The sequence below is a fragment of the uncultured Kluyvera sp. genome (genome assembly GCF_902485085.1).
Lineage (GTDB): Bacteria > Pseudomonadota > Gammaproteobacteria > Enterobacterales > Enterobacteriaceae > Kluyvera > Kluyvera ascorbata.
In genome coordinates this window covers 1-203,364 of sequence record NZ_CABTJS010000004.1, presented here as the reverse complement: position 1 = coordinate 203,364, position 203,364 = coordinate 1, and the positions used below count along the sequence as shown (strand labels likewise).

Below are 203,364 nucleotides of genomic sequence, written 5' to 3'. Positions count from 1 at the left end.
GTGCGCTCGCTCGGCATGCTGGCGGTAGACAACCAGGCGCGCGTCTGACACGGACCAACGGTAGCAAGTCTTGCTCCAACATTTGGTCGCGGTGCGATGACCAACCACTGGGTTGATATTAAAAATGCTAACGTCGTGATGGTGATGGGCGGTAACGCCGCAGAAGCCCATCCAGTGGGATTCCGCTGGGCGATGGAAGCGAAGAACAACAACGATGCGACGCTTATCGTCGTCGACCCGCGCTTTACGCGTACGGCGTCGGTGGCCGATATCTATGCGCCAATTCGTTCCGGTACCGACATTACCTTCCTGTCGGGCGTACTGCTGTATCTTATCGAAAACAATAAGATCAACGCCGAATACGTTAAGCATTACACCAACGCCAGCCTGCTGGTGCGGGATGACTTTGCCTTCGAAGACGGCCTGTTCAGCGGCTACGATGCCGAGAAGCGCCAGTACGACAAATCGTCCTGGAATTATCAGTACGATGAAAACGGCTATGCCAAACGCGATGAAACGCTGACCCATCCGCGCTGCGTGTGGAACCTGCTGAAGCAGCACGTTTCCCGTTATACGCCGGACGTGGTGGAAAACATCTGCGGGACGCCGAAAGCGGACTTCCTGAAAGTGTGCGACGTGCTGGCTTCAACCAGTGCGGCAGACCGTACGACAACCTTCCTGTATGCACTGGGTTGGACGCAGCACACCGTTGGGGCGCAGAACATTCGCACCATGGCGATGATTCAGCTGCTACTCGGAAATATGGGGATGGCAGGCGGCGGCGTGAACGCCTTGCGCGGTCACTCAAACATTCAGGGCTTAACCGATTTAGGTCTGCTGTCGACGAGCCTGACCGGTTACCTGACGCTGCCGTCAGACAAACAGGCGGATCTGCAAACCTACCTGGCCGCCAATACGCCAAAAGCGCTGCTGCCGGATCAGGTGAACTACTGGAGCAACTATCCGAAGTTCTTCGTCAGTCTGATGAAGGCGTTTTACGGCGATGCGGCGACGAAAGATAACGACTGGGGCTTTAACTGGCTGCCGAAATGGGATCAGGCCTACGACGTTATCAAATACTTCAACATGATGGATAACGGCAAAGTCACCGGCTATATCTGCCAGGGCTTTAACCCGGTTGCGTCGTTCCCGGACAAAAACAAGGTAGTACGCAGCTTAAGCAAGCTGAAGTACATGGTGGTTATCGACCCGTTAGTGACCGAAACCTCGACCTTCTGGCAGAACCACGGCGAGTCTAACGACGTTGACCCATCAACGATTCAGACTGAAGTGTTCCGCCTGCCGTCGACCTGCTTTGCCGAAGAAGATGGCTCTATTGCCAACTCCGGCCGCTGGCTGCAGTGGCACTGGAAAGGTCAGGACGCTCCGGGTGAAGCGCGTAACGACGGCGAGATTCTGGCCGGTATTTATCACCGTCTGCGCGGGATGTATCGCAACGAAGGTGGTAAAGGCGTTGAACCGCTGCTGAAAATGGGCTGGAACTACAAACAGCCGGAGAGCCCTGAGTCTGAAGAAGTCGCGAAAGAGAACAACGGCTACGCGCTGGCCGACCTGTATGACGCCAACGGCGTGCTGGTGGCGAAAAAAGGTCAGCTGCTTAATAGCTTTGCGCTGCTGCGCGATGACGGTACTACGGCTTCCTCCTGCTGGATCTACACCGGTAGCTGGACCGAAAAAGGTAACCAGATGGCCAACCGCGATAACGCCGACCCGTCAGGGCTGGGTAATACGCTGGGTTGGGCATGGGCATGGCCGCTGAACCGTCGCGTGCTGTATAACCGTGCCTCGGCGGACGTTAACGGCAAACCGTGGGATCCGAAACGGATGCTGATCCAGTGGGATGGTACTAAATGGGCCGGTAACGACATTCCGGACTTTAATACCGCGCCGCCGGGTAGCAAAACCAATCCGTTTATCATGCAGCAGGAAGGCCTGGGCCGCCTGTTTGCGCTCGATAAGCTGGCAGAAGGGCCGTTCCCGGAACACTACGAGCCGATGGAAACGCCGCTGGGGACTAACCCATTGCACCCGAACGTCATTTCGAGCCCGGTGGTTCGTCTGTACGAAGAAGATGCCGTACGTCTTGGGAAGAAAGATAAGTTCCCATACGTCGGCACCACCTATCGTCTGACCGAGCATTTCCATACCTGGACTAAACATGCGCGTCTGAACGCTATTGCGCAGCCGGAACAGTTTGTGGAAATAAGTGAAGGACTGGCAAAAGCCAAAGGCATTGCCAACGGCGATCGCGTTACCGTCAGCAGCAAGCGTGGCTTTATTCGCGCGGTGGCGGTGGTGACGCGTCGTCTGCAAACCCTGAACGTGAACGGGCAGCAGGTCGAAACCGTCGGTATTCCGTTGCACTGGGGCTTTGAGGGCGTGGCGCGTAAAGGCTATATCGCCAATACCCTGACGCCGAACGTCGGCGATTCCAACTCGCAGACGCCGGAGTATAAGGCGTTTCTGGTTAACATCGAGAAAGCGTAAGGAGCGTTTAAATGGCGATGGAAACACAAGACATTATTAAACGCTCTGCAACTAACCCGATTACGCCCGCGCCTCGTGCGCGGGACTATAAGGATGAAGTTGCCAAGCTGATTGATGTCTCCTCCTGCGTGGGCTGTAAAGCCTGCCAGGTGGCCTGCTCCGAGTGGAACGATATTCGTGACGAAGTGGGGCATTGCGTCGGGGTTTACGATAACCCGGCGGACCTGAGCGCCAAGTCCTGGACGGTGATGCGTTTTAGCGAAACCGAACAGAACGGCAAGCTCGAGTGGCTGATTCGTAAAGACGGCTGTATGCATTGTGAAGATCCGGGCTGCCTGAAGGCATGCCCGTCCGCCGGGGCGATTATTCAGTACGCTAACGGGATCGTCGATTTCCAGCAGGAAAACTGTATCGGCTGCGGTTACTGCATCGCCGGGTGTCCGTTTAATATTCCGCGCCTCAATAAAGAGGATAACCGCGTTTATAAATGCACCCTGTGTGTGGATCGCGTGAGCGTGGGTCAGGAACCGGCCTGCGTGAAAACCTGTCCGACCGGTGCTATTCACTTCGGCACCAAGAAAGAGATGCTGGACGTGGCGCAGGAGCGTGTCGATAAGCTTAAGAAACGCGGCTACCCGCATGCCGGTATCTATAATCCGCAAGGCGTGGGCGGAACGCACGTGATGTATGTACTGCATCATGCGGATCAGCCAGAGCTGTATCACAAGCTGCCGAAGGATCCGGCCATTGATACCAGCATTAATCTGTGGAAAGGAGCGCTGAAACCGCTCTCCGCAGCGGGCTTTATCGCCACCTTTGCCGGGCTGATTTATCACTACATTGGTATTGGCCCGAACAAAGAAGTGGATGATGATGAAGAGGAGGATGGCCATGAGTAAGTCGAAAATGATTGTGCGCACGAAGTTTGTCGATCGCGCCTGTCACTGGACGGTGGCTATTTGCTTCTTCCTGGTGGCGGTATCGGGGATTTCGTTCTTCTTCCCGACGCTGCAATGGCTGACTGAAACCTTCGGTACGCCGCAGATGGGGCGTATTCTGCACCCGTTCTTCGGCGTATTGATCTTCGTGGTGCTGATGTTTATGTTTGCCCGCTTCGTGCATCACAACATTCCGGATAAGCAGGATATTCCGTGGGTGCTGGGGATTGTCGAAGTCCTGAAAGGTAACGAGCATAAGGTAGCGAAGGTCGGGAAATATAACGCCGGGCAGAAGATGATGTTCTGGACCATCATGAGCATGATTTTCGTGCTGCTGGTGACCGGGGTGATTATCTGGCGTCCTTACTTTGCGCCGTTCTTCCCGATTCAGGTGATTCGCTACGCGCTGCTGATTCACGCCGCTTCCGCTATCATTCTGATCCACGCGATCCTTATCCATATGTATATGGCGTTCTGGGTCAAAGGGTCGATTAAAGGGATGATTGAAGGAAAGGTGAGTCGCCGCTGGGCGCAGAAACACCATCCGCGCTGGTATCGTGAAGTGGAGCGAGTAGAGGCGAAGAAAGAGAGTTCGGAAGGGATGAAGTAGGGATTTTTTCCGGAAGTGAAGAGCGGTTTGATGCCCCTTGATGGGGAGCGTTGAGCCGCTCTTTTTGTTTGTGATCTCAATATACTCAAGTGTTGGTGACGAGAGCATCAATTGCCGATATCACGCTTGAACGAGCATGGCGTAAATTACAGACAAAATAGCGGTTGCTAAGCTTCCTTTTATCTATGCTGGTCATCGATGGCGTATTGATTACTACTGTCTGGAAGTCAATATTCACCAACGGCGTTGCCTGATGGTAATAACCGTTTAAATAAGCATTACTACTTAAAGGAAGTACCAGGCGTGTTGACAGATCGCCATAATAGTCATGTTGGATCACCATAATAAACGGATGAATAAGACGGGTCCTCTCCGATGGATTTCGATAAACATCAAACTGTTGGCACATTAAAGTACCTCGTAAAAAGGATCATCGGATAACAGCCCTGTCATTTGCGTAAACGCGTTCATTCTGTTGATAAATTCACGATCTTCGTTAGCGTTGTTGAGTTGACCGATATCTCCAGGCGAGGTGTTACTCACTGAGCCGTTTGGAATGGTTTTTTTCGGCATTTCCTTAACCGTGTTGTTTGATTTCATTATGACCTCCTTGTAAAGAATAGGACGATTATCCGCCGTTCTCGCTAAAACACAATTAGCCTGATTCAGCCTTTGCGCGCCGCCTTCCAGAAAATATTCTTCTGTTGCATTACGCACTAATATCGGCATCGTATATGAATCATTCACACTGTATATATGGATAAACCCGTTACCGCACCTTTTTGTCTGGTCTGCTCCCTATGAATGGTCAATAATGCCCCTCTGCAAACTCAACAGAAACAAGTGATTAGAGGGATGAAAAAGACAATTTTTGCGCTGGCGCTGGGCACGTTTGGCCTGGGGATGGCAGAGTTTGGCATTATGGGCGTGCTGCCGGAACTGGCGCGTGATGTGGGGATCTCGATCCCGGCGGCAGGCAATATGATCTCCTGGTATGCCTTCGGCGTGGTGATCGGTGCGCCGATTATTGCGCTGTTTTCCACGCGCTTCTCCCTGAAGTCAATCATGCTGCTGCTGGCGGCGCTCTGTGTGCTGGGTAACGTTATTTTTACCGTGTCATCGAGCTACACAATGCTGGCTATTGGGCGACTGGTGTCGGGCTTTCCGCACGGGGCGTTCTTTGGCGTGGGGGCCATTATTCTGTCGAAGATTGCGCCGCGGGGCAGGGTGACGGCGGCGGTAGCGGGGATGATCGCCGGGATGACGGTGGCAAATCTGGTTGGCGTACCCGCGGGGACGTGGCTGGGTCATCAGTTCAGCTGGCGCTATACCTTCCTGGCGATTGCGCTGTTTGACGTGGTGGTGCTGGTGGCGATTATTGCCTGGGTGCCAACGCTGTTTGATAAATCCGACGCGCGCCTACGAGAGCAGTTCCACTTTCTGAAAAGTCCTGCACCGTGGCTAATCTTTGCGGCGACTATGTTTGGTAACGCAGGCGTGTTCGCATGGTTCAGCTATATCAAGCCGTTTATGATGAACGTCTCAGGTTTCCCCGAAGGTGCAATCATGTTCATTATGATGCTGGTGGGGCTGGGCATGGTGCTGGGTAACATTCTCAGCGGCAAGCTTTCCGGACGCTACAGTCCGCTGCGCATTGCGGCAACAACCGATTTCGTTATCGTGGTCGCGCTACTGCTGATCTTCGCGCTAGGTGGTTTTAAAATCGCGTCGCTGGTGCTGGCGTTTATCTGCTGTGCGGGGCTATTTGCGCTTTCCGCACCGTTGCAGATTTTGCTGCTGCAGAACGCGAAGGGCGGTGAAATGCTAGGGGCGGCGGGTGGTCAGATTGCTTTTAACCTTGGTAGCGCGATAGGTGCGTTCTTCGGGGGGCTGATGATCACGTTGAATTTCGGCTGGAGTTCAGTGGCACTGCCGGCGGCGGCGCTGTCGTTCCTGGCGATGTCGTCTTTGCTGCTTTATGCGCGTTACCAACAACGGCAACAGAAGCTGGTGGCGGCCTGAGAGTAGCCTCTCCTGTGAGGGAGAGGCTCAGGGCATTAATGGCGAAGATCGATAACCATACGGCCACGGATCTGGCCCAATTCCATCTCTTTGAAGATAGCGTTGATGTCGTTTAACGGACGCAGCGCCACTTTCGGCACCACTTTCCCTTCAGCAGCAAACTGGAAGGCCTCGGTCAGATCCTGACGGGTACCGACCAGCGAACCGACCACTTCAATACCGTCCAGCACCAGACGCGGAATATCGAGGCTCATCGCTTCCGGCGGCAGGCCAACGGCCACCACGCGGCCACCGGCACGTACGGCGTCAACCGCAGAGTTAAAGGCAGCTTTCGCGACGGCGGTAACGACCGCAGCGTGCGCGCCGCCGGTCAGTTCCTGCACCTGCTTCGCGGCATCTTCACTGCGTGAATTGATGATAAGGTCCGCGCCCATCTCTTTAGCCAGCTTCAACTGCTCATCGTTCACATCGAGGGCAATCACTTTCGCATTAAAGACGTTTTTCGCGTATTGCAGCGCCAGGTTGCCCAGACCACCCAGGCCGTAAATGGCAATCCACTGGCCCGGTTTGATTTTCGAGATTTTGACCGCTTTGTAGGTGGTGACGCCAGCACAGGTGATGCTGCTCGCCGCGGCGGAATCAAGGCCATCCGGAACCTTGACCGAATAGTCAGCGGTGACGATGCACTCTTCAGCCATCCCGCCATCGACGGTATAGCCTGCGTTTTTCACCGAACGACACAGCGTTTCGTTGCCGCTATTACAATATTCACAATGGCCACAACCTTCGAAGAACCAGGCAACGCTAGCACGGTCGCCTACTTTAAGAGAGGAGACGCCAGGACCGATTGCTTTGACGATCCCAATACCTTCATGGCCGAGGATAACCCCAGTCTTATCACCAAAATCACCGTTTTTCACGTGCAGGTCGGTGTGACAGACTCCACAGCATTCCATCGCTAACAGGGCTTCACCGTGCTGCAGTGGGCGCAGCGTTTTTTCAGTGACGTTTACCTGATGGTCATGTGTGACAACAACAGCCTTCATATCCTACTCCTGGTTAATATGTATTTGATAATAATACTCATTAATGATTAGTGATAATGACGAAAATTGCAAGCCGAAGGGTGGGAAGAATCTAGTGGTTTTTCATATTGATAGCACTGAGCGTTAACAACTTTGTCATCAAGCGGTCATCATTTGTTCATCAGTAAACTACGACGATATCAAGAACGTGAGCGACAGTAAAACGTAGCCCGGACGAGACGGAACGTCGACTCCGGGATTATCAGTGGGTCGGGAGAAAACCCGGCGTCGCTGTGCTCGGCCGGGCTACGGGTAGGTTAAACTAACTGATTATTGATGGTTGCAATCTCCTCACGCCAGCGCTGCTGCAACTGCGGCTTCTGATGTTTTGGCTTACGCGCAAGGTCTTCGGCTAACCGCCACTCAAGCTCAATTAAGCGCTCTAGCAGGTCATCAGCTTCGGTTGTGACGTTCCCTTCTGTGACGGTGACGGAGCGCGGTGCGTCCGGGCAAGCACGGTGGCGAAGTTGCTCGTACACCGCGTCAGCGTCCGGCCATTCGCTCAAGCCATTCTCGTCAATCAACCAGAAACGGTTACAACTATTGCTGATAAGCTGACGGTCGTGGCTGACCAACAGCACGCCGCCGGGATACTCACAAAGCGTTTGTGCAAGCGCCGCTTTACCGTCGATATCCAGGTGGTTCGTGGGTTCATCAAGCAACAGCAGACTGTATCGGGCAAGCGATAATCCGACGAACAGCAGGCGAGAACGCTCACCGCCGCTTAAAGTACTGACCTTTTGCCCGTGCCGCGCCCAGCCAAAACCCGCTGAAATCAGCGCGCGTTTTCGGGTTTCTGCATACGGTTCAAATGCTTCAAGTGCGTCCAGCAGGCTATCTTCGTCGGCTAACTGGTGCAGCGTCTGATCGTAATAACCTGCTTTCAGGCGCGGATGAAGCTTCAGCCCGGCATCGGCCGACGACTGCTGCATCTGCCGCCACAGTAGGCGCAACAGCGAGGACTTACCGCCGCCGTTACGTCCCATAATGGCAACGCGATCGCCGCTTTGTAGCCGCGCAATATCAGTCGTAAACAGCGCCGGTAGGTCTGGTGCAGGTGGCACGGACAGATTGTCCATTTCCAGCAGACGGTCTGCCCGCAGCGCATCGCCGTGGAGCGCGAGCGTCCATGGTGTGCCGGCGGTGAGTTCCGTTTGGCTCTCCTTCAATCGCGTAACCTGTTTTTCCATCTGCTTGGCTTTACGCGAGAGATCTTCGTTGTCATACACCCGTCCCCAGGTGGCCAGCCGTTTGGCACTGGCGGTGACGCGGTCGATCTCTTTTTGTTCCGCCTTATGACGCAGCGCATCGCTCTCATCCTGCTCTTCCAGCGCCTGACGGGCTTTGGTACAGGGGAGTGAAAACGCGTGCAGGGTTTTATCACGCAAAATCCAGCTGGTATTAGTGACGGCATCCAGTAGCGGATTATCGTGTGAAACCAGTACGAAGCTGCCGCTCCAGCTATTCAGGAAGTTCTCCAGCCACAGCAGCGTTGGCAGGTCGAGGTGGTTGCCCGGTTCATCCAGCAGCAGCAGATCCGGTTGCAGGATGAGCGCTCGAGCCAACAGCAACCGCGTGTGCTGGCCGCCGCTCAGCGTTGCCGCCGGGTTATCTATCTCTGCGGGGGAGAACCCCATTTCCGTTAACAAACGCTCGGCTTGCCAGCGTTGGCTTTCACGAGCCAATTCCGGCAGCTGTGCCAGTACGGCCTGGATCAGCGTGCGGTCGAATAGTTCAGCGGGAAGATGTTGTTCTACGCGAGCCATCAGACAATGGTTAGCCAACGCGACGCGCCCGGAAGAGGGTATCAGCGTGCCGTCCAATACCTGTAGCAGGGTACTTTTGCCGCAGCCGTTATAGCCGATAAGGCCAATGCGATCGCCTTTTTTCAGGGTAAAAGAAAGGTCTGTAAAAAGAGGGCCGAAAGCCGTCTCAACATGAAGAGATTGTGCAGTTAATAATGTGCTCATTTGCTTACTCAAGAGTTACAGGCATGTGAATGCCTCGTCAAACATCGCTGACGATAACTAAGTAAGCCCGAGGGAAGGGTTTAGGGATTGGTGTCTTCGCTCAAGCAGAAGTTATCGCAGCATGAAACCGATAACGCTTGAGCTGGTGCGATCACCAAATGTATGTGAAACATTGAAAATTTCACAGTACAGCATAATTAACCTCCTTTTAATGTTGTCAGGTTGAAAGGTAATGGCAGTGTAGCGGCCATGTGAATATTAATCTAGTGAATATAATATTAGTTACAACATACATTATATGGGCTGTAAAATAATCAGCATTGACTATCGTGCCAGTTTTCTTTTGTTCTACAGGAGAGCGAGGAATGAACCCGGCGGCGCTGCGCTTGGCCGGGCTACAATTTTGCTACGAGTTAGATGGAGGTACGACGGTAGCTGCGGTATTCCGGCAGCCAGAAGTTCTCATCAATCGCTTCTTGCAGGGCATCAGCGGAAGTATTGGTTGCGACACCTTGTTGCTGGGCCATTTTACCGACCGCGAACGCGATAGCGCGGGAGACTTTATGAATGTCTTTCAGCTCTGGCAGCACCAGACCTTCGCCATTGTTCGCGAGCGGAGAGTGTTTGGCCAACGTTTCACTTGCGGACATCAGCATCTCGTCAGTAATACGCGACGCGCCGGAGGCAATCACCCCCAGACCAATTCCCGGGAAGATATAGGAGTTGTTGCACTGAGCGATAGGATAGACGGTATCTTTCCAGGTGACCGGCGCGAACGGGCTACCGGTGGCAACCAGCGCCTGACCGTCGGTCCAACTGATGATGTCCTGCGGCGTGGCTTCAACGCGTGAAGTTGGGTTCGACAGCGGCATCACAATCGGACGTGGGCAGTGCTTGTGCATCTCACGAATAATTTCTTCCGTGAATAGCCCGGTCTGGCCGGAAACGCCGATCAAAATGTTTGGCTTCACGTTGCGCACCACGTCGAGCAGGGAAATCTCGTCGTTATCGTGCTGCCAACCCTGAATTTTTTCCTGTTTCTGCGCCAGTTTGCTCTGGAATGGAAGCAGGTTAGGCATCTGGTCGGTCAGCAGGCCAAAGCGGTCAACCATAAATACGCGGCTACGCGCCTGTTCCTCACTCAACCCTTCGCGCTGCATCTGAGCGATAATCTGCTCGGCGATACCGCAGCCCGCAGAGCCTGCGCCCAGGAAGACCACTTTCTGCTCATTAAGCTGGCTGCCCGCCGCGCGGCTTGCCGCAATCAGCGTACCGGCAGTAACCGCCGCGGTGCCCTGGATGTCATCGTTAAAGCAGCAGATCTCATCGCGGTAGCGGTTGAGCAGCGGCATCGCGTTTTTCTGCGCGAAGTCTTCAAACTGCAGCAGCACGTTTGGCCAGCGGTGTTTCACGGCCTGGATGAAATCATCGACAAACTGATAGTACTCGTCGTCGCTGATACGCGGGTTACGACAGCCCATGTAAAGCGGGTCGTTCAGCAACTGCTGGTTATTGGTACCCACATCCAGTACTACCGGCAGCGTATAGGCCGGGCTGATGCCGCCACAGGCGGTGTACAGGGAAAGCTTACCGATAGGAATACCCATGCCGCCGATGCCCTGGTCGCCCAGGCCGAGAATACGCTCACCGTCGGTCACCACAATCACTTTGATATTGTGGTTTGGTACGTTCTGCAGAATATCGTCCATATTGTGACGATTCTGATAGGAGATAAAGACACCGCGGGCGCGGCGGTAAATCTCAGAGAAACGTTCGCAAGCAGCACCCACGGTTGGGGTGTAGATAACCGGCATCATCTCATCAAGATGATTTTCTACCAGGCGATAGAACAGCGTTTCGTTGGTGTCCTGGATATTGCGCAGGTAGATATGCTTGTCGATTTCAGTTTTAAAACCCTGGTACTGGATCCAGGCACGTTCGGCCTGCTCCTCAATGCTCTCAACCACTTCAGGCAGCAGCCCGAGCAGGTTGAAGTTGCTGCGTTCTTCCATACTGAACGCGCTGCCTTTATTCAGCAGGGGAAATTCCAACAGAACCGGCCCCGCATAGGGGATATAAAGGGAACGATTTTTATTGCCTGGTAACATCTTACGTAACTCCGTTGTCTTTCAATCCAGCCATCTTTGCCGGGCCGGTAGAAACTGCAGCGCGCAAGATTATAGAGCAACGATTAACACGATGCTGACAAATTGGGCGTAAGAGCACAAAAAAACGCACGATTGCTTATAACATCGCCAATTAACCCTTTGTGCGATGGTGAAGGCGGGGATGTATTCATGAACTAAGCTCATGACGGTATTGCAACAGTGGGCATAGTTTCAGTGAACAATGTGCTGTAGGTTGTACCCTGGCTGAAAATGAAACACGTAATGCGAGGTAACGTCATGAAAGTGTTAGGTTATGCTGCTACAAACCCATCGACACCGCTAGCGCCATTCACCTTTGAGCGCCGCGAACCGCGCCCGGATGACGTGGTTATCGATATTCTCTACTGCGGCGTATGCCATTCGGACCTGCACCAGGCGCGCAACGACTGGGGATTCAGTACCTATCCGATTGTTCCCGGGCATGAAATTGTCGGTCGCGTACGTACCGTTGGAAAGAGTGTGACCAAGTTTAAACAGGGCGATCTGGCCGCGATTGGCTGCATGGTTGACTCTTGTCGCGTTTGCCAGCCGTGCCAGCACGGGCTTGAGCAGTACTGTGAAGAGGGTAACGTTCAGACTTACAACGGTCAGGATCGTCACGACCATTCCACCACCTATGGCGGCTATTCTCAGACGATTGTTGCCAGCCAGGATTTTGTGCTGCACGTCCCGGAAAATATGGATTTAAAAGGTGCCGCGCCGCTGCTGTGCGCCGGTATCACCACCTGGTCGCCGCTGCGTCACTGGAAGGTGGGTGCCAACAGTAAAGTGGCGGTAGTAGGGTTAGGTGGGTTAGGGCACATGGCCATCAAACTGGCCAGCGCGCTGGGCGCGGAAGTCACGCTGTTTACCCGTTCTCCTGGTAAAGAGACGGATGCCCGCCGCCTTGGTGCCCATCACGTCGTGGTGTCTACTGACCCGGCCCAGATGGCGAAAGTGCAAAATCAGTTCGATCTGATTATTGATACCGTACCGTACGTTCACGAGGTCAATCCCTATCTGCCAACCCTGACGCTCGACGGCACGCTGGTCTTTGTTGGCCTGCTGGGCGATATGCCGGAGTCGAGCACGCTGCCGCTATTGCTGGGTCGCCGTTCTATTGCCGGTTCCTGTATTGGCGGGATTGCCGAAACGCAGGAAATGCTCGATTTTTGCGGTAAACATGGCATCACTGCCGATATAGAACTGATTGATATTCATAACATTAACGATGCGTTTGAACGTATGCTCAAAAGCGATGTGAAGTACCGTTTTGTTATCGATATGGCGACATTGAGCGCATAACTTTTGTCAGGCTTAAGGCTTCCCCGGCTGAGCGCAGCGACGCCGGGAAACACATCAATATAAAAGGTCGGGGACATAATCGTGACACTGTAACTAATTAAGGCGTTATGGTCGGCCGGATTAGTCTTTGCCGCACATCCTGCAATGTGCCGGGCAATGCCTGATGGCGTTGCGCTTATCAGGCCTACACCAGGCCAAGTGTAATAAGACTTTCGGCGGTGGCGACAATCGCCGCCTGCGGGGAACGCGGTTTCCAACCCAGTAACGTCGTCGCCTTTTCATGGCTCACGTTCATATCGACCCCCAGCAGTTTTACCATTCCCAGCATTACCGGGTTTTTCTGCGCTGCGGCGCGTACCATTTCATCGCTCATCGGCAGCGTCGATACTTTATTTGCCGCATCCCCCAACGCCTGGCGAAGCGTCTTCGCCACATCAAGGATAGTCAAGCTGTGCCCAGCGCTGGCAAGAAAACGCTCACCGTTGGCCGCCGGATGCGTCATCGCCAACAGGTGCAGTTCGGCAACATCACGCACGTCCACAAAGCAGGAGTTGATATTCGGGCAACCCGGCTCGCCATCGAGCATGTTTTTGATAATGCGGGTGGAGTGAGAATAGTCAGCGCCCAATACAGGCCCCAGCACCGCGACCGGATTAATCGCCGACAGCTCCAGACCGTTGCCTTCGCGGGCGATGAACTCCCACGCGGCGCGTTCGGACAGCGTTTTTGATTTCTGATATGGCCAGACATCGCCACTGACATCGCTCCAGTCGTTTTCGGTAAATGGGCGAGGGTAATCGGCCGGGTGGCCCACGCCGATAGCGCCAAACGCCGAGGTTAACACCACGCGCTGTACGCCTGCATCGCGGGCGGCGCGCAGTACGCGCAGGTTGCCGTCAATGGCCGGATTCACCCAATCGGCCTCTTGAGTCTGGCTGCCGGAAGGAGTTGGAGACGCACCGTGCATCACGAAGCGACAACCCGCAACGGCATCGTCCCAGCCGTTGTCAGCGGTCAGATCCGCCACCACGAACGAAAGATCGGCGCCAGGTTCAACGCCGCCTTGCTGTAAATTGCGGCGAACCTCTTCTTCACGCTCAGCGGAGCGTACGGTGGTACGTACCTGATATCCGTTATTAAGCAGGGAAATAATGCAGTGTTGAGCGATAAAACCGGTGCCGCCGGTGACTAAAACGCGTGCTTTACTCATGATGCAATTCTCTTTATGCGATGGGTATATGACATAGAGTAAGCAGCGGTAGTCAGATTGTGAATGCTTGATAGTGCGTCTGAGTTGCGCGATAGTACGGAAATGAACATTGATCCGTTTTCAGACATCCTCAAACTGACGCATGCCGAATCGCTGGTAACCGGTGGATTCACCGCCGGTGGTCGGTGGGCGCTGCGTTTTCCTGCGCCAGATAAAATCAAATTCTTCGCCATTCTTCGCGGTCAGTGCTGGGTATTGCTGGAAGGGGAACCGGAACCCATCTTATTCGCAACCGGTGATGTCGGGTTACTCAGCGCGAAGCGCGAGTTTGTGCTGGCAAGCCATCCGGACGTCGAGCCTATTGATGCCATGAGCGTGTTCTTTGGCGCGGGCAAACCGCATGCGCCCATCGGTGAAGGCAATGACATTGAACATATCGGCGGTCACGTTCTGCTGAACCCGACCAGCGGTAAGTTGCTGACCCACGTGCTACCACCGTGGATTCATGTACCGGCAAACTCAGCGCAGGCCTCATCGTTCCGCTGGCTTTTGGATCAACTAGTACAAGAACGTGTTCAACATCAGCCCGGTTCACAGCTGGTTTCAACGCAGTTGGCGCAGCTGCTATTTGTGCAAATCCTACGCGCTCACTTGCAGAATAACGAGACGCTGCCCGTCGGTTGGCTTCGGGTGTTGGGCGACCGCCGCTTAACGCCAGCGTTGCAGCTGATGCACGGCGACCCGGCTCGTGCGTGGCACCTGGAGGAACTGGCAAAGGCCTGCGCCATGTCGCGTACGGTATTTGCGCAGCATTTCCGACAAACCGCAGGCATGACCCCGATTGCCTATCTGACACAGTGGCGCATGCGGCTTGCCAAACAGGCGCTAAGCGAAGCGAGCGAGCAGGTGGCTGAAGTGGCACAAACGCTCGGGTACGCCTCGGTTAGCGCGTTTAGCAACGCGTTTAAGCGGGAAACCGGTTTATCCCCAAAAGCCTGGCGACAAACCGCACTTAGCGCGCCTGAAACATAATGGTGTCGCTGACAAAGCTACCGTCGGCGGCAATCTCAAAATGCGTGCGCACTTCATCAGAGACTTTATCCTGCAAATAGCGGATAGCCTCGACGATATTTTCTGGCGTTTTCATTCGAGCCACCCAGGATGAAAATTCCAGATGCAGTTTATCGCCGACCAATTTATCCACCACCATCCCGCGATTGTTGACCATCGACAACCATTCACCCTGAGAGTAGTTATGAATGTGCGATGGATCACGCAGCATTTCGACCGTTTGCAACCAGACGTTGAGCATTGCTTTGCCCGGAGACGCGATATCCATCAGGATAAAACGGCCGCCAGGTTTGAGGACGCGGCGAATCTCCATCAACGCCGCCTGAATATCATGCCAGTGGTGCGCAGAGTAGCGGCTGATAACAATATCAAAGCTGTTATCCGCGAAAGGCAGAATTTCCGCCGGACCTTGTGCACAGCTGATATTACCCATCCCGCGCTTTTGGGCTTCCTGTTCCACAACTTCCAGCATCCCTTCGGACAAATCATACGCGGTGACCTCAGCGACCAAAGGAGAGGCGGTAAAGCTGGCATGCCCGGCACCACAGCCGACGTCCAACAGGCGTGCTTGCGTATCATCGACCAGCCATTCGGCCAGACGACGTAAATCAGCCCCCTGGGCGTGGACGTTACTCTGCAAATAAGCGGCAGCCTGACCGCTAAACTGGGACTTCACTAATGCTTCATGATGGTTGCTCATACCGGTCTTCCTCTGTTGTTATGTTCTTGTTAAAACGGACTATACGCCGGGATTAATACGGGTACAATATTGGCACTTATACTGGTATATCGAGTTACTACCATGGACAACACGGGACTGAAAGGGCCAGAAGCGCTGGGGACATTTTTACGCGTTAAACGGGAAAATACCTCGCCGGAAATGCTGGGGATCCCGGTGCTTTCGCGCCGGAGAACAAAAGGGCTGCGCCGGGAAGAGGTGGCGCAGATGAGTGGGATCAGCACCACCTGGTATACCTGGCTTGAACAGGGACGCGATATCACCGTTTCGGCTCAAACGCTGTCAGGAATTGCCTTTGCGCTCAAGCTCAAGCCTGCTGAGCGGGAATATCTTTTTTTGTTGGCGCATAAAAGCGATCCGCTGGTTGAGCAGGTTCCCGCAGTCGAGCAGACCATTTTGTCCGCCGTATACGCCGTGTCAGAGCCCTGTTATTTACTGGATCTCACCTGGCAGGTGCTGTCATGGAATAAAGGTGCCGAAACGTTGTTTAAGGGCTTTCTCGATAGCGAAAAATCCCCGAACATGATGCACTTTATGTTCCTGAACCCGCTCGCCCGGACGTTGGTCGATAACTGGGAGGTGCGTGCTCGCCGTATTGTCGCGGAGCTTCGTTCTGATGCTATTCATTATCCTAACGACACCACGCTCAACGCGTTTGTGCAGCAGATGAGTGAAAACAGCAGTGATTTTCGTGAATTCTGGTCCCAACAGCAGGTTATCGTGCGGGAAGGTGGCGCGCGTGTTTTTCATCATGCCACGCGAGGCGATCTGACCTATCGCCAGCTCAGCTGGCAGTTGGCAAGCAACCGAGCGCTGAAAATGATCATGCTGGTTCCCGAATCGTGCTGACGAAGCTGGTTTTATTACCCGGCGGATTGAAAGGCTTAATAAGTGACAGTGTCACTTAAAAACGGTTAGTTACTCGGTAAACAGACGCATAAAACAACGGCGTAACCAGGTGTTGGCTGCATCCTGATGCACATGGCTATGCCAGAACAGGTTAATCTGGATAGTCGGCAGATCGTAAGGTAATGGACGGATAACCAGCCCAAACCGTTGCGCTGTCTGTAACGCCAGTTTTTCAGTCACCGTGACGATAAAATCGGTTTCGCTCAGAATATAAGGAATCGCCATAAAATGGGGGACACACAGTTGCCCCTGGTCGGCAATACCGGCTTTGGCAAAGAGTTCAAAAATACGTTTATGGCCGGAGTCTTGCGCCATGACCTTGATATGCTGCGCCTCGCGAAAGGCGGCCTCATCAAAGGGCTGGTTGCTCAGCGGATGGTCTTTACGCATTAAGCAGACATAGCGCTGATCGAAGAGCCGCCGCTGATAAAACCCGGCTTCAAGCTGCGGCAGCAGACCAATAGCCAGATCCACGCCACCGTTCTCCATTTCTGTTTTTAGCGGTACTGCCGTATCACGAACCGTCGTGATACGCACGCCGGGCGCTTCTTTGCTCAATAAATTCATCAGCCTGGGCAGCAGGTAAATTTCCCCAAGGTCGGTCATCGCGACGCGAAACTCACGCTGACTTTCCCACGGGTTAAAACTATTGCGGTAGCTCAGCGTCTTTTCCAGCGCGCAGAGAATTTCATCCACATCACCGGCAATCGCTTCCGCATATGGCGTAGGGCGCATCCCTCGGGATGCTTTTTCAAACAGCTCATCGCCCAGCATCGTCCGCAAGCGCTTAATAGCATGGCTGACGGAAGGTTGGGTAAGGCCCATCATTTCGGCGACTCTGCCGGTATGGCGCTCATTGTACATATGGCGAAAGAGCACCAGCAGGTTCAGGTCGAATTCAGCTAAACGTGACATAGATATCGTTATCAATCCGATTAATAACCGCTATAAACCACACGGTATATCTCACCGCTCCGTTTCTTTATACGATTCATTAACAAAATAACAACATTAATGGTAAGGAACTGTGATGCAAGTGGATTTCATGCCGTCTCGTCGTCAGGTCGCCGTTACCCCCGGCAGTAATCTGTTGGATGTATTACGTGAGCACCAAATTCCCATCTCTTACAGCTGCATGGCCGGTCGCTGTCAGACCTGTCGCTGCCGGGTGATATCTGGCGATGTCGCTCATACGCTGCCGGACGATGCACCAGAACTGGAAACGGGTGAGGTGCTGGCCTGCTGCGCCACGTTGCTGTCACCGAGCGTCATTGAGCTTCCGCCTGCGGATGAAGTTGTGGTGCATCCAGCGCGTACCCTCAAAACCACGGTTGTCTCTTTTACGACGCTTTGTCACGACGTATGGCGTCTACGCCTGAAGCCCGCCAAGCCGTTTTCCTGGTCCGCTGGGCAGTTTGTCCGTTTGACGTTTCCCGGAGGCGGCCAGCGTAGTTATTCCATGGCGGGCTGTCCGCAAGATGACGAACTGGAGTTTCATATTCGTATCGTCTCCGATGGACGGGTCACACCTGGGTTACTGGAAACGCTCGAACCAGGTACCGCCATCAAGCTCAACGGCCCGCTGGGTGCCAGTTGGCTACGTCAGAAACATGAAGGCCCGATACTCTGCGTCGCTGGCGGCACGGGCCTTGCGCCGCAGCTATCCATTATCCGCTCCGCGCTGGCCGCCGGCATGCGTAACCCCATCCACCTCTATTACGGCAGCCGCTGGGCGGCAGATCTCTATGGCGTTGAGATGCTGGACGAGCTGGCACAGACATACGGCAACTTCCGATATCAAGTGGTGTTAAGCCAGGAGTCATCAGCATCGGGTGTCCGCAGCGGAAGATTACCTGCTGCGGTCATTCAGGATTTGCCGACGCTGGCAGGCTGGAAGGTTTATCCCGCCGGGCCGCCCGCGATGGTTGAGGCGATGACGCTTCAGGCAAAAGCGTTGGGCGCAAGAGCAGAGGATATTCACGCCGATGCGTTTTATTACCAATCGTAATGTCGTTTACCTGCATAGATAACAAAAAGGAGTCACGATGAACTTCACCTCTGAACCGCAAAACAATTTACTGTGGCCTGACGATGGCACTAGTCGGATACCGTTCTGGGCCTACACTCGCGACGATATCTACCACCGCGAACTGGAAAAAATCTTCTATGGGAAGCACTGGTGCTACGTGGCGCTGGAAGCTGAAATCCCTGAACCGGGCGATTTTGTTCGCAGCGTGGTTGGCGAACGCTCGGTCATCGTGGTGCGCAATCAGCAGGGCGAGATCAACGTGGTTGAGAACCTCTGCGCCCACCGTGGCATGCGCTTTTGTCGTGAAAAATCAGGGAATCGCACCGACTTTGTGTGCCCCTATCACCAGTGGAACTATGACCTTGACGGTAACCTGCAGGGCGTGCCGTTCCGACGGGGCGTAAAGCAGGACGGCAAAGTGAACGGCGGCATGCCGAAAGACTTTAACCCGTCTGAACATGGGCTAAAAAAACTCAACGTCGCCCGCCATAACGGCGTGGTGTTTGCCTCGTTCTCATTCGACGTTGAACAGTTGGAGCACTATCTCGGCCCGGACATTCTGGCCTATTTCGAGCGCGTATTCAGCGGCCGTCAGCTAAAGCTGCTGGGCTATAACCGCCAGCGCATTCCCGGCAACTGGAAACTGATGCAGGAAAACATTAAGGATCCGTACCACGCGGGGCTGCTGCACACCTGGTTTGTCACCTTTGGCCTGTGGCGCGCGGATAACCGCTCGCAGCTGATAATGGATGATAAATACCGTCATGCGGCGATGATAAGCCGCAAAGGAAACGGCGGGAAAAGTGCGGTAACGCAAGGGGTGAGTAGCTTTAAAGAGCAGATGCAGCTGAACGACTCCAGCTTCCTCGACGTAGTTGAGGAACCGTGGTGGAACGGCCCAACGGTGGTGATGATGACGCTGTTCCCAAGCCTGGTGATTCAGCAGAACGTGAACTCGATGTCGGTGCGTCATATCCAGCCCCGCGGGGCGAATGAATTCGATTTTGTCTGGACACATTTCGGTTTCGCCGATGACTCCGAGGAGATGACCCAGCGCCGCCTGAAGCAGGCGAATCTATTCGGCCCGGCGGGGTTTGTCTCCGCCGACGATGGCGAAGTGGTTGAATTTTCCCAGCAAGGGTTACGCCAGAACCCGTCCCAACGCACCATCGCGGAAATGGGCGGCACCGGCTATGAAAATACCGATCACATGGTCTCGGAAACCTTAATCCGAGGGATGTACCACTACTGGCGCGGCGTGCTGGAGATTTAAAACATGATGATTAACAGTGAAATCTGGCAGCAACTGGTCACGCTGCAAACGGAATATAGCGATATCGTAGACCGCGCCGAATGGGATAAATGGACCGAACTCTTCACCGATGATTGTGTGTATAAGGTGATCCCACGCGAAAACTACGACCGCAAACTGCCGCTCTCCACCATCAATCTGGAAAGCAAAGGGATGTTGAAAGATAGAGTCTACGGCGTGGCCGAGACGCTGTTCCACGACCCGTACTATCAGCGTCACGTGGTGGGGCTTCCGCATATTACGGCAATGACCGAGGAAGGGATTTTCGCCCGCACCAACTATGCCATCTTTCGAACCAAAGCGGATGGACACAGTGAAGTGTTCAACGTGGGTTACTACCTGGATAAGGTCGTACAAACGGCAGAAGGGCTGCGTTTTGCCAGCCGGCTGTGCATTTTCGACAGCGAACTGGTGCCAAACTCCTTAATCTATCCAATCTGAGGTGAGTAGATGTCTGATAACTGGATTTTAGCCGCTGAACTCGCCGACTTGCCGGAAGATGATGTCATCGGCATTGACGTGAACGGTCATGATATTGCGCTGTACCGCACTGAAGATGGGGTGTTTGCCAGCGCCAATCTTTGCTCTCACGGCAATGCACGTTTGAGCGATGGCTTTCTGGAGGACGGTGAAATTGAGTGCCCGTTGCATCAGGGGCGCTTTTGCATCAAAACCGGCAAAGCGATGTGCAGCCCGTTAACCGAAGGAATCGCCACCTATCCGGTGCAAATTGAGGGAGAACAGGTCTACCTGAAGTTTGCCTGATAGCAATGCGGCCGGGCTGAAACCAGGCCGCATGAATAGGGGCTTACGCTGTCAGTTGTTCTACCACGTCCGCCACGCTCGTCACGTGATGGATACCCCCAATGCCGGTTCCCAGGGCGATATAGCCTTCATCGGTATTACCTTCCAGCATCCCCAGACGCAGGCCGCGCAGCCCGCCCATAACATGGGCAATCTCTTCCTTGCTGGCACCGGCTTTATCCATTTCAACCAGCGTTGACGTCAGCTTGCCTGGCAGTGAACGATAGTAGTCAGGCAGGGTGCGGAACAGGTTCAGATCCAGGCCGTTTGCCTCGACAATTTTGTCCTTAATGGTTTGGGGAACGCGACTTTCTTCGGTACTGATAAAGACGGAACCCGCAAACACGCCCTCTGCGCCCAGTGCATGTGCCGCTCGCGCCGTGCGCTTATCAACAATCCCTCCGGCGGCCAGCACCGGGACATGTTCGACAGCGTCAGCAATCAGCGGCACGATAGAAAAGGTGCCGAGCGCCGTCGCCGGCAGCGTACCGCCTTCATCAAAGCCCGTTGCCACGATAATATCCGCCCCGGCACGCTCAGCTTCGCGGGTGTTTTCGGGGGTAGGATTTATATCGCGGTAGATAATCGTAATACCCGCTGCTTTTAGTTCATCGAACAGCGCGGGGATAATCGCCCCCTGGCCATAGCCGGTATACACCACCACTTTTACCGCTTCTTCTTTGATGACCTGTAGAATACCCGGCGTCCAGATATCGTTCTCCGGGCTTGGGATCAGGTTCACGCCAAAGGGTTTGTCGGTCAATCTTTTGGTTTTACGGATCTCTTCACGCATTTTCTCCGCCGTGGCTTCCGGGGTAGAGACCGCCGTTTCCGCCGTTAAACCGGCGTTTGGCCCCAACACTCCCAAACCACCGGCGTTGCTGACGGCCGCAACCAGGCGGGCATCGGTGAGCCATGACAGCGGTCCCTGAATGACAGGTTTTTCAATGCCAAGAATCTGACTGATACGGTTATTTTTCATGATGTTATCTCCTAATCGCAGCGCAAAATGGCTGGTATGCGTGCAGTGTAGGCGTCTTTATTATTAAGAAAAATAGTGAAAAAAGTGCATCACTATTATTAAATAAATAACAATAAGAACTTACTCCACAAAGGCATGCCGTATGCAGATAAATCTATTTGAAAATATTAAGATTTTTATTGAGATTATTGATTCGGGTAGCTTCAGTAAGGCGGCTGAAAATTTGCAGCTGCACCGACCGGCGGTCACCAAAGCCTTACAGCAGTTGGAAAAAGAGAGCGGGGTGAGGCTATTGCAGCGCACCACGCGGCGTATTTATCTGACGCCGGAAGGGGAAGAGTTTTACCGACGCAGCAAGCCGCTATTGGCGCAGGCTGACGATCTGCTGGCATCGTTTGCACCGGAAAAACCGTTGCATGGTCAGCTACGCGTCGATATGCCCATCGCCTTTGCGCGTCTGGTGGTGGTGCCGAAATTACCCCAGTTTTACGCCAGGCATCCGGATCTCGAGATAATCCTCAGCAGCTCAGACATGCGTCGGGATATGCTGCGCGATGGGCTGGACTGCGTGCTGCGCATGGGTGACCTGGACGATGGCGATTATGTCGCTCGACCGTTGGGGAATATTAAAATGACGACCTGCGCCAGCCCGGAGTATCTGGCCCGATATGGTACGCCGGAAACACTGGATGATCTTAAGGCGCATCACCAGGGGGTAAATTGGATCAATAGTAGCAGCCGACAGATCATGCCATGGCGTTTTGAAACGGCAACGGGGACTGCGGAAATCGCGCTGCCGGGGAAACTTATCCTCGATAATTCCGAAGTGTATATTTCAGCTGGTCTCGCAGGGCTCGGCTTATTACAGGGCATGAATTTCTTTTTACAGCCCTATATCGACAGGGGTCAGTTGGTGGAAGTGCTGCCCAATCACCCTTGCCCGCGGCGTCAGCTTTCGCTGATGTATCCGCATAGACATCTATCGCATAAGGTTCGCGTGTTTGCTGAATGGGTGGATAGCCTGCTGGATGATTTACGTTAACTTCGCAGCCATACTTCGTTATCCAACGAAGCATTGCCATTTCATCTCTTTATAGTGGTCTCACTTATCTGGAGGAGACCGCGATGATTGCCGTACTGTTTGAAGCCAATGCCGTTGCTGAAAAGCAGGCCCGATATCTTGAACTTGCCGCCCAACTTCGTTCTGAGCTCGACAACGTTGAAGGGTTTATTGCCATCGAGCGCTTCCAAAGTTTAACGACGGAAGGGAAAATCTTATCGCTCTCGTGGTGGGAAAATGAAGACGCCGTGTTGGCGTGGAAAAGAAATACCCAGCACCAGGCCGCACAGAGAGAAGGGCAAGAAACAATATTTGCCAACTACCGTATTCGGGTAGCCCAGGTGCTTCGTGAATATTCATCCGACTCAAGGCAGGCCGCTCATGTTTGATATCCACGTTATACTGCGTAATAGTCCCGGAGAACTGGCGCGTTTAGGTTCCACGCTAGGGGAAAATGGCGTAGGGCTTGAAGGCGGCGGCGTTTTTAGCGTCGGTGACGAATCCCATGCGCATTTTCTGGTCAAGAACGGCGAGCGGGCCAGGGAAGTGCTAGAGGCCTCGGGAATACCGGTCAGCAAGGTAAGCAAACCGCTTATCCGGCGGTTAAAGCAGGAGCGCCCCGGAGAACTGGGCAATATTGCTTTTGCGCTGTCCGAGCACGGGATTAACATACTTGTACAATACAGCGATCATGACAATCGATTGATTTTACTCACCGATAATAACGAACTGGCCGCTCAAGCCACCGGACAATGGGATGAATAAACCGCTTAACATCGCCCCGGCCAACGCTGATGGCAAGACGCTTGAAAGCACCATGTCGGAAGTGGCTGCCGCCATTGCTGACCCGTCGCGGGTCAGCATGCTGTGCGCCTTGATGGATGGTCGAGCATGGACGGCAACTGAGTTAAGTGCCGTCGCGGATATTTCCCCATCAACCGGTAGCGCCCATCTGGCAAAATTAGTGCAGGGGCAATTAATTAGCTGTTTATCTCAGGGGCGCCACCGTTATTACCGTCTCGCTGGAAACGAGGTGGCGACGCTGCTGGAAATACTGATGGGCGTGTCCATGCGAGCACAGCCGACAAGGCCAATTACGACCCCAGTCCATTTGCGAAAAGCGCGAACCTGCTACGATCACCTGGCCGGTGACGTTGCCGTCCGGCTCTATACATTCATGCAGGAAAAGGGCTGGTTTACGGAGGAAGGCACAGAGCTTTCAGCGGTCGGATTAGCCGGGTTTCGACAAATTGGCGCCACGCTTAACACACAAACCCGGCGCAAAACGATCTGCGCCTGTCTGGACTGGAGCGAACGACGACCGCATCTTGGTGGCAACGCCGGTGCGGCGTTATTAGCTGTATTTGAGCATCATGGCTGGATTGAACGAATTGCTGGCTATCGGGAAGTGCGTTTTACCGATGCGGGAAGAAGGGCGCTGGCAAAAAACTTTGCCATCACCCTTAGCTGACATCTTCTGAGCGTTATAATTTACGTTGCGCCACCATAAAGAGGCGAGGGAACGCCAGCAATATCTGGCCATCTTGCTGTACCGGATAGTTTTCCTGCAGCCGTTGGTGATAACGAGCTAAAAATTGCTGCTTCTGCGATTCATCCAGATCCTGAAGCCACGGCCGCAGACCGGTGGCGCTGACCCAATCGATAATCGCCTGGTGCGAATTCATTTTGTGATAATAGGTTGTACGCCAGATATCAACCTCGCTTCCCGCCTGACTCAAAATATCATAGTAGCGATGAACGCTCGGCAGCGGATCGCGACCGCGATTAGGGTAGCCTTGTTCTTTTGCCACTTCACGCATCAAAACGTGCGAGGGTTCTTCCCAGTTATACGGCATCTGAACTGCCAGAAAACCATTATGTTTCAGTAGACTGATAAGTCTGGGGAACAGTTCGTCGTGATCCGAAAGCCACTGCAGCGAGGCATTGGCATAAATCAGATCTGGCGGTATTTCTGGCTGAAGAGATCGTATATCCGCTTCAATAAAATGGCATTCGGGTAATGCATTTCGGGCTTCACTAAGCATTGCGGGGGAATTGTCGATGCCGGTAATGGCGGCATTTGGCCAGCGTTGATAAAGTAATGCCGTGCTGTTGCCGGGCCCGCAGCCAAGATCGAGAGCTGAAACAACATCGTTGAGCGGAATACGCGCCAATAGTTCAGCGGCTGGTCGTGAGCGTTCTGCCCCGAACTGCATGTACAGCGTTGGGTTCCAGTCGGACATATCAATTATCCTTAGGCGTTGTTAGGCAAGTGGTTGATGGGATATGTTATTTCAATGTTAATAAGGAATATTCCATGAAAATACGCTTCCCGTCCAGATTAGTTTCTGGCGATTTAATTGCGATAACCGCGCCATCGTCAGGCGTTCCTGCGCATCGCCATGCTCGACTTGATCTTGCCATTAATGCCTTAAAATCCAAAGGGTTTAGGGTTGTTGAAGGCCAGTGTTTGCGCTCGCAACATAAGAATAAGAGTGCGGATAAAGCGCTGCGGGCAAGTGAGCTAATGCAGTTTCTGTGCGACCCGGAGGTTAAAGCCGTAATGCCTCCCTGGGGTGGCGATCTGGCCATCGAGCTATTGGAGCTCATTGATTTCGAGAAATTAAAAGCGGTTGAGCCAAAGTGGTTTTCAGGTTTTTCAGACCTGACTACGCTGCATTTCCCGCTGACCATCTTAAGCGGCTGGGCAACCGCCCATGGCCCAAACCTTATGGAACTCGGCGCCAGAGTACTGGATGAAACCACAGGTCGCATCTGGACGGTGCTGGAGAGCGAACGTGGTAGCACGGTAACTCAATATTCGTCAGCACAGTATCAGGTTGAAGAGAACCAGTGGGGAGCAGAAACTGACACCGGTTTCAATCTGACTCAAAAAACAGTGTGGAAACGCCTTGATGGCAAAAGCGAGCGGCTCACGTTTACTGGACGATTAATTGGCGGATGTCTGGACATCATCGGCAGGATAGCCGGAACCCAATTCGGCAGCATTGAACCGTTTAAACAGCAGAGCACTGGCGATGGCGTCATTCTTTATTTTGAGAATGTAGAAATGGGCCCGTGTGAATTAACGCGGGCATTATACAGTTTACGTTTACAGGGCTGGTTCAGCGGCATCAATGGCATCATGATTGGCCGAAGTGCTGGGCCGAACGCTGACAGTGACAATCAACAGAATTATCTCGACGCGCTGCAATCCGCATTGGGGGATATCAACATACCGGTTTTATACGACGTAGACATCGGACACATACCGCCGCAAATGACGTTGGTGAATGGTGCAATGGCAACGGTGACGTTTAGTGATAGTGGCGGTTCGGTCGTGCAAGAGCTGTGGTGGTAAAAAACGGCGTGATTGTGATAATGGCGATAAAACGGACGGATTATTGAGGTGCACAATCACAGCCGCAAAACGTTGGATTTGGCCTGATTCTATGTTAGTGCGCATAATGTATATTATGTTAAATTGAGTTTGAGGGTGCTGAGTTATAAGCATTGACCGCTACCCCGCTATCTATCTTTAACACGAATAATGCCGAAGGCCCGACAAATACCTCGGGCCCTCAGTTCTAACGCGTCTGAACGCTAAATTTGCGCCAGACCACCGTCAACATAGATTTCAGCTGCATTAATAAAGCGCGAATCATCGGATGCGAGGAACGCGACTGTTTTACCCACTTCCTCTGGTTCACCCAAACGGCCCAACGGCACGCCAGCGGCGAGTGCATCAAACAGTCCCTGCCGGTGTTCTTCATCTACCAACCCGCCAAGACCTGGCGTACGGATTGGGCCTGGGCTCACGACGTTAATGCGGATATCTCTATCTTTCAGATCAAGCGCCCATGAGCGAACCAGACTGCGTAGCGCGGCTTTGCTGGCGCTATAAACGCTGAAGTTCGCCGTGCCTTTCACTGCGGCCGTGGAGCCGGTCAGGATCACTGAGGCGCCTGGGGTTAACAAAGGTAGCGCCTTCTGAACCGTAAACAGAACACCGCGTACGTTGGTGCCGAAAATTCGGTCGAAATGCTCCTCCGTGATAGCCCCAAGTGGCATCATGTCACCACCGCCGGCGTTGGCAAACAGCACGTCGAGACGACCCACGTCACTCGCAATCGTCGAAAATACGGTATCGAGGTCACTTAACACGGAAGCATCCGCGCGAATCCCTTTCGCCGCAGGGCCGATTAACGCCACGGCAGCATCAAGCTCTTCCTGGCGGCGTCCGGTGATGTACACCTTCCCCCCCTGTTCAACCAACACTTGTGCTGTTGCAAGGCCAATACCTGAAGTACCACCGGTTACTAACGCAATTTTTTCCGAAAGTTTCTTATTCATGATGCATTTCCTTAACTAAAGTATGAATATGCTAATTGAGTCACCGACTTACAGAGATAATCAGTCGTCTCAGTACGGTTGGTACTTTAGCGTTGTTAACCTATGCAGAAAAATACAGCAAAATGAAAAACACTCTTCACCGGTGTGAATAATGACGCTTTATCGTCGGGAAAATGTGAATAATGGATCGATTTTCAGCCCTTAAAGTCTTTACGCGCGTTGTCGAAACGAACAGTTTTACCCGCGCCGCAGACTCACTGGACATGCCCAATGCCACCATCAGCAAAACGATTCAACAGCTTGAGGCGCATCTGGGGACACGCCTGCTACAGCGCACCACGCGACGCATTACCGTCACGCCGGAGGGGCTGGAATATTATGATAAAGCGCTGCGTATTCTGACGGAGTTGGATGAGATTGATGCGTCGTTTAAAACCTCCAGCACTAAGCCCAAAGGTCACCTACGGATAGCGATTGGCGGCTCAACCGCACGTGACGTTCTGGTGCCGTTGCTGGCAGATTTCATGACCATTTACCCGGATATTCGTATCGATCTCCAGGTCGCGGATAAACCTTCGGATCTTATTAGCGGCAATATTGACTGTGCTATCCGAGGCGGCCCGATGGAGGACTCCTCGCTTATCGCACGAAAAATCGGTGAAGCGACGATCATTACCTGCGCCACGCCTGGCTACCTGAAACGATACGGCGTCCCCGCCTACCCTGATGAGCTCAGAAATGGGCACCGTCTTATCAGCTATTTGTCCCCCGCTAGCGGAAGAGCATTTCCATTCCGCTTTGAACACAACGGGGAAAAAATGGAGATAAAAGCGGAACATCATCTCGGCATTAATGAGAGCAATGCGCATATTGCCGCTGTAGAAGCTGGATTGGGAATTGTGCAGACCTTTACCTATTCGCTAAAAAAAGCGCTGGCTGCCGGTGCGCTGGTAGAAATACTCGGTAAATGGCGTCCTGCTCCCTATCCTTTTCACGTGGTCTACGCGCAAAATCGCCATGTGCCTCCCCGGCTTCGAGTTTTTCTGGAATGGCTTGCCGGGTCATTTCCGGCGGCAGTTAAGGAATAGCGTTAATATCGGGGGATAGTAATGGGTGACTACCAACTATCCCTCAATATACCTATTCTGCCTACACACGCTGACCTTATACGCATGGCCCGGTAGCGCAGCCGTACATCATAAACAGCGGGAATAATGGGAGTAATGGAATTAGTGCAATACTCCCCGCAGTGGTTAGCGACTGGGTTTTATCGTTGATAGACACCACAATTGGCTGCTCTAGCCGGTAAGGTGCCGCCAACTCTTCTGCGTAAGAAGAGGACCAGAACCCGTTGGCTTTAAACATCACGCCAAGGTGGTCGTTATCAAGAGTTGTTGCCTTATACTCATTACGCAGAATAGTTTGCTGGTTGGCATCCACATTACGCTTATCAATCACCACCATGTATTCAGCCGTGACCTCATGATCCTTAACCGCAAAATTCACCCTCACGCCGGATGCCTGCTGATGGAAGCGCTGATAAAACGTGTTATAGCGTTGATATTCCTGCGGCATACCTTCACGGAAGAAGCGATAACTGTGTTTTTCCGAGCTGGCAATAATGCCGGAATCAATCGGTTTAATCGCCACGATCGTTTCAGTCGGCGGCAGGTTCGGGGTATTGGCACAGCCAACCAGTAGTAACGCTACCAGCAATGACGCATATTTCAACATGTCTTATTTTCCTGTTCTCTATTGTGTTATACACGACATCATAGAACCTGGACGTAGGTATTCGTAACCCCCAGATACTTGTAGCATTGCCATTCTTATCATCTTTCAGAAACAACAAAAAATGTGACAACGTCACTTAAATAACCAGCAGCAATAATGTAATTATATGAAATATAAAAGAATTGACGTTTTTTCGCGCGCTGTGTGAATTCTGATATTTTACCAGTGCCATCCGTACGTCAGAATCCACGTACAACCGCCTTAAAATTGAGCGCAAGTTTAACATGCGTACCTGCGCCATTGCCGGATGCTCAGCTTTCTTGTAACCTTCTCTCGCACATCATTTTGACCTCAATTTTAACGGGCCTCCCATGACAGAACATATTTCTAAAGATCCTTTGCACGGCGTAACCCTGGAAATGCAGGTCAATGCGCTGGTAGCACGTTATGGGTGGGAGCAACTGAGCAAGCTGATTAACATCAACTGCTTTAAGAATGACCCGAGCGTTAAATCCAGCCTTAAATTTTTGCGACGTACCCCGTGGGCCCGTGCCGAAGTGGAAGCGCTTTATCTGGACTCATTGACCGGTGACGTGGAAATAACGCCGGAAGAACCGGCGTTTAATCCGTGGGGAACGTGGCGAACTAAGGGTTAACGAGAATCAGTGGTTTTCCACTGAACTGACGGTGACGAAGTTGATTTAACAGCGCGGGCAGTTTGTCAAAATCAGAGACCACCATCTCCTCTGCCACTAAACGCTTCGTCGCCAGATCCAACATAATTTTTTCTCCGGCCGCCGTTAGCTGATGCCAGGCATCATCATCTCCGAACCAGTGGAGTGCGCCGAGCGCCACTTCATGCATCGACAACGTGCGACCAAACGGCGCGCATGGCCACTCCGTCAACCGCCCCTGAATCGCGATGATGTGACCATTTGCCTTCAGCGCGGGAGTCAGACGAGCTGCATGATCCTCGTTAACGCTATCAATCACTGCAAAGAACGTTGCCGCTTTTTCCTCTGGCCACGTGGTACCGGAAGGCAATGGCCCGGCGATGCAGGTTTGCGCGCCCAAAGTCTGCAGGCGCTGCCAGTGACGGGGATTGCACATCGCGGTAACCGCAAATCCTCTCGCTGCTGCAAACTGCACAAGATAGTGACCGACGCCACCTCCGGCACCGCTAATCAACAGCGGCGCTCCGTTAATTATCGGCAGCTTTTCAATAGCCAGCAACGCCGTTAGCGCCGGACAAGGAAGGCTTGCCGCCGTTTCAAAACTCAATGAATCAGGCAAGCGCATCAGGGCACGAGCGGCAACGGGGGTATGTTCCGCATAACTACCAGGCTTCAATAGGCTTTGGTGATACGCCACACGCAGGCCCAGCCAGCTTTGATCGACACCCTCGCCCAGCGCGACCACCGTTCCCGCGCCGTCAACGCCGGGGACATGACCCTTTTCCCAGTCAACCAACCCCGGACTGAATACCTTCCAGTCAACCGGATTAAGTCCGATAACCGCGTTGCGAACCAGAACATCGCCCGCCGCGAGCTGCGGGACGGCGATACGCGTTAATTCAAGCGCTTCAGGTTCGGCGCTGCCCTGCCATGTCCAGGCAAGATGCGTATCAACAGGTTGTGTATATTCAGGCATAGGGCTTCCCTTGCTGTTGTCAGGATGAATAAGCATCAACAATAAAAAACTGGCAGAAATAAGGCAAATGACATATCGGAATGATGCTTATCATTTTGTGTGATATCACTGTAGCTAATTGATTGACTTCACCGTGAATAGTACGAAAATATTTGCCACTCGCGATAACCCGAATAACGGCACCTATGACTCTCAGTTCTTTTAGTTTCTCCCGAATGTCAAAAACGAAAAAAGCCGCCGCGCTGATTGCCGCCGCACTATTTCTGGTCAGCTGCGACTCAAAAACCCCCGTTAAAACGCCTTCTGGCGTGAATACCGGCAAAACCCAGCAGAATAATGAGCCAATGCGCGGCGTCTGGCTCGCAACGGTGTCTCGTCTCGACTGGCCACCGATTAGCTCAATTAACGCCAGCAGCAGTATGCAGCGCGTTATCCAGCAGCAGGCCGCGATGCGCGACAAGCTTGATAAGTTGAAAAGCCTCGGCATTAATACCGTTTTCTTCCAGGTAAAACCGGATGGCACGGCACTGTGGCAGTCTAATATTTTGCCATGGTCTGAAACGCTCACGGGCACCATTGGTCAGTATCCTGGCTACGACCCGCTACAGTTCATGCTGGATGAAGCGCACAAGCGCGGCATGAAGGTTCATGCCTGGTTCAACCCGTACCGCGTCTCCACCAATATCAAGCCTTCAACGGTTACCGCGCTGAACAATACGCTGTCGATGACACCGCCGAGCGTTTACGTCCTGCATCGCGATTGGATCCGCACCGCGGGAGACCGCTTCGTGCTAGACCCAGGTATTCCGGAAGTTCGTGACTGGATAACCAGTATCGTGGCGGAAGTTGTATCTCGTTACCCGGTTGATGGCGTGCAGTTTGACGACTATTTCTACACCGAAACCCCGGCTTCAGCGCTGAACGATAACGCGACCTATCGCCAGTACGGTCAGGGTTTTGCCTCAAAAGCCGACTGGCGACGCCACAACACCCAGCAGCTGATTTCGCAGGTTTCGCACACCATTAAGCAGCTCAACCCGAACGTTGAATTTGGCGTGAGCCCGGCCGGAGTATGGCGAAATCGTTCGCACGACCCCGCTGGTTCCGACACCCGTGGCGCTGCTGCTTATGATGAATCCTATGCCGATACGCGCCAGTGGGTGCAACAGGGTTTACTCGACTATATTGCGCCGCAGCTCTATTGGCCGTTTGCTCGTGATGCCGCGCGTTATGATGTTCTGGCGAAATGGTGGGCGGACGTCGTCAAACCAACCAATACCCGCCTGTACATCGGTATAGCGCTGTATAAAGTGGGTGAACCGTCGAAAAATGAACCAGACTGGACGGTCCAGGGCGGCGTGCCAGAGCTGAAAAAGCAAATTGATATGAATGAGTCCGCCACCAATATCAATGGCACAATATTGTTCCGTGAGGGTTACCTCGAACAGCCGCAAACGCAGCAGGCTGTGGATTATTTAAAAAGCCGCTGGGGTAATTAAATAGAGAATGGAATCGGCGAACTGTCGTCGATTCCTTTACTATAAATGACAAGAAGTTATAGCGATGTAAAAGGTGTTATTAAACCTCTTGAATTTTCCAGTAAATACCAAAAAATACTTGCGGGGCTTATCGCGCAACCAGTAGTATCGAATAGAAGCTTCCAGAATAGCCTCATACAATAAGAAATCGTTTTTCCATCCTTTTATATTTTCCGCTTAGGTTACCCCCAATAGCTCCTCCATTAACGTCCGCGTTATTCTCGGTATATATGAGTACTATGACTAAAGAAACAGCGATATCTCGTCCTCAATGGACGAAAAAAGATACCATCTGGATGATGGGTGTTTACGGCGCAACGGTGGGTGCAGGCACGCTTTTCCTACCGGTTGAAATCGGTACTCGCGGCCCGCTTATCTTTATTCTGCTACTCCTGCTGGGATTTCCACTATCGCTCGTACCACACGTGCTTATCTGCCGGGTCTTTATGCGCGACCAGCAGAAGGACGATGGGAACGACCATACGCTGCCGCTGTTTGGCTCGTTCTTTGGCCCAAAAGGCCGTCAGGCCATGAAGCTGTTTTTCTGCGTAGCGCATTACCCGGTTACGCTGGTCTATGCCGTGTCATTGGTAAATGCGCTGAGCCACTTTCTGAGCGACCGCCTGCACATTGTCGGCATTAACCGCGCCACGCTCACGTTGATCGTTCTGCTTATTCTCCACCTGGTGTTGAGCAAAGGTCGCGATAAAGTCGTGAGTACCATGAGTGCGCTGGCTCTGCCGTTTGCCATTGCTATCATCGTTATCGCCGCCTCACAGATCCCGGCCTGGAACATAGAAAACATCACCCATGCCTGGCAGCAAACGCAGACCTCAACCCCTGGCAGTGCGCTGAAAGATCTGTGGCTAACGCTGCCGCTTATCGCCTTCTCTCTGTGCTCTGCGCCGCTGATTCCCGCGCTGGCCTCCTGGTATCGTGAACCGGGTAACGGTGGCGAGGAACAGTCCGTGCGGGTTATTCGCCGCGCTTATGGCTTAATTTTCTTCAGCATTATTTTCTTCGTGCTGAGCTGTATTTTGAGTACGCCGCGTGAAATCTTTGAGATGGCGAAAGACCAGAATCTGAACGTGTTGTCAGTTATTGGCGGCAATGGCGGCATGAGTGCGCTGCTCTATCTGGCACCGTTTATTGCCATTCTGGGAATGACGAAATCGTTTTTAGGGATTTCAATGCCGGTTGCCGAAACCTTTAACGTGCTGGCGACCGATCTCTTCAACATTAAACGGACCAGCCATATTCAGCGGGTTAAATTAATCACCTCGGTGCTGATGTTTATCGTCACCTCAGTGGTGGTTTATCTGAATCCCGACGTGATTAATATGATTGAAACGCTCTGCGGGCCGTTAATTGCGATCTTCCTGTTTGTGATCCCAACCTGGTTAATTTTCACGCGTCCGGCGCTGAAAGCGATGCGAGGGTTTATCTCAGTGATGGTGATGGCGAGCGGCGTATTGACCGTTTCGGCGCTGCTGTATGCGATGTTTTGAGTAAGTTAAGTGAGGGGGGCGATGTAGGTTCCCCTCACCTATTCCCCGACGTAGCGAGGGGATCGGTTGGTACTGATAGTCAGAGAGGCTTTTTTAATCGACTGATATTATCTCGAATCTGTCGTTGAATCTGGCTTAATGTCTCTTCAGTAATCTGGTCTGGATACAACGACCTTGCGGTGTCCGCAAACGCGTCACCTACCGTGCTAAACGCCTCTATTTTTTCGTCAATCTCTGCCAGAGTGAGTTCAGCTTCCTGCTCACCCAACGCCATCATATGCTGACGTTCGATATCCAATGCTTCCCCCATCACGTCCATCTGATGATAGCCACCCGGCCCATCGTTGTAGGTAACGTCAAAAGCGGGAGCCAGCGACCATTGGCCGTTTGCCGCCATCAGATAGGCGAAGTTCTTTGGGTGATCGTCGCGGTTATTAAAGATAACGTTAAACAGCACCCGCTCAAAGGCGCGGGTCTTCTCCCGAACATCATTCGTACACAAATGAGTGGCGCGTAGGAAGTTAACGTAATCCAACGACCCGGCAATCTGATAGTTTGCGCCGGTAAACGCGGCAAGACTTTGCATTGGCACGCGCATCCCGTCCTGGCGGTCAAAGCGCTTACTGGCAAAAGCGGTCTGCCCGTCCGGCAACGCAAAATAGGCGGTGTCTGGCGCGGAAATACCGCATTGACGAAGGCACTCACCGTAGACGGCTTCAATGGCGCACACTTCCGGGTGCTCTTGCTTCGCCGGGAATTTCACCAGCCAGCTTTCAAGTTCGGGTGCGGCAATCGTCGTAAACAGCCCCGTTTGCGGATGACGATACAGCAGCACCTTTGGGCGTGCCCCCTGAGGCGAGCCCCCCATTTGCAGCAGCTTTTGTAGAAACTGACCACCTTCACCGCTCAGTACGGCCTGAACTTCCTGTGCCAGTTGGGCAAGTGGAACATTATCTTTCGTCGCTAACGAGTCATCGGCCTGGAGAGGATGGAAAGTCATTGCGCCCATCGCGCCATTACCGATATAGGTCAAACGCTCCAGCGGCCCAATGCGCGCGGCGTTGAGTCCCCGGCGTTTGAAGAGGCGATCCATCAGTAGCATCCCCCAACCGTCGGGCAGTGCGTCGTAAACCGGGCCCGGCAGACCAAGCTGGTGGGCAGGGAAATCCCGACGCAGGCGTGGGCCATTGAGCGGTAACGTCAAGCGGGCTAACTCCAGCCCTTTTCGCACCGCCTCTTCGCTGTATTCAAAGGCAATCATTGGCCGCCCGGTCAGTGCAGTAGAGGAAACCAGTCGCCCCCATAGCCAGCGTTCTCCCCAGCCTTCGTAGTATATCTCTATTCGGTCAGGCATCGTCGTGCTTCCTCTTTATCCGATGGCGCGTGGCGCTTTTTTCATAGCGCAGGATATCGTCCAGGCTCTCAATCTTTGGCTTAAATAACGTTTCCAGTTCGTCGGCGAACCCCAGCACCATGGCCACCCTGACTAGACTATCAAAGTTGATGTTACGCCCTGCTTCCAGGTTAGAGACCGTGTTGACCCCAACACCGGCGCGAGCCGCGAGGTCGGCCTGGGTCATTTGCTGTGAAAGCCTTTCCTGGCGAAGTCGACCACAGAGCAGCTTTACAATTTCTGCGGGTTTACTAAGCGATAAATCCATCATAAGGCGACTTATCCATGATTATTAATGTTAATACCCAATATTATAGAATTAAGAGATAAAAATAGGAAGACCGCATAAAACACAAAATATTGTATTTAACGCAAAGATATGAAGATAGGAACCAATAAAAAGGAATTAAATCAGAAGTACGTCGCCCGAAGGCGACGTGACAAGCAATTAACGATAGACGTACATGCCACCCTCAGTGCCACGGCTGAACAGCACCTGCCAGAGCTCAATATCACGGGCGCGGAACGCGCCAGCGCAGGCGCACAGATAGTAGTTGAACATCCGACGGAAACGCGGCGTGTAGTTGGACGACAAACCAGACCACGCCTGGTTAAAGCGTTCGTGCCATGCCATCAACGTTTTGTCGTAATCACTACCAAAGTTATGCCAGTCTTCCATCACCAGGCGCGATTCACTGACGCTCGCAATCTGGCGAATCGACGGTAGACAGCCGTTCGGGAAAATGTATTTGTTGATCCACGGGTCTACGCTGAGTCCGGTTTGGTTACTCCCGATGGTATGTAGCAAAAACAGTCCATTAGGTTTAAGGCAGCGGTCAACAACGCTAAAATAGGTCTCGTAGTTTTTTGGCCCGACATGCTCAAACATCCCTACTGACACAATCCGGTCATAGGTGGTATTGAGGTCACGGTAGTCCTGCAGCAGGATATTCACATCCAGCCCTTCACAGCGCTGCTGCGCCAGTTTTTGCTGTTCGCGCGAAATGGTCACGCCGTCCACGCTAACGCCATAGTTCCGCGCCGCATAGGCTGCCAGCCCTCCCCAGCCGCAGCCGATATCCAGCAAGCGCATACCGGGCTCAAGCTGCAGTTTTTCGCAGATCATTTTGAGCTTGGCATTTTGCGCTTCTTCCAGCGTTTGTGCATGACGCCAGTAACCGCATGAGTACTGCATGTGCGGGTCGAGCATCAACGCAAAAAGATCGTTGCCGATATCGTAGTGTTCTTTGCCGACAATCCATGATCGGCTGCGCGACTGAAGATTAAACAGGCGCGCGCTGACAACACGTAAAATATCCTTCAGGTTACCGGGAACCTGTTTATCCAGTTTTGCTTTCAGGATTTTGCAGAACAGAATATCCAAACGCTCGCAGTCCCACCAACCTTCCATATAGCTCTCGCCTAACCCCAGCGAACCCTGCTGAAATACACGCTTAAAGAAATCAGCGTGGTGTACCTGAATATCCCATGGCCGGGCACCATTGATTTTAATATCGGCCTGACTGAGCAGGTCATTTCCCATCCGCGACCAATTATCGTTCAATTCATCAATGCTAATTACATCTGAGCAAACCGTGGCCATGTTTCTTATCCATAAACGAGTCAATATGATGTGCAGAAGATTATTATGGATAAGACGATGGTATGTATTATGATGTGAGGACAATATTTATCGAACAGATGCCATAATGATGGACGGTACCCTTCCTTTCTCCCTTCAGCAGGCTAAACAGTGGTTTTCATCGCAAGATGACTCAATGAAAGAGCTGCCGCAGTCGGTCTACTTTCGCTCTTACATGCTACCAGCAAACAATCACGTCGCCAGGCACAGCCATAGCTTCGCACAATTTCATTTTGCACGTAAAGGCAGTATGCGTATCGATGTGGCGGGGGAATGCTGGGGGATCCCCGCGCATTACGGTATCTGGATCCCGCATAACACCGAACACGCGGTATGGGCGCTGGATGACGTCTATCTGGAGAATCTGGATATCGACCCGGATTTTTTACCGGAATCGATCGACGAATGTAGGGTCGTGGCCATCAGCGATTTTGTTCGCGAGTTCATCCACTACGCGACAACCACTACGCCCGAGTGCTATGACATTGGCGCTAAGGAAGGTCAGCTGGTGAGCGTGTTGCTTGATGTGATTTTGAAGCTGCCAGAAGTTGAACTAATGCTGCCCTGGCCGCACGATGCGGCACTTATCAAGGTGTGCAGAACCATTCAGGAGTCACCGAGTCTTGAACATGCGATGGAAGACTGGGCTCATCATCTTGGCATGTCCGCCCGCACGTTTTCCCGTCATTTTAAGAAAGAGACCGGCATGCCCTTCAGCGCATGGAAACAAAAAATGCGGCTTCTGGAGTCGGTCATTCATCTGAAGAAAAATAAAAACGTCACCGCCGTTGCGCTGGAGGTGGGATATTCCAGCACCGCCGCATTCAGCTATGCGTTTCGTCAGGCATTCGGCGTTCCGCCTTCAAGCTATTAATGGATGGTTTTATTTCTGGGGTTGTACTTATAGATAAAGGCAATCGACCTTCCGGTTATATGCTGTACTTCTTTAATACTATGCCCCTGTGAGAGCAGCTGCTGAATGCGTAATTTATCGCGTTCAACGTCCTGCTTTCGGCTATCACGAGTCACCACCTCACGCGGCGTATTGATTTGCAGTTGAAGATGACACGCGCTTATTTTCTCCCACGCTAAGCGGCACTGATCTTTCGTCGCATCGAAATGCGTCGATATCTCCTGCCAGAGGCGTAAAGCTCGGCGGTAAAAGCCCTTAGATTCATTACATTGTGCAAGCAGGATGAGAGCGTTAACTTCGGCGGTCATAATCGTAAACCCACGAGTGAATGAGTGGAACGCATGTGCGCTATGGCTTAATTTATTTGTATGATAAATACAATTTAACGACCCTGTCTACGGCCCAACAGACCAAATTCCATACTCATTTTTCATGATTCCCATGCCGTGATGGCATAAACGCTCGCCAAAATGGCCCAATCACATCGAATGTTGGCTTTTAGCCAGCGGCGCAGTAGCATCGTAATGCGCATAATGTGTTTATCAAAACCGAACACGAGGATGCCACGATGAACATTACCCAGATCCGCAATGCTACTCAGCTGATTACCTATGCTGGAAAACGTTTTTTGATTGACCCTATGCTGGCACCGAAAGACGCATATCCCGGTTTTCCCGGCACCGCTCGTGCGGAGGTTCGCAACCCTATGGTGGAATTACCGTGTGAAATTGACGCACTGCTGGATGTCGATGCCATCATCGTGACCCACACTCACCCCGACCACTGGGATGAAACCGCTGCAAGCGTCATCCCAAAATCAATGCTCATTTATGTTCAGAACGACCGTGACGAAGCGTTGCTTCGCGGGCAGGGCTTTACCCGGTTGCAGCAACTTTCAGCAACCAGTACCTTCGGCGATATCACGCTGACTAAAACTGACGGCCAGCATGGTTCTGATGAAGCCTACGCGGTTCCTGAACTGGCTGAACGTCTGGGCGAAGCCTGCGGTGTAATTTTCCAGCATCCCACAGAGAAAACGCTGTACCTGGTGGGGGACTCAATCTGGATTGAAGGCGTAGCGGATAACATGCATCGGTATCAGCCTGGTGTCGTTATCATGAACACCGGCTGGGCGCATGTGCTTGGGTTTGGCCCAATCATCTTTGGGCTGGAAGACGTATTGAAAGCGCACCATCTTCTGCCGCACGCGCAGATTGTGGCCACCCATATGGAAGCGGTAAACCACTGCTTAGTCACCCGCCGCACCCTACGTACCTATGCTGAAGATAATAAGATGGCAGATGTCGTTCATGCCCCAGATGATGGTGACACTGTCACTTTATAGCGGAGATTAACCCTATGACCACCACCACGATTGCGATTGTTGCGAGCGAGGGTTTCAGTACCTTTCACTTCTCTGTGCCGCTGATTTTATTTGGCGACAATGTGAGCGAGCAGCCTCGTTTCACCCGCTTTATCTGCGCCGAAACGCCGGGCCTGGTGTGGTCAAAAGAAGGAACAGCGGTTCAAGCCGATAGCGATTTTTCGGCCCTGGCCCACTGCGATATCGTGATTGTTCCCTTCTGGCGGCATGTGGATGAAAAACCATCAATAGCCCTTCTGGAGGGACTAACTGCCGCCCACAAAAACGGCGCAACGCTAGTTGGCCTATGCCTTGGAACGTTCGCCCTGGCCTATGCTGGGCTACTCGACAATCGGCGTGCCGTCACTCACTGGGAATATGAAAAAGCGTTCGAGCAGCTGTTTCCGAAGGCGAGACTTGATGTCAACGTCCTCTATACCGATGACGACGGTATCATCACTTCAGCCGGGACTGCCGCCGCGCTGGACTGCTGCCTGTATGTGATTCGTCAGCGTTTTGGCGCCCGTGCAGCTAACCAGATAGCCAGACGAATGGTGACGCCACCCTATCGTGAAGGTGGACAGGCTCAGTACATTGAACAGGTGGTGCCACACCGTACCGAGGATACCCGCATTAACCAACTTCTGGCCTACCTGCAGGATAATCTTCAACAGGTACATCAGATTGATATGCTGGCCGAGCGCGTGGCGATGAGCCGTCGCACGCTGACTCGCCATTTCCAAAAAGCGACCGGCATGTCGATTGGTGAATGGATAACCACTGAACGTCTGCGTCGCAGCCAGACGCTGCTAGAAAGCAGTGAACTCAGCGTCGAACAGGTTGCGGAACGGTCAGGATTTCAATCTTCCATCACCTTCCGCCAGATATTTCGCGAGAAACTGGGCGTCAGCCCGGTGGAATGGCGCAAAACCTTCCGGGGAATGGCAATCGAGCATTAGCCAGAAATGTTATCCACAGAAACGGTGCACAACCTTGTGGGTAATTAGCCTAAAAGCCGTTGATTATCTGAAGATTCGTCCGCTGCTTAAGGGCGCAGCCGTAGTCTGCGCCCGAACAGGAGTGTGTTATCGGGGGTTAAGTGCTACCAGTTGAAGGCGCGAACCAGCGATAAGTCCCAAGCGGTTGCGAAGAGTGAAATGAACACAATGATGTTCACGGCAGTTTCGATTCTTTTTTCCATTCTGATTCTCCTTATGTCGGTGCAACCATTAAACATGGAAAACCTTAATGATTTATTCTGTTTGTTTAGTTTAAAGCGTAACAGAATAACGTACGAAATCATCAGCGGTGACAAACTCATCATAAAGCTTACGCGCCGGATTATGAATACGCGTATGCCAATAGAAGCGTGACCATCCCTGCTCTTTTCCTTCGTTTAGCACAAATTGTATGAGCGAGCGCGCTACCCCGTTACCGCGGAATGCTGGGTCAACGAACAGGTCTTCCAGATAACAGATAGGCGCCGTAACCCAGGTACCTTCATGCAATACGCAAAGCGCAAAGCCTGCCAGCTGCCCTTCAACCAGCGCCACACGACAAAAAATGGGCGACTGAGGATCTAACATACGCTGCCAGGTGTGTTCGGTAACGTCCGCAGGCACGCTACTGGCGTAAAACCCGCAATAGCCCTGCCATAGCGCCAACCACTGCGCTTTATCTTCTGCCTGTACCGGACGAAATGTGACGGTCATTGATGCCTCTCTTAGTTCAGCTGATAGTATTTATCAGCGATGATCCGGGCGGGTATCTGCGACTCATCATTCATTTGCAGCAAATCTATCTCGATAGCGTTACAGATAGCGTCCAGCGGTAAGTCATTATTTTCCATACCGAAGGGTTCTTCAAGCTCTTCCGCCAGCGTATCGAGCGAGATAAAGGTGTACGAAATCAGCACCGAGATAAACGGCGTCATGTAGTGCAGGTCAACAACCAGCGCGAACGGCAGCATGATGCAGAACAGATAAACGGTGCGATGCAGGATCAGCGAATAGGCAAACGGCACCGGCGTATTGGCAATACGTTCGCAACCGGCCAGCACGATAGACATATCGTTGAGACGAATATTGAGACTGTGGAACAGAATATCGGACAGTGCCCCGGAGCGGCGGCGTTCGGCCAGCCATTCTCCCATGATAAGCAGAATACGGTTAGCCGGTGACTGAGCGGCCAGCACCTGGGCCAGGTGCGCTTCAGAGAGGTATTTGGCCAGCACAACACGATTAGGCTGGCGACGGAGCGTGAGGCGCAAACAATGGGCAAACGCGATTTGCAAACGAACAAACTCCCCCACGTGCGGGTCGTCATGGAGGGTGTTTTTCACCTCGCACAGCAGAGACCGGGAGGCAATCATTAGCTGCCCCCAAAGTTGGCGCGCTTCGACGTAACGCGAGTAGCAGGCATTGTTACGGAAGCCGAGAAATATCGCGATAGCCACGCCAAGAATGCTAAACGGTGCCACGGTAAGCTTGAAGCCCAACGAGGAATACCACGGCAGAATGAGGATCACGACTATCGACAACAAGAAATTGAGCAGTAAGCGAGAGAAGATTTTTGGCAGTACAGAGCCGTGCCAGACGAAAATGCGTGCCAGCCAATGCTGGTTAGGACGAACGATCATGAGTTTTTCAATCAGGTTAATAAGTTGTGTATTAAACGTGATCTTGGTCATGTATTCAAGCGGTACTGAGGGGGTGATGGTATGCTGGTGTGGCCCTTTTTGTGCTGTTTAGCTTTGTTTGCACGGGGTTAAAGCGGGGATATAGAGAAGGTAATAACTGTATGTTGTAACTAATTAATGTTCTATTAGAAGGTATCGTGTAATCCCGGAGTCGGCTTCGCCTCGTCCGGGCTACGTTTATAGGTAGCGGCTTGCCAACGCAGGCGACTGCCCGCCAAACGCCAGTAAATTCTGTTGTAGCGCCTGATCGATAAGCGACTTATCTTCTACACCCGGCGCGCAAAGCATTTCTCCCAGCTCTACCGAGCGCAGGCTGGCGGTGACGACATCTTCAGCCGTCATACGCGGAATGGCGCTAAGATCCATCCCCTGCCGCTCGTGGAATTCTGTAGCAACAACCCCCGGACAAAGCACCTGCACCTTCAGGCCTGCAGGCGTCAGTTCTTCATGCAGAGCCAGCGAAAGCGAAATCAGATGCGACAGTGAAGCGACATAAGTGGCACGGCCTGCTGCCTGACCGAGCGGTGCTGTGGCACCAAATCCCAACATGCCAGCGACATTGATGATGGTGCCCTCTTCCCGTTCCACCATACCCGGTGCCGCGGCGTGCGCCAGAAGTGTCGGAGCAACCACTTTTACCTGCAGTAGCTCTTGTGCTTTTTCCAGCGGCAGCGCGGTAAAGCCCATATAGTGAGAGACACCTGCGTTGTTGATTAACAGCGCCAGAGGTTCATCATGGCAAAGCTCGCGAATGCGGTTAACGCCTTCAGCGCAGCTTAAATCGGCCACCACACCACGAATTTGTCCCGCCGGAAACTCAGCGGCCAGCGCATCCAGACGTTCCTGGCGGCGACCAACGGCAATCACGTTGTAACCCTTATTCGCCAGCCGGCGAGCGAATGCCTGACCGATACCGGAAGTGGCGCCAGTGACAAGCGCTAAATGTTTTTGCGTAGACATATGATTTTCTCCTGTGGGGTTGATGGGAATGATCATAGTCGTATGTTGTCCGGCAGATAAGACCGCTAAGTCCGCACAGGTTGTTCGATAAAACGGACAATGAGGTGCATAATCGCATAATTCCCGCGGCTATAGAGAAAACCAATATGCCAAAGCGCACAACGGATGAACTGGGCGACTTGAAAGCTTTTGCAGCGGTAGCGCATGCCGGAGGCTTTCGCGAAGCGGCGCGATTACTGCAGCTAAGTCCTTCAGGCTTAAGCGATGCGGTACGACGGCTGGAAACACACCTTGGTGTTCGTCTGCTGCACCGCACTACGCGCAGCGTATCGGTCACCGAGCAAGGCGCTCAGTTGTTGGAGCGTATTACACCTGCTTTTGCCGAGCTCTCTCTGGCGTTAAAAACGGTAACGTCATCCCGGGACAAACCCGCCGGAAATCTGCGGCTGAACGTTCCGGTTAATGCGACGCGACTTTTTTTGGCCCCATTGCTGACGCGTTTTCTGCAACGCTACCCGGACATTAGCGTGGAAGTGGTGGCAGAAAGTGGCGTCATTGACATTCTGGTTGCGGGCTGCGATGCCGGTATTCGCTATGACGAGAGACTGGAGCAGGACATGATTGCCATCCCGATTGGCCCACGCGAGCAGCGGTTTGCCACGGCTGCTGCGCCTGCGCTTCTCGAACAATTTGGGCGTCCTCAGCATCCCCATGATTTACTGAAGCTGCCTTGCCTGCGCGGCCGTTTTGCTAAAGGGAATCTGGAACGCTGGACTTACCAACGTGACGGGGAGATTTACCACATAGACCCACATGGCCCGCTGATCTATAGCGGGGGCAGCGCTGTAGATATGGGCGTCGCGATGGCAGCGGAAGGCGTGGGCGTTATCTATCTTTTTGAGGCATGGCTTCAGCCGTGGTTGGAAAGCGGGCGGCTCGAGCCCATACTTGAACCCTGGTGGCAGACCTTTACGGGGCCGTTTCTTTACTATTCGGGGGGCAAGCTGGTGCCGCCTCCGCTTCGCGCTTTTATCGATTTTGTCAAAACGTCCGATTCCTATCCAGGATGATTCCCGTTTTCCAGGTGGACCCCGTTATAAAAAAACCCGGCCGGAGCCGGGTTAGGTTCGGACTTCAGACAAATTAGCAGAGCGGTTGTACGGCTTTGCGCATGCCCTGAGTCAGAATAGCGTCGAGGTCAGCTGCAACCTGTTCGACCAATCCATCAACCTGTGTAAGATCTTGTTCCCAGTGATCGCTCACGGACAGCACCGCTTTCACCAGGTCGGTGGTGCTAATCTGCTGGTCGCGATGCTGAGCCCACAGCTGCTGGTAACGGTCAATCCAGTGCGCGTCGTCCTGCACCGGGTATGCTTCACCGTTACGCTCTGCGCGGTAGAAGGCAATCAGCGCTGCCAGCGCAAAGGTCAGACGTGCTGGCAGTTTACCGCTCGCCTTCTGCCCTGCCAGCAGCTGCGGCAGGATACGTGTACGGAATTTGGTCATGCCGTTCAGCGCAATGGAGAGCAGCTGGTGTTTGATGTACGGGTTACGGAAACGGCCGGTCACCGCGCTGGCGAAAGACTCCAGCTCGTCTTTTGGCAGATCCAGTACCGGAATAATTTCTTCGTAGATGGCTTTCTCAACGAACGCGCAGATTTCAGCATCGTTCATTGCTTCGCCCACGGTATCAATCCCCGCCTGGAATGCTACCGGAACCAGCGCCGTGTGCGCACCGTTGAGGATAGCTACTTTACGTTCTTTATACGGTTTGATGTCGTCGACAATCAGCACGTTCAGCGCCAGTTTGTCCAGGCGCAGTTCGCTGGCCAATGATTTAGGCCCCTGAATAACAAACAGGTAGAAGTGTTCAGCGGTATCGAGGAAACCGTCTTTATAGCCGAGTTCCGCTTCCAGTTTAGCCGCTTCGTCGCGTGGGTAGCCGGTAACAATACGGTCCACCAGCGTTGAGCAGAAAGCGTTGGATTCGTTCAACCAGGTCATGAATGCTGCCGGCAGCGCCCACTCTTGCGCATAACGCACAACCAGCTCATGCAGCGCTTCACCGTTATAGTCGATCAGTTCGCAAGGAATGATCACCCAGCCTTTATCCGCAGCACCGTTGAAATGGGTGAAGCGTTCGAACAGCAGACGCGTCAGTTTAGCCGGGTAGCTTACCGCTGGCGCATCATCAAATTTGTCACCCGCATGGTAGCTGATGCCCGCTTCGGTAGTGTTGGAAAACACAAAACGCATGTCAGGGTTGTGTGCCAGTTTGAGGAACTCGGCATAGTCAGCATAGGCGCTGATTTCACGGTTTACAGAACGAATCAGGCGCGCGTCGCTGACGGCTTCACCCTTCTCATTCAGGCCACGGATGATGGTCGTGTACAGACCATCCTGGGTGCTCAGAGATGGCGGGAAATCGCTCGCGATAGGACGAACGATCACCACACCAGAATTCAGGTCGGTATGTTCGTTCAGCAGGTCAATCTGCCAGTCAACGAAGGCGCGCAGGAAGTTGCCTTCGCCGAACTGGATAATGCGTTCAGGGTATTGGGCACCGGGGAAATCATGGCGGTTCAGTGTTTTCACAATGGGTTCCTTTCTGGATTAGTCATACAACCTGCTCAATTGGTCTAATAACTTATCAGATTTTCCGCTTATGAAACCCTGTTTTGATCAAAAGTGAGAGAATAAATAGTGAATCTATAAAAATTTGTAAAATATTGAGGTTGCCGTGAGTTCGCCATCAGGCATATAGGCATAGCGCGGGACTTCGCCGACTTTCTGCCAGCCACAGCGCGTATAGAATGTCTCAGCGCCGCTACCCGTGGCGGTATCCAGCACCAGCACGCTTTTCTGCGCATCCGCGGCAATCTCCTCCAGACGCTGCATCAGAGCGCGGGCAATGCCGCTACGGCGCGCACTTTCATGCACCAGCAACTTAGCCACATCAGCGCGATGTGGCTGGTTCTCAGGCTGGTCGACAACTAATTGCACCGTGCCAACAATATTCTGCTCGGCGTTCTTTGCCACCAGCACCACGCGCTCTTCACGCCCCACGCTTGCCGCCATGCGCTGCCAGAAAGCCAGCGCTGTTTCAGGCTTGAAAGGCTGCATAAAACTGACTGAAGCGCCGCCGTTGACGCAGTTACTGAGAACGTCAGACAGTGGCGCCAGATTGGCAAGAATGTCGGCCTCAGAAAAGGTGTGTAGAGTGAAAGTCGCGGTCATGTTCTTCTCCTTGTTGATATGCGCACTACTATCACGCTAACAATTTGATAACACAACGCCCTTTGTCATTGGATATTCTTATGCCTTTAGTGGGCAAATATTTGATTCTTTCCCCGACGCTTCGCTTCATACAGCGCGCTATCCGCCGCCTGTAGCCAATCAGAAACTTCATGCATATCAGGAAGCGCATCGGCAATACCGATACTCAGGGTCAGCGTCTGGTGATGATCCGGGCGCTCCGTCACCACCGCAGTCGCATCCATAATTCGCTGCGCAATGCCGCGCCCCTCTTCCAGTGACGTATCGGGCAGCAAGATAACAAATTCGTCTCCCCCCAGCCTTGCGGGCGTATCGGTCCCCCGCGTCGCCATCTGCAGGATCTGTGAGACGGTTTTCAGCATCACGTCGCCGACCTTGTGCCCGTGACGATCGTTAATCTCTTTGAAGTTATCAAGATCGATAAACATCAGCAGCGAATGGCCGCAGTGTTGCTTGAGACGAATCAGTTCCCAGGCAATACGCTGCTCAAGAAGACGACGGTTCGCGATATCAAGGAGGGGATCGAGCATCGCAATACGTTCAAGCTCCTGGCTTTTCAGCCGTAGCTTCACCGCAATGCTATCGGTCATAAAGCTCAGGGCGAGCAAATAGAGCGAGATAAGCGGTAGCGTCGCCAGCATCGTCTGCTGCGACACGAATCCGTTAAACGGCATTCCCGTAAGCACCCAGGTACCGGCAAAGACGCTGAGCATCGTCGCCGCCGCTTTACGCATCAGCGGGATCCCTCCGGCAGAAAGTCTATCCGCTAAAAGGATCGTGGCAATCGTCACCGAAGGTAACGGATTGACCGCCATCATGGCTATCCAGAATCCCCCGGCTCCGGCATCAAAGAGCAGATTCTCAAATTCAGCATCGCGGGGAATGGGCGCTTTGACAGCACGTAGATAGGCCACCGTTGGCCAGATGAAGGCATTGCACGCCAGCAGCAGTTCAAAATAGACCGGCTGATGACGTTCAATCAGTACAGAAACAATAGGCAAGAAGCACAAAAAGGTGCCAAGCATCCGCATCAGATACATTCGTCTGACAAACCGGGTACCCGTCACCTCATTATTCGTAATTTGCTTGCCAAATGCATTCATAACACAATTTATTCCGATACGTCGCCCGGCATATCATATTCAACGAGCGATGTCACTTCAACCTATCAGAATAGATAGCTTTTCAGAATAAACCTATAAATGTTAGCGATCGGGACGATTCATCTGCAGCACCAGCCAATGATGGATCACGCTGACCACATAATGCTGTTGCGCTGTGCTAAGCGGCTGTCCCTGAGGAATTCGGTGCCATTTCTCGAGACAACCGCGACAACAGGTTGCCGTCGCATGCTGCGCAATGAACACGGGATGCCCGCGCATCGGCGTTTGCTTACCATCATTTTTGGGCCAGGCGGGAGCAAGCCTGCCCGCGACAAAATCCGCCGCATGCTGGTCGATAGTCTCCGCCCCTTTGTCATAACAGTACTGCCGTTCTTTTACGCCCAGATGAAAACGGCTGCGAAACGGTGAACGTTGCAGTCGTTCAAACAGGCTTTCTAACGCGTCCATCAGTAAACCGAACGTCCTATTTGTTGCGTGAGTTTTTCCAGCACGGCGACCCCTGCCAGCGAGTTACCCGTTTCATCAAGCTCCGGGCTCCAGACGGCAATCGCCATCTCATGCGGCACAATTGCCACCACGCCGCCACCAACGCCGGATTTCGCCGGTAGCCCCACGCGCCAGGCAAATTCCCCGGCGTTCTGATACATCCCGCTGGTTGCCATTAACGCATTTACCTGGCGAGCCTGCATCGGAGAGATAACCGGCGCGTCGAGATGGAGCGCCTTCCCCTGGTTAGCCAGAAACAAGAAGGTGTGCGCCAGTTCTACGCAGTTCATTTCCAGTGCGCAGTAGTGGAAATAGTTTTGCAGCACCGTGGTGACATCATGATGGAAATTACCAAAGGATTTCATCAGCCAGGCAATCGCCGCATTACGCGCCGAGTGTTCAAATTCGGAACGCGCCACCTGCGCATCGTAGGCAATGCTGGATACACCGCTAAGCTTGCGCACAATTTCAAGCATCCGCTGACGCGGAGCGCTAAGCCGCCCCTGCAGCATATCGCAGACCACCAGCGCCCCGGCGTTAATAAACGGATTGCGCGGGATGCCCTGCTCAATTTCGAGCTGCAAAAGGGAGTTGAAGGGTTGCCCGGAAGGATCTTTGCCGACGCGGGACCAGATCTCCTCAGCCGGATAGTGATTCATCGCCACCACCAGACTCAGGACTTTCGAGATCGACTGGATAGAAAAACGTTCATTGGCATCGCCCGCGCTAAAATGCTGCCCGTCGACGGTGCTGATAGCAATCCCCAGTTTATTGCCGCTGACGCAGGCCAGTGCCGGAATATAATCCGCCACCTTCCCCTGCCCAATCAGCGGCCTGACATCATCAAGAATAGATGTCAGCATGGCATTATTGATAACCGTAGCCACTTACACTCCTTGCCCACAGGCTATTTTCGGCCTGGGAGTATAGCAGAGCCTAAGGGCTACGTCGTTTCGCTTAGTGTCTATCTTTCCAGACCGTCTGCACATTACAGAATTCGCGCAGACCAAAGTGCGAGAGTTCACGGCCAAAACCGCTTTTCTTCACGCCGCCGAAGGCAACGCGCGCATCGCTAGCGCTATAGCCATTGATAAACACGCCACCGCACTCCAGCTCATCGGCAAAACGTTGAGCCACTGCCGTATCGCCGGTAAAGATAGTTGCAGACAGACCAAATTCACTGTCATTAGCCAGCGCCAGCGCATGACTGGCATCACGGGCGACGGTAATCGCCGCCACCGGGCCAAACATCTCCTGGCGGAAAGCGGTCATGGTCGGCGCCACGTTTGCCAGTACGGTGGCCGGATAGTAGTTACCTTCACTACTCAGCAGTTCACCGCCAAGCAGCAGAGATGCACCCTCACTAACGGTCGCCATCACCTGGTTATGCAGCTCGTCGCGCAAATCAAAACGCGCCATCGGCCCCAGATAGTTCTCTTCATCGGTCGGTTCACCCATTTTGAGCGCCGCCGCTGCCGCAACAAACTTCTCGGTAAACAGCTCAGCAATGCCCGCTTCAACAATAAAGCGTTTCGCCGCCGCGCAGACCTGCCCGGTATTCTGGTAACGCCCAATCACCGCCGCCTGCACCGCCATATCGATATCGGCATCGTTCAGGACGATAAACGGATCGGAACCGCCCAGCTCTAGTACGCATTTTTTCAGCGCTGCGCCCGCCTGAGCGCCAATCGCTTTACCCGCACGTACGCTACCGGTCACGGTAACCGCCGCAATGCGCGGATCGTTGATAATCTGCGTCACGCCATCGTTAGTCGCGTTAACCCAGTTAAATACGCCGGCCGGAACACCCGCTTGCGCCACGATATCGCCAATCAGCGCTGCGCAGCCCATCACGTTAGGCGCATGCTTAAGAAGATAGCTATTACCCGCGAGCATAATCGGCACTGCCCCGCGCAGCACCTGCCACAGCGGGAAGTTCCACGGCATTACCGCCAAAACGGGACCAAGCGGACGGTATTCAATCACCGCCTGGTTGTTCTCAACCTGGGTAGACTCGGTCGCCAGCATCGCTGGGCCATGTTCAGCATACCAGTCGCACAGATGGGCCGATTTCGCCACTTCGCCACGCGCCTGTTTAATCGGTTTACCCATTTCACGGGTAATACATTGTGCCATCTCTTCGCCACGTTCACGCAGCACACGGCCCATCGCACGCAGCGCATCGGCGCGCTGCTCAATTGCCGTCTTGCGCCATTGACGAAATGCCGTATCAGCAAGCGTAATAGCCATATCCACTTCCGGGCCGGTGGCCCACGGCAGCGACGCGATGGTTTCGCCATTGGCCGGGTTAATAGAGATGGCGTGAGTTGCAGGTGAAGTCATCTTTTTTCTCTCTCAATCAATTGCGCAGTGGTGACAGTTTCGCCTATCCTGCCTTTTATGAAAAATGAATAATATTAACCGAACCATTCACGATATGAGAATGCTATGGATTTAACCCAGCTTGAGATGTTTAACGCCGTTGCCGTGACGGGCAGCATTACCCAGGCGGCGCAGCGCGTGCATCGCGTGCCCTCTAACCTGACAACCCGCATTCGCCAGTTGGAAGCGGATCTCGGCGTTGAGCTGTTCATCCGGGAGAATCAACGGCTACGTCTGTCGCCCGCCGGGCATAGTTTTCTGCGCTATAGCCAGCAGATCCTCTCGCTGGTCGATGAAGCGCGCATGGTGGTTGCCGGAGACGAGCCGCAGGGGTTGTTTTCCCTCGGTGCGCTGGAGAGTACCGCCGCCGTACGCATTCCCGAAACGCTGGCACGCTATAACCAGCGCTATCCGCGTATCCAGTTTGATTTAGCGACCGGCCCGTCAGGCACAATGACCGACGGCGTGCTGGAAGGCACGCTCAGCGCCGCGTTCGTCGATGGGCCGGTGATGCATCCAGGATTAGACGGTATGCCGGTCTACCCGGAGGAAATGATGATTGTCGCCGCCCACGGGCATCCGCCATTTAGCCGCGCCAGTGAGGTCAACGGAGCCAGTATCTATGCGTTTCGCGCCAACTGTTCTTACCGTCGGCATTTCGAAAGCTGGTTCCATGCCGATCAGGCGACACCCGGACGCATTCATGAGATGGAGTCCTATCACGGTATGCTGGCCTGCGTGATTGCCGGGGCCGGGCTGGCGTTAATCCCGCGCAGCATGCTGGAAAGCATGCCGGGACATCATCAGGTCGAGGCATGGCCGTTGGCGGAGAAATGGCGCTGGCTAACGACCTGGTTGGTGTGGCGACGCGGGGCGATGAGCCGACAACTGGAAGCCTTTATTGCCCTTCTGGATGAACCAGCGGTTTCATCATAAAGACGCTGAGCGGATCGGGCTGATACGGCGCAAAAGCGTCGCACAGTTGATAGCCACAGCGCTGGTACAGGCAAATAGCCGCATGTTGATGGACGCCCGTCTCCAGTTGCAATATGCGGCAACCGCGCTGCAATGCGGCGGTTTCCAGTTCTGCCAATAGTGTTTCACCCAGACGCTGTCCACGGTGCGTCGGGTTAATAAAGACCCGCTTCATCTCGCCCTGTCCTTCTTCTCCCAGCACAATCGCCCCGCATCCCACCGCCTCTTCACCTTTGCGGATAAGCATCACGATAAGCTGCTCGGACGGCAGCTGTGAGAGATCCAGCAGGTGATTGCTCTCCTCTGGATAGAGCGCCTCCTGATAGCGGTCAAGTTCAGCAATCAGGGCATTAACATCCGGGTTAGCAGCGTGTGTTATGGCGGTCGAGTACATAGCGGGTTCCTGTTCTATTGTTGTTTATTCACTCTATCATTCGACCTCGTGTAGTCTCATACCATTAACTTATAATCGTCGCCGGCTATTGCGCTAACCACTTGTTAACGAGTAGTTTTATCCCCTGTTGTTTGCCCATGCAATGGAATAACCATGAACACGAAAGCGCGTAAAGTCATGATAATTGGTGCCGGCAATGTCGGTGCATCGGCAGCCTATGCGCTGCTGAATCAGAATATTTGCGAAGAATTAATCCTGGTCGATCTGAATAAGACCCGTGCCGAAGCCCATGCCCAGGACCTCAGCGATGCCGCGGCCTATATGCCGGGAATGATGACTATTTCCTGTCGCGACGTCAGCGACTGTGCGGATGTCGATATTGCGGTTATTACCGTTTCCGGCGGCGCGCTCAAGCCCGGTCAGACGAGGCTTGATGAACTGAAAAGCACCGCCAATATCGTTCACAGTATTGTTCCGCAGATGATGGCTGGCGGCTTTAACGGTATTTTCCTGATTGCCACCAACCCTTGTGACATCATCACCTGGCAGGTCTGGCAGCTCTCCGGCCTGCCGCGTAACCAGGTTATCGGTACCGGCGTATGGCTCGATACCACACGTCTACGTCGTAAGCTGGCTCAGGATCTGGAAATTGGCGCGCAGAGTATTGACGCATTTATTCTCGGCGAACACGGCGATAGTCAGTTCCCGGTCTGGTCACATTCGTCGGTGTACGGCTCCCCCATTGAAAATGTTTATCGGCATCGCACGGGGAAAGCGCTCGACCGTCAGGCCATGGCGGATAACGTACGCAAGCTGGGTTTCGAAATTTACGCGGGTAAAGGCTGCACGGAGTACGGTATTGCGGGAACGATTGCTGAAATTTGCCGCAACATCTTTACCGGTAGCCACCGCGCGCTGGCCATTTCCTGCATTCTGGATGGAGAGTATGGCGTTGATGGCGTGGCAATCGGTGTACCTGCGGTGCTCGCGCAAAGCGGTGTACAGCAGATAATCGAGCTTCAGTTGGCCGACGATGAGCGGGAGAAATTTGCCCGCTCGGTAGAGATTATTAAGACCAATATTACGCTGCTGCCAGCTTGAAACCACAGGCACAATAGTGTTGCACAGTCCGAATCTACCCTCGGACTGTGCGTTTGTGCGTGATTTTCTGGCACTGGACTTATTTCTCCCAGCGCGTATTCCACTCCCATAATCGGTTGAAATTGACGTCGTTAAGCTCTCGTGAAGCGCTGGAATTCGCTTTATACGGCCTTGCGGTGGTCGCCGCTGCCCCCCAAGGCGACAGTGCGTCGTAACCGCTATCGATGGTGCTATCAACAATCAACACCTGACCGCTCGCCGTTTTACCCGGCAGATAACCCGTCTTTCCAGCGCCCTGATCCCATGCGCGGCCGAGTTTCGCTTTGAACGCACCTTTATAGCCATCATCGGTGGTAAAACGGCTGTTCGTCACCAGAAAACCGTACGGATTATCCGGCAGCGTATTAGGAGCGAGCACATACGCTTCCGGCGAGCGACGGCTGGAGACGGTGTGAAAATGCACGCGGTCAAAGACGACGTTAGCGCGACCAAACACGTAATCCACATCGCCCTCTACGTAACTATCCTGCATCAGTACGCGGTTGATCCTATCAGTCAGCGCCTCGTTGTGGCGATCGCTGACGTTGAGATACAGCGTATCCTGACGTCCCAACAACCGGACGTGTTGTAGCTGGATACGATCACCGTCGGTACGCAACGCCACGCCCTGATGGGTACCCCCGTCCACCGTATCCAGCAAACTGTTAGCGATTGTCAGGTTATAAAGCTGTAAATCTTGGCATTGCGCCCATAAAACGGCGGCACAGTTGGTGCCAATCAGCGCGCTGGTTTTTCCGGCGCACAGTGCGTACTGGTAGTAAGCCGGTGAACCCGGCGGGTAGCGGTCTGCGCTGACGGTTTTGCGATAGGTTGCTGGGCTAAACTGCGAGTCCAGCGCGAATTCGATTCTCACGTCCTGCGGCTGTTTGCCGGTACCAAAAAGGGTGATTGGCGGCGCATTGTCGGGGATATAAACCGTTCCGGTGTAAACGCCGGGATCGATGCGGATATAAAGGCGTTCGCTTCCCTGATGCTGGGCAATGGCAGCATCAATCGCTTGCTGAATATCATTATAGGGGGCCCCGGAGGTCGCGACGCGCCACGGGGTATTGTTGTCGGGAACGATGGGTTGGGGTTGCCAGGCTCCCTGCAAATCATGAACCTGCCCACCGTGGGCGAAATAGTTCTCTGCGGTATAGGCGACGGCTTCCTGCGCCGTCAACAGCGGCTTGCTTGCCGTACCCGTTGACGAAGCAGCGACGCAGCCCTGCAGCACCAGCGGCATACAGAGCAACGTCGACATTCCAGGGTAACGTAATCTTGTCATCGGTTCTCCATTAACAGTGTTAAATAGAAAAGAGGACCGATAATAATGGAACTACGTTTTATTTTTCAGGCCAGGGATCACGAATTCCCCGCATCAATATCATCGAACACCTGCTGAGCCAGATGCATCGTCGCATTTGCCGCCGGTAAACCGCAGTACAGCGCCGAGTGCATAATCAGCTCTTTCAGTTCGTCGCGGGTCACGCCGTTATTAAATGACGCCCTCAGATGCATTTTGAGTTCGGCTTCGCGGTTGAGTGCAATCAGCATGGCGATGGTTATCATGCTGCGCGTATGGTGACTCAGACCCGGACGCGTCCAGGTTTCACCCCAGGCGTAGCGCGTGATAAAGTCCTGAAACTCCTCGTTCAGCGGGGAAAGTTTCGCCACAGTGCGATCAACATGAGCGTCGCCTAGTACCTTTCGGCGAACCGCCATACCCTGCTGATAGCGTTCTTTATCCGCCATGATTCCTCCGTAAAAAAGCCACCAGCGCGGCATTAAATTCGTCGCTGGCTTCGATATTTGATAAATGTGAGGCCGGGAGACAGACCTGGAACGCGTCATCAATCTGTTGATGCAGGAAATCGGCATCGTCCACGGTGGTAACCAGATCATTTTCCCCGGCGATAATCAGCATCGGCACATGAATAGCCGCCACCTCGGCACGCAGGTCTGCGGCGGCAAGCGCATCGCAGCATTCGGCGTAGCCTTCTGCTTCTGACTCGGCCAACTGATGACACAGTTGCTCTACCACCGCGGGATGATGCTCACGGAAGGCATGAGTAAACCAGCGATCCGCAGAGCCGGCGGCAACCACGCCCATGCCTTCACTGCGCACGGTACGCGCTCGTGATAACCAGCCCGCCTGCTCGCCAATTTTAGCCGCGGTGTTCGCCACAACAACCGCCTCAAAACGTTCCGGCGCAAAGCGTGCCAGCCACAGTCCGGTCAGGCCACCCATTGAAATACCGCAGAAACTGGCGCGTTCGATATTCAGATGATCGAGCAGCGTAATCACGTCCTCACCCAGCTGTGACAACGTCACCTTTCCGCGTTTCGTTGTTTGTCCATGACCGTGCGTATCATAGCGCAGCACGCGAAAGTGTTCGGTCAGCGCGGGCATTTGCGCGTCCCACATCGTGAGCGTAGTGCCCAGTGAGTTTGATAACACCAGTACCGGTGCCTTTTCCGGTCCGTCGAGGCGATAATGGATATTCATGTCCCTAACTCCTGAAAGCGCGCCAATACCTGGCGCACAAAGTGGTCCGCGCTACCGACAGCGTTTGCCGGATCCAGCAGCTGCGTAAGTTGCTCTGAAGAAAGATGCTGGCTCACCAGCGAATCCTTTTCCAGTAGCGGTCGTAACGGACAATCAAGCGCGATTGCCCGATGGCAAATTTTTTCAATCAGATGGTGGGCATCCGCTTTACCGATATGGGCCGCTAGTGCCTGAGTGACGGATTCAGCCATGATCAGGCCATGAGTGATATCGAGATTATCACGCATCTTTTGCGCATTAACCTGCATCCCTGAAAGCAAATATTCGCTGTTTTCGAGCACGCCCCCCGCCAGCATCACCAGCTGCGGAAGCGTTTCCCATTCGGCCTGCCAGCCACCCAGCGCGCGTTCGTGCTGTTGAATCTGGCTCGCATACAGCGTCGCCATCAGCCCCGGCGTACGAGCGACCGCCGCAAGGATCGCAGCACAGCTAACCGGATTACGTTTATGCGGCATCGCGGACGAACCGCCTCGCCCTTCCGCAATGGGTTCACTCACTTCAGCGACTTCCGTTTGCATCATTAACGCAAAGTCATTGGCGAACTTACCAAGGGTCGCGCAAAGACCGGCATACCAGCTCGCCAGTTCAATAATACGGTCTCGCTGGCTATGCCATGGGGTATCGGGAAGCGCCAGGTTCAGTTCATCGGCCAGCGCTTGCGCAACCTGCGGCCCTTTCTCTTTTAGCGAGGCGAGCGTACCCGCCGCACCGCCAAATTGCAGAGTCAGGACGCGAGGACGCATTTGCTGGAGCCGTTCGTGCCAGCGCAGTAACGCATCCAGGGTGCCCGCAAGTTTCAAACCGTAGGTGATCGGCAGCGCATGCTGCATCCAGGTTCGACCCGCCATCAGCGTATGCTGATAACGCGCAACCTGTTTGGCCAGCACGTGCATAAGACGCTGAAGCCGGGACTCCGTCTGCTGTAACGCTTGCTGAAGTTGAAGCATCAGGCCGGTATCAATGGCATCCTGGCTGCTTGCACCCCAATGGACATAGCGAGCCGCCTCCGGGGCGCTCGCCTTCACCACCTGAGTCAACTGCTTCACCAGGGGAATCGCCAGATTGCCAGCATTCGCCGCCGCCGCGGCGAGCGCCGGAAAATCGAGCCGTTGAGCCTGACAGGCCGCAACGATAGGCTCCACCGCCTCGTGGGGAATGATTCCACAGCGAGCCTGCGCTTTGGCTAGCGCGGCTTCAAAATCCAGCATCCCCTGAACGAGCTGCTCATCGCTGAAAACAGCCGTGAGTGCATCCGTGCGCAATAGCGGGGTTAACAAACTCATTCCTGCTCCTTATACACGTTCAATAATCAGCGCGATTCCCTGGCCTACGCCAATACACATGGTGCACAGCGCATAGCGCCCACCGGTACGGCGCAGCTGGTAGGCCGCGGTCATCGCCAGGCGTCCACCTGACGCGCCGAGCGGATGGCCCAGCGCAATCGCCCCACCGTTTGGATTAACATGTGCCGCATCATCCGGCAATCCTAAATCGCGCAGTACCGCCAGCGCCTGTGCGGCAAACGCCTCATTCAACTCGATAACATCCATTTGCGCCAGCGTTAAGCCGGTTTGCGCCAGCACTTTCCGAACGGCAGGTGCCGGGCCAAAGCCCATAATCCGCGGCGCAACCCCTGCGGTGGCAATGCCAACCACCCGAGCCAGCGGCTGCAAGTCATTTTGCGTCATTGCCTGTTCGCTGGCTAATAATAACGCGCAGGCACCATCATTTACGCCAGAAGCGTTGCCCGCCGTGACGGTGGCGTCCGGGCGCACAACACCTTTTAATTTTGCCAGCGACTCCAAAGCGGTGCTGCGCGGGTGTTCATCCTGGGTAAAGAGAATCGGCTCTCCTTTACGCTGCGGGATCTGCACCGAAATGAGTTCATCATTAAATGCCCCATTCGCCTGCGCCAGCGCGGTTCTCTGCTGGCTTCGCAGCGCGAAAGCGTCCTGGTCGGCACGCGCAATAGCAAAATCGGTTGCCACGTTTTCCGCCGTCTCCGGCATCGAGTCCACGCCATAGCGCGCTTTCATCTGCGCGTTAATAAAGCGCCAGCCGATCGTGGTGTCTTCCATCTTCATGGCGCGGCTAAACGCACTTTCCGCTTTGCCCATCACAAACGGCGCACGGGACATACTTTCCACGCCGCCAGCAATCATCAGCTGCGTTTCACCGCTTTTAATCGCACGGGCTGCCACGCCAATCGCATCAAGGCTCGAACCGCAAAGGCGGTTGATGGTGGTTCCAGGTACCGTCTCCGGCAGCCCGGCCAGCAGCAGCGCCATGCGGGCGACGTTGCGGTTATCTTCCCCCGCCTGGTTGGCGCAGCCGAAAATCACATCATCAATCAGCGCCGGATTGAGCCCCGGATTGCGCTCCAACAGCGCTTTCAGCGGCAGCGCGGCCAAATCGTCAGCGCGAACGCCTGAAAGAGTACCACCAAAACGACCGAACGGAGTGCGTACCGCGTCGCAGATAAATGCCTGATTCATCATTGTTCCTTAAGCGATTTCCGCTACGGCGTGATAAGAGAGCGTGACCGGTGTGATGCGCTGCAGTTCTTCAAAGGAGAGTCCGTTGAATATCTCGCGTACCACCGGGCCGCTTGCGGTAATGTCGATAACGGCCAGGTCGGTATAGATGCGGCTAACGCAGCCCACACCGGTCAGCGGATAGGTACAGTGTTCAACCAGCTTGCACTCCCCGTCACGCGTGAGGTGGTCCATCATGACGAAAACCTGACGCGCGCCGACGGCTAAGTCCATCGCCCCGCCAACGGCCGGAATCGCATCTGGAGCGCCGGTGCTCCAGTTGGCAAGGTCGCCCTGCGCCGAGACCTGGTAGGCTCCCAACACGCAGATATCCAGGTGACCACCGCGCATCATGGCGAAGGAGTCGCCGTGGTGGAAATAGCAGCCGCCCTGCAATAAGGTGACGTATTCTTTACCTGCGTTAATCAATTCCGGGTCTTCCTCGCCGGGAGCCGGTTTTGGCCCCATACCCAGCAGGCCGTTTTCGCTGTGCAGGAACACTTCTTTGTCCGTCGGCAGGTAGTTGGCGATACGCGTCGGCAGGCCGATACCTAAGTTGACGTAGGCCCCTTCGGGAATATCCTGCGCCACGCGCTTTGCCATATCATCACGAGAGAGTTTTTGCATCATGGGCCCCTTAAGCGCGCATTGCCTGGTGGTTGAGGTTTTCCAGCGAGAAGATACGCTGAACGAAAATGCCTGGCGTCACCACGTTCTCCGGGTCGAGCTCCCCCAGCGCCACCAGATTGGTGACTTCGGCAATCGTCGTTTTTGCCGCGGTGGCCATGATCGGTCCAAAGTTACGCGCCGCCTTACGGTACACGAGGTTGCCCCAGCGATCGCCCTGGTGGGCTTTAATCAGTGCAAAGTCCGCTTTAATCGGGTACTCCAGTACATAGTGGCGACCGTCAATTTCCCGCGTCTCTTTACCTTCCGCCAGCGGCGTGCCGTAACCTGTAGGGGTAAAGATAGCCCCAAGCCCTGCCCCTGCGGCCTGGATGCGCGCGGCCAGGTTACCCTGCGGCACCAGCTCGAGCTCCACTTTGCCGCGGCGATAGAGGTCATCAAAAATCTGCGAATCGACCTGACGTGGGAATGAACAAATCATTTTGCGTACACGGCCCGCTTTCAGCAGCGCCGCGAGGCCAATTTCACCGTTACCCGCGTTGTTATTGATGATGGTCAGGTCGCGCGCGCCCTGCTCAATCAGCGCATCAATCAGTTGGGTTGGCTGTCCGGCTGGCCCGAAACCACCAATCATTATCGTCGCCCCATCGTTGATACCCGCGACGGCATCGGTCAGCGTCGGCACACTTTTATCGATCATCAGGTTGCTCCTTGATGTGCGACTATCGCACTTGTATTCGTTGTTCGCACAAAATGTGACCCGCTTAACGATGCCGGTCAAGGGCGATAATCGAAATATGGTGCGATAATCGAACATCGTGTATGTTTAGCTGAAGAATGTGATCGATGGCATAAACGGAGAGAAAATGGAGAAACATCCAGACGATATTTTGACGGGCGATAGCGATCCGTTTAAAGGTGACCCGAATTTTATGGCGTCGCTGGCGCGAGGGCTGGAGGTGATCCAGGCCTTCACTCCACAGCGTCGGGTGCTGTCGATTTCACAAATCAGTCAGAAAACGGGTATTCCGCGCGCGGCGGTGCGACGCTGCCTGTATACGCTCGGCAAGCTTGGGTTTGTTTACGCGGAAGATGGTAAGAATTTCCAGCTACGCCCACGGATTTTATCCCTTGGGCACGCCTGGCTGGCATCAACGCCGCTGGCGCGTTCGGCGCAGCCGGTGCTGAAACACCTGAGCGATATGCTTAATGAGTCCTGCTCTATTGCCACCCTCGACGGCGACGATATTCTCTATATTGCTCGCGCCTCCAGCTCACGCATAATGACCATCGATCTCGATATCGGCAGCCGTTTGCCCGCCTGGTCCACTTCGATGGGGCGCGTGCTGCTAAGCCACCAGCCGGAAGAAAAGCTGAATGACATGCTGGCGCGTATCACCATGATTCGCTATACCCCGCAGACCATCTCCTCCGTTGCCAAACTGCGAACCGAGCTGAAAACGATTCGTCAGCAGGGGTATGCGTTAAACGATCAGGAGCTGGAAATGGGGCTGCGTTCGCTGGCGGTGCCGCTGTTCAACCCACAGGGGCACGTGGAAGCGGCATTAAACGTGGGCGTTCATGCGGGACAAGTTTCCGCCGCCGATCTGTTAGAACGGGTGTTGCCGGAACTGCAAAAAGCGGCGGCAGAGCTGAGTTTGTTGCTGCGTTAGCGCCGGATGGCGCTTCGCTCATCCGGCCTACAGCGAGTTTATCTAGCGGCTCCGTTTGGCGTGCCGTTCCCAGTTTTCTTGCTTCGCGGAGTCCGATTTTCTCAGCGCAACGTAGCACGCACCGCTGCCGCCATGGTGCGGTAGCGCGCAGCAAAATGCCTGTACTTCGTCGAATTCGGTCAGCCAGCGGGCCAGATAGCTGCGAATAATATTGGCATGAGAACCGTCCTCTTTGCCTTTGCCATGAATAATCAGCACGTTGCGTAGATTCTCTTTCTGCGCCTGGCGGATAAAGGCAAACAAGTTCTGGCGACAAGATTCAACCGGCTGGTGCAGCAGATTCAGGCTGGCCTGCTGGTTATATTTCCCCAGCCGAAGTTTATCCAGCACACCGTTCTGTAGCCCTTCACGCTTAAATTCAAGCGGTGTCGCAAGCGGGACGATATCGAGAAAGCCGGTGGTGAGAAAGTTATCCAGCTGCAGCGTGTCTAACTCCTGCCGAGTGCGGGCGTTACGAACGGGCTGCCAGTGTACATCGTGGCACTGCTTAAGCGGCTGGACATCCTCCATGGCGTCAAGAAACAGCGATTTGTCATCAAGATTCATGAGAGCTCCCCTTCGTTACGTCTGGCGCATACTATAGCCGTGTCGCCGGGTTGGCTCAATGCGTTGTCATCCAGTTGCGTAATTCCTCACCTTCCAAATATCTTCATTCGCAACTTATTATTTATTTGTATAAATTAATTCATGCTTAAATGTCGTAAATTGAGAATTAATATTGAGCGGGCATTTCGAATACGTGAAATAAATCACCAAGAATTATCTGGAAAATTAACGCGAACCCGTTATAAATAGTAATACCCGCTGTTCGGAGCAAAAGTGGGAACAAGTATGGACACAATTGTGTGGTTGCTGCGGGGTCTGGCGATGTCGACAGGCCCCGATTTTTATTCTACTGACCGCTCTCGCCTTTTCATTACCCCGCTATTCAATAGCTTACTTATAGTCGGCTATACATTATTTTATATTTCTTGCCATCGGAAAAATTTAATTTTTATATCCTCTTAATTCGCACAATCCGAATTGGTTATATAAAACCATATATTTTACAAGGTTACACATTTGGGGTATAGAGCATCGTTGTATTCACATGGTATGGTGGAGTATAGGAATAATTCATTAAAATGAGAGCGTACGTATGCTGACTTTGCTCGAAGACAAAATTGCTACCCCGGTGGGGCTGCTGTGGATCCTGTGCGATGAAAATTTCCACCTGCGGGCGATTGAATGGGAAGAACACAGCGACCGTATGGATCAACTGCTGGACATTCACTACCGTCATGAAGGTTATACCCGCGTCGCTTCCCGCAATCCGGGTGGATTGAGTCAAAAGCTCGCTGATTACTTTGAGGGCGATCTTGCCGTGATTGAAACGCTGCCAACGGCGACAGGCGGAACCGACTTTCAGCGAGAAGTGTGGCAGACCCTGCGTACCATCCCTTGCGGACAGGTTATGCATTACGGGCAGCTTGCCGAACAGCTGGGTCGCCCCGGCGCCGCGCGAGCCGTGGGCGCAGCAAACGGATCGAATCCTGTCAGCATTGTCGTTCCCTGCCATCGGGTAATTGGGCGCAACGGCACCATGACGGGCTATGCCGGTGGCGTACAGCGAAAAGAGTGGCTTTTACGCCATGAAGGCTACCTGCTGCTTTGATTTTCTGTGCCTTATCGTCGCCTTAAGACATCTGCTTTCACAATCACTCCTGAAAATAAATGAGGTATATCAATTGGATATATCTCGATGGGAACTATCCCTTTTTAATATTAGGTGAATCCCTACGCCGAGACTTACCTGCTCCATAAAAAGATGTTAAAATTGACTAATATCAATTACGGCTTGAGCAGACCTATGATCCCGGAAAAGAGAATTATACGACGCATTCAGTCTGGCGGTTGCGCTATCCATTGTCAGGATTGCAGCATCAGCCAGCTTTGCATCCCGTTCACTCTTAATGAGCATGAGCTTGATCAGCTGGATAATATTATCGAGCGCAAAAAGCCCATTCAGAAAGGGCAAACCCTCTTCAAGGCCGGTGATGAACTGAAGTCTCTGTACGCTATTCGCTCCGGTACCATCAAGAGCTATACCATCACCGAACAGGGCGATGAGCAGATTACGGGCTTCCATCTGGCCGGTGATTTAGTGGGCTTTGATGCCATCGGGACAGGCCACCACCCAAGCTTTGCTCAGGCGCTGGAAACCTCAATGGTTTGTGAGATCCCGTTCGAAACGCTGGACGATTTGTCCGGTAAGATGCCAAACCTGCGTCAGCAGATGATGCGTCTGATGAGCGGTGAGATCAAAGGCGATCAGGACATGATCCTGCTGTTGTCGAAGAAAAACGCGGAAGAACGCCTGGCGGCCTTTATCTATAACCTGTCTCGCCGTTTCGCGCAGCGTGGTTTCTCTCCTCGTGAGTTCCGCCTGACGATGACCCGTGGCGATATCGGTAACTACCTCGGTCTGACGGTAGAAACCATCAGCCGTCTGCTGGGTCGTTTCCAGAAAAGCGGCATGCTGGCAGTAAAAGGCAAATACATTACGATTGAAAACAGCGATGCGCTGGCAATCCTCGCGGGACATACTCGCAACGTTGCCTGATAGATTCTGAGCACTTGCTGAAAAACCCCGAATTTTCGGGGTTTTTTATTGCCGTTATGTTTCCACCACTCGCTTCAGTCATCGTGATTTTCTGATGGCTGGAGATAGTCTGAAAATCGGCAACATTCCCTCCCCCAATGCCTGACCATCTCGCAGAATGCCGCAGAAATAGCGTTAATTCCATTCCAGCTATAAGTAAATCCTTGGGGCTAAATTCCAATACGGCAGTAATGTTAATTTATCCTGTTTGTTGATCTAGCGAAGGTTATCCCCTGTTTCATTCTCCATATATGAGTTATCTTTTACTTACAAACTGTGGTTACAGCTGTAAGGAGACCTGTATGGCCAAGTATCAAAATATGCTCGTTGCTATCGACCCGAACCAGGACGATCAGCCGGCGCTGCGACGCGCTGTTTATCTACATCAACGAATTGGCGGGCGCATTAAAGCCTTTTTGCCTATCTATGACTTCTCTTATGAAATGACCACCCTTTTGTCTCCTGACGAGCGCACCGCAATGCGCCAGGGCGTAATTAGCCAGCGAACCGCATGGATCCGCGAGCAGGCTAAATTCTACCTGGAGGCTGGCGTACCGCTGGAAATTAAAGTGGTGTGGCACAATCGCCCCTTCGAAGCGATTATTCAGGAGGTTATCAGCGGTGGCCACGACCTGATGCTGAAAATGGCCCACCAGCATGACAAGCTGGAATCCGTCATCTTTACCCCGACCGACTGGCACCTGCTGCGCAAATGCCCTTGCCCGGTGTGGATGGTGAAAGATCAGCCGTGGCCAGAAGGCGGTAAAGCGCTGGTGGCCGTCAACCTCGCCAGCGAAGAGGAATACCACAACGCGCTGAACGAGAAGCTGGTCAAAGAGACGATGGAGCTGGCAGACCAGGTTAACCATACCGAGGTTCACCTGATTGGCGCCTACCCTGTAACCCCTATCAATATCGCGATTGAACTGCCTGATTTTGATCCAAGCGTGTATAACGACGCGATTCGCGGTCAGCATCTTCTGGCGATGAAATCGCTGCGCCAGAAATTTGGTATCGACGAAAAATTCACCCACGTTGAGAAAGGGCTGCCTGAAGAGGTTATCCCGGATCTGGCCGCGCATCTGGATGCCGGTATCGTGGTGCTGGGCACCGTCGGCCGTACTGGTATTTCAGCGGCATTCCTGGGTAATACGGCGGAACAGGTCATTGACCACCTGCGTTGCGATCTGCTTGCTATTAAGCCAAATGATTACCAGACGCCGGTCGAGATGGATGACGAAGAGGACGATTAACGGTCCTGGTGATGGTAATAAAAAAACCGGCTCATGCCGGTTTTTTTATGTCTGGTATCACACACCTATCAGTGGAGCCCTAGTCGCCAGGCAAAATCGATTTCTTCTTTGAGCTCAATGGCGGAAAGTGACATCAGGTCGGCAAATTCCAGCTCAAGCTGTTTAACGCGTTTCAGGTACTGTGCGGGGGTTAAAGGCGTGGTTTCACGGCGGAGATATTCGATGGCCAGTTGTGCAGGCGATAACAAGGTATCCATAACTTCCTCTTAGGTGTGGACGACTTGAAGTAGTGTAACACCTTTGAGTGTGCAATTTTTGACCAAAAGCAATCAAGAGACAAATAAAAAAAGCCGCCGGTCCACGAGACCCGACGGCTTCATTTTCAAACGAACAATCAGAGCGCTTTCAGAATCGCGTCTACGCTTGCTTTAGCATCACCAAAGAGCATAGAGGTGTTCTCTTTAAAGAACAGCGGGTTCTGCACGCCAGCATAGCCCGTGTTCATTGAGCGTTTGAAGACGATAACGTTCTGCGCCTTCCACACTTCCAGAACCGGCATCCCGGCGATTGGGCTCTTCGGATCGTCCTGTGCAGCCGGGTTAACGGTGTCGTTCGCACCGATAACCAGCACCGTGTCGGTATCGGAGAAGTCGTCGTTAATCTCGTCCATCTCCAGCACAATATCGTAAGGCACCTTCGCTTCCGCCAGCAGCACGTTCATATGGCCTGGCAGACGCCCGGCAACCGGGTGAATACCGAAACGAACCTTAATACCGCGTGCACGTAGCTTGTCGGTGATTTCAGCCACCGGATACTGCGCCTGTGCCACCGCCATGCCGTAGCCCGGGGTGATAATCACCGTGTGAGAGTTTTTCAGCATTTCCGCCGTCTCTTCCGCGGTGATTTCACGGTGCTCGCCCACTTCTTCGTCGCTACCGGTAGAGGAACCATCGGTACCAAAACCACCGGCAATGACGCTGAAGAACGAACGGTTCATTGCTTTACACATGATGTACGACAGGATGGCACCAGAAGAACCCACCAGCGCACCGGTCACGATCAGCAGGTCGTTGCTGAGCATGAAGCCCGCCGCCGCCGCCGCCCAACCGGAGTAGGAGTTCAGCATCGAAACCACCACCGGCATATCCGCACCGCCGATGGAAGCCACCAGATGCCAGCCAAAAGCCAGCGCGATAACGGTCATCACCAGCAGGCACAGCACCTGAGTCCCGACGCTATCGGTACGAACGAACGCCACCAGCAGCAGGAAAGAGACTACCAGCGCGGCGAGGTTCAGCTTGTGACGGTTTGGCAGCATCAGCGGCTTAGACGACATTTTACCGCACAGCTTACCGAACGCCACGATAGAACCGGTAAAGGTCACCGCACCGATGAAAATACCGAGGAACACTTCGGTCAGGTGAATATTGACCAGAATCTGCTCCATGCCGGTTTCGTGCTGCAGGTAGCTGTTAAAGCCCACCAGCACCGCTGCCAGACCCACGAAGCTGTGCAGAACCGCCACCAGCTCCGGCATTTCGGTCATTTCAACTTTCTTCGCCAGGCGAATACCAATCGCGCCGCCGATGATCATCGCCAGCAGGATCCACGCCACGTTGCTGGTATCCGGCCCGAAGATGGTCGCAATCAGTGCGATAGCCATCCCGGCAATACCGTAGTAGTTGCCCTGTTGGGACGTTTCGTGTTTGGACAGCCCTGCAAGGCTAAAAATAAACAGGATCGCGGCAACAATGTATGCAGCTGTAACTAATCCTCCAGACATGTGTTACCCCTTATCCTTTGCGGAACATTTTCAGCATGCGCTGAGTGACGGTGAAACCACCAAAAATATTAATGCTGGCGATCAATACCGCGATAAAACTCAGGAAGCTGACCCAGCCACCATGGCCAATCTGCAGAAGCGCCCCGACCACGATAATGCCCGAGATGGCATTTGTGACCGACATCAGCGGCGTGTGCAATGCATGAGAAACGTTCCACACCACGTAGTAACCCACTACGCAGGACAGCGCGAACACCGTAAAGTGACCGAGGAACTCTTTTGGCGCGACGTTCGCCAGCCAACCGAATAGAATAATCACCAGCGCCATCAGCGCATACTTGCGCCATGGTGAAGCCGGTTTAGCCGCTTCTTTTGGCTCTTCAGCCACTTTCTTCGCCGCCTGAGGCTGCGCAGAAACCTGAATTGGCGGTGCCGGCCAGGTGACTTCGCCTTCGCGGATCACGGTCACGCCGCGTACCACGACGTCGTCAAAGTCGATGGTGACGTTGCCGTCTTTCTCTTTGCACAGCAGCTTCAGCAGGTTTACCAGATTGGTACCGTACAGCTGGGAGGATTGCGTCGGCAGACGACCGGCAAGGTCGGTATACCCAATCACCTTCACGCCGTTTGGCGTGGTGACGATTTGATTCGCCACGGTGTATTCGCAGTTACCGCCGTTTTGTGCCGCCAGGTCAACGATGACGCTACCCGGCGTCATGGAGTCAACCATTTCACGGGTGATCAGTTTCGGGGCCGGTTTACCCGGGATCAGCGCCGTGGTCACAATAATGTCGACCTCTTTTGCCTGCGCGGCAAACAGCGCCATTTCCGCGGCGATAAACGCCTCGGACATCACTTTAGCGTAGCCATCACCGCTACCCGCTTCTTCTTTGAAATCCAGCTCAAGGAACTCGGCGCCCATACTCTGCACCTGTTCTTTAACTTCTGGACGCGTATCAAAGGCACGGACAATCGCACCGAGGCTGTTAGCCGCGCCGATCGCTGCAAGACCTGCGACGCCAGCACCAATCACCATCACTTTTGCCGGTGGGACTTTGCCCGCCGCGGTGATCTGGCCGGTAAAGAAGCGACCAAATTCATGGGCCGCTTCAACAATCGCACGGTAGCCGGCGATGTTTGCCATCGAGCTTAAGGCATCGAGCGACTGCGCGCGGGAAATGCGCGGCACAGAGTCCATTGCCATAACGTTAATGCCACGGGCGGCCAGCTTCGCCATCAGCTCAGCGTTTTGCGCAGGCCAGATAAAGCTAATCAGCGTGGTGCCCGGATTCAGCAGCGCGATTTCTTCATCCAGTGGTGCATTCACTTTGAGGATAACCTCTGACTGCCAGACCGCGTCGCCTGTGACGATTTCTGCCCCAGCCTGAACAAATGCCTCATCATCAAAACTTGCCAGTTTTCCTGCACCACTTTCAATTGCCACGCTGAAACCGAGCTTAAGCAGCTGTTCCACCGTCTTCGGTGTTGCTGCGACTCGCGTTTCCTGGGCCCACCTCTCTTTTGGTACACCAATACGCATAACTATTCCCTTACATCGGTTTTTATTTGATGGTTTGCTATTTTGTCAGTGTGTTGCGGATGACCCGTAAGCGAACAAACAGGCGAGCAACCTGAATAAATAAAACAGTAACAAACTGTCTATAACCTACTGAAAATCACGATTGTGATCTAGCTCCGGAAAACACTATTTTTGCATTAAATGCCAAACACCGAGTGATGACGGTTACAAACAGCGATATTTACCCCGATTTGTTTAGCGAGCCTCATAATTCGCTTCATCGACGAGTGAAAACATGATTTTTTGCGGGCAGGATATGCTAATTAACATTCTATTAACTTAAAAAAGTCATATGGTTGACCGGTTTTTCTGGTCAAGCGCCCGTTTTTTCAACATATCAGGAAAAGTTATCCAAAACCGTCATCGGGTTCGCATCTGAAGTGAAAAATGACGCAGACAGTAGCGTCATTTCAATGCCATAATCAGGCGTTTCCCGTTTACAACATTTCCGATTTTGGTTTGCGCAAGGCGAAGGATTATTTTTATGAAGCTTAAGAACACCCTCCTCGTGTCCGCCATGCTGTCTGCCGCGGCCTTGTCCGCTCATGCAGCTACCGAGCTGACCCCGGAGCAAGCGTCCGCACTGAAGCCATACGACCGCATTGTCGTAACAGGTCGTTTTAACGCCATTGGCGATGCCGTCAATGCTGTGTCCCGTAAAGCGGACAAAGAAGGCGCAGCCTCCTTCTATGTTGTCGATACCTCAGATTTCGCTAGCAGCGGGAACTGGCGCGTAACGGCCGACTTATATAAAGCCGATGCAGGCAAAGCGGATACGCCTAAAAACCGCGTCATCAACGGTATCGTTGAACTGCCAAAAGATCAGGCCGTTGCCCTGGTTCCTTATGACACCGTTACCGTGCAGGGCTTCTACCGCAGCCAGCCAGAAGTGAACGATGCCATCACCAAAGCCGCAAAAGCCAAAGGCGCGGCTTCCTTCTTTATCGTTCGTCAGGTTGATGCCAATGACGGCGGCAACCAGCGCGTAACGGCATACATTTATAAAGCTGACGCTGAAAAACGCGTTCTGCAAAGCCCGGATGCTATTCCTGCTGACTCCGACGCTGGCCGTAAAGCCCTGGCCGCAGGCGGTGAAGCCGCTAAACAGGTTGAAATCCCAGGCGTTGCCACCACTGCCGCCGTAGGTTCAGGCACCGGTGTTGGCCGGTTCTTCGAAACCCAGTCCTCTAAAGGTGGACGTTACAGCGTCACGCTGCCAGACGGCACTAAAGTTGAAGAGCTGAACAAAATCGCTGCTGCACAGATGGTGCCGTTCGACAGCGTTAAGTTCACCGGCAACTACGGCAACATGACCGAAGTGTCCTATCAGGTAGCCAAACGCGCCGCCAAGAAAGGCGCGAAGTACTACCACATTACACGTCAGTGGCAAGAGCGTGGCGGCAACGTCACCATCAGCGCCGACCTGTACAAGTAATCACAAAAAAGCCGGTGATGATTCACCGGCTTTTTTCATCATCACGCTCACTCTCTGACTTTCACCCCTTTTTTACACCAGCACCGCCGCCGGGACATTCCTTTTTGATTCTCCAGAATCCAATATCCTGACTTTTTAAGTCATACATTGTTGCATGTATGCACTGCTCTCCGTAAAATCGCCGCCTCAGCGCAATCCTCCATTTTTATGCGATTTCGCCAAATAAATATTCTTGTTCTTCTTCTTCCACAACAGGATTCACATGGAAAAGAAATTAGGGCTTAGTGCTCTGACGGCACTGGTTCTGAGCTCTATGCTCGGTGCAGGCGTTTTTAGTCTGCCGCAAAACATGGCGGAAGTTGCCAGCCCTGCCGCGCTGCTGATTGGTTGGGCGATTACCGGCGTCGGTATTCTGTTCCTGGCTATCGCGATGCTGGTGCTGACCCGTATTCGCCCAGACCTCGACGGCGGCATTTTTACCTATGCACGCGAAGGTTTCGGTGAGCTGATTGGTTTTTGCTCCGCATGGGGTTATTGGCTTTGCGCGGTGATTGCTAACGTCTCTTATCTGGTGATTGTCTTCTCAGCGCTAAGCTTCTTTACCGATACGCCCGAACTGCGTCTCTTCGGCGACGGCAATACCTGGCAGTCCATTGTTGGCGCATCGGTTCTGCTGTGGGTGGTCCATTTTCTGGTACTTCGCGGCGTGCAAACTGCTGCTGGCATTAACCTGGTCGCAACGCTCGCGAAGCTGGTGCCGCTGGGGCTGTTTATCGTACTTGCCGCCATTGCCTTCAACAGCAACACCTTCACCCTGGATTTCCACGGCATTGACTTAGGCGTACCTGTCTGGGAGCAGGTGAAAAACACCATGCTGATTACCCTGTGGGTATTTATCGGCGTGGAGGGCGCGGTGGTCGTATCCGCTCGCGCCCGCAATAAAAAGGATGTAGGCCGCGCAACGCTGCTGGCAGTGGTTTCCGCGCTGGGCGTGTATTTGCTGGTGACGCTGCTGTCAATGGGTGTGGTGGCTCGCCCGGAACTTGCTGAGATGCGTAACCCATCAATGGCTGGCCTGATGGTGCGTCTAATGGGCTCATGGGGTGAAGTGGTGATTGCCGCCGGGCTGATTGTCTCGGTCTGCGGCGCTTATCTGAGCTGGACGATTATGGCGGCAGAAGTGCCGCTGCTGGCCGCCACGCATAAAGCCTTCCCGCGTATTTTTGCCCGCCAGAACGCGAACAATGCGCCATCCGCTTCGCTATGGCTGACAAACCTCAGCGTTCAGGCAAGTCTGGTACTGATCTGGCTGACCGGCTCAGACTACAATACGCTGCTAACCATCGCCTCCGAAATGATCCTTGTGCCCTATTTCCTGGTGGGCGCATTTCTGTTAAAAATTGCGAATCGTCCGTTACATAAGGTTATCGGTGTCGGCGCCTGCATTTATGGCTTATGGTTATTGTATGCTTCTGGCCCCATGCACCTGCTGCTGTCGGTCGTGCTCTACGCACCGGGGCTGTTGGTCTTTATTTACGCGCGCCGCACTCATGTCGACAACGTCATGCTGAAGCGTCGTGAACTGGCTTTAATTGGTTTGCTTCTGGTTGCCGCCGTACCGGCAACATGGATGCTGGTGGGGTGATACGCGTGACCCCATCGTCTGCAAAATAAGGAGAGTACGATGGGTTCAAACATGCTATCACGCCCGATTCTGATAACCGGTGGAGGCCGCCGCATTGGCCTCGCCCTTGCCCACCATTTTCTCACCCAGCAGCAACCGGTTATTTTAAGCTACCGGACTCACTATCCCGCCATCGATGTCATGCAACGAGCTGGCGCGGTCTGTATTCAGGCAGACTTTTCTACTGATGAAGGCATTTATACTTTTGCGGATGCGGTAAGAAGCCACTGCTCCGGCCTGCGCGCGGTTATTCATAACGCTAGCGGGTGGCTGGCAGAAACGCCAGGCGCATCGCTGAGCCATGTGCTGAACGCGATGATGCAGATTCACGTCCATGCTCCCTACCTGCTTAACCATGCGCTGGAAGATATGCTGCGCGGTCACGGTCATGCTGAAGGCGACATTATTCACTTCACCGACTACGTGGTTGAGCGCGGTAGCGATAAGCACATCGCCTATGCCGCCAGTAAAGCGGCGCTGGATAATATGACCCGCTCGTTTGCTCGCAAACTGGCGCCGGAGGTCAAAGTCAACGCCATTGCCCCAGCGCTGGTGCTGTTTAATGAGGGTGATGATGCGGAATATCGCCAGAAAGCGCTCAACAAGTCGCTGATGAAGATTGCCGCCGGGGAGAAAGAAATTATCGATCTCGTCGAGTATATCCTCGGCAGCTGCTACGTCACCGGGCGCACCTTCGCCGTCGATGGCGGTCGTCCATTGGTTTAGCGTTTAGTGGAAGCGTCCCCACAGGAAGATAAGCAGCCAGGCGCTGACGCCCCAGCAGGCCACCGCGCCTGCTAACGCCAGCGGCAAGCGCATCATGCCGGTGAAGTACCACAGCGAAAGCAGATAGAGAAAATAGGGAATAATCGACCACATGCCGAAAACGATAGTGGCACGCAGCGCCTCGGTACCGCGCTCGCTGGCTACAATGTAGTGCGCAATCAGCGCAAAGGTCGGGAACAGCGGGATCAACCCGGCGATCGCGTAGTTTTTAGTTTTCGCAAGTACGCCAATCAACACCACCACCAGCGCTCCCAGCAGCGCTTTAATTAACAACCCCATTTTTTTGTTCACCAATAAACAACATGTTGTCCGAGCATAACGGAAGTCTGCTTATTAATGAATGGTTAATGCAGCGCGGAAATTAAGAAAGGAATGATAGCGGGCAACAGGCGCTCAGTGTATCGTAGCCTTTTTTCCGTCAGTGCGTAGAGTAATGAATAAGATCGTTTATGTTGAGGATGATCCGGATGTTGGGGCGCTGATCGCCGCTTATCTCGGAAAGCATGATATGGAAGTGGTGGTCGAGCCTCGCGGTGATAACGCAGAGGCAACGATCAGCCGGGAAAACCCTGACCTGGTGCTGCTGGACATCATGTTGCCAGGCAAAGATGGCATGACGCTATGCCGCGACCTGCGCGGTCAATGGGCCGGCCCTATTGTGCTGCTCACTTCGCTCGATAGCGACATGAACCATATTTTATCGCTGGAAATGGGCGCTAACGATTACATACTCAAAACGACGCCCCCGGCGGTGCTGTTGGCACGTCTGCGCCTGCATCTGCGCCAGCGCTCTGCCTCAGCAAGCAGTACGACACCGGCGCAACCCGCGCTGACGCCACATAAAGCCATTCGCTTCGGCACGCTTTCCATTGACCCGGTCAATCGCCAGGTACTGTTAAGCGGTGAGAACATTGCGCTATCGACGGCGGATTTCGATCTTCTTTGGGAGCTGGCGACCCACGCGGGGCAAATTATGGACCGCGACGCGCTGTTGAAAAATCTGCGAGGCGTCACTTACGACGGTATGGATCGCAGCGTTGATGTGGCTATCTCGCGCCTGCGTAAGAAGCTGCTCGACAGCGCGACCGAACCTTACCGCATTAAAACCGTGCGTAATAAAGGCTATCTTTTCGCGCCGCACGCCTGGGAGTGATGAAACGCCAGACAGCATAAAATGCTGGGTGAAAAATTATAACCTCCGAGAGACGCGATACAACCACCTTCAAAAACAGCGTGTTTATGCTACCAATAGAACGATAAACACGCTTCCAGCCCTACTTTATAAAATCAGCTGCTCTGCAACATCAATTCGGTAGCATTAGCCCCGCGGGCAAACCCCGCTTCCAGCAATCCGAGCGTCACGTTGAAGATGTTCTCTGCGCTCAGTCCGGCGTTATCCAGCGGGAAACTCAGGACAGCATCGCGCACCACCGTCATTTTGAAGCCTAAATCGCATCCTGAGCGAACCGTTGAGTTCACGCAGAAACCGGCCACGGCACCGACCACCGTCAACTCAGTAATCTGTGCTCGCTGCAGCCAGCTTTGAAGGTCGGTAGAACTAAACGCCGAAGACGTCCGTTTAACCCATACCGTTTCTTCGCCCTGCTCTTCAAACCCAGCTACGGGAGGGTATTGCGGAGAATTTTTATGTAGGTCAGACCCCGGTTCCATCGTTTCGTGACGAACGTGGATCACCGGCTTTCCGGCCGACCGAAAAGCGGCAATAACAGATTTCATGTTTTCAATGCTGTCAGTGGGAAAATACGTTATCCCACGCGCGATTCTATCGCTGACAAACCGTTGCATATCAATAACCAGTAACGCCTGCATAATGCCCCCGAATGGAGATAAAAAAATAACCTACGAGATCCCCGTACTGAAAACAAGCCGCCAATGATGGTGTGGACCGCGGATAATCGCAGAGGGTATCAAACGCATAAAGTCACAATTTTTGTGTGACATTACAGAGTTTTATTCTTTATAATTCGCCGCGTCGCTATTATCCATCTGGGATAATAGGTTAATTAATTGAAAACAACTCTTTCCGGCATTTCAGGTGCTGAATGGGGCAAGAGGCTTAAAGATGTTCACTACGCTCGCGTATATTGCGCTTTTTTTGATCTGCTCATGGGGCATTTTCGAAATAGATAAACGCAGTCAATCGCTCTCCCGCTCTGTCTTCGTCGCCATTTTCATGGGTGCGATCCTTGGGCTCTCTCTTCACTTTATCTCTTCTGGCAGCAAAGCCACTATTATTGACTGGTACAGCGTCATTGGTAACGGGTATGTGAATTTATTAAAATTGGTCGCCATCCCGCTGATCTTTATTTCCATTCTGTCTGCCATTAATAAGCTCGAAAATAACGCGGGGATCGGCAAACTGTCCCTGACGATTGTCGCATGTATGCTTGTGCTGGTGATGATCGCCGGGTTTATTGGTCTGGCTACCGCCCACGTTATCGGGCTCAACGCCAGTACCTTCGGGCAGATGCAGTCCAACTTAACGGCTGATGACGTCTCGAAAACGGCCGCCGTTTCACTGCCACAGCTCATCACATCGTTAATTCCAACCAACCTGTTCCTTGACCTGACCGGTGCAAGAAGCGTTTCGGTGATTGGGATTGTCATATTTACCCTGCTGGCAGGTGTTGCTCTACTGAAAGTGAAAAAAGAGGCACCGGAAGAAGGTGAAAAATTAAGCAGCGGAATTAACGCCATTCAATTCTGGGCTATGAAGATGGTGCGTATCGTTATTGCGCTCACGCCTTATGGCGTGCTGGCATTAATGGCAAAAGTCTTCTCCACCTATCAACTTGCGCAATTTACCAGCCTGCTCGGTTTTATTGTTGCCTGCTACCTGGCGGTGGCAATGATGTTTATTGTGCACGCTATTTTGCTGGTGCTAAGCGGTCATAATCCGCTGCGTTACTATAAAACCGTCTGGCCAGTGTTGACCTTTGCTTTTGTTTCCCGCAGCAGCGCGGCGGCCATTCCGCTGGCAATTACCGCGCAGGAGAAATTCGGCGTGCCGAGTACCATCGCCAATATCGCTGCTTCATTTGGTTCCAGCATGGGACAAAACGGCTGCGCGGGGATTTATCCGGCGATTATGGTTGCCATGATTGCGCCAACCCTGGGTATCGATCCGTTCTCACTGCATTTCTTGTTGACCTTGTTACCTGCCATTGCGTTGGGTTCCATCGGCGTGGCAGGCGTTGGCGGCGGCGGAACGTTTGCCGCGCTGATTGTCCTCTCCACCCTTAATTTCCCGGTCGCGTTGGTCGGTATCTTTATTGCGATTGAACCGATTGTCGATATGGCACGTACGGCGCTGAACGTGAATGGTTCGATGATGTCTGGGGTTATTGCTACCCGAGTGTTGAATAAAAAAGAAACGGAGCAAGAAAAACCGATTTCCGTTAACTGATAAAACGCGCCTCAGTGCCCTGAACGCTGAGCCGCGTCAAATCGCTATTGATAAGCGACCGTTAATTTCATTTCTGCTGTTTTATCCGCGCGCATAAAATAGTGCGTCGTCAGTAGCAACCCGATCATGAACGGTATTTCATACAGTTCTTCCATCATATCGGCATAATGCAAATCGCGTACAAACAGCGGCGCCAGCAAGCGGTGATGTTCTACGGTATCTGATATTAAGAACGTGACCACCGTGACCGCCAGCAGCCAAAACGGTATCGATTGTTCCTTAACCCGTCGCTTAATTTCGCGGCGTAAGTGGCGTGAAAACAGCGACAGCAGCAGTGCGCCAATCAATATAACCGAGATAATTCTAAAAACGATATGCGGAGTCTGCGGAAAATAGACACGACCCCAACTGGTGCTTCGTCCCAGTAAAACCACCCACCACAGCGTGGCCCACAGCCAGAACTGCTTTTCGCCTTCGGGGCGCGAGAGCGGTCTGATATACCAGACGGTAAATACCGCACCAAACAATAGCCAGAGCGCCTGACCATTTTCAATCCAGGCCACCACTACGCCGCCCAACAGCGGAACGTGCCAGTCCGCAGCAAAAGGAAATAGCACCGATAAACCAGCAAGCAATACGACGGAAACCGTCAAACGAGTATCAAATTTCATAACTAGTATTCATTAAAATAATGTAGACCTGATACTAATCAGAAATTTTTTCCCCTCGTTAGCATTGAATGCGATCTTCTTAAGGTTATCTTAATGTTCGCATAAAACGCGAAAAAAAGGCGGTTGAAAACAACCGCCCCATGCGCTCAACACGACACCTAGCGTAACAGCACTTTACCTATCAGGTACGTGGTGGCCTGCCCACCGATGTGAACGCGATCCCCCGCGAACTGACAACGTAACTCCCCGCCACGTTCAACTCCCTGATGCGCCAGCATGTGCGTTTTGCTGAGTTTTTCCGCCCAGTAGGGGATCAACATGCTATGCGCTGAACCTGTCACCGGATCTTCCGCAACGGCTTCGCCAGGACAGAAGAAACGGCTGACGAAATCGTAGGTTCCCTCACCTTTGGCGGTAACGCTGACCATTTTTCCCAGCGGGATCATGGCATGAATATCCGGACGCAGCGCCTCTACCTGCTGCTGATTTTCCAGCACAATCAGATAATCACGCGCTACGCGCGCTTCTTTGTAATCTGTTATCCCCAATGCTTCCAGTAATAACGCTGGGGGAACAACGGGTTCTGTTTTCCAGGCGGGAAAATCAAGCGTTAGCCATTCACCGTTGCGTGACACCGTGAGTGGCCCGACAAATCGAGTATCGAAATGAATCGTCGCCTCGGGATAATCAAGATATTCAAAGATAACGTGCGCGGCGGCAAGGGTTGCATGCCCACAGAGATTTATCTCACCCTGAGTCGTAAACCAACGCAGCTCAAAACCATTATCATTGGTGACAAAATAGGCGGTTTCAGACTGGTTATGCTGCTTAGCCATGTTTAATAGCGTCTCATCCGGCAGCCATTCGGTAAGCGGGCAAACCGCAGCAGCATTGCCATCAAACGTAGCGGTAGCAAAGGCATCTACCATATAAAAATCAATTTGTTGCATAGCATTCACCTCAAATTTAGCGCGGGCATTTGTATCTTATCCAAACGAGGAACGACACAATTTCTTTTTTTTATGCACTCACCACCCTATCAGATCTCATTGTCGTCGCTCCAGACTTTCTCGCCTTTCAATAAGTTATCTGATTTGATAGCACCAGGACTCCCCAACGTTAGAGGCTGACGCAGATGATTTTAAGCCACGCTTTCCAGGTGCCCTTTAGGGATGAAAATGTACGTCGGGCATTTGAGAAATGCTTATCAGGTAAAGCACATTAGCACAGCAATTTAGCCATCAGCTCAGGGAACATCGGCACATCAACGCGCAGCGAAAACGCCGAATTGATCGCCTTACGGGCAATTAAGCCATCAATAAACGCAAACAGAATAATGGTCATTTCCTGCGGGTTAATGTCCGGTCGGAACTCGCCTGCAGCCATCCCCTGCTCAATGATCGTCGCAAGACTTTGCCGCATGATGGCGTCGCTGGCGATAAAGGCATCCTGTAGTTCAGCGTTGCGGGAGGATTCCGCCATAATTTCAACCCAGAGACGATGCGTCACCGGATAACCCACATCGCTGATACAGGACGCGACCTGCTGACAGAGACGTTCAAAATAGGTCCCTGGAGCGGCTTCTTTATGGGCAGACAGCGCGGAGTTTTGCTCCTCAAGAACGATAGCCCTTATCAGCTCATCCTTGCCTTTAAAATAGGTGTACATTGCGCCCTGGCTGATACCTGCTCGGGTAGAAATCTCGCGCACGCTGGTCGCACTGAAGCCTTTTTCGGCAAAACAGGCAGCCGCGGCAGTAATCAGCTTATGGTACGTTTCGGTGTCCTTTGACATACATGACCTTTTCCATCATTCAATGGCCCAGACTTTACCGTCCTTTAAAGGTTGGAGCCAGCGTTAAGCACACCACGCTGGCTCTTGATCCTCCCCATTATTTCAGCAACGGTAAGCCGTTGAGCATGTTTTTAAGGTTCAGCATATCCCAGGGCATATGTTCGGCGAGCGTAAGCCCAACAGCCTCTGCTTTAGACGTCGCCAGATTAACGAGCATGAGTACTTCCTCAATGCTTAGCTTACCTTCAGCCACATCACCAAAGTCATGCGCACCGCGCCCCGGTTGAGCAAACAAAACTGAGCGGAAAAATGCGGGATCCAGAACGTCCAGATCGATATGAATCGCCAAATATTCGATTTTCTCTCGGTCTATCCATTCCAGCACCTCCTGTGCCCCATTTCTCACCGCTTCCGGGCTAGCGGTGGCGATATGATGTTTGGCCAGGTATTCGCTTTCGTAAGCCAGTGGATCATGAATACCGGCAATCATCACTTTTTCAGGAGAAAGCGTATTGGCGACGTGAGCCACTAAGTCATGATCGCCCGTCCCCAATAGCGCTCCCAGCACATGCGCATGGGCATTAGGGTACTGCGCCGCCGTCTGGACGTCGGGATGAGAGTCAATCCATAGCACGCCCAACTTATTGCCATATTGATTCAGCAAATGCGCAAAAGGCGCGAGCGACACCAGACAATCGCCGCCCAATACCACAATGGCCTCAGGATTATGTTTTTCAATAAGCCCGGCAGCGTCATTCAGTTGACGGAGTATCTGCGCTTTCCCTCTGATACCATCGACTTCAGCCAGTGGAATACCATCAGGCAAAGCAACGGGCACTTCTTCAACCGGCCCGGTGGGTCTGGGGGCCAGGAAAGAGAGCAGAAGCGAGCCAAGATGGTAAGGCGGGTTGTTCCCTCCCTGCCATTGTGGGAATAACAGTCGAAGCGTTTTTCTGGACATTGTTTACCTACCGTTGGTATCGAGGATGGCGTCTGGTGACATTAACGCCACATAATGAATGAACGATCATTCATTATGTGGCGAGTACAGAACAGATGCAAGCCAGAGAGCCTCCAGGATGAGACAGAAATGAGTTTGCGATTGTGTCCATGAGCATGCAGAAATGCGTTATACAGTGTACTCTGCCTGGATAACGCGCTTGTTGGCGATCGGATAGCATTTCTGAGCCAGCGCATCGGCGGATATAACAGTGTCCTCCAGAGAAAGACGTATACTAGTTAACACATTGAACGTTCGGTGATTTTTCATGAAAAAACTGTTTGTGCAGTTTTACCTTTTACTGTTTGTCTGCTTTCTGGTCATGACCATGCTGGTTGGGCTGGTCTATAAGTTCACCGCCGAACGTGCTGGCCGCCAATCGCTCGACGATTTGATGAAAAGCTCTCTGTATCTGATGCGCAGCGAACTGCGAGAAATTCCACCGCGCAACTGGAGCAAAACGCTGAACGAACTGGATCTCAACCTGTCGTTCGACTTGCGCATTGAGCCGCTCAGCAAGTTTCAGTTGGCTGAAAGCTCCATGCAGCATCTGCGGGCGGGCGATATTGTGGCGCTCGACGATCAGTACACCTTTATTCAGCGCATTCCGCGCAGCCACTACGTGCTGGCCGTCGGGCCGGTACCCTATCTGTACTTTATGCATGAAATGCGGCTGCTTGATATCGCTCTCATGGCGTTTATTGCTATTTCACTCGCCTTTCCTGTCCTTATCTGGATGCGTCCCCACTGGCAGGACATGCTACGACTAGAAAGTGCGGCCCAGCGCTTTGGTGAAGGTCATTTAGGCGAACGCATTCACTTTGACAGTATGTCCAGCTTCGAGCGTCTTGGGGTCGCCTTTAACCAGATGGCTGATAACATCAATGCGCTCATTGCCAGCAAAAAGCAGTTGATTGACGGTATCGCCCACGAACTGCGTACGCCGCTGGTGCGTCTCCGCTATCGCCTGGAGATGAGTGAAAACCTGACCGAGGCCGAATCGCTGGCGCTCAACCGCGATATCGGGCAGCTTGAAGCGCTGATCGAAGAGCTGCTGACCTACGCCCGCCTTGACCGCCCACAGACCGAACTCTCTCTGACATCCCCAGACCTGCCGCAGTGGATCACCGCGCACGTTGAAGATGTTCAGGCCGTCAACCCGCAGCGTGAAGTCACCGTCAATCAGATAACACCAGGGGATTACGGCGCGCTGGATATGCGCCTGATGGAGCGCGTGCTGGATAATTTGATTAATAACGCCATGCGCTACAGCCAGTCGCAGATTCAGGTCAACCTGACGCGCAATGGCAGCCTGGCGTGTCTTCAGGTCGATGATGACGGCCCTGGCATTGCTGAAGGTGAGCGCGAGCGCGTATTTGAGCCGTTTGTTCGTCTCGACCCTAGCCGTGACCGGGCCACCGGCGGCTGTGGTTTAGGGCTGGCCATCGTTCACTCAATCGCCGTAGCGATGGGCGGACAGGCGCACTGCGACGTCAGCCCGTTGGGCGGTGCCCGATTCAGCCTGACATGGCCTATCTACCACCACATTTCCCTGCCCGCGGCTAGCTGACCGCGGTTTGCACGGTGCCTGATTCTGGCTTATAGTTAGCAGCATGAATAGTATGTTGTAACTAATTAAGATGCGGAGAGCAAACCATGGCCAGCTACGACCTCGTGGAGCGGTTAACTGACACCTTTCGTCAGATAGAACACCATCTGCTGGAGCTGCGCGATGAACTCTCCGACTGCCGCCTGCTCACCGCGCGAATATTTGAACTACCGGAAGTGAAAAAAACGGCCGAGCACGCCCCGCTCTCCCAGATTCAGGTCGTTCAGCATCTGGGGCAAACCGCCTTTGAAATGGCGCTGAAGCATTTTAACCATCTGTTTATTCAGCAGCAGTCTGAGAATCTCAGCAGCAAGGCTGCGGTGCGTCTTCCCGGCGCTATCTGCCTGCAGGCAACGACCGAACAGCATGAAGCGCTCATTGCTCGCGTGCAGCACATCAATACGTTAAAGACGACGCTGGAACAGATAATCACCGTCGATTCCGGCCTGCCGCCAGTGGCGCGTTTCGAATGGGTGCACCGCTATATTCCCGGTTTGATTACCCTCAACGCCTACCGTTCACTCACCCTGCTCTCCGACCCAAGCACCATTCGTTTTGGCTGGGCGAACAAACATATCATCAAGAACTTAACTCGCGATGAGGTGCTGGCGCAGTTGGAAAAAAGCCTGAAATCTCCGCGCGCGGTACCGCCTTGGACTCGGGAACAATGGCAATCGAGGCTGGAGCGAGAATACCAGGATATTGCCGCGCTGCCGCAGCAGGCGAAGTTGAAAATTAAGCGCCCGGTGAAGGTTCAGCCGATTGCACGCGTGTGGTACGCGGGTGAGCAAAAACAGGTGCAGTACGCCTGCCCCGGCCCGCTGATTGCGGTGATTTCCGGGCGCAACGGCGTTAGCGTGCCGGATCTTGGCGAACTGCTGAACTACGATGCCGATAACGTACAGCACCGGCACAAGCCGGAAGCGCAGCCGCTTAAACTCATGATTGAGCGGCTGCACCTGTGGCTAGCACCGGATTAAGCGCCGCTGACCTGACTGCCGACCATCTCTTCTGGCCGTACCCAGCGGTCAAACTCTTCGGCGCTGAGATAGCCTAACGCCAGCGCCGCGTTCTTCAACGTCAGCCCCTCTTTATGCGCTTTCTTGGCAATCTCCGCCGCTTTGTCGTAGCCGATGTGGGTGTTCAGCGCCGTCACCAGCATTAGCGACTCATTAAGCAACTGATCGATACGTTCACGATTAGGCTCAATTCCCACCGCGCAGTGTTCGTTAAAGCTCTCCATGCCGTCAGCCAGCAGGCGCACGGACTGCAACACGTTGTGGATAATCATCGGGCGATAAACGTTAAGCTCGAAGTTGCCGGACGCGCCGCCCATATTGACCGCCACATCATTACCCATCACCTGGCAGCACAGCATGGTCATCGCTTCACACTGGGTCGGGTTTACTTTACCCGGCATGATGGAAGAACCCGGTTCATTTTCCGGAATGGATAGCTCGCCGATGCCGCAGCGCGGGCCGGAGGCCAGCCAACGCACGTCGTTGGCAATTTTCATCAGCGATGCCGCCAAGCTTTTCAGCGCGCCGTGCGTATGCACCAGCGCATCGCAGGTGGCTAATGCTTCAAATTTATTCGGCGCGGTGATAAATGGCTGCCCGGTCAACGATGCCAGTTCTTTGGCCACGCGAACCGCATATTCCGGGTGGGTATTTAACCCTGTTCCTACCGCGGTGCCGCCTAAGGCTAACTCGCTCAGGTGCGGCAGGCTGTGCTCAAGGTGGCGACGATTGTGCTCCAGCATCGCCACCCAGCCGGAAAACTCCTGGCCCAGCGTCAGCGGCGTGGCGTCCTGTAGGTGGGTGCGGCCAATTTTGACGATGTCACGGAAGCTTTCCGATTTCTGGCGTAGCGTCTCCTGCAAAACCGCGAGCTGCGGTAGCAGATGCTCGCGTAACGCAATCATTGCCGCCACGTGCATCGCCGTGGGGAAGACGTCGTTCGAGCTTTGGCTTTTGTTCACGTCATCATTCGGGTGAACCTTACGCGACATGCCGCGCTCGCCGCCGAGCAGTTCGCTGGCGCGGTTAGCCAGCACCTCATTCATGTTCATATTGCTTTGGGTGCCGGAGCCGGTCTGCCAGATAGCCAGCGGAAACTCATCAGGATGCTGATCTTTCAGGACTTCATCGGCGGCCGCCATAATGGCATCGGCCTTTTCAGCCGCTAACAGACCTAAATCCAGGTTAACCTTAGCTGCCGCGCGCTTGGTCAGCGCCAGGGCATAAATCAGCGAAAGCGGCATTTTCTCGGTGGAGATACGAAAATGCTCCAGTGAGCGCTGGGTTTGCGCGCCCCACAGTTTGTCAGCGGGAACCTCAATCGGCCCCATAGAATCGCTTTCGCGGCGTGACGTTGTCATTACCTTCTCCTTGAATTCAAAGTGATTGTGAAGTGACATTGCTCTTGCGAAAAAGATAAGTATGGACGGAGAAACAAAAACCGCCCCGAAGGGCGGCAAAAGAGATTACTTCACGCAGCGGGCGCACTGCGACGCCTGAATCTGCTGGAAGAAGTCGTTGCCTTTGTCATCCACCAGGATAAACGCCGGGAAGTCTTCCACTTCAATTTTCCAGATAGCTTCCATACCCAGCTCCGGGTATTCCACGCATTCCAGACTCTTAATACTGCTTTGCGCCAGTACCGCCGCCGGGCCACCGATGCTGCCGAGGTAGAAGCCGCCGTGCTTATGGCAGGCGTCGGTCACCTGCTGGCTACGGTTGCCTTTCGCAAGCATGATCATGCTACCGCCTTCCGCCTGCAGTTGGTCGACGTAGGAGTCCATACGCCCCGCGGTGGTTGGGCCAAGGGAACCAGAGGCATAGCCTTCCGGCGTTTTCGCCGGGCCTGCGTAGTAGATCGGGTGATCTTTAATGTACTGCGGCAGCCCTTCGCCTTTGTCCATGCGCTCTTTCAGCTTGGCGTGCGCAATATCGCGACCCACGATGATAGTACCGCTCAACGACAGGCGCGTAGAGACCGGGTACTGGGACAGCTGCTTAAGGATGTCGCTCATCGGACGGTTCAGGTCAACCTTCACCGCTTCGCCTTCGCCCGCTTTACGCAGCGACTCCGGAATGTATTTGCCTGGGTTGTTTTCCAGTTTCTCAATCCAGATGCCGTGGCGGTTGATTTTGGCCTTGATGTTACGGTCAGCAGAGCAGGAAACGCCCATCCCGACCGGGCAGGACGCGCCGTGACGCGGCAGACGCACCACGCGGATATCGTGAGCGAAGTATTTGCCGCCGAACTGCGCGCCTAGCCCTAAATTCTGAGCTTCGACCAGCAGCTCTTTTTCAAGCTCGACGTCGCGGAATGCCTGGCCGTGCTCGTTACCTTCGGTTGGCAGACCGTCGTAGTACTTGGTCGACGCCAGCTTAACGGTTTTCAGCGTGGCTTCTGCCGAGGTACCGCCTATCACAAAGGCAATGTGGTACGGCGGGCAAGCCGCGGTGCCGAGGGTACGCATCTTCTCAACCAGGTAATTTTTCAGTTTGGCTGGGGTAATCAGCGCTTTGGTTTCCTGATAGAGGTAGGTTTTGTTCGCTGAGCCACCGCCTTTGGCGATGCACAGGAACTTATATTCGTCGCCATCGACGCTGTAGAGGTCAATCTGCGCAGGCAGGTTGGTGCCGGTGTTGACCTCTTTGTACATATCCAGCGGGGCGTTCTGCGAGTAACGCAGGTTATCTTCGATAAACGTGTCGTAGACGCCGCGAGCCAGGGCCGCTTCATCGCCACCGCCGGTCCAGACGCGCTGGCCTTTTTTACCCATGATGATCGCGGTGCCGGTGTCCTGACAAGTTGGCAGGATGCCTTTCGCTGCGATATCTGAGTTACGCAGGAACTGCAGCGCCACGTACTTATCGTTTTCGCTGGCTTCCGGGTCGTTCAGAATATCGGCCACCTGCTGCTGGTGGGCGGGGCGAAGCATGAAGGAAGCATCGTGGAAGGCGTGTTTAGCAAGAAGCGTCAACGCTTGCGGGGCAACTTTGAGGACTTCCTGACCTTCAAATTCTGCGACGGAAACGTAGTCGTTGCTTAACAGGTAATACTCGGTCTCATCCTTCTCTAACGGAAAAGGATCCTGATAATAGAAAGGTTTATTCGACATTGTACTCTCACTTACTGCTTTGATGATGTTATGAAGGGCAGTCTTTCCATTTGCCCAGGTTAAAAGCGAGTTACCCTATCGTACACAATTTTTTAACAAAAACTGAGACAAGTACGACTTTTTATTTCTACGGCATACGGCAGCGCATTTTTTTGCTTTAATACGACCCAAAGAATCCACATTGAAACAGGGCTTGATAATGCAAAAACTCATCAACTCAGTGCAAAACTATGCCTGGGGTAGCAAAACTGCGTTAACGGAACTCTACGGAATGGCCAATCCTGACGGTCTGCCAATGGCTGAACTCTGGATGGGCGCGCACCCGAAGAGCAGCTCAAAGATTACCGACAGCCACGGTGCCGTGCAGTCGCTACGCGACGTTATCGATGCCGATAAGACCGCGCTGCTGGGCGCTAACGTTGCCGCCCGTTTTGGCGAATTACCTTACCTGTTCAAGGTGCTTTGCGCCGCACAACCGCTCTCTATTCAGGTCCATCCGAGCAAAAAAGCAGCGGAAGTGGGTTTTGCGAAAGAAAACGCCGCCGGGATCCCTCTGGATGCCGCAGAGCGTAACTACAAAGATCCAAACCACAAGCCGGAGCTGGTATTTGCGCTGACGCCGTTCCTGGCAATGAACGCTTTCCGCGAATTTGCGGAAATCGCTACGCTTTTGCAGCCGGTTGTGGCTGCCAATCCGCTTATCGGTGAGTTTATCGCCCAGCCAAACGGCGAACGTCTGAGCGCGCTGTTCGCGGGCCTGCTGAATATGCAGGGTGATGAAAAAGCGCAGGCGCTGAAGGTGCTGCGCACGGCGCTGGAAACCCAGCAGGGTCTTGCCTGGGATGCTATTCGCCTGATTGCCGAATTCTATCCGGATGACAGCGGCCTCTTCTCTCCGCTGCTGCTCAACATCGTTCAGCTCAATCCGGGTGATGCGATGTTCCTGTACGCTGAAACCCCGCACGCTTATCTGCGCGGTACCGGCCTTGAAGTGATGGCAAACTCCGATAACGTACTGCGTGCGGGTCTGACGCCGAAGTATATTGATATTCCGGAACTGGTCGCTAACGTCAAATTCATCGCAAAACCGGCTAATGAGCTGCTGACCCAGCCTGAGCTGCGCGGCGATGAAATGGACTTCCCGATCCCGGTTGAAGATTTTGCTTTCTCCCTGCACGCTCTGGGCAACAACGCTGCCACATTGACTCAGGACGGTGCCGCCATTCTGTTCTGTGTTGACGGCGAGTCTGTACTTAGCAAAAACGACCAGCGCCTGGTGTTAAAACCGGGTGAATCTGCCTTTGTTGCGGCGAATGAATCACCGATTCAAGTCAGCGGTAACGGTCGTTTAGCGCGTGTATATAATAAGTTAAAGTAAATACTGAAGTTTCAGGACAGGCTTGCTACTCTTTTGCATAGCCTTATGACTCGACCAGGCGGCTTTCCCGCCTGGTTTCATTTTTATGGATAAAATACTATGAAAAAAACGCTGGTTGCCGCAGGTATTATTGTCGCTTTAGGGGTGGTCTGGACAGGTGGAGCCTGGTACACGGGCAAACAACTGGAATCGCATATTGCGGATATGGTCTCTCAGGCGAACGCCCAGCTTAAGCTGAGCGCACCGGAAGCCGGTCTTGAGATTAGTTATCAGGACTACCAGCGTGGTGTTTTCAGCAGCCAACTGAAAATGGTGGTGAAGCCGCTGGCCGGCGCTGAAAATTCATGGTTAAAAGCAGGTCAGAGCGTGATTCTGGATGAGTCCGTTAGTCACGGTCCTATCCCACTGGCGTCGCTCAAATCCTTCAACCTTGCCCCAGCGATGGCAAGCGTGAACACCGTACTGGTTAACAATGAAGTGACTAAGCCGCTGTTCGACCTCGCCAAAGGGCAATCCCCGTTTGATATCAACACCCGCATCAGCTACAACGGCGACACAGAGTCCGCCATTGCGCTCAAACCGCTGGATTATGAGAAAGATGCCGAGAAGGTCACCTTTAGCGGCGGCGATTTCGTACTCTCTGCGGATAGCCAGGGCAGCTTGGTGTCGCTGACCGGTGAAGCCAAAAGCGGCCAGGTCAATGCGGTTAACGAATACAATCAGAAAGTTCAGTTCATCTTCAACGGCCTGAAAACCGACGGCTCCAGCAAGCTGACCTCGTTTGATGAGCGCATCGGCGATCAGACTCTCTCCCTGGAGCGCCTCGCGGTCTCTGTTGAAGGTAAAGATCTGGCCGAGTTAACCGGTATGCGTATTGCCGGGAAGTCCGCCCTGACGCCTGACGGTAAAAAAATTAACAGCCAGCTCGATTACACGCTGAATAACCTCAAGCTGCAGAATCAAGATTTCGGCAGCGGGCAGCTGACGCTGAAGGTTGACGGTATCGACGGCGTGGCAATGCATCAGTTCAGCCAGCAGTATCAGGCACAGACCCAGGCGCTGATGGCGCAGCCGGATCTGGCGCAAAACCCTGAACTGTATCAGCAAAAAGCGGTCGACGCGCTGTTCAGCACTCTGCCGATTCTGCTGAAAGGCGACCCAGTTGTGACACTGTCACCGTTGAGCTGGAAAAATGCCAAAGGTGAAAGCTCGCTGAACCTCTCTCTGGCACTGAAAGACCCGGCACAGGCCACTGGAGAGGCAACCACGCTGGCGCAGCAGGTCGACCGCGGCGTGAAATCGCTGGACGCTAAACTGTCTATTCCAATGGATATGGCAACCGAGCTGATGAGTCAGGTCGCGCGTCTGGAAGGCTATCAGCAGGAAGATGCTACCAAATTAGCCACACAGCAGGTTCAGGGTCTGGCGGCGATGGGGCAGATGTTCCGTCTCACCACCACTCAGGACAACGCGATCAGCAGCAGCCTGCAGTACGCAGATGGGCAGGTGACGCTGAACGGGCAGAAAATGCCGCTGGAAGATTTTGTCGGGATGTTCGGTATGGCGGGCCTGGCCCAGCCGGAAGAACCCGCAACCATTCCTGCACCATAATCAAAAAAAGCGCCTTTTCAGGCGCTTTTTTATTACCGTAATCGGTGGTTTCATGCCCGACAGCGCTACGCTTATCAGGCATGACGTATAACGTAGCCCGGCCAAGCATCGCGACGCCGGGAACGTGCTCAGTACCCTATTTCCTCGCCACCAGCCGCGGCGGCATAATCAGGTTTCTGGCCGCCCCTTGCCCGGTATCAATGCGCTGTAAAATCCGCTCGGCAACGCTTTGCCCCATCTCGCGCGCAGGCGTGGTAACCCAGGTCAGCGGCACATCGTCCAGCGCCTTTTCCGGCACATCGGCAAAAGCCGCCAACGCCACGCGCTGTTCAAAATAGCTCTCAACGCTGTCTTCACCGCTCTGCTTACCAGCCCGCATCAGGCCAAACCACGCGCCCATGGCAATCACGCTGTTGTAGCACAGCACGGCGCTAATCGTCGGGTTGTGCCGCAGCAAGCCGGTAATCGCTTCCGACGCCTGCTTCTGACTGGTCTCGCACTCCAGCACCCATTCGCTATGGAACGGCAGACCGTACTTGATAAGCGTAGAACAGTAGCCTCCGACCCGTTCCGCGCGAGTCAAGGATGAGCTTTGCCCACCGAGCCAGGCAATGCGCTGATGGCCCCGACGAATCAGATGTTCGGTCACCAGTTGCGCCGCCTGCATATTGTCCGGGCGAATAATATCAACTTCATCGAGGTAGCTGGCGCGAGAAGCGAACACCAATGGCGTTTCGGACTCTGCCGCTTTGGCCCGCAGTTCAGCGGCCTGGTCGACCGAACCGGCGATCACCACGCCGTCAACGCCCTGCGACACCAACGCATCGAAACGTTGCAGCATCTGCTCGCCCCGCTTTCCGCCCTGGGTCAGAAACACCATTTTACCCTGAGACTCGAGAGCGGCGGTCATTCCCGCCGTGAGCTCGGCATAAAACGGCGACGAGAGATCGCCGACAATCAGGCCAATCACTCCCGTCTGCCCGCCGCGCAATGAGACGGCCTGACGGTTGCGCACAAACCCAAGTTGGTCGATAGCCTGGTAAACGCGCTCACCCGTCGCGGAAGAGATTCGCCCTTTACCGCTGAGAACCAGCGAGACGGTACTGACGGACACACCGGCCGCCAGTGCAACATCGTTAATGGTGACTTTTTTTGCAATCGCCATGGTTCCAGCGGGGCTCCTTTTGCTCAAGAGATAAAACGTTTTATCAATACATGTACTTTATAAACCTTATTATCACTTGCTTTTGTGATTTGTTTCTCACTAAAAAATGGTAAAACGTTTTATCTTCCTGTCCCAAGATTGTTAGAAACCCTTTTTTCAGGATTAAGGAGTCGTTTCATGACGGCGAATACCGCACCAAAAGTCACCCTCTGGGAATTTTTCCAGCAGCTTGGCAAAACCTTTATGCTGCCGGTTGCCCTGCTTTCCTTCTGCGGGATCATGCTCGGAATCGGCAGTTCGCTAAGCAGCCATGATGTCACCACGCTGCTGCCGTGGCTTGATACGCCGTTCCTGCAAGCCGTCTTTATCTGGATGAGCAAAGTCGGCTCCTTCGCGTTTAGCTTCCTGCCGGTGATGTTCTGTATCGCCATTCCTCTGGGGCTGGCTCGCGATAACAAAGGCGTTGCGGCTTTTGCCGGTTTCGTAGGCTACGCGGTGATGAACCTGGCCGTTAACTTCTGGCTGACCGCCAAAGGTATCCTGCCAACCACCGACGCGGCGATTCTGAAAGCCAATAATATTCAGAACATTATCGGTATTCAGTCCATCGATACCGGTATCCTCGGCGCGGTTATCTGCGGGATTATCGTCTGGATGCTGCACGAGCGTTTCCACACTATTCGCCTGCCAGATGCGCTGGCTTTCTTCGGCGGCACCCGTTTTGTACCGATTATCACCACCGTCGTGCTGGGCCTGGTTGGTCTGGTGATCCCGCTGGTATGGCCGGTATTTGCTCTGGGGATTAAAGCGCTGGGTCAGGTTATTAACGGCGCCGGTGATTTCGGCCCGATGATCTTCGGTACCGGTGAACGTCTGCTCCTGCCATTTGGTCTACAGCATATTCTGGTGGCGCTGATTCGCTTTACCGAAGCGGGCGGCACCATGGACGTCTGCGGCCACGACGTCAGCGGCGCACTGACCATCTTCCAGGCGCAGCTAAGCTGTCCGACCACCCACGGCTTCTCCGAAAGCGCTACCCGCTTCCTGTCTCAGGGCAAAATGCCGGCCTTCCTCGGCGGCCTGCCGGGTGCAGCATTGGCGATGTACCACTGTGCTCGTCCAGAAAACCGTCATAAAATTAAAGGCCTGCTGATTTCTGGCGTGATCGCCTGCGTCGTGGGCGGCACCACGGAACCACTGGAATTCCTGTTCCTGTTCGTTGCACCGGTGCTGTACGCTATCCATGCGCTGTTGACTGGCCTGGGCTTCACCATGATGGCGGTACTGGGCGTCACCATCGGTAACACCGACGGTAATATTATCGATTTCGTGGTGTTCGGTATCCTGCACGGTCTGTCGACCAAATGGTATCTGGTGCCAGTTGTCGCTGCGGTTTGGTTTGCGGTTTACTACGCCATTTTCCGCTTCGCTATCGTGCGCTTTAACATCAAAACGCCGGGCCGTGATGTAGATACCACGCCTGCAGCAGAACAGACCACCAGCGGCGTGACCGGGAAGTCCGGCTACAATGTGCCGGTTATCCTGCAGGCCCTGGGTGGCGCAGAGAATATTTCCTCTCTTGATAACTGCATTACTCGTTTGCGTCTGTCCGTTAATGACATGGATAAAGTAGATGTCGATACGCTGAAAGCCAACCGCGCCATTGGGGTGGTAAAGCTGAACCAGCATAATCTCCAGGTGGTTATTGGCCCACAGGTTCAGTCGGTAAAAGACGAATTGTCGGTACTGATGAACTCCGTGCAAGCGTAAAGCCCTTTGCCCCTGTGCATAACAGGGGCAAAATAGCCCAATCTTCCCTTCGTTAGGATCTCCACATGTTTGATTTTTCAACGGTGATTGACCGACACGGCACCTGGTGCACCCAATGGGACTATGTTGCCGACCGCTTTGGCGACGCCGACCTGCTGCCATTTACTATCTCTGATATGGACTTCGCTACCGCGCCCTGCATCCTGGACGCGTTGAGCAAACGGCTTTCCCACGGCGTGTTTGGCTATAGCCGCTGGAAAAACGATGAGTTTCTTCCTGCCATCGCCCACTGGTACGCCCACCGTTTTCACGCGGTGATTGATACCAACACGCTGGTTTACGGCCCATCGGTTATCTATATGGTGGCCGAGATGATTCGCCAATGGTCCGCTCCCGGAGACGGGATCGTGGTGCATACGCCTGCCTATGACGCGTTCTTTAAAACTATCGAAGGTAATCAACGCCGCGTGGTTGGCGTTCCGATGGATAAACAAGACGGTCAGTGGTTCTGCAATATGGACAAACTGGAAGCGGCACTTGCCGAACCGCAGAACACCGTGCTGCTGCTGTGTAGCCCACAAAACCCGACCGGCAAAGTCTGGACCCGTGATGAACTCGAAACCATGGCGGCACTATGTGAAAAACATAACGTGCGCGTCATTAGCGATGAAATTCACATGGATATGACCTGGCAGGGCCACGCGCATATTCCGTGGAGCGAAGTAGCTCGCGGCGAGTGGGCGCTGTTCACCTCAGGGTCAAAGAGCTTCAATATTCCGGCATTCACCGGCGCATACGGCATGATTGTTGGGGACACGGCACGCGAAGCCTATCTTACGGCGCTAAAAAACCGTGATGGCCTCTCTTCACCTTCTGTACCCGCGCTGGTCGCTCATATTGCTGCCTACGAGCACGGGGAAACCTGGCTGGATGCACTGCGCGATTATTTGCAGGAAAATATGCGTTATATCGAGCAGACGCTGAATACCGCCTTCCCGGAATTAAAGTGGGCGATGCCACAAGCAACCTATCTGGCGTGGATTGATTTACGCCCGCTGAGTATTGACGATCGTGAACTACAGGACGTGTTAATTAAGCAGCAGAAGGTCGCCATTATGCCGGGTTATACCTACGGCGAAGAAGGCAACGGCTTTATTCGTCTGAATGCGGGATGCCCGCGCGTGAAGCTGGAACAAGGCGTCGAACGGCTGATCGCGGCAATTCGTACCCTGCGTTAACCGCTATTGCGCAATACCGCCAGGCATTGCGCAAGATTTTTCTACTAGTTATCAATTGTAAATATCAGATCAGTTCATTCACATTTCTTAGACATAGCACGATTACTCACTCTAAGATTATTCCCAACCTCTATTCTCCGCGCCGTTATTATCCCACCCCGAAAATTATTAATATTTAGCGAGTTTTAAAATGATTAACCGTCAAGCCACTGTATTAACGCTGACTGCGATTAGCATTTTATTTTCATCTGCTGCGTTCGCAGATGATTCAACCCAGACGGCATCGGCTGATATGCACGTCAAATTAACCATCGAGAAATCTTGCCAGATAAGCGTTGCTGATATGGATTTCGGTTCACACGCCAGCGACTCCGGTGAAATTGACGTTTCGGCAGACGCCTCTGTGACCTGCACCAACGGCACCAGCTATAGCCTCACCAGCGAGAGCGGTCGCACTTATGCAATGAAAAACAAAGACGCTTCAGAAACTGTGGCCTACAACCTGTACGGTGACTCCGACAGAACAAGCGATCTCTCTACGACCGCGATTTCTGGCAGCGGTAACGGCTCCGCTCAGGTGATCCCAATTTACGGCAAAGTGGCTTCTGATGCGCTGGCGCAAGCGCCCGCAGGCGACTACGCCGATACCGTAACCCTCACCGTCACTTACTAATTTAACTCCGGGCTTAGCATATGAAACGCAAACTGTCTGGCATCATTCTTTCTACTTTAGGAGCGCTATTAGCCCTGCCTTCATATGCGGCCACCCTGCAGGTGTATCCGGTGAACGTCGGTTTTTGTGCCGGGGAAACCGCCCAGGCTATCTACGTGAAAAACGTCGGTAGCACGGCTATCGGCGCACAGATTCGCGTTTACGCCTGGCACCAGCAAAACAACAAAGACTCCCTGAGCGACACCGAAGATTTGCTGGTCAGCCCGCCGATGACCAGCATTCCCGCGGCTCGCCAGCAGCTTATCCGCGTGATCCTCCCGGTGCCGCCAAGCGGCGATACCGAGCGGGCTTATCGCCTGGTGGTAGATGAACTGCCCGGCAGTAACAACATGGCAGAAAAAGATGGCGTGCGTTTTCTTCTACGTTACTCCATCCCGGTTTTTGTGAACTGCAAAGAACAGCTGCCGGATCTCAACCGCGTGACGTTCTCCATCGACCGTCTCGCGCATCCGGTGATGCTTAAAGTCCGTAACAATGGCACACAGCACCTCAAGTTAAGCGACATCACGCTTCACGCCGGTGCACAAAGCGTGTCGATGAGTAAAGGGTTGCTCGGCTACGTACTGCCTCAAAGTGAAAAGGAATGGCCTTTACCGAAAGGAATGACTAACGCGTCATCTTTATCACTAAATCTGAACGATAATGAGAAGCAACAGACCATCAATATTATTCCGTAATACCCTACCGCTCTGGTTTTTGGTCTGCACTCACGCATACGCTGCAGCAAATGCGACGCTTTACCTGACCGCAACGGTGAACGGGCAGGTGATTAAAGGCTTCGTGAAAGCCCAAAATAGGGATAATAAGCTCTATATTTCCGCCAACGATGCCAAAAAACTCGACATCGAAACGGCCTCTCTGCCTGAAAAACAGGGCTATCTCGATCTCAGCCCTCAGGATGGCCTGGACGTCACCTTTGATAATCTGAGTCAGAGCATCAACATTGTGGCCAGCAAAGAGTGGCTGGGTCGTGACAGCCGCCTGGTCAACCGCAATGGTTCGCACCTGGTTCATAACTCTCAGCTTTCGCCTGAAGTCCGTGGTCTGGCGTTGAACTACAACATCTTTACCAGTCACGAAAGCGGTGAGCAGGATACTTCACTCTTCAGCGAGTTTCGGACCTTTGGCCTGGGCTCCGGTTTTTTTAGCTCATCGTTTAACAGCAAAGACACTACCAACACAACCGACGCCGAACGCGGCACGCGTCGGTTAATGAGCAGTTGGGTGTATCAAAACGTCGACAAACTGTTCTCAATGACGCTGGGCGACAGTTTTACCACCAGCCAAAGCTGGAACAACAGCGTACGTTTTGGCGGCATCAATATTGCCCATAACTACGCCACACAGCCTAACTTCAGCACCTCATCGCAGGATATTCTGACCGATAGCGTCACCCTGCCATCAACCGTGGATTTGTACGTCCGCGGGGTGAAAGCGTCGTCGCAGCGCGTTGACCCCGGGCAATTTACCCTCAATACCGCGCCGATTTTCACTGGCAACGAAGGCGCGCAGGTGGTGATTACCGACATCAACGGCCAGCAGCGCGTGGTGAATCTCGATCTCTATGGCGCCACGCAATTACTCTCTGCAGGGCTAAATACCTGGGGAGTGAGCGCGGGCTGGGTACGAAAAGATTACACCTACCAATCAAATAGCTATGACAGCCAATTTGTCGGCGTCGGCGACTGGCGCTATGGATTCAGTAATAAATCGACGGTTGGGCTACATGCCGAGCAAAGCGCGCAGCTGCACAATGAAGGGATGGGCTGGGATTACCTGCTGTCACCGACGCTCGGCGTATTTCATCTTAACGCCTCAAACAGCCAGTATGATGATAATAGCGGCTCGCAGTGGGGTTCCGGCTGGCAGTGGAATAACCGCCGCTATAACGTCGCGCTCAACCATTCCCAGGCCAGCAACGGTTATCGGGACGTGTCATCCATTGCGGACAATACCCTGACGACCCGTGAAGATTCCGCGTTTGCCAGCGTGACTTTTGATGCTGCCGGCACTTTCGGGGTGAGCTGGGTGAACCAAACTTATCAGGATTCCTCATCGCAGTATGCAGGCGTGTCGTGGTCTAAAAGCTACGCCCATGGCATTACGCTTGCCACCAGCCTGACCCGTGAACTGGGCGACGAACGCAATACGACGGTTTTCCTGAACGTCAGCATGCCGCTGAACCAGCATAAAGATTACCTCTCGCTGCAAGACAGCCATGATAACGACGGCAACGCCATGCAGGCGAGTCTGGCACACTCGCTCGATGCGAATAAGCCGGGATGGGGCTGGAACATGTCGGCCCAAAATGGGGATAACGCCGCCGTCCACGCTACCGTCCAGCATCGTAATCACTGGAGCGATATGGCATTGGGCTTTAACCGCCAGGACAACGCCAACGATTATTATGGCTCTCTGTCTGGCGCGCTTGGTCTGTTTATGGGTCATCTGTATGCCACCCGCGTGTTGGGTAGCGCCTTTGCCATTGTTGATACCTCTAACGTACCCGATGTACCGGTTTATCTGGAACACCGTCCTGTCGGTCATACCGATAACAATGGGATGCTGTTCCTCAATAACCTCAATCCGTATCAGGAAAACCGTCTGGATATCGATGTGCTCCAGTTGGACGAAGAATACCGCGCACCTTATACCAGCGAGGTACTGATCCCGAAAACCGCCAGCGGCGCGCTGGCTAAATTCACCATTTATAAAACCCATGCGCTACTGATGACGGTGAAAACCGCTGACGGTAAATATGTGCCTTTCTCGGCGCAGGTCAGCGTGAGTACGGCGCAAGGTGAAGCGCCATCACACGGCACGCAACAAACCATCGCTGGCTACGATGGCAAAATATACCTTGAAGACCCACCGGCTAGCGGCAAAGTTAGCGTTCAATGGGCATCTTCATCCTGTCAGGTGACGCTGCCGCAGCAGCGTAGTCATTCCCATTCCGTAGAGGTCATCAACGCGCTATGTCAGTCACTCGCTCATTAGGGTTCATCAGCCTGCTTCTGGCGCTAATGGTGGTATTGTGCCCTGCCGCAAAAGCGGCAGACTGCTGGAACGGCAGCCCTCCCGGGCTCAATTTTGGCACCGTTACGCCAGGCGCAAGCAGCACCACCAGCACAAAGCTGTCGTTCACCTGCAATAACTACGATGGCAAGGCCGAGTATGTTCGCGCCTGCCTGAAGCTCATGGCAGATGATCCTATCCCCATGAGCCAGAATGAGCCTTCGACCACACCGCTCTATTTTTCGCTCTACTCCATTTACGATCTGCACCATCCCCTGAGTCAAAACGGTGACGTTTACGCGCAAATTGATATGGAACTGGGGGGGAGTCAAAGTAACGTCGAGCATGATATTCCGCTCATCGGCAAGATAAACGCTGGGCAGACGGATATCAGCGCCGGAACATATTACGATTACGCCACCAGCGTACAGATCCGCTACGCCTCAGCATCATCAATACAGTCGTTGCCCTCATGCAGCGGGCTCTCCGGGACGCTGGTTACTGACCAAATCAGCGCCACGGCGACGGTGAAAAATGGCTGTGAGATTGTCAGCACCGATGACATGGAATTTGGTAGCAAAACCCCCGCCGCGACGAATTTGTTGCAGGCAAGTTCAACCGCCAACATCAGCATTCAATGCCCAACGGGTACGTCGTATTCCGTCGGAATAGGCCATGGTCTGCACCCTGACGGCAATGCGCGTTCGTTGTGCCATAACGACGAATGCGTCAGCTACGGACTCTATCAGGACGCTGCACATTCCATTGCGTGGTCACAAGACAACCAGGAGAAACAATATTCCAGCAGCGGACAGCCGCAGGAGCTGGTGGTCTACGGGAATATCCCCGCGCAGAAATGGCCCTCTCCCGGCGTTTATACCGATACGGTAGTGATTACGCTTACCTACTAGCAGCCAACAGCGCGTTTAACATCTGGCGTAGCTGTCCTGCGACCCGAACAACGGGATAGCCCATCTGCGCGTGCATGATAGCGCCATCCAGCGCCATGACAACGGCAGCAAGCGCTGAATCATCCAGTGACCACCGTGTCGCCAGCTCGGCGGCCACGGCGGATTTATGGTTTCGAGTCAGTTGCTCAACCTCGGGCAGTACCTCACTCATCTCTGCCGTTGCATTCAAAAACGCACAGCCGCGAAAGTCAGGATCGCTCCACCAGAGGCACAGGGTGGAGAGCAACGCTTCCACTGGGTCAGGCGTCGTTACATCGTGCTGTTTCAACGTATTAGAAAACCAGTCCATCCATAGGGTATGGCGGTAATCCAGATAGGCGAGGATCAGCAAATTTTTGCTGGGAAAGTGGCGGTAAAACGTCACTTTGGTGACGCCAGCATGCTCGATAATTTTATCTATTCCCGTAGCGCGAATACCGTGGAGATAAAATAACGTGTGTGCGGATGTCAGGATTTTCTCTTTGGCACTCACGGCGCGCGGGTTGCTGTTTTCCCTGTTCATCGTCTTTTTTCTCCGTTGACAAACGCTGGTGGTCGGAATATTTTAGCACCAAGTAGACAGACCTGTCTACATTGCTAACCCGGAGACTCATATGAGCACTAGCCGCCCACCGCTTCCTCCTTTTACGCGTGAAAGCGCCATTGAAAAAGTCCGCCTTGCTGAAGATGGCTGGAATAGCCGTGACCCGGCCAAAGTCGCGTTGGCCTATACGCTCGATACGCAATGGCGTAACCGTGCCGAGTTCGTCAATGGTCGTACTGAAGCGCAGGCGTTCCTGGCACGGAAATGGAAAAAGGAGTTTGAGTATCGGCTCATCAAAGAGCTTTGGGCGTTTGAAGGCAATCGCATTGCCGTACGCTATGCCTATGAGTGGCATGATGATTCCGGCAACTGGTATCGTTCATACGGTAATGAAAACTGGGAATTTAACGACGAAGGTCTGATGCAGCGCCGTTTTGCCTGCATCAACGACCTGCCCATCCGCGAGGATGAACGTCTGTTTCATTGGCCTCAGGGACGCCGCCCGGATGACCATCCGGGACTCAGCCAATTGGGGCTATAGCATCCGCGTAATTAGCTGACGGGTATGGCTTTTGAAGCCATACCCTAAACAACCCATGCTTTATTCTGCAACACCACCCGATAACCATCAGGATCAACGAATGTCCGGCCGCTCATAATTAAAATCGCCGAGAAATCTGGTCTTCATACCAGAAATAACTATCGCTCGCCGTCCCAGAACCACACTTTTAACTGGTTACTAACCTGTTGTATAATGGTTTGCACTTTAACTAAAAAAACGAGTGCGACCATGATTGATATCAACCTGCCTTTAACCGATGTCCACCGCCATCTTGACGGTAATATTCGTGCCCAGACCATTCTCGATCTTGGCCGTCAGTACAATCTCGCGCTCCCCGCTACTACGCTTGAAACCCTGCTACCACACGTGCAGGTCACCAGCAATGAACCCGATCTGGTCAGCTTCCTGAGCAAGCTTGACTGGGGGGTAAAGGTTCTGGCCTCTCTGGATGCCGTACGCCGCGTGGCTTATGAAAACATTGAAGATGCGGCCCGTAACGGCCTGCACTACGTTGAGCTGCGGTTTTCCCCGCGCTATATGGCGATGACGCACCAACTGCCGGTTGACGGCGTGGTAGAAGCGGTTATCGCTGGGGTCAAAGAAGGCTGTCGCGTGTTTAATGTCGACGCGCGCCTTATCGGCATTATGAGCCGTACCTTTGGTGAAGCGGCTTGTGAAGAAGAGTTGAATGCGCTGCTTGCACACCGTGACGGTATTACCGCGCTCGATCTGGCGGGTGATGAGCTCGGCTTCCCTGGGCATCTGTTCCTGAACCATTTCAGCCGCGCGCGCGATGCGGGATGGCGCATCACCGTACACGCTGGCGAAGCCGCAGGCCCGGAAAGCATCTGGCAGGCGATTCGCGACCTCGGCGCTGAGCGCATTGGCCACGGCGTGAAGGCGGTACAGGACCCAGCGTTGATGGATTTCCTCGCGGAAAAACGCATCGGCATCGAGTCCTGCCTGACTTCCAACATTCAGACCAGCACCGTGCCATCGCTGGCTCAGCACCCGCTGAAAACCTTCCTTGAGTACGGCGTATTGGCGAGCATTAACACCGACGATCCGGCAGTTCAGGGGATTGATATTCAGCACGAATACCATACTGCTGCCCCGGCTGCGGGTCTGAGCAAAGCGCAGATTCGCCAGGCACAAATCAACGGTCTGGAAATGGCATTCCTCACCGCCGCGGAAAAACAGGCGCTTATCGCGCGCGTTAAACAGGCATAAAAAAAACCGGCAGGACCAACCTGCCGGTTTTTCCATCTCTGGGCACTTACACTAACGTCAGTGCTGCTCTGTGCTTCGCAGACTCAATACCCAGTTCAATCAGTTCCATAATCTGGATAGCCTGATTTGCCGGAACCGGATTCTCGCCAATGCCGTTCATCGCATCGCGAATCGCCGCATAATAAGCAGGATAGTTGCCCGGCTGCGTCAACAACGTGGTTTCCACCCGCGTTTCACCTTCTACCGTGGTTAAGATGCCGTCGCGCATATCGTAACCCCAGTCCGACTGCGGTAAACGCTCGCCATTTTTCAAGCGGTCTTCCTGCGGGTCAAGACCAAATTTGACATAGCTTGCCTCGGTACCGTGCACGATATAGCGCGCCGTTTCCGTCGCCGCCAGCAGTGTGCCATGCAGTACCACGCGACGCTGCGGATACGTTAAGACCGCATGGAAGTAATCCGTCGACTGCGCGCCCGGTCGCAGTTGACCAAGATCGACATACAGACTTTGCGGTAAACCAAACAGGCTGACGGCCTGATCGAGCAGATGCGGTCCTAAGTCGTACCAGATACCACTTCCCAACCCTGCCTGTTCACGCCAGCGTGCGCGCACCTGCGGACGATAGCGGTCAAAGTGTGATTCAAAGTGGACCACCTCGCCCAGCTTGCCGTCGTTGATCAGCGCTTTCACCGTCAGGAAGTCGCTGTCCCAACGGCGGTTATGGAAGACAGAGAGCAGCTTACCTTGCTGTCTGGCAAGAGTATCTAATTCGCGAGCTTGTGACAGCGTCACGGTAAAGGGCTTATCGACCACCACGTTTTTCCCAGCTTCCAGCGCCGCTTTCGCCAGCGGGAAATGGGTATCGTTCGGCGTTGGGATAACAATCAAATCAATATCAGGGTTGCTAAACAACGCGGCTGGATCTGAAACCACCTGCACCGTTGGCCAATCGGCGTGGACCTTACTCGCATCGCTGCTGGAGACAACAGACAGCTCCATACCCGGCGTACCGCTGATAAGCGGCGCGTGAAATGTCTTACTGGCATAGCCATAACCCACTAGTCCAACACGGATTTGGTCACTCATGTGTCGCCTCACTTCTGTATTTAATGTGCTTGATTGTGTTTTGTAATCGATTTCTTTATTTGAACTCATCTGCTAGTTTCATACAACAGTTTAATAACATTATGGCGTAGCAACCCGCCAACTGATGAAATAAACACCACCTGACGAAACGATTCGGCTGAAAACTTGCGTTGTGACGCCAGCACGCTAAGATCTTGCTCTGGCATTATTTTCTCAATGGACTGTTAGCTAAATTTCATGAATTCCGTATTGACTCGTATTGTTGAATTAATTGGTTGGATTATTCTGGGCTTCTCCGTTCTGCTGTTAATTGTGGCCCACCACATTGATAATTATCAGCCGCCTGAGCCGGCTACCGCGACGCTACAAAAAACCATCACCCCTTCTACTTGAAAAAGTGATTCGGATCTCATCTATGGAACCGGTTTCTGAAACCGGTTGCACGCATTAACCTCACTCTTTACACTCGTGATATCACACAGGTAAGGAGTGTTTTATGTCCGCTTTTCCCCCAAATTTCCTCTGGGGTGCTGCTACCGCAGCGTACCAGGTTGAAGGTGCACACGATGAAGACGGTAAAGGCCCGTCTATTTGGGATATATTCTCCCACCAGCCAGGGACAACCTATCAGGGTACAAACGGCGACATTGCCGTCGATCACTACCATCGCGTAAAAGAAGACGTCGAGCTAATGGCTGAAATGGGGCTGCAAAGCTACCGTTTCTCTATCTCGTGGCCTCGCCTGCTGCCAAACGGGCGCGGCGAGATAAACGAAGTGGGCGTGAAATTTTACAGCGATCTGATTGATGACCTGTTAGCACACAATATTGAGCCAATGATTACCCTCTATCATTGGGATCTCCCGCAGGCGTTGCAGGATGAAGGCGGCTGGGAAGCTCGTTCAACGGCGGAAGCCTTCGAAGAATATGCACGACTGTGCTATGCCCGCTTCGGGTCACGCGTCCAAAAATGGGCAACGTTTAATGAAACCATCGTCTTTATTGGGCACGGTTACATTACCGGAAGCCACCCGCCTTCAGTACGTAATCCGGCTCGCGCTATTCAGGCTTGCCACCACGTTTTTATTGCCCATGCGCTGGCGGTTAAAGCCTTCCGAGGGATGCAAATCAAAGGTGAAATTGGCTTTGTTAACGTGCTGCAACCGCATTCACCGCTGACCGATAGCCCAGAAGACAAAGCGGCGACGGCGCTGGCCGACGCCATCCATACTCATTGGCTCTACGATCCTGTGCTGAAAGGCCGCTACCCTGACGAACTGCTGGCGCAATCTCAGGCGCTGTGGGGCGTGCCCCGCTTTGCGCCGGGCGATGACGAATTGCTGCGCAAAAACCGCTGTGATTTTATCGGCCTGAACTACTATCGGCGTGAAACCGTTTCTGCCACGCCGCCTGCTGAGAAAGTCAGCGGCGAGCAAGGTGTTGAAGGGCTGTTCTATTTCGTGCGCAATCCGCAGAGTGTTTACACGGAATGGGGCTGGGAAATCTGGCCGCAAGGGTTAACCGACGGCATTATGATGATCAAAGAGCGTTACGGTGATATTCCTATTTATATTACCGAGAACGGTCTGGGTGCCGTAGATCCTATCGTCGATGGTGAAGTGGTTGACACACCACGTATCGATTTCTTACGCGTGCACATAGAGGCGCTGGAAAAAGCCATTGCGCTGGGAGCCGATGTCCGTGGCTATTATCCGTGGTCGTTTATCGATCTGCTGAGCTGGCTGAACGGTTACAAAAAACAGTATGGCTTTGTCTACGTCGACCATAAGCAAAATCTGGCGCGCAAACGTAAGAAAAGCTTCTTCTGGTATAAAGATGTGATTGCCAGCCGCGGCGAAAATCGTTAATTTTCCACGAAATCAGGGTGCGGCAACGCGCCCTGATTGCATAAAAAGTCGCTTTTTCTGGGTCAAAATCAATAAGCACATTTTCTGTTATTGTAATTCCCGCCTATAACCCAAATAATCCAGGCTATCCTGCTGAGGTTTAGTCATCTGCGCTGAACGCTCGATAAAAACGGATGTCGAACCACCTATTAGCAGTACAAACTCTATTAACCGCTTCGTGTTTCAGCCCTCCAGGCTGCTTTAAACACATTGTACGGTGAGCATTAACATTATAAATGGATACCCACAAATGACCGTTTTGGATTATTTATTAAAATTCCGCAAAGTCAGTTCATTGGATAATCTTGAAAAACTCTACGATCATCTTAACTATTCGCTGACCAACACTGAAGAACTTATCAATATGTACCGTGCCGCCGACCATCGTCGCGCAGAGCTGGTATCCGGCGGTCGACTGTATGATGTTGGCCAGGTGCCAAAATCCGTTTGGCGATTTGTGCAATAGTAGTTTTTTCCAGAGCGCCAGTTGCTTATACTCCTCGGCCTGTATTTTTTTCCTCTTCACTGGCGCTGATTTTCAGGAGACACAATGTCAGATAATTCTGCAGAACGTATTGGCGGATGGCTGCTTGGCCCGCTGGCCTGGCTTATCGTTCAGTTAATAAGCATCTGCCTGACGCTTATCAAATTTGGCTATGTGCTGCTGACACCACAAACGCTTGGGCTGGTTAAAGAGATGGGGGCGGCAAATATCACACTGCTCGCCCTGTCCTTCTTGTCGTTTATTGCCATGTGTTATTACACGCTATGGCTGACCATCGCCTTCTTCAAGCGTCGCCATAACGTACCGAAACACTACATTATCTGGCTGATGATTGGCGTCCTGCTGGCGGTTAAAGCCTTCGCCTTTTCCCCGATTTCTGACGACCTTGCGGTACGTCAACTGCTGCTTCCGCTGCTGGCGGCTGCGCTGATTGTTCCTTATTTCAAGCGCTCGCAGCGGGTAAAACGCACCTTTACTCAGGCGTAATACCCCCACACTTAGCCTGTTGTCGCCAAAGTCACTTTGTCAGATAATAGGAAGCTTTTTTTGTAACAGGTCGAATGATGACTGACTATTTATTGCTCTTTATCGGTACCGTTCTGGTAAATAACTTCGTCCTGGTGAAATTCCTGGGGCTATGTCCGTTCATGGGGGTTTCTAAAAAACTGGAAACCGCGATGGGGATGGGCCTGGCGACCACCTTCGTGATGACGCTGGCCTCTATCTGTGCCTGGCTGATTGACACCTGGATACTGATCCCGCTGGATTTGGTTTACCTGCGCACGCTGGCGTTTATTCTGGTGATTGCCGTGGTGGTCCAGTTCACCGAAATGGTGGTGCGGAAAACCAGCCCGGCGCTCTATCGTCTGCTGGGTATCTTCCTGCCGCTCATCACCACCAACTGCGCCGTACTCGGCGTGGCGCTGCTGAACATCAACCTTGGCCACAACTTCCTGCAATCCGCGCTGTATGGTTTCTCTGCTGCCGTCGGGTTTTCACTGGTCATGGTGCTGTTCGCCTCTATTCGCGAACGTCTGGTGGTATCCGACGTTCCCGCGCCCTTCAAGGGTAACGCTATTGCGTTGATCACCGCAGGTTTAATGTCATTAGCCTTTATGGGCTTTAGCGGGCTGGTGAAGTTGTAATGATGACCTTCTGGATTGCTGTCGCTGCAATCAGCCTGTTGGGGCTGATTTTTGGCGTCATTCTGGGTTACGCCTCACGACGTTTTGCCGTTGAGGATGACCCGGTTGTTGAAAAAATTGATGAGTTGCTGCCCCAGAGCCAGTGCGGCCAGTGCGGCTATCCTGGCTGCCGTCCGTATGCGGAAGCGGTCAGCAACGGTGAAAAAATTAACTGCTGCGCGCCCGGCGGCGAAGCCGTGATGCTGAAAATCGCCACGCTGCTCAACGTTGATCCGCAGCCGATTGGTGGCGATGAAAATGCGGCTGAGCCCGCGCGTATGCTTGCCATTATTGATGAAAATAACTGTATCGGTTGTACCAAATGTATTCAGGCTTGCCCGGTAGACGCCATTGTTGGCGCGACGCGAGCCATGCACACCGTCGTAAGCGACCTGTGCACCGGCTGTAATCTGTGCGTGGCGCCGTGCCCGACGCAGTGTATTGAGTTACGTCCCGTTGAGACGACGACCGACAGCTGGAAATGGGATTTGCAAACTATCCCGGTACGAAATATTCCTGTGGAACACCATGCTTAAGCTATTCTCCGCCTTCAGAAAAGACAAAATCTGGGATTTCAACGGGGGTATTCACCCGCCAGAAATGAAAACCCAGTCGAACGGCACCCCGCTGCGCCAGGTTCCCCTCGCACAGCGTTTTGTCATTCCGCTGAAACAACATATTGGTGCCGAAGGTGAACTCGCCGTTCAGCCTGGCGACCACGTTCTCCGCGGCCAGCCATTAACCCGCGGCTGGGGACGTATGCTGCCTGTTCATGCGCCGACCTCCGGAACGGTTGTTGCCATTGAACCTCATGCCACAGCCCATCCTTCTGCACTGCCGGAGATGAGCGTCATTATTGACGCTGACGGCGAAGACCGCTGGATTACCCGTGACGGCTGGGCCGACTACAGAAATCACAGTCGCGAAGCCCTCATCGAACGTATTCACCAGTCTGGCGTGGCCGGTTTAGGCGGCGCGGGTTTCCCGACGGGTAACAAACTGCGCGGCGGTGGTGACAAAATCACGACGCTGATTATCAACGCTGCCGAGTGCGAACCATATATCACCGCAGATGACCGCCTGATGCAGGATTGCGCCGCGCAAATTGTCGAAGGTATTCAGATCCTCGCGCACATTCTTCAGCCGCAGCAGGTGCTAATCGGGATTGAAGACAATAAACCGCAGGCCATCTCAATGATGCGGGCTGTACTGGCTGACTGCCACGGTATTAGTCTGCGTGTTATCCCGACGAAATATCCTTCCGGCGGCGCAAAACAGCTAACACAAATTCTGACCGGTAAACAGGTTCCACACGGCGGGCGTTCATCGGACATCGGCGTACTGATGCAAAACGTCGGTACCGCTTACGCCGTAAAACGTGCGGTTATTGATGGTGAACCGCTGACCGAACGCGTGGTGACACTAACCGGTGAATCCGTCGGTAAGCCGGGGAACGTTTGGGCGCGTCTGGGGACACCGGTTCAGCATCTGCTCAAACACGCCGATTTTTGCCCAACCAGCGATCAAATGGTGATTATGGGCGGCCCGCTGATGGGCTTTACTCTGCCCTGGCTTGATGTGCCGGTAGTGAAAATCACCAACTGTCTGCTGGCGCCTTCTGCCGCTGAAATGGGTGAACCTGAAGAAGAGAAAGGCTGCATTCGCTGCAGCGCCTGTGCCGATGCTTGCCCGGCAGATTTGCTGCCACAGCAGCTTTACTGGTTCAGCAAAGGCCAGCAGCACGATAAAGCCACGGCGCACAACCTTTCCGACTGCATCGAATGCGGTGCCTGTGCGTGGGTCTGCCCAAGCAGCATTCCGCTGGTACAGTATTTCCGCCAGGAGAAGGCCGAAATCAGCGCCATCCGTCAGGAAGAGCAGCGTGCGGCAGAAGCTAAAGCGCGCTTTGAAGCACGCCAGCAGCGCCTGGAACGCGAGAAAATCGCCCGCGAAGCACGGCATAAAAAGGCTGCCGTACAGCCTGCGGCAAAAGATCAGGATGCCATCCACGCCGCGCTTGCTCGCGTTCGCGAAAAACAGCAGCAGGCTACTCAGCCGATTGTTATTCAGGCCGGAGCGCAGCCAGACAATAGTGCAGTTGCCGCCGCGCGAGAAGCACGTAAAGCGCAGGCACGCGCAGCACAGGCCGAAAAACAGCAGGCAACGACAGAAACCGTTGACCCACGCAAAGCCGCGGTAGAAGCCGCTATTGCACGTGCTAAAGCGCGCAAAGCAGAACAACCCGTGGAAGTAGCAGTAGCGGCTGTAGATACCACTGTTGACCCGCGTAAAGCGGCCGTCGAAGCGGCTATTGCCCGTGCCAAAGCGCGCAAGGCGGCAGAGCAAGCAACCGTTGAGCCCGCTGCCTCCGAAGAAACCATCGACCCGCGTAAAGCCGCTGTCGAGGCGGCGATTGCGCGCGCCAAAGCACGCAAGGCAGCAGAGCAAGCAACCGTTGAGCCCACTGCCGATGAAGAAGCCCTCGACCCGCGTAAAGCGGCCGTCGAAGCGGCGATTGCGCGTGCTAAAGCGCGCAAGGTAGCCCAGCAGGATATCAGCGAACCTGCTGCCAACGACGACCCACGCAAAGCTGCCGTTGCCGCTGCTATTGCTCGTGTTCAAGCCAGGAAAGCCGCTCAGGCCGTTAACGAGGATTAAATGGTTTTCAAAATCGCAAGTTCCCCTTATACCCACAATCACCGCCAGACATCGCGGATTATGCTGCTGGTGGTTATCGCCACCCTGCCAGGCATTGTGGTCCAGAGCTGGTTTTTTGGCTGGGGAACCGTTATTCAACTGGTGGTGGCTATACTGGCCGCCTGGCTTGCGGAGTCCCTGGTGCTCCGTCTTCGCAAACAAAATATCGGCCAGACGCTTGCCGATAACTCAGCGCTGTTGACCGGCCTGCTACTGGCTATCAGTATTCCGCCGCTGGCGCCATGGTGGATGGTGGTATTGGGTACCGTTTTTGCCGTTATTATCGCCAAACAACTTTATGGGGGACTGGGGCAAAACCCGTTCAACCCAGCCATGATTGGCTATGTTGTTCTGCTGATCTCCTTCCCTGTGCAGATGACTTCGTGGTTACCACCGCACGATATCGCCGCCGCAGCGCCTGGCTTTATGGATGCTATCCACGTTATTTTCAGCGGCCATACAGCGGCCGGTCAGGATATGAATGCCTTGAAGATGGGCGTTGATGGCATCAGCCAGGCCACGCCGCTCGATACCTTCAAAACGTCGCTTCATGCCGGACATCCGGTAGATGAGATCCTGAAATCGTCGATTTATCACGGTGCGCTTGCCGGTGCCGGATGGCAATGGGTCAACGTCGCCTACCTGGTCGGCGGCCTGTTCCTGCTGTGGCAAAAAGCGATTCGCTGGCATATCCCCGTGAGTTTCCTGGTGAGTCTTGCCGTCTGCTCAACGCTTGGCTGGCTGTTCCACCCGGAAAGCGTTGCCTCGCCGCAGATGCATCTGCTCTCCGGCGCCACCATGCTGGGCGCGTTCTTTATCCTCACCGACCCGGTCACCGCATCAACCACCAACCGTGGCCGTCTGATCTTTGGGGCGCTGGCAGGTCTTCTGGTGTGGTTAATCCGCAGCTTTGGCGGGTACCCGGACGGCGTGGCATTTGCCGTGCTGTTAGCCAACATCACCGTACCGCTGATTGATTACTACACGCGCCCGCGCGTTTACGGACACCGCTGAGGAATCACATGTTAAAGACCATGCGTAAACACGGTGTCACGCTGGCGCTGTTCGCAGCCGGTTCTACCGGGCTGACGGCGGCGATCAACCAGTTAACCAAGCACACCATCGATGAACAGGCCGAAAAGCAGCAGAACGCCCTGTTCCAACAGGTTATACCGGCAGGCAGCTATAATAATGACCTGCTGAAGAGCTGCTTTGTGGCCGAAGCTCCAGAGCTTGGCAAAGGTACACATAAGGTTTATATCGCCCGTCAGGACGATAAACCGGTCGCCGCCATACTCGAAGCCACCGCACCAGACGGCTATTCTGGCGCCATTCAGCTGTTGGTCGGTGCCGATTTTAACGGTACCGTGCTCGGTACCCGCGTGACCGAGCACCATGAAACGCCGGGGTTAGGCGATAAAATTGAGCTTCGACTGTCTGACTGGATAACCTTCTTCGCCGGTAAAAAAATCGACGGCGCGAACGATAGCCAGTGGGCAGTGAAGAAAGACGGCGGCCAGTTCGACCAGTTCACCGGGGCAACCATCACCCCTCGTGCGGTGGTAAACGCGGTAAAACGCGCGGGACTGTATGCACAAACGCTGCCCGCGCAACTCTCACAACTGCAAGCCTGTGGAGAATAAACAATGAGCGAGGTTAAAGAGGTTATTGTCCAGGGGCTCTGGAAAAATAACTCCGCACTGGTTCAGCTTTTGGGGATGTGCCCGCTGTTGGCGGTTACCTCGACCGCAACCAACGCCCTGGGTTTGGGTCTTGCTACTACGTTGGTATTGACGCTCACAAACCTGGCTATCTCCAGCCTACGCCGCTGGACGCCAGCGGAAATCCGTATCCCTATTTACGTCATGATCATTGCCTCGGTGGTCAGCGCCGTTCAGATGCTGATTAACGCCTATGCATTTGGTCTGTACCAGTCGCTCGGGATCTTTATTCCGCTTATCGTCACCAACTGTATCGTGGTGGGACGTGCGGAAGCCTTCGCCGCGAAGAAAGGCCCGGCGCTCTCCGCGCTGGATGGCTTTGCTATCGGGATGGGCGCAACCTGTACGATGTTCGTGCTGGGCTCCATTCGTGAGCTACTCGGCAACGGAACGCTGTTCGACGGCGCTGACGGGCTGCTCGGCAGTTGGGCGAAAGCGCTACGAATCGAAGTCTTCCATACCGATACTCCTTTCCTGCTGGCAATGCTGCCACCGGGAGCTTTTATCGGTCTTGGAATGCTGTTGGCTATTAAATATCTTATCGATGAACGGACTAAGAAACGTCATGCTCAGCAGGTTATTGCTGCGGAAAGCGTGAATGTGGATGGGGCAGAGAAGGCCTGATGAACAAAACCAAGCGTCTGGAAATATTGACTCGGCTGCGGGACAACAACCCGCACCCGACCACTGAACTTGACTTTACTTCGCCGTTCGAGCTGCTGATTGCGGTTTTGCTCTCCGCACAGGCGACGGACGTTAGCGTCAACAAAGCGACCGCCAAACTCTACCCGGTGGCAAACACGCCGCAGGCGATGCTCGATTTGGGCGTCGATGGCGTGAAGGAGTACATCAAGACGATTGGCCTGTTCAACAGCAAAGCGGAAAACGTCATCAAGACCTGCCGCATGCTGCTGGAACTACACGGCGGTGAAGTTCCTGAAGACCGGGCGGCGCTGGAAGCTCTGCCTGGGGTCGGGCGCAAAACCGCTAACGTAGTGCTGAACACCGCATTTGGCTGGCCGACCATTGCCGTCGATACCCACATCTTCCGCGTCTGCAACCGTACGCAGTTTGCCCCGGGAAAGAACGTCGAACAGGTAGAAGAGAAGCTGCTGAAAGTGGTGCCCGCTGAATTTAAGGTCGACTGTCACCACTGGCTCATCTTACATGGACGCTACACCTGCATCGCCCGCAAGCCTCGTTGTGGTTCTTGTATTATTGAAGATCTCTGTGAATTTAAAGAGAAAGTCGAGCTGTAGACCCTATATCGCGGTTTGGCAAGTCCGCCTGCCGCGTCCTCTTGAGTGACTAAACCGCGTTTAATCCCATCTATTTATTCATTATTTGGCATTTCTCACGCCTATATAACGCTTTTACAGATTAAACACGCCATCACTACCAAATTTTTCTATACAAAAACTGACCAGATCATCACCACAACATGATGTTGCATTTATGTTTCTTTACGGGCATTTTCCTTACATCATTAGGATGAATCCTCCGTAACGCACAATATGATCATCCAGTTATTTTTCGGAATCCAGCCTATATCACTATATAAAAGCGCCACCAGTAGAAGATATCGTTGAATTGCCGTTTTTGCGCCTCCTTTTCAGAATAAAAAACCGCTTAAATTTAAAGCGTGAAATTTAACGCTAAATAACATTTATGTGTCTGGTTAATTATTCCACTCTTTTTATTTGTAACGGAGTATTACAAAGGTCTTGTCTGAAAGCGCAGGATAGTGAACATTACTTCCCGTTTCCCTCCAGAATAACTATAAGGTGGATGCCCATGAGCACTCCGCCCAGTACACCCCCCATTAGAATGGGATGTAAATAAGAGGTATATGTGTCTACTGCAAACAATAAACCAACTGAAAGCGTGAGTTTGAACGCTTTCAAACAACCTAAAGCGTTCTATCTCATCTTCTCTATCGAGTTATGGGAGCGTTTTGGTTTCTACGGCCTGCAAGGCATTATGGCCGTTTACCTGGTTAAACAACTGGGTATGTCAGAAGCTGACTCCATCACTCTGTTCTCTTCCTTTAGTGCCTTAGTGTACGGTCTGGTTGCTATCGGCGGCTGGCTGGGCGACAAAGTACTGGGTACGAAACGCGTGATTATGCTGGGTGCCGTGGTACTGGCCATCGGCTATGCGCTGGTCGCGTGGTCTGGTCACGATGCCGGTATCGTTTATATGGGTATGGCGGCAATCGCCGTGGGTAATGGCCTGTTTAAAGCCAACCCGTCTTCCCTGCTCTCTACCTGCTATGCAAAAGATGATCCGCGTCTGGACGGTGCATTCACCATGTACTACATGTCCGTAAACATCGGTTCATTCTTCTCTATGCTGGCAACCCCGTGGCTGGCCGCTAAATACGGCTGGAGCACCGCGTTCGCGCTGAGCGTTGTCGGTATGCTGATTACCGTTGTGAACTTCGCATTCTGTCAGCGTTGGGTTAAACAGTACGGTTCCAAGCCAGACTTCGAGCCGGTTAACTATCGTAACCTGCTGCTGACCATTGTCGGCGTGGTGATTCTGGTGGCTGTAGCGACCTGGCTGCTGCACAACCAGGGCATCGCACGTATGGTTCTGGGCGTGATTGCACTGGGTATCGTTATCATCTTTGGTAAAGAAACCTTCTCTATGACCGGTGCGCCGCGTCGTAAGATGATCGTGGCTTTCATTCTGATGCTGGAAGCGATTATCTTCTTCGTGCTGTACAGCCAGATGCCAACCTCTCTGAACTTCTTCGCGATTCGTAACGTTGAGCACTCCATTCTGGGTATCGCGTTCGAACCGGAACAGTATCAGGCGCTCAACCCGTTCTGGATCATCATCGGTAGCCCAATTCTGGCCGCTATCTATAACAAGATGGGCGACAACTTGCCAATGCCGACCAAGTTCGCGATTGGTATGGTGCTGTGCTCTGGTGCCTTCCTGGTGCTGCCGCTGGGCGCGAAATTCGCTTCCGACGCGGGTATCGTCTCCGTGAACTGGCTGATCATCAGCTACGGTCTGCAGAGCATCGGTGAACTGATGATCTCTGGTCTGGGTCTGGCGATGGTGGCACAGCTGGTTCCACAGCGTCTGATGGGCTTCATCATGGGTAGCTGGTTCCTGACGACTGCCGGTGCGAACATCATCGGTGGTTACGTTGCTGGCCGTATGGCGGTTCCGGAAAACGTGACCGACCCGCTGATGTCCCTGGACATTTATGGCCACGTATTCCTGCAGATTGGTCTGGCAACGGCCGTTATCGCCTTGCTGATGCTGCTGACCGCACCGAAACTGAACCGTATGACTCAGGACGACGCAAAACCTGCTGCTGACGGTAAAGTCGCTTCCGTATAACGTCATCGGGAAACGAATAAATATTTAGGCCGCTAACTTCTGTTAGCGGCTTTTTTTTTATCGCGTCAGGCACTAACATACCTCCATATCCCTCGGCTGCCCTTCGGCCACGGGAAAACAAAAATAACCAAGTCTGAAGGAGTTACCCATGAAATTGTTCTACAAACCCGGCGCCTGTTCCCTGGCATCGCACATCACACTGCGGGAGAGCGGAAAGGACTTCACGCTTATCGGCGTCGACCTGATGCACAAACGCACGGAAAACGGTGACGATTTCCTGAAGGTCAACCCAAAAGGCCAGGTTCCTACTCTGCTGCTGGACGACAACACCCTGCTGACCGAAGGCGTGGCTATCATGCAGTACATCGCCGATAGCGTTGCTGACCGCCAGCTGCTGGCACCGGTTGGCACTATCAATCGTTACAGAACGCTGGAATGGCTGAATTACATCGCGACAGAGCTGCACAAAGGCTTTACGCCGCTGTTCCGCCCTGACACTCCGGAAGATTACAAACCAACGGCGCGCGCGCTGCTGGATAAAAAGCTGGCCTACATTGATGAATCACTGGCAAACGCACAGTGGATCAGCGGCTCACGCTTTACTATTGCCGATGCCTATCTGTTTACCGTGCTGCGCTGGGCGTTTGCCGTGAAGCTGGAAATGGCGGGATACAAAAACATTGCGGCCTACATGGAACGCGTTGCGGCGCGTCCTGCGGTAGCGGCAGCCATGGCGGCTGAAGGTCTGAAATAATATCGGTGCGCTGACTCCCCGGAGTCGACGCTTCGCACCTCGTCCGGGCTACCACAAACCTTGTAGCCCGGACGAGCTAAGCGACGCCGGGAGCGTCGCTTAGCTAACGACTAAAGCTGAGTCGCGCTAAAACAATGCACAGGTTTCGCAATACGATCCTGCGCCGCCACGACCTGCAACTCATACTCACCCATCTCTTTCGTCGTCACCATAATCTCGTACACCGCCGCAGTCACATGCTCCAGCGCTTCGCGAAGCGTCGCCCCCTGCAACAGCTTAACCAGCAGCAGACCGCTGGTCACATCGCCCACGCCCACCGGGTGACGCGCGCCAAAGTCGATCAGTGGACGGCTAATATGCCAGGCTTCATCCGCCGTCACCAGCAGCATCTCAAAGCGATCCTGACTGTAGCCCGCACGCGCCAGATGCTTCACCAGCACGATTTCCGGCCCCTGAGCAATTAGCTCACGCGCGGCCAGCACTGCATCATCGACATCCTTCACGTCGCGACCGGCGAGAATTTCCAGCTCAATCAGGTTTGGCGCAATTATATCGCTGGCTGGCATGGCATAGCGCTTATGGAATTCCGCCACGCCCGGTGCCACGATACAGCCCTTTTCCGGGTGTCCCATCACCGGGTCGCAGAAAAACTTCGCCTGTGGATTCGCGGCTTTCACCTGGCGCACAATGCCAAGAATATGTTCACCCTGCTCTGCAGAGCCCAGATAACCGCTCAGCACCGCGTCACAGCGCTTCAGCTGGTCGATAGCCGCAATGCCCTGCACAATCTCCGTCAGGTGCGCTGGCGGCATCACACAGCCCGTCCACTGACCATACTGAGTATGGTTGGAGAACTGTACCGTATTCAGCGGCCAGACGTTTGCACCAAGGCGGCGCATAGGAAACTCCGCGGCGCTATTGCCCGCATGCCCGAAAACGACGTGAGATTGAATGGCGAGGATGTTGTTCATTAGCTCTACTCAAACGACAAAAAAGAAGGGGGCGTAGTTTCCCACGCCCCCTCGTTTCGGAATATTACTTCCAGCAGATCAAACAGTAATTTTTCTTACCACGGCGTAACAGAGTGTAACGACCGAAGAGAATATCGCTATCCTGGAAGAAGTATTCCGGGTCAGCCTGTTTTTGACCGTTGATAGTGACCGCGTTAGAGGCGATGGTTTTACGCGCCTGGCCGCGAGACGGCTGCAGCTCGGAGTCTACCAGCGCCTGCATCAGGTCAGCACCTTTATCCATCTCAACCATCGGCACGCCGTCCTGCGCCAGCTGTTCGAAGTCCGCTTCACTCAGCGCGCTCAATGAACCGCTGAACAGGCTGTCGGTGATGCGTTTTGCAGCCACCAGACCTTCTTCGCCATGCACCAGACGAGTAACCTGCTCTGCCAGTACGTACTGGGCACGAGGTGCTTTACCGCTGTTTTTGTCTTCTTCTTCCAGGGCATTGATCTCTTCAATGTCCATAAAGGTGAAGAACTTCAGGAAGCGATAAACGTCGGCATCCGCGGTGTTGATCCAGAACTGGTAGAATTTGTACGGGCTGGTTTTCTTCGGATCCAGCCAGACTGCGCCGCCTTCGGTCTTACCGAACTTGGTGCCATCTGCTTTAGTGATCAGTGGAACGGTCAGGCCGAACACCTGATTCTGGTGCAGACGACGGGTCAGGTCGATACCGGAGGTGATGTTACCCCACTGGTCGGAACCGCCAATCTGCAGCGCCACGCCGTGCAGTTTGTTCAGGCAGGCAAAGTCATAGCCCTGCAGCAGGTTGTAAGAAAACTCGGTGAAAGAGATGCCCTGATCGTCGCGATTCAGACGCTGCTTCACCGCTTCTTTGTTGATCATCTGGTTAACAGAGAAGTGTTTACCGATGTCACGCAGGAAGGTCAGCACGTTCATGCCGCCAAACCAATCATAGTTGTTGGCCGCGATAGCCGAGTTGTCGCCGCAGTCAAAATCGAGGAACGGTGCCACCTGTTTGCGGATTTTATCCACCCACTCCTGCACGGTATCTTCGGTATTCAGTTTACGCTCGGCCGCTTTAAAGCTTGGGTCGCCAATCAGACCGGTTGCGCCGCCAACCAGTGCAACAGGCTTATGCCCTGCCTCCTGGAAGCGTTTCAGGCATAACAAAGGAACAAGATGCCCCAAATGCAAGCTGTCAGCGGTAGGATCGAAGCCGCAATAGAGCGCGATCGGGCCTTGCGCCAGTCGCTCTGCTAACGCTACCTCGTCCGTTACCTGGGCGACTAGCCCCCGCTCTTGCAGTTGTTTAATCAAGTTACTGCTTGCCATCAAATTCTCCATCTATATCCGACTGCACCTTTGCCGGTACACGACTTTTCGCCAGACGCGAAAGCTCTATAGAATAAAGCGCTGGCGCATTCAGCGCTAGCGCTTAAAACAACAAATTTCGGGGTTTACGGTGCCAGACGGTCGATTTTCCAGGCATCCGCGTCACGCTGGTACAAAAAACGATCGTGCAGACGGTGCTCGCCGCCCTGCCAGAACTCCATCTGCTCAATGGAGACACGGAAACCACCCCAGAAGCTCGGTAGCGGAACTTCGCCCTGCTGGAATTTCTGTTTCAGTTCCATAAACTTGCTTTCGAGGATACCGCGCGCGGAGATACGACTGGATTGTTTGGAAACCCAGGCGCCAATCTGGCTGTCGCGAGGACGGCTATGGAAGTATTTCACCACTTCCAGCGTCGACAGACGTTCAGCTTTGCCGATAACCATCACCTGGCGCTCCAGCATATGCCACGGGAACAGCAGGCTGATACGCGGATTGTTCTCAAGCTGATGCGCCTTGCGGCTGCCGAGGTTGGTGTAGAAAACCAGCCCTTTCTCGTCATAGTGCTTCAACAGAACGATACGCTGGTACGGCTGACCATTTTCATCAACCGTGGCAACCACCATCGCCGTAGGATCGGCAAGTCTGGCATCACAGGCCTGGCGTAACCAGCGTTCGAACAGGGTCAACGGTTCAGCAGGAAGATCGTGGCGACGCAGGCCGCCACGGGTGTACTCACGGCGCAGATGCGCGATTTGTTGCAGATCGTCGTTATCAGACATGGCGTTTAAGAGAGTAGTCAACGGGTGGCGTTATTGTGCGCCGCCCGCCTGAAAATCTCAACGCTTGGGGTTTTGTAACTGGCAGTTATTCAACACGATGTGGTCGCGTTTGTAGACGGTCGCTTCATTGCCTTTAGACCAGAACACATAGATCCCGTCGGTATAGCGAGCGCCCGACGCGGAGATCCCCTGCTGAAGATTCAGCTGCTGGTTGTCATAGATGAAGCTCACCTGTTGGCGCTGATTGTTAAGGTGCACGGTCAGCGGTTTTTCTTCACACTGGTATTCCAGCGTGTCGGTCTGCATGCGTTCCATAAACTGATTGTACGCACTGCAGCCAGCGAGCATAAAAGGGAGAGCAACGATAAGTAGTTTTTTCATTGTTTTGGGCCTTTCGACATTCCTGGTCAAGGAGCGATTGTCACACTCCCGTTCAGCTTAAGTCTACCGGCCCAATGTAAAGGAAGATGTCAGTTAACTCTGATTATGCTGGGGATTTGCGGGAAAAATCGCCCCTAGTACGGTTGCTTGCGATGCGCCGGTTACCGAGGGTAGATTTCCCGGAAGCCCTGCTACAGTGCGCCAGGCAAGCCAGGCGAACGCCAGCGCTTCCATGTCGTCGCCGCTAATACCGTATTCGTCTGTCGTGGCCACTTCAGTGCCGGCCAGCAGCCCTGCCAGACGAGCCATAATCAGCGGGTTACGGCTTCCGCCACCGCAGACCAATAGTCGCTCACAGCCACCGCTTAACATCACCTGCTCACTGATAGTGACCGCGGTAAGCTCGGTAAGCGTCGCCTGCACATCCTGCGGACGCAAACCCGGATAGCGCGCCAGATACTGCGCCAGCCAACCATAGTTGAAGTATTCGCGTCCCGTGCTTTTAGGCGCAGGTGCCGCAAAATACGGGTCGCTCAGCATATCCTGCAGCATAGGCAGAATGACTTTCCCTTCGTTGGCCCACTCTGCATCTTTATCGTACGGCTTACCCAGGCTGCGCCAGATCCAGGCGTCCATCAGCATATTGCCAGGGCCCGTATCGAAGCCGCGCACCGGCATGCCCGGCACCAGTAAAGAGAGATTGGCAATACCGCCAATATTGAGGATCATTCGACGTTCATCCGGCCGCGCCAGCAAAGCCTGGTGGAATGCCGGAACCAGCGGAGCACCCTGCCCACCCAGCGCTATGTCGCGTCGGCGAAAATCACCAACCACGCTTACGCCCGTACGTGCAGCGATAATATTGTTGTCGCCTATTTGCATGGTATGCGGCGCTTCGCCCGTCGGTTCATGCCACACCGTTTGCCCATGGCAACCAATCGCAACAATATCGTGTGCCGCAAGACGCTCCTGATTCATTAGCGCCATGACTGCATCAGCAAACAAATTCCCTAACCGATTGTCGAGCTGACCCAGCTGTGAAAGCGTCAATGGCTGCCCCTGACAGATAGCAAGAACCGCCTCTTTAAGCGCAACAGGAATGGGCCATGTGAGGCTGGCAAGCTGGGCAACCCTGCTTTCGTCAATCGCCGCCAGAACCACATCTACGCCATCGAGGCTGGTTCCTGACATCACGCCAATATATCGCCCGGATTTCATATGACATCCTTAGTCATCTATGTAAAGTCAACACTCCATCATAAAGTGACACTCAATGCTATTAACTAATAATACTTTTTAACAATATACGACATTCGCCCTTCTCAGTGTGATGAAGTGAGATTTTTCCTTGCGTTTAACGTTGGTTAAGCCATGATGGATTATTCTTTTTATTATTGAATGCGGAATATATGACCGCTCGAATCAAATACCATATAATTGCTTAGTACGGATGCTCTTAAGAGCAATTCTTATTGAACTGGAGATTCAAAAATGATGTTACGCGTATTGGCTGTTTCAATGATTGGTTTATCCCTGGCTGGGTGTGTCAGTAACAGTGGCCTGTCAGGCGATGTTTACTCTGCATCCGAAGCGAAACAGGTCCAGAACGTGACCTACGGTACCATCGTCCACGTACGTCCTGTACAAATTCAGGGCGGCGACGAAAACAACGTGATTGGTGCGATCGGCGGTGCGGTTCTCGGTGGTTTCCTGGGTAACACCGTTGGTGGTGGTACCGGTCGTTCTCTGGCAACCGCAGCGGGTGCCGTTGCCGGTGGCGTAGCTGGTCAGGGCGTCCAGGGTGCGATGAACAAAACCCAGGGCGTTGAACTGGAAATTCGTAAAGATGACGGCAACACGATCATGGTTGTGCAGAAACAGGGTGATACCCGCTTCTCCGCAGGCCAGCGTGTTGTTATGGCGAGCAACGGCAGCCAGGTTACCGTTTCTCCGCGTTAAACCCTACTCTAGGTACGTGGCCGCCTGGCCGCGTACCTTTCACCGCTCCGGTGAGCCTCGCATTATCACCTTCCTCACCAAACTTATTCATAACATGAATACATGGAAATCATTTAGCTTATGTATTGTTTGCGCGCGGACAATATTTCCTGACAGTTTATCTATTATACTTCCAGTATAAAGGGCCGGATGCCCGGCGCATACCACGCGTTGTGTACACAGGATGCATATATGCTGATAAAATTCCCGCTACAGCGATTTTTGATTTATCTGACCATCACCCTGATTGGGACACTTGTCCTGAACCACTTTTCGAACACCATTATTCGCCACGCCCCCGCTATTGCGCCGATATTGTTCCCGACATTAACCATGTTTCTGATGGTCTTCCATACGATGATCGCCGTATTTATGATCATGAAGTATTTGTGTGACAAACGCCGGCTTTACCTCATGCCAATCGCCTGCGCGTTTGCCAGCTCTGCACTGCTGATGCTGGGCACGCTGAAGAGCTATCCCGATTGGTTTCTGTGCGGCGGTGTCACTAATACGAATTATAATGACGCGCTTATTTTTTACGTATTTCGCAACATTTTAATGGCAGTGCTTTTTATGAGTTCTGTCATTCTTTATATGTTTAAATTACGAGACATGCATACTCGTAAAATTCACGCTTTCATTCTTGGTGGGATAATTATATTTTGCGTCATTATAATAGAATTTGCCTGGTTATATTCCAGTAACAATCAATTACTGAGCGTCAATTTCATTGACAACTTAACGTTTAAATATACAAACATATGGAAAGATGTCATTAGTTGGATATTAATTGGCATTTGGGTTATTACCTTATTGAGTATTTTGCTGGTCACACAGTTGCGCAATATTTTCTGGTATAGCGGAGCCTTCTTCTGCGCCTGCTATATTTTTACCATGTTTGTGCTAATGACCGGGCAGGATACGGCCAGCTACAGTTGGTATCAGGCTCGGCTGTTTGAGACCATCTCAACGCTGTTCCTGATCTTTGTCCTTTTTTGCGATGTCTTCACGCTCTATCGCCAATCCAATGTGAAGTATCAGAACTCGTACCAAAACTCCATCCGCGATCCATTAACCCGGCTTTACAACCGCAGCTACTTCTACGACTCCTTTACCGCACTGCGGCCTACCATTGCCGATGGGCATCCGGTGTCGGTCATTGTCAGCGATCTGGACTACTTCAAACGCATCAACGACAAATATGGCCACCTGCAGGGTGATAAAGTGATTCAATTCGTGGCAAAAGTCCTTCAGGATTCAGTGCGGCAAAATGACGTTGCCGCCCGTATCGGTGGCGAAGAGTTTGCCCTGCTGCTGGTCAACACCACGCCAGAAGTCGCATACACAATTGCGGAACGTATTCGTATCGCTATCAGCCAGCATGATATTCACAGCAGTAATGCCCAGCTACCGGAGTCCATTACTATCAGCATGGGGGTGTTTACCGCCGTCGATCTTTCGGTGCCGGTTGAAGAGTGCGTAAGACGTGCTGATGAAGCGATGTATCGCGCAAAAGCCGCAGGAAGAAACCGGGTTGTCGTCTGGGAATCAGCCGAATAATTGAAAAACCCGCGAAGTTCGCGGGTTTTTTGAGTATCAATCGCGGGATTGTAGCTCGTTGATATTCTGCTCGAGTTTGCGGATGAGCATGGTCAACATCTCCAGCTCTTCAGCAGAAATCCCTGCCAGGATATCACCGCGCGTGTGGCTAATCACCGCTTCCATCTCCTGGATCAGCGGTTCCGCTTTCTCAGTTAACTTAATACGTTTAGCACGACGGTCGTTCGCACAGGTCTGGCGAGAAATAAGCCCTTTCTCTTCCAGTTGATCGAGCGTACGAACTAAAGATGGCTGCTCAATGCCGATCGCTTTAGCCAGTTGGATTTGCGACTGTTCGGGCGGTAGCTGATGAATATTATGCAGCGTGACCCAGTGAGTCTGCGTGAGTTCCAGAGGTTTGAGGCGATGGTCAATCAGAGCACGCCAAATGCGCACCAACCGTGCCAGATCAGAACCTAATGGCGATTCCAATTTCATCTCCTTATAATTAGCTTGCTAAGTTATTATACTGATTTTAGAATAGTGTGCAGTATTTAAATTAGCAAAACAAATGAATTGCCACGTGCACGCAAACCAGATCCTTGAGTTACACTGTTTCAAATAATGTGATTTTATGTCAAAACACGACACACTATCGAGCCATAACTCTTCAATTGCAAAGGATTTCTGCTTGTGAAGTCGATTTTCCACATCCCCGGAGTCCCGCTACAAGACCTTGTGGTCGGTGCTTCTATTTATTTTCCTCCTGTATTTAAAGCCGTGCTGCTCGGCTTCCTGTTTTGGCTCATTATTCACCGTTTATTGCGCGATTGGATGTATGCCGGTGACATCTGGCATCCGCTGTTAATGGATCTTTCTCTCTTTGCGCTAATGGTCTGTGCTGCGCTGATGGTTCTGGTTTGGTGGTGATGTAATCCAATGAAAAAATTAAAGTATTTCTCTACGCTGCTCATCGCTGCCCTGGCTATCATTGCCTGCTGGCTGGTCTGGAACTACTACATGCAGTCGCCATGGACGCGCGATGGCAAAATTCGTGCTGAACAGGTCGATATTACCCCGCAGGTCTCCGGTAGCATCCTCACGCTTAACGTGAAGGACAACCAGTTTGTCAAAGCGGGTGATGAACTGTTCCAGATAGACCCGACGCCATGGAAAATCGCCGTGATGAACGCCCAGGCGAAGCTCGCTAAAGCCCAGTCCGACCTCTCCCGCGCGAGCCATGAAGTTGAACGCCGCCGTGGGTTATCGCAGAATTTTATCTCTGCCGAAGACCTCGACACCGTCAATATCGCATTGAAAGTCGCACAGGCTAATTTTGATGCGGCAAAAGCAGAACTGGAACACGCGCGCTGGCAGCTTGCGCAAACGACGGTCAAGGCCCCGGTAGACGGTTGGATAACCAATCTGACGACCCGTATTGGCAACTACGCAACGGTCGGGCATCCCGTCTTTGCGCTGATCGATAGCCACTCCTTCTATGTCGTTGGTTATTTTGAAGAGACGAAGCTGCGCCATATTCGTGAAGGAGACCGTGCGGATGTTGTGCTGTACAGCGATGACAGAAAGTTACAGGGTCACGTCTCCAGCATCGGTCGCGCCATCCATGACCAAAGCCTGGCAACGGACGGTAAGCTGGTTGCCGACATCAAGCCTACTATTCCGTGGGTGCGCCTCGCCCAGCGCGTACCGGTTCGTATTGAATTAGACGCGCAGCCTGCGGATACCGTGCTGGTTGCAGGCACCACCTGCACCGTCTCTATCACGGGCGGGAAGCAATGACCCTACCCGCCTTGACATGGAAGTCACTGCCTTGGGTTAAAGCCACCGTACCGCAGTGGCGCTATGCCATGCGTAATGCCATCGCCATGTGCCTGGCGTTAAGCATTGCTTACTGGTTAAATCTGGATGAACCCTACTGGGCAATGACCTCCGCCGCCGTGGTCAGTTTCCCGACCGTCGGTGGCGTTATCAGTAAGAGCCTGGGACGTATTGCCGGCAGTATGCTCGGTGCCTGCGCCGCGCTGCTGATTGCCGGCCACACCCTGACTGACCCCTGGTTATTTCTCTTTGCTATGTCTGGCTGGCTGGCGTTTTGTACCTGGGCATGCGCGATGTATACCAACAACGTCGCCTATGCTTTCCAGCTTGCCGGCTATACCTGCGCCATCATTGCCTTTCCTATTATTAATGTGGTCGATGCCACCAAACTGTGGGAGATAGCGCAGGCGCGCGTATGCGAGGTGATTGTCGGTATTCTGTGCGGTGGCCTGATGATGATGATCCTGCCCAGCACCTCCGACGGCAGCGCCCTGCTGGCGGCGCTCAAAAATATGCATGCGCGATTGCTGGAGCACGCCAGTCTGCTGTGGCAACCGGTCACGACCGACGCTATCCGCACCGCACACCAGAGCGTTATCAGCCAGATCCTGACCATGAACCTGCTGCGTATTCAGGCGTTCTGGAGCCACTATCGGCTGCGTCGGCAAAACACGCTGCTTAACTATTTGCTCCACCAACAGCTGCGTTTAACCAGCGTTATCTCAAGCCTCCGTCGCCTGATGCTGAACTGGCCGGATGCGCCGCAAACCATTCGCCCGGTGCTGGAAACGCTATTGCAAGCACTGGCAAAACCCGACTGTGATGCCTACACCGTAGCACGGATTATCGCCCCGCTGGCGCCAAGTGACCCGCAGGACTATCGCCACCACGCGTTCTGGCATCGTTTACGCTATTTCTGCCGTCTCTACCTCACCACCAGCCACTGGCTACAGCGGCTGGAAAACGCCACGGCGGTAACGGAATTAACCGTGCCAGCCGCTCCGGCCTTGATGCGCCACACTGACCACGCCGAAGCGGCATGGAGCGGTATTCGTACTTTCTTTGCGCTGGTCAGCGTCGGTGCGCTAAGCATCAGCACGCAATGGGAATCGGGCGCGGCAGCGTTAACCCTTGCGGCCATCTGCTGCGTGCTCTATTCCAACGTTCCGTCACCGTTCAGCTCGCTGACGCTGCTGATGCGCACGCTTATTCTGCTGTCTATTTTCAGCTTTGGCGTGAAATTTGGCCTGATGGTGCAAATTAGCGACCTCTGGCAGTTCATGCTGTTCCTCTTCCCGCTGCTGCTCACCATGCAATTGCTCAAGCTGCAAATGCCGAAACAGGCGAGGCTCTGGGGTTCGCTTATTGTCTTTATGGGGTCGTTTATCGCGGTCACGAATCCGCCGGTCTACAGCTTTGGTGATTTTCTTAACGATAACCTGGCCAAAATCATCGGCGTTGGCCTTGCCTGGCTGGCGTTTGCCGTACTGACGCCAGGGTCAGATGCGCGAAAGAGCAGACGTCATATTCGTGCGTTACGGCGTCACTTTGTTGACCAGTTAAGCCGCCACCCGGAGAACAGCGAACACGATTTTGAATCGCTGGTTTATCATCATGTTAGCCAGCTGAGCGCAAGCCAGGATGAACCCGCCCGCCGCTGGCTGCTACGCTGGGGTGTTGTTCTGCTTAACTGCTCTCATGTCGTGTGGCAGCTACGCGCCTGGGAAGCCCGTTCCGACCCGCTCTCCCAGGTTCGGGATATGTGTATCAGTCTGCTACGCGATGTTATGAGCGAACGCGGGGTTCAGCAACGACCGTTAGCCGCCACCCTTCAGGAACTACAGCGCATTTGCGACACGCTAGCGCACCATCATCAACCGGCAGCACGTGAGCTGGCCTCCATTCTGTGGCGGCTATACTGTTCGCTTTCGCAGTTAGAAACGGCACCGGCTCCCGGTACGCTGACCGAAAAAACGGCCTGAGTGAAAGGATGCAGGCGGGATTTCCGCCTGCATTTAAGACGTTACGGTACGTCGTAACCCAGTGCAGCTTTACGAATACGGAACCACTGCTGGCGAGTCATATCCAGCGACTGCGCAACGATGGCCGAGCGAACTCGCTCGATTTTACCGGAGCCAATCAGCGGCAGCGGTTGGGACGGCAAGCGCATCACCCACGCATAAACCACCTGTTCAATACTTCCCGCATTCAGCTCGTTCGCCACCTTCGCCAGTTCATCGCGCAGCGGCTGGAATGCATCGTCATTAAACAAACGACCACCGCCGAGGCAGGACCAGGCCATCGGGCGAATGCGTAGCTGCTGAAGCTGATCCAGCGTACCGTCCAGAATCGTCGGCTGATGCACCGGCGAGATTTCTACCTGGTTGGTGGCAAGGGTAAACGGCAGACGCGATTGCAGCAGCGTAAACTGCGCAGGGGTAAAGTTAGAGACGCCGAAATGGCGCACTTTGCCGCTCTGATGCAGCACAGAAAACGCTTCTGCCACCTCATCGGCATCCATCAGCGGGTCCGGGCGATGGATCAGCAACAGATCCAGCACATCGGTCGACAAATTGCGCAGTGATTGCTCGGCGCTATGAATAATATGATGGCGATCGGTAATATAATGCCCAAGCGCGTGTTCCGGTTTTGCCGTCGTGGCGATGCCACACTTGGTGACAATCTCCATTCTTTCGCGCAGATGCGGTGCCAGCTTCAGCGCTTCACCAAACGCGGCCTCGCACGCGTAGCCGCCGTAGATATCAGCGTGGTCAACGGTCGTCACCCCGAGATCCAGATGCTCTTCAATAAAGCTCACCAGCTGGCGCGGCGTCATATTCCACTCCATCAAGCGCCAATAGCCCATGACGAAACGTGAAAATTCTGGCCCCTGCGGTGCCAGGGTAATACGTTGAACCATAACCACTTCCTCAACTAATAATTTGAATTGAGTATACCTGGTTTTACGCTTAAAACAGTGAGGGCTGCTGAGGTTCTTCAGTATTCGGCGCTTTACCCGCGCGTAATTTACGCAGCAGCCGCTGGCGACAAAGCCGCAGCACCTCCTGTTTTTGCGCATCGCTCATTTTTTGCCAGTTAAAGCGTTCATCGCGGCTACGAAAACAGCCACGGCAAAAACCGCGCTCATCCGACTGACAAATTCCCCGGCACGGACTTTGAACCGGGAAAAACTCCAGTTGCTCCGCCACGTTAGCCCCCTTTTACTTCGCCATACTCTCATTGAAGACGTTTAATCATCGCGACGCAACTTTTCTCCCACATCGTGCGGGCAAACCTTCGTTTTCAAAAATTCATTTGCATTAGACCAATCGGTCTATTACAGTGCCTCCCATGAGCAAATCAATTGAACATGATACCCGTGAACACATTCTGGCTACCGGCGAGCGTCTTTGCATGCACCGGGGGTTTACCGGAATGGGGCTTAGCGAACTCCTGAAAACGGCGGAAGTGCCGAAGGGATCGTTTTATCACTATTTCCGTTCAAAAGAGGCGTTTGGCGTCGCCATGCTGGAACGGCATTTTGCCGACTACCACCAGCGTCTGGTACAGCACTTTACCCAAGGTGCTGGAAACTACCGGGACCGCCTGCTGGACTATTACCAGCATACGCTCACCCAGTTTTGCCAGCAGGGACTTATCAGCGGTTGTCTGACCGTTAAGCTCTCTGCAGAAGTGTGCGATCTTTCCGAAGATATGCGCACAGAAATGAATAAAGGTGCCAGCCAGATTATGGTTCTGCTGGCACAAGCGCTGGAAAATGGCCGCCGTGAAGGCTGCCTTAAATTCAGCGGTGAGGCTGAAACCACCGCACAGGTGCTCTACTCGCTGTGGTTAGGGGCCAATCTGCAGGCGAAAATGGCCCGCAGCTCAACGCCGCTTGAAAGCGCGCTGACGCACGTCAGGAATCTGATTGCCGCGCCGGACTGATCCCGGCGTTTTTATTTCGTTAATCACTAGACGACCGGTCTACTCAGGAGTCACTATGTCGCAAGAAAAACTGTTTACCCCACTGAAAGTGGGTGCGGTTACTGCCCCGAACCGCGTATTTATGGCCCCGCTGACGCGTCTGCGCAGCATTGTACCGGGTGACATCCCTACCCCGCTCATGGCCGAATACTATCGCCAACGCGCAAGCTCCGGTTTGATAATCACCGAAGCGACTCAGGTTTCTGCACAGGCAAAAGGCTACCAGGGTGCACCAGGCCTGCACAGCCCTGAGCAAATTGCGGCGTGGCAGAAAATCACCGCAGGCGTTCACGCTGAAGATGGCCGAATCGCCGTTCAACTGTGGCACACCGGGCGTATTTCCCACTCCAGCCTGCAGCCAAACGGTGAAGCACCGGTTGCGCCTTCAGCGCTGAGCGCCAATACCCGTACCTCTCTGCGTGATGAGAACGGTCATGCGATTCGTGTGGATACCTCTATGCCACGCGCGCTGGAAACCGAAGAGATCCCAGGCATCGTTAACGATTTCCGTCAGGCTATCGCCAACGCCCGTGAAGCCGGTTTTGACCTGGTTGAACTGCACTCTGCGCACGGTTACCTGCTGCACCAGTTCCTGTCGCCATCTTCTAACCATCGTACCGACCAGTACGGCGGCAGCGTCGAAAACCGCGCACGCCTGGTGCTGGAAGTAGTTGATGCCGGGATTAAAGAATGGGGTGCCGATCGTATCGGTATCCGCGTATCGCCAATTGGCACCTTCCAGAACGTCGACAACGGTCCAAACGAAGAAGCCGATGCGCTCTACTTAATTGAAGAGCTGGGCAAACGCGGCATTGCTTATCTGCACATGTCCGAGCCAGACTGGGCAGGTGGTCAACCTTACAGCGAAGCGTTCCGCGAAAAAGTCCGCGCGCGTTTCCACGGCCCAATCATCGGTGCTGGCGCCTATACGCCAGAAAAAGCGGAAGCGCTGATTGAGAAAGGGTTAATCGATGCCGTGGCCTTCGGTCGCGACTACATCGCCAACCCGGACCTGGTCGCTCGTCTGCAGCATAAAGCCGAGCTGAACCCGCAGCGCCCGGAAAGCTTCTATGGCGGCGGCGCGGAAGGTTACACCGACTACCCTTCGCTTTAATCCCGCGTTGATTGATAGCGGCGGGCTTCCGCCGCTATACTAGCCAGATTATTCATAAGTAAGGACGAGGGATAACATGCGTTTACTGCATACCATGCTGCGCGTCGGCGACCTGCAACGCTCCGTTGATTTCTACACTAAGGTGCTGGGCATGAAGCTGCTGCGCACCAGTGAAAATACGGAATACAAATACTCACTGGCCTTCGTCGGCTATGGCGAAGAAAGTGACGAAGCGGTAATTGAGCTGACCTACAACTGGGGCGTGGATAAATACGAGCTGGGCACCGCCTACGGCCACATTGCTCTGAGCGTTGATAACGCGGCTGAAGCCTGCGACCGTATCCGTCGCAATGGCGGCAACGTAACTCGCGAAGCCGGTCCGGTAAAAGGTGGCACCACGGTGATTGCCTTCGTTGAAGATCCGGACGGTTATAAAATCGAACTAATCGAAGAGAAAGATGCCGGCAAAGGCCTTGGCAACTAACTCCTCCACGGGTGCTTAACGCGCCCGTTTTTTCCCCGCCTTTCCAAGCCGCGGCAAAATTTGCCATAATGCGCGCTACTTTTTCTAAGTGATGAGATTCTGATGTCCGACAATGTGCAACTTAATGGTCTATGCGACCGTTTTCGTGGGTTTTATCCCGTGGTTATCGATGTAGAAACTGCTGGATTCAATGCCAAAACGGATGCCCTGCTCGAAATAGCGGCAATTACGTTGAAAATGGATGAGCAAGGCTGGCTGATGCCGGACAACACGTTACATTTCCACGTTGAACCTTTTGAGGGCGCGAACCTCGAGCCGGAAGCGCTGGCGTTCAATGGTATTGATCCAAACAACCCCCTGCGTGGCGCGGTCAGCGAGTACGATGCGCTGCATGCTATCTTCAAGATGGTCCGCAAGGGTATTAAAGACAGCGACTGCAATCGCGCGATTATGGTGGCGCATAATGCCACCTTCGACCACAGCTTTATGATGGCCGCGGCCGATCGCGCATCGCTCAAGCGAAATCCGTTCCACCCGTTTGTCACCTTCGACACCGCAGCACTTAGCGGGTTGGCACTGGGGCAAACCGTACTGTCAAAAGCCTGTGCCGCCGCGGGCATGGACTTTGACAGCAGTCAGGCGCACTCGGCGCTGTACGACACCGAACAGACCGCGATACTGTTCTGCGAAATCGTCAACCGCTGGAAGCGCCTCGGTGGCTGGCCGCTGCCGATAGCGAGCGAAGAGTAGCAGCATAAAAAAAGCGACCTGAAGGTCGCTTTTTTGTTTCCGCATTCGGTGCAGATGGCCGGATAGCGCTTCGCTAATCCGGCCTACACCAACCCGGCAATTATTCTGCCTTCGGCTCTTCAGCGTATTTAGCTGCGGTCTCTTTAATCAGAGGCTGCAGTTCGCCACGCTGGTACATTTCGATAATGATGTCACAGCCGCCAACCAGCTCACCATCAACCCACAGCTGCGGGAAAGTCGGCCAGTTTGCATACTTTGGCAGCTCAGCGCGGATGTCCGGATTCTGCAGGATGTCGACGTAAGCAAAGCGCTCGCCACAGGCGGACAGCGCCTGAACGGCTTGGGCAGAGAAACCGCAGCTTGGCAGTTTCGGGGAACCTTTCATGTACAGCAGGATTGGGTTTTCAGCGATCTGGCGCTGAATTTTTTCAATTGTCTCGCTCATTGTCTTGCTTCCTCAAACTTCTTTTTACGGCAGTAGTCTGACATTGTAACGTTTCAGACCCTGAACAGAAAATAACATTTTGTTCACGCTTTACTATTTTATCGTCTGACGCGGTAAGTTGCTTTATAAATATGAGTTTATCGGCAGGTGGATGAAAAGCTTGCTCATTATTTGACTCATTATGTATCAAATGATGTTTTTTTTTGCAGTTGCTAACGAAACAACGTTTTATCTATAAAAACACTATTAACATTTCGTGTTTTTATGGATTAGAATCGTTGGGTTTTGTAAACCATACCCAGGCAAGGACATTTAGCCTGCATCTTACTCAGAGGGTTGTTCAGTGGCGCAGATAAAAAAATGGTCGTTCACGCTCTGTGCATTGCTGTTTACATCGTTATCCTTCACGCCGTTGGCGCATGCTACAGGGCATGCCAAAACCCCAACGGCGCAAAAGTCGCTCCCTGTAAAAAGCAGTGAACGCAAGAAAAAGAACGCGGACAATAAATCTAACGCTAAGAAAAAATCGACTCCGGTTTCCGCTAAGAAGAAAACCACGCCAGCCGTCGCGAAGAAAGCGGCCCCAGTTTCCAGCAAATCAAAAACCGCCTCCGCTAAAACCCGCGCGAAAAGCAGCGCAGTTAAAACCGCCAGCGTCACTACGACCTGCAAGGTTCGCAAAGGTCACAAGAAGGTCTGCACCACCAGCCCTGTAGAGTCCAAACCAACTACCATTGCCGCCGCGCACAAAGTTCGCGTTCAGAAAGTACAGAAGACCGCAATGAATAAGCTGATGGGTCAGTTAGGCAAACCATACCGCTGGGGTGGCAACTCTCCGCGTACCGGTTTTGATTGCAGCGGTCTGGTCTATTACGCATACAAAGATCTGGTCAACATCCGTATTCCACGCACTGCCAACGAAATGTATCACCTGCGCGATGCGCGTCCGGTTGAACGTGGTGAGCTGGAAAGTGGCGATCTGGTCTTCTTCCGCACTCAGGGCCGCGGCACCGCCGATCACGTGGGCGTGTATGTCGGTAACGGCAAATTTATTCAGTCCCCGCGTACCGGCCAGGACATCCAGATAACTTCGCTGAGCGAAGATTATTGGGTACGTCACTACGTCGGCGCACGCCGTGTTGTTACCCCTAAGACAATTCGTTAATCACTTACCCCGTTTGTTAATAAACGGGGTAACCTTATCTTTTATCTCACCTTTTAATTTGCTACTCTATCCCTACTCAATACATGGTTATTGAGTGTACAAATATAATAAGGAGAGAAGCAATGTCGTTCGAATTACCTGCATTACCGTATGCCAAAGACGCTCTGGTTCCACACATTTCCGTGGAAACGCTCGAGTATCACTATGGCAAACACCACCAGACCTATGTCACTAACCTGAACAACCTGATCAAAGGCACCGCGTTTGAAGGTAAAACGCTGGAAGAGATCGTGCGTTCATCTGAAGGCGGCGTGTTCAACAACGCTGCACAGGTCTGGAACCACACCTTCTACTGGAACTGCCTGGCACCAAACGCCGGTGGCGAACCAACCGGTGCAGTCGCTGAAGCCATTACCAAATCCTTCGGCAGCTTCGCTGAATTCAAAGCGCAGTTCACCGATGCCGCGGTTAAAAACTTCGGCGCTGGCTGGACCTGGCTTGTGAAGAAAGCTGACGGCTCCCTGGCTATCGTCTCTACGTCTAACGCAGCGACTCCGCTGACCACCGACGCGACGCCGCTGCTGACCGTTGACGTGTGGGAACACGCTTACTACATCGATTACCGCAACGCGCGTCCAAACTATCTGGAGCACTTCTGGGCTCTGGTTAACTGGGAATTCGTTGCTAAGAATCTGGCAGCGTAAGCAAAAAATAACCCGGCATCGCAACGCTTCGCCGGGTTATCTCGTATCACGCAGAAGGGAGACCTTCTGCGTTTTTGTTTTTACTGACGAGCCAGTGCTTCTTCACCACGCGAACGTCCGCTCAGAAAAACCACCAACAGGGCCAGGGCTGCCACTATCGCCCCCATGACCGGTACGAAGCTATATCCCAGACCACCGGAAATAACCGCCCCACCCGCAACCGCACCCAGTGCGTTCCCCAGGTTGAACGCCCCGATATTCACCGAGGAAGAAAGGCCCGGCGCTTCGTGAGCCACGCGCATCACGCGCATTTGCAACGGTGGCACCACCGCGAAGGTTGCCGCACCCCAGACCACCATACTGAACGCCGCGCCTACCTGCGTTTGCGCAAGGAAAGGTATGGCCAGCATTATGACCATCAGCAGCCCCAGAAAACCTTTCAGCGTCCCGCTCACCGAGCGGTCTGCAAATTTACCGCCAAGGAAGTTACCGATAGAAAAGCCCACGCCAATCAGCACCAGCATCAGGGTAATAAAGCCAGGAGTTGCGTGAGTGATGGTGCGCAGCACCGGCGAAATATAGGTATAGAGTGTAAACATCGCGCCCGCGCCCAGCACGGTGGTTAACAGGGCTGAAAGCACCTGTGGACGCACCAGCACCGACAGTTCACGCTTCACGTCCGGTCTTTCGCCTGCCCCGCCCTTCGGCAACGAGAACCACAGCCCCAGAATCGCGATAACGCCAAGCCCGGCGGTGGCCAGGAACGACATACGCCAGCCGATGGTTTCACCCAGCCACGTCGCGGCAGGTACACCACCGATATTCGCGATAGTCAGCCCCATAAACATAGTGGCTACTGCGCTCGCCTGTTTGTGCTTCGGCACGACGCTCGCCGCCACCACCGAACCCAGGCCAAAGAACGCGCCGTGATTAAGGCTGGTAATAATGCGCGACAACAGCAGCGTGGTGTAATCCGGCGCGATGGCAGAAAGCACGTTGCCGAGAGTAAAAATCGCCATTAAGAAAATCAGCGCATTTCGGCGAGCGCGATGCGAAAGCAGCAGCGTCATCAACGGCGCACCGACCATGACGCCGACCGCATAGGCACTGATCAGCATCCCGGCGGCAGGAATGGAAACGTCCACCCCTTTGGCGATGACCGGCAGAAGCCCCATCGGCGAGAACTCGGTGGTGCCGATACCAAAGGCACCGACGGCTAACGCCAGTAAGGGGAAGTTAATTTTCATGCTCAAGCTCCGAGTGGCCGCACAACAGACGCGGCATAAGGACATAATGCAAAAGCATGACATTAATCACAGAAAAACAGAAGTGTACAAAACTGCAAAAGATTATTGCAAATTCGGTAACAATCAGACAGGAGGGAGCGGACGCTCCCCCGCAGAGGAATTAATGCAGAACGGCAGTCAACGCGGCAGCGACGATCAGCGCCAGCGTAATAACGGTGGTAGAGAGCGACAGCTTAAGTTCGGTACTCATCAATTTTTTCTCCTTTTTATTTCCACAGCAAAACTGAGCTAACTCATTTTTGCACAGTATTGCGCAAAAATCTTCACAGTTTTAGCAGGATGTTGTTTTTTGCTCTTCCACTTTGCGCCAGGATAAGTCAGAATTCGACGCTTATTTATAAGCGTACCGGCCATTGACCCCCTCCTGTCGTCCTGTATCGTTTTCCCGGCGAATCGCAATCCATAAAATTGCGTCAGGGTGTGTGAAGGCAAACGTTTTCCTTTCGATTTTATCAGGGGCAGGCCAGGGTCTGGAGTGAAATGGAATGGCAACTATTAAAGATGTAGCGAAGCGCGCAAACGTTTCCACTACAACCGTATCACATGTAATTAACAAGACGCGTTTTGTTGCTGAAGAGACGCGTGAAGCCGTCTGGGCGGCAATCAAAGAGCTGCACTACTCGCCAAGCGCCGTTGCCCGTAGCCTCAAGGTTAACCATACCAAATCGATTGGTTTACTGGCGACCAGCAGCGAAGCGGCCTACTTTGCCGAAATTATCGAAGCCGTTGAGAAAAACTGCTTTGAGAAAGGCTATACCCTGATTCTGGGTAACGCCTGGAACAACCTGGAAAAGCAGCGCGCCTACCTGTCAATGATGGCGCAAAAGCGCGTCGATGGCCTGCTGGTCATGTGCTCTGAGTACCCAGAGTCGCTGCTGTCGATGCTGGAAGAGTACCGTCACATCCCGATGGTCGTCATGGACTGGGGCGAAGCCAAAGCAGACTTTACCGACTCCGTTATTGATAACGCATTTGAAGGTGGTTACACCGCGGGCCGTTACCTGATTGAGCGCGGACACCGCGATATCGGCGTGATCCCAGGCCCTCTGGAGCGTAACACCGGCGCAGGCCGTCTTGCGGGCTTTATGAAAGCCATGGAAGAAGCACAAATTAACGTGCCAGCCAACTGGATTGTGCAGGGTGACTTTGAGCCAGAGTCAGGTTATCGCGCCATGCAACAAATTCTGTCACAGCATCCGCGCCCTACCGCTATCTTCTGCGGCGGCGACATTATGGCGATGGGTGCCCTGTGTGCGGCAGATGAAATGGGGCTGCGCGTGCCGCAGGATATTTCGCTCATCGGCTATGATAACGTGCGCAACTCACGTTTCTTCACCCCAGCGCTGACCACCATTCATCAGCCGAAAGATTCACTCGGCGAAACGGCCTTCAATATGCTGATGGATCGCATCGTCAGCAAACGCGAGACGTCTCAATCGATTGAGGTGCATCCGCGCCTTATCGAACGTCGTTCCGTGGCCGACGGTCCGTTCCGCGACTATCGCCGCTAAGCATGACCCGCGGACACCCTATTCGGGTGTCCGCAACCACTCTTCGTTTAACGTTTCGCTATCCCCCAGATATTCCAGCAACCAGTTCAGCGCCGGCGACGCTTCGCTTTGCTGCCACGTCAGACAACAGGCGGCATCCGGGAACGGGTTCTCAAGCTGTAACACGACCCACTCTCCGCTTTCCAGCCACGGCTGCGCCTGATGTCCTGGCACCATCGCCGCACAAAGCCCCGCCGAGATACAGGTTTCCGCTGAGGCCCAATCCGGCACGACCACGCGTTTTTGGTTATCGAGCAGCCAGGTCGTTCGCTTCGGCAGAGATCGTGACGTATCTTCACGCACCAACGACGGCCAGTTGCGCAACACGTCATCGCTAAGTGGACCGTCCATTCGAGCCAACGGGTGCGTACTGGCGACCACGCAGTGCCAGTTGAGCATCCCCATATCACGGAAAGCGAAACGGCCACCGACCGGAATCGCCTGGGTTGCGCCAATCGCCAGTTCCACACGACCGTCCGCCAGCGCATCCCAAACGCCGTTGAACACCTCCTGGTAAACAATCAGCTCAACATCACTGAAATGACGATAGAAATCGACGATCAGCTGGCGAGTTCGCTGGGGCTTCACGATATTATCGACCGCAATCGCCAGCTGCCCTCGCCAACCGTTAGCAATTTGCTGGCACTGCTGACGGGTGATCTGCATTTTTTTGATAACAGAACGTCCCTCTTTCAAAAACCACGCCCCCGCTGGGGTCAGTTCTACGTCACGATGGCGACGTTCGAATAGCGGCACAGCGAGCCACTCCTCTAGTTGTCGTACCGTGTAGCTCACTGCAGAAGGCACACGGTGCAGTTCCTGCGCCGCGGCGCTAAAGCTGCCGTTGCGCGCCACCGCATCAACCACTTCCAGAGAATATTCAGACCACATTTTTTGCCTTCAAATATTTTGAATCCATGGCGCAAATATTAGCGTTTCACAAGCCGTTATGCACTCTCTACACTCAGCGGCATTGTTTACTCATGATAAAAAGGGCGAAGTTTATGCAACCTGGGAAAGGATTTTTAGTCTGGCTCGCGGGATTGAGCGTATTAGGCTTTCTGGCCACCGATATGTACCTCCCCGCTTTTGCCGCCATTCAGGAAGACCTGCAAACGCCGGCTTCCGCCGTCAGTGCGAGCCTCAGCCTGTTTCTGGCAGGCTTTGCCGTCGCGCAGCTTTTGTGGGGACCGCTGTCAGATCGCTATGGTCGCAAACCTATTTTGCTGGCTGGGTTAACCATTTTTGCTATTGGCTGCATTGGTATGCTGTGGGTGCGCGATGGCACCACGCTGCTGGTGCTGCGCTTTGTACAGGCCGTTGGCGTCTGTGCGGCTGCGGTGACCTGGCAGGCCATGGTCACCGATTACTATCCGGCCCAGCGTACTAACCGTATTTTCGCCACCATCATGCCGCTGGTTGGGCTATCACCGGCGCTCGCCCCGCTGCTGGGTAGCTGGCTGCTGGCACACTTTGACTGGCAGGCTATTTTCGCCACGCTGTTTATTATTACGCTGCTCCTGATGCTGCCGGCATTCCGCCTGAAACCGGCGCACAAAAATCACGCCGCGAGCGAAGAGAAACTCACCTTTATGCGTCTGTTACGCAGCAAAGACTATCGTGGCAACGTGCTTATCTACGCCGCTTGTTCGGCAAGCTTCTTCGCGTGGCTTACCGGTTCGCCGTTTATTCTGCATGCGATGGGCTACAGCCCAACGGTGATAGGCCTGAGCTATGTGCCGCAAACCATCGCCTTCCTGATTGGCGGCTACGGCTGTCGCGCGGCCTTGCAGAAATGGCGTGGCGCACAAATGCTGCCATGGCTTTTGGTTATCTACGCGCTGAGCGTGGTGGGCACCTGGGCAGTAGGTCTGGCTGAGAATGCGTCTCTGACCGCCCTGCTGATTCCATTCTGCGTAATGGCTATTGCGAACGGCGCTATTTATCCGATCGTCGTCGCTCAGGCTCTGAAGCCTTTCCCGCAGGCTACGGGGCGCGCCGCAGCGCTGCAGAACACCCTGCAATTAGGGCTGTGCTTCCTCGCAAGCCTGGCGGTCTCTACGCTGATTGCGACGCCGCTGTTGACCACTACCAGCGTAATGCTGGTCACCGTGCTGCTTGCTGGCATCGGTTACAAAATTCAGCTGGCCGCACGCCGCGCTGAACGCGATATGGAACACGCCACTTCCCACGCCTAAACATCACCGATATCAATATCTCAGGAAATGATTAGGGCGCTAAGATTTTTAGTTGAATCAACAAACTTAGCGTCCTATACTGGATCCGCATCACATAAATAATATAGATTTAACTTATTAAGCGGGAGCAGGATAGCTTCCCGTTGGACCATGGATAGGCTTTCGGCAAGGGATACTTCCCTTCCTCTGTGCTACGTCGGATAGCAGGCTCACGAATTTCGTGAGATTTCTCACAAACCCATAAAAAGCGTCTACGCTGTTTTAAGGTTCTGATCATCAGGTCGGGATGGAGAAGCTATGAGCTCATCGTGTATAGAAGAAGTAAATGTACCGGATGACGACTGGTATCGTATCGTTAGCGAGCTGCTAAGCCGAGCAGGCATTGAGATTAACGGCAATGCTTCCTGCGATATTCAAGTCAAAAATCCGCGTTTGTTTAAACGTGTTTTACAAGAAGGTTCGCTGGGTCTTGGCGAAAGTTATATGGACGGTTGGTGGGAATGCGATCGTCTGGATATCTTTTTCGACAAGGTACTGCGCGCCGGATTAGAAACGCAACTCCCTCACAATATTAAAGATACGCTTCGCATTGCCGCCGCGCGTCTTTTTAACCTACAAAGCCGTAAGCGTGCCTGGCAGGTCGGTAAAGAACACTACGACCTCGGCAACGATCTCTTTAGCCGCATGCTCGACCCGTTTATGCAGTATTCCTGCGGCTACTGGAAAGATGCGCAGACGCTGGAAGCAGCTCAAGAAGCCAAACTGGACCTTATCTGCCAGAAATTACAGCTCCAACCCGGCATGAAAGTACTGGATATCGGCTGCGGCTGGGGCGGTCTGGCCGAATTTATGGCCAAAAATTACGGCGTGAGCGTTAAGGGCGTGACCATTTCAGCGGAGCAGCAAAAAATGGCGCAGGCGCGCTGTGAAGGGCTGGATGTCGAAATACTGCTGCAGGATTACCGCGACCTTAACGATCAGTTTGACCGCATTGTTTCCGTCGGGATGTTCGAGCACGTTGGTCCGAAAAACTATGACACCTATTTTTCCGTCGTCGACAGAAACCTGAAGCCCGACGGACTGTTCTTACTGCACACTATCGGCTCGAAAAAAACGGACAATAATGTCGATCCCTGGATCAATAAATACATCTTTCCGAATGGCTGTTTACCCTCAGTACGCCAGATTGCGCACGCCAGCGAACCTCACTTTGTGATGGAAGACTGGCACAATTTTGGCGCTGACTACGATACGACGTTGATGGCATGGCATGAACGCTTCCTCGAATGCTGGCCGGAAATCGCGGACAACTATTCTGAACGATTCAAACGCATGTTTAGCTACTATCTCAACGCCTGCGCGGGTGCGTTCCGTGCACGAGATATTCAGCTATGGCAGGTGATGTTCTCACGCGGCGTAGAGAGCGGTTTGCGCGTCGCCCGATAAATAAAAAGCCCGGAGCACACAGCCCCGGGCTTTTTTTTCTGCCTATTCCGCTTCAGCTTGCTGCTGTGCAGCTTCTTTTGCCGCCATCACGCGCTCAACGGTATCGACTACCGCCTGCGTTTGCGGATCAATTTCAATGTTGACGCGGTCGCCCAGACGTTTTTTGCCAAGCGTTGTGCGCTCCAGGGTTTCCGGGATCAGGTGGACGCAGAAACGCGTCGCCGTCACTTCACCGACCGTCAGGCTGATGCCATCAATACCGATAAAGCCCTTGTACAGGACGTACTTCATCAGCGTCGGGTCCTGAATTTTAAACCAGATCTGCTTATTGTTTTCAGAGGTCAGGATTTTAGAGACTTCAGCTGTGGTCATAATATGACCGGACATTAAATGACCACCGATTTCGTCGCTGAATTTCGCCGCGCGCTCAACGTTCACGAGGTCACCCTCTTTCACATCGCCAAGATTAGTGATGCGCAGCGTCTCTTTCATCAGATCAAAGCTTATCTGGTCGCCGTTAATTTCCGTCACCGTTAAACAGCAGCCGTTGTGCGCAACCGATGCGCCCGTCTCAAGACCCGCCAGCATGTGTTCCGGCAGCGCCACAACGTGGGTACGGAAGTTCGGTTTCTCATCAATGGACACGATTTTTGCCGTGCCCTGCACAATACCAGTGAACATGCAGTTAACTCCTGTTGATAATCATTACGGTACGTCTACCGATTCGTCTGCTACGCACAATAGCAGTTGATAAAACAGGTTGCTACCTTCCCCGCCGCTCCACCTATTTTTTGACTAGATTAAAAGCAAATCCTCGCTACAATGATGGAGCAAATCCTCTATTTATTCTTCTTGCTGCCGGTTAAGGCGGCTTTTCTGTCTCCCGTACCCAGCGTACGGCGAGAATAAATAACAACAATACAGGTGTTCACGTGCAGAAGTACTTTAGTGAAGCGCGGCAGTTATTAGCGCTGGCTATCCCAGTTATCCTCGCGCAGGTTGCCCAAACCGCGATGGGCTTTGTCGATACGGTTATGGCGGGTGGCTATAGCGCTACCGACATGGCTGCTGTCGCCATTGGTACCTCTATCTGGTTGCCAGCCATCCTCTTTGGTCACGGCTTACTGCTGGCCCTCACCCCGGTGATTGCCCAGCTCAACGGTTCCGGTCGTCGCGACCGAATCGCACAACAGGTGCGCCAGGGATTCTGGCTGGCGGGGCTGGTCTCCGTGTTGATTATGGTGGTGCTGTGGAACGCGGGATACATCATCCGCTCAATGCATAACATTGACCCTGCGCTGGCGGATAAAGCGGTCGGCTACCTCCGTGCCCTGTTATGGGGTGCACCGGGCTACCTCTGTTTCCAGGTTGCACGTAACCAGTGTGAAGGCCTTGCCAAAACCAAGCCCGGAATGGTGATGGGCTTTATTGGTCTGCTGGTGAATATTCCCGTGAACTACATCTTTATTTACGGCCATTTTGGCATGCCGGAACTCGGCGGCGTGGGCTGCGGTGTCGCCACCGCATCGGTCTACTGGGTGATGTTCTTCAGCATGTTCTACTACGTTCGCCATGCGGGCTCGATGCGCGACATCCGTAACAAAGAACACTTTGCCCGCCCAGATACGGCCATCCTGAAACGACTGGTCTCTTTAGGGCTGCCCATCGCGCTGGCGTTATTCTTTGAAGTGACTCTGTTCGCCGTGGTGGCGCTGCTCGTCTCTCCGCTGGGAATCGTCGACGTCGCCGGCCACCAGATTGCCCTGAACTTCAGCTCGCTGATGTTCGTACTGCCAATGTCGCTGGCGGCGGCGGTTACCATCCGCGTCGGCTTCCGCCTTGGGCAGGGCTCTACGCCGGATGCGCAGGTTTCCGCCCGCACCGGGCTCGGCGTCGGGGTGTGTATGGCAATGTGCACGGCGATTTTCACCACATTGATGCGCACGCACATCGCACTGCTGTACAACGACAATCCGGAAGTAGTGACGCTTGCCGCTCAGTTGATGCTGCTGGCAGCGCTGTACCAGATTTCTGATTCGGTGCAGGTTATCGGTAGCGGTATTCTGCGTGGTTATAAAGATACGCGTTCGATCTTCTTTATTACCTTTATCGCATATTGGGTTCTGGGCCTACCGTGCGGCTACGTGCTGGCGCTGACCGATATCGTGGTACCGCGAATGGGTCCGGCGGGCTTCTGGTGGGGCTTTATTATTGGTCTGACATCGGCCGCTGTGCTGATGATGCTGAGAATGCGTTTCCTGCAACGCCAGCCGGATGTGGTGATTCTTCAGCGCGCCTCGCGTTAACATTTCCAGGCGGCATTTCGCCTGGCCGGGCTACACTCAAAGGTAGCCCGGCCGAGGTGCAACGCGGCGCTACCGCTTAGTGGTGTAGCATCTCGTCTACCACCTGCTGTTTCGTTAACTGGAACGGATAATAGGTCGGCCAGTTATCCATTTCTGCCAACAGCGCTTCCTGAGACTGATTCCCCATAAAGATATGGAAATGACTGGACTTGCGCGGGCCAATAATATGGTCGCTGAACTGCACGAATTTCGGTGCCTCGCTCTTCGCGTCCTGGCATTCAAATAGATAGCGCACGCCCTTCTTGCCGGAGGTGTAAGTCAGGATTTTGTGCCCCGCGTAACGGTACTGGCAGGCACTCACCTTGTCACCCACGTGAAACTCCATGGTGCCGTTTTCGATACCAATCATATTCACATCGGTAGCATAGCCTTTACGGTAGTATTCTTTAATCTGGGCAAAGGTTTTACTCTTGTCTTTATTAGCCTTTTGCTGGAAAACCGGGTCGAGATCGCCAGAAAGCAGCAGTGCGTTAACCGACTCCCAAACGCCATCCCAATCTTTCAGTTCACGATCCTTAACATCGCTATCGCTAAAAACCCCCTCTGCCGCCTTTTGTTCTACTGCCGTGAGTGGTTGACCGTGGTCATGATGCCCGTGTGACAGCGCCTGCCCGCTGACGACCAGCGCGCCAACTGCCAGCGTTACTTTTCCCAGAAGTTTCATTGCTATTTATCCTTATATGATGTGAGAAAAAATGAGATGTTATATTATAACAATTCATTTCTCAACCACACAGACCTTCCTGTTTTGTCTATGCGTTCGGTCTTCAGAGTCGCGCCGTTGGGTAAATAAAATGCAGACAGATCAATGAATTTTATCAACCGCGTTAAAACGCGAGCAATGTGGGCAAAAGTTCTCCAGTCGGGTGAAATCACACATTTTCCTCTTGCCACCGACCGCCGCTGCCGCTAATATTCGTCCCCGTTGCCGCAAGCAACAATGCGTCTGTAGCTCAGTTGGTTAGAGCACCACCTTGACATGGTGGGGGTCGATGGTTCGAGTCCATTCAGACGCACCATTAATGCGTTTATAGCTCAATTGGTTAGAGCACCACCTTGACATGGTGGGGGTCGTTGGTTCGAGTCCAATTAAACGCACCATTATGCGTCTGTAGCTCAGTTGGTTAGAGCACCACCTTGACATGGTGGGGGTCGATGGTTCGAGTCCATTCAGACGCACCATTCCGCTTTATCTCCGAATTTTCTTACCGCTATCCCCTATCGAGTTGATTCATCACGCAGCAATCTCGCGTCATGACGTGGGAAGATATTTTCACCTCCCCACTACAACGATTCGCTACTCCGCTGTTTCAATACGAATTGTGCTGTTGTCGAAATCTGTAGTCACCGTTTCAGGACTTACCACCATCACATCAATCTCGTCGCAGGGAACCACTTTGTAGCGGGCCACCTGAGACATTTTTTCTGCCGTGACGGCGACAATGACCTCGTTACTCTGCGCGATAACCTCTTTCTTAAAGCACGCATCTTCATAGTACACGGCACTCAAGCCAGCCTGCTGATCCAGCCCGCACACCCCAATAAAAGCCTGGTCGAAGACCATTTCGCGTACCAGATTTACCGTATCTGAACTGAGCGTACTGCCGGTTTTCGGATTCACCTTACCGCCGAGAAGTATCAGTTCTCCGTTCGTTCTGGCCCCTAATGCCGCGGCTATCTGCGGGCAGTTAGTGACTATCGTCAGTTCAATATCCTCGGGAATAAACGCCGCCATCGCCAGGTAGGTCGAACCTGAATCAATAAAGATGCAAGATTCCGGCTTCAGCAGCTCGGCACATTTCTTACCCACCAGCGACTTTTCACTGACGTTCTGTTCAATCCGCGTGGCCAGCGAACTTGACGCAATAAGCTGACTAACAGCGCCGCCGTAGACCTTCTTACACACCCCTTTTCTGGCGAGTTCCTGCAGATCACGGCGAATAGTGTGTTCCGAGACCCCGAGCTGCCGCGCAACATCAGCGCCAATCACCCGACCAGTGGTCATCAATAGCTGATGAATAAACGCCTGTCTCTGGTCAGGTAAAGCATCATAATCAATCAAGAGAATCTCCAATAACCGAGCAACATATTGCACAATCTATCACAATGTATCATAGTGGCGCTATCTTTCAGGCCGTGCTGAAAAGCTTAGCCGGACAAAATTCTCCCGATAACCAGGAGCATCGCGTGCACATCACCTTATCTCAGGGTCTCAGCGCTTATCTACAGCAGCTTGAACAGCGAACGCATACCTGGTTTATCGCCCAGGATATCAACGCAACGGAAGAGATATTTATCCGCTATTACTACGAAGCGCGACGCGGCAGCCTGAAGCCGCTGTATGCGCAACTGATGCAGCATGCCAGTGAACATCAGCTTGCCGTTCAGCCCGCAATCACTGACTGTCTGACCCGCGTGGTCTCTGGCATCGTACCTGCATCAGGGCGCGCCATTCGCCTGATTCTGGGGATGCTGACCTACTGGCTCTCGCAATATCACTGTGGTCAACATCGCGAGTTACCCGAGACACGAGAGGCTCGCGATATCATCGCGGGGATCTTACACAACCAAGTGATTTCAGTAGGCTGACCCTTTATCTCAGCGCTTATCTTTACCGACCAGGAGTTCAAATGAGCAATCAACCTATTGGCAAAATTATCCTCGATGAAGCCGCCATTGCCTCCGGCGTGCGTCAGGTCGCCGCACAGCTAAACCGTGATTTCAGCGATGCGGTCGTGATAACCGTGGTTCCGGGCGGAATACTGTTCACCGCAGACCTGACCCGGCAGTTAGATTTTGATATCAGCATGGACTATATTTCATGCCCTCATACCCCCGGTGAGCGGCATAACGACTCAACCATCGTCTATCACCAGAATATTGATATCACCAACCGGCATGTCATTCTGATTGACGACGCGATTGAATCCGGTGGCACGATGAAACGCCTGGTCGCGCACCTGGCAGACAACTATCACCCCGCTTCCGTTTCGGTTGCCGTACTTTTTGTGAAGCCCGGCCGCGTCGCGATCCCGGTCAAACAATACTACGCCTATGAAATGGAAAGTGACTGTCTTCTGGTTGGCTACGGGATGCCGTGGGAGAATAAATACCGTAACCGGCCGAATGTCGCCCGACTGATAAAATAGATCCCGTCTGAGCGTTGGTTTTCTTTACCCATTAGAAAGACGCGTGGCAAAGACCTTTTGCCACGCGTCATTTAGGTTGGCTTTAGTCAGTCTCATCAAACTGCAATAACCGGCCGGTATTGAGCAACACCAGCAACGTGCTCAGGTTATGCAGCACCGCCGCAATCAGCGCCCCGGCGGCACCCAGCAGACCCATCGCCGCAGCGGCGACAATCAAAATTGTCCAACCGAGCCCGATAAAGACGTTTACCTGCAGCGTGGCGCGGCATTTGCGGCTCAGCCGAATCGCCGTGGGTAAACGCCTGAGATCGCCACCGGCAAGCACCACGTCTGCCGAAGCCAGTGCGATGTCAGCACCGTTACCGCCCATCGCAATACCGACGGCCCCCGCTTTTAATGCCAGCGCATCGTTGATACCGTCGCCCACCACCATCGGCCGCCAGCCTTCATCCACCATGTTCTGAACCTGACGCAACTTTTCTGCCGGCAGCGCTTCACCCGCAAGTTCATCAATGCCCGCCTGCTGCGCCACGCGCTCAGCAACGGACATCCGATCGCCGGTCAACAACTGCACACGGCCAATACCCAGCGATTTAAGTTCGTCAACGACCGCGGGCGCTTCGGCACGCAGCGTATCATCCAGAAGGAACCAGCCGAGGAACACGCCGTTCAGCGCCAGGCCAACGACCGGCCCTTCATGCGCTGGCAACGGTGTCGTCTTGACGCTGTAGCGCGTAAAGAGCGCCTGTCGCCCCAACAATGCGATGCCGTCATCGGTCGTCGCCACAATCCCCACGCCCTGAATCTCTTCGACATCACGAAGTGCGTGCCCGCCGGTATCAGATAAGGTTTCGGCCAGTACCCGGCTAACCGGATGGTTACTGGTCGCCCCCAGCGCCGCCGCAAGCGCAAGCGCCTGCTCGCGAGGCATCTCGGTTACCAATAGCGCATCGACAAAACTGAGTCGGCCCTCGGTTAAGGTACCCGTTTTATCGACAATCAGCGCATCAACATCCGCCAGTTCTTCAAGAAACGCCGCGTTGCGGATCAGAATCCCGTGACGCGCGGCCACGGCAATGCCCGCCATCGCCGTGGCGGGCGCTGAGAGCACCAGCGCGCAGGGACATGCCGCCACCAGCACCGCCAGCATCGCCTGGCTGTTGTAGGTTAAAAACCAGGTGGTCGCCGCAATCAGCAGCACCAGAATAAGATAGTGACCGGCATAGCGCTCAAGCATACGGGTGATCGGCGGTTTTGCCTGCTCAGCGTCCTTCATCAGCGCGATGACTTTGCCGAGCGTCGACTGGTCGCCCGTGTGGGTCACTTCAACGCGCAGCAGACCGTTCAGGTTAATACTGCCGGCAAAAACGTTCATACCCGTTACGGCTTCAACCGGCACCGACTCACCGGTGATGTGCCCCACGTCCAGACTGGCCTGCCCGGAAAGTATGCGCCCGTCAGCAGGGAGCCGGTCACCGGCTCTCACCTCAACCACCTCTCCAGCACGCAAATGCTGGCTATCGATCAACTCCATCTCGCCGTCTGCCCGCACGCGCCGCGCCTGGCTATGCGTCAGTTTACTCAGCCCGGCGATCGCCTGCCGGGTTCCCATCACGCTTCGCTCTTCGAGGATATGACCGAAAATCATGATGACCGGCAGCAGCGCAGCGGTCATTAAATCCCCCAACGCCCACGCCCCCAGCATGGCCAACACCACCAGCAGGTCGGTCACGCCATGCAGGTCAGGGTGCAGCAAACTGTGCCATCCGGCACGGAAAACCGGCACCGCCACCAGCAGCCAGGCCACCCCGGCGAGAATGTCGCTAATGCCGGGCTGATCCGGCGCAATGGCTCGCCAGAGCAAGCTGAGCAGCAGCAGACCAATGGTTATCATCGTAAGCGTAAGCTGGCGCTGCATCCGCCGCTGTTCCTCGGGGGTTTGCAGATTGCCGCTAAAATGGATATGCCCGTGGCTACACTGATGACTCATGGTTGTTTCTCGCTATTGGTCGGCGTGGCAGGCTGAGCCGGTAGCCCCTGCAAAATCAATCGACTATCGTCACCGGGTGCGACGGTAATCACCTGTCCCGCCTGGGCCAGAATACGGGTCACTTTATCGCGCCAGATACGCTGCAACAGCCCGCCATCGAGCCCCGCACGGCGAGCGTCGGCCAGTTGTGTAATGGTTTGGGTATCCACGTTGGCCTGCGCCAGTATTTCCTGACGGCTAGCCTCAGCCTGCTGGAGCGTGCGGTCCGCCTGCTGCTGCGCCTGTTGGGTTCGCAATGCCGCGGTGGTGCGGGCGCTGGCAACGGCCTGCTCCGCCTGCTGCCCGGCGGCCAGCACGGCGTTAAACGCGGCGACGGCATTTTCCGGCAGCGATGAGGTGATATCCACGCGTTCAATACGAATGCCCGGATCGTTGCCCCCATCAGCCAGCTTCAGCAGGCTTTGCGTCATGGCCTGTTTAAAATCGCTGCGCAGCTGGATGCGTTCCTGCGCCGCATGGCTGTCATTTTGTAAGGTCTCCGGGCGAGTAACCAGAATGGAGTCGAGATCGCGCCCCACGCAAACCACTGCCGCCGCCCGCTCCGTCAAACGGTCGATCAGCGGGTCAATATGCGGTTGCTGTAGCGCAAACTGTACCGGGTCGCTCACGCGCCAGAACACCCGCACATTAAGCTGAACTACGCCCGCATCGCCGGTTAACAGATAACCGGCCCCCGCCCCAGCGTCGTTGTCACGATCCCAACTGTTAATCTGGCTCAGCTGCTGCTCGCGCTGTAATGCCAGCACGTCGCGTTCCAGTATGCGCTCTGCGCCCGGTACCCGTTCTACACGTTCAATGGGATACGGCCACGCAAACAGCAACCCGGCACCTTCAACCCGAACGGGCTTGCCGAAGCGATAGACAATCGCTCTGCTGTCAGGCGCAATCTGGTAAATACTGGAAAACAGCCACGCGCAGGCCGCCATTATCGCCGCTGCGTAAAGGGTGAAAAAAGCTATCCGGTACGACTGCCCCCAGGGCGTCGCCTTTGGCGATTCGCGCATCATGGTTTGGCACTCTCTTGTAACTGCTCCGGCCCTTGCACCAGTGCCTTAAACGGTTCTGCGTCGGTACGCAGCACCAGCCGCGTGTTGCTATTCACGATGGTGCTCAGCGTATCCAGTGAACGCAGCAGGCTATACAGCTGCGGGTCGCTGGCCCAGGCTTTACCATAAATAGAGGCCGCGTCGCGTTGCGCATTGGCCATAATCGTCGCCGCTTTTACCGAGGCGTCCGCTTCCACAATACGCCCATCGCGATCCGCCTGAGAATGAATCTCCGCCGCCAGACGCTTGCCTTCCGCCGTCCGCTCTGCGGCGATGGTTTCACGTTCAGCACGCATGCGATCGACGGTAGCGTTTAGGGTGACCGCCGGAAGCGTCAGCCGCTCGATGCCGGTCTGAATCACCTCAATACCATAGCTGTTGAGCAGTTGGCTTTTCAACTGCGCTTGCAACCCCTGCTCGAGCTGGTCAATTTTGACCTTGTTACGATCTACGTTGACGATATCCGCCAGCGCGTAGTTACTGGTGGTGGTTTCCAGCGCAGAACCAATAAAAGTCCGTATCTGACGCGCCGCTTCATCCGGCTGATTCTGCACGGCGCGAATAAAGCGCAGCACATTGTTATCATCCGGCTTCACCTTCCAGATAACCCACGCCTGCACCAGTACGCGCAGACCGTCCCGGGTTCCCACATCCTGCAAACCGCTGGAGGTCGAGCGCACGCGCAGGTCGACGTTAATCGGCGTTTCAAACGGTGCCGGTAGACGCCATGCCAGACCCGGCGACAGCAGCACACGCTCCGGGTTACCAAAACGCGTAACGACCGTCGCACTGCCGGCGCTCACGTTGAGCAGACAGGCCGTCAGGACGGCAAGCGTCAACAAAAAGGCCGCAATACCGAGGCGCAGCGCCCGCTTATGCCGCAGCGGCTGGGGCGACGACATCTGACGCATGCCGATTTTTTCCGTCGGCTGCGGAGGAACGATTGAATGGATCTTCATGGTTTGCTGGCCTTCTGTGGTGCGGTGCTATCCGTAAGCGCGGGATACTGGCGCATATCGAGGACGGGTTCATTCGTGCCCTGGAGATGGCTATCCAGGATTAATAACGGCGTGTGCGCCAGCGTCTGGCTAAGAATGTGGTAACGACGCTCAAGAATAAAGGCCTGACCGGCCTGCTGCCAGGACTGGCTATCCGCGGCAAACTGCACCGCAGCGGCCCGGGCGCGCGACAGGTTTTCTGCGGCAAAGGCCTCGGCGCCATTCTCGCGGGTTCGCGCATTTTGGCGGGCGTTGATCGTCACCGTAGCCGCATAACCCCGTTCACGGGCTACTCGTGCGCTGGCGGCAATTTGCGCCGCCTGAACGCCGTGATAGGCATCAGCGGCCCCCGCTGGCGGATGAATAGCTTCAATACGGGTAGAAAGCAACTCGACACCGGTATGCAGCGCCGTTAAACGCTGCTGAATTTGCTGATTAAGCGCGGTCGCCAGGCTTGCACGTTGCTCATTAAGCAGTTCATCGAGCTGCTTACTGGCAAACTCCGCCACCAGCACCTGGCGGGCAATGCTGCGCACCAGTACCGGGAGATCCTCTGCCTGATACTGGCTGTTTAGCGCATCCTGATTGCTCAACCCTACGCGCCAGATAAGACGAATATCCATATTCACTATCTGAAAACTCTGGTTATCTGCCGCCTGGCTGGCGATCACCTGAGATTGATCGGTCAGGTGGCTGCTGTCCCATAGACGCCAGCTGTTTTGTGGTGCCGGGCCTTCTGCGGTATCGGGCTCTGCTCTGCTTGCCTGTTGCTCTGGTTCGTCGCTCAGCCGCAGTTCGTGTACCGCGCCGAATTCCACGGCGCGCACCCGACCAAACGGCCAGGGCAATCCGGCGTGCAGCCCTGGCGAAAGCACCGCCATCGGTCGGCCAAAGCGTTCGTAAATCCCTCGCTGATGCAGCGGCACCTGCGTCAGACCGCTCAATAACCAGCCGACAATGGCCAGACCGAGCACAACCGGTAGCAAGGTTTTCCCCATCAGGCGAAAGGCCTGAACCTGGCGAAGATCGATACCGAAACGTTGCTCAAGGGTATTCAGCACCAGAGTCAGGGGCCGCAGCGGCCAACGATACTGGGCGGCAAACAGACTACGGGTCAGGAACCGCGGAGCAAGGTCTGCTGAAAGCGGCGACGCCATCACCATTATCGTGCGCAGGAAATACTCCAGCGCCACCAGCAGAATCATCAAACAGCCCAGCTTGATAAGCCACAGCGTTAGCGTCGGCGAATAGGTGACCAGCAGCAGCGCAGCAGCAAGCAAAACCAGCAGGCTGAGCATCATCCGCGCCAGCCCGACATACTCCTGCTGATAGCGCCAGTGACGCAGCGCTTTATAGCTAATCGTGCGCTCAATCACCAGCAGGCCAAAGCTTAATGCCAGCAGCACGCCGGGAATGACGCGGCTAATTGCCATATCGGCTTCGCTGGCGGGACTGCGGTCGGCAAGGCCCGCGATAGCAAACGCCATCGCCAGTAGCGACAGCACGGCGGGCATCGCCAGATTTTGCTGGAAATAGGTCCACCAGGTCTGGAGTGCTGGCGGTATCGGCAACCACTTGTTTGCCACCGTCGCGGGTTCGCCCTCCGGCGTAGGTGGTGGCGGGTTTTCAAAACGAATAGCGTTATCAACGAAAGCTAGTGCGACCAGCGCCACCGCCAGCAGCAGGCGAAACGCGGGCAACCAGATGCCCGTGCCGGCAATCATCGAGAGAAAGGCGTAGATCAACCCGACCAGCATCAGCAGGCCAGCGAGAGAGATTTTGATGATGGTAAGACGCAGAAGCAGGCGGCTACGTTGAGCGCCCTTCGGCAATAATGGTGGTAATGACACCCTGATGCTCCCAATGGGCTCGCCTGACCGGCTGCAACACATAAGGTAATAGCAGGAATGGCAAACCGACGCGAATTTTTGCGTTACGATATAACATCATGGCAATATACAAAACAGAATATAATTAGCCGTCGGAATCATTTTGGTATCAATATGTAACCGGATGTTCCGTACGGCTTTTCACGTCTGAACTCGCAGGCCCTACCCGCGCTTTCCCTTCATCACCATCACAAAACACAGCAGCGTGAACGCCATCATAATCCACGCCATCGCCCACGGTGTGCCGTCGCTAAAGAAAGACAACAGCAACGAAGAGACAATCCCGCTGCCGTACTGTAATGAGCCAATCAGCGCTGAGGCGGAGCCCACCATATTTCCGGGTACGGTATCCAACGCCGCGGCGGTAGAAGCAGCGGCAACAATGCCGTTCATCGAGAAGAAGATAAAGATGGTCAGCATCATCATCAGCATCCCACCGAGGTGCATTTTCACCGACAGCGCCAGCACAACGGTCGCCAGCGCGGCCACGCAGGACGCTATGCGCAGCAAAGTATGCAGCGGGTGACGCTGCACCAGACGGCGGTTCACCGAGCTCAGCGCCATCACGCCGACAATATTCACCGCAAACAGCCAACCGTAATGCTGCGGGTCAACGTGGTAGTAGCGGATATACACAAACGGAGAACCGGCAATAAAGGCGTACGCCGCCACGTAGAAAAAGCTCACGCACAGGGTGTAACGCATAAATTCGCGGTTTTTTAGCAGCGTACCGTAATTGCCAAAGGCGCTGCTGATTGGCGTCGTCAGCCGCTTTTCCACAGGCAGCGTTTCCGGCAGCCACCAGAGGGCAATAAACATCGCCGCCCCCATCACCACCAGCAGCCAGAACACCATTCGCCAGGAGGCAACGGTAACAATCTGACCGCCCAACAGCGGGCCGATAACCGGCGCAATGGCGCTGATAATCACCAGCGTTGAAAGCATCTGTGCGGCGCGTGTACGCGCATAAAGGTCGCGAATCATCGCGCGCGCCAGCATCGGCCCGGTACAGGCACCAAACGCCTGGAACACGCGCCAAAACACAATCTGCGGCATATCACTCGACAGCGCACAGCCCGCAGAGCCAATCACAAACAGGACCATCCCGATAAACAGCGGAATGCGACGCCCGATACGGTCGCTTATCGGCCCCCAGACCAGCTGAGCAAAGGAGAAACCAATCAAAAAACCGGTAATCGTCAACTCGACATTACCCTGAAGCTGCGCGGCCATCATTGGCATCGCAGGCAGATAAATGTCAGTAGAAAGGGAAGTAAACGCCATCAGCGCGCCAAGAATGACGATGAAAAAGACGCCGGAAGTGGCAGCACGTTTATTCGGTGCGGAATGTTCTGTTCGACTCATAATATCCTGGAAAAAGAAGAAACCGGCAGGGTGTCGCTGCCGGTGTTCGACGAGGGCTAAAGTATGGAGATACGCACCAAATAAAGCGTCAAACGCCCTCAGCGTTACGCTTAAGCGGACGGTATCTCATCAAGAAATTGCGCCAGCACCGCATTAGCGTTTGCGGCCATATCCGGGGCACATTTCGCCGCCAGCACCGCAATAAATGCGTGGAATTGCTCCGGGCTGATGCCGTTATGCTGGCTGATAGAAAAGTGGCTTTTGAGTTGGCTTTCCGCACCGGGAATAGCAGCCAGCGCGGAAATGGTTGCCAGTTCTCGCGTCTGCCAGTCCAGCACGTCGCGCTGGAAAATATCACCGAACAGATGCGCTTTCAGGTAGGTATCGATAGCAGGAGCAAAATCGAACAGTGGCCCGCTGACGGCTCTTCCCACCAGCGCAGTCTGCGTATCGCGCCCAGCAGTCAGGCTATCCCACCCCGCTGCGGCCGGGGTGGCTTCCTTCCCTGCCTCATCCACAATCCCTTGCGCCTGTCGGGTGTTCATCACCGACATAAAACAGCCAAGGCCATTCAGGCTGCGCGGGAAACCGCAGTAGGCGTAAAGCTGAACCAGCACTTCTTTGATTTCATTGACGGTCAGACCGGCATCGAGGCCTTCGTGAAGCGCGGTGGTGAGCCGGGCCATATCGCCGCAGGCGGTCAGGGCCGCAATCGGGATAATCGCCTGCTGGTGGGTATTCAGTGGGTTTTGCATCGTGGCATCTCCGAAGGGAGCCCTGAGGCTCCCGTATAAACGAGTAAATGGGAAAAGTATAGGGCGTTGGTATTAGGTTGATTAGGGCGTAAATTCAGAACTGGCCTATGAATCAATTTCATTAATACCTTCACTTTTTCATGCTGCCTTTCCTCGTGTTATGCCGCACGCAGCTCGGCGGCAAACCGTGTCTGGAACTCGCTGAGTTTGTCTTTGTTGCGTGCCGCCACCTCATAGAACGCCAGCGGTTGACGGTAGCGCATGCCCACGTAGCGGGCGCTGGCTTTCATTGGCGTCAGAACCTCTTCCATCGTGCTGTTGAGTAGCCCTTCGTGGGAGTACGTGAACTCACTCGCTCCCGCCGTGGTCACGATTTGCAGCTGTTTATCTTTAAGTGCCTCACCGCCGGGGCCAAACGCCCAGCCGTAGGTCCAGACCGCATTCAGGTACGCTTTGAGCATCGGGGTCAGGTTGAACCAGTGCGTGGGATAGAGAAATACCACCCGATCGGCGTTGGCATACGCTGCTTGTTCTGCCGCGACGTTGATGGCATCCGGGGAGTCGCCATACAACGTTTCCAGATTACGTACCGTTACGTTTTCCGCTGCTTCGGCGGTTTCCTGCAGGGCGTGAATCGCCCGGGACTGAGAGAAATAGGGATGTGAAACAATCACCAGCGTTTTCATGTATCGATAACCTTGTCGTGTTTATTGCGAATGACAAGCAGTATGCGACGAGAGATTAATAACTTTAATAGCGCCTATAGTTGATACACTTTCAACTCAAGGTTAATAATAAAAGTTATTTACCCGAGACCGGAGTTGCATATGGATCTCTCACAGCGCGTGCGCGCCATTACCTCTTTTATCGATGCCGCCGATGCGGGCAGCTTTGCCGCCGCCGCAAGACTTCAGGGAGTGAGCGCGGCCGCCATCAGTAAAAACATCGCCGGGCTGGAGCAGGCGCTCGGGGTACGGTTGATGAACCGCACCACCCGAAAGCTCAGTCTGACCGAAGAAGGCACGCTCTTTCTCCAGCAGGCGCGAATCGCCGTAGAAGCGCTGGATACCGCAGTAGATACGGTGGTTGCCGGGAAAATGGAGACGCGAGGCCACGTGCGTATCTCTACCAGCGCCGCTTTTGGCCGTGAACAGCTTTTGCCCGCCCTTCCCGGGCTTCGCCAGCGCTATCCAGGCCTTTCCGTTGAAGTTGATTTTGACGATCGGGTGACGGATATTGTCCGCGACGGTTACGACCTGGCCATCCGCGGCGGGCGTATCGTCGATTCGTCGCTGATTTCCCGTCCGGTGTGCCTGCTGAATATGGTGCTGGTGGCCTCACCGGCATACCTTGCTGAATATGGCGTTCCGACCACGCCCGAAGCGCTTAAACACCATCATCTGATTGCCCGCCGTTTTCTCGGCGGCAAAGTGTCTCCCTGGAACTTCCACGGGCCCGATGGCAGCCTGATAACCCTCGAACCGGATGCCGCCGTTGTCACGTTGTCCGCCCCGGAAGCGCAGCTTCAGGCCGCCCTGCTGGGGCTTGGTATCGCGCAGGTCGGTGTACATCACGCCCTGGCGCATCTGCAAAGCGGGCAGTTAAAAACGCTGCTTTTTGGCCAGCACGATACCGGCAGCTACGAAATGGTGATTCAGTATCCGCATCGGGCGCTGGTGGCGCCGCGGGTTAAGGCGACCGTTGAATACCTGTTGGAAACCTTTCGTCAGGACAGTAGGTTGCATTTCCCCGTTGCCAGACTGGCAGAGTTTGTAGCATAGTTCAGGGACCATGCATTCATCACACAAATAATGCATTTCATGCCGTATTTTCGGCATTTCATGCCCATTTTCAGGCCGTTAATGCCTGGAACCACCGTCGAGCGACAAAAAGACCTACAGTAGCGTTTATTTGCAGGTGTACCCTATGCCGAAGTCTCTGTTTCATCGCGAAAACCTGTTATCCGGTTTTCAGTGGTTCTTCTTTATTTTCTGCAATACCGTGGTGGTGCCGCCGACGCTAGTCTCCGCCTTCCATCTGCCGGACAGCAGCCTGCTAATGTTGACGCAGTATGCGTTTCTCAGCACCGCCGTGGCCTGCCTGCTACAGGTGTTTTTCGGCCATCGCCGCGCCATTATGGAAGGCCCAACCGGCTTGTGGTGGGGAACGATTCTGACCATCACTCTTGCGGAGGCCTCACGCGGTACTCCGCTTAATGACATCGCCAGCAGCCTGGCCGTCGGTATCGCGATTTCTGCCGTGCTGACCATCCTTATTGGCGTCAGCGGGCTTGGCAACCGTCTGGCTCGCCTGTTTACCCCAACGGTAATGGTCGCGTTTATGCTGCTGCTGGGCGCGCAGCTTACCGCCATCTTCTTTAAGGGCATGTTGGGACTGCCGTTTGGCATCGCTAAATCTGACGTCAGCCTTCAACTTGCGCCGTTCGGCGTTTCCGCCGCGGTAATGTTCTTCGTGATTGGCCTGATTGTCTTTCTGCCTCAGCGCATTTTCCGCTATGCGCTGTTGATTGGCACAGTAGTTGGCTGGCTCGTCTGGCGTCTGTGCTTTGGCGCATCAACGGTCGCCTTTGGCGAACTGCATTGGCAGCTGTTCCCCTTAGGCAGCCACGGTACGCTCTCGCCGGGGATTATCCTCACAGCGGTCATGACCGGGTTGGTCAACATCAGTAATACCTACGGTGCCATCCGTGGCACCGATGTGTTCTACCCGCAAAGTCCAGCAACCGGCGTCCATTACCGCCGGAGTTTTGTGGTCTCCGGAGTCATTACGCTCATCACCGTCCCGCTGGCGGTGATCCCGTTTTCACCTTTTGTCTCTTCTGTGGGTTTATTAACCCAGACCGGCGATAGCTCCCGAAGGTCATTTTTCTACGGTTCGCTGCTGTTTCTGCTGGTGGCGATTATCACCCCGCTCTCGCGCTTCTTCTGCGCCATCCCATTAGGGGTCAGTAGTGCAGTCATGCTGGTTTCTTATCTGCCGTTACTTTATTCCAGCCTGGTATTCAGCCAGCAGGTGAAGTTCACTTCACGCAATATTTATCGTCTGGCACTCCCGTTATTTATAGGGTTATTTTTAATGGCGCTGCCTCCCATGTATTTACAGGATGTTCCACTGACTATTCGCCCGTTGTTAAGTAATGGCTTATTGATGGGGATTTTGCTGTCCGTATTGTTAGATAATATTATTCCTTGGGACCGTTTTAAATAATTCCCATTTCGCTCCCTGTGCCGTGGGGAGCATGCCCTTCCGCTTCCCACGCTGACCGCTTTACATACCCTCATAATGTGCTATTAATAACGGTGTTGTCTGGCAAGAGAATAATACAACACCCCTTCACGCAAGCGTTTCCTGTTGCATAAGAGAGAACGGTAAGAAGCTTTTTATCCCTTCCATAAAGATGTGAATAAAGTGTTTCTTTACGTAACCAAATAATAGGCAAGTCGTAATGAAAAAACGTATTGATAGCGATAAAATAACAAAAACGTTTCTCGAATATACCTTAATCAACACCACTTCCGTCCCAACCAGTCAGAATTTACCGAGCAGTGAGAATCAATTTAAACTCGCCCAACACGTTGTCAGTCAATTTGCCCACCATGCCGGTGTCTCCATTGAGATAAAAGACAACGCTATCACTACGATTACCCTTCCCCGAATATTTCCAACGCCCCGTCAATCGTATTCTTTGGCCACCTCGATACCGCGCCGGACCACACCGGTGATACCCATGCGGTGCGCGTAAACCATTACGACGGCAAAGCCATTGTGCTGCCGGGAAGCGGCGAGGTGTTCTCCCCGGAAAACCACCCGGAGCTGCTGGACTACGTTGGCCAGGATCTCATCACCACCGACGGCACCAGCCTGTTAGGTGCCGATGATAAAGCAGCCATCGCCGCAGGAGCCGAAGCGCTGCAATATCTGATTGCTCACCCGGAAGTGCCACACGGCGATATCCGCCTGGTACTGTTGCCGGACGAAGAGATTGGCATTCGCGGGGCGAAAGCGCTGGATGTATCTGAGCTAAACGCCGACTTCGGTATTTGCCTCGACTGCTGCGGCGTGGGCGAATACGTTGTTGAAAACTGGTATGCCGGCAGCGCGCAGATCACGGTGAAAGGCACGACGGCCCACCCGATGAGCGCCAAAGGCAAACTGGTTAACGCGCTGTGCATCGCCACCGAGGTGATTACCGCCCTGCCGCCAAAAGAGCGCCCGGAGCACACCGAAGGTCGCGAAGGTTACTACTGGCCACACAAGCTAAGCGGTGATACCGCCAGTGCGACGCTGGATATTGCCATCCGTGATTTTGAAATCGAGGGCTATCAGCAACGTAAAGCCACGCTGCAAGCGATTGTCGCCGACCTCAAGCAGCGCTGGGGCGAAGAACGTGTCTCCATCACGCTGAATGATATTTACGACAACGTGAAGCCAAGCCTCGACCGGTCGCCGGAAATTCTCGAGAACGTGAAACGGGCAATGCATAACCTCGGCATTACGCCAAAACCGCTGATTATGCGCGGCGGCTACGATGGCAGCGTGATTACGCCAAAAGGCCTACCAACCATCAATATCTTTACCGGTGCCCACAATTTCCACTCCACCAAAGAGTTTTTGCCCGTTGAATCTCTGCGTCTGGCAAGCGAGATGCTGCTGGAGATGGTTGAACTGAGCATCAGTGAGGCTCGCGCGTGAAAAAATGGACCATTGAATTTGTACTCTACGCCGTCTACATGGTGTTTGGCGCAGCATGGGCCACTACCGGCTCGGTGATGCCGCAGATCATGCATGACTTTAACGTCGACGTGTCGCACGCGGCGCTGATGTCGAACGTGATTCTGTGGGCCAAAATCGTCGGCGCCGTGTGCACCGCGGTGCTGGTTGCCCGTATGGGCACCCGCAGGTCATATCTGCTGGGCTGCGTGATGATTGGGGTATCGGTATTTATTCCGTTTATTGATAACTTCACGCTACTGCTGATTATCCGCTTCCTCGGCGGCCTCGGCGGTGCGGTATGTCTGGTCTCCCTGGTGCCGACGGTGGCCCGCTTCTTTGATAACAAGATGGCCGCCACGCTTAACAGCATCAACTGTACCTCGAACATCATCGGCACCATTATTGCGCTGACCCTGGCAGGCTACCTGTCTACGCTGTTTGGCGGCTGGCGCAATCTGCTGGCAGGCTATGGCGTTATCACGCTGCTGCTGGGCGTGGTATGGATGCTGTGCTTTACCGACGAAGAGCGCAGTGAGGAAAATGCCGCGAGCCAGAGCCGTGAAAGTAAAATGGCGGTGCTGAAAGAGGCCATTTTCAGCCGTATCGTGTGGGGGATGATTGCGCAGTATGCCGGAGCGATGATCATGATGGTCTTTATGTTCACCTTCTTGCCGCTCTACTACGCCAAATACGCGCATCTACCGGCGGATTCGCACGCGCATCTTAGCGGGACGGTAAACCAGGTGGGGATCATGCTGGGCGCACTGGTGGGGCCTTACTTTAAGAACCGTGGCTATCACTATAAAAACTGGCTGTTTATCTCCAGTATTTTTATGGCGGTCACCACCTTTGCCATGCTATTTGCCACCAACGACATCGTGATTCTGGTCTGTTCGTTCCTGACCGGCGGTATCTTCGCGACCTGGTTTGCGTTTATCTTCTCGATTCCTAAAGAGGGGCTCAAAAACGCCACCACGCAGACCGTCACCTATGCCATGTCAACCTTCTGGGTCTGCACCTTCCTGCTGGCAACCATCAACAGCCAGCTTATCGGCTGGTCGGTTGACCTGACGGGCGGCTTTAGCGTGGGCTTTACCTACGTCTTCGCCCTGATGGTGGTTTCACCGATTGTGGCGCTGCTGGTCTTTCCTAAAAAAGCACGTTAATCAGAAACAACAACGGGCACGTGTTGTGCCCGCTTACCATGAAAAACGGGCCACCCGGCCCGTTAACGATTAATACACTTCAACTACCTGCTGCTTTGCGCTTTCTGCCTGTGTTCGGTAGTACTCATACCGCGCACAGAACCATATTCTCTGCTGCTCGTTCATATTGCCGGTTACCGCGCAAATATCGACAGGGCGGCCTCGCGACTGCATTTGGGCAAAACTGCGGGCCAAGAAATCAAAACTCATTAACGTTTGTTGATCCTGTTGTTGCATTGCATATCCCTCCGGTCTGATACTCGTTTTCAAGGCTATATGCTCTACTGTTTCCAGTATTCGCCTGTTATCAGTTACTTTTTGAACACTGCGTGCGCATTCCTGTTGCGCGCCGTCACACTTCAGCCATCTCTCTCTTTTTTCATCACGAGCGGATCGTGCTGAATACGCGTGCGGGTCCAGATGCGGGTACATCAATCAACATTTTTGCAATATACTGTGACAATTGTAGAACAGAGTGAGCACAGGTGAGCGATGGAAATTGATCTCGATAATCTGGTCTTTGACGGACTGGAAGAAGCACAAGAGCGTAACGCGGAGCGTCTTGATGATGCAGACAAGAAAGCGCAGGCGATTGTTGCCGACGATGATTGCGGCGATGCCTGCAAAATCTAATGAAAAACCGGCCTGATGGTCGGTTTTTTTATGTTCGTCGGGAGCCTGTCCCGGCGTCGCTGCGCTCGGCCGGGCTACAACTGACTTTAAAATGTGACAACGTCACTTATTATCAACTTCTTTCGTCAGCGCCAGCAGATTTGTAATCACCGCCATACGCTCGCGCTTTCGATGCAGTAACCACAATACCGAGGCAATCTCCTCCCCGGCTATATCCCGGTAACAGATGCCCGGCAGACTCACCGTCTGCGACAATATTGCCGGAACAACCGCCACGCCGTTACCCAGTAAAACCTGCGCCAGCACTTCGGTCAGACTTCCCGCCCTTTGCGTGCGCTCCAGAGTGAAACCACCGCGTCGCGCCACCTCCAGCGTTCCGGAGCGCTGCTCAGGCAAAATAAACGTTTGCTGACTCAGACTCTCCGGGCGAATCGCCTCATGCACGGCAGACAGCGGGTGGTTATCGCTTAACGCCAGACAGAAATAGTCATGATGCAATACCCGGTGCGCCACTTCCGCGGGTAGCGCTATCGGGCCACGGACCAGCGCCACGTCGAGCTTTCCCGCAACCAGCAGTGACGCCATGCCCTCCATCGCTATTTCACTGACGGTCACGGTGACATCGGGATAACGCTTACGATAACGAGTAAACAGCGTGCCGAGCACGCCAGACATCAGCGTCGATGAAACGTACCCAACGCGTAGATACCCCTGCTCGCCCCGCGCCACGCTCTGTACCCTCGCCTTTGCCTGCTCGGCCTGGCGGATTGTGGCTTCTGCTTCATCGCGAAGCATTTCCCCCGCCTGCGTAAGCGCTACACGTCGCTGAGTGCGCACAAACAGCGGCGTACCCAGTTCTCGTTCTAATTGGGCTATCTGCACGGAGAGCGTCGGCACAGCTATATCCAGCGTCTGCGCCGCCGCGCCAAAATGCAGGGTATTCGCGACTTCAAGAAAATAACGGAGATGCCGAAGCTCCATGACGGCTCCTGATTGTTAGGTTTTATCTAATAATAAACTCAGGATAAAGAATTGAACATGGGTGCCGGAACGCCGATGCTAAAGGCATCTTAGAGGTTGCTGGATGAATACCATGTGTAGCCGTTTTGCCATTTTTAGCGATGTTCACGCCAATCTACCGGCGCTCAACGCCGTGCTTGCTGATATTGACCGCCACGGTATTACCCGCATTTATTGCCTGGGTGACGTGGTCGATTTTGCCCCCTGGCCCAACGAAGTGATTGCGCTGCTGCGCGAGCGTCAGATACCAGTTTTGCGCGGTAATCACGACCAGCGCATTGCCGGCAACGAACCCGTAACGCCGATGGCAAAGCACAGCCCCGAGGAACGTGACGCCCGCGCCGACGCCATTGCGCTAAGCAAACGGACGATCACAGCGGAAAACCGCCGCTGGCTGCGGTCGCTTCCCGCGTCGATACTGCTGGAGCAACCGCGGCGCATTTTGCTGGTACATGCGAGCCCACGTTCGTTGTCGGAATACCTCTACGCCGATACCCCCGCGAACACGCTGCTAGCCTTCCCGCAGCTACAAACCGTTGATGCGCTGATTTGCGGGCATACCCATTTCGCCCACGTCAGAACCGTTAATACGCCAGAAGGCAGGCCGCTGGTGTTCGCCAATCCCGGCGCCGTTGGGCGCATCAAACCGGGCCAACCGCCGGCGAGTTGGCTATCTGGAGACGTTCAGGAAGGAGCGCTCTCGCTCACCATAAAAACGGTGAATTACGATGTCCAGCAGGTTGCCATCGCCATTCGACAAAGCAACGTCCCGGATTTTTATGCCGATGAACTGACCCGGCGCATCGCGCAGTGGTAAGCGCCGTTACGCACTGAACGGCGCAGTACCGCCGCAATAGTGTGAACCCCACCGCGCACAATGCGCTGTTCTAACGGGCTCAAACGGAGATTTAGCATCTCCTGCGCCCAATCCGGCAGCAGGTCTATCCCAGCTTTCATCAAAATAGCGCCCGCGGGCTGCGCCATCCTTCCCGGCAGCCGAGTGGTCATCAGCACGCGAGCCACCTCCTGCGTGCGCTCATCGCAGCGCAGTTGAGGCCGCATGTTCTGCAGGTAATCGGCTACCGCCTGCGGCGTTTTCGGTACGTTACGCGCGCCCAGACGCTCGGCGATACTCGCGGACTCAATAAAATATTGGGTCTGTCTTGCCGGGCTCACCACCACCCGGCGATAGCGCAGATGAGAGGCCATAAACGAGCTGCATTCGGCGATGTGAACCCAGGTGAGCAAATCAGGATCGCTGGCAGCGTACGGCGTGCCGTCGACGTCGATGCCGCTTATCCGCTCGTGAATAGCTTTCACTTTGGCAATCAACCGCTCAGCATCAGGTTCGGTGGCGAACGTCGTGGCGGAAATAAACTGGCTGGTGCGGCGCAGGCGGCCAAAGATATCCTCGCGAAAGGAGGAATGGTCCCACACGCCAGCCAGCGCCAGCGGATGCAGCATCTGCAAAAGTAATGCGCTGATGCCGCCGCACAGCATAGAGGTGAAGTCGCCATGCACCGGCCAGATAGCCGACTGCGGGCCAAACAGCCCCGGTTCGCCTGCTGGGTGCTCAAAATCAATTTCGTTGAGCGCCATCCCCGTCAGGCCAAGCACCTGATGTTCAATGCGCTGGCGTAGCCACTCCATGCTTCATCTCCCTGCTTATTTACGCCTTGCGCGAGTTATCAAGCCAGGTATAAACCGCCGCCAGATCCTGCTCGGCCAGCCCACCCTGTGAAGCCTGCGACCACATGTCGACTATCTCGCTCATCATCGGCATGGTGCCCTGCGGGGCGTTTGCCAGCGCCAGACGCGCATCCTTCAGCGCATGCTGAAGCTGCATTTGTGGGGTGTAGTCTTCTTTGCGGATCATCTCAAGCTTACCCTTCACGTACGGCGCAGCCAGCGGCCCGCCGTCCAGCGTTTCCCACAGTTGTCCCGGCGTGAAGCCAAACTGTTTGGCTAGCTGCATGCTTTCGGCGACCCCCTGCATCATTGAGATCAGCCAGGCATTAATGACCAGCTTCATCTTCTGGCTGTTACCTGCGTCGCCGTACCACTGCGTACCGCGAGAAATGGCATCGAAGACCTGCTGGGCTGCACCCGCACGCTGTTGGTCACCGCTGGCCATCACCAGAATCTGGGCGTTTTCCGCCGGAGCTTTAGTGCCGGAAACGGGCGCATCAAGGTAGAGCATATCGGGGCGAAGTGTTTCGAGCAGCGCGATAGCGTCGGCCGTTTCCTGAATGCCGATGGTGCCCATCTGGCAGAAAGTCGCATTCTGTGGGCAGAATGGCGCAATTGCGCGGATTGCCGCCAGCGTGGCGTCTCCGTCGGTGAGCATGGCGATAATCACCTGTGCGTCGCTCACCGCCTGCGCGGCAGTTTCACGCTGAACCAGCCCTTCTGAGACCAGGTCATCGCCGCGTCCCGGCGTGCGGTTCCAGCCGTATACCGTGAAGCCTTTTTTCAGCAGGTTGGCGGCAAATGCGTGCCCCATTGCGCCTAAACCCAGTACCGCTACCGCGGGCAGTGCGTTCATGTCTCTCTCCTCAGATGGTCGGCCTTTTTGGTAGCGTGATGATTATTCGGCAGAAAAGCAACTGGTTAATGGTTGAGGTTGTTGAACGTTGTCTCTTGTACGCAAATTTGTCGGCGGTGATTCTTTAAGGGGAGGGTTTTCTCGCATATTGTGCACGGTTGCGCTCCCTTCCGGCGCTAGCCATATAAACTGCACGGGCGCAGGGAGCGCGCAAGGGGTGCGCGGCCGCACCCCTTGGCCCGTTCACCGGTGATGGAACTTCATATTCCACCCAGTGAAAAGTGAACGGAACAGCCGCACCAAACTGGCATATGTCAGGCACTACCCCCCTTTCCGCCCCCCAGACTTCCCAATCGCCTTATGCAAATCGTTAATCCGCTTCATCGACCGCAGCGTACGCTGAGAATGGGTGGACGCCACCGACAGCACCAACATCTCCAGACACACCATCACCGTTCCGTGCAACGGTACCCGCCCATTCTCTCCGCGTGGAACGTGGATCACCACCTGCGCCATATCGCTAAAGCGCGAATCGGTAGCCTGAGTGAGCAAAATCGTCGGAATCCCCAATCGCTCAGCCTCACGCAGCGTCGTCAGCCCTTCCCGGTGCGGCGATTTTTGCCCCATCATAATCAGCACGTCGCCGCGCTGTAACGAAATAATCTGCTCGGCCAGGCTAAAACCAGTGCGGTTAAGTACGCAGGACGGCAAACCAATACGACTGAACAGTCTCGCGGTGTACTCGGTCAAAATCCCCGACGCACCAATGCCAAACAGCGCCACCTGCCGCGCATCGCCAAGCAGCGCCACCGCCTGGGCTATCGCCGCGCGGTTGCTGGTGCTGGCGAGCATTTCACAGGCACGCTGATGCCCTTCCAGCACAAAATCGATGCTTGAATTCACATCACTGGTCAACGCCCCGACCGTCGAGGCCATTTTTTCCGACGAGGTGATGGTCGGACCAAACCAGTGCTGCATGGTCTGCTTGAGGTCACGCAGGCCCGCAAAGCCTAACGCCTGAATAGCCCGAACTACGGTGGCATCGGAGGTTTGCGTCGCGGCAGCGATTTCCATTGCCGTATGATCGAGCACCGCTTCACGGTTATCGTCTATCCAGTGCGCGACGGCCAGCAGCCGCGGTGAAAGCTGGCTGGTGCGGCTGCGTAGGCGTTCACCAAACAGGTCGACCCGGCGTTTCTCTTTACGGATCAACGTCTGGCTCATTTCGATTCCTTAGGCAAAGGACGCCCGGCAATTTGCGACTGCACCTCCGCCACCAGCAGATTTAACGAAGCATAAGAGTTAGAGATCACCTCATCGCGCGGCAGCAAAATGTAATGCCCGGTGCGGCAGGCCCGCATAAAATCACACCAGCCCGGCATCACTTTTTCCATATCGTTGAGCTCATCCTGCGGCTTGCCGCCGGTATCCGAGCGCCAGGTAGCAAACAGGAAATCGGCGTCCAGCTCCGGCAATTGTTCAGCGCTTACGTCGATGCGCTGGCCGTCAGGAATGCCTTCAATCAGCGGCGGAAAGCGGAAGCCCGCATCGCGCAGCACGCGCCCCAACGAATGATAGGCGTGATGCACAGTGACCTTGCCGTTATTGGCCTGAATCACCGAGACGGTGATTTTATGGGTATCGATGGTCTGTTTGAGCTGCTCGATTTGCGTCTGATAGCGGCGGTTGAGAATAGCCAGCCGTGCCTGCGTTCCGGTCAGCTCAGCCAGTTTGCCGTAAATGCGCGGTGCACTGCCCAACAGATGGTCAATGCTGACCGTCGGCGCGATTTTCGCCAACTGCTCTATGGGTACGTTGCGGTTGGGTTCGGTAATGATCAGGTCGGGCTTAGCCGCCGCCACCGCTTCGAGATCGATATCGGCGGTGCCGATAAACTTGATATCGCTGTTGTCAAAATCAACGCCGGTCAGCATCGCGCTGGAGCGCAGGTAGTGGCTGCCATCCGGACGGGTTCGTCCGTGACTGGCAACCGGCGGCACGCCAAGCTCAATCAGTGGAATGGTAATATCGAGATCGTGCATCGAAACAATGCGTTTAGGATTATCGGGAACCTGAACCACGCGGCCCAGATCGTCGGTAAACGGGTGCGTTTGCGCGAACGCGGAAACGCTACACAGGCACAACAAAGACATCAGCCCACGAAGGGTCATCCTGAACCTCACAAGGCGTCGCGGCGACGCCACAGCAGTAAAATAAAGAAAGGGCAGCCAATCAGAGAAATGATGATCCCTGCCGGAATTTGTAGCGGTGCAAAGGCTAGACGCCCGATGGTATCGGTCAGCAGGACCAGTAACGCGCCAATCAACGCGCTGCCGGTCAGCAGCGCCACCTGGCCGCCGCGCAGCATAAAGCGCGCCATATGCGGGGCCATCAGGCCGACAAAACCCAGACTGCCGACGCAGGAAACGCTCGCCGCCGTCAGTAGCACCGGTGCGATAAATCGCAGCATCGTCAGGCGCGATAATCGCACGCCCAACCCGTTGGCAACCTGATTGCCCATCAGCGCAACGTCCGCCGCCCGAGCGGTCAGATAAAGAATCACCACGGCCGGCAGTGCCCACGCCATGGCGACTGCCAGCAGCGGCCAGGTCGCGGCGTGCAGGCTACCCGCAAGCCAGGTCATCGCCGTTTGTACATCGCGAATATCGGCGGTAGTGATAAAGAGCCCCATCGCCGCCGAGAGCGCCCACGACACGCCAATACCAATCAGAATAAAGCGCGGGCGCGAAAGGTCACGGGCCAGCACGATGACCAGCAGCGCCACCAGCACACCGCCGAGCATCCCCGCCAGCGGCCGCCAGGCAAGGCTGACGGCGGGGAATGCGAGGATCAGCGTCAGCACAACCACGCTGGTCCCCTCTTTCACGCCAATTAATCCAGGGTCAGCCAGACCATTGCGGGTTATCGACTGCATTGCCGCCCCGGCAAGTCCGAGCATCCCGCCGCAGAAGATAGCCATCAGCAGCCGCGGCAAACGAATATCACGGACGATAAACACCTGCTGCGCGCTTAACGCCTCTGGCATAAACAGCGCCCGACCGATTGCGCCGGTGGGAATCGGCAGCGAACCTCGCGTGACGCCAAAAACCAGCAGCAGCACAATAACGACCAGCAACGCGGCGGCGATTTTCAGCAACCGTAGACGCAGCAGAATGCGTAACGGGCCAAGCGCGACGGCGCGAAACCCCGCGCGGGTGACTACTCGCGTCATTTAAAGAACCTCACCGCAATCGCAATAAACACCGGCGCACCCACCATGGCGGTCATCACTCCGGTTGCCAACTCCTGTGGCACCAGCAGCCAACGAGCAAGAATATCCGCGGATAAAAGCAATAGCGCACCGGTCGGTAGCGCCAGCAGCAGCCCAGTGCGAATATCCTGCCCCGCCCAGCGGCGAATCACGTGCGGCACCACCAGGCCGATAAAACCAATCGGCCCCGCAACGGAGACCGCCGCCCCGCACAGCAGAGCGATAGCGATAACCCCGAGTACGCGCGTGCGCGCCACCGAGACACCAAGACCGCTGGCGACCCGGTCGCCCAGGGCCAGGATATTGAGTCGGGGCGCGAGGATTCCCGCCAGAAGTATGCCCAGCAACGTCGGAATAGAGGCTATCTGTAAGGTGGTCAGGCTAATACCGGAGAGATCGCCCGCAAGCCAGGTGCGCATGGCCTGTAATGTCTGTTCGTCAAGGATCAAAATGGAGGCGGTGATGGCTGACGCAAAAGCCGAAAGCGCCACGCCGCAAAGCGTGATTTTCATTGCCGTCGCACCAGCACGCCCCGCGGAAGCCAGCATCATTACCAGACCAAACAGCGCTGCCGCGCCTAAAGCGGCCGCCAGGGGTCGGCTCACACCGACGGTTATCCCGGCGGCAGAACACACCACCACGGCAAGCGTGGCTCCGGCGTTAAGGCCAAGAATATGCGGCTCGCCCAGTGGATTACGGATAACGGTTTGCAGCAGCAGACCCGCCGCCCCAAGCGCCGCGCCGGTCAGCAACGCCGCCAGAAGACGCGTCAGACGCAGGTTGACGATAATGCGGTGATCGAAGTTGCGCGGGTCGTAGTGCAGTAACGCTTCCACCACTACGCGCGGCGCAATGGTCCGCGCGCCGAGCCCCAGGTGGATAATCGCGCCTATACACAGCAGGCTGCTCACCAGCAGCAGCGCCCCCAGCGGGCGCATGCGGTGCGGCCGTTGAATGAGACTTTGCGTTACCATCAGACCTGCTCCGGGCGCGCGCAGAATGGCATGAACAGCGGTTTACCGGTTTGCGGGTTAGGCAGCATCAGTACATCGACATCAAAAACCTGTTTGATGATTTCCGCCGTACAAGGGGACGTCTCATCCACGATGCTGGCAATACGTCCCTGCTTCATGAAAATCAGCGTATCGGCGTAGTTCACCGCAAAGTTAAGGTCATGCAGCACCGTCACCACGGTGCGCCCATGCTCGCGCGTGAGTTGCTGGAGCAGTTCGAGAATTTCAACCTGATAGCGTAAATCAAGCCAGGTGGTCGGTTCATCCAGCAGAATGGTCGGCGTTTGTTGCGCCAGCGCCATGGCTATCCAGCAGCGCTGACGCTGGCCGCCGGACAGACTGTCGACCGGCAAATGGGCAAACTCCAGCGTACCGGTCAGGCGCAGCGCCGTCTCGACCGCAGCTTCATCTTCCGGCGACCATTGACGAATCAGCCCCTGCCACGGATAGCGCCCGCGCGAGACCAGTTCAAACACAGTGAGCCCTTCCGGGGTCAGCGGCGATTGTGGCAGCAGGCCTAGCTGGCGCGCCACCTGTTTGGTCGGCTGCTGATGAATATCGCGACCATCAAGGCGCACGCAGCCTCCCAACGGTTTCAGCATCCGCGCGATAGTGTTGAGTAAGGTAGATTTGCCAGAACCGTTGGCCCCCGCCAATACCGTCATTTTACCGACGGGTAGCGTCAGATTGATGTTATCAACGATGCGCTGATTGCCATATCCAGCACAAAGGGACTCCAGCACAATTCCGCGTTCCTGCGGGGTATTTTGCCGCTGTGGCATGTTTCTTTCTCTCCGGCGGCAACGACGTGGTATCGTTCTGCACTATAAATAAATCTCATTCTCTTTTGATCATGCAATGTCGTAATGTAGTAGTCAAGATCGCTACATTAACACTTCACTTCATAAGGCCTTAGTGAGATCTCGTGGTTTTAGCATCTGACGAAAATTATTAATATTATTTAAATTCAATAAATTATGAACACCACTCCTGATTCCCCACGTCTTGTAACAGCCCTTTTACTGCCGCTGATAAATTTATCACCAACTGCATTTACTACTACATTTTTGCATGTTTGAATGATTCTCAATTACACATCCTGAACACCACCTGGCGGTGTGAACGGATGATTTTCGCTATTCAGGGCAATGATTTTTATCAATTTTGACTGCCATCCTTCGGCGGTTTTTTTATGGGAAACAGAGAGATGAAACAATTACTCCCGACGTTCACGGGAACGTCCGGACGCGCACTTTTTTCACTGCTTTTTCTGGGGGCAGTTGCCTCCCCTTCGCTGATGGCGGCCGAAAACACGACAAGTGGGGATACGGCGAAAAAAGAAGAAGCCATGACGGTGATTGGCACCACCGCGCAGGCCGATGAGACCGTCACCGACGGTTATCAGCCAATCAGCAGCTCTACCGCTACGCTCACCTCTATGCCGCTGTTGGATATTCCGCAGGTGGTGAACACGGTGAGCGACAAAGTGCTGGAAGACCAGCACGCGACGTCGCTTGATGAAGCGCTGTATAACGTCGCGAACGTCGTACAAACCAACACTCTCGGCGGCACTCAGGATGCCTTTACCCGCCGTGGTTTTGGCGCGAACCGCGATGGATCTATTATGACCAACGGTCTGCGTACCGTACTGCCCCGCAGCTTTAACGCGGCCACCTCGCGCGTTGAGGTCCTCAAAGGGCCAGCCTCAACCCTCTACGGGATTCTGGACCCAGGCGGCCTGATTAACGTCGTGACCAAACGTCCGGAGCGCACCTTTTCCGGCGACATTTCGGCCACCTCCAGCAGCTTTGGCGGCGGCACCGGGCAGATCGATGTCACTGGTCCTATTGAAGGCACCCGACTGGCGTATCGCCTGATTGGCGAATATCAGAATGAAGATTACTGGCGTAACTTCGGCAAATCGCGCAGCAGCTTTATTGCCCCTTCCCTGACGTGGTTTGGCGACGATGCGACGGTGAATCTCTCCTGGTCACATCGTAACTACAATACGCCATTCGATCGCGGCACCATTTTCGATCTTGATACCGGGCATGCGGTGAACGTCTCCCGCAAGGAGCGTTTTGACGAGCCGTTCAATGTCACCGACGGTAACTCCGACCTGGCGCAGCTCAACGCGGAATACCGCCTGAACAGCCAGTGGACCGCGCGTTTCGACTATAGCTTTAGTCAGGACATGTATAGCGATAACCAGGCGCGCGTCATGGCTTACGACTCGAAAACGGGCAACCTGACCCGCCGCGTCGATGCCACTCAGGGTTCGACCCAGCGTATGCACTCCACCCGTGCCGACCTGCAGGGCAACGTGGTGATTGGTGGCTTCTATAACGAGCTGCTGACCGGCATCGCCTATGAGAACTATGACCTGCTGCGTACCGACATGATCCGCTGCAAAAACGTCAAAAATGGCTTTAATATTTATGATCCGGTTTACGGCTCGCTCAGCAAATGTACCAGCGTTTCGGCCGCCGACAGCGACCAGCGTATTCAACAGGAAACTTACGCGACCTACGTGCAGGATGCGCTCTACCTGACCGATAAATGGATTGCCGTCGCCGGGGCTCGCTACCAGTATTACACCCAGTATGCGGGCAAAGGTCGTCCATTTAATGCCAATACCGATAGCCAGGATGAGAAGCTGACGCCGAAGTTCGGTATGGTTTATAAGCTGACGCCAAACGTCTCGCTGTTTGGTAACGTGGCGCAGTCGTTTATGCCGCAGTCATCCATTGCCAGCTACATCGGCGACCTGCCGCCGGAAGAGTCCACGGCGTATGAGATGGGCGCGAAGTTTGATCTCTTCAACGGCGTAACGTCGAATATCACCTTCTTCGATATTCATAAACGCAACGTGCTGTATACCGAGACTATCGGCGACGAAACCTACGCTAAAACGGCGGGTAAAGTACGTTCTCGCGGGATTGAAGTGGATGTTGCGGGCTCGCTTACCGACAATCTGAATGTGATTGCCAGCTACGGCTACACCGATGCGAAGGTGATTGACGACCCAGACTACGCAGGCAAACCGCTACCAAACGTCCCGCGCCATACCGGTTCACTGTTCCTGACCTATGATATCAACAACGTCTACGACAGCAACACTCTGACCCTCGGCGGCGGCGGCCACGCGTTGAGTCGTCGTTCTGGCACCAACGGCGCGGATTACTACCTGCCGGGTTACGCAGTGGCTGACATCTTTGCGGCCTATAAGATGAAGCTGCAATATCCGGTCACGCTTCAGGTGAACGTCAAAAACCTGTTCGACAAGACCTACTACACCTCGTCCATCGCCAGCAACAACCTGGGCAACCAGATTGGCGACCCGCGCGAAGTGCAGTTCACGGTGAAAATGTCCTTCTAACCGCCAGCGGCCCCGTCTCCGGGGCCGCGTTTACATACTCTTTCAATCCCTTAGCACTTCCCTACAGTTCCCTTCCGCATAATAGTCGCTTTAACTTTTAGGCAACACATTCGGACTTTGGGGATTATCGTCATGAGACAAACACTGCAACTTTCACGCTGGTTGGTGGGATTATTCCTCGCTGCCTGCGTGGCGCTGCCCGCCAGCGCCAATAGCTGGCCGCTTCCACCGCCGGGGAGTCGATTGGTGGGCGAAAACCGCTTTCACGTCGTCGAGAACAACGGCGGTTCGCTGGAGTCGATCGCCAAAAAATACAACGTGGGATTTCTGGCTCTCTTACAGGCCAACCCGGGCGTTGACCCCTACGTTCCGCGCGCCGGAAGCGTATTAACCATTCCGCTGCAGACGCTGCTACCGGACGTGCCGCGCGAAGGTATCGTGCTGAACCTGGCAGAGCTGCGCCTCTACTACTACCCTCCGGGCAAAAATACGGTCACCGTCTACCCTATCGGCATCGGCCAGCTAGGCGGTACAACGGTAACGCCAACCATGGTGACCACTGTATCCGATAAGCGCGCCAACCCGACCTGGACGCCAACCGCCAATATCCGCGCACGCTATAAAGCCCAGGGGATTGAACTTCCTGCGGTGATGCCAGCTGGCCCTGATAACCCAATGGGCCATCACGCTATTCGTCTGGCCGCTTACGGTGGCGTCTACCTGCTTCACGGCACCAACGCCGATTTTGGTATCGGCATGCGCGTGAGCTCTGGCTGTATTCGTCTGCGCGATAACGACATCAAAGCACTATTCGAGCAGGTTACGCCGGGGACGAAAGTAACCATCATTAATACGCCAATTAAAACATCGGTAGAGCCAAACGGCGTGCGCCTGGTCGAAGTTCACCAGCCGCTGTCTGAGCATATTGATGACGATCCGCAAACCCTGCCTATCGTCCTGAACGCGAGCATGAAGGCGTTTAGCCAGGATGCCAATACGGACACCGCCGTGATGAATAAAGTGATGGATGTGCGTTCCGGGATGCCGGTTGATGTCACCCGTCATCACGACGTCGCTCAGCAAAATATGTAACCGAAGCCACAAAGTAAAAGGCCCTGAGCGGGATACGCTCAGGGCCTTTTTTATAGCAGTGACATAAGCATTATGAGGGTTTTAACGCTTATTTATAGATGACTGCGGTGCCGTGCAGGTTATTTGGACCGCTAACGGAAGTGATACGGAATGATTTCGCACCCATGTCATCCGCTTTCTGAGCCAATTCTTGTTCCAGAGACGCCAGGTTAGGGCCTGCGGAAGCAGAGATGCTACCGACTTTATGCTGGTCTGCCGGAGTAGATTGCACTTCAACGGCGGCAAAGCTTGCAAATGACAGGGAGCTTAGTACGGCTGCGATGGCCAGAGTTTTTACGTTTTTCATGATTATTACCTTTGCAGATGATTTTTGTAGGTCAGGCGTTATTAACTTAACGATCGATAGGTTAATCATAATGAGATCTGCGTCACACGTCAACGGATTTTTATAACGATCGTTTATTTAATAAAGATTCATATATTTTTCATATGAATATGTTCTTTTTATTTTTCGTTACGGAAGCGCTAGCCCCTTTCGTGGAATATTTTTATAATGAACGTTCATTAAACACCGACTAAGGTAGGCGGCACGATGACAACTGACACGCAAAGTTGCGCGAAAAAAGGCCGCGGTCGACCTAAAGTATTCGACCGGGAAGCGGCGCTTGATAAAGCGATGACGCTATTCTGGCAGTATGGCTATGAAGCAACATCCCTCTCCGACCTTGTCGAAGCTACGGGTGCAAAAGCGCCGACGCTATACGCCGAGTTTGTGAATAAAGAGGGGCTGTTCCGCGCCGTTCTCGATCACTACATCACGCACTTTGCTTCCAAAAACGAAGCCTGTCTGTTCTGCGATGAGCAGCCGGTTATAGAAGCGCTTCGCAACTACTTCACCGCCGTTGCGACCTGTTTCACCAGCAAGGATACCCCCGCGGGCTGCTTTATGATCAATACCTCTGCGGCGCTGGCGGCATCGTCAAAAGAAATTGCGAAAACGATTAAGTCTCGTCATGCAGTACAGGAACAGACGCTGAATCAGTTCCTTTCGCTGCGTCAATCGCGTGGGGAAATTCCGGCAGGGAACAACGTCACCGAGGTGGCACAGTTCTTAAGCTGTATTTTGCAGGGGATGTCAATTAGCGCCCGCGAGGGGGCAAGCTTTGAGACGCTGATGCAAATTACCGACACCACGCTGCGCCTCTGGCCGCAGATGATTGCCGAGCAGTAAAAAAACGCCCCTCACTCTGAAAGAATGAGGGGCGAACAGCATATTCACGGCTATTTTAGGCTTTATTCAGTACCAGCTGACCATTGCTATCCAGCGGTATCTGGCTACCAGGCTGTTTATCCATACGGATTTTGCCCTGCTGGTCGCCGATTTTGTAGGTCACATCATAACCGAGCGTTTTCTCAGACTTGTCGTACACCGTCTTACAGCGCTGCTCGTTGGTGGTGTAGGTGTCATTATTCTGCATTGCACCCTGCACCTGATTACCGGCATAGCCGCCGCCTAAAGCGCCGACCACGGTAGCGACACTTTTACCGTGCCCGCCACCAAATTGATGTCCAATGACGCCGCCCGCAACAGCCCCCAGCACAGAGCCTGCGATACGGTTTTCATCCTGTACAGGACGACGATGAGTGACCGTCACGTTACGGCACTCCTGACGCGGATTTTTGACGGTTTCCTTGATTGGTGTAGCGGAGATAACCTGCGCATACTGCGGGCCACGGTCGAAAACGTTCATACTCGCTACGGCGGCAACCCCAAGTGCGGCTGCAACGCCAATACCAATACCCGCCAACATTGATTTATTCACGGGAGATCCTCCTATGTTGCTATTGCTAACAATTGTGCAACTGATCGTTAGCAGTGCCTATCAGACAAAAGCGCAAAAGCAGGATTTAATGTGGCGTGCTGGGTGTTTCGGAGGATTCTGAGGAGGGGATTTCCCGGCGTCGGCGTGAACGCCGACGCCGGGAACAGCGCGATGATTAATGCAGCTTCAGACGCGGACGAATCACGCGGTTAATGCTGCCCACCAGCATCATCAAGCCGGTTTTCACGTACCCGTGCAGCGCAATCTGGTGCATACGGTACAGAGAGATGTAGACCATACGCGCGATGCGCCCTTCAATCATCATCGAGCCGCGCATCAGGTTGCCCATCAGACTGCCGACGGTGGAGTAGTTAGAGAGCGACACCAGAGAACCGTGGTCTTTATAGCTATAGGCTTTCAGCTCTTTGCCCTTCATCTGCGCCAGAATGTTGTTCAGCGCGCAGGTTGCCATCTGGTGGGCAGCCTGAGCACGTGGTGGCACAAAGCCGCCTTCAGGACGCGCACAGGACGCGCAGTCGCCAATCGCGTAAATATCCTGGTCGCGGGTGGTTTGCAGCGTTGGCTCCACTACCAGTTGGTTAATACGGTTGGTTTCCAGCCCGCCAATCTCTTTCATAAAGTCTGGTGCTTTAATACCGGCAGCCCAAACCATCAGATCCGCTTCAATATACTCACCGTCTTTGGTGTGAAGGCCGCCTGCGTCAGCGCTGGTGACCATCGTCTGAGTCAGTACGCGTACGCCCATTTTGGTCAGCTCACTGTGTGCCGCACCGGAGATGCGCGGCGGCAGCGCAGGCAGAATTCGCTCACCGGCTTCCACCAGCGTCACGTTCAGCGCTTCGTTGCTTAAGCCTTTGTAGCCGTAGCTATGCAGCTGTTTAACCGCGTTATGCAGCTCAGCGGACAGCTCAACGCCGGTCGCCCCACCGCCGACAATGGCGATATTGACCTTGCCGTTGGCACCCAGGTTCGCGGAATATTTCAGGAACAGGTTCAGCATTTCCTGATGGAAACGGCGCGCCTGATGCGGGTTGTCGAGGAAGATACAGTGATCTTTTACGCCCGGCGTGTTGAAGTCGTTGGAGGTACTGCCCAGCGCCATCACCAGCGTGTCGTACGCCACTTTACGCTCAGGCACCAGCAGCTCACCCTTTTCATCGCGAAGCTCAGCGATGGTAATGGTTTTTGTTTCGCGGTTGATGTCCATCACCGAACCCAGCTGGAACTGGAAGTGATGATTACGCGCGTGCGCCAGGTAGCTCAGCGCATCCACGCCTTCATCCAGAGACCCGGTGGCCACTTCGTGCAGCAGCGGTTTCCACAGGTGGCTATGGTTACGATCCACCAGCGTGATTTTTGCTTTTTTACTGCGGCCAAGCTTTCTACCCAGTTGAGTAGCCAGTTCCAGGCCGCCAGCACCACCACCCACAATTACGATTTTTTTCATTGGCGTAGTCATGTGACCCCCTTAAAATTTATTAACCAATTGTTAATTAAAAGTTATGAATATAGCCTTTAATTAACAACAAGTTACTTGTGTGAAACCATTCAGCTGCAATGAGAATAACATGAATGGTGCATTGGTCATACCAAAATTGATGTGCATCAAGTTTTATCGCACAGAAGTTGAGCGAACGGTATTTTTAATAGCGGATAAACGCGTGGCGGGGTTAAAAATTAACAAAAAAAGCCCCGACAACGCAGCGTTGCCGGGGCCTCTTCAAGCCGATTTAGCCTAGTGTTTTAAAGGCTTTGATCCGCTGCAAATGCGGGGAGATATTCTTGAACTTATGTCCCTGCTCTTCATCCCAGATAATCTCATAGTAATTATGCAGCATCTCAGCGGAACGCTGGCTATCCAGCGCATCATCATGGCGAGAGAGAATAGCCAGACAGCGGTCACGGTTCTTCTCGCGGAAGTTATTCACGCACTTGGTGGCGATATCGGCATACTCTTCCGGGCGATCAATCTTGCCGTCCATGTTCTCATTCGGGAACAGGTTCGGGTTGAACATCACCTGACGAATATCACACAGGAAGCCGATACGCTCCGCCCAAAAACCGCCGAGCCCTACGCCGCAAATCAGCGGACGTTCATCGGCGCTCAGTTGCAGCATCTTGTCCACTTCCTTGAGCAAATGCTGCATGTCATGTTTCGGGTGCAGCGTACTGTAGCTAATCAACCGCACGTCCGGGTCGATAAACTGCAGTTGCAGCACTTTTTCATGGTTACCTGGGCTATTCGAGTCAAAACCGTGTAAATAGATAATCATCGTATCCTCACCACACCATTACTCCCACACCGGGAGGGTTAATGACCAGCCTTCTCTTCCTGCCAGCGTTCGTGGAGTTGCTCCAGCTCTGCGCTAACCGTTTTCCAGCGGGCGGAGTCCATCAGTTCCTGACGGCTAAATGAACCTTTATGATACAACTTCGTAACACGCTCAGCGTTGATCGGCGACAGGTTATCTAACACGCTGACGGCCCCTTTACGATTATTGCAGACGAGGATCATATCGCAACCTGCATCCAGCGACGCCTGGCCACGTTCGGCATAGCTGCCCATAATCGCCGCGCCTTCCATCGATAAATCGTCAGAGAAGATAACGCCGTCAAAGCCCAGTTCACCACGGAGCACCGTTTTCAGCCAGTGCGGCGAACCGCTGGCCGGGCGTGGGTCTACATCATCATAGATGACGTGCGCGGGCATAATGGCGTCGAGCGCGTTTTCAGTAATCAACGTTTTGAACACCGCCATATCTTTGGCGCGGATTTCAGCCTCTGAACGCAAGTCATGCGGCGTCTCTTTATGCGAGTCAGCGGTGACCGCACCGTGCCCGGGGAAATGCTTCCCGGTGGTTTTCATTCCGGCGCTGTGCATGCCGTCAATGAAATGACGCGCCATCGCCAGCGCTTTGTGCGGATCGGCATGATAGGAGCGCTCGCCGATGGCGGTGCAGATATGGCCGACGTCCAGCACCGGCGCAAAGCTGATATCGATGTCCATGGCAATCATTTCGCTCGCCATCAGCCATCCCGCATCGCTCGCCATGCGACCGCCCGCTTCTTCACCCAGCACGGCAGCAAAAGATTGCGCCGCAGGCAGCCGGGTAAAACCTTCACGGAAACGCTGGACGCGCCCGCCTTCCTGATCGACCGCCACCACCAGATGGTTACGGGACGCGCTACGAATCTGACGTACCAGCTCGCGAAGCTGCTCGGGATCGTGATAGTTCCGGGTGAAGAGAATTAAACCGCCCACCAGCGGATGCGCCAGAATCTCACGTTCTTCGGCATCCAGCTCGTAGCCTTCAACATCCAACATTACTGGCCCCACACGGCCTCCTTTTTGTCGCTAAGCTGGCGCCATATTTCATCCGCCAGCGTAATAAATTGTTTGTCACCGCTTTGCTGCCAGCGACATTCGAACCAGCCTGCCATTAGCATCAATACCCAAGGCCGCCAGCGCTTGACCTGTCTCCAGAGGAGATCGGGAGAGATTTTCGCCCGTTCAGCATATGCTTGTGAAAGCCGGTAGCGCTGTTCATTATCGGGCGTCCAGACGGCGGCCAGTTCCAGCGCCACGTCCCCGTCTCCGGCATACTCCCAGTCGATGAGCCGCAGCCCCTCCGGGGTATGGACGATATTACCCGCATGAACGTCCATATGCAGCGGCGCCAGTCTCAACGCCAGCGGTTCACCCTGTTTTTTCAACCGCTGTAGTTCACGTAGCCACAGCGGCGTGCGTCGCGCCGGGTCGCACTGCTGCCAGTAGTATTCAAGCAGCGGCTTAAGCGACAGCGCCCAACCAAATCGATGCTGCTGGTGCAAATCATACAGGAGAGTGGCCAGCGGACGATGCGCCGGGAGCACGCTTTTGATCTCACCGGCTAAAAATTCAACCGCCATCCAGCCAGGCGTATAAAAAATAGGCTTTGGTGCCAGCGTCGGTGGAAGCCGTCGCAGGGCATGATACTGTCGGAGGAAGTCGCTTTCAGGTGCATCCGGGTCGTGGTGCTGTCGAAGCACCAGACGTCGTTCACCGTTTTGCAGAATACAGCTACTGCCGCTCAGCCCCGCGGTTTCGGGGCTGGCGACAATGTGATAGTGCGGGAATTCGCGTGACAGAAGTGCCTCACGCGTGAGCTTATTGTTGCGCAACCGCACCCTTACCTGACCAGACAATTTCCCCGGTCTGAACCAGCATCAGCTGCATTTGCAGCACCGGCGAGTTAACGTTGCCGGTGGCGTTGGAATAAAGCACATACTGCGCGCCAACGTTGCGGGCAATCCCCATCGCTTTGCTGCGGGAGCCAAGGCTATCCTGCGGCGACAGGCCTAACTGCTGTTTCGCTACCGCCAGCTGTTGGGCTGAAACCAGGGTGAATTTACCGTTGCCCGCCAGCGCATTGCGCAGCGCGGTGGTCGCCTCACCGGCGTTCAGCGAACCGTTGGTACGGTTGTTGACGCTATCAACCAGCAGAATGCTTCCTGCATTGACACCGCCCGCCTGTAACATCTGGCCGACCAGCGGCTGCGCGGCACCGTTCCAGTCATAGTGACGTACGCGAGGCGTTGGCTGCGCTGACGTATCACCACCGTGTTCAATCGGCCCCGGCTGCTGCGGGATCGTCGGCACGCTTGGTACCGTTGGTACCGGCTGCTGCGGTTCGGTTGGCTGCTGCGGCTGCTGTGGATTGGCCGTGTCGACCGGTGCCGGTTGTTCACGCACCGCACACCCAGCGAGGAACATCGCCAGGGAAGCAATTAACGCATAGCGACCCAATTTACTCATTCCAGTTTACCCCTCAGAGATAAAGATAAAGCCGGGCTTTATGCGCCCCAAGACCGTCAGCCGTCCCGTACAGCGTGACCGATCCCATCGGAGGAACCGTGATGCTGCGCGGCGCTTCGAGCGGGTGCATTTCCAGCCCTCTGGCGTCATACCAATAAAAACGATAGTGAACGGTGACTGGCTCTCGCCTTTCGTTATACAGCTTCGAGCTGGCGGTAGCCTGGATATCTGACGAATTCAGCTCCGGTTTTTCCGCGCTGACCCCCGCCGCCAGGACGTTGGATTCCATCACCAGCGTTTGCTGTTCGCTGACCGCAATTTCCGGGTGCGAATGGCATCCGGCAAGCAGCGTCGCGCAAAGTACAAGACCCAGACAGACCGGTTTCATAGATTAGCCTTTATGCGCCAGCATTGGCCCCAGCGGGCGACCGCCCACCAGGTGCATATGGATGTGGTAAACTTCCTGCCCACCGTGACGGTTGCAGTTCATGATCAGACGATAGCCGTCTTCAGCAATCCCTTCTTGCTGCGCGATTTTCGCCGCCACGGTCACCATACGGCCCAGCGCCAGCTCATGCTCGGCGGTCACGTCGTTGGTGGTGGCAATCAGCGTATTAGGGATGATTAAAATATGGGTCGGCGCCTGCGGAGAAATATCACGGAAGGCGGTCACCAGTTCGTCCTGATAGACGATATCTGATGGGATTTCACGACGAATGATTTTGCTGAAAATCGTTTCTTCTGCCATTGGGAGTTCCTTTATTATTCTCATGTGCAGCCGGTAAAATCGTTACCGGCGAACAGGTTACATGCCGAGAGTATGAGCGAGTTTCCACTCCTCTTTCAACCGTAATGCGTTTTTTCTTATACGTTCCGACCGTTACTTGCGCACCCACTGGCCGTTAATGCCCTGGACGTATTCCCCCGACTGCGCTTTTTCAATCAGCTTCTTCCCGGCAAGCCTGGCGACCTCCTGCTGCGGCAGATTGTTGCTCTGCGCTAGCTGCTGGTAGCTTTGGCTGCGCGCCTGGTTGATTTTTTTTACCAGGGTCAGGGTTTCGCTATCCTGGGCAATGGCCGCCAGATAGCCGCCCTGCGTCTCACCGACGCGCCCCTGCTGACGCGCTTCGGGAAGCGTAAGCGCCAGTGCCTGGACGCTGAAGAGACTGAACGCCAGCACGGCGATAATCCGCATTTTTCTCATCATGGCCTCAGAATAGATCGCTACGAGATTTCAGCAGATCCTCAACGTCCTTATCGGCCTTGATGCGGATCTCGTGCTCAATTTTCACGTTCATATTGATGGTAATCGGCTCTTTCGGCGCTGCCACTTCAATGCGCGGCACGCATCCTGATAGCAGTCCCGTTGCCATCAATCCCAGTACGGCGATGGTGAATTTCATTGTTGCTCCTTACATTCCGTGCCACTGCGACACGGCACACCGGGAAGGGTTGCGTGTTGCTCAAGCCATGATTGAAGTTTGTCGCCAAAGCGCAGGCTTCGCCACAAATCAAAAACATTCTCCTGGTGCGTATAGTTCAGCTGCACCGTGCTTCGTTTATTATCCATCACCCCGGTACCGGTCACCGTCGCCTGTAAGGTCAGATGACCGAGGCTATCGAGGTTGATTCGCGTCCATGAACGCGAGATCTCCATATAGCGTAACCAGTTAATCGCCGCCCCGGCGGCAATGTTGTCGTCGGCGACGGCATCGGCGGTGTCTTTATCCAGCCTCAGCGTCATCGGGCCGGGGTTATGCAACCAGCCGTCTTTGATTATCCATTTGCTGTCGTTCAGCCACAGCGGCAGCGCACCGTCGACCGGCCCAGACATCGCGAACTGTTTCGGGTTTACCGCGCTAATCAATTCGCTGGTTGAGATATGCTGCAAGCGCAGCAGCGCCGCATCGTGCTGCGGCATACGTAGCTGCTGCATCGTCACTTTGCCACCGAGCACGTCGACGCTGACATCGCTCAACTGTAACGGGCTCTCTTCGGTCCAGGGCCAGGTTCCCTGGAGGTCAGCCGTCACGTTTCGCGCCGTCACCTGGTTGACGATTTCCGCAATGCGCAAAGAGACCGGGCGACGGGTGCCAAACTGCCAGACTCCCGCTTTCAGGCGGAATGGCAGGACAAAATCCACGCCGTTAACTTCGTTATCCGGCATCCAGGCACTGCCGTTACGCAGCACGCCGTGACCGCCCGCTTCAAAACCTTGCCCTGCCGCCGCAGAGAACGCCACCTGGGCATAAAGCGAGCCATCACGCAGCTTCATTTTCCAGTCTGGCGGGACCAGAGGCTGGAACACCGTCAGCGACTGTTTCGGCCACCAGGCCTGCCCGCGCAGACGTTCACCGTCCCAACGGCCGTTCACGCGAATCGGGCCAATCTTCTGCGCTGTCAGGTCGCCTTTAAACTGGAAGAAGGTCGGATCACGCCCATCAACGCTGAAGTTCAGCGCTGACGCGGGCAGCACGCTACCGCCGGTAAAGCGGGTCTCTTTGGCATCGAGCGCCAGCGCGCCGGTAAATTTAGGATGCTGTTCATCCCGAATCCAGTGGATCGGCTGCTGTAGCGTCAAACGCGGCTGGTCGATGGTCATCGTGCCGTACTGCAATTTATCAAAGCCGGTGGAAAGCGCGTTCAGCACAATGGCGCTGTCGCGCCATTCGCCGGTGCCGGTGACATCCCAGCGCGCCTGCATCGGCGTGAAGTGGCCGTCGCCCCAATAACGCCACTGCCAGGTGCCTTTATCCGGCAGGAAGTTATCAGCCTTACCGTCCAGGTGCAGCACAAAGTCACCGGTTTGTCGTTCATGGGCGCGAAGAATCGCCTGCAGACGACCATCAATACCCTGGGTCGAAATTTTCACCCCGGCCAACGGCCAGCGAACGTCGTCGATATTCAGTGCATCAATAACTCGACCCCGAGATCGCAATAGAGAGCCCGGCAAAAAGGCAAGCGTTGGCGACGTCAGGGAGCCGCTCAGTTGGGCTGGCAGTTTGGCATAAAAGATAAGATCGCCCTGCTTAGCTTCACCGACCAGATGCAGCGGCATATCGCTGTTATCCATGCTCAGCGTGCCCGGCCCCACGTTCAGCACCGCCACGCCCTTCCCGGCATCACCGGAGGTCAGTACGCTCAGACGGCCGGTAATCTGCGTTTTATCTATGCCCTGCTGCCAGTTATCAAGCTTAACGCCCACACGTCCGCGCAGCGGTATGCCCGCCTGGTATGGCCAATTCCAGCGGCCATCGCTGATTACAAGCTGCTGCTCCGTTATCTGCCACGGAAAATCGGCAAGCGGGTCATCTTCACCGCGCGCCATCATCACCAGTTGCCCCTGATTACCGTCCCAATTCAGCTCGGCATCGACCAGTGACGGCACCTGCGGCACCTGGAACGTGGATTCGAGATGGCCTTTGACCGGCAGACCATCCGGCACCAGCGGCATGGTAAATTCACCGAGCAGCTTCACCGGCGGTTCGCCGTCAAGCAGGCTGGCGTGAAACTCACTGACGGTCAACGCCTGTCCTTGCAGGCGCGCATGTAGCGTGACCTGATCGCCCTCATACTCCAGCTCCTGACGTTTTTCAGTAAGCGACACCTTGAGTTTACCCTGCCACTTTTCCCACGGAGAGATACTCAGCGAATCAATGGTCAGCCACGTTTTCGGCAGCATCGCTTGCCATTCAGCAAGTGTGCGCGGCGCGCCCGGTACCGCATCATTTTGCGGCAGCTTATTAAAGCAGACGGAGTTCAGATTGACCGCGGCAGCATGTAATTGCCAACGGCTAGGATGTGACAGCGTCACATCTTTCAGCGTAGCGAGCTCACAGTCACCCACCAGATAACGTAAATCAGGAATGCGCAGCGACGTGCGGGTAAAGCGTGGACTTTCATTTAGCGAAATGCGGGTGCCAGCCGGAAGCCAGATGCCCACCAGCGTAGGAACCCAGTACCCCAGCGTCATAACCAACGTTAACGGGAGGAGCACTAATAACAGGAGTAGCGCAATAACGGCTTTGTATTTACCCTTCATGGGTGCAGTAATATCCAGATTAAGCAGGCAGTCATGCCGTGAACGCGCAACGAGCGATCCAAAGGAGCATATTGTGGCATGTCAGACCTGTGAGTGAAAGCCGCTGTGATGCATTAAGAATAGCTGCTGCAAAATAAAATGTGAGGGATTTCAGTTGATTCTGATTGAGCAGGCCATTTCGCCCCCCTCGTCAAAACGCGTATACTGGTGATAGTTTCTTTACGTAACTTTAGCCTTCAAAACATTTTTATATTTTGTAAGATTTTTTGAATTATGCTAAATTAACGCTAAAATCATTGGAGAAAAGTCTTATGAAAATCGCCGTTTACAGCACCAAGCAGTACGACAAAAAGTACCTGCAAAATGTTAATGAGACATATGGCTTTGAACTTGAATTTTTTGATTTCCTGCTGACGGAAAAAACCGCGAAAACCGCTCACGGCTGTGAAGCGGTGTGTATTTTCGTCAACGACGACGGTAGCCGTCCGGTTCTGGAAGAGCTGAAGAAAATCGGCGTGAAGTACATCGCGCTGCGCTGTGCAGGCTTTAACAACGTTGATCTTGATGCGGCCAAAGAGCTGGGCCTTCGCGTCGTGCGCGTTCCGGCCTACTCGCCTGAGGCCGTTGCTGAACACGCGATCGGTATGATGATGACGCTCAACCGTCGTATTCACCGTGCTTATCAGCGTACTCGCGATGCCAACTTCTCTCTCGAAGGCCTGACCGGTTTTACCATGTTCGGCAAAACCGCTGGGGTTATCGGCACCGGTAAAATCGGCGTTGCCGCGCTGCGTATTCTGAAAGGCTTCGGGATGCGTTTGCTGGCGTTCGACCCGTACCCAAGCGCTGCGGCGCTGGAGCTCGGCGTTGAGTACGTTGACCTGCCGACGTTGTTTGCTGAGTCAGACGTTATCTCGCTGCACTGCCCGCTGACCGCGGATAACTATCATCTGCTCAACGCAAGCGCGTTTGAGAAAATGAAAGATGGCGTGATGATCGTCAACACCAGCCGCGGTGCGTTAATTGATTCGCAGTCGGCGATTGAAGCGCTGAAGACGCAGAAAATTGGCGCGTTGGGGATGGACGTCTATGAGAACGAGCGCGATCTGTTCTTTGAAGATAAGTCTAACGATGTGATTCAGGATGATGTGTTCCGTCGTCTGTCGGCCTGTCATAACGTGTTGTTTACCGGCCACCAGGCGTTCCTGACCGCGGAGGCGTTAACCAGCATTTCGGAGACAACGCTGGAGAACCTGCGTCAAATTGATGCTGGAGCGGACTGTCCTAACGCTATTGCTTGATGCGTTTTGCCTGCCTGGCTTCGGCTATGGTAAGTGGAGATTTATTTAGATATCGCTCCGTTGCGCTCTCTTCCAGCACTAGCCATATAAATTGCACTGGCGCAGAGAGCGCGCAAGGGGCGGCCAATCGCCGCCGCCCCCTGCCCCCCCCAGGCTCTGGCGGCAAAATCGCCACTTCGTGGTTCCCTCAGCTTATTCCCTCCGGCTTCGGGTCGGGCGCAAGTTTACATCCCTGTAAACTGCACCCTCAGCCCACATCCCTGTGGGCTGACCCGGCCTACGGGAAACGCTTCGGCGATTTAGACGCCACCAAAAACCGTGCGGTCTTTCAGTTAACAGCAAAAAACAACACAAATGTCACTGAAACCGATGAGTCCCCGCTGGAAATCGGCGAGCCGTAGCACGAAAGACAAGGTCAATCCGCCAGGGATGGCGGATTGAGGCGAACCGAGACAGGACAAAATTGCCGGGAGCAATTTTGAACAACGCTTGCGTTGGCCCCGAAGGGGCGAGGCCCATGGATGGGCCGAGTAATCTCGAGTTTCGCCGTGCCGCAGGCTGGAATTCGTAGGCGAGCGCAGTGCGAAGCACCGATTTCCCTGCGGGGCCGCGGGGATTGCCAAGGGGTGTGCAGCAAGCACCCCTTGGCCCGTTCACCGGTGAAAAATCCTCATATTCCGACTGACGTAAAGTGAACGGAACCCATCACCGCACTGGCATATATTCAGTACTACCCTACTAAATTTAGCCAATACAATAAGGACGGCACTCCCCTCAGGAGCATTTTCCGCAAAGCCCCACAATCCGCTCTCACTGTACAGTAACCCCTCAGTAGTATTCACCTGATCAATATTTTTATAAGAAGTCCAGAACAATGAAGAAAGTGTTTTTCCTGCTAGCTGCAGCCGCCCTGCTTTCAGGCTGCGTCTATAACAGCAAAATGTCGACCGGCGGCGATCAGCTACAGCATCACCGTTTTGTACTTGAAAGCGTGAATGGCAATACCGTCAATAGCAACGGCGCGCCGCTCGAAGTGAGCTTTGGTGAGAAGCAACCGCTATTAAATAGAATTTATCTCTCCGGCGAGATGTGCAACCGCTTTTCCGGCACCGCAAAAATCAGCAACGGCGAGCTAAAAGCCTCCGACCTGGCGATGACCCGTAAGCTCTGCAGCGACGCGCAGCTAAACCAGCTCGACGCGACGCTCAGCAACATGCTCCGGCAGGGAGCCCAGGTCGATTTAACTGAACATCAGCTGACGCTGGCAACCGCCGATCAAACGCTGACCTTCAAACTCGCCGACCTGGTGAGTTAACACTCAATAGCTACCGCAGCTTCCTACCGCCAGAGATTGCTCGCTGCAACGCTTACCGTTTGGCAGCGCGCACATCCCGATGCTGGAACCGTCCAGCTGGCGGGCAGCGGAAAGCGTTCCGCCAATCATCGCGCAGTTTGCTTCGCCTGAGCTGGACATTGCCGCTCTCATCCCTGGCGTAACGTGTGCCGCGGTGGCCTGCTGTTCAGGTTCACTGCTGCACGCGGACAACAAAAGCGCCACACACCCCACAAAAAAAGCAGCTCGCATCACTTCCCTCCGAATCGCAAAAACAGGAACAAACCTATGCATCATAGGCACCGAGCGCACGTACGTCGAGAGAGGAAGCGCGCATTTATGCACCTCAGAAACATTTTCTGTCAATTTTGTGGCGAAAAACATTCACATCATTGATGTAGACGCTCCCCAAGGACACAAAAGCAAAAATGATTCAGCGCGGGGTTTGCTAAACTTCATCTAACATCATCGACAAGAGCGATGAGTCTATTAAGTATAAATTTCCGGTCTGCGGCTATGCCCATGGACCACTTTTCTGCGCAATGTAAGGTGTCATAACCCATGATCACAACTGACGGTAATGGTGCGGTCGCCTCGGTGGCGTTCCGAACCAGTGAAGTCATCGCCATTTACCCGATCACGCCGAGTTCAACGATGGCCGAGCAGGCCGATGCCTGGGCGGGAAATGGGCTTAAAAACGTGTGGGGCGATGTTCCGCGCGTGGTCGAAATGCAGTCCGAAGCCGGTGCGATTGCCGCCGTGCACGGCGCGTTGCAGACCGGTGCGCTGTCGACCTCTTTCACTTCATCGCAGGGTCTGCTGCTGATGATCCCGACGCTTTATAAACTGGCCGGTCAGCTGACCCCGTTTGTATTGCACGTCGCGGCGCGTACCGTAGCAACCCACGCGCTCTCTATTTTTGGCGATCACTCCGACGTCATGGCTATCCGCCAGACCGGTTGCGCAATGCTGTGCGCCGGTAGCGTGCAGGAAGCGCAGGACTTTGCGCTGATTTCGCATATCGCCACGCTGAAAAGCCGCGTGCCGTTTATTCATTTCTTCGACGGTTTCCGCACCTCGCACGAAATCAACAAAATCGTGCCATTGGCGGATGACACCATTCGCGGGCTGCTGCCGCAGGATGAAATTGCCGCACATCGCGCCCGTGCGCTGAACCCAGAGCATCCGGTCATTCGCGGCACCTCCGCAAACCCGGATACCTACTTCCAGTCTCGCGAAGCCACAAACCCGTGGTACAACGCAGTATACGACCACGTTGAACAGGCAATGGCTGACTTCGCTGATGCTACCGGCCGTCACTACAAACCGTTCGAGTACTACGGCCACCCGCAGGCTGAACGCGTTATCGTCATCATGGGCTCCGCGATCGGCACCTGTGAAGAAGTGGTGGATGAACTGCTGACCCGCGGCGAGAAAGTCGGCGTGTTGAAAGTGCGTCTTTATCGCCCGTTCTCCGCGCAGCATTTATTGCAGGCGCTGCCGGAAAGCGCGCGTAGCGTCGCCGTACTTGACCGCACCAAAGAGCCGGGCGCCCTCGCCGAACCGCTGTATCTTGACGTTATGACCGCGCTGGCGGAAGCTTTTAATCAGGGTGAACGTGAAACCCTGCCGCGCGTGATTGGCGGCCGCTATGGTCTGTCATCAAAAGAGTTTGGCCCGGACTGCGTGCTGGCTATCTTTAATGAACTTTCAGAAGCGAAGCCAAAACCGCGCTTCACCGTCGGCATTTACGATGACGTCACCAACCTCTCCCTGCCGCTACCGGAAAATACGTTGCCCTCGCACGCGCGCCTGGAAGCGCTGTTCTACGGGCTTGGCAGCGACGGTAGCGTCTCGGCGACCAAGAACAACATTAAGATAATCGGTAACTCCACGCCGTGGTTCGCACAGGGTTACTTTGTCTACGACTCCAAAAAGGCCGGCGGCCTGACGGTCTCTCACCTGCGCGTCAGCGATACGCCAATTCGCTCCGCCTATCTGGTAGCGCAGGCTGATTTCGTCGGCTGCCACCAGCTGCAGTTTATTGATAAATACCAGATGGCAGAGCGCCTGAAGCCCGGCGGTATTTTCCTGCTCAATACGCCTTACAGCGCTGATGAAGTCTGGGCGCGGCTGCCGCAGGAAGTGCAGGCCGTACTGAATCAGAAAAAAGCGCGCTTCTACGTGATTAACGCGGCGAAAATCGCCCGTGAATGCGGGCTCGCCGCGCGTATTAACACCGTAATGCAGATGGCTTTCTTCCATCTGACGCAGATCCTGCCGGGCGATAGCGCGCTGATGGAGCTGCAAAACGCCATCGCCAAAAGCTACAGCAGCAAAGGTCAGGACCTGGTTGAACGTAACTGGCAGGCGCTGGCACTGGCGCGCGAGTCGCTGTTTGAAGTCCCGCTGCAGCAGGTCAACTCCACCAGCCCGAACCGTCCGCCGGTAGTGTCCGATGCCGCGCCAGATTTCGTCAAAACCGTGACCGCCGCGATGCTCGCTGGGCTTGGCGATGCGCTGCCGGTCTCCGCGTTGCCGCCGGACGGCACCTGGCCGGTGGGCACCACCCGCTGGGAGAAACGCAACATTGCCGAAGAGATCCCCATCTGGAAAGAAGATCTCTGTACCCAGTGTAACCACTGCGTCGCCGCCTGCCCGCACTCGGCGATTCGTGCCAAAGTGGTGTCTCCAGAAGAGATGGAAAACGCCCCGACCTCCCTGCACTCTCTGGACGTGAAATCCCGCGATATGCGCGGCCAGAAATACGTGCTGCAGGTCGCGCCTGAAGATTGCACCGGCTGTAATCTGTGCGTTGAAGTGTGCCCGGCAAAAGATCGTCAGGACCCAAGCATCAAGGCCATCAATATGATGTCCCGCCTGGAACACGTTGAAGAGGAGAAAGTGAACTACGACTTCTTCCTCGACCTGCCGGAAATCGACCGCAGAAAGCTGGAACGTATCGATATTCGTACCTCGCAGCTGATTACCCCGCTGTTTGAATACTCCGGCGCCTGCTCCGGCTGCGGCGAAACGCCGTATATCAAACTGCTGACCCAGCTGTACGGCGACCGCATGCTGATTGCCAACGCCACCGGTTGTTCTTCTATCTACGGCGGCAATCTGCCTTCTACGCCGTACACCACCGATGCCAACGGTCGCGGCCCGGCATGGGCCAACTCGCTGTTTGAAGATAACGCCGAATTTGGTCTGGGCTTCCGCTTAACGGTCGATCAGCATCGTCAGCGCGTAATGCGTCTGCTGGACGGTTTTGTCGAACATATTCCAGCTGAGCTGAACGAAGCGCTGCACGCCGACGCTACGCCAGAGGTACGCCGTGAACAGGTCACTGCACTGCGTAACGCGCTGAAAGGTGTTGAAGGTGCCGAAGAGCTGCTGACCGACGCCGATGCGCTGGTAGAGAAGTCTATCTGGCTGATTGGCGGCGACGGCTGGGCCTACGATATTGGCTTCGGTGGTCTCGATCATGTGATGAGCCTGACCGAGAACGTCAATATTCTGGTGCTCGATACCCAGTGTTACTCCAACACCGGCGGCCAGGCTTCAAAAGCGACGCCGCTCGGTGCGGTTACCAAGTTTGGCGAGCACGGCAAGCGCAAAGCGCGTAAAGATCTCGGCGTCAGCATGATGATGTACGGTCATGTTTATGTGGCGCAGATTTCGCTCGGTGCGCAGCTTAACCAGACGGTGAAAGCGATTCAGGAAGCGGAGTCCTATCCGGGGCCGTCCATCATCATCGCCTACAGCCCTTGTGAAGAGCACGGCTACGATCTGGCCTTAAGCCACGATCAGATGCGGCAGCTTACGGCAACCGGCTTCTGGCCGCTGTTCCGCTTCGACCCACGTCGCGGTGATGAAGGCAAAATCCCGCTGGCGCTGGACTCTCGTCCACCGTCTGACGCGCTCGCCGAAACGTTGATGAACGAACAGCGTTTCCGCCGTCTGAACAGTCAGCAGCCAGAAGTGGCCGAGCAGCTGTGGAAAGACGCGGCGGAAGATTTGCAGAAGCGCTATGACTTCCTCGCGTTAATGGCAGGGAAAGCCGAGAAGCCTACTCCGCAGGAATAACCGCTGAGATCGATAACCGCCTTCATATTGAAGGCGGTTTTTTATCCAGTACGTGGTTAATTTCACCTATACGATTATTCCAATGCGCCATCATATTGATTCATGTAAATCTGAGCCGGATAAACGAATATCAGAAACATTTAGTTTTATGCTGTCGATCACATTATCTAATCCGTCACGGGTAAATTTCCACCTTCCAAGTTTAGAAACTCACTCAACCATCATTTTATTATCGACGTTCAGTATCGTCGCAACGATATTGATTTTCCGGCCTGCACCCTTCTATTTTTCATTCTTGTCTAATATTGCTTCAGTAATCACACTATTGAAACAGCGTAATAATTGCGCAGAAGAGAAATCCATTACATCAGCTTCACGATCTGTTGATACAAGCCACCAGAGCTGACAACCCATTCAAAAACAAAGAAATAAAAAAAGCCCGAATGAGGGTTCGGGCTTGTCATTTCATATGACGAAGAAGTTAAATGACACACGGCAACATAAATACGTTGTGTGACAAAAAGGCATATAACGCAGGTAGATTACGTCAGCGAATATTATTTGTATAATTTTTATTTTATATATTTAATGACAATTCATTCATGGTATTTATCATCATTTCATTTGAATCATATACTTTAGATTTTACTCATGCTGTAACAAATGTTATTTACCATCTCAGAAAGGTCTCCTTTAGGATTGCCTTACTTCCTCTATTTGAGTGGAAGTGCGCGAATAAAAAAACTAAAGGAATAATTTCAATGAACAGAAAAGTACTGGCCCTCGTTATCCCTGCGCTGTTAGCAGCAGGCGCAGCTCATGCCGCAGAGGTTTATAATAAAGACGGCAATAAATTAGACATCTATGGCAAGGTAGATGGTCTGCGTTACTCATCTAGCAATTCCAGCAGCGATGGCGATCAGAGCTACGTTCGTTTCGGCTTTAAAGGCGAAACTCAAATTAACGATATGCTGACTGGTTACGGCCAGTGGGAATATAACGTTCAGGCGAACAACAGCGAAAGTGACACTGGCAACGCATGGACTCGTCTGGGCTTTGCAGGTCTGAAATTCGGCGATTACGGTTCATTCGATTACGGTCGTAACTACGGCGTACTGTACGACGTAGAAGGCTGGACCGATATGCTGCCAGAATTCGGCGGTGACTCCTACACCAACGCTGACAACTTTATGACTGGTCGTGCTAACGGTGTTGCTACGTACCGCAACAACGATTTCTTCGGTCTGGTTGATGGCCTTAACTTTGCGCTGCAGTATCAGGGTAAAAACGAAAATCAAGGCGGCGAAGGCGACAACGCTTACGGCACCAACAACCGTAGCGATGGCAATACCCGTAAAGACAACGGTGACGGCTTCGGTATGTCCACTTCTTACGATCTGGGTATGGGTGTAAGCGCTTCTGCTGCATACGCAACGTCCGATCGTACTAACGACCAGATCACCAACAGCAATGCTGGTGGTGATAAAGCTGATGCATGGACCGTTGGTCTGAAATATGATGCAAACAATATCTACCTGGCATCTATGTATTCTGAAACCCGCAACATGACTCCGTACGGTAATCTCAACGGCGTTGCAAATAAAACTCAGAACTATGAAGTGACTGCACAGTACCAGTTCGACTTCGGTCTGCGTCCAGCAATTTCTTATCTGCAGTCTAAAGGTAAGGATCTGGGTGTTACGACCAATACCAAAACTAGTACTTCCTATGCAGCTGGCGGCGACAAAGACCTGGTTAAATACCTGGATCTGGGCGCAACCTACTACTTCAACAAAAACATGTCCACCTACGTTGATTACAAAATCAACCTGCTGGACGGTAACGACAGCTTCTACGCTGACAACGGTATCAACACCGATAACGTGGTTGCACTGGGCCTGGTTTACCAGTTCTAATGCAACAAAAAACCCGCTGGCAACAGCGGGTTTTCTCTTTTACCACATCAGCGCAGCCTTACTGCACCGCGCTTTCTCCGTGAATCTCACCTTTAAACCCGGTTTTGGCAATCGCCGCCAGCAGCTGCTGGTTATCGAAATTCTCCGGCACCACCACTTCAGCCTGACGTGTTTTAAGCGACGCTTTCGCCTTGATAACGCCGTCGGTCGTCCGCAACGCCTGGTTAATCGAAATCACGCACAGCGGGCAGTTCATCTCACCAATATCAATGGTCACCAGCTTATCGACGGCCCAGCCTAGCGGCGTGAATAGCATCAACGCCAGGCAAACTGCTTTTTTCATTCCATCCACTCCCAAATCCAGGGCAGAACATAAGGATAGGTGATAAGCGCCAGTACCAGCGGTACCGACAGCCAGTAGAGCCACACCAGCACCCGACGGCTCACCACGTTGACGCACACCGGCTTCGATGACAGATGCAGGCGCCAGAAACCCCGCGCCATCAACCCTACCGCCACCACAATCATCGGGAACTGCAGCCAGGAAGCACCGGGGATCCCCACCAGCCCTGCCGCTGAGATACCAAACAGCAGATACAGTAACGGCCCAATGCAACAAAGCGTTGATGCACCAGCGGCGACAATCGCCGCCAGCAGCGTCAGTACACCGCCCTTAATGCTGTTCGACGCTGACATAGTCGTAGCTAAAGACAGCAGAATCGTAGAAGTTCAGCGGGTCGCCATCAACTTCCGCATACGGGTAGCCCAGGTTATTGACGTCACCTTGCTCAGCCGCTGGCGACAGCGCGAAATCACGCGCGTGGTTGAAGCCCACCCAGTTCATCTCCCAGTTGCCGAACAGATAGTCGTTTACTGCCGTTACCGCCGAGTCGCCGTTCTCTTTTTTCTCGGTCAGACGCATTTTGGTCACATCCGCTGGGTCAGCAGGCATCCAGCCAAAACCCGCCAGCCAGAACATCGCGCGGCAGTGCTGGCCACCGCTGACTTTAGCCACTCCCTGCGCATCGGCGCTGCCGAAGGCTTTTTTCGAGTAACCATCGAGTTTACGACTCGCGCCCAGGCGAATACCGAACATTTCACGCGCCGGGATCCCGACCGCGCGGCACAGCGCGACAAACACCGAGTTAATATCGGTACATTTACCGCCCAGCTTACCGGTTTTCAGAATTTCACCCACATCGCCGGTACCGCAGCCAATCACCGCATCATCACGATGCATATGCGTACTCACCCAATCGTGAATCAGACGCGCCTGCTTAAGCGGGGCTTTTTCATTGCCGATAATTTTCAGCGCAGTCTCTTTCACCAGACCATCCACCGGAATATGCGGAGTTGCCTGTAGGAATGGCTTGATTTCGTCTGGGATGACGACGCCTTCCACCGGCAGTTGCCAGTCGGCAAGACGGTTTTCTTTCAGCACTTCCCAATCACGGGTTTCAATTTCCATTTCCACTTTGATATCCAGCGGGCCACCAGAGGCAGGCCAGGTCACAAAGAGCACTTTCGCACCGTAACGGTTATTGGCATTGAGGGTAGCGCTTTGGTAATTCCCGCTAAAAGAGAGGTCAAGCAACTGCTGGAAAGCCGTGTCTTCCGGGATAGGGATCCACAAATTAACCTTGCCAGAAGAGCCCTCAGGGGCCTTAAGGCTGTAGGTCTGGGTCATAACAAAACGGCGGGATTTGCCTGAAGATGAAACGGCAGGCTTAGCAACAGCTTCGGTTTTTGCAAAAACCGGGCTCACCAGCCCAAGGGTGGAGAGTGCCGCGGCACCTTTCAGAAAGTTACGCCTTTCCATTGTGTTTCCTTCATCACCAGAAAAAGCTGGCGCTTAACCCCGCACCTGCGGAGGTTGGCCGCTATTATGCGGCTACGCATTCATCGCCACAATAATTTACGGGGCATTAAAGGCCCAAAATGCCAAGCCGATGCCGGACAACGCGCCACTCGAGACCTATAATCTGGCAACGTGACAAACATTACGGGTATAATCCCCGCTATTATTCATCAAATTCAGAAGCGAAAATGACAAAACTTACCTTACAAGAGCAGATGCTAAAAGCGGGATTAGTCTCCAGTAAAAAAGTGGCCAAGGTCCAGCGTACGGCGAAAAAATCGCGCGTTCAGGCTCGTGAGGCAAGAGAAGCGGTCGAAGAAAATAAGAAGGCGCAGCTTGAGCGCGATAAGCTGCTCAGCGAGCAGCAAAAGCAGGCCGTGTTATCGAAAGAGTATAAAGCCCAGGTGAAGCAGCTTATCGAGATGAACCGCGTCATGCCGGGTCGAGGCGATATTAGCTTTAACTTTACCGACGGCAGCATCATCAAAAAAATCACGGTCGATAAGCTGACGCAGACTCAGTTGATTAACGGGCGCCTCGCCATCGCGCGTCTGGCAACCCAGAGCAACGGTGATAGCGAATATGCGATTATCCCAGCGATCGTGGCAGAAAAAATCGCTCAGCGCGATGCCAGCAGCATTGTTCTGCACAGCGCCCTAAGCCAGGAAGTCCAGGACGAAGACGATCCGTACGCAGATTTCAAAATCCCTGACGATCTAATGTGGTAAGCATTATTTCATGTCGGCCTGATAAGCGAAGCGCCATCAGGCTATGCCCAAAAGCCCTCACGGGCTTTTTTTATTGCTCAAAAAGGGCTAGCGTGACGCGCATTGACCACTTCACCACTCGCGGGGTGAACAAAATTCAGCGCGCTGGCATGCAGCATCAGCCTTGGCGCATGCTCGGCGCCCGCCATCAGTAGACCACCGTACAGATCGCAACCCAGAATCGGATGCCCCAATTGCTGACAGTGAATCCGCAACTGATGCGTACGGCCGGTTTCCGGGGTTAATGTGACCCGCGTCAACGGCAACGGCGTTCCCCCTTCTCCCTGCTGGAAAAAACGTGCATCAACCCGATAATGAGACCGCGCCGGTTTTCCCTGGATCGGGCAAATCGTCATACGCGGGAACCGCGCCGGATCCTTAGCAATCTCCGCGTCAATAATCCCTTCATCATGTTCCAGATGACCACACAGTAAAGCGCTGTATTCCTTCGTCACGCTGCGCTGGCTAAACTGCTGGCACAGAGCTGCATTAATGGCTTTATTGCGCGCCACTACCATAAGCCCGGAGGTGCCAAAATCAAGACGGTGAACCAGCGTACAGCCAGGGAAATCATCTACCAGCCGGTAGTGTACTGAATCGAGGTTCTGCGGATTTTTCCCCGATAGACTCAGTAACCCGGCAGGCTTATTGATAAGCAGCAGATGTTCATCTTCATAGAGGATCTCTATCTCGGCGGAACACGGTGGAGCGATAAAAGTATCAACAATTGTAGACATCAGGCGGCCAGCGTAGCGAAGGTGCCGGGATAATAGCGAAATTCCCGTCTGCTGGCGAATCAGTTGTTTCGGTGATCGCCTGCTAACGGAACAGGTTAGCCGCGCGGACGGTGCTGATTATATTATCGCGAAACTGCTTTAATATTCTGGAGAACAATACCTATGCCATTTGGCCTAATACGCCATACCAAATAGCCATTATTATATACACCAATAACAACAATCATTAATCCAACCAATAAAATTATAGAGGCATATATTTACTATGCCATTGTCCTTTTTTGTTACATTCACTATTAATTAAAAGAAGATTCAAGCGAAGTTATAAATTGCATTAAAATCCATTACAGGAATAATACACAGGCTTGATCAATTTACTTCATTCATAGGTATTTAAATGAAACGTGCACTACTTGTCTCTGCATTAATGGTTTCTTGTTCTACTTTTGCAGCGTCAAATCAGCTTGATCAATGGACTGGTTTTTATGCAGGGGGCAATCTCGGTTATGGCTCAGGCCACAGTCGCGATGAAGGGAATTCAAGCTCCTGGGGCGATTCTATCGACGGTGTGGTCGGTGGTATTCAGGTTGGTCATAACTGGCAGTTCGATAATAATATCGTACTGGGCGTGGCAGCGAACCTGAACCTGTCTGATATGGGCGATGATTTCAAAAACAGTGCCCACGATCAGTACGACCCGTATGATGGCTCCGTTGATATCAAACAGAACGGTTCTGTCGATGTCCTGATGGGCTATGCTTTTGACCGCATTCTTCCATACGTAAAAGTGGGCGTGACTGTCGCAAAACAAGATTTCACGATGGGTTGCCACAAAGGCGATACCGCGGTAACGAATGGCTGTAAGAACGCAGAATTCAATACCAGCGCATCAAATATCTCTGCAGGTATGAATGTCGGTGCAGGTGTTCAATATCGCGTAACCGAGAATTTATCTGCGGGTATTGAATATACATACGTTGATTTAGGAACGTCTTCCGTTTATCTGCACGATCCTAACTTCCCAGATTATGGTTCTCGTGACTTTAATACTTCTTACAGTACCACCACGCTTAACGTAAACTATCTCTTCTGATAGCCAGCATCACGGAAACTATATTTCCCCCAGGAACGTAGGCATCCGATAACAACATAATATTTGCATTCTTAATTATTTTGAATGGCGATGCGCCACGTCTGATAAATCTCATCAGCATAATAAGGCTGTCGAAAATATTATCTGTCAGGCCCATTATTTTAATGGGCCTTCTACTTTACACCATACTCTCTGATGAGAGCCTACCCCAGCCCCCTTCCACGCCCGCCTCGCGCAGGTCGGCTCCAGAATTAGATGTCTCAACGCTGTAAAACGTGCTGACATTCACCGTCGTAATCCGTACCATACACGCCACACATTCGCTGATTCGCTTTTGACCGGTCAGCGCGAGACAGGTCTTTTATCGCAAATCAAATGGACGGGAAGACGCTGTGTTCGGCCTGAATATCCATTTAGATTTTTGAGTAACCATTAAATGCAACAAAATCAAGAAATTAGCCAAAAAGAAAAATACAATCTGAACAAGTTACAGAAGCGCCTGCGCCGTAACGTGGGTGAAGCCATCGCTGACTTCAACATGATTGAAGACGGCGACCGCATTATGGTTTGCCTGTCCGGTGGTAAAGACAGCTACACCATGCTGGAAATTTTGCGCAACCTGCAGCAGAGCGCCCCTATCAGCTTCAGCCTGGTGGCGGTAAACCTCGACCAGAAACAGCCGGGCTTCCCGGAGCACATTCTGCCAGAGTATCTGGAGAAACTGGGCGTAGAGTATAAGATTGTCGAAGAGAACACCTACGGCATCGTGAAAGAGAAAATCCCGGAAGGGAAAACCACCTGCTCGCTCTGCTCCCGTCTGCGTCGCGGTATTCTGTACCGTACCGCCACTGAACTCGGGGCGACCAAAATCGCGCTGGGCCACCACCGTGACGACATCCTGCAAACGCTGTTCCTGAATATGTTCTACGGCGGCAAAATGAAAGGTATGCCGCCGAAGCTGATGAGCGACGACGGCAAACATATCGTTATTCGTCCGCTTGCTTATTGCCGCGAAAAAGATATCGAGCGTTTCTCTGAGGCTAAAGGGTTCCCAATCATTCCATGCAACCTGTGCGGTTCGCAGCCAAACCTGCAGCGTCAGGTGATCGCGGACATGCTGCGCGACTGGGACAAACGTTATCCAGGCCGTATCGAGACCATGTTCAGCGCGATGCAGAACGTGGTGCCATCTCACCTGAGCGATATCAACCTGTTTGATTTCAAAAGTCTGACCCACGGCGGTGAAGTCATTAACGGCGGTGACCTGGCGTTTGACCGTGAAGAGATGCCGTTACAGCCGGTAGGCTGGCAGCCAGAAGAAGAAGACGGTCAGTTGGATGAGCTGCGTCTGAACGTTGTCGAAGTGAAGTAATACGATTGTCGCGTCTCAGGTCTGGGCCTGAGACGCGTTATTCCGCGCTTATTTAAGCAGACGCACTCGGCACGCCTTGCCTTTGATTTTCCCTTTCTGCAGCAGTTTCCACGCCTGATGCGCCACGCCTTCGCGAACCGCCACGTAAACGTGTGCTGGATGAACGTCGATTTTACCGATATCCGCCCCTACCAGCCCAACCTCACCGGTTAACGCGCCCAGCACGTCACCTGCACGCATTTTGGCTTTCTTGCCGCCGTCGATGCACAGCGTCATCATTTCTGGCTCCAGCGGCACAACGCGCGCTTTACCCGGCTCAGCCATCCAGTTGAGTTTAATCTGCAGCATTTCAGCAAGAATATTGGCGCGCTGGGCTTCTTCCGGTGCACAGAAGCTGATTGCCAGCCCGCTGTTACCGGCACGAGCGGTACGTCCAATGCGGTGCACGTGAACTTCCGGGTCCCACGCCAGTTCGTAGTTCACCACCATCGCCAGCGATTTTATGTCCAGACCGCGTGCCGCTACGTCGGTTGCCACCAGAATACGCGCGCTGCCATTAGCAAAACGCACTAGCGTCTGGTCGCGGTCACGCTGTTCGAGGTCGCCGTGCAGCACGATGGTGCTCTGGCCCGCAGCATTCAGCTCTTCATAGACCGCCTGGCAATCTTTTTTGGTGTTACAGAACACCACGCAAGACGCCGGCTGATGCTGACTCAACAGCTGCTGCAACAGGGCGATTTTGCCGTGACGCGGCACGTCGAAGAACTGCTGCTCAACGGCTGGCAGCGCATCGACGGAATCAATTTCGATGGTTTCCGGCGAGCGCTGAACGCGACCGCTGATCGCCGCGATGGCGTCCGGCCAGGTCGCGGAGAACAGCAGCGTCTGGCGAGACGCTGGCGCAAAGCGAATAACTTCATCGATAGCGTCACTAAATCCCATATCAAGCATACGGTCCGCTTCATCCATCACCAGCGTTTGCAGCGCATCCAGAGAAACGGTGCCTTTTTGCAGGTGATCCAGCAGACGCCCCGGCGTCGCCACAATTATATGCGGCGCGTGCTGCAGCGAGTCGCGCTGCGCACCGAAAGGCTGGCCGCCGCACAGCGTAAGCACTTTAATGTTTGGCAGGAAACGCGCCAGACGACGAATTTCCCCAGCGACCTGGTCTGCCAGCTCACGAGTTGGGCACAGCACCAGCGATTGTGTCTGATACAGACCCGCATCCACATGTTGCAGCAGGCCTAAACCAAATGCTGCCGTTTTGCCGCTACCGGTTTTTGCCTGTACCCGCACATCCTTTCCAGCAAGGATGGCTGGCAGCGCGGCCGCCTGTACCGGGGTCATAGAGAGATAGCCCAGGTCGTTAAGGTTTTCGAGCTGGGATGCGGGGAGGATATTCAGGGAGGCAAAAGCGGTCACGGTGTAGTTCTCACGAATTAGGGGCTGACGTTCAGCAGGCGCGTATCCTCGCAGATCTCGCCGCGGGATGCGACAACTAATCAACGAGTGTAGCCAGGGTAGCGGAAAAAAAGACAAAAAAAAGCCGACTATTCTAAGCCGGCGTCGTACGAATCAATTGTGCTATGCAGTAATTCAAAAAAAGGAAGTAAGACAATATGGAGCGCAACGCCCATCGCTTGACGTTGCATTCACCTGCAGGAACGATATTGCCTCGATTGGAGCGCTGGTTTATTGACCTCGCTCAAATTAAGTTGCGTTATCGTCACCTGACGGAATATAAAAGATGACTTTTTACAACCAGTTACTGCGGTGTAACCACCACGTAACACCCCCAATGAGTACGACCAGCATAATACAAAAGAGGGAGAAGCCCAGATGCGAACCACCGCCGGGAATACCACCCAGGTTGACACCAAATAGGCCGGTCAGAAAAGTGCTGGGTAAGAACACCATGGCCATCAGGGACATCGTGTAGGTGCGACGCGAAAGCGACTCTTGCATCATCTGCGCGATTTCGTCGGTCATCACGGCGGTGCGAGCGATACAACCGTCAATCTCATCCAGCCCGCGGCCAAGTCTGTCAGCAATGTCCTGCATCCGTCGGCGCTGATCGTCAGTCATCCACGAGAGCCGTTCACTGGACAAGCGCGCGTACACATCGCGCTGCGGTGCCATATAGCGTCGCATCACGATAAGCTGTTTGCGCAGCAGCGCCAGGAAGCCACGCGGCGGCACCTGCTGCTCAAGCAGATTGTCTTCAAGGTCGATAATTTTGTCATGCAGCTGTTCGATAAACTCGCTCGCGTGATCTGTCAGCGCATCGCATACGTCCACCAGCCAGGAGCCGCAATCCGTTGGACCGCTGCCCTCCTGCAGGTCACTCACCACATCATCCAGCGCCAGCACTTTTCTCTGCCGCGTAGAGACAATCATGCGTTCATCAATATAGAGACGCATTGCCACCAGTTGGTCAGGGCGTTCGTCGGTACTACCGTTAATACAGCGCAGCGTTATTAGCGTTCCCTCACCTAATCGACTGACGCGTGGCCGCAGGCTTTCGCCAGCAAGCGCATCACGTACCGTTTGGGGCAGCAGTGGCGTTGTTGCCAGCCATTCGGCGCTGTCGGGATGGGTGTAATTCATGTGCAGCCAGCACGGGTTATCTTTGCTGACGGTTTCATCATCGGTCAGGGGTCTGACTCCACCCTGACCGTCGAGTAACCACGCAAATACCGCATCAGGTACGTTCAGTTCTGATCCCTTTATGGCTTCCACTTCGCCTCCGATCACGACTATTCATCCTGATAGTCTAGCTATCTGCTTTTGTTAAGCAATAAGAGCGTGTGCCATAGCGCTGAAATTGTTCACAAAAGGTGGTAGGTAGAGGTGATTGGATTCGTGCTTCCTTGCCGTTGTAGGCCGGATAAGCGAAACGCCATCCGGCCTACAGGGAACGCTTCAGCGGTTGAAGCGTTATCAACAACGAAAACCCTGCAAACCCTAAAACGACTGCCAAAAATCCTTATCATGGCTCCCCGCCACCGCTGGCTGCAACGCCCCCACCGGAGGCGCATCAGCCGCCCGTGGCTCCCCTCCGATACGGAAGTTCTGCGTCCGCGACTGCAACTCAATAACCTGATGCTTCAGAACATCAGACGACCGCGCCAGCTCCTCAACCACCATCCCATTACTCTGGGTCACGGTTTCCAGCTCCGTCAGCGCCTGAGTGATCTGGTCAATCCCCTTTTCCTGCTCATTGGTTGAGACGGCAATCTGCTCCATCAGGCTGTTGAGCTCACCAGACCCCGCGACGATGTCCTGCATATTCTTCTCGGCTTCGGCCACAATATTCGCCCCTTGCGTCACGTTATCGCTGGTCACGCTAATCAGGGTCTTAATACTTTTTGCCGCCTCGGCGCTGCGATGTGCCAGATTGCGCACCTCACCGGCTACCACCGAGAATCCTTTACCATGATCGCCCGCTCGGGCTGCCTCTACCGCCGCGTTCAGCGCCAGAATATTCGTCTGGAACGCAATGCCATCAATCATGGCAATGATTTCAGTCATCTGACGAGCACAGTCGGTGATCGACTGCATATTGTTCGCCACTTCACCCATCAGCGCGCCACCTTTACGGGCGCACTGAGTCGCATCGCCCGCCCGCTCGCTGGCCAGCCTGGTATGCTCGGCGTTGTTTTTGGTGCTCGCCGCAATCTCTTCCATGCTGGAAGCCGTCTGCTGAAGCGTCGCCGATTGTTCTTCGGTTTTGACCGCCAGTTCCGCACTGCGGTTAGCCAACTGTTCGGATAGGGACATGGCTGAATCAGACGAAGCGCGAATCTCCGCCACCAGCGTAGAGATATTATTCGATAAGTTATTGATACCCGGAATTAAGCGCCCTGCGCAGTTATTACCGAATATAGGAATACGCACCGACAAATTCCCATCATTAACTTCGTCAATGCTGCGTTTAACCGCGTTAATCGGTGTGACGAGATATTTCGTCATATAAAGCCAGAGCAACCCTAGTGCCGCCAGCCATACAATATTGATGGCAAAATGCAAGAATATATTCTTCGATAATATTAAACAGATCACATCTGCAATAAGAAAGACCGCCAGAATAAATACCAGGATAAAAGTTCGGACGCTAATGTTTTTAAACATAATCTACTCCCCAACTCCTGCTGTGTCATTTTGTTATATCACCAGAAGTTGCATTTTCCAGACTATTTCCATGTTTTTAAGTAGTTTAATTGTTAGCAACGTTAGTTTTACTTTTTGCAGATTTTTAAACCAACCAAAGTAAAACTGACAAAACCAAAAATCACAGCAACAGTTAAGCACCCATAAAATAAGAACAATATAAAAAAGCAAGACTTAATGTTCACTGGCATTTCATTACTCGTTAGCCATGCTTAATAATACCCAATGACGAAAAAAGAGCGTCTGAGAAGTGCTTTTTCATTGTGTAAATTTAGGAATTTACTGATAGATTAATTAAATCACGTTTATGAAAAGGTATGGATTGCATGATGCTGCACGCTTCGTGGGACCCGATACTAGTCGGTATTTCATTTCTGGTGGCCTTCATTGCGTCTTTCGTTGCGCTTGATAGTGCTGCAAAAATTGCCGCTTCTAATAAAAAGGCGGCCATCTTCTGGCGTATTACCGGCGGCGCGACGCTAGGCATTGGTATTTGGTCAATGCACTTTATCGGCATGTTGGCAATGAAAATGCCGATGCCGATGAGCTATCACCTTGAGCTCACGGTTATTTCCTTATTAGCCGCGATTATTGCCTCTTCATTGGCCATTAATATTGCGGTCGCTGGCAATACGTTATCACTAAAACGCCTCTGTATTGCTACCGCCCTGCTCAGCTCCGGGGTCGTAACCATGCACTATGTCGGCATGGCGGCGCTGATGGCCCACGACGAAATCACCTGGAGCATTCCGCTGATTATCGCCTCGGTCATCATTGCTATCGTGGCGTCATGCGTAGCCCTTTGGCTGGCTTTCAGCCTGCGCCTTAACAGTAAAGGAGTACTGCTAACCCGCGTCGGCGCGGCGTTCGCCATGGGTATTGCCATCGCCGCCATGCACTACACCGGCATGAGCGCCGCCACCTTTACCGGCCATAGTCATATGATGATGAACCACGGCGCTATGGTCAGCGAAGAGGGTCTCTCTATCTGGGTATCGGTCACTACGCTGCTACTGCTGGGGCTGATGCTGATGATTTCCATGGTGGATTCGCAGGTTCGCACCACGCGCCTGACGGAAAATTTACAGCGCCTTAATCAACAGCTGGAACAACAGGCGCGCTTCGACGGGCTGACGGGGCTTGCAAACCGCAGCCAGATTGACATGCGGCTGCTGGCCTGCCTGCATCAATCACGCCTGGCCGGCAGCTCTTTCGCGCTGGTGCTGATGGATCTCGACCGTTTTAAATTAATTAACGATGCCTGGGGCCACCACGTTGGCGATAACCTGCTGGTGTCCGTCGCGAACCGCATGAGCGCCTGTATTAATCCCAAAATGACGCTCGCGCGCATTGGTGGGGATGAGTTTATCCTGCTTGCACCAGACTGTAATGAAGCGGAAATTGCCGATATTTGCACCCGCATGGTGGAGAGCATTCGTCGTCCGTTTTATCACTCCGGACAAATCCTGCAGATCTCATTAAGCGTGGGAATAAGTCTTTATCCCGGCCACGGTGAAACGCCTCAGGAACTGAAACTCTCCGCAGACACGGCGATGTATCACGTGAAGCACAGCGGTCGTAATGGCTGGGTTTTCTATCATGAATCGATGCTCGACAGCACCTGGCAAGGGGCACATTTTCTGCAGGATCTAACCCAGGCGCTGGATCGCGGTCAGTTTGAGCTGTGGTATCAGCCCAAGTATCACGTCAAAGAACAGCGTATTTACGGTTTTGAAGCCCTCCTGCGCTGGCGGCATCCGAAAAAAGGGATCCTGCTGCCCGAGGTTTTCCTGTCTACGCTACAGAATACGGGGCTCATTGTCTCGGTTGGGAACTGGATTGTGGACCAGGCCTGCCAGCAGTTGCACAAATGGAGTCTGTCAGGGCATGACGATTGGACGGTATCGTTGAATATCTCTCCGGTACAATTTGAGCAGCAGAATTTTTATGAGCGAGTCTGCGACGCGCTGGTACGCCATCACGTTTCCCCTACTCGCCTGACCATTGAGCTTGCGGAAACCACCGCGCTCCACGGCTTTGACCGCAGCGTGCAGATTTTTAACGATTTCTGTCGCATCGGGATCACCATATCTATCGACAACTTCGGCGTGGGTTATTCCAATATGCTGGCGCTGCAGGATCTCCCCGCCGGTGAGCTGAAAATCGATAAAAGCTTTATGAAGGATATGCGGGAAAACAGCAAACACGTCAGAATTGTCTCCACCATCATTAACATCGCCCATTCGATGAATATGGACGTCGTGGCCGAAGGTATAGAGACTCAGGAACAGCAGCGGATCCTCAGCGGGCTTGGCTGCGATGCCCTCCAGGGCTTCTGGTTCTCTGACCCAGTACCAGCGGAAGATATTGAGGTCATGCTAAATAATCTGCCGCTAACCGGCGCCCCGAACTCCCCCGCCACCCTGCGCCGGGATATTTCCTCCGGTAAGAAGCGTCAGGCCTGAAGTCTGGTGAGCGGTATTCCACCGCTCACCAGACTGATTCATGAATTTTGATCATTACCGTTAGAGAATACCCCCCTCTAATCAAATAAATCTCCCCGCGCTATCCTTCTTCTACTCAGAAAAAGGATAACGCCATGCAAACAGTAAAACTGAACAACGGTATTGTGATGCCTCTGCAGGGCTTCGGGGTTTATCAGATGACCGATGCCTCAGAATGCGAGCGTGCGGTGCTTGATGCCCTGGATACCGGCTACCGGTTAATTGATACTGCCGCTTCCTACCAGAATGAAACCCAGGTTGGCAATGCTCTGAAGCAGAGCGGCATCGCCCGCGACGAACTATTTATCACCACCAAGCTGTGGCTGCAGGGTACCAGCTATGATGGGGCCAAAGCCCAGTTTGAACGATCGCTGAACCGCCTGCAGTTGGACTACGTCGACCTCTATCTCATCCACCAACCTTTCGGCGACATACACGGCGCATGGCGCGCTATGGAAGAGCTGCACCAGGCGGGGAAAATTCGCGCCATTGGGGTCAGTAACTTCCACCCGGACAGGCTCGCCGACCTGATGGCTTTTAATACCGTCGTGCCCGCCGTTAACCAGGTTGAAGTTAACCCGTTTAACCAGCAGCTTCACGCCACGCCGTGGATGCAAAGTCACGGCATCCAGCCGGAAGCCTGGGCACCATTTGCCGAGGGCCGTAACGGCCTGTTTGAGCACCCGACGCTTACCGCCATCGGCAAAAAATACGGGAAAAGCGTTGGCCAGGTGGTATTGCGCTGGCTGCTGCAGCGCGGCATTGTGTCGCTCGCAAAATCCGTGCGCAAAGCGCGTATGGTCGAAAACTTTGCCATTAACGACTTTACGCTGAGCGATGACGACATGCTGCACATCGCTGCGCTGGATACCGCCACCAGCGCCTTTTTCTCCCACCGTGATCCGGCCATCGTTGAGTGGCTAGCAGCCCGCAAACTCGACGTTTAACCCCATAAGGAATCTGCAATGCAACAGAGAACGCTCGGCCAGTCTGGCCTGAAAGTATCCGCACTTGGGCTTGGCTGCATGGGGCTTAGCTACGGCTACGGCCCTGCAACAGACACCCGTCAAGCGGTAGAACTGATTCGCGCCGCCGTTGAGCGCGGGGTGACCTTTTTTGACACCGCCGAAGTCTACGGCCCTTACCTCAATGAAGAGGTGGTCGGCGAAGCACTGAAGCCGTTTCGCGACCGCGTAGTCATTGCCACCAAGTTTGGCTTTACCTTCGGTGATGACAACAAGCAGCAGATTTTAAACAGCCGCCCGGAGCATATCCGTAAAGCGGTAGAAGGTTCGCTTAAGCGCTTAAAAACCGACGTTATCGACTTACTCTATCAGCACCGCGTTGACCCGGATGTCCCGATTGAGGACGTTGCAGGCGTGGTTAAAGACCTGATTGCCGAGGGTAAGGTGAAACATTTTGGTCTTTCCGAAGCCGGGGCGCAGACCATTCGCCGCGCGCATGCGGTACAGCCCGTTACTGCACTGCAAAGCGAATACTCTATGTGGTGGCGTGAACCGGAGCGAGAAATCATCCCGCTGCTCGAAGAGCTGGGGATCGGTTTTGTGCCATTCAGCCCGCTGGGCAAAGGTTTTCTGACCGGGGCCATTACCACCGACACCGCCTTTGGTAGCGATGATTTCCGCAGCAAAGTGCCGCGCTTCCAGGCGGAAGCCCGCGAGGCTAACGCGCAACTGCTGACCGTACTGGCAGACCTGGCCGCCGAGCGCGGGATCACCCCCGCACAAATTGCGCTCGCCTGGCTGCTGGCACAAAAACCGTGGATAGCTCCCATTCCGGGTACCACCAAGCTGCACCGGCTGGAGGAAAACCTGGGGGCGGCAGAAATTGTGCTAACGGCCAGCGATCTGCAAAAAATTACCCTGGCGCTGGATGCGATTAAGATTGTGGGCGATCGTTATCCTGCATCCATTCAGGCGCGCGTCGGACGATAAAAATGACAATGGCCTGTGACTTTGACAGGCCATTTTTTCACGCGTTAACCGTCGCTGCCTTACTGCTTGAATAGATAAAATAGAGCGCAATGCCTAAACAAACCACCGCCCCCAAACGGGTATAGGTGAAGTGGATAGACGCGTTGCCCAGCCAACCAAAGTGGTCAATCAGCATGCTCATAGCCAGTTGGCCGAAAATAACCGCCACCGTGGCGATGCCGGTACCAATTCGCTGTACCGCCACGACCATAATCACGATGTACGGGACGCCGAGCATCGCCCCCATCAGCTGCCATTTTGGCACGTCCAGTAACGTTACCGTCTGCACCGGTTCGAAATAGAAAATCAGCAGCGCCGTCACTAACGCACCCACCGAGAAGGTCAGGAATGCACTTTTCAATACCCCCACCTGGCTACCAAGCCGACCGTTGATTGCCGCCTGAACGCTCAGCGTCGCACCGCCCAATACCGCCAATAGCATCATGATAACTATCATTATTTACCCTCTTGCCACCAGCAGCAGCGCCGCCATAATAAAGCCCAACGCGTACAGACGCTGTACGTTGATTTTACGGTGCGGCGTGCCAAACAGGCCGTAATGGTCAATCAGCAGACTTTTGAAAACCTGCCCCGCTAGTACGCCAATCATCGTCATCGCCACGCCAATAATCGGTGCCGCCACCGTGAGGATCACCACGTAGATAGGCCCGAGCACCCCACCCAATAACGTCCAGCCCGGCTGGGCAAAAAATGAGGGCCCAGAGCGCGGGCTGAAAAACAGCATCAGTAAAAACGTCAGTACCGCACCGACGCCGAAGATGCTGAACGTCGCCCATAAATCACCCACTTCCCCGCCGAGCGGACCCAGAATCCCGGCTTCAATTGACAGCCCCATACCGCCGGCTATCACCAGCGCAATCAGTAACAGTTGCATCACTACCCCCTTCGTTAAGGCGGATGAAGATAGTCGATTTTGATTGTGATAAAAATGGTATAAGTGAAGAAACACTTTTTCAGGATTTGCATTAATGTTCGATCTCAGCGCGGTGAATATCCGCACCCTGTTGTTCTTTATTGCGGTGTACGATGCGCAAAGTTTTTCCGTTGTCGCCCGCAAAGAAGGGGTCTCAGCATCGATGATTTCGCGCACCATGCAGCAGTTTGAAGAAGCTATCGGTCAGCAGCTGTTTTATCGCAATACGCGTTCGGTTATCCCAACAGAAGCCGCCCGGCAGCTCATTGAACATGTCCGTACCATTGCCGATGAGCTTGAGCAAGCGAAAGAAACGCTGCAAAGCCGCGCCGCCTCACCGTCTGGCATGGTGCGTATCAACGCGCCGGTCTTTTTTGGCCAGCGACACATAGCCCCCGCCCTTGTCGGGCTCGCCGAGAGCTACCCGACGTTGCAGGTTGAGCTGACGTTAACCGATGATTTTGTCGACCCGCACCGGGAGGCTACCGACGTCATTTTTCGTATTGGCGCCCTGACCGACTCGGCGTTTCACGCCCGGGTGTTTGGCAATCAGCATTACCATCTGGCCGCCTCGCCTGCCTATCTGCGCCAGCACGGCGCGCCGCAATCACCGGGTGATATCCAGCAGCATGCGTGTCTGGTTTATAAAGGTTCATCGGGCCCTAACCGCTGGCTGCTGAAGCAAGGTGAAGCACCGTGGGTTCACTACCCGCTGTTGCCGAAGCTGATTTCCAATAACGCCGACGCGCTGCTGTCTGCCGCACTCGGGGGTATGGGGCTGGTGCTGTTTCCTGACTGGCTTATCGGTGACTGCCTGAAAAATGGCACGCTGGTTAAGCTGTTAGCGGATTTTGATGCAGCGATTCATACCGAAGCGCAGCAGATTGCAGCACTCTATCCGAACGCTCGCCTCCCGCCGCTGAACGTGCGGGCGGTGATTGATTATTATGTAGAAAGATTTGGCACCCCGCCGTATTGGCAGGTGAAGTAGATAGCCCGGCGTTGCTGCACGTGGCCGGGCTACCGTGAGGAAAAACGAATTACAGCAGCGCTCTCGCCTTTTCCAGCACATTATCTACGGTGAAGCCGAACGCTTTGAACAGCAGATCCGCTGGCGCAGACTCACCGAAGGTGGTCATGCCAACGATAGCACCGTTCAGGCCCACGTATTTGAACCAGTAGTCTGCGATGCCCGCTTCGATTGCCACGCGT

201 protein-coding genes, 3 tRNA genes and 2 pseudogenes are annotated in these 203,364 nt (G+C 53.9%); 102 read left to right on the top strand and 104 right to left on the bottom strand.

What is annotated here, in order from left to right; genetic code table 11:
* From fdnG to fdnI, 3 genes are all read left to right on the top strand, one after another.
* On the top strand, positions 1 to 2,508 hold a 2,508-nt coding region (fdnG, locus tag RDN66_RS01345), incomplete at its 5' end, for a formate dehydrogenase-N subunit alpha (RefSeq protein ID WP_308537470.1).
* Between the two features lie 11 nt (positions 2,509 to 2,519).
* Positions 2,520 to 3,407: a formate dehydrogenase subunit beta gene (fdxH, locus tag RDN66_RS01340; protein WP_035896968.1), complete on the top strand. Its 888-nt coding sequence runs from the start codon at positions 2,520 to 2,522 to the stop codon at positions 3,405 to 3,407.
* Entirely contained in the window at positions 3,400 to 4,056 is a 657-nt protein-coding gene (gene fdnI / locus RDN66_RS01335) for a formate dehydrogenase-N subunit gamma (protein ID WP_035896970.1), read from the top strand. The genes fdxH and fdnI overlap by 8 nt, the downstream gene beginning before the upstream one ends.
* 85 nt (positions 4,057 to 4,141) lie before the next feature.
* Here fdnI and RDN66_RS01330 read toward each other — a convergent pair whose 3' ends face one another.
* On the bottom strand, positions 4,142 to 4,465 hold the full coding sequence (locus RDN66_RS01330; RefSeq protein ID WP_202218030.1) for a CcdB family protein: 324 nt from the start codon (positions 4,463 to 4,465) through the stop codon (positions 4,142 to 4,144).
* Positions 4,465 to 4,785, bottom strand: a complete 321-nt coding sequence (locus RDN66_RS01325) for a hypothetical protein (protein ID WP_202218031.1) — start codon at positions 4,783 to 4,785, stop codon at positions 4,465 to 4,467. The genes RDN66_RS01330 and RDN66_RS01325 overlap by 1 nt, the downstream gene beginning before the upstream one ends.
* 126 nt (positions 4,786 to 4,911) lie before the next feature.
* On the opposite strand from RDN66_RS01325, the gene araJ reads away from it, so the two are divergent.
* Positions 4,912 to 6,078 carry an MFS transporter AraJ gene (araJ, locus tag RDN66_RS01320; RefSeq protein ID WP_248538886.1) on the top strand — a complete coding sequence of 389 codons (1,167 nt, stop codon included), beginning with the start codon at positions 4,912 to 4,914 and terminating at the stop codon, positions 6,076 to 6,078.
* A 35-nt stretch (positions 6,079 to 6,113) separates the two neighbouring features.
* On the opposite strand, the gene adhP is transcribed toward araJ, so the two are convergent.
* The 3 genes from adhP to RDN66_RS01305 all read right to left on the bottom strand — a co-directional run bounded on the left by adhP (position 6,114) and on the right by RDN66_RS01305 (position 11,241).
* Entirely contained in the window at positions 6,114 to 7,124 is a 1,011-nt protein-coding gene (gene adhP, locus RDN66_RS01315; RefSeq protein WP_308537469.1) for an alcohol dehydrogenase AdhP, read from the bottom strand.
* 296 nt (positions 7,125 to 7,420) lie between these two features.
* A complete protein-coding gene (locus tag RDN66_RS01310) occupies positions 7,421 to 9,133 on the bottom strand; it encodes an ABC-F family ATP-binding cassette domain-containing protein (RefSeq protein WP_202218033.1) in 1,713 nt (570 codons plus the stop codon).
* Between the two features lie 413 nt (positions 9,134 to 9,546).
* Positions 9,547 to 11,241 carry an NAD-dependent malic enzyme gene (locus RDN66_RS01305; protein WP_035896108.1) on the bottom strand — a complete coding sequence of 565 codons (1,695 nt, stop codon included), beginning with the start codon at positions 11,239 to 11,241 and terminating at the stop codon, positions 9,547 to 9,549.
* A 297-nt stretch (positions 11,242 to 11,538) separates the two neighbouring features.
* Between RDN66_RS01305 and RDN66_RS01300 the strand changes: the two genes are divergently transcribed.
* On the top strand, positions 11,539 to 12,585 hold the full coding sequence (locus RDN66_RS01300; RefSeq protein ID WP_202218034.1) for an NAD(P)-dependent alcohol dehydrogenase: 1,047 nt from the start codon (positions 11,539 to 11,541) through the stop codon (positions 12,583 to 12,585).
* Positions 12,586 to 12,769: 184 nt separating this feature from the next.
* Here RDN66_RS01300 and RDN66_RS01295 read toward each other — a convergent pair whose 3' ends face one another.
* A complete protein-coding gene (locus RDN66_RS01295; protein WP_202218035.1) occupies positions 12,770 to 13,795 on the bottom strand; it encodes an aldehyde reductase in 1,026 nt (341 codons plus the stop codon).
* A 102-nt stretch (positions 13,796 to 13,897) separates the two neighbouring features.
* Here RDN66_RS01295 and RDN66_RS01290 point away from each other — a divergent pair, with 102 nt between their 5' ends.
* Positions 13,898 to 14,827 carry an AraC family transcriptional regulator gene (locus RDN66_RS01290; protein ID WP_227675166.1) on the top strand — a complete coding sequence of 310 codons (930 nt, stop codon included), beginning with the start codon at positions 13,898 to 13,900 and terminating at the stop codon, positions 14,825 to 14,827.
* Here RDN66_RS01290 and RDN66_RS01285 read toward each other — a convergent pair.
* On the bottom strand, positions 14,808 to 15,566 hold the full coding sequence (locus RDN66_RS01285; protein ID WP_202218037.1) for a class I SAM-dependent methyltransferase: 759 nt from the start codon (positions 15,564 to 15,566) through the stop codon (positions 14,808 to 14,810). The genes RDN66_RS01290 and RDN66_RS01285 overlap by 20 nt on opposite strands.
* Positions 15,567 to 15,668: 102 nt before the next feature.
* Between RDN66_RS01285 and RDN66_RS01280 the strand changes: the two genes are divergently transcribed.
* Complete coding sequence (locus tag RDN66_RS01280; RefSeq protein WP_202218038.1) at positions 15,669 to 16,454, top strand: helix-turn-helix transcriptional regulator; 786 nt, start codon at positions 15,669 to 15,671, stop codon at positions 16,452 to 16,454.
* A gap of 69 nt (positions 16,455 to 16,523) precedes the next feature.
* Here RDN66_RS01280 and RDN66_RS01275 read toward each other — a convergent pair whose 3' ends face one another.
* Complete coding sequence (locus RDN66_RS01275; RefSeq protein ID WP_202218039.1) at positions 16,524 to 17,429, bottom strand: LysR family transcriptional regulator; 906 nt, start codon at positions 17,427 to 17,429, stop codon at positions 16,524 to 16,526.
* A 115-nt stretch (positions 17,430 to 17,544) separates the two neighbouring features.
* Here RDN66_RS01275 and RDN66_RS01270 point away from each other — a divergent pair, with 115 nt between their 5' ends.
* The 4 genes from RDN66_RS01270 to RDN66_RS01255 are packed head-to-tail and all read left to right on the top strand — an operon-like array spanning position 17,545 to position 20,620.
* On the top strand, positions 17,545 to 18,522 hold the full coding sequence (locus tag RDN66_RS01270) for a 2Fe-2S iron-sulfur cluster-binding protein (protein WP_202218040.1): 978 nt from the start codon (positions 17,545 to 17,547) through the stop codon (positions 18,520 to 18,522).
* A 37-nt stretch (positions 18,523 to 18,559) separates the two neighbouring features.
* Entirely contained in the window at positions 18,560 to 19,816 is a 1,257-nt protein-coding gene (locus tag RDN66_RS01265; protein WP_202218041.1) for an aromatic ring-hydroxylating dioxygenase subunit alpha, read from the top strand.
* A 3-nt stretch (positions 19,817 to 19,819) separates the two neighbouring features.
* Positions 19,820 to 20,296, top strand: a complete 477-nt coding sequence (locus tag RDN66_RS01260; RefSeq protein ID WP_227675167.1) for an aromatic-ring-hydroxylating dioxygenase subunit beta — start codon at positions 19,820 to 19,822, stop codon at positions 20,294 to 20,296.
* A 9-nt stretch (positions 20,297 to 20,305) separates the two neighbouring features.
* A complete protein-coding gene (locus RDN66_RS01255) occupies positions 20,306 to 20,620 on the top strand; it encodes a non-heme iron oxygenase ferredoxin subunit (RefSeq protein ID WP_035896118.1) in 315 nt (104 codons plus the stop codon).
* A 43-nt stretch (positions 20,621 to 20,663) separates the two neighbouring features.
* On the opposite strand, the gene RDN66_RS01250 is transcribed toward RDN66_RS01255, so the two are convergent.
* A complete protein-coding gene (locus tag RDN66_RS01250) occupies positions 20,664 to 21,641 on the bottom strand; it encodes a nitronate monooxygenase family protein (RefSeq protein WP_202218042.1) in 978 nt (325 codons plus the stop codon).
* 148 nt (positions 21,642 to 21,789) lie between these two features.
* On the opposite strand from RDN66_RS01250, the gene RDN66_RS01245 reads away from it, so the two are divergent.
* From RDN66_RS01245 to RDN66_RS01230, 4 genes are all read left to right on the top strand, one after another.
* A complete protein-coding gene (locus RDN66_RS01245) occupies positions 21,790 to 22,683 on the top strand; it encodes a LysR family transcriptional regulator (protein ID WP_202218117.1) in 894 nt (297 codons plus the stop codon).
* 83 nt (positions 22,684 to 22,766) lie between these two features.
* Positions 22,767 to 23,090, top strand: coding sequence for an antibiotic biosynthesis monooxygenase (locus RDN66_RS01240; protein WP_202218043.1), 324 nt, complete (start codon positions 22,767 to 22,769; stop codon positions 23,088 to 23,090).
* Entirely contained in the window at positions 23,083 to 23,466 is a 384-nt protein-coding gene (locus RDN66_RS01235) for an amino acid-binding protein (protein WP_202218044.1), read from the top strand. Before RDN66_RS01240 ends, RDN66_RS01235 begins: the two co-directional genes overlap by 8 nt.
* Entirely contained in the window at positions 23,459 to 24,172 is a 714-nt protein-coding gene (locus tag RDN66_RS01230) for a metalloregulator ArsR/SmtB family transcription factor (protein WP_308537467.1), read from the top strand. The genes RDN66_RS01235 and RDN66_RS01230 overlap by 8 nt, the downstream gene beginning before the upstream one ends.
* A gap of 13 nt (positions 24,173 to 24,185) precedes the next feature.
* Here the strand turns inward: RDN66_RS01230 and tam are convergent, their stop codons facing one another.
* Positions 24,186 to 24,944 (bottom strand): trans-aconitate 2-methyltransferase, encoded by a 759-nt coding sequence (tam, locus tag RDN66_RS01225; protein ID WP_202218046.1) that lies wholly within the window; start codon positions 24,942 to 24,944, stop codon positions 24,186 to 24,188.
* Between the two features lie 74 nt (positions 24,945 to 25,018).
* On the opposite strand from tam, the gene RDN66_RS01220 reads away from it, so the two are divergent.
* Positions 25,019 to 26,062: a S66 peptidase family protein gene (locus tag RDN66_RS01220; protein ID WP_202218047.1), complete on the top strand. Its 1,044-nt coding sequence runs from the start codon at positions 25,019 to 25,021 to the stop codon at positions 26,060 to 26,062.
* Between the two features lie 242 nt (positions 26,063 to 26,304).
* Here the strand turns inward: RDN66_RS01220 and RDN66_RS01215 are convergent, their stop codons facing one another.
* Positions 26,305 to 27,054, bottom strand: coding sequence for an SDR family oxidoreductase (locus tag RDN66_RS01215; protein ID WP_308537466.1), 750 nt, complete (start codon positions 27,052 to 27,054; stop codon positions 26,305 to 26,307).
* 182 nt (positions 27,055 to 27,236) lie between these two features.
* Here RDN66_RS01215 and RDN66_RS01210 point away from each other — a divergent pair, with 182 nt between their 5' ends.
* Positions 27,237 to 28,142 carry a LysR family transcriptional regulator gene (locus RDN66_RS01210; RefSeq protein WP_123650370.1) on the top strand — a complete coding sequence of 302 codons (906 nt, stop codon included), beginning with the start codon at positions 27,237 to 27,239 and terminating at the stop codon, positions 28,140 to 28,142.
* Between the two features lie 76 nt (positions 28,143 to 28,218).
* On the opposite strand, the gene RDN66_RS01205 is transcribed toward RDN66_RS01210, so the two are convergent.
* Positions 28,219 to 28,788, bottom strand: coding sequence for a hypothetical protein (locus tag RDN66_RS01205; protein ID WP_035895118.1), 570 nt, complete (start codon positions 28,786 to 28,788; stop codon positions 28,219 to 28,221).
* A 371-nt stretch (positions 28,789 to 29,159) separates the two neighbouring features.
* Between RDN66_RS01205 and RDN66_RS01200 the strand changes: the two genes are divergently transcribed.
* On the top strand, positions 29,160 to 29,444 hold the full coding sequence (locus RDN66_RS01200; protein WP_270502409.1) for a VF530 family protein: 285 nt from the start codon (positions 29,160 to 29,162) through the stop codon (positions 29,442 to 29,444).
* Here RDN66_RS01200 and RDN66_RS01195 read toward each other — a convergent pair.
* Complete coding sequence (locus RDN66_RS01195; protein WP_308537465.1) at positions 29,434 to 30,438, bottom strand: zinc-binding dehydrogenase; 1,005 nt, start codon at positions 30,436 to 30,438, stop codon at positions 29,434 to 29,436. The two genes, RDN66_RS01200 and RDN66_RS01195, sit on opposite strands and share 11 nt — an antisense overlap.
* A 215-nt stretch (positions 30,439 to 30,653) precedes the next feature.
* Here RDN66_RS01195 and RDN66_RS01190 point away from each other — a divergent pair, with 215 nt between their 5' ends.
* The gene (locus RDN66_RS01190; protein WP_202218049.1) at positions 30,654 to 31,937 is read left to right on the top strand and encodes a glycoside hydrolase family 10 protein; all 1,284 of its coding nucleotides are present in this window, start codon (positions 30,654 to 30,656) and stop codon (positions 31,935 to 31,937) included.
* A 278-nt stretch (positions 31,938 to 32,215) separates the two neighbouring features.
* On the top strand, positions 32,216 to 33,484 hold the full coding sequence (locus RDN66_RS01185; RefSeq protein WP_202218050.1) for an amino acid permease: 1,269 nt from the start codon (positions 32,216 to 32,218) through the stop codon (positions 33,482 to 33,484).
* A 79-nt stretch (positions 33,485 to 33,563) separates the two neighbouring features.
* Here the strand turns inward: RDN66_RS01185 and RDN66_RS01180 are convergent, their stop codons facing one another.
* The 3 genes from RDN66_RS01180 to cfa (RDN66_RS01170) form a co-directional block, all read right to left on the bottom strand.
* A complete protein-coding gene (locus tag RDN66_RS01180) occupies positions 33,564 to 34,838 on the bottom strand; it encodes a type II toxin-antitoxin system HipA family toxin (RefSeq protein WP_123650374.1) in 1,275 nt (424 codons plus the stop codon).
* Complete coding sequence (locus RDN66_RS01175; protein WP_035895126.1) at positions 34,831 to 35,145, bottom strand: helix-turn-helix domain-containing protein; 315 nt, start codon at positions 35,143 to 35,145, stop codon at positions 34,831 to 34,833. The genes RDN66_RS01180 and RDN66_RS01175 overlap by 8 nt, the downstream gene beginning before the upstream one ends.
* A gap of 180 nt (positions 35,146 to 35,325) precedes the next feature.
* Entirely contained in the window at positions 35,326 to 36,480 is a 1,155-nt protein-coding gene (cfa, locus tag RDN66_RS01170) for a cyclopropane fatty acyl phospholipid synthase (protein WP_035895112.1), read from the bottom strand.
* A gap of 106 nt (positions 36,481 to 36,586) precedes the next feature.
* On the opposite strand from cfa (RDN66_RS01170), the gene RDN66_RS01165 reads away from it, so the two are divergent.
* Positions 36,587 to 37,393: a helix-turn-helix transcriptional regulator gene (locus tag RDN66_RS01165; RefSeq protein ID WP_308537464.1), complete on the top strand. Its 807-nt coding sequence runs from the start codon at positions 36,587 to 36,589 to the stop codon at positions 37,391 to 37,393.
* Here RDN66_RS01165 and RDN66_RS01160 read toward each other — a convergent pair.
* On the bottom strand, positions 37,390 to 37,740 hold the full coding sequence (locus RDN66_RS01160) for a hypothetical protein (protein WP_035895111.1): 351 nt from the start codon (positions 37,738 to 37,740) through the stop codon (positions 37,390 to 37,392). The two genes, RDN66_RS01165 and RDN66_RS01160, sit on opposite strands and share 4 nt — an antisense overlap.
* A gap of 260 nt (positions 37,741 to 38,000) precedes the next feature.
* Between RDN66_RS01160 and RDN66_RS01155 the strand changes: the two genes are divergently transcribed.
* Both RDN66_RS01155 and RDN66_RS01150 read left to right on the top strand, forming a co-directional pair.
* Positions 38,001 to 38,777, top strand: coding sequence for an MBL fold metallo-hydrolase (locus RDN66_RS01155; protein WP_202218052.1), 777 nt, complete (start codon positions 38,001 to 38,003; stop codon positions 38,775 to 38,777).
* A 14-nt stretch (positions 38,778 to 38,791) separates the two neighbouring features.
* Positions 38,792 to 39,754, top strand: a complete 963-nt coding sequence (locus tag RDN66_RS01150; RefSeq protein WP_202215740.1) for a GlxA family transcriptional regulator — start codon at positions 38,792 to 38,794, stop codon at positions 39,752 to 39,754.
* Between the two features lie 312 nt (positions 39,755 to 40,066).
* On the opposite strand, the gene RDN66_RS01145 is transcribed toward RDN66_RS01150, so the two are convergent.
* From RDN66_RS01145 to RDN66_RS01135, 3 genes are all read right to left on the bottom strand, one after another.
* A complete protein-coding gene (locus RDN66_RS01145) occupies positions 40,067 to 40,507 on the bottom strand; it encodes a GNAT family N-acetyltransferase (protein ID WP_035895107.1) in 441 nt (146 codons plus the stop codon).
* 11 nt (positions 40,508 to 40,518) lie between these two features.
* Positions 40,519 to 41,433, bottom strand: coding sequence for a bestrophin family protein (locus RDN66_RS01140; RefSeq protein WP_202215741.1), 915 nt, complete (start codon positions 41,431 to 41,433; stop codon positions 40,519 to 40,521).
* A 237-nt stretch (positions 41,434 to 41,670) separates the two neighbouring features.
* Positions 41,671 to 42,453, bottom strand: a complete 783-nt coding sequence (locus RDN66_RS01135; protein ID WP_035895106.1) for an SDR family oxidoreductase — start codon at positions 42,451 to 42,453, stop codon at positions 41,671 to 41,673.
* Positions 42,454 to 42,599: 146 nt separating this feature from the next.
* On the opposite strand from RDN66_RS01135, the gene RDN66_RS01130 reads away from it, so the two are divergent.
* Complete coding sequence (locus RDN66_RS01130) at positions 42,600 to 43,523, top strand: LysR family transcriptional regulator (protein WP_202215742.1); 924 nt, start codon at positions 42,600 to 42,602, stop codon at positions 43,521 to 43,523.
* Positions 43,524 to 43,596: 73 nt separating this feature from the next.
* On the opposite strand, the gene RDN66_RS01125 is transcribed toward RDN66_RS01130, so the two are convergent.
* The 6 genes from RDN66_RS01125 to sad form a co-directional block, all read right to left on the bottom strand.
* Positions 43,597 to 45,048, bottom strand: coding sequence for a tagaturonate reductase (locus tag RDN66_RS01125; RefSeq protein WP_308537463.1), 1,452 nt, complete (start codon positions 45,046 to 45,048; stop codon positions 43,597 to 43,599).
* A 114-nt stretch (positions 45,049 to 45,162) separates the two neighbouring features.
* Positions 45,163 to 45,690, bottom strand: coding sequence for a GNAT family N-acetyltransferase (locus RDN66_RS01120; RefSeq protein ID WP_202215744.1), 528 nt, complete (start codon positions 45,688 to 45,690; stop codon positions 45,163 to 45,165).
* Positions 45,691 to 45,776: 86 nt separating this feature from the next.
* Entirely contained in the window at positions 45,777 to 46,769 is a 993-nt protein-coding gene (locus RDN66_RS01115; protein ID WP_035895102.1) for a sensor domain-containing diguanylate cyclase, read from the bottom strand.
* A 165-nt stretch (positions 46,770 to 46,934) separates the two neighbouring features.
* On the bottom strand, positions 46,935 to 47,300 hold the full coding sequence (locus RDN66_RS01110) for a DUF4186 domain-containing protein (RefSeq protein ID WP_202215745.1): 366 nt from the start codon (positions 47,298 to 47,300) through the stop codon (positions 46,935 to 46,937).
* Positions 47,300 to 48,226, bottom strand: a complete 927-nt coding sequence (glsB, locus tag RDN66_RS01105; protein ID WP_202215746.1) for a glutaminase B — start codon at positions 48,224 to 48,226, stop codon at positions 47,300 to 47,302. The genes RDN66_RS01110 and glsB overlap by 1 nt, the downstream gene beginning before the upstream one ends.
* Before the next feature lie 70 nt (positions 48,227 to 48,296).
* Entirely contained in the window at positions 48,297 to 49,682 is a 1,386-nt protein-coding gene (sad, locus tag RDN66_RS01100) for a succinate-semialdehyde dehydrogenase (protein ID WP_202215747.1), read from the bottom strand.
* A gap of 105 nt (positions 49,683 to 49,787) precedes the next feature.
* Here sad and RDN66_RS01095 point away from each other — a divergent pair, with 105 nt between their 5' ends.
* Positions 49,788 to 50,657, top strand: a complete 870-nt coding sequence (locus RDN66_RS01095; RefSeq protein WP_308537462.1) for a LysR family transcriptional regulator — start codon at positions 49,788 to 49,790, stop codon at positions 50,655 to 50,657.
* Here RDN66_RS01095 and RDN66_RS01090 read toward each other — a convergent pair.
* Positions 50,620 to 51,090, bottom strand: a complete 471-nt coding sequence (locus tag RDN66_RS01090) for a GNAT family N-acetyltransferase (protein ID WP_035897706.1) — start codon at positions 51,088 to 51,090, stop codon at positions 50,620 to 50,622. The two genes, RDN66_RS01095 and RDN66_RS01090, sit on opposite strands and share 38 nt — an antisense overlap.
* 153 nt (positions 51,091 to 51,243) lie before the next feature.
* Between RDN66_RS01090 and RDN66_RS01085 the strand changes: the two genes are divergently transcribed.
* Positions 51,244 to 52,191, top strand: coding sequence for an L-lactate dehydrogenase (locus tag RDN66_RS01085; RefSeq protein ID WP_035897708.1), 948 nt, complete (start codon positions 51,244 to 51,246; stop codon positions 52,189 to 52,191).
* Positions 52,192 to 52,270: 79 nt separating this feature from the next.
* Here the strand turns inward: RDN66_RS01085 and RDN66_RS01080 are convergent, their stop codons facing one another.
* The 7 genes from RDN66_RS01080 to RDN66_RS01050 all read right to left on the bottom strand — a co-directional run bounded on the left by RDN66_RS01080 (position 52,271) and on the right by RDN66_RS01050 (position 58,660).
* On the bottom strand, positions 52,271 to 53,518 hold the full coding sequence (locus RDN66_RS01080) for a putative acyl-CoA thioester hydrolase (RefSeq protein WP_308537460.1): 1,248 nt from the start codon (positions 53,516 to 53,518) through the stop codon (positions 52,271 to 52,273).
* 77 nt (positions 53,519 to 53,595) lie between these two features.
* Positions 53,596 to 53,985, bottom strand: a complete 390-nt coding sequence (pcaC, locus tag RDN66_RS01075; RefSeq protein ID WP_035897712.1) for a 4-carboxymuconolactone decarboxylase — start codon at positions 53,983 to 53,985, stop codon at positions 53,596 to 53,598.
* Positions 53,975 to 54,739 (bottom strand): 3-oxoadipate enol-lactonase, encoded by a 765-nt coding sequence (gene pcaD, locus RDN66_RS01070; protein ID WP_202215750.1) that lies wholly within the window; start codon positions 54,737 to 54,739, stop codon positions 53,975 to 53,977. The genes pcaC and pcaD overlap by 11 nt, the downstream gene beginning before the upstream one ends.
* Positions 54,736 to 56,082: a 3-carboxy-cis,cis-muconate cycloisomerase gene (locus tag RDN66_RS01065; protein ID WP_308537459.1), complete on the bottom strand. Its 1,347-nt coding sequence runs from the start codon at positions 56,080 to 56,082 to the stop codon at positions 54,736 to 54,738. The genes pcaD and RDN66_RS01065 overlap by 4 nt, the downstream gene beginning before the upstream one ends.
* Positions 56,083 to 56,091: 9 nt before the next feature.
* Positions 56,092 to 57,294 carry a 3-oxoadipyl-CoA thiolase gene (pcaF, locus tag RDN66_RS01060; protein ID WP_202215752.1) on the bottom strand — a complete coding sequence of 401 codons (1,203 nt, stop codon included), beginning with the start codon at positions 57,292 to 57,294 and terminating at the stop codon, positions 56,092 to 56,094.
* A 9-nt stretch (positions 57,295 to 57,303) separates the two neighbouring features.
* Entirely contained in the window at positions 57,304 to 57,960 is a 657-nt protein-coding gene (locus RDN66_RS01055) for a 3-oxoacid CoA-transferase subunit B (protein WP_035895478.1), read from the bottom strand.
* A 10-nt stretch (positions 57,961 to 57,970) separates the two neighbouring features.
* Positions 57,971 to 58,660, bottom strand: coding sequence for a 3-oxoacid CoA-transferase subunit A (locus tag RDN66_RS01050; protein ID WP_202215753.1), 690 nt, complete (start codon positions 58,658 to 58,660; stop codon positions 57,971 to 57,973).
* 166 nt (positions 58,661 to 58,826) lie between these two features.
* Here RDN66_RS01050 and RDN66_RS01045 point away from each other — a divergent pair, with 166 nt between their 5' ends.
* Positions 58,827 to 59,633 carry an IclR family transcriptional regulator C-terminal domain-containing protein gene (locus tag RDN66_RS01045; protein WP_035895474.1) on the top strand — a complete coding sequence of 269 codons (807 nt, stop codon included), beginning with the start codon at positions 58,827 to 58,829 and terminating at the stop codon, positions 59,631 to 59,633.
* Positions 59,634 to 59,675: 42 nt separating this feature from the next.
* Here the strand turns inward: RDN66_RS01045 and smrA are convergent, their stop codons facing one another.
* Positions 59,676 to 60,239: a DNA endonuclease SmrA gene (gene smrA / locus RDN66_RS01040; RefSeq protein ID WP_202215754.1), complete on the bottom strand. Its 564-nt coding sequence runs from the start codon at positions 60,237 to 60,239 to the stop codon at positions 59,676 to 59,678.
* A 592-nt stretch (positions 60,240 to 60,831) separates the two neighbouring features.
* Between smrA and ogt the strand changes: the two genes are divergently transcribed.
* The 3 genes from ogt to uspE all read left to right on the top strand — a co-directional run bounded on the left by ogt (position 60,832) and on the right by uspE (position 63,587).
* Complete coding sequence (gene ogt / locus RDN66_RS01035; RefSeq protein ID WP_308537458.1) at positions 60,832 to 61,347, top strand: methylated-DNA--[protein]-cysteine S-methyltransferase; 516 nt, start codon at positions 60,832 to 60,834, stop codon at positions 61,345 to 61,347.
* 195 nt (positions 61,348 to 61,542) lie between these two features.
* Positions 61,543 to 62,295: a fumarate/nitrate reduction transcriptional regulator Fnr gene (gene fnr, locus RDN66_RS01030; protein WP_061708991.1), complete on the top strand. Its 753-nt coding sequence runs from the start codon at positions 61,543 to 61,545 to the stop codon at positions 62,293 to 62,295.
* 341 nt (positions 62,296 to 62,636) lie between these two features.
* Positions 62,637 to 63,587, top strand: a complete 951-nt coding sequence (uspE, locus tag RDN66_RS01025) for a universal stress protein UspE (protein ID WP_035895468.1) — start codon at positions 62,637 to 62,639, stop codon at positions 63,585 to 63,587.
* 68 nt (positions 63,588 to 63,655) lie between these two features.
* Here the strand turns inward: uspE and RDN66_RS01020 are convergent, their stop codons facing one another.
* The 3 genes from RDN66_RS01020 to pntA form a co-directional block, all read right to left on the bottom strand.
* Entirely contained in the window at positions 63,656 to 63,844 is a 189-nt protein-coding gene (locus tag RDN66_RS01020) for a YdiH family protein (protein WP_035895467.1), read from the bottom strand.
* A gap of 137 nt (positions 63,845 to 63,981) precedes the next feature.
* The gene (gene pntB / locus RDN66_RS01015; RefSeq protein WP_035895466.1) at positions 63,982 to 65,370 is read right to left on the bottom strand and encodes a Re/Si-specific NAD(P)(+) transhydrogenase subunit beta; all 1,389 of its coding nucleotides are present in this window, start codon (positions 65,368 to 65,370) and stop codon (positions 63,982 to 63,984) included.
* A 10-nt stretch (positions 65,371 to 65,380) separates the two neighbouring features.
* Positions 65,381 to 66,910 (bottom strand): Re/Si-specific NAD(P)(+) transhydrogenase subunit alpha, encoded by a 1,530-nt coding sequence (gene pntA, locus RDN66_RS01010; protein ID WP_202215755.1) that lies wholly within the window; start codon positions 66,908 to 66,910, stop codon positions 65,381 to 65,383.
* A gap of 523 nt (positions 66,911 to 67,433) precedes the next feature.
* Between pntA and ydgH the strand changes: the two genes are divergently transcribed.
* The 3 genes from ydgH (at position 67,434) to folM (ending at position 70,794) form a co-directional block, all read left to right on the top strand.
* On the top strand, positions 67,434 to 68,384 hold the full coding sequence (gene ydgH / locus RDN66_RS01005; protein ID WP_202215756.1) for a DUF1471 family protein YdgH: 951 nt from the start codon (positions 67,434 to 67,436) through the stop codon (positions 68,382 to 68,384).
* Positions 68,385 to 68,646: 262 nt separating this feature from the next.
* Entirely contained in the window at positions 68,647 to 70,029 is a 1,383-nt protein-coding gene (locus RDN66_RS01000) for an amino acid permease (protein WP_202215757.1), read from the top strand.
* 39 nt (positions 70,030 to 70,068) lie between these two features.
* Positions 70,069 to 70,794, top strand: a complete 726-nt coding sequence (folM, locus tag RDN66_RS00995) for a dihydromonapterin reductase (protein ID WP_202215758.1) — start codon at positions 70,069 to 70,071, stop codon at positions 70,792 to 70,794.
* A gap of 3 nt (positions 70,795 to 70,797) precedes the next feature.
* Here the strand turns inward: folM and RDN66_RS00990 are convergent, their stop codons facing one another.
* Positions 70,798 to 71,133, bottom strand: coding sequence for a GlpM family protein (locus tag RDN66_RS00990; RefSeq protein WP_035895486.1), 336 nt, complete (start codon positions 71,131 to 71,133; stop codon positions 70,798 to 70,800).
* A 154-nt stretch (positions 71,134 to 71,287) separates the two neighbouring features.
* Here RDN66_RS00990 and rstA point away from each other — a divergent pair, with 154 nt between their 5' ends.
* Positions 71,288 to 72,007 (top strand): two-component system response regulator RstA, encoded by a 720-nt coding sequence (rstA, locus tag RDN66_RS00985; protein ID WP_202215759.1) that lies wholly within the window; start codon positions 71,288 to 71,290, stop codon positions 72,005 to 72,007.
* 134 nt (positions 72,008 to 72,141) lie between these two features.
* Here rstA and RDN66_RS00980 read toward each other — a convergent pair whose 3' ends face one another.
* Complete coding sequence (locus RDN66_RS00980; protein WP_227675081.1) at positions 72,142 to 72,684, bottom strand: cysteine hydrolase family protein; 543 nt, start codon at positions 72,682 to 72,684, stop codon at positions 72,142 to 72,144.
* A 253-nt stretch (positions 72,685 to 72,937) separates the two neighbouring features.
* Between RDN66_RS00980 and RDN66_RS00975 the strand changes: the two genes are divergently transcribed.
* On the top strand, positions 72,938 to 74,281 hold the full coding sequence (locus RDN66_RS00975) for a cation:dicarboxylate symporter family transporter (protein WP_308537456.1): 1,344 nt from the start codon (positions 72,938 to 72,940) through the stop codon (positions 74,279 to 74,281).
* A gap of 44 nt (positions 74,282 to 74,325) precedes the next feature.
* Here the strand turns inward: RDN66_RS00975 and RDN66_RS00970 are convergent, their stop codons facing one another.
* The 4 genes from RDN66_RS00970 to RDN66_RS00955 all read right to left on the bottom strand — a co-directional run bounded on the left by RDN66_RS00970 (position 74,326) and on the right by RDN66_RS00955 (position 77,707).
* Positions 74,326 to 74,952: a hypothetical protein gene (locus RDN66_RS00970; RefSeq protein WP_202215761.1), complete on the bottom strand. Its 627-nt coding sequence runs from the start codon at positions 74,950 to 74,952 to the stop codon at positions 74,326 to 74,328.
* Positions 74,953 to 75,110: 158 nt separating this feature from the next.
* Positions 75,111 to 75,902 (bottom strand): PhzF family phenazine biosynthesis protein, encoded by a 792-nt coding sequence (locus RDN66_RS00965; protein ID WP_202215762.1) that lies wholly within the window; start codon positions 75,900 to 75,902, stop codon positions 75,111 to 75,113.
* Between the two features lie 271 nt (positions 75,903 to 76,173).
* Positions 76,174 to 76,746, bottom strand: coding sequence for a TetR family transcriptional regulator (locus RDN66_RS00960; RefSeq protein WP_308537455.1), 573 nt, complete (start codon positions 76,744 to 76,746; stop codon positions 76,174 to 76,176).
* Positions 76,747 to 76,843: 97 nt separating this feature from the next.
* Positions 76,844 to 77,707 carry an arginase family protein gene (locus RDN66_RS00955; protein WP_202215764.1) on the bottom strand — a complete coding sequence of 288 codons (864 nt, stop codon included), beginning with the start codon at positions 77,705 to 77,707 and terminating at the stop codon, positions 76,844 to 76,846.
* A gap of 307 nt (positions 77,708 to 78,014) precedes the next feature.
* On the opposite strand from RDN66_RS00955, the gene rstB reads away from it, so the two are divergent.
* Positions 78,015 to 79,316: a two-component system sensor histidine kinase RstB gene (gene rstB, locus RDN66_RS00950; protein WP_202215765.1), complete on the top strand. Its 1,302-nt coding sequence runs from the start codon at positions 78,015 to 78,017 to the stop codon at positions 79,314 to 79,316.
* Between the two features lie 86 nt (positions 79,317 to 79,402).
* Complete coding sequence (tus, locus tag RDN66_RS00945; RefSeq protein ID WP_035897085.1) at positions 79,403 to 80,335, top strand: DNA replication terminus site-binding protein; 933 nt, start codon at positions 79,403 to 79,405, stop codon at positions 80,333 to 80,335.
* Here tus and fumC read toward each other — a convergent pair.
* A complete protein-coding gene (gene fumC, locus RDN66_RS00940) occupies positions 80,332 to 81,735 on the bottom strand; it encodes a class II fumarate hydratase (protein WP_035897084.1) in 1,404 nt (467 codons plus the stop codon). The genes tus and fumC overlap by 4 nt on opposite strands.
* Positions 81,736 to 81,840: 105 nt before the next feature.
* Complete coding sequence (fumA, locus tag RDN66_RS00935) at positions 81,841 to 83,487, bottom strand: class I fumarate hydratase FumA (RefSeq protein WP_035897082.1); 1,647 nt, start codon at positions 83,485 to 83,487, stop codon at positions 81,841 to 81,843.
* A 199-nt stretch (positions 83,488 to 83,686) separates the two neighbouring features.
* On the opposite strand from fumA, the gene manA reads away from it, so the two are divergent.
* Together manA and RDN66_RS00925 are read left to right on the top strand one after the other, a co-directional pair.
* Positions 83,687 to 84,865, top strand: a complete 1,179-nt coding sequence (gene manA / locus RDN66_RS00930) for a mannose-6-phosphate isomerase (RefSeq protein WP_202215768.1) — start codon at positions 83,687 to 83,689, stop codon at positions 84,863 to 84,865.
* 99 nt (positions 84,866 to 84,964) lie between these two features.
* Positions 84,965 to 86,476: a YdgA family protein gene (locus tag RDN66_RS00925; protein ID WP_202215769.1), complete on the top strand. Its 1,512-nt coding sequence runs from the start codon at positions 84,965 to 84,967 to the stop codon at positions 86,474 to 86,476.
* A 136-nt stretch (positions 86,477 to 86,612) separates the two neighbouring features.
* On the opposite strand, the gene RDN66_RS00920 is transcribed toward RDN66_RS00925, so the two are convergent.
* Positions 86,613 to 87,641, bottom strand: coding sequence for a Mal regulon transcriptional regulator MalI (locus RDN66_RS00920; protein ID WP_123650406.1), 1,029 nt, complete (start codon positions 87,639 to 87,641; stop codon positions 86,613 to 86,615).
* Positions 87,642 to 87,818: 177 nt separating this feature from the next.
* On the opposite strand from RDN66_RS00920, the gene malX reads away from it, so the two are divergent.
* The 6 genes from malX to RDN66_RS00890 all read left to right on the top strand — a co-directional run bounded on the left by malX (position 87,819) and on the right by RDN66_RS00890 (position 95,308).
* Positions 87,819 to 89,411 (top strand): maltose/glucose-specific PTS transporter subunit IIBC, encoded by a 1,593-nt coding sequence (gene malX, locus RDN66_RS00915; protein ID WP_115074198.1) that lies wholly within the window; start codon positions 87,819 to 87,821, stop codon positions 89,409 to 89,411.
* A gap of 65 nt (positions 89,412 to 89,476) precedes the next feature.
* Positions 89,477 to 90,649: a MalY/PatB family protein gene (locus RDN66_RS00910; RefSeq protein WP_202215770.1), complete on the top strand. Its 1,173-nt coding sequence runs from the start codon at positions 89,477 to 89,479 to the stop codon at positions 90,647 to 90,649.
* A gap of 292 nt (positions 90,650 to 90,941) precedes the next feature.
* Positions 90,942 to 91,322 carry a spore coat U domain-containing protein gene (locus RDN66_RS00905; RefSeq protein ID WP_227675082.1) on the top strand — a complete coding sequence of 127 codons (381 nt, stop codon included), beginning with the start codon at positions 90,942 to 90,944 and terminating at the stop codon, positions 91,320 to 91,322.
* Between the two features lie 20 nt (positions 91,323 to 91,342).
* Positions 91,343 to 92,059, top strand: coding sequence for a molecular chaperone (locus RDN66_RS00900; protein ID WP_202215772.1), 717 nt, complete (start codon positions 91,343 to 91,345; stop codon positions 92,057 to 92,059).
* A complete protein-coding gene (locus tag RDN66_RS00895) occupies positions 92,025 to 94,379 on the top strand; it encodes a fimbria/pilus outer membrane usher protein (protein ID WP_202215773.1) in 2,355 nt (784 codons plus the stop codon). Before RDN66_RS00900 ends, RDN66_RS00895 begins: the two co-directional genes overlap by 35 nt.
* The gene (locus RDN66_RS00890; protein WP_035896375.1) at positions 94,358 to 95,308 is read left to right on the top strand and encodes a spore coat U domain-containing protein; all 951 of its coding nucleotides are present in this window, start codon (positions 94,358 to 94,360) and stop codon (positions 95,306 to 95,308) included. The genes RDN66_RS00895 and RDN66_RS00890 overlap by 22 nt, the downstream gene beginning before the upstream one ends.
* Here RDN66_RS00890 and RDN66_RS00885 read toward each other — a convergent pair.
* Positions 95,298 to 95,870, bottom strand: a complete 573-nt coding sequence (locus RDN66_RS00885) for a TetR/AcrR family transcriptional regulator (protein ID WP_202215774.1) — start codon at positions 95,868 to 95,870, stop codon at positions 95,298 to 95,300. The two genes, RDN66_RS00890 and RDN66_RS00885, sit on opposite strands and share 11 nt — an antisense overlap.
* A gap of 91 nt (positions 95,871 to 95,961) precedes the next feature.
* Here RDN66_RS00885 and RDN66_RS00880 point away from each other — a divergent pair, with 91 nt between their 5' ends.
* A complete protein-coding gene (locus RDN66_RS00880) occupies positions 95,962 to 96,432 on the top strand; it encodes a nuclear transport factor 2 family protein (RefSeq protein ID WP_202215775.1) in 471 nt (156 codons plus the stop codon).
* Positions 96,433 to 96,476: 44 nt separating this feature from the next.
* Here RDN66_RS00880 and RDN66_RS24250 read toward each other — a convergent pair whose 3' ends face one another.
* Positions 96,477 to 96,548, bottom strand: coding sequence for a hypothetical protein (locus RDN66_RS24250; RefSeq protein WP_373239673.1), 72 nt, complete (start codon positions 96,546 to 96,548; stop codon positions 96,477 to 96,479).
* Positions 96,549 to 96,681: 133 nt separating this feature from the next.
* Between RDN66_RS24250 and add the strand changes: the two genes are divergently transcribed.
* Positions 96,682 to 97,683, top strand: coding sequence for an adenosine deaminase (add, locus tag RDN66_RS00875; protein ID WP_202215776.1), 1,002 nt, complete (start codon positions 96,682 to 96,684; stop codon positions 97,681 to 97,683).
* Between the two features lie 46 nt (positions 97,684 to 97,729).
* On the opposite strand, the gene RDN66_RS00870 is transcribed toward add, so the two are convergent.
* Complete coding sequence (locus tag RDN66_RS00870) at positions 97,730 to 98,770, bottom strand: oxidoreductase (RefSeq protein ID WP_308537454.1); 1,041 nt, start codon at positions 98,768 to 98,770, stop codon at positions 97,730 to 97,732.
* A 237-nt stretch (positions 98,771 to 99,007) separates the two neighbouring features.
* On the opposite strand from RDN66_RS00870, the gene blr reads away from it, so the two are divergent.
* The 13 genes from blr (at position 99,008) to gstA (ending at position 110,894) form a co-directional block, all read left to right on the top strand.
* Entirely contained in the window at positions 99,008 to 99,163 is a 156-nt protein-coding gene (blr, locus tag RDN66_RS00865; protein ID WP_035896777.1) for a division septum protein Blr, read from the top strand.
* Between the two features lie 103 nt (positions 99,164 to 99,266).
* The gene (locus RDN66_RS00860) at positions 99,267 to 100,637 is read left to right on the top strand and encodes a GH1 family beta-glucosidase (RefSeq protein WP_202215778.1); all 1,371 of its coding nucleotides are present in this window, start codon (positions 99,267 to 99,269) and stop codon (positions 100,635 to 100,637) included.
* A gap of 289 nt (positions 100,638 to 100,926) precedes the next feature.
* Positions 100,927 to 101,142, top strand: coding sequence for a transcription modulator YdgT (gene ydgT / locus RDN66_RS00855; RefSeq protein WP_123650417.1), 216 nt, complete (start codon positions 100,927 to 100,929; stop codon positions 101,140 to 101,142).
* A gap of 84 nt (positions 101,143 to 101,226) precedes the next feature.
* On the top strand, positions 101,227 to 101,667 hold the full coding sequence (locus RDN66_RS00850) for a DUF2569 domain-containing protein (RefSeq protein ID WP_035896784.1): 441 nt from the start codon (positions 101,227 to 101,229) through the stop codon (positions 101,665 to 101,667).
* Between the two features lie 77 nt (positions 101,668 to 101,744).
* Positions 101,745 to 102,326: an electron transport complex subunit RsxA gene (rsxA, locus tag RDN66_RS00845; RefSeq protein ID WP_035896786.1), complete on the top strand. Its 582-nt coding sequence runs from the start codon at positions 101,745 to 101,747 to the stop codon at positions 102,324 to 102,326.
* A complete protein-coding gene (gene rsxB / locus RDN66_RS00840) occupies positions 102,326 to 102,901 on the top strand; it encodes an electron transport complex subunit RsxB (protein WP_035896789.1) in 576 nt (191 codons plus the stop codon). The genes rsxA and rsxB overlap by 1 nt, the downstream gene beginning before the upstream one ends.
* Positions 102,894 to 105,023: an electron transport complex subunit RsxC gene (gene rsxC / locus RDN66_RS00835; protein ID WP_308537453.1), complete on the top strand. Its 2,130-nt coding sequence runs from the start codon at positions 102,894 to 102,896 to the stop codon at positions 105,021 to 105,023. The genes rsxB and rsxC overlap by 8 nt, the downstream gene beginning before the upstream one ends.
* Positions 105,024 to 106,076: an electron transport complex subunit RsxD gene (rsxD, locus tag RDN66_RS00830; RefSeq protein ID WP_202215780.1), complete on the top strand. Its 1,053-nt coding sequence runs from the start codon at positions 105,024 to 105,026 to the stop codon at positions 106,074 to 106,076.
* Positions 106,077 to 106,084: 8 nt separating this feature from the next.
* Positions 106,085 to 106,705, top strand: a complete 621-nt coding sequence (gene rsxG, locus RDN66_RS00825; protein WP_202215781.1) for an electron transport complex subunit RsxG — start codon at positions 106,085 to 106,087, stop codon at positions 106,703 to 106,705.
* 3 nt (positions 106,706 to 106,708) lie between these two features.
* Entirely contained in the window at positions 106,709 to 107,407 is a 699-nt protein-coding gene (locus RDN66_RS00820; RefSeq protein WP_035897046.1) for an electron transport complex subunit E, read from the top strand.
* Complete coding sequence (gene nth, locus RDN66_RS00815) at positions 107,407 to 108,042, top strand: endonuclease III (RefSeq protein WP_308537451.1); 636 nt, start codon at positions 107,407 to 107,409, stop codon at positions 108,040 to 108,042. The genes RDN66_RS00820 and nth overlap by 1 nt, the downstream gene beginning before the upstream one ends.
* Before the next feature lie 592 nt (positions 108,043 to 108,634).
* On the top strand, positions 108,635 to 110,140 hold the full coding sequence (gene dtpA, locus RDN66_RS00810; protein WP_308537450.1) for a dipeptide/tripeptide permease DtpA: 1,506 nt from the start codon (positions 108,635 to 108,637) through the stop codon (positions 110,138 to 110,140).
* A gap of 148 nt (positions 110,141 to 110,288) precedes the next feature.
* Positions 110,289 to 110,894: a glutathione transferase GstA gene (gene gstA, locus RDN66_RS00805; RefSeq protein ID WP_202215783.1), complete on the top strand. Its 606-nt coding sequence runs from the start codon at positions 110,289 to 110,291 to the stop codon at positions 110,892 to 110,894.
* A gap of 110 nt (positions 110,895 to 111,004) precedes the next feature.
* Here gstA and pdxY read toward each other — a convergent pair whose 3' ends face one another.
* From pdxY to anmK, 5 genes are all read right to left on the bottom strand, one after another.
* Positions 111,005 to 111,865, bottom strand: coding sequence for a pyridoxal kinase PdxY (gene pdxY / locus RDN66_RS00800; protein WP_202215784.1), 861 nt, complete (start codon positions 111,863 to 111,865; stop codon positions 111,005 to 111,007).
* A gap of 64 nt (positions 111,866 to 111,929) precedes the next feature.
* Positions 111,930 to 113,204: a tyrosine--tRNA ligase gene (gene tyrS, locus RDN66_RS00795; RefSeq protein WP_035897053.1), complete on the bottom strand. Its 1,275-nt coding sequence runs from the start codon at positions 113,202 to 113,204 to the stop codon at positions 111,930 to 111,932.
* A gap of 125 nt (positions 113,205 to 113,329) precedes the next feature.
* On the bottom strand, positions 113,330 to 113,986 hold the full coding sequence (pdxH, locus tag RDN66_RS00790) for a pyridoxamine 5'-phosphate oxidase (protein WP_202218120.1): 657 nt from the start codon (positions 113,984 to 113,986) through the stop codon (positions 113,330 to 113,332).
* A gap of 57 nt (positions 113,987 to 114,043) precedes the next feature.
* Positions 114,044 to 114,367, bottom strand: coding sequence for a C-type lysozyme inhibitor (mliC, locus tag RDN66_RS00785; protein ID WP_035897056.1), 324 nt, complete (start codon positions 114,365 to 114,367; stop codon positions 114,044 to 114,046).
* A 93-nt stretch (positions 114,368 to 114,460) separates the two neighbouring features.
* A complete protein-coding gene (gene anmK / locus RDN66_RS00780) occupies positions 114,461 to 115,585 on the bottom strand; it encodes an anhydro-N-acetylmuramic acid kinase (protein ID WP_202215785.1) in 1,125 nt (374 codons plus the stop codon).
* 273 nt (positions 115,586 to 115,858) lie between these two features.
* Between anmK and slyB the strand changes: the two genes are divergently transcribed.
* Together slyB and RDN66_RS00770 are read left to right on the top strand one after the other, a co-directional pair.
* On the top strand, positions 115,859 to 116,326 hold the full coding sequence (slyB, locus tag RDN66_RS00775; protein WP_035896287.1) for an outer membrane lipoprotein SlyB: 468 nt from the start codon (positions 115,859 to 115,861) through the stop codon (positions 116,324 to 116,326).
* 231 nt (positions 116,327 to 116,557) lie between these two features.
* Positions 116,558 to 117,925 carry a GGDEF domain-containing protein gene (locus tag RDN66_RS00770; protein ID WP_202215786.1) on the top strand — a complete coding sequence of 456 codons (1,368 nt, stop codon included), beginning with the start codon at positions 116,558 to 116,560 and terminating at the stop codon, positions 117,923 to 117,925.
* Between the two features lie 36 nt (positions 117,926 to 117,961).
* On the opposite strand, the gene slyA is transcribed toward RDN66_RS00770, so the two are convergent.
* The gene (gene slyA / locus RDN66_RS00765; protein ID WP_035896289.1) at positions 117,962 to 118,402 is read right to left on the bottom strand and encodes a transcriptional regulator SlyA; all 441 of its coding nucleotides are present in this window, start codon (positions 118,400 to 118,402) and stop codon (positions 117,962 to 117,964) included.
* 195 nt (positions 118,403 to 118,597) lie between these two features.
* Between slyA and RDN66_RS00760 the strand changes: the two genes are divergently transcribed.
* Genes RDN66_RS00760 through RDN66_RS00750 form a run of 3 tightly spaced genes read left to right on the top strand, consistent with a single transcriptional unit; the run spans position 118,598 to position 121,725 of the window.
* Positions 118,598 to 118,834: a DUF1656 domain-containing protein gene (locus RDN66_RS00760; protein ID WP_035896290.1), complete on the top strand. Its 237-nt coding sequence runs from the start codon at positions 118,598 to 118,600 to the stop codon at positions 118,832 to 118,834.
* A 9-nt stretch (positions 118,835 to 118,843) separates the two neighbouring features.
* Complete coding sequence (locus RDN66_RS00755; protein WP_202215787.1) at positions 118,844 to 119,704, top strand: HlyD family secretion protein; 861 nt, start codon at positions 118,844 to 118,846, stop codon at positions 119,702 to 119,704.
* Positions 119,701 to 121,725 carry an FUSC family protein gene (locus tag RDN66_RS00750; RefSeq protein ID WP_308537449.1) on the top strand — a complete coding sequence of 675 codons (2,025 nt, stop codon included), beginning with the start codon at positions 119,701 to 119,703 and terminating at the stop codon, positions 121,723 to 121,725. Before RDN66_RS00755 ends, RDN66_RS00750 begins: the two co-directional genes overlap by 4 nt.
* Positions 121,726 to 121,766: 41 nt before the next feature.
* Here RDN66_RS00750 and RDN66_RS00745 read toward each other — a convergent pair whose 3' ends face one another.
* Complete coding sequence (locus RDN66_RS00745; protein WP_035896293.1) at positions 121,767 to 122,663, bottom strand: aldo/keto reductase family oxidoreductase; 897 nt, start codon at positions 122,661 to 122,663, stop codon at positions 121,767 to 121,769.
* Between the two features lie 49 nt (positions 122,664 to 122,712).
* Complete coding sequence (locus tag RDN66_RS00740) at positions 122,713 to 122,952, bottom strand: DUF1289 domain-containing protein (RefSeq protein ID WP_202215789.1); 240 nt, start codon at positions 122,950 to 122,952, stop codon at positions 122,713 to 122,715.
* A 142-nt stretch (positions 122,953 to 123,094) separates the two neighbouring features.
* On the opposite strand from RDN66_RS00740, the gene RDN66_RS00735 reads away from it, so the two are divergent.
* From RDN66_RS00735 to rnt, 4 genes are all read left to right on the top strand, one after another.
* The gene (locus RDN66_RS00735; RefSeq protein ID WP_035896295.1) at positions 123,095 to 123,691 is read left to right on the top strand and encodes a TetR/AcrR family transcriptional regulator; all 597 of its coding nucleotides are present in this window, start codon (positions 123,095 to 123,097) and stop codon (positions 123,689 to 123,691) included.
* 55 nt (positions 123,692 to 123,746) lie between these two features.
* On the top strand, positions 123,747 to 124,844 hold the full coding sequence (locus RDN66_RS00730; protein WP_035896296.1) for an alkene reductase: 1,098 nt from the start codon (positions 123,747 to 123,749) through the stop codon (positions 124,842 to 124,844).
* 76 nt (positions 124,845 to 124,920) lie between these two features.
* Complete coding sequence (gene gloA, locus RDN66_RS00725; RefSeq protein ID WP_202215790.1) at positions 124,921 to 125,328, top strand: lactoylglutathione lyase; 408 nt, start codon at positions 124,921 to 124,923, stop codon at positions 125,326 to 125,328.
* Between the two features lie 102 nt (positions 125,329 to 125,430).
* Positions 125,431 to 126,078 carry a ribonuclease T gene (gene rnt / locus RDN66_RS00720; protein ID WP_035896298.1) on the top strand — a complete coding sequence of 216 codons (648 nt, stop codon included), beginning with the start codon at positions 125,431 to 125,433 and terminating at the stop codon, positions 126,076 to 126,078.
* A gap of 100 nt (positions 126,079 to 126,178) precedes the next feature.
* On the opposite strand, the gene RDN66_RS00715 is transcribed toward rnt, so the two are convergent.
* Entirely contained in the window at positions 126,179 to 126,523 is a 345-nt protein-coding gene (locus RDN66_RS00715) for a Grx4 family monothiol glutaredoxin (RefSeq protein WP_035896299.1), read from the bottom strand.
* 343 nt (positions 126,524 to 126,866) lie between these two features.
* Here RDN66_RS00715 and RDN66_RS00710 point away from each other — a divergent pair, with 343 nt between their 5' ends.
* Positions 126,867 to 127,688, top strand: coding sequence for a C40 family peptidase (locus tag RDN66_RS00710; protein ID WP_202215791.1), 822 nt, complete (start codon positions 126,867 to 126,869; stop codon positions 127,686 to 127,688).
* A gap of 122 nt (positions 127,689 to 127,810) precedes the next feature.
* Entirely contained in the window at positions 127,811 to 128,392 is a 582-nt protein-coding gene (sodB, locus tag RDN66_RS00705; protein ID WP_035896301.1) for a superoxide dismutase [Fe], read from the top strand.
* An 80-nt stretch (positions 128,393 to 128,472) separates the two neighbouring features.
* On the opposite strand, the gene RDN66_RS00700 is transcribed toward sodB, so the two are convergent.
* Both RDN66_RS00700 and RDN66_RS00695 read right to left on the bottom strand, forming a co-directional pair.
* Positions 128,473 to 129,639 carry an MFS transporter gene (locus tag RDN66_RS00700; RefSeq protein ID WP_123650428.1) on the bottom strand — a complete coding sequence of 389 codons (1,167 nt, stop codon included), beginning with the start codon at positions 129,637 to 129,639 and terminating at the stop codon, positions 128,473 to 128,475.
* Between the two features lie 160 nt (positions 129,640 to 129,799).
* Positions 129,800 to 129,889, bottom strand: coding sequence for a YnhF family membrane protein (locus tag RDN66_RS00695; protein WP_115074450.1), 90 nt, complete (start codon positions 129,887 to 129,889; stop codon positions 129,800 to 129,802).
* Between the two features lie 295 nt (positions 129,890 to 130,184).
* Between RDN66_RS00695 and purR the strand changes: the two genes are divergently transcribed.
* Positions 130,185 to 131,210, top strand: a complete 1,026-nt coding sequence (purR, locus tag RDN66_RS00690) for an HTH-type transcriptional repressor PurR (protein WP_035896304.1) — start codon at positions 130,185 to 130,187, stop codon at positions 131,208 to 131,210.
* An 18-nt stretch (positions 131,211 to 131,228) separates the two neighbouring features.
* Here purR and punR read toward each other — a convergent pair whose 3' ends face one another.
* The gene (gene punR / locus RDN66_RS00685; RefSeq protein ID WP_123650429.1) at positions 131,229 to 132,140 is read right to left on the bottom strand and encodes a DNA-binding transcriptional activator PunR; all 912 of its coding nucleotides are present in this window, start codon (positions 132,138 to 132,140) and stop codon (positions 131,229 to 131,231) included.
* A gap of 113 nt (positions 132,141 to 132,253) precedes the next feature.
* On the opposite strand from punR, the gene punC reads away from it, so the two are divergent.
* Both punC and cfa (RDN66_RS00675) read left to right on the top strand, forming a co-directional pair.
* Positions 132,254 to 133,447: a purine nucleoside transporter PunC gene (punC, locus tag RDN66_RS00680; RefSeq protein ID WP_308537447.1), complete on the top strand. Its 1,194-nt coding sequence runs from the start codon at positions 132,254 to 132,256 to the stop codon at positions 133,445 to 133,447.
* A 297-nt stretch (positions 133,448 to 133,744) separates the two neighbouring features.
* Complete coding sequence (gene cfa / locus RDN66_RS00675; protein WP_202215793.1) at positions 133,745 to 134,893, top strand: cyclopropane fatty acyl phospholipid synthase; 1,149 nt, start codon at positions 133,745 to 133,747, stop codon at positions 134,891 to 134,893.
* Positions 134,894 to 134,935: 42 nt separating this feature from the next.
* Here cfa (RDN66_RS00675) and RDN66_RS00670 read toward each other — a convergent pair whose 3' ends face one another.
* Positions 134,936 to 135,574, bottom strand: a complete 639-nt coding sequence (locus RDN66_RS00670; protein ID WP_035897539.1) for a riboflavin synthase — start codon at positions 135,572 to 135,574, stop codon at positions 134,936 to 134,938.
* Positions 135,575 to 135,825: 251 nt separating this feature from the next.
* Between RDN66_RS00670 and mdtK the strand changes: the two genes are divergently transcribed.
* Positions 135,826 to 137,199, top strand: coding sequence for an MdtK family multidrug efflux MATE transporter (mdtK, locus tag RDN66_RS00665; RefSeq protein ID WP_202215794.1), 1,374 nt, complete (start codon positions 135,826 to 135,828; stop codon positions 137,197 to 137,199).
* Between the two features lie 76 nt (positions 137,200 to 137,275).
* On the opposite strand, the gene zinT is transcribed toward mdtK, so the two are convergent.
* Positions 137,276 to 137,923 (bottom strand): metal-binding protein ZinT, encoded by a 648-nt coding sequence (gene zinT, locus RDN66_RS00660; RefSeq protein WP_035897543.1) that lies wholly within the window; start codon positions 137,921 to 137,923, stop codon positions 137,276 to 137,278.
* Between the two features lie 278 nt (positions 137,924 to 138,201).
* Here zinT and RDN66_RS00655 point away from each other — a divergent pair.
* The 3 genes from RDN66_RS00655 to RDN66_RS00645 all read left to right on the top strand — a co-directional run bounded on the left by RDN66_RS00655 (position 138,202) and on the right by RDN66_RS00645 (position 138,441).
* Positions 138,202 to 138,278, top strand: a tRNA-Val gene (locus RDN66_RS00655).
* 5 nt (positions 138,279 to 138,283) lie between these two features.
* Positions 138,284 to 138,360 (top strand) — tRNA-Val (locus RDN66_RS00650).
* Positions 138,361 to 138,364: 4 nt separating this feature from the next.
* A tRNA-Val gene (locus RDN66_RS00645) sits at positions 138,365 to 138,441 on the top strand.
* A 115-nt stretch (positions 138,442 to 138,556) separates the two neighbouring features.
* On the opposite strand, the gene RDN66_RS00640 is transcribed toward RDN66_RS00645, so the two are convergent.
* Positions 138,557 to 139,321: a DeoR/GlpR family DNA-binding transcription regulator gene (locus RDN66_RS00640; protein ID WP_202215795.1), complete on the bottom strand. Its 765-nt coding sequence runs from the start codon at positions 139,319 to 139,321 to the stop codon at positions 138,557 to 138,559.
* Positions 139,322 to 139,446: 125 nt separating this feature from the next.
* Here RDN66_RS00640 and RDN66_RS00635 point away from each other — a divergent pair, with 125 nt between their 5' ends.
* Together RDN66_RS00635 and RDN66_RS00630 are read left to right on the top strand one after the other, a co-directional pair.
* Positions 139,447 to 139,848 carry a hypothetical protein gene (locus RDN66_RS00635; RefSeq protein WP_202215796.1) on the top strand — a complete coding sequence of 134 codons (402 nt, stop codon included), beginning with the start codon at positions 139,447 to 139,449 and terminating at the stop codon, positions 139,846 to 139,848.
* A gap of 41 nt (positions 139,849 to 139,889) precedes the next feature.
* Positions 139,890 to 140,408, top strand: coding sequence for a phosphoribosyltransferase (locus RDN66_RS00630; protein ID WP_202215797.1), 519 nt, complete (start codon positions 139,890 to 139,892; stop codon positions 140,406 to 140,408).
* 82 nt (positions 140,409 to 140,490) lie between these two features.
* Here RDN66_RS00630 and RDN66_RS00625 read toward each other — a convergent pair whose 3' ends face one another.
* The 7 genes from RDN66_RS00625 to RDN66_RS00595 form a co-directional block, all read right to left on the bottom strand.
* Positions 140,491 to 142,398 carry a cation-translocating P-type ATPase gene (locus RDN66_RS00625; RefSeq protein WP_202215798.1) on the bottom strand — a complete coding sequence of 636 codons (1,908 nt, stop codon included), beginning with the start codon at positions 142,396 to 142,398 and terminating at the stop codon, positions 140,491 to 140,493.
* Positions 142,395 to 143,465 carry a protease modulator HflK gene (gene hflK, locus RDN66_RS00620; RefSeq protein WP_202215799.1) on the bottom strand — a complete coding sequence of 357 codons (1,071 nt, stop codon included), beginning with the start codon at positions 143,463 to 143,465 and terminating at the stop codon, positions 142,395 to 142,397. The genes RDN66_RS00625 and hflK (RDN66_RS00620) overlap by 4 nt, the downstream gene beginning before the upstream one ends.
* Positions 143,462 to 144,463: a protease modulator HflC gene (gene hflC / locus RDN66_RS00615; protein ID WP_202215800.1), complete on the bottom strand. Its 1,002-nt coding sequence runs from the start codon at positions 144,461 to 144,463 to the stop codon at positions 143,462 to 143,464. The genes hflK (RDN66_RS00620) and hflC overlap by 4 nt, the downstream gene beginning before the upstream one ends.
* Positions 144,460 to 146,352: a protease modulator HflK gene (gene hflK / locus RDN66_RS00610; protein WP_202215801.1), complete on the bottom strand. Its 1,893-nt coding sequence runs from the start codon at positions 146,350 to 146,352 to the stop codon at positions 144,460 to 144,462. Before hflK (RDN66_RS00610) ends, hflC begins: the two co-directional genes overlap by 4 nt.
* Positions 146,353 to 146,553: 201 nt before the next feature.
* Entirely contained in the window at positions 146,554 to 147,756 is a 1,203-nt protein-coding gene (locus RDN66_RS00605; protein ID WP_202215802.1) for a multidrug effflux MFS transporter, read from the bottom strand.
* Between the two features lie 110 nt (positions 147,757 to 147,866).
* A complete protein-coding gene (locus tag RDN66_RS00600) occupies positions 147,867 to 148,571 on the bottom strand; it encodes a carboxymuconolactone decarboxylase family protein (protein ID WP_308537472.1) in 705 nt (234 codons plus the stop codon).
* A gap of 98 nt (positions 148,572 to 148,669) precedes the next feature.
* Complete coding sequence (locus RDN66_RS00595) at positions 148,670 to 149,197, bottom strand: NAD(P)H-dependent oxidoreductase (RefSeq protein ID WP_202215804.1); 528 nt, start codon at positions 149,195 to 149,197, stop codon at positions 148,670 to 148,672.
* Between the two features lie 141 nt (positions 149,198 to 149,338).
* Between RDN66_RS00595 and RDN66_RS00590 the strand changes: the two genes are divergently transcribed.
* The 4 genes from RDN66_RS00590 to RDN66_RS00575 all read left to right on the top strand — a co-directional run bounded on the left by RDN66_RS00590 (position 149,339) and on the right by RDN66_RS00575 (position 154,411).
* Positions 149,339 to 150,292, top strand: a complete 954-nt coding sequence (locus RDN66_RS00590; protein ID WP_202215805.1) for a LysR family transcriptional regulator — start codon at positions 149,339 to 149,341, stop codon at positions 150,290 to 150,292.
* Between the two features lie 145 nt (positions 150,293 to 150,437).
* Positions 150,438 to 151,739 (top strand): uracil/xanthine transporter, encoded by a 1,302-nt coding sequence (locus RDN66_RS00585; protein ID WP_202215806.1) that lies wholly within the window; start codon positions 150,438 to 150,440, stop codon positions 151,737 to 151,739.
* Positions 151,740 to 152,189: 450 nt separating this feature from the next.
* The gene (pepT, locus tag RDN66_RS00580; RefSeq protein WP_308537471.1) at positions 152,190 to 153,224 is read left to right on the top strand and encodes a peptidase T; all 1,035 of its coding nucleotides are present in this window, start codon (positions 152,190 to 152,192) and stop codon (positions 153,222 to 153,224) included.
* A complete protein-coding gene (locus tag RDN66_RS00575) occupies positions 153,221 to 154,411 on the top strand; it encodes a nitrate/nitrite transporter (protein WP_123650449.1) in 1,191 nt (396 codons plus the stop codon). The genes pepT and RDN66_RS00575 overlap by 4 nt, the downstream gene beginning before the upstream one ends.
* Positions 154,412 to 154,480: 69 nt before the next feature.
* On the opposite strand, the gene RDN66_RS00570 is transcribed toward RDN66_RS00575, so the two are convergent.
* Entirely contained in the window at positions 154,481 to 154,687 is a 207-nt protein-coding gene (locus RDN66_RS00570; protein ID WP_035896157.1) for a hypothetical protein, read from the bottom strand.
* A gap of 255 nt (positions 154,688 to 154,942) precedes the next feature.
* On the opposite strand from RDN66_RS00570, the gene RDN66_RS00565 reads away from it, so the two are divergent.
* Complete coding sequence (locus tag RDN66_RS00565) at positions 154,943 to 155,083, top strand: hypothetical protein (RefSeq protein WP_112205122.1); 141 nt, start codon at positions 154,943 to 154,945, stop codon at positions 155,081 to 155,083.
* A gap of 102 nt (positions 155,084 to 155,185) precedes the next feature.
* On the opposite strand, the gene RDN66_RS00560 is transcribed toward RDN66_RS00565, so the two are convergent.
* The gene (locus RDN66_RS00560) at positions 155,186 to 156,064 is read right to left on the bottom strand and encodes a LysR family transcriptional regulator (RefSeq protein ID WP_035896156.1); all 879 of its coding nucleotides are present in this window, start codon (positions 156,062 to 156,064) and stop codon (positions 155,186 to 155,188) included.
* A 103-nt stretch (positions 156,065 to 156,167) separates the two neighbouring features.
* On the opposite strand from RDN66_RS00560, the gene RDN66_RS00555 reads away from it, so the two are divergent.
* Positions 156,168 to 156,920, top strand: coding sequence for a metallophosphoesterase (locus RDN66_RS00555; protein WP_202215808.1), 753 nt, complete (start codon positions 156,168 to 156,170; stop codon positions 156,918 to 156,920).
* Here RDN66_RS00555 and RDN66_RS00550 read toward each other — a convergent pair.
* From RDN66_RS00550 to RDN66_RS00520, 7 genes are all read right to left on the bottom strand, one after another.
* A complete protein-coding gene (locus RDN66_RS00550) occupies positions 156,881 to 157,753 on the bottom strand; it encodes an oxygenase MpaB family protein (protein WP_308537446.1) in 873 nt (290 codons plus the stop codon). The two genes, RDN66_RS00555 and RDN66_RS00550, sit on opposite strands and share 40 nt — an antisense overlap.
* Before the next feature lie 19 nt (positions 157,754 to 157,772).
* Entirely contained in the window at positions 157,773 to 158,648 is an 876-nt protein-coding gene (locus RDN66_RS00545; RefSeq protein ID WP_202215810.1) for an NAD(P)-dependent oxidoreductase, read from the bottom strand.
* Between the two features lie 321 nt (positions 158,649 to 158,969).
* On the bottom strand, positions 158,970 to 159,872 hold the full coding sequence (locus RDN66_RS00540; RefSeq protein WP_123650454.1) for a MurR/RpiR family transcriptional regulator: 903 nt from the start codon (positions 159,870 to 159,872) through the stop codon (positions 158,970 to 158,972).
* Positions 159,869 to 160,819: an iron-siderophore ABC transporter substrate-binding protein gene (locus tag RDN66_RS00535; RefSeq protein WP_202215811.1), complete on the bottom strand. Its 951-nt coding sequence runs from the start codon at positions 160,817 to 160,819 to the stop codon at positions 159,869 to 159,871. The genes RDN66_RS00540 and RDN66_RS00535 overlap by 4 nt, the downstream gene beginning before the upstream one ends.
* A gap of 8 nt (positions 160,820 to 160,827) precedes the next feature.
* A complete protein-coding gene (locus tag RDN66_RS00530) occupies positions 160,828 to 161,880 on the bottom strand; it encodes an iron ABC transporter permease (RefSeq protein WP_202215812.1) in 1,053 nt (350 codons plus the stop codon).
* Positions 161,877 to 162,893, bottom strand: coding sequence for an iron ABC transporter permease (locus tag RDN66_RS00525; protein ID WP_202215813.1), 1,017 nt, complete (start codon positions 162,891 to 162,893; stop codon positions 161,877 to 161,879). Before RDN66_RS00525 ends, RDN66_RS00530 begins: the two co-directional genes overlap by 4 nt.
* On the bottom strand, positions 162,893 to 163,714 hold the full coding sequence (locus tag RDN66_RS00520; RefSeq protein WP_202215814.1) for an ABC transporter ATP-binding protein: 822 nt from the start codon (positions 163,712 to 163,714) through the stop codon (positions 162,893 to 162,895). The genes RDN66_RS00525 and RDN66_RS00520 overlap by 1 nt, the downstream gene beginning before the upstream one ends.
* A gap of 515 nt (positions 163,715 to 164,229) precedes the next feature.
* On the opposite strand from RDN66_RS00520, the gene RDN66_RS00515 reads away from it, so the two are divergent.
* Together RDN66_RS00515 and RDN66_RS00510 are read left to right on the top strand one after the other, a co-directional pair.
* Positions 164,230 to 166,311 (top strand): TonB-dependent siderophore receptor, encoded by a 2,082-nt coding sequence (locus tag RDN66_RS00515; RefSeq protein ID WP_035895814.1) that lies wholly within the window; start codon positions 164,230 to 164,232, stop codon positions 166,309 to 166,311.
* A gap of 132 nt (positions 166,312 to 166,443) precedes the next feature.
* Positions 166,444 to 167,403, top strand: coding sequence for a L,D-transpeptidase family protein (locus RDN66_RS00510; RefSeq protein WP_123650459.1), 960 nt, complete (start codon positions 166,444 to 166,446; stop codon positions 167,401 to 167,403).
* A gap of 88 nt (positions 167,404 to 167,491) precedes the next feature.
* On the opposite strand, the gene bhsA is transcribed toward RDN66_RS00510, so the two are convergent.
* Positions 167,492 to 167,749 carry a multiple stress resistance protein BhsA gene (gene bhsA, locus RDN66_RS00505; RefSeq protein ID WP_035895811.1) on the bottom strand — a complete coding sequence of 86 codons (258 nt, stop codon included), beginning with the start codon at positions 167,747 to 167,749 and terminating at the stop codon, positions 167,492 to 167,494.
* A 246-nt stretch (positions 167,750 to 167,995) separates the two neighbouring features.
* On the opposite strand from bhsA, the gene RDN66_RS00500 reads away from it, so the two are divergent.
* Entirely contained in the window at positions 167,996 to 168,634 is a 639-nt protein-coding gene (locus tag RDN66_RS00500) for a TetR/AcrR family transcriptional regulator (RefSeq protein ID WP_308537445.1), read from the top strand.
* Between the two features lie 55 nt (positions 168,635 to 168,689).
* Here the strand turns inward: RDN66_RS00500 and RDN66_RS00495 are convergent, their stop codons facing one another.
* Positions 168,690 to 169,226 carry a glycine zipper 2TM domain-containing protein gene (locus RDN66_RS00495; RefSeq protein ID WP_035895807.1) on the bottom strand — a complete coding sequence of 179 codons (537 nt, stop codon included), beginning with the start codon at positions 169,224 to 169,226 and terminating at the stop codon, positions 168,690 to 168,692.
* Positions 169,227 to 169,401: 175 nt separating this feature from the next.
* Complete coding sequence (locus tag RDN66_RS00490) at positions 169,402 to 170,706, bottom strand: NAD(P)/FAD-dependent oxidoreductase (RefSeq protein ID WP_202215815.1); 1,305 nt, start codon at positions 170,704 to 170,706, stop codon at positions 169,402 to 169,404.
* A 109-nt stretch (positions 170,707 to 170,815) separates the two neighbouring features.
* Between RDN66_RS00490 and RDN66_RS00485 the strand changes: the two genes are divergently transcribed.
* The gene (locus RDN66_RS00485; RefSeq protein ID WP_202218184.1) at positions 170,816 to 170,986 is read left to right on the top strand and encodes a hypothetical protein; all 171 of its coding nucleotides are present in this window, start codon (positions 170,816 to 170,818) and stop codon (positions 170,984 to 170,986) included.
* Here RDN66_RS00485 and ycfP read toward each other — a convergent pair.
* The 9 genes from ycfP to RDN66_RS00440 all read right to left on the bottom strand — a co-directional run bounded on the left by ycfP (position 170,978) and on the right by RDN66_RS00440 (position 178,084).
* Positions 170,978 to 171,520, bottom strand: coding sequence for an alpha/beta hydrolase YcfP (gene ycfP / locus RDN66_RS00480; protein ID WP_308537444.1), 543 nt, complete (start codon positions 171,518 to 171,520; stop codon positions 170,978 to 170,980). The two genes, RDN66_RS00485 and ycfP, sit on opposite strands and share 9 nt — an antisense overlap.
* 38 nt (positions 171,521 to 171,558) lie before the next feature.
* Positions 171,559 to 172,584 carry a beta-N-acetylhexosaminidase gene (nagZ, locus tag RDN66_RS00475; RefSeq protein ID WP_202215817.1) on the bottom strand — a complete coding sequence of 342 codons (1,026 nt, stop codon included), beginning with the start codon at positions 172,582 to 172,584 and terminating at the stop codon, positions 171,559 to 171,561.
* Positions 172,572 to 173,414: a thiamine kinase gene (gene thiK / locus RDN66_RS00470; protein ID WP_202215818.1), complete on the bottom strand. Its 843-nt coding sequence runs from the start codon at positions 173,412 to 173,414 to the stop codon at positions 172,572 to 172,574. The genes nagZ and thiK overlap by 13 nt, the downstream gene beginning before the upstream one ends.
* Entirely contained in the window at positions 173,395 to 174,033 is a 639-nt protein-coding gene (lpoB, locus tag RDN66_RS00465; protein ID WP_202218121.1) for a penicillin-binding protein activator LpoB, read from the bottom strand. Before lpoB ends, thiK begins: the two co-directional genes overlap by 20 nt.
* Before the next feature lie 22 nt (positions 174,034 to 174,055).
* Positions 174,056 to 174,430: a YcfL family protein gene (locus tag RDN66_RS00460; protein ID WP_035895796.1), complete on the bottom strand. Its 375-nt coding sequence runs from the start codon at positions 174,428 to 174,430 to the stop codon at positions 174,056 to 174,058.
* A gap of 3 nt (positions 174,431 to 174,433) precedes the next feature.
* On the bottom strand, positions 174,434 to 174,790 hold the full coding sequence (gene hinT / locus RDN66_RS00455) for a purine nucleoside phosphoramidase (protein WP_035895794.1): 357 nt from the start codon (positions 174,788 to 174,790) through the stop codon (positions 174,434 to 174,436).
* Between the two features lie 132 nt (positions 174,791 to 174,922).
* A complete protein-coding gene (locus tag RDN66_RS00450) occupies positions 174,923 to 175,246 on the bottom strand; it encodes a YdbL family protein (protein ID WP_202218122.1) in 324 nt (107 codons plus the stop codon).
* 7 nt (positions 175,247 to 175,253) lie between these two features.
* Positions 175,254 to 175,445, bottom strand: a complete 192-nt coding sequence (locus tag RDN66_RS00445) for a YnbE family lipoprotein (protein WP_035895792.1) — start codon at positions 175,443 to 175,445, stop codon at positions 175,254 to 175,256.
* Positions 175,442 to 178,084, bottom strand: a complete 2,643-nt coding sequence (locus RDN66_RS00440; protein ID WP_202215819.1) for a YdbH family protein — start codon at positions 178,082 to 178,084, stop codon at positions 175,442 to 175,444. The genes RDN66_RS00445 and RDN66_RS00440 overlap by 4 nt, the downstream gene beginning before the upstream one ends.
* Before the next feature lie 311 nt (positions 178,085 to 178,395).
* Here RDN66_RS00440 and RDN66_RS00435 point away from each other — a divergent pair, with 311 nt between their 5' ends.
* Together RDN66_RS00435 and hslJ are read left to right on the top strand one after the other, a co-directional pair.
* A complete protein-coding gene (locus tag RDN66_RS00435; protein WP_035895788.1) occupies positions 178,396 to 179,385 on the top strand; it encodes a 2-hydroxyacid dehydrogenase in 990 nt (329 codons plus the stop codon).
* Positions 179,386 to 180,259: 874 nt separating this feature from the next.
* The gene (gene hslJ, locus RDN66_RS00430; protein ID WP_123650467.1) at positions 180,260 to 180,700 is read left to right on the top strand and encodes a heat shock protein HslJ; all 441 of its coding nucleotides are present in this window, start codon (positions 180,260 to 180,262) and stop codon (positions 180,698 to 180,700) included.
* 3 nt (positions 180,701 to 180,703) lie between these two features.
* Here hslJ and RDN66_RS00425 read toward each other — a convergent pair whose 3' ends face one another.
* Complete coding sequence (locus RDN66_RS00425; protein WP_202215820.1) at positions 180,704 to 180,970, bottom strand: DUF333 domain-containing protein; 267 nt, start codon at positions 180,968 to 180,970, stop codon at positions 180,704 to 180,706.
* Between the two features lie 309 nt (positions 180,971 to 181,279).
* Between RDN66_RS00425 and nifJ the strand changes: the two genes are divergently transcribed.
* Together nifJ and ompC are read left to right on the top strand one after the other, a co-directional pair.
* On the top strand, positions 181,280 to 184,807 hold the full coding sequence (nifJ, locus tag RDN66_RS00420; protein ID WP_308537443.1) for a pyruvate:ferredoxin (flavodoxin) oxidoreductase: 3,528 nt from the start codon (positions 181,280 to 181,282) through the stop codon (positions 184,805 to 184,807).
* Positions 184,808 to 185,568: 761 nt separating this feature from the next.
* Entirely contained in the window at positions 185,569 to 186,723 is a 1,155-nt protein-coding gene (gene ompC, locus RDN66_RS00415) for a porin OmpC (RefSeq protein ID WP_202215822.1), read from the top strand.
* 58 nt (positions 186,724 to 186,781) lie between these two features.
* Here the strand turns inward: ompC and RDN66_RS00410 are convergent, their stop codons facing one another.
* From RDN66_RS00410 to RDN66_RS00400, 3 genes are read right to left on the bottom strand one after another with little or no spacing between them, the layout of a single operon-like run.
* On the bottom strand, positions 186,782 to 187,066 hold the full coding sequence (locus RDN66_RS00410; protein WP_202215823.1) for a heavy-metal-associated domain-containing protein: 285 nt from the start codon (positions 187,064 to 187,066) through the stop codon (positions 186,782 to 186,784).
* Complete coding sequence (locus RDN66_RS00405) at positions 187,063 to 187,419, bottom strand: hypothetical protein (RefSeq protein WP_115074230.1); 357 nt, start codon at positions 187,417 to 187,419, stop codon at positions 187,063 to 187,065. The genes RDN66_RS00410 and RDN66_RS00405 overlap by 4 nt, the downstream gene beginning before the upstream one ends.
* The gene (locus RDN66_RS00400) at positions 187,397 to 188,542 is read right to left on the bottom strand and encodes a transglutaminase-like domain-containing protein (RefSeq protein ID WP_202215824.1); all 1,146 of its coding nucleotides are present in this window, start codon (positions 188,540 to 188,542) and stop codon (positions 187,397 to 187,399) included. Before RDN66_RS00400 ends, RDN66_RS00405 begins: the two co-directional genes overlap by 23 nt.
* 227 nt (positions 188,543 to 188,769) lie before the next feature.
* On the opposite strand from RDN66_RS00400, the gene RDN66_RS00395 reads away from it, so the two are divergent.
* Positions 188,770 to 189,309, top strand: a complete 540-nt coding sequence (locus RDN66_RS00395; RefSeq protein WP_181814569.1) for a DUF2058 domain-containing protein — start codon at positions 188,770 to 188,772, stop codon at positions 189,307 to 189,309.
* 77 nt (positions 189,310 to 189,386) lie between these two features.
* Here RDN66_RS00395 and RDN66_RS00390 read toward each other — a convergent pair whose 3' ends face one another.
* Positions 189,387 to 190,085, bottom strand: coding sequence for an RluA family pseudouridine synthase (locus tag RDN66_RS00390; RefSeq protein WP_202215825.1), 699 nt, complete (start codon positions 190,083 to 190,085; stop codon positions 189,387 to 189,389).
* A gap of 397 nt (positions 190,086 to 190,482) precedes the next feature.
* Here RDN66_RS00390 and RDN66_RS00385 point away from each other — a divergent pair, with 397 nt between their 5' ends.
* The 3 genes and pseudogenes from RDN66_RS00385 (at position 190,483) to ttcA (ending at position 192,550) form a co-directional block, all read left to right on the top strand.
* Positions 190,483 to 191,178, top strand: a complete 696-nt coding sequence (locus RDN66_RS00385) for an outer membrane protein (RefSeq protein WP_202215826.1) — start codon at positions 190,483 to 190,485, stop codon at positions 191,176 to 191,178.
* A 265-nt stretch (positions 191,179 to 191,443) separates the two neighbouring features.
* Positions 191,444 to 191,568 (top strand): annotated as a pseudogene (locus RDN66_RS24245) (site-specific integrase); the annotation flags it as partial.
* A 46-nt stretch (positions 191,569 to 191,614) separates the two neighbouring features.
* On the top strand, positions 191,615 to 192,550 hold the full coding sequence (gene ttcA, locus RDN66_RS00375; protein WP_035895287.1) for a tRNA 2-thiocytidine(32) synthetase TtcA: 936 nt from the start codon (positions 191,615 to 191,617) through the stop codon (positions 192,548 to 192,550).
* 48 nt (positions 192,551 to 192,598) lie between these two features.
* On the opposite strand, the gene dbpA is transcribed toward ttcA, so the two are convergent.
* The 3 genes from dbpA to RDN66_RS00360 form a co-directional block, all read right to left on the bottom strand.
* The gene (gene dbpA / locus RDN66_RS00370) at positions 192,599 to 193,972 is read right to left on the bottom strand and encodes an ATP-dependent RNA helicase DbpA (protein WP_308537442.1); all 1,374 of its coding nucleotides are present in this window, start codon (positions 193,970 to 193,972) and stop codon (positions 192,599 to 192,601) included.
* A 333-nt stretch (positions 193,973 to 194,305) separates the two neighbouring features.
* On the bottom strand, positions 194,306 to 195,289 hold the full coding sequence (gene zntB / locus RDN66_RS00365; protein ID WP_035895307.1) for a zinc transporter ZntB: 984 nt from the start codon (positions 195,287 to 195,289) through the stop codon (positions 194,306 to 194,308).
* A gap of 225 nt (positions 195,290 to 195,514) precedes the next feature.
* Positions 195,515 to 196,681 (bottom strand): methyl-accepting chemotaxis protein, encoded by a 1,167-nt coding sequence (locus RDN66_RS00360; protein WP_202215828.1) that lies wholly within the window; start codon positions 196,679 to 196,681, stop codon positions 195,515 to 195,517.
* Positions 196,682 to 197,046: 365 nt separating this feature from the next.
* Between RDN66_RS00360 and RDN66_RS00355 the strand changes: the two genes are divergently transcribed.
* From RDN66_RS00355 to RDN66_RS00345, 3 genes are all read left to right on the top strand, one after another.
* On the top strand, positions 197,047 to 199,185 hold the full coding sequence (locus RDN66_RS00355; protein ID WP_308537441.1) for an EAL domain-containing protein: 2,139 nt from the start codon (positions 197,047 to 197,049) through the stop codon (positions 199,183 to 199,185).
* Between the two features lie 134 nt (positions 199,186 to 199,319).
* Positions 199,320 to 200,171: an aldo/keto reductase gene (locus tag RDN66_RS00350; protein WP_202215830.1), complete on the top strand. Its 852-nt coding sequence runs from the start codon at positions 199,320 to 199,322 to the stop codon at positions 200,169 to 200,171.
* An 18-nt stretch (positions 200,172 to 200,189) separates the two neighbouring features.
* Positions 200,190 to 201,179 (top strand): aldo/keto reductase, encoded by a 990-nt coding sequence (locus RDN66_RS00345; protein WP_035895294.1) that lies wholly within the window; start codon positions 200,190 to 200,192, stop codon positions 201,177 to 201,179.
* A 37-nt stretch (positions 201,180 to 201,216) separates the two neighbouring features.
* Here the strand turns inward: RDN66_RS00345 and RDN66_RS00340 are convergent, their stop codons facing one another.
* Positions 201,217 to 201,675, bottom strand: coding sequence for a DMT family transporter (locus RDN66_RS00340; RefSeq protein WP_202215831.1), 459 nt, complete (start codon positions 201,673 to 201,675; stop codon positions 201,217 to 201,219).
* A 3-nt stretch (positions 201,676 to 201,678) separates the two neighbouring features.
* Complete coding sequence (locus tag RDN66_RS00335; RefSeq protein WP_202215832.1) at positions 201,679 to 202,113, bottom strand: DMT family transporter; 435 nt, start codon at positions 202,111 to 202,113, stop codon at positions 201,679 to 201,681.
* 94 nt (positions 202,114 to 202,207) lie between these two features.
* Here RDN66_RS00335 and RDN66_RS00330 point away from each other — a divergent pair, with 94 nt between their 5' ends.
* Positions 202,208 to 203,143, top strand: a complete 936-nt coding sequence (locus tag RDN66_RS00330) for a LysR family transcriptional regulator (protein ID WP_202215833.1) — start codon at positions 202,208 to 202,210, stop codon at positions 203,141 to 203,143.
* A 49-nt stretch (positions 203,144 to 203,192) separates the two neighbouring features.
* Here the strand turns inward: RDN66_RS00330 and RDN66_RS00325 are convergent.
* Positions 203,193 to 203,364: pseudogene (locus RDN66_RS00325) on the bottom strand (transketolase); the annotation flags it as partial.

What these genes read in the sequence shown, in the direction of transcription:
- RDN66_RS01300 (WP_202218034.1), top strand. Translation starts at nt 11,539, where the DNA reads ATGAAAGTGTTAGGTTATGCTGCTACAAACCCATCGACACCGCTAGCG.
- RDN66_RS00410 (WP_202215823.1), bottom strand. Translation starts at nt 187,066, where the DNA reads ATGAAAAAAGCAGTTTGCCTGGCGTTGATGCTATTCACGCCGCTAGGC.
- RDN66_RS00585 (WP_202215806.1), top strand. Translation starts at nt 150,438, where the DNA reads ATGCCGAAGTCTCTGTTTCATCGCGAAAACCTGTTATCCGGTTTTCAG.
- RDN66_RS00955 (WP_202215764.1), bottom strand. Translation starts at nt 77,707, where the DNA reads ATGTCCAGAAAAACGCTTCGACTGTTATTCCCACAATGGCAGGGAGGG.
- RDN66_RS00560 (WP_035896156.1), bottom strand. Translation starts at nt 156,064, where the DNA reads ATGGAGCTTCGGCATCTCCGTTATTTTCTTGAAGTCGCGAATACCCTG.
- RDN66_RS00350 (WP_202215830.1), top strand. Translation starts at nt 199,320, where the DNA reads ATGCAAACAGTAAAACTGAACAACGGTATTGTGATGCCTCTGCAGGGC.
- RDN66_RS01090 (WP_035897706.1), bottom strand. Translation starts at nt 51,090, where the DNA reads ATGTACTCGACCGCCATAACACACGCTGCTAACCCGGATGTTAATGCC.
- RDN66_RS00900 (WP_202215772.1), top strand. Translation starts at nt 91,343, where the DNA reads ATGAAACGCAAACTGTCTGGCATCATTCTTTCTACTTTAGGAGCGCTA.
- pdxH (WP_202218120.1), bottom strand. Translation starts at nt 113,986, where the DNA reads ATGTCTGATAACGACGATCTGCAACAAATCGCGCATCTGCGCCGTGAG.
- rstA (WP_202215759.1), top strand. Translation starts at nt 71,288, where the DNA reads ATGAATAAGATCGTTTATGTTGAGGATGATCCGGATGTTGGGGCGCTG.
- RDN66_RS00905 (WP_227675082.1), top strand. Translation starts at nt 90,942, where the DNA reads ATGCACGTCAAATTAACCATCGAGAAATCTTGCCAGATAAGCGTTGCT.
- rsxB (WP_035896789.1), top strand. Translation starts at nt 102,326, where the DNA reads ATGATGACCTTCTGGATTGCTGTCGCTGCAATCAGCCTGTTGGGGCTG.
- RDN66_RS00340 (WP_202215831.1), bottom strand. Translation starts at nt 201,675, where the DNA reads ATGATAGTTATCATGATGCTATTGGCGGTATTGGGCGGTGCGACGCTG.
- RDN66_RS00755 (WP_202215787.1), top strand. Translation starts at nt 118,844, where the DNA reads ATGAAAAAATTAAAGTATTTCTCTACGCTGCTCATCGCTGCCCTGGCT.
- hslJ (WP_123650467.1), top strand. Translation starts at nt 180,260, where the DNA reads ATGAAGAAAGTGTTTTTCCTGCTAGCTGCAGCCGCCCTGCTTTCAGGC.
- RDN66_RS00395 (WP_181814569.1), top strand. Translation starts at nt 188,770, where the DNA reads ATGACAAAACTTACCTTACAAGAGCAGATGCTAAAAGCGGGATTAGTC.
- RDN66_RS01190 (WP_202218049.1), top strand. Translation starts at nt 30,654, where the DNA reads ATGTCAAAAACGAAAAAAGCCGCCGCGCTGATTGCCGCCGCACTATTT.
- RDN66_RS01085 (WP_035897708.1), top strand. Translation starts at nt 51,244, where the DNA reads ATGAACACGAAAGCGCGTAAAGTCATGATAATTGGTGCCGGCAATGTC.
- pntA (WP_202215755.1), bottom strand. Translation starts at nt 66,910, where the DNA reads ATGCGTATTGGTGTACCAAAAGAGAGGTGGGCCCAGGAAACGCGAGTC.
- RDN66_RS00890 (WP_035896375.1), top strand. Translation starts at nt 94,358, where the DNA reads ATGTCAGTCACTCGCTCATTAGGGTTCATCAGCCTGCTTCTGGCGCTA.
- nth (WP_308537451.1), top strand. Translation starts at nt 107,407, where the DNA reads ATGAACAAAACCAAGCGTCTGGAAATATTGACTCGGCTGCGGGACAAC.
- RDN66_RS01180 (WP_123650374.1), bottom strand. Translation starts at nt 34,838, where the DNA reads ATGCCTGACCGAATAGAGATATACTACGAAGGCTGGGGAGAACGCTGG.
- araJ (WP_248538886.1), top strand. Translation starts at nt 4,912, where the DNA reads ATGAAAAAGACAATTTTTGCGCTGGCGCTGGGCACGTTTGGCCTGGGG.
- RDN66_RS00545 (WP_202215810.1), bottom strand. Translation starts at nt 158,648, where the DNA reads ATGAACGCACTGCCCGCGGTAGCGGTACTGGGTTTAGGCGCAATGGGG.
- RDN66_RS00895 (WP_202215773.1), top strand. Translation starts at nt 92,025, where the DNA reads ATGAGAAGCAACAGACCATCAATATTATTCCGTAATACCCTACCGCTC.
- RDN66_RS00450 (WP_202218122.1), bottom strand. Translation starts at nt 175,246, where the DNA reads ATGAGAAAAATGCGGATTATCGCCGTGCTGGCGTTCAGTCTCTTCAGC.
- RDN66_RS00550 (WP_308537446.1), bottom strand. Translation starts at nt 157,753, where the DNA reads ATGGAGTGGCTACGCCAGCGCATTGAACATCAGGTGCTTGGCCTGACG.
- rnt (WP_035896298.1), top strand. Translation starts at nt 125,431, where the DNA reads ATGTCCGACAATGTGCAACTTAATGGTCTATGCGACCGTTTTCGTGGG.
- RDN66_RS00355 (WP_308537441.1), top strand. Translation starts at nt 197,047, where the DNA reads ATGATGCTGCACGCTTCGTGGGACCCGATACTAGTCGGTATTTCATTT.
- RDN66_RS00535 (WP_202215811.1), bottom strand. Translation starts at nt 160,819, where the DNA reads ATGACCCTTCGTGGGCTGATGTCTTTGTTGTGCCTGTGTAGCGTTTCC.
- ompC (WP_202215822.1), top strand. Translation starts at nt 185,569, where the DNA reads ATGAACAGAAAAGTACTGGCCCTCGTTATCCCTGCGCTGTTAGCAGCA.
- sad (WP_202215747.1), bottom strand. Translation starts at nt 49,682, where the DNA reads ATGACTTCACCTGCAACTCACGCCATCTCTATTAACCCGGCCAATGGC.
- fumC (WP_035897084.1), bottom strand. Translation starts at nt 81,735, where the DNA reads ATGACAACGTCACGCCGCGAAAGCGATTCTATGGGGCCGATTGAGGTT.
- ttcA (WP_035895287.1), top strand. Translation starts at nt 191,615, where the DNA reads ATGCAACAAAATCAAGAAATTAGCCAAAAAGAAAAATACAATCTGAAC.
- slyB (WP_035896287.1), top strand. Translation starts at nt 115,859, where the DNA reads ATGATGTTACGCGTATTGGCTGTTTCAATGATTGGTTTATCCCTGGCT.
- RDN66_RS00990 (WP_035895486.1), bottom strand. Translation starts at nt 71,133, where the DNA reads ATGGGGTTGTTAATTAAAGCGCTGCTGGGAGCGCTGGTGGTGGTGTTG.
- purR (WP_035896304.1), top strand. Translation starts at nt 130,185, where the DNA reads ATGGCAACTATTAAAGATGTAGCGAAGCGCGCAAACGTTTCCACTACA.
- fdnI (WP_035896970.1), top strand. Translation starts at nt 3,400, where the DNA reads ATGAGTAAGTCGAAAATGATTGTGCGCACGAAGTTTGTCGATCGCGCC.
- RDN66_RS00330 (WP_202215833.1), top strand. Translation starts at nt 202,208, where the DNA reads ATGTTCGATCTCAGCGCGGTGAATATCCGCACCCTGTTGTTCTTTATT.
- RDN66_RS00590 (WP_202215805.1), top strand. Translation starts at nt 149,339, where the DNA reads ATGGATCTCTCACAGCGCGTGCGCGCCATTACCTCTTTTATCGATGCC.
- RDN66_RS01260 (WP_227675167.1), top strand. Translation starts at nt 19,820, where the DNA reads ATGATGATTAACAGTGAAATCTGGCAGCAACTGGTCACGCTGCAAACG.
- RDN66_RS00850 (WP_035896784.1), top strand. Translation starts at nt 101,227, where the DNA reads ATGTCAGATAATTCTGCAGAACGTATTGGCGGATGGCTGCTTGGCCCG.
- RDN66_RS01050 (WP_202215753.1), bottom strand. Translation starts at nt 58,660, where the DNA reads ATGATCGATAAAAGTGTGCCGACGCTGACCGATGCCGTCGCGGGTATC.
- RDN66_RS00860 (WP_202215778.1), top strand. Translation starts at nt 99,267, where the DNA reads ATGTCCGCTTTTCCCCCAAATTTCCTCTGGGGTGCTGCTACCGCAGCG.
- adhP (WP_308537469.1), bottom strand. Translation starts at nt 7,124, where the DNA reads ATGAAGGCTGTTGTTGTCACACATGACCATCAGGTAAACGTCACTGAA.
- RDN66_RS01120 (WP_202215744.1), bottom strand. Translation starts at nt 45,690, where the DNA reads ATGACCGCGACTTTCACTCTACACACCTTTTCTGAGGCCGACATTCTT.
- RDN66_RS01115 (WP_035895102.1), bottom strand. Translation starts at nt 46,769, where the DNA reads ATGTATCTGATGCGGATGCTTGGCACCTTTTTGTGCTTCTTGCCTATT.
- RDN66_RS01140 (WP_202215741.1), bottom strand. Translation starts at nt 41,433, where the DNA reads ATGATCGTTCGTCCTAACCAGCATTGGCTGGCACGCATTTTCGTCTGG.
- RDN66_RS00530 (WP_202215812.1), bottom strand. Translation starts at nt 161,880, where the DNA reads ATGACGCGAGTAGTCACCCGCGCGGGGTTTCGCGCCGTCGCGCTTGGC.
- RDN66_RS01255 (WP_035896118.1), top strand. Translation starts at nt 20,306, where the DNA reads ATGTCTGATAACTGGATTTTAGCCGCTGAACTCGCCGACTTGCCGGAA.
- RDN66_RS00570 (WP_035896157.1), bottom strand. Translation starts at nt 154,687, where the DNA reads ATGCAACAACAGGATCAACAAACGTTAATGAGTTTTGATTTCTTGGCC.
- bhsA (WP_035895811.1), bottom strand. Translation starts at nt 167,749, where the DNA reads ATGAAAAACGTAAAAACTCTGGCCATCGCAGCCGTACTAAGCTCCCTG.
- blr (WP_035896777.1), top strand. Translation starts at nt 99,008, where the DNA reads ATGAATTCCGTATTGACTCGTATTGTTGAATTAATTGGTTGGATTATT.
- RDN66_RS00670 (WP_035897539.1), bottom strand. Translation starts at nt 135,574, where the DNA reads ATGTTCACTGGTATTGTGCAGGGCACGGCAAAAATCGTGTCCATTGAT.
- RDN66_RS00510 (WP_123650459.1), top strand. Translation starts at nt 166,444, where the DNA reads ATGAGACAAACACTGCAACTTTCACGCTGGTTGGTGGGATTATTCCTC.
- RDN66_RS01210 (WP_123650370.1), top strand. Translation starts at nt 27,237, where the DNA reads ATGGATCGATTTTCAGCCCTTAAAGTCTTTACGCGCGTTGTCGAAACG.
- hinT (WP_035895794.1), bottom strand. Translation starts at nt 174,790, where the DNA reads ATGGCAGAAGAAACGATTTTCAGCAAAATCATTCGTCGTGAAATCCCA.
- RDN66_RS00500 (WP_308537445.1), top strand. Translation starts at nt 167,996, where the DNA reads ATGACAACTGACACGCAAAGTTGCGCGAAAAAAGGCCGCGGTCGACCT.
- RDN66_RS00360 (WP_202215828.1), bottom strand. Translation starts at nt 196,681, where the DNA reads ATGTTTAAAAACATTAGCGTCCGAACTTTTATCCTGGTATTTATTCTG.
- RDN66_RS01215 (WP_308537466.1), bottom strand. Translation starts at nt 27,054, where the DNA reads ATGAATAAGAAACTTTCGGAAAAAATTGCGTTAGTAACCGGTGGTACT.
- RDN66_RS01195 (WP_308537465.1), bottom strand. Translation starts at nt 30,438, where the DNA reads ATGCCTGAATATACACAACCTGTTGATACGCATCTTGCCTGGACATGG.
- RDN66_RS01230 (WP_308537467.1), top strand. Translation starts at nt 23,459, where the DNA reads ATGAATAAACCGCTTAACATCGCCCCGGCCAACGCTGATGGCAAGACG.
- rsxA (WP_035896786.1), top strand. Translation starts at nt 101,745, where the DNA reads ATGACTGACTATTTATTGCTCTTTATCGGTACCGTTCTGGTAAATAAC.
- RDN66_RS00515 (WP_035895814.1), top strand. Translation starts at nt 164,230, where the DNA reads ATGGCGGCCGAAAACACGACAAGTGGGGATACGGCGAAAAAAGAAGAA.
- RDN66_RS00490 (WP_202215815.1), bottom strand. Translation starts at nt 170,706, where the DNA reads ATGACTACGCCAATGAAAAAAATCGTAATTGTGGGTGGTGGTGCTGGC.
- RDN66_RS00695 (WP_115074450.1), bottom strand. Translation starts at nt 129,889, where the DNA reads ATGAGTACCGAACTTAAGCTGTCGCTCTCTACCACCGTTATTACGCTG.
- RDN66_RS01325 (WP_202218031.1), bottom strand. Translation starts at nt 4,785, where the DNA reads ATGCCGATATTAGTGCGTAATGCAACAGAAGAATATTTTCTGGAAGGC.
- RDN66_RS01055 (WP_035895478.1), bottom strand. Translation starts at nt 57,960, where the DNA reads ATGCAAAAACTCTCTCGTGATGATATGGCAAAGCGCGTGGCGCAGGAT.
- RDN66_RS00880 (WP_202215775.1), top strand. Translation starts at nt 95,962, where the DNA reads ATGAGCACTAGCCGCCCACCGCTTCCTCCTTTTACGCGTGAAAGCGCC.
- tus (WP_035897085.1), top strand. Translation starts at nt 79,403, where the DNA reads ATGGCCAGCTACGACCTCGTGGAGCGGTTAACTGACACCTTTCGTCAG.
- cfa (WP_202215793.1), top strand. Translation starts at nt 133,745, where the DNA reads ATGAGCTCATCGTGTATAGAAGAAGTAAATGTACCGGATGACGACTGG.
- RDN66_RS01235 (WP_202218044.1), top strand. Translation starts at nt 23,083, where the DNA reads ATGTTTGATATCCACGTTATACTGCGTAATAGTCCCGGAGAACTGGCG.
- smrA (WP_202215754.1), bottom strand. Translation starts at nt 60,239, where the DNA reads ATGAATCTTGATGACAAATCGCTGTTTCTTGACGCCATGGAGGATGTC.
- fnr (WP_061708991.1), top strand. Translation starts at nt 61,543, where the DNA reads ATGATCCCGGAAAAGAGAATTATACGACGCATTCAGTCTGGCGGTTGC.
- hflC (WP_202215800.1), bottom strand. Translation starts at nt 144,463, where the DNA reads ATGAAGATCCATTCAATCGTTCCTCCGCAGCCGACGGAAAAAATCGGC.
- RDN66_RS00885 (WP_202215774.1), bottom strand. Translation starts at nt 95,870, where the DNA reads ATGAACAGGGAAAACAGCAACCCGCGCGCCGTGAGTGCCAAAGAGAAA.
- RDN66_RS00820 (WP_035897046.1), top strand. Translation starts at nt 106,709, where the DNA reads ATGAGCGAGGTTAAAGAGGTTATTGTCCAGGGGCTCTGGAAAAATAAC.
- RDN66_RS01305 (WP_035896108.1), bottom strand. Translation starts at nt 11,241, where the DNA reads ATGTTACCAGGCAATAAAAATCGTTCCCTTTATATCCCCTATGCGGGG.
- fdxH (WP_035896968.1), top strand. Translation starts at nt 2,520, where the DNA reads ATGGCGATGGAAACACAAGACATTATTAAACGCTCTGCAACTAACCCG.
- RDN66_RS00425 (WP_202215820.1), bottom strand. Translation starts at nt 180,970, where the DNA reads ATGCGAGCTGCTTTTTTTGTGGGGTGTGTGGCGCTTTTGTTGTCCGCG.
- RDN66_RS01185 (WP_202218050.1), top strand. Translation starts at nt 32,216, where the DNA reads ATGACTAAAGAAACAGCGATATCTCGTCCTCAATGGACGAAAAAAGAT.
- RDN66_RS00605 (WP_202215802.1), bottom strand. Translation starts at nt 147,756, where the DNA reads ATGAGTCGAACAGAACATTCCGCACCGAATAAACGTGCTGCCACTTCC.
- RDN66_RS00925 (WP_202215769.1), top strand. Translation starts at nt 84,965, where the DNA reads ATGAAAAAAACGCTGGTTGCCGCAGGTATTATTGTCGCTTTAGGGGTG.
- punC (WP_308537447.1), top strand. Translation starts at nt 132,254, where the DNA reads ATGCAACCTGGGAAAGGATTTTTAGTCTGGCTCGCGGGATTGAGCGTA.
- rsxC (WP_308537453.1), top strand. Translation starts at nt 102,894, where the DNA reads ATGCTTAAGCTATTCTCCGCCTTCAGAAAAGACAAAATCTGGGATTTC.
- RDN66_RS00445 (WP_035895792.1), bottom strand. Translation starts at nt 175,445, where the DNA reads ATGAAATTCACCATCGCCGTACTGGGATTGATGGCAACGGGACTGCTA.
- RDN66_RS00540 (WP_123650454.1), bottom strand. Translation starts at nt 159,872, where the DNA reads ATGAGCCAGACGTTGATCCGTAAAGAGAAACGCCGGGTCGACCTGTTT.
- RDN66_RS01150 (WP_202215740.1), top strand. Translation starts at nt 38,792, where the DNA reads ATGACCACCACCACGATTGCGATTGTTGCGAGCGAGGGTTTCAGTACC.
- RDN66_RS01280 (WP_202218038.1), top strand. Translation starts at nt 15,669, where the DNA reads ATGGACAACACGGGACTGAAAGGGCCAGAAGCGCTGGGGACATTTTTA.
- sodB (WP_035896301.1), top strand. Translation starts at nt 127,811, where the DNA reads ATGTCGTTCGAATTACCTGCATTACCGTATGCCAAAGACGCTCTGGTT.
- tyrS (WP_035897053.1), bottom strand. Translation starts at nt 113,204, where the DNA reads ATGGCAAGCAGTAACTTGATTAAACAACTGCAAGAGCGGGGGCTAGTC.
- RDN66_RS01200 (WP_270502409.1), top strand. Translation starts at nt 29,160, where the DNA reads ATGACAGAACATATTTCTAAAGATCCTTTGCACGGCGTAACCCTGGAA.
- RDN66_RS01045 (WP_035895474.1), top strand. Translation starts at nt 58,827, where the DNA reads ATGGAGAAACATCCAGACGATATTTTGACGGGCGATAGCGATCCGTTT.
- RDN66_RS01250 (WP_202218042.1), bottom strand. Translation starts at nt 21,641, where the DNA reads ATGAAAAATAACCGTATCAGTCAGATTCTTGGCATTGAAAAACCTGTC.
- RDN66_RS01130 (WP_202215742.1), top strand. Translation starts at nt 42,600, where the DNA reads ATGCCAAAGCGCACAACGGATGAACTGGGCGACTTGAAAGCTTTTGCA.
- punR (WP_123650429.1), bottom strand. Translation starts at nt 132,140, where the DNA reads ATGTGGTCTGAATATTCTCTGGAAGTGGTTGATGCGGTGGCGCGCAAC.
- RDN66_RS01285 (WP_202218037.1), bottom strand. Translation starts at nt 15,566, where the DNA reads ATGAGCAACCATCATGAAGCATTAGTGAAGTCCCAGTTTAGCGGTCAG.
- RDN66_RS00625 (WP_202215798.1), bottom strand. Translation starts at nt 142,398, where the DNA reads ATGAGTCATCAGTGTAGCCACGGGCATATCCATTTTAGCGGCAATCTG.
- RDN66_RS01295 (WP_202218035.1), bottom strand. Translation starts at nt 13,795, where the DNA reads ATGAGTAAAGCACGCGTTTTAGTCACCGGCGGCACCGGTTTTATCGCT.
- pcaF (WP_202215752.1), bottom strand. Translation starts at nt 57,294, where the DNA reads ATGAATCAGGCATTTATCTGCGACGCGGTACGCACTCCGTTCGGTCGT.
- ydgT (WP_123650417.1), top strand. Translation starts at nt 100,927, where the DNA reads ATGACCGTTTTGGATTATTTATTAAAATTCCGCAAAGTCAGTTCATTG.
- add (WP_202215776.1), top strand. Translation starts at nt 96,682, where the DNA reads ATGATTGATATCAACCTGCCTTTAACCGATGTCCACCGCCATCTTGAC.
- ydgH (WP_202215756.1), top strand. Translation starts at nt 67,434, where the DNA reads ATGAAGCTTAAGAACACCCTCCTCGTGTCCGCCATGCTGTCTGCCGCG.
- RDN66_RS01265 (WP_202218041.1), top strand. Translation starts at nt 18,560, where the DNA reads ATGAACTTCACCTCTGAACCGCAAAACAATTTACTGTGGCCTGACGAT.
- RDN66_RS00565 (WP_112205122.1), top strand. Translation starts at nt 154,943, where the DNA reads ATGGAAATTGATCTCGATAATCTGGTCTTTGACGGACTGGAAGAAGCA.
- anmK (WP_202215785.1), bottom strand. Translation starts at nt 115,585, where the DNA reads ATGAAATCCGGGCGATATATTGGCGTGATGTCAGGAACCAGCCTCGAT.
- RDN66_RS00980 (WP_227675081.1), bottom strand. Translation starts at nt 72,684, where the DNA reads ATGCAGGCGTTACTGGTTATTGATATGCAACGGTTTGTCAGCGATAGA.
- pcaD (WP_202215750.1), bottom strand. Translation starts at nt 54,739, where the DNA reads ATGAATATCCATTATCGCCTCGACGGACCGGAAAAGGCACCGGTACTG.
- RDN66_RS00390 (WP_202215825.1), bottom strand. Translation starts at nt 190,085, where the DNA reads ATGTCTACAATTGTTGATACTTTTATCGCTCCACCGTGTTCCGCCGAG.
- nifJ (WP_308537443.1), top strand. Translation starts at nt 181,280, where the DNA reads ATGATCACAACTGACGGTAATGGTGCGGTCGCCTCGGTGGCGTTCCGA.
- RDN66_RS00750 (WP_308537449.1), top strand. Translation starts at nt 119,701, where the DNA reads ATGACCCTACCCGCCTTGACATGGAAGTCACTGCCTTGGGTTAAAGCC.
- RDN66_RS00970 (WP_202215761.1), bottom strand. Translation starts at nt 74,952, where the DNA reads ATGAAATTTGATACTCGTTTGACGGTTTCCGTCGTATTGCTTGCTGGT.
- RDN66_RS01135 (WP_035895106.1), bottom strand. Translation starts at nt 42,453, where the DNA reads ATGTCTACGCAAAAACATTTAGCGCTTGTCACTGGCGCCACTTCCGGT.
- RDN66_RS00960 (WP_308537455.1), bottom strand. Translation starts at nt 76,746, where the DNA reads ATGTCAAAGGACACCGAAACGTACCATAAGCTGATTACTGCCGCGGCT.
- RDN66_RS00485 (WP_202218184.1), top strand. Translation starts at nt 170,816, where the DNA reads ATGAATGGTGCATTGGTCATACCAAAATTGATGTGCATCAAGTTTTAT.
- RDN66_RS01080 (WP_308537460.1), bottom strand. Translation starts at nt 53,518, where the DNA reads ATGACAAGATTACGTTACCCTGGAATGTCGACGTTGCTCTGTATGCCG.
- RDN66_RS01175 (WP_035895126.1), bottom strand. Translation starts at nt 35,145, where the DNA reads ATGGATTTATCGCTTAGTAAACCCGCAGAAATTGTAAAGCTGCTCTGT.
- ycfP (WP_308537444.1), bottom strand. Translation starts at nt 171,520, where the DNA reads ATGATTATCTATTTACACGGTTTTGACTCGAATAGCCCAGGTAACCAT.
- uspE (WP_035895468.1), top strand. Translation starts at nt 62,637, where the DNA reads ATGGCCAAGTATCAAAATATGCTCGTTGCTATCGACCCGAACCAGGAC.
- gloA (WP_202215790.1), top strand. Translation starts at nt 124,921, where the DNA reads ATGCGTTTACTGCATACCATGCTGCGCGTCGGCGACCTGCAACGCTCC.
- pntB (WP_035895466.1), bottom strand. Translation starts at nt 65,370, where the DNA reads ATGTCTGGAGGATTAGTTACAGCTGCATACATTGTTGCCGCGATCCTG.
- RDN66_RS01310 (WP_202218033.1), bottom strand. Translation starts at nt 9,133, where the DNA reads ATGAGCACATTATTAACTGCACAATCTCTTCATGTTGAGACGGCTTTC.
- RDN66_RS01160 (WP_035895111.1), bottom strand. Translation starts at nt 37,740, where the DNA reads ATGACCGCCGAAGTTAACGCTCTCATCCTGCTTGCACAATGTAATGAA.
- RDN66_RS00385 (WP_202215826.1), top strand. Translation starts at nt 190,483, where the DNA reads ATGAAACGTGCACTACTTGTCTCTGCATTAATGGTTTCTTGTTCTACT.
- RDN66_RS00335 (WP_202215832.1), bottom strand. Translation starts at nt 202,113, where the DNA reads ATGCAACTGTTACTGATTGCGCTGGTGATAGCCGGCGGTATGGGGCTG.
- pcaC (WP_035897712.1), bottom strand. Translation starts at nt 53,985, where the DNA reads ATGGCGGATAAAGAACGCTATCAGCAGGGTATGGCGGTTCGCCGAAAG.
- RDN66_RS01095 (WP_308537462.1), top strand. Translation starts at nt 49,788, where the DNA reads ATGGATTTAACCCAGCTTGAGATGTTTAACGCCGTTGCCGTGACGGGC.
- tam (WP_202218046.1), bottom strand. Translation starts at nt 24,944, where the DNA reads ATGTCCGACTGGAACCCAACGCTGTACATGCAGTTCGGGGCAGAACGC.
- RDN66_RS00715 (WP_035896299.1), bottom strand. Translation starts at nt 126,523, where the DNA reads ATGAGCGAGACAATTGAAAAAATTCAGCGCCAGATCGCTGAAAACCCA.
- manA (WP_202215768.1), top strand. Translation starts at nt 83,687, where the DNA reads ATGCAAAAACTCATCAACTCAGTGCAAAACTATGCCTGGGGTAGCAAA.
- RDN66_RS00700 (WP_123650428.1), bottom strand. Translation starts at nt 129,639, where the DNA reads ATGAAAATTAACTTCCCCTTACTGGCGTTAGCCGTCGGTGCCTTTGGT.
- RDN66_RS00555 (WP_202215808.1), top strand. Translation starts at nt 156,168, where the DNA reads ATGAATACCATGTGTAGCCGTTTTGCCATTTTTAGCGATGTTCACGCC.
- cfa (WP_035895112.1), bottom strand. Translation starts at nt 36,480, where the DNA reads ATGGCCACGGTTTGCTCAGATGTAATTAGCATTGATGAATTGAACGAT.
- malX (WP_115074198.1), top strand. Translation starts at nt 87,819, where the DNA reads ATGACGGCGAATACCGCACCAAAAGTCACCCTCTGGGAATTTTTCCAG.
- RDN66_RS00735 (WP_035896295.1), top strand. Translation starts at nt 123,095, where the DNA reads ATGAGCAAATCAATTGAACATGATACCCGTGAACACATTCTGGCTACC.
- fumA (WP_035897082.1), bottom strand. Translation starts at nt 83,487, where the DNA reads ATGTCGAATAAACCTTTCTATTATCAGGATCCTTTTCCGTTAGAGAAG.
- RDN66_RS00730 (WP_035896296.1), top strand. Translation starts at nt 123,747, where the DNA reads ATGTCGCAAGAAAAACTGTTTACCCCACTGAAAGTGGGTGCGGTTACT.
- RDN66_RS01205 (WP_035895118.1), bottom strand. Translation starts at nt 28,788, where the DNA reads ATGTTGAAATATGCGTCATTGCTGGTAGCGTTACTACTGGTTGGCTGT.
- rstB (WP_202215765.1), top strand. Translation starts at nt 78,015, where the DNA reads ATGAAAAAACTGTTTGTGCAGTTTTACCTTTTACTGTTTGTCTGCTTT.
- RDN66_RS01155 (WP_202218052.1), top strand. Translation starts at nt 38,001, where the DNA reads ATGAACATTACCCAGATCCGCAATGCTACTCAGCTGATTACCTATGCT.
- slyA (WP_035896289.1), bottom strand. Translation starts at nt 118,402, where the DNA reads ATGAAATTGGAATCGCCATTAGGTTCTGATCTGGCACGGTTGGTGCGC.
- RDN66_RS00975 (WP_308537456.1), top strand. Translation starts at nt 72,938, where the DNA reads ATGTTCACTACGCTCGCGTATATTGCGCTTTTTTTGATCTGCTCATGG.
- RDN66_RS00405 (WP_115074230.1), bottom strand. Translation starts at nt 187,419, where the DNA reads ATGTCAGCGTCGAACAGCATTAAGGGCGGTGTACTGACGCTGCTGGCG.
- RDN66_RS00745 (WP_035896293.1), bottom strand. Translation starts at nt 122,663, where the DNA reads ATGGTTCAACGTATTACCCTGGCACCGCAGGGGCCAGAATTTTCACGT.
- hflK (WP_202215799.1), bottom strand. Translation starts at nt 143,465, where the DNA reads ATGATGCGCGAATCGCCAAAGGCGACGCCCTGGGGGCAGTCGTACCGG.
- RDN66_RS00910 (WP_202215770.1), top strand. Translation starts at nt 89,477, where the DNA reads ATGTTTGATTTTTCAACGGTGATTGACCGACACGGCACCTGGTGCACC.
- RDN66_RS01145 (WP_035895107.1), bottom strand. Translation starts at nt 40,507, where the DNA reads ATGACCGTCACATTTCGTCCGGTACAGGCAGAAGATAAAGCGCAGTGG.
- RDN66_RS01000 (WP_202215757.1), top strand. Translation starts at nt 68,647, where the DNA reads ATGGAAAAGAAATTAGGGCTTAGTGCTCTGACGGCACTGGTTCTGAGC.
- RDN66_RS00345 (WP_035895294.1), top strand. Translation starts at nt 200,190, where the DNA reads ATGCAACAGAGAACGCTCGGCCAGTCTGGCCTGAAAGTATCCGCACTT.
- pdxY (WP_202215784.1), bottom strand. Translation starts at nt 111,865, where the DNA reads ATGAACAACATCCTCGCCATTCAATCTCACGTCGTTTTCGGGCATGCG.
- RDN66_RS01065 (WP_308537459.1), bottom strand. Translation starts at nt 56,082, where the DNA reads ATGAGTTTGTTAACCCCGCTATTGCGCACGGATGCACTCACGGCTGTT.
- ogt (WP_308537458.1), top strand. Translation starts at nt 60,832, where the DNA reads ATGCTGACTTTGCTCGAAGACAAAATTGCTACCCCGGTGGGGCTGCTG.
- RDN66_RS00400 (WP_202215824.1), bottom strand. Translation starts at nt 188,542, where the DNA reads ATGGAAAGGCGTAACTTTCTGAAAGGTGCCGCGGCACTCTCCACCCTT.
- RDN66_RS01290 (WP_227675166.1), top strand. Translation starts at nt 13,898, where the DNA reads ATGAACATTGATCCGTTTTCAGACATCCTCAAACTGACGCATGCCGAA.
- RDN66_RS00440 (WP_202215819.1), bottom strand. Translation starts at nt 178,084, where the DNA reads ATGAAGGGTAAATACAAAGCCGTTATTGCGCTACTCCTGTTATTAGTG.
- RDN66_RS01275 (WP_202218039.1), bottom strand. Translation starts at nt 17,429, where the DNA reads ATGTCACGTTTAGCTGAATTCGACCTGAACCTGCTGGTGCTCTTTCGC.
- mliC (WP_035897056.1), bottom strand. Translation starts at nt 114,367, where the DNA reads ATGAAAAAACTACTTATCGTTGCTCTCCCTTTTATGCTCGCTGGCTGC.
- RDN66_RS00920 (WP_123650406.1), bottom strand. Translation starts at nt 87,641, where the DNA reads ATGGCGATTGCAAAAAAAGTCACCATTAACGATGTTGCACTGGCGGCC.
- RDN66_RS01220 (WP_202218047.1), top strand. Translation starts at nt 25,019, where the DNA reads ATGAAAATACGCTTCCCGTCCAGATTAGTTTCTGGCGATTTAATTGCG.
- rsxG (WP_202215781.1), top strand. Translation starts at nt 106,085, where the DNA reads ATGTTAAAGACCATGCGTAAACACGGTGTCACGCTGGCGCTGTTCGCA.
- RDN66_RS00595 (WP_202215804.1), bottom strand. Translation starts at nt 149,197, where the DNA reads ATGAAAACGCTGGTGATTGTTTCACATCCCTATTTCTCTCAGTCCCGG.
- RDN66_RS00630 (WP_202215797.1), top strand. Translation starts at nt 139,890, where the DNA reads ATGAGCAATCAACCTATTGGCAAAATTATCCTCGATGAAGCCGCCATT.
- RDN66_RS00520 (WP_202215814.1), bottom strand. Translation starts at nt 163,714, where the DNA reads ATGCCACAGCGGCAAAATACCCCGCAGGAACGCGGAATTGTGCTGGAG.
- RDN66_RS00770 (WP_202215786.1), top strand. Translation starts at nt 116,558, where the DNA reads ATGCTGATAAAATTCCCGCTACAGCGATTTTTGATTTATCTGACCATC.
- RDN66_RS00870 (WP_308537454.1), bottom strand. Translation starts at nt 98,770, where the DNA reads ATGAGTGACCAAATCCGTGTTGGACTAGTGGGTTATGGCTATGCCAGT.
- RDN66_RS00435 (WP_035895788.1), top strand. Translation starts at nt 178,396, where the DNA reads ATGAAAATCGCCGTTTACAGCACCAAGCAGTACGACAAAAAGTACCTG.
- rsxD (WP_202215780.1), top strand. Translation starts at nt 105,024, where the DNA reads ATGGTTTTCAAAATCGCAAGTTCCCCTTATACCCACAATCACCGCCAG.
- RDN66_RS01165 (WP_308537464.1), top strand. Translation starts at nt 36,587, where the DNA reads ATGATGGACGGTACCCTTCCTTTCTCCCTTCAGCAGGCTAAACAGTGG.
- gstA (WP_202215783.1), top strand. Translation starts at nt 110,289, where the DNA reads ATGAAATTGTTCTACAAACCCGGCGCCTGTTCCCTGGCATCGCACATC.
- RDN66_RS01020 (WP_035895467.1), bottom strand. Translation starts at nt 63,844, where the DNA reads ATGGATACCTTGTTATCGCCTGCACAACTGGCCATCGAATATCTCCGC.
- RDN66_RS00460 (WP_035895796.1), bottom strand. Translation starts at nt 174,430, where the DNA reads ATGAAACCGGTCTGTCTGGGTCTTGTACTTTGCGCGACGCTGCTTGCC.
- RDN66_RS01110 (WP_202215745.1), bottom strand. Translation starts at nt 47,300, where the DNA reads ATGGACGCGTTAGAAAGCCTGTTTGAACGACTGCAACGTTCACCGTTT.
- RDN66_RS01240 (WP_202218043.1), top strand. Translation starts at nt 22,767, where the DNA reads ATGATTGCCGTACTGTTTGAAGCCAATGCCGTTGCTGAAAAGCAGGCC.
- RDN66_RS01330 (WP_202218030.1), bottom strand. Translation starts at nt 4,465, where the DNA reads ATGTGCCAACAGTTTGATGTTTATCGAAATCCATCGGAGAGGACCCGT.
- RDN66_RS00965 (WP_202215762.1), bottom strand. Translation starts at nt 75,902, where the DNA reads ATGCAACAAATTGATTTTTATATGGTAGATGCCTTTGCTACCGCTACG.
- folM (WP_202215758.1), top strand. Translation starts at nt 70,069, where the DNA reads ATGGGTTCAAACATGCTATCACGCCCGATTCTGATAACCGGTGGAGGC.
- RDN66_RS01270 (WP_202218040.1), top strand. Translation starts at nt 17,545, where the DNA reads ATGCAAGTGGATTTCATGCCGTCTCGTCGTCAGGTCGCCGTTACCCCC.
- RDN66_RS00525 (WP_202215813.1), bottom strand. Translation starts at nt 162,893, where the DNA reads ATGGTAACGCAAAGTCTCATTCAACGGCCGCACCGCATGCGCCCGCTG.
- zinT (WP_035897543.1), bottom strand. Translation starts at nt 137,923, where the DNA reads ATGAAACTTCTGGGAAAAGTAACGCTGGCAGTTGGCGCGCTGGTCGTC.